Below are 230,686 nucleotides of genomic sequence, written 5' to 3' on the forward strand. Positions count from 1 at the left end.
CGCGCGCCAGCGCACCGGGTCAGGCGCGACTTGTGCGCTGACTTCTCAGAAACGCAAATAAACGGATTAAAACTCGCCTGCACCCCCTCCAGAAAAATGAAAATCGACGAAAATCGCCCAAAAGCCGCGACCATTTGGCGCTCTGGGCAAAATGAGCGTCGTGGCGCGCACGGTGCTGCTCGAAAACCAGCGCACGGAATCGCTCCCGTGCGCACGCCGCGCGCTTAACCCGGTGCGCGCCCGTGTTGGCACGCGATTTGCCTCGCACATTTCTGAAAATCGCCCCTGCCGCCCGCGCCACCCGGCACAATTCTTGCATGGCCACCCACTGCGCCGCGCCCCACCCCCACACTCACATCGCAAAATCAAGCCCCGCCGCGCACGCCAGCGCACGCGAATCGGTATCAGGTGATGACGCGCTGCCCCACGACAAATCCCTCTCGCGACCACCTCGACATCGCACGAAACCATGGGCTCCCGCCCACGGCTACCCGATCTCTCACCCCATCACCCATCACCCCATCACCCACTCACCCCCAGCGAACTCCAGACCCGTTGTCGTTGATCTTGGCGGCGCGGTCGAGAATGAAGTCGGTCGGCAACTCGACGTGATCGTTGAGATCGCGTAACGGGGCCGCAGCACTGGCGGCGTCACTCGATGCGCAACACGTTGCTCGTGGAGCAGGTCTGCGCATCGATCAGCTGGACGTAGCCGCCGCACGCGCTGGCGTTCAACTCGCCGGCGACGGTTGCGCCATCACGCCGCCTCGGCTGGGCGGTGCGGGCGGGTGATTTTTTCGATCGGGATTGGCGCCGCTCCCTGCGGGCAGAGCAGGACCTGGCCGCTTTCGGCGATGCGGATGAGAACCGGGCCGAGCACATCCATGTGCACGCGCATCGGCTGGCGGCTGATGCCGAAGACCACGCCCACGTGCAGCATCTTCGTGATCGTCGCTTCGAATGCCAGCAGCGTCTCGATGAGCGCAGCGGCCTCGTCGTGCTTGCGCTGGGCTTCTTTGCGCTGCTCATCGGTGGTGCGAATGTCTTCGGTTACCTTGATGAGCCGCTCGCGCGTCGCGGCGGGCAGTCGCTTGGACGGCGCGACGAGTTGCTCTCGCTGCTGCACGAGCGCCGCGAGCACGTGGCCCAACTGACTCACCACGTCTTCGAGTTTGCGCACGCGAGCGCGAAGCAGCGGCAGCGAGCCGAGTTGGATCGTCGTCTCGACGCCGGCGGGGCTGCCGAGCACGGCGACTTCCATTCCCTTGGCGCCGGCGAGCGTGCCGCCGATGATCGAACCCTGTTGCGAGATGACGCGGCCATGCACAAGCGCATCGCAACCGATCATTTCCTTTTCGAAGAGCAGATCGCCCTGCACTTCGATGCGCGTGCCATTGAGGTACCGCGCGATGATGTCGCTCTGCGATCGGATGAGTGCGTGCTCACGGCCGGCGATTCCGCCGGCGAGGACGAGATCGCCGTCGCAATCGAGCGTGGCCGCCTCGACGAGGCCGCGCACCTCGATGCGTCCCGTGGCGCGCACCTTGAACAGGTCGCGGACGCCTTTGCGAACTGTAACGTCGCCGTGAAAGTCGATGTTGCCCGTCGAGAAATCGACGTAGCCGGGCACCTCGAGAATCTGGCGGATGGTCGGCCTGCCTCGCTCGCGGGCGAAGACGCCGTCGAGTTGGGCGACGAGGTCGGCGTGGTCATTGAGGATGATGGTCTCGTCGAGTTTGACCTCCGCCGGCTGGCCGTCCTTGGCGGGAATCGGCTCGCCGAGGACGTTGCGGCCGGGGCGGCCGGGTTCGGGCGCGATGAGGCGCGCGATGACCTGCCCGGCGCTGACCATGGTGTAGGCGCTCTGCTCGTAGAACGAGATGCTGCCGTCTTCCTTGACGTGCGGCTTGTGTTCTTCTTCGATGAGCCACTCGATGCGGCCGTCGGCGCCGTGCTCGGGCTGGATGGCCTGCGCGACGGTGACGCGGTGCGAGGCATCGCAGGCGGGAGGATTGCTCACGAGTTCGGCGAGGCGCTGCAGGACGGCGTCAGTGATCTCGACGCCGGCCGAGCGGAGCGCTGCGGTGAGGCCGTCGACGCAGAACTGTTCTGCGCAGACGTTGTGCGGGATGGAGAGATCCGCCGTGAGCGCATCCTTGGCGACGATGACCTGGAGTTCTGCTCGGGCGGAATGGTGAGCCATTGGCCAATCCCCGCGCCTGGGCCGATCGGTGATCCGCAACGAGCCGATCGCTGACGCCGCTGGTCCCGGAACTGCGCACCATGCGCTTCGCGGCTGAGCACCGCTGCGGCGGCCGTAACGCGCACCACCGCAACGGGCTGTACCTTGTCGGAAAGATCGGCACGATCCGCAGAGGCATTCAATGCGATCCGCGGCAGGGCCGGATACGGCGGCGCCGGCGGTTGGGGTTATGCGGACGTGGAACTAACCTACGTGTCAAGCCACTGCCGCATCTTCGCCACTTCCCGAGTCAGCTACGTCTGCCTTGAGCTGGTCAGTGTTGGCAACAGGGCTTCTAGCGCTTCGATCTGTTCCTGCAGTGCCGTTGGATGTTGATGATCATCGTCATCCAGAAACGCAAACCATACATGGCGAGCGGAGATCGCATCATCCACCTCTTCTCTTTCGGCGCATGCCGACGCCTCGCCACCAGGAATGTCGCGTTCATCTCCGCACGCTGACCCACCCGAAGCGCATACCGGCGAGCCTCGGCGTGGTCAGATCCGCTGGGCTCGCTGCTCGGCGATGAGTTCGCGCGCGACGCGTTCGGCCAGTTCGTCGAGCAGGTCGCCGGCGATGCAGTCGCCCGGCGGCTGAGCCAGTTTCGCGGCGGCATCGCGGCGCTGCGGCAGGCAGCGGCCGACCTGGCGCGCGGCAAACGCGCAGGCCAGGCGGATGTGCCCATGCTCGCCGCCGTCGGCGCGCAGCAGGCGGATGATCGCCGCACGGTTGGCCGCAAGCGGCTCGAGGCCGGTGGGATCGTCGAGGATGACAAGCCATTCGCAGCCGGGGCGCAGCGACTCGAGCCCGAGCGGCTGGTCGGCGCAGAGACGGAGCGCCACGCCGCCGCGCGAGATATCGACGGCGGTGGCGAACTGCGCGACGCTGGTCAGGTCATCATCGAGAAGCCAGACGGCGGCCTCGCAGCGCCTTCGCGGATCGGTTCGCCGATCGTGCAGCAGCAGGCTGACACCTTCAGTTTCCTGGAAAGACGGATCGTGGCTGTTCATCGCAGGACTCCTTTCGAGTCCGAACTTCGTGCGGCACCCGGTGCGGACGCGAAGCCGGAACATGTAGCTCGATGTGAGTTCGCGTCTGCCGGGCGATTCGTCGGCCGGCAGCCATCGAACCAGCGATCCGTCAGGCGTTGCGGCGCCGCCCCTGGCGGGGCCAGCCGTGGAGATTGAGTCGCCGGCGGATCTCCCGACGCTCATGGTCGGGTATTTAGGTTATCGGCCGATGGCGCCGTCGCCGATAACCAATTGTGTGGCCATTCGGCAGGCAGAACACAAAATGTAGTGTCTGCTCATGAAATCAACACAAGATGTTGGTGCGGAAGTCCGCCGGATTAGGGGCGTTTCCCTGCCTCGATCAGCCGGGCCGCTTCATCCACATCCTTGTCCCCGCGGCCGGAGAGGTTGACGACGACGTTGCCCGTTGGTGCGAGCCGACCGGCGATTTCCACGGCTCGGGCGATGGCGTGGGCGCTTTCCAGGGCCGGGAGGAGTCCCTCGGTTTGCGCCAGCAGCGAGAACGCCTCGAGGGCTTCGGAGTCGCCAGCGGTGCAGTAGTGCACGCGGCCGGCATCGCGCCAATAACTGTGCTCAGGTCCGACGCCGGGATAGTCCAGCCCGGCCGAGATCGAGTGCACCAGGCTGGTCTGTCCATCGTCACTCTGCAGGACGTAACTGAGCGAACCATGCAGCACGCCGGTCCGGCCGTGTGACAGCGGCGCTGCGTGCTCGCCTTCGCGGGATCCCCTGCCGCCCGCCTCCACTCCGACCAACTGAACGGACGCATCATCGACGAAGGGATGGAAGATACCTGCCGCGTTGCTCCCGCCGCCGACGCACGCCACCACGACATCCGGCAGGGCGCCGATCTGCCCGAGGCACTGCGCGCGGCACTCGCGGCCGATGACGGATTGAAAATCGCGCACGATCAGCGGAAAGGGGTGCGGCCCGACGACCGAGCCGAGGATGTAGTGCGTCGTTTCGACCGACGTCATCCAGTCGCGCATGGCTTCGTTGGTGGCGTCCTTGAGGGTGCGCGAGCCGCTGTCCACGGCGATGACGCGCGCTCCCAGCAGTTGCATGCGCACGACGTTGAGTCGCTGGCGGCGCATGTCCTCGCTGCCCATATAGACATCGCACGCCAGGCCGAAGTGCGCCGCGGCGGTGGCGGTGGCCACGCCGTGCTGGCCAGCGCCGGTTTCGGCGATCACGCGCTTCTTTCCCATGCGCCGGGTGAGCAGCGCCTGTCCGATGGTGTTGTTGATCTTGTGGGCGCCGGTGTGGGCGAGGTCTTCGCGCTTGAGCCAGATCCGGGCGCCGCCGGCGTGTTCGGTGAGCCGCCGGGCAAGATAAAGCGGGGTCGGGCGGCCGACGAACGTGCGAAGGAGTTCGCCCAGTTCATCCTGAAACGACTGATCTGCGCGGGCGCGCGCGTATTCGAGGGTGAGTTCGTCGAGAGCCGCGACGAGCGTCTCGGGCACGTATCGGCCGCCGAAGACGCCGAAGCGTCCTCTCTCATCGGGCATGACGCTGGCGGTTTGGTTGGACGTCATGGAGCGCTTCCAGCCGCGGCCAACGCACTACCCGCCCGCGCCGGCCGAGCGCTGCGTCTGGTCGAACTCGCCTTCGTCGCTTTCATCCTCGTCCGCTTCGGGGCCGTCTGTTTCGAGCAGGCCCGAGACCTGATTGACCGACGCCTGCCCGGCCGGGCTGTCTTCATCATCTTCCGCATTGGAAGGCTCGGTTCGATACTCTTCGGGGTGGAAGCGCCGGTTCAGGGAATCGATCACATCCTCGAGTTCCGCGTAGATCCACGCGTCGAGTTTGACCGCCTGGCCGCCTCCCTTGGGACCGCCGTTGATCTCGAGCATGGCGATGGACTTGGACATCCAGCGCGTCATGTCGATGCCGGTCATTTCGTCGGCGGTGAAGGTGCCCTCGGGCGCAACGAGGCTGCCGTCGTCGTTGTAGGTGTACACGCGGCGGGCGGAGATGACCCATGTGGCCACGAACAGCACGCTGATGCCCAGGCACAGAGGCATGATGCCCCAGCGCTGGAACATGACGTCCATGTCCGTTCGCTCGGTGGGCGGCTGCGGATACTTGGCCTTGAGGGTGTTGTAGGTGCGGGATTCGTCGCCGAGGAGCGGTTCGCCGTTGCGAACGCGGGCTTCGAGCGGCCGGTAGACGTCGTAGTATTCCTTCCAGCGCTGCGCCTGGGCGGGGAAGAGCACCCAGCCGTCATACGCGGCCCAGAGGCCGAAGGCGAGGAAGAGCACGGTCAGGATGGCCTTGCGCAACCAGTAGCCGGTGGCAAGTCTGCTCTGTATGGCCATCAGGATCCATCCTCCGGGAGCGCCGGCGGCGGTGCGCCGGATCGGGTGAAGTCGATCGTAGTTCACCGGGGGCGGCGTTTCAGCAGGCGGTCCGCCAATTCGCCACCGCCGGGCCGCAGCGGAACATCGGCCCTTCGCGGCACGAACATGGAATACCTTGCCCGGCGGCCGCGTCTCTGCCGGAGGCAGACTGGTGCAGCCGCGCGGCGAGGCCCGCCGGCACACGATTCCGGGAGAGCATTCGATGAAAACCAGCATGATCAACGCGATCCGCAGTACGATCCTCGTTTCGGCCGGCGCGTCGGCACTGACGCTGGCGGGCTGCCAGAGCGACGCCCAGACAGGCGGGCTCATCGGGGCCGGGCTGGGCGCCCTGGCGGGGCAGGCGATCGGTGATAACACCACCGGAACGCTTATCGGCGCCGCCGTCGGCGCGGGGGCGGGGTACGTCATCGGCAACGAGAGCGACAAAAACAAGGCCCGCAACTCGCGCTACACCGAGCGATACGAGTACGGGTATGGCGAAGATGACCGCCGGTACGGTGATCGCTATCGCCATGATCGCTCCTACTGCGACCGCTGCGGCCATTACCACGAATACGACCACTGCGACCGCTGATCGATCGCGACTCTGACCGGCGCGTTGAGGTGGAATTGCTCAGTGGCGAGCGGACGCGAGCGGCTGACTCTTCACTTCAAGCGCCCCGAGTGCTCGCGCGGGCGTGTTGACGGCCGGCACGGCGCCGCTGCCCGCGCCGCTGGCGAACAGGCTCGGCAGGTTGCAGCCGTTCACGAAGTTGTACATCTGCAGCGTGCGTTCGTCGCTGACGCGCTGCGGCACGCGAGCTCGCACCACGCCCGTGACGGGGTTGTACCAGAAGCACGCGAGCGCTTCGTCGGCGGTGCGCACCGGCGGATGAATCAGTCGCGCCTCTTCGGCGGCGGCCACTTCCATCCAAGGGTGGCCCGTGCCGACGAGCGGATTGCGCGGCACGACTTCGCCGAACCACTCGGGGTCGATCGTGATCGGGAATCCATACTCATTGCGAGGCACGCGCTCGAGCGCCGCCTGGAGCATGACCTGCTGCTGAATCAGGCGGACGTTGGCGCGGACGGTCTCCACATCGCGCTGGTGCTGCTGCTCGTGTCGCTGGTGGAGGAGGATTCCCGCCAACAGCGCCGCCAGGACCACGGCCATCAGGCTGTCGAGAATCAATCGCATCGTCGTTCACGCCCGCTGCTGCGCGAGCCCTCCAGTGAAGAACTGTACGATTAACTTCGTCCGTAAACGGGCGTGAAAACAGTAAGTGGAGAGGATTGGCGGAACCTGTAGCGATTGTGCCGGACAGGCAACGTTCAGCCGCCATCCTGCCCGCCGCAGCCGAACAGCGGCAGTTGCCCCGATGCAGGGTCAAGCAGCGCGTCCGATACGTCGGGCCGGCGAAACGCCTCGTGGTTGAGCGGCGGCAATGGCCTGTCGAGCTTGAGTCGCCGGGCGAACGTCTCAAAGAGCGCGTTGATCTGCTCCGCTATCGGCCCCTTGCCGCGCTGCCGCACGCCAAAGGCGGGGTCGTAGAGGTCGCCGCCACGCATCTGGCGGAGCAGCGACTCGACGCGGCGGGCCCGGTCCGGATAGTGCCGCTGCAGCCAGTCCAGAAACAGCGCCTTGATCTGATGCGGCAGGCGGAGCAGGATGTAGCCCGCGGTGGACACCCCCGCTTCGGCCACGGCCTTGAGAATCGACGGGATCTCACGATCGTTGAGGCCGGGTATGACCGGTGCGATCATCGCGAAGGTCTGGATGCCGGCTTCATTCAGGGCCGCAAGCGTGGCGAGCCGTTCGGCGGGGCTGGCGGCGCGCGGCTCCATCTTCGACGCGAGGCGGTTGTCGAGCGTCGTGACGCTCAGCCCCACGCGGACGGCGCGGTTTTTGGCGAGTTCGCTGAGCAGATCGAGGTCGCGCAGGACGAGACTGCTCTTGGTGATGATGCCCACGGGTTGGCGACAGTCGGCGATCACTTCGAGGCAGCCGCGCGTGAGGCGATACTCTCGCTCGACGGTTTGATAGCAATCCGTCACGCCGGAGAAGACGATGGTCTCGCCTTTCCACTTGGGATGAGCGAGTTCGCGGCGGAGCAGGCGCGGGGCCTGCGTCTTGGCGACGATGCGGGTTTCAAAATCCAGGCCGCACGAGTAGCCGAGCCGCTCATGATCCGGTCGGGCGTAGCAGTAGATGCAGCCGTGCTCGCAGCCCCGGTACGGATTGATGGACCAGTTGAAGGAGACGTCGGGCGAGTTGACGTAGTTGAGAATGGTGCGCGTCGCGTCGGTGCGGACTTCGGTGGGCACCTGTCCGGCGCAGGGCGATTGCCCGTCCTCGCCGCGCTCTCGGGCCAGTTCGTCGAGATGCTCGCCGAGCACGTGCAGGCGGCGGATGACGCCGTGCTTCGGATCGCTGCCGACGTGGCGGTTGCCGGGGTTCAGCCCCGCTCCGCGCCCGCGAGGCACGCCATCGGGCAACACATCCGCGTATTCGTGGTCCGCGTCGAACTGGCTCTCCGAAGCCGGCATCCGAACATTATACGAACTTCTCGCTACAGCGGCCACTCGGAGAGCGGATCGCGCTGGTGCGAGATTGCCTTACCGGCCTGCTGAAAGGCCCTGCGAATCTCGGGCGGCATCTCATCGAGCGATTTGAACCGCTTCTCGACTCCTGACTCGTCGGTGTAGATGTAGACCCGGCCGGTTGCAACGCGCACATCACCAGGCTCGCCTCTCTCGGCAGCGCTTCGGCGCAGCGCGCTGATCTTGGTCCGAAGATCGGAGGGCAGATCGTCGGGGAGGTCACGCGAACTGCCGATCTGCTCGAATCGCGCATCTTCAATCCGCAGTTCCGGCCCGCGAAGCACGATCGCCTCATCTTCAGAGCTGAGGATGGCCGAGCCCGGTCTCCAGCCTGGCCGAGGAAAGAGCCACCCCAGGAATCGCGAAAGCCAGCCGCCGCCGGTCAACCGCATGCCGCACTGCACACAACGGGACTCCTCGGCCACTACCTTTGCGCCGCAATGTGAGCAGTAGTTGGCCACGAATGCCTCCCGGTTCGTCCGTTACCGTCGCCACCCCGCAATCGCTCAGGGTCGACCGTCACCAGACCAATGCAAACAGGCGGTCATGCGCGTTCGCTCCAGTGGTCCGGATCGGAAAGTCGATGCGCCACCCTGGACCGGGCCCACTTTCACTGCACTCGACTTCCCACTCCTCACGCCCCTCGCTGACGGACCGCAACATCGTCGCAAACTCTGAAAGCGAGAGCGGCGGATCAACCGACTGCTGATCATCGCCCGCGATCTGGACGATGATTTCCTCTCCGGCGTCCAAAGGCCACACAGCGACAACATTGTGGCACGGCGGATCATCAGTGTTCGCTCGGCCGAACGCAACAACACCAAATTCTGCGGATTGCTGCAGATGTTCTTCCAGGCGCAGGAGCAGTGAAGAGAGAGTCATGTTCTAACCTCGCTATCGCGCCGTCCAAGTCAGGACTGCTTCTGCGCCTTGCCCCACGAATCCTTCAGTGTCACCGTCCGATTGAAGACCAGTCCGGCCGATTTCTCGGTGTCAGGATCAACACAGAAGTAACCCAGCCGCTCAAACTGGAACGTCGCGCCGGCCTTCGCGCCGGCCAGCGACGGCTCCACCTTGGCGCCCCGGACGATCTTGAGAGAATCCGGGTTCAGGTTGTCGAGCCAGTCGCCGCCGTCGGGCACATCGTTGGGGTCTTCCTTTGAGAAGAGCGTGTCGTAGAGCCGCACCTCGGCGTCGAGCGCGTGAGCCGCGCTGACCCAGTGAATGGTCCCCTTGACCTTGCGGCCGTCGGGCGGGCTGTCGCCGCCGCGCGTGAGCGGGTCATACGTGCAGCGCACCTCCGTGATGTTTCCCGCGTCATCCTTGACCACATCCGTGCACGTCACCCAGTAGCCGTAGCGCAGGCGCACCTCGCGCCCCGGCGCCAGTCGGAAGAACTTGCCGGGCGGATTCTCCATGAAATCGTCGCGCTCGATGTAGAGCACCTGCGAGAACGGCACGCTTCGCCGGCCCGCCGACTCGTCTTCAGGGTTGTTCACCGCCTCCATCTGCTCGACCTGACCGGCCGGATAGTTCGTGATCACGAGGCGCAGCGGATCGAGCACGGCCATCACGCGATTGGCTGTGCGATTGAGTTCTTCGCGCACGTGGTATTCGAGGCGCGACAGGTCGATGAGCTGTTCGCGCTTGCTCAGGCCGACGGCGTCGCAGAACGCGCGGATCGCGGCCGGCGGATAGCCGCGCCGCCGCAGCGCCGAGAGCGTGGGCATGCGCGGATCGTCCCAGCCGGCGACGTGCCGGTCTTCGACGAGCGTGCGCAGCTTGCGCTTTGTCACGACGGTGTGCGTGAGGTTGAGGCGGTTGAACTCCGTCTGCCGGCTGGGGTAGATGCCCAGCTGCTCGATGAACCAGTCGTAGAGCGGCCGGTGATCTTCGAACTCAAGCGTGCACAGCGAATGCGTGATCCGTTCGATCGAATCGCTCTGCCCGTGCGCGTAGTCGTACATCGGGTAGATGCACCACGCTCCACCCGTTCGCGGATGCTTTGCGTGGAGGATGCGATACATCACCGGGTCGCGCATGTTCAGATTCGGCGACGCCATGTCGATCCTGGCGCGGAGCACGCGCGTGCCATCCGGGAATTCGCCCTGGCGCATGCGCTCGAAGAGGTCAAGATTCTCCTCAACGCTGCGGTCGCGATGCGGACTGGGCGCGCCCGGCTGCGTGAGCGTGCCGCGGCTCTTGCGGATCTCCTCGGCGGTCAGATCGCAGACGTAGGCCTTGCCATCTTTGATGAGCTGGATCGCCCATTCGTAGAGCTGCTCGAAATAGTCGCTCGCGTAGTACTCGTGCTCGCCCCAGTCAAAGCCGAGCCAATGGATGTCGCGCTTGATGGCGTCGATGTACTCCTGCTCTTCTTTGGTCGGGTTTGTGTCGTCGAAGCGCAGGTTGCAGTGGGCCTCGGCGGGCGCCTGGTCTTTGAAATCCTGCGGTATGCCGAAGTTCAGGCAGATGCTTTTGGCGTGGCCGATGTGAAGGTAGCCGTTGGGCTCGGGCGGAAAGCGCGTGGTCACCCGCCCGCCGTGTCTGTCGCTGCGCAGATCGTCGAGAACCATCTCGCGAATGAAGTCGAGTGTGCGTGTGGCTTCCATAGGCGGGAATAGTAGGAAGCGAAGACGCAAGCGGAGGCGGGAGTACAATGCGGCGCTGTGGCGAGAAAGACCATCGGACACCACCTCATCCTCATGCTCTACGGCCACTGGCTGCCCAACGACCCGCGAGGATCGGGCTCCGATGACTTCTACGACGAGAAATTCGCGCCGCTTGGGAGCATCCACCACGGACGAAAGCCCGAGCCGCTGCAGCCCACTCGCGAAGAACTGCGGCAGTTCCACCGCGAGGCGGAGCCGCTGCTGAACTTCCCCGTCGTCTGGATGGATGAAGCGAAGAGGCAAGCCGCTACGGACGCGATCGGCGAAACCCTTCGCGAACGAGGCTACACCTGCTGGGCGTATGCCGTTCTGCGCAACCACGCGCACATCGTGATTCGCATCCACCGTGATGATGGAAAGACCATGTGGGACTGCTTCGCACGGGCCATCGCCGACCGCTTGCGTCTTCGCTTCCCCAGCGACTGGAAAGCGTCGCACCCCGTGATCTCAGCGCGTCCCTATGATGTGTTTCTGTATACGCCTGACGACGTGCGCACTCGAATCGCGTATGTCGAAGGCAATCCGCAGCGCGAAGGACTGCCCCATCAGCACCACGACTTCGTCACGCCATACAACAACTGGCCGTTTCACAAAAAGCCCCCGCTGAAGCCGTGACATACGCCACCGCTTTGCGCCATCGCATTACGCTCCCGCAAACGCCTCCAGACACCTTCGAATTCGGTTCACCGTGGAGACCCGGCCCAGGATGGCCAGCGTTTCGTATATCGCCGGTGAGATCGTCGTGCCCGTGACGGCCACGCGCAAGGGCTGGGCCACTTTACCGAGGTTGCCGCCTGCGTGCTGCTGCACGTACGCGCCGATTGTCCTCTCGAGCGAGGGCACCTCCCAGTCATCCTGCTCTTCGAGAATTGGCAGGAGGTTTTCGAGGTGCGCGCGGCCGGGCATTTCGCCGCCCAGCATCGCCTTGCGCGCGTTCTTGTCGGCCGGGTCATATTCGATCGCGTCGTCGGATTCGATGAAGAACCGGCTGGAGCGGACCTGGTCGTCAAGCGTCTTGGAGCGCTTGTGATTCGCCGCCGCCAGCAGGTCGAAGTGCTCGGGCGGGAGTTTCTCAAGAAACTCGGTGTGGAACTCATTGCAGTGAGCGCGGAACAGATCCACGAACTGCTGCGTCGAGAGCGCCTGGATCGCATCGTGGTTGAACGACAGCAGTTTGGCGCGGTCGAACCTGGCCGGGCTCTTGAGCACGCGCTCGAAACTGAGCTTCTCGATGAGAAAGTCGCGATCGAATTTCTCGATGTCGCCGCCGGGGTTCCAGCCGAGCAGGGCGAGGTAGTTGCACAGCACCTCGGGCAGGTAGCCGCTGCGGCGGAAGTCATCGACGTTGATCTCCGGCAGGGACACATCCAGCTCATCGGCGAGCATCATCGCGCTGTCGAACTCAAGTTGCCGGTCCTTGTCCTTGAGCCACTCGTCGATGCCGGCCGTTCGGCGGAACTCGGCGCTCAGATCATCGATGCCCTTCTCCCGCACCGCCGCGCGCAGCGCCTTGTCCTTGTCGCGCTTGGACATCTTCGAGCCGTCGGGATTGAAGATCAGCGGCAGGTGCGCGTAGACGGGCCGGCGAAAGCCCAGCGCATCCTGCAGCACCATGTGCCGGGCCGTGTTCATGAAGTGCTCCTGGGCCCGGAGCACGTGCGTCACCTGCATGAGTTCATCATCGACCACGACCGCGAAGTGATAGGTCGGATAGCCGTCGGCCTTGCGTATGACGAAGTCATCGAGTTGCTCGGGCGCAATCGTCGCCTCGCCGAGAATCTCATCGCGGATGACGATGGGCTGCTCGGGGAGTTTGAAGCGGATGACAGCCGGCTCGCCGGCCTTGAGGCGGCTCTCAACGTCTTCGGGCGGCAGCATGAGCCCCGCGCGGTCGTAGCGGTAGTTCTGGTTTTCCTTGCGCGCCTCGACCCGCTTGGCGTCGAGTTCGGCGGCCGTGTCGAATGCGTAGTAGGCCTTGCCCTCGGCGACGAGCTGGTCGAGGTACTTCGTGTAGATCTCCAGGCGCTGGCTCTGGAAGTACGGGCCGTAGTCGCCGCCGCCGCAGTCTTCAAACTCGGGCCCTTCATCCCAGTTGATGCCGAGCCACTTGAGGTCGCGCAGGAAGCCGACGCTGGCCGCGTCGCTGCTGCGCTTCTGGTCGGTGTCTTCGATGCGCAGGATGAACTTGCCGCGGTTCTGGTGCGCGAACGCCCAGCAGAACAGCGCCGTGCGGGCGCCGCCGACGTGCAGATGGCCCGACGGCGAGGGGGCAAACCGGGTGCGGACGATCGGCGGATGCGGTGAAGCGCTCATCAGGGCAGGACGGTAGCGAGCGCGGCAGAATGCGGCCAGTAGCAAAGTCCGCGCGGCGGCTCGGGGCTTTCTGCTCGCGGCCTGCCGCGCTGTCCCTCGGTGCGGGCGCGCCCTATGATCGAACCAGTTACTCAATCCAAATATCCGGATGAACGGATGAATGACGCGGGCCTGAGCCGGCTCGCCTCCTGACGCCCCAGACTCGAAGCAGAAAGGCCTGTCCCCCATGCCCAGCCCCGGTACCATGACTTCCGCCATGCCCACCGCCAAGCCCGCTTCCGTGGACGCCACCCCCGCCGGCACGAATTACTTCTTCACCTCCGAATCGGTGAGCATGGGCCACCCGGACAAGGTCGCCGACCAGATCTCCGACGCCGTGCTCGATGCGATGCTCGCGGTCGATCCCAAATCGCGCGTGGCGTGCGAGACGATGGTCTCGACCGGCATGGCGGTGGTGGCCGGCGAAGTCACTTGCGACGGCTACGTTGAGGTGCCCGATCTCGTCCGCGAGACGATCCGCAACATCGGCTACACGGACGCCGACCTGTGCTTTGACGACAAGAGTTGCGCGGTGCTGGTGAGCCTTAAGAAGCAGTCGCCCGACATCGCCATGGGCGTCGATCGCGAAGGCGCCGGCGACCAGGGCATGATGTTCGGCTTCGCCTGCCGCGAGACGGAGGAACTCGAGCCCGGCACGTTCATGCCCCTGCCCATCCATCTCGCGCACCGGCTCGTGCACCGCCACGCCGACGTGCGCCAGCGGGAGGTCATCAGGGGTCTGCGGCCGGACGCCAAGAGCCAGGTCACGGTGGAGTACGACCGGCACAACATGCCGGTGCGCGTGCACACCGTCGTGCTCTCGACGCAGCACTCGCCCTATTACAGCAAGGACAGCACGCAGGAAGAGCTGCGCCAGCTCGTCAAGGAGCACATCATCAAGCCGACGTTCGGCGATCGATGGTGGAACGACGACATCCGCGTGCACATCAACCCGACGGGGCGCTTTGAAATCGGCGGGCCGCACGGCGACGTCGGCCTGACGGGGCGCAAGATCATCGTCGATACCTACGGCGGAATGGGACGGCACGGCGGCGGCGCGTTCTCGGGCAAGGACCCGACCAAGGTCGACCGCAGCGCCGCCTACATGGCCCGCTACATCGCCAAGAACATCGTCGCAGCAGGGCTTGCCGACAAGGTGGAGATCCAGTTGAGTTACGCCATCGGCGTGGCTGAGCCCACCAGCGTGCACGTCAACTCGTTCGGCACGGCCAAGGTGGCGCCGCATCGCATCGAAGAAGCGGTGCGTGAGCTCTTCCCGCTCACGCCGCGCGGCCTGATCAGCCATCTCAACCTGCGCCGGCCGATCTACCTGAAAACCGCGGCGCACGGCCACTTCGGCCGCACGCCTGATGCCGACGGCGGCTTCACGTGGGAGAAGACCGACATAGCCGATGCACTTCGCAAGGCGTGCGCCGACTGATCGTCTCGTCTCGACCATTACGCAACCGATCCGGCCCGGCGCATCTGCGCCGGGCCGGTTGTACAATGCGCTCGCCATGAAAGGTCAGCTTTCCATCGGGATCGAGCCCATCAAGCGCGACCGCCTCAACGCATTGTGCGAGCGACTCGGCCTGCACGCCCTGCTGCTTCGCAAGCGGGCGAACATCGCGTGGCTGACCGACGGCGCCGATGTGCACGTCGATCTCGGCAGCGCGACCGGTGTCGGCTCTGTCCTGTGGTTTGCCGAATCCTTCAAGCGCAAACCAGTCCTGCTCACCGACAACATCGAACGCAATCGCCTGCTCAAAGAGGAGCAATTCGATCCCGAACACTGGGATGTCGTAGCGCCAAACTGGTGGTCGTACGAAGCTGCATTCGATTCGATGCTCGACTCCGCGTTCAAGAAGGCAGGTGCTGACATCTCCCGATGCGGTTTCGACGTCATCGGAGCCGATCCGGTTCAATCCATTCGCACCCCACTCACGGAGCGCGAGATCGCAACCGTGCGAGCCCTCGGCGCCGACGCCGCGCAGGTCATGGCCGAGACACTCACGCACTTCATCAAGCCCGGTGTGAGCGAACTGGAGATCGCCGGCCATCTGACCGGGGAGCTGGGCTCGCTGAACATCCTCGCACCGGTCGTGCTCATCGCCGCGGATGATCGCCTGCAGCGCTACCGCCACCCGATTCCGACCAGCAACCGCATCGAGAAGACGGTCATGGTCGCTTTGTGTGCCCAGCGCAAGGGACTGACCGTCTCCATCTCGCGCCTCGTGCACTTTGGCAGGTCACTTCCCGACGATCTCAAGCGTCGTCACGAGGCCGTGTGCAAAGTCGACCGCGCCCTGCACGACGCCACGCAGGTTGGTCGGCGCTGGTGCGATTGCCTCGCCGACGGCATCGCGATGTACGAGCAGTGCGGCTTCAAGGACGAGTGGCACAAGCACCACCAGGGCGGCCCGATGGGGTACGACCTGCGCGACTTCAAGGCGACGCCCGATGAAACGCGCACCGTTCAGCCGCGCCAGCTCGTCGGCTGGAATCCATCCATCACCGGCACCAAGAGCGAAGACACCATCCTCACGCCGAATGCGAACATGCCCGGCGAATCGTGCGAGAACCTCACCGCCATGCGCAACTGGCCGCTCGATGAGTCAACCGGTCGCCCGGCCATTCTCGTCGTGAATGGCTGATTCAGATCAGCGCTTCACGGCCGGGTCTTCTCGACTCGCTCGCGGCCGGCCTGGGCTGCGATCCACTGCATTCTGATGGGACGCTGGCTCAGGCCGCGCACCCACCACGGCCGCGATTCATCACCCGCGGGCGGCGAAACCTCCGCCTGCGGGTCATCCGCTGTTGGCGAAGGGAAGTCTTCCTGCGTCGTTCCGACTTTGAGCTCTTCGGCTCCGGGCATCCAGTTGACCGGCACGAAGAAGATCTTGTCCTCCGCGAACATGCGCGGCCAGGGGACGTCTTCGGGCGCATCCATGGGCATCGCAACCCCGCCCAGGAATCCGCAGAAGATCGCCAGCACCTTGCCGTCCGGCCGCCACGACATGTCGTGCACCGTGTGATTCAACAACTGCGGATGAACGCCGTGCAAAGGAATGTCTCGCGTGGAACTGGTCTTGAGATCGACGATGAACAGCGAACCCAGACCGCTCCAGGCAAGTTGCGATCCATCCGGGCTGATGGCATACGAACTGATGTGCTGATCCGTGAGCAGGACGCGCCGGTCGATCTTGCCGCCGGGTTTGCGCGCATCAGGCGCTTTGGCGACGATGAGATCGATGAGCTGCTCCTTCTGCCGACTGCCTTTGTGCTCCAGATACACAATCGAACCATCGCCGAGGACCGACAGGCCGTACGCACGATGGGCGCCGCCGCTCACGCGAATCGGTCCCCGCTTGTGATTGATGTCGACGCACCAGACCTGCTGCATCGGCGCTTCACCGGCCAGAAACGCAAGCCGCTCGCCGTCGGGAAGCCATCGCGGTAACACCGGGCGATCCTGGTCGGTCGTCACCCGGCGCAGATTCGCCTTTCCGGATGGCTGCGCCGGATCGACATCCGCCACGTAGAGATCGAACGGCCGGTCTGAGCCGGGCTCGGAGCCGACGAACGCGACGCGTTTGCCGTCCGGGGACAGCACGCCCATCGGAAACGAATAGTCCTCGATGATCACATGGGTGTCGAGTGCGCGCGGATCGATGAGGACGGATTGGGCCTTGATCTCCACGTCGAGCCACCACTCCTTTGAATGGCCCGAAACGGCTTGTCCCGCGGCGCCGACACCGAGCACGAGCGATGCAATGGCGGCCGTAATCTGAGAGCGATGCATGCAAAACATGATGACCTCCCGGTGGTGCATGGGGAACCGATGCGTGAGCATACCGGGTGCGAAACTCTGGCGCGCAACAGCCGCGCAACGAATGGCGACCTCGTCAGGGTCGCTCTCGCCGCTCCAGCCGCTGGCGATCGGCGCTTTCAATGAGCACGACGTCGGCCTGGGTGACGAACAGGCCGTGGCCGACGACGCCGGGGATGGAGTCGATGTCGCGGGAAAGTTGCAGCAGATCGCCGGCTGATGTCTCGCCATATGCGCAGTCGAGCACGAGGTTTCCTTCGTCGGTCAGATAGAGGTCCTGCGTTTCATCGCCGACTGTTCGCAGGAGGGGCCCGAGGCCGATGCGTTCAAGACCGGCGCTGGTCGCCGCGAGGCCGAACTCGAGGACTTCGACGGGCAGGGCGAAGCGCTCGCCGAGGCGCTGCACGAGTTTGCTGTCATCCATGAGGTAGATGCACAGGTCGGCGGCGTCGGCGACGATCTTTTCGCGCGTCATGGCACCGCCGGCGCCCTTGGTCATGGCCAGGCCCGGCTCGAGTTCATCAATGCCGTCAAAGAGCACGTCGACGCGCGCCACATCGCGCATCGGCACGACGCTCAGTCCCAGCGAGAGCGCCAGTTCCGCCGAGCGCCGGCTCGTGGCCACGCAAGTGATGTCCAGCGACTCACGCTTCACTCTCTCGGCCAGGGCGTGGATGCCGCGGCTGGCGGCGCGGCCGGTGCCCAGGCCGACGATCATGCCGGTGCGAATCGACTCGACCGCCGCCTGAGCCAGCAGATCCGTTTGGCGCGGGTCTTGCGTCACAGCGCAGCTCCGCAGCGGTTCGTGCCAAAAGCACAAGCGTGTGCGCCGTCAGTCGAGGCGGCGCACACGCTTGAAAGTTCAGGCACGGCCGGTGCAAGTGTGCGGAGCATGGTACCACTTGCCAACCCGGCGCGCGCCCTGCATCTCTCCGTCCTTCGACCGGTGTGTCGTGCGACATGGCCGATCGTCAAGATCATAGCAAACCATAAGCACGGTCATCCAGTCGCGTCAAGATTTCGGGCAGCTCGATTTCTTGCGCCTCATCGTTGGCGCGTGAGGTGATTGCCGATGGCCGAATCCGCCAAATGCGATCGGCGCCGCGCGCTGCGCTGCAGCTGCGGACGTTCGAGAATCGACCAAACTCGCCCGCTGGAACGGCCGATATCTGACGGAGCAGGGCCACGCGCCCGCCGGGAGCGATCGCATGCGAAGCACGACATTCCGAGCCGTTTACCGGGGAGTTCTCGCGGCTGCGGCTGTGGTCTGCATAACCGCGTGCCTGAGCGGTTGCGGGCCCAGCGACACGCGCAGCGCCGCTGAAATCCGGGCCGACCTTGTCGCCTCCATGCTCAAGGGCTTCAAGCAACCGGGTCTGAGCATTTCGGTTTCAGCCGACCGCTACGACGCGCAGGCCCAGGAACTTCGCGGCGTGCACGTGAACGGAAAGCAAGGCCTTCTCTATGCGGAACGCGCAACCATCACCGTCGATGAGAACACCCGGGCCGTTCGCATGAGACTCTTTGACGTCATCGTCGCCCAGCCCGCAGAAGGCTCCGGCGCTGCAGAAGGCTCGGAGGGCAAACTCGTGCGGTACCGTGAGATGGTGCTCGACGACCTGAACGCGCCCGCCAAGAAGTAGCGGCGCTCCCCGCCGGCGCGATTAGCGCTGCGGCTGTTCAAACTCGATTTCATCTGGGCTGGGCGGAGCGGGATTGGCGCGCTGCCGGCTCTGGAAGAGACGCTGCCGCTCGGCACGCGCCCGGCGCAGCCGCTCGCGCATCTGCGGCGTGAGCTGCGATTCATCGAGCATCGGCCGGCCGGCATCATCGAGTTGCATGCCATCCATCATCCGATCCATCGCTTCAGGCGCGATGCCTGCGGCGGCCAGCCGTCGCCGCAACTGCTGCTCCTGCTGGGCGGCGCGCGTTTCTTCCAGGCGCCGGTCGAACTCGACCTGCTGCTGGGCGGTGAGCAGGTCGTAGAGGCGCTTCATGTACGGCTCTTGCGGCGGCGCGCCTTGTCGCAGCGCCGCCATCTGCTCCATCGCTTCGCGCGCCTTGGCCGTGGGGACGGGCCAGCCGGCGCGGTCGCCTCGCGCCGCGTCGGTCGCCGGTCGCTGCGGCGCGTCGGATCGCGGCGCCTCACCGGGCGCGGCTGGACGGTCGGTTGGGCGGTCCGTGACCTGCGCTGGGCGGCGATCCGTCACGCGGTCCGTAACAGCGTCGCCAGCGCGACCGGGGGCTGCGGAAGCGAGCGGGCCGGCCGATCGATTCTCCTGCGCGATGATGGATCGCAGACGGCGGAACTCCGCCGCGTGCTCTTCGAGGTACTGCTGCGTGTCCTGCTGGTACTGCGCCGCGATTGCTTCGGCCTGGCGGCGCTGCTCATCGCTGAGATCCATGTCTTTGAGAATTGAGATGTATTGCCGCAGGTTTGCCTTGAAAGCGCGCTCGACCGGCCGGTCGGCGCCAAAGGACATTGCAGCGCCGGGGGCATCGGAGAGATGCACGCGCGGACCCGCCAGCGGCGGCGGCTGGAGTTCCCGCGCGGCCGCCGGGTCGGCCGAGGGCGGCGTTGCGGAATCACGCGCGAAACCCGGTGCGGCGAAGAGCAGCCCGCAGGTCATCACAAGAGTAATTCTGCACAGCACGGCGTGTCCTCCACGGATCGATCTTGCGTCGTCTGGCGCAACGCTTCATCGGCTGTGCTATTGCAGCCGCGCCGGCCACTGAATGGTAGTGGCGGGCCGGTCAGCCCGTGAATCGTTTGAAGATATTCGAGGCGTTGGCACCGCCGAAGCCGAACGCGTTGTTGAGCGCGTAATCGATCCGCCGCTCGGCCGCTTCGCCGCGGACGTAGTCGAGTCCGGTGCACGCTTCATCCACGTTCTCGAGATTGAGGATCGGCGGAACGACGCCATCGCGAATGGCCTGGACGCACTGGATCGCCCCGAGCGCCCCGGCCGCGGCGATGGCGTGGCCCATCATCGACTTCGTTGCCGTGATACTCGCGCGAGGCGCTTGGTCGCCCAGCGCGATGCGAATGCCGTCGGCCTCGGCGGGATCGCCGATGCCCGTCGATGTCGCATGGGCAAACACAACGTCAATGGCTTCGGGATCGAGTTGCGCATCAAGCAGTGCGGCTCTCATGGCGCCGGCCACGCCGTCGCCCACCGGCTCGGGCGCGTACAGGCTGTTCGCATTCGCCGAGCCGCCCGCACCGACGACTTCCGCGAGGATCGTCGCATCGCGCCGCAGCGCGTGGTCGAGCGTTTCGAGCACCAGCACGCCGGCGCCTTCGGCCAGCACGAACCCCGAGCGATCGCGATCGAACGGGCGGCTGGCATGATGGGGATCGGCACTGAAGGTCGTCAGGGCCCGCATCGCGTTGAGGAACCAGATGCCCCACGGATCGACGACCGATTCGCATCCGCCGCACAGCGCGACTTCGCACTGCCCCCGCCGCAGCCAGCGCAAGCCGCGCTCCACGGTCTTGGCGCCGCTGACGCAGGCGCTGCTCACGGTGAACAGCGGACCGGCGGTGCGGAGGTAGCGAGCGACGAGGTGCGTGGGGTAGTCCGGGTTCTGCCGGTAGACGATGTTGGGCTCGATGGTGTAGCCCCGGTGCTTTTCGCAGAAGTCCCGGTAGACGATCTCGACCAGATCGCCCATTCCGTCCGTGCCCGGGCCGCTGTCTGGGAAATACTGCAGACCCTTGCCTCCCCAGACGTCGCGGCCACAGTTGTAGTGCGCGTTGGCCAGCACCACGCCCGCCTGGCTCAGTTCGCCGCGAGCCATGTCCAGCCCGGAGGTCTCGATGGCTTCGAGTGCCGCGGCGAGGCCGATCTGGGTGAAGCGGTCGCCAACGTACGCCCACTCGGCGCCGAGCACCTCAACGGGGTCGAAGCCGTGGATTTCGCCGGCGACGGAGATTTCGAAGCCCTGGCAATCCGGAAGGGAGAGTTTGCGGATGCCGGACTTGCCTTCGAGCAGCGCACACCACATCTGCTCCGCCGTCAGGCCAAGGCAGGTCACCGCACCGAGGCCGGTGACAACGACTCGGTTCCCTTTGGCGTTGCCGGCTGTCACGAGAGCTCTCCAGTCGTTGCAGCGTTGCTGCTGCAGTCGTTGCGCACAAGGTCTGCCCGGGCCATTATCGTCCAGAGCCACCCCTTGATTGAGGCCCGCCGCCGCGCCTGGCGCTCCCCGACTGCGGAGCCCAACTATACGCAGGAGCAGCGCCGGTGTTGCCCCGCGCGCTCGATGCCGGATGCGGTTTACCGATTCGCAACACTGGCGCATGGCTCGATTCGGCCGCGATATGATGTCCGGTTGTTCGCCGGACCGCCGCCGGGCGTTTGACGCCGCGATGCGATCGGCACAGGAGCGTTTCAGTGTCAAGCGATACCACCCCAGCAACCGGCGAGCCGAGAATCAAGGTCAGCGACCTCGAGATCAGGCGGTTTGAGCGCGGCGACGTGGCCCGGCTGCCCAAGCTTCTCAAAGAGTGTCTCGGCCGCACCGTCGAACCATCGTACCTGGAGTGGAAGTTTTTCGGCGGGCCGTACACGAAGGACCTCGGCTTCTTCGTTGCCCTGCACGAGGGGGAGATCGTCGCGTTCATCGGCGCCAATCCCGTCCCCTATGCGGTCGATGGCGAACTCTCGCTCATCTACCAGCACCAGGACACGGCGATCCGGGAAGACTGCCGCAGCCTCGCACTGCTGCGCGCCATGACCGAGGGCGTCGAGCAGGCCTTCAGCCTGCCCTCGGTGCGCCTGACCTACAGCATCACCACGCCGCACATGCGCGCCCTGGTGACGAAGCGCATGAAGTACACCGTGGTGTGGGAGGATCTGAAACTGGTCAAGCTCATCTCGCTTCGAGGGATGGTGAGCAAGGCGACCAAGTCTGCGGCGCTGGCGTCGATGCTGCCCGGGCCTATGACCAGGTCGTGGAAAGCCCCGGCGTCGATGACCGGCGACATCGCGCCGGTTGATCGCTTTGGCGCTGACTTCGACCAATGGTGGAAGGAGGCGCGAAAGCCGGGCGAGAACGGCCGCATCTTCGGCTGGGGCGAGTCGCACTGGCTCAACTACAAGTTCCGCACCGACGCCGCCGTGCCGTTCAAGTGCTTCGCCTACCGCGAGGCGGGGCAGGTGATCGGCTGCGTTGTGCTCAACATCACGCGCCTGGACGTGCGGATCTGCTACATCGACATGCTGTGGACCTTGCCCGCGCGCCAGGATGTCGTGGACCTGCTGCTGAGTTTCGCATTGCACGAAGCGGCGAGCGAGAAGTGCGATCAGGTTGCGGCGTGGTCGCAGGAGGCCACGCCGCTGGGGCGGGCGATGCTCGGCCGCGGCTTTGCGCGCCGGCCGACGTCGCAGTGCATCTCGGTCAAGCAGGTGCAGCCGAACATGGGAGACCTCGGCCTCAAGGGCGAGCACTGGAACATGCAGCGCGGCCACACCTACTACACCTCGGTCGGGCACCTTGAAGCCGAAGAAGGCACGCAGCGCCTCTACCAGGCCAAAGAGAGCCGCGACCAGGACCGCGCGGAGCGTCTGCGCGACCAGAAGTAGAAAAAGACAATCGCCCGAGCCACGGAGGTTCGGGCGATTGAGGTCGTGCACGAAGACGCGCGGCTCACGCCGCGACAGGCGTTCGAGTCATTCTCACGCCTGACGACGACGGCGGCTGGCAGCGGCGATGCCGCCGAGTCCGAGCAGCGCCACAGCGCCGGGAGCGGGAATCTCGCAGAAGCCCGCGCCGACGAGGGCGATCGAGTAATCGCCGTCGGTGCTGCCGGAGCTGCTCCACGAGTTGAGCGGGTCGCCAGCGCCGGGGCCATCCGGAGCGCGCTCGACGTTGAACGGGCTGTTGGCCCAGATCAGGCCGGAGATCGACGACGGATCGGCATTGTACTGGCTGATGGCCAGGTAGTAGATGCCCGGCGACGTAATGAACGCACCGGTGATCGTCGACTGCAGCGTGCCGCCGCTGGCCGCATCGTCATTGTGGGTCACGCCGTAGCCGTTCGCATCGAAGAGGAACAGCTGCGTGTCGATGCTCGTACCGCCCACGGTGCTCGCACTGAACGAGCGGATGTCGAGGATGCGGATGCAGTAGATGTCCACGTCGTTGGGGTCATGATGACCGCGAATCGCGTCGAGCGATCCGAGGCCGACGGTGTGCTGGGCAGTCGCGATGGACTGGCCGGCATCACCCTGCTCGGCCCACACGTCGCCGAACGCCGCTCCAGACAGAGCGAGCGCCGCGGCTCCTGCAAGTAAGGCAATCTTCATTTTCTTCTCCTCCAAAACCACTTCCTGTCGACAGAAACTCAAGAAAACACTTCTTGAGAAGGATTCGCCAAAAGTCTTGAGTTGCCGCCGCGCGCCACGCGAGCAGCCCCCGATACTGGTCGGCAGGCGCCATTCTCTCAGGATCGCGCCTGCCTGCTCACGCACCCTCGATCAGTGCAGGCTAACACCATACCTCAGTTTTGACCGGTGCACAACCCGAATGGCGCGCAATGGCAAAAAAGGGGCAGATTCCTGCGGAAACATCGGCCATGCCAGCCGTTATAGGACTCTGACGACACCGTCCCGGGTGATGCGCCCTTAGCGCGAATCGATCGCTCCAACGAAGTGCCGCATCGTGGGCAGTTCGCGCCCCATGAGGTGGCGCAGATACGCGGCCAGAAGACGGTTGGCTCGCACTGCAGTGGTGTCCCGGCCATCCGCCGCGTCGGCGGTGTCGGGATGCTCACCTGGCTGCGACGCCTTGCCGCGCTCCAGACTTCGCAGCATCTCGATGGTGCCGAGCCGAACCCGCCACAGACCACCGTTGCCGTTGAGATTGACGGTTCCGCCTGCCTCGGCGCTGAAGCCCACCGCGCCGTCGTCGCCGCTCAATGCCAAGCCGGTTCGCGCGTCGCGATCGAGAATTGGCTGGTAGCCCGTCTCAACGAGCACGCTCCACTGGAACCTGAGCACCGCGCCAGGCGCCTCCAGGGGCTGCTCCACGCCGCGCAGGGCGGCGAGCAGTTCGTCGTAGAGGCGAGGGTGCGGATCGCCCTCGTGGAGCATGTGGGCCGCGAGATCGGCCATGTACAGTCCGGCCCGGTGCGCATCGAGCCGTGCTGCGAGGGACGGAAAGATCTCAAGCAGATTCCAGTCGGTCAGCGTGGCGAGTTCGCGGCCTTTCTTGACGATGGCCAGGACTTCGCCGCGCGTGAGCAGTTCGATGCCGCCGGAGAATGACCCCTTCTCCCGCTTGGCGCCCTTGGCGATGCCGCGCAGCAGCCCGAGATCGCGGCACAGCAGCGAGACGGTCTGACTCGTTTCGGAGAAGTCCCAGCGTCGAATGCAGATCGCTTCATCGCGCACGTTGGCCATGGCATGAGAGCGTAGGTGCGTTGCGCAGCGGGTTTCCGCGCCTCACTCGCGAGGTTCCGATGGCCCGGCCCCGTTGCCCGCCGTACCGTTTGTCCATGACTGAAGCGCTCGAGCGGCCGTCGTGTCTGTCGATCATCATCAGCGATGCCGTCTACCGCGATGAGGTGACCAAGAAGCTCATCATCGTCGGCACGTTCAACACGATCCACGCGCAGGCCTTCCCGCACCGGCACGACCATATGAACGTCCTGTTTTCGCTGACGAGCGGGCGGCGGACGTACGAAGTCGCCCTGGCGATCGAAAATGGGAGCAGCGGCACCGCGCTGACCGAGATCAAGGGCCCGATGCGCCTCGACAACCCGCTGCACATTACGGATGTCAACGTCGAATTGCGCCACCTCGAGTTCCCCGAGCCGGGCAAGTACTGGGTGACGCTCCGCGTGGACGGGGAGATCATCTGCCAGCGGCCGTTCATGGTCGCCGGACCCGGCGCCCAACCCGACCTGGGGCCGCAGTCGCTCATCGAAGGCGAGCCTGAGACGGAGTGAGCGACGGAGGCGGAGCGGCGCAAAGCAGTCATCGCGCCGGCGGTCGACGGCCGATATGATGCAAGGCGCAAAGATTGCCGCAACTCCCATCCACGTTTCTTGATTCACCTGGCGGGGCGACATGGCTGCGACTCGAACCATCGCGTTTATGAACCAGAAGGGCGGCGTGGGCAAGACGACCACCGCCGTCAATCTTGCCGCCGCCCTGGCCCGCGCGGGCCGCACCGTCGGCGTGATTGACCTCGACCCACAGGCGCATCTCACGCTGCACCTGGGCGTCGAAGTGCCGCCGGAAGGCGCCTCGGTGTATGACGTGCTGGTGGACGACGACATCCGGGTGGAGGATGCGCTCGTCAAGGTCAGCAACGACGTCTTCGTGCTGCCCGCCGAAACCGACCTCGCGGCGGCCGAGGTCGAACTCGCTCAAGCCCCCGATCGCACAGCCCGCCTGGCGCGCAAGTGTGCCGCGTGCGCGACCATCCGGCACCTCGATTTTCTGCTCATCGACTGCCCGCCGAGCCTGGGCCTGCTCACGCTCAACGCGCTCGTGCTGGCCCGCGAGGTGATGGTGCCCATGCAGGCTCACTTCCTGGCGCTGCAGGGATTGAGCAAACTGCTCGAAACCGTGTCGCTCATCAGTGCGGATGTGAACCCCGCGCTGCGCGTCAGCGGGGTGCTGCTGTGCATGTTCGAAGGCCAGACCCGGCTGGCCTCCGAGGTTGTGAGCGATCTCGAGGCCTTCTTCGCATCGTGCCGCGACCAGCCCGTTCCGTGGCGTCAGTGCGAGGTGATCAAGCCGCCGGTGCGACGAAATATCAAACTGGCGGAGAGTCCGAGTTTCGGCGCATCGATCTTTGATTACGATGCGCACTGCCCCGGCGCGGAGGACTACCAGAATCTTGCCGCCTCGATCATGCGCCAGGCCGCGCCGGCGCCAGATCTCTCGGAAGCATCGCCGCCCGCCGTGGTCGTCACCGATTCGATTTCCAACTCGCCGGCGCCGATCGAGGTCGGCGCGGGAGAATCCGGCGAGCGGAGATGATTACCACAACCGTCGGTTGGATGGAATCAGTCAAGCCGGGCATCTGGCGCGGCGTGGCGCTGGCGTACTTCATTGCCCTGACCACCGGCACGCACTGGCCGAGCCTGCGCATCGGGGCGCCGGGGCCGATCCCGCTGGACAAAATCCTCCACGCGTTGGCGTTCTGCGGGTTGGCCGGGCTCCTGATGCTTGCTCGCATCGCCGACCGGAGCGCCTGCCGCGCCTTTTCGGCGCGCAACATCTGGCGCAGCGCGCTGCTGGCGCTGATCCTCGGTGCGATTGATGAACTCACGCAGGCGCTGCCGGGTCAGGACCGCTTTCCGGGCTGGCCGGATTTTGCAGCCAACACCGTGGGCATTGCCATCGCGCTGGCGGTGGCGATGTTGGTCTTCCGGCCCGCGTCCGGCGCGCGGACAAACCCCTGAGGCGACTGCGTCCTTACGGAATGAAGATCTGCATCTGGCTGCGGATCGCCCACTGACCATCGTCGCCCATGGCGTCGGCGAGGAGGTTCTGCGCCCCGCCGGCCGCGGGAATCTGGTCGAACGCGTAGACCCAGTCGGTGGTCCACTTCCAGCCGTGCCGTCGGAAGTAATAGTTGAATCCCAGGGCGAGCAGCGAGACCTCGGCATCCACGGAGACGCCGGCCACCGCCCCGTCGAAGTCGTACCACTCGTAGCGGCCGAACAACTCGAACTTGTCGGGAACGAGGTGATAGCCGCCCTGCACCACGAAACCGATCTGGTCGTAGCCCGGCAGCGCGCTGTCGTTGGGGCTGGTGTGCAGGCCGACCACATAGCCGGCGAGGTGGGCCGGCTGCATTTCGAGCGAGGCGTCAACGGTCCACATCAGCGTCTCGAGTTCATCGGGACCCGTGCCGTACTCTCCGTCCTGCCAGTGCACCGCGGCGCCCAGGAGCAGGCCCGGATCGTCGGTGGACCATGTGGTCCAGTCGCTGAACTGGCTCCACGAGCCGCCGATGAGCGCCTGCAGGCGCGAGGTAACCGCCCACTCGACGCCGTCGGCGCCGAACGCGGTGTTCTTGTTGAGCGTGTTGGCGCCAGTGACGGATGGCCTGACGCCGTCGTTGAACGAGATCCAGAAATCGATGATGTCGCCGCGGTAGTTGAGCCACGTGCCTTGGGTGCGGTTGATGGTGGTCAGCGCGTGCACGTATGAGCGCTCGACGGCGAGGGTGTTCGTGTCGCCGAGCAGGTCTTCGCGCATGAAGGGGGCCTTACCCTGTCCCCAGCCCCACTGCCACCCTCCGCCGAGATTCCACGCGAACTTGGCGTCATCGAGCACCAGTGCGCCGCCGTTCTTGTCGAACGCGGCCTGGAACGCGTAGGTCAGATCCGGCGAACCCGCGTGTCCGGTAGCGCCAATGACCGTGCGGCTTTCTTCAAAGCCGAATGTGCTGCGGTCGGGGCTCTGCCTGTCGTTGTAGGCGGCGCGGAACTGCGTGTACAGGTAGAGATTGACATCGAAGGAGCCGTCCTCGTTGGAGAGGAAGAATCCCTTGCCCTCTCGGAAGCCGGCCAGCGCGCCGTTCTGGAGCAGGCTCGATCTCGTCTCGCTGTCGGCGAGGGCTTCGGAAACCAGCCCGCGCGTCTCTTCCGCTGTGAGCCACGAAGTGTGATCGTTTTTCAACTCTGCGATCTGCGCTTCGATCGCTGCGATGCGCGCATCAAGGTCGGGCCCGCCGGCCGCTGCCGCGCTCGCGCCGACCAGCGATCCGCCAACCATCACGCATCCGATCCATCCACCTTGACGCATGGTGCTCCTCTCGTCAGATCTGCCCGGCGGCGGAGCGAAAGGCGGCACTTGCCGCGGGTTCAACGGGATATCCCGCTCCGTCGGGCTGCATTATCTGCACCGTCGGGCCGACGAATCAAACGCGGAGGTCAAAGCGGCGCGCTGAACGGGGTGAAATTCCCGCTCACGGCCCAAGGTGCGAAAAAAGACAATCGGCCGGTTCGGAGAACCGGCCGATTGATGAGGTCTTGACGAGTCAGACCGGCCGCGATTACGGAATCGTGACCTGCATCTGGCTGCGGAGAGCCCACTGATCCTCGTCGGTGCCGGCATCGGCAAGCAGGCCGAGGTTGCTGGCGCCGACCGGGATGGTGTCCAGAGCCCACACGAGATCGGTGGTCCACTTCCAGCCGTGCTGACGGCCGAAGTAGTAGTTGAAGCCGAAGGTGACGAGGCTGAGTTCGTCCTCGGCCACGGCGCCATCGAGGTCCATCCACTCCCAGCGTCCGAAGATCTCGAACTTGTCGGGCACGATGTGGTAGCCGCCCTGAACGACGACGCCGAACTGATCGAAATCGGCTCCGCCGGTGGCGTTGGGATCAGTGCTCAGGCCGACGATGTAGCCGGCGAGGTTGGCAGCGCCGAATTCGGCCGAGGCGTCCACGGTCCACGAGAAGGACTGGACTTCTTCGCCGCCCGTGCCGTATTCGCCGTCCTGCCAGTGAATGGCGCCACCGAGGAGCACGCCGGTCTCGTCCGTGGACCACGAGGTGTAGTCGTTGAACTGAGCCTTGGTGCCGGCGAGGACCGCCTCGACGCGAGCCGTGAAGGCCCACTCGGTGCCGTCAGCAGCGAACGGCGTGTTCAGGTTTCCGGCGTTGATGCCGGCGGGGCTGACCACGGCGCCATCATTGAACGACACCCAGAAGTCCACGGTGTCGTTGGCGTAGTGCAGCCAGGTGCCCTGGGTGTAGCCGGTGCCGAACCAGGCTTCGACGTAGGACTTGTCAACCGCGAGAGTCTGGAACTCGCCGCCAAGGGTCTCGTGAAGGAAGGGTGCCTTCGCCTGACCCCAGCCCCAGTCCCAGCCATTGCCCAGAGCCCAGTTGCCGTAGGCATCGAGCAGCACGAAGGCGCCGCCGTCTACGTTGAAGTCGCCCTGGATGAAGTAGGTCAAGTCCGGGTTGCCGGCATGGCCGTCAAACGTAAGGCGGGTGCGGGAGTTTTCCCACCCGAAGGTGCTCTCGTCAGCGGAATCCTTCTCATTGTAGATGCCGCGGAACTGGCTCTTGATGCCGATGTTGACATCGAACGAGCCGTCCTCATTGCTGAGGAAGAAGCCGTGGCCTTCGCGGTAGCCGGCGGTGCCGCCGTTCTGCAGCAGGCTGGCGCGGGTCTCGCTGTCCGCGAGGGTTTCGCGGACGAGGGCGCGGGTCTGCTCGGCATTGAGCCAGGAGGCGCTGTCATTGCGGAGCTGCGCGATCTGGGATTCAAGCGCGGCGATTCGTGCGTCAGTGTCTGGGGTGGAACCGCCGTAGCACACGCCAGCCACCATGGCTGACGCAGCACCCGCAAGCACTCCAACCTTCTTGTTGAGACTCATGTCTACTCCTTCAACGAATCGGGGCTGGTTTTGTGAGAGTGCCCCTTGGTCATCCACCCGTCCGACGACGCTGAAACCAACAAGGTCCAGCAGGACGTGTATTTTTCCAACCAATCAAACCAATCGGTCCGCCGCTCGCTGTTTCGCCGGCTCCAACCAGCCGATACGAACGGCGTCATGATTCCAAGTTCTCAGCGATGCGGTGTCGCCTCACGAGACGCGTGCCAACTAAGAACTGAGGCCTACCCGCCTGGTTTCCCGAGCGTTGCGGTTCCTGTCTGGGTTGTCACTTGCAGATCGCAGCCCATCCTCGATTCGACACATCGCACCCTGGCGTGCAGCCGGATCGATTCACCCTTGTGAAGACGTTCGCAGAACTCAAACTGTTCCGTAACTTCGTATATTCTCGACACCCTCTATCGGGCCGTCAAGTCGAACCGGGTAAACATTTCCAAACCCGGTAACTCACACTATTTTCGACCTATGCCAAGGCACGCCTGTTGTTTTTCTGCCCAAATTCGGCCAACATTTCTCGCAACTGCCTCGAAACAAAGAACTTGGGCAACCAGGAATCGGCGCTTCACCTGAGCCGATAACCATACCTCGGACTCACAATTCCACGACTTGAAGCATCCGGCAGGCTCGCTGGATGATGTCCGTCGCGTGCAGCCCGCAGAGCTTGAGTTCGTCATCAGCCGTTCGGGCCGACTTGGGAATCCGGCGGACGAACATCTGCTCCAGGGTGAACGAGCCGCCGTCTTCCGTCAGTGCATCGGCCACGGCCGAGCCGATTCCGCCGCCGTAATTGTCCTCGATGGTCAGGATCATGCCGTTGTTCGCGTTGGCCAGGTCGAGCAGTTTCTCGGTGTCGAACGGCAGCGAATAGAGATCGACGAGCGTGGCGTCGATGCCGGCCTTGTCCAGCGCATCGAGGCACTTGTTCGCCTCGTGCACCATGTAGCCGCTGGCCACAATGAGCAGGTCGCGGCCCTCCGTGAGCACCTCGAAGCCGCCGAGATTGAAGACCGTGTTGTCGTCATAGAGGAACTCGGTGTCGTTGCGCAAGGTGCGCATGTAGCACAGGCCCTCGTATTCGGCCATGACCATCGTCAGCGCGTAGGCGGCAAAGGCGTCAGCCGGCTGGAGCAGGTAGCAGCCGGGATTGCCGCGGTGATCGCGCATGGTGGAGAGGCTTCGGAACCAGGCGACGTCGGGCAGCGCCATCTGGCTCGGGCCATCCGCGGCCAGCGAGATGCCGGCGTGCGAGCCGACGATCTTCAGGTTCGCGCCTGAGTTCATTGCCATTTCGATCTGGTCGTAGCCGCGCGTGACGAATTTTGCGAACGTGGAGCAGAAGGGGGTCTTGCCTGCGGCGCTCAGGCCGGCGCCGACGGAGAACATGTTCTGCTCGGCGATGCGGCACTCGTAGAACCGGCTGGCGAGTTCGGAGTCCTTGGCAAATGTCTCGGCGAATGTCGAGTTTTTCACGTCGGCGTCGAGCGCGACCACATCTGCATTTGCGTGCCCGAGGGTGCGAAGCGCCACGCCGTATGCCTTGCGCGTGGCCCACGAGCCCTTCTGCACGATCGAGAGCATGTCGTAGCGGCGCATGGCGTCGGTAAAGGTGGGCGTGTCGCCCGGCTCGGCCGGCGTCGGCGCGGCACCTGTGGGCGCCGTGATGCGGAAGAAGTTATCCGGCACGCCGATGCTCCTGACGAGTTCCACGCGGCGCTCGTCGAGTTCGGCCTTGGCCTTGTTGAGCGCTTCGCCGCTGGCGGGCTTGCCGTGCCAGTTGCCCGACTGCATCGTCGCCGATCCCCAGCCCTTGACAGTGCGGGCGACGATGGCCATGGGTTTGCCGCTGTCGGCCTGCTCGACAAAGTGTTGCAGGCTCTTTTTGATCGCCTCGGGGTCATGGCCGTCGATCACGCCAACTTCGTACCCTGCGGCCTGGAGCTTCTTCGTGAGCGTCTCGGCCGACTGCTGGGGCGAGACCTTGTCGGACTGGCCGGCTCCGTTGCAGTTGAAAATCGGCAGGACTGAACTCAGTTTGTGGTCGGCGATGAAGTCAATCGCTTCCCAGATCTGCCCTTCGCGCGACTCGCCGTCGCCAATCAGGCAGTAAATGCGCCGATCGAGGCCGTCGGCTTTGGCCGCGAGCGCGAGCCCGGCCGCGACGCTCAGGCCTTGGCCGAGCGATCCGGTGGCGGCGTCGAAGAACGGGAAGCCCTCCATGGGATTGGGATGGCCGTCGAGTTCCGAGGCCGTCGCCCGCAGCAGTTTGAGGTCCTCAAGGGTCACCGGCCGGAGATTGTCAGGCGAGCCGAAGTAGCCGCCGATATCGGCAAACGCCGCGTAGATGATGGGCACCGCGTGGCCCTCGCTGAGCACGAGGCGATCGGAGCGGGGGTCGGCGGGGTTCTTGGGATCCCATCGCATCGTCTGGTACATGAGAACCGTGACGATGTGGCCCAGGCTCATGGCGCTGCTCGGGTGCCCGCTGCCGGCGGCGGCCGTCATGTCCAGCGAGAGTTTGTCGAGGTGAATGGCCTTGGCGTGGACGGCTGCTTCAAAAGACATAGAGGTTGGTCCCTTCGTTTGCTGGAGCGCGAGCCGGGCTCGAGCGCTCCCACGAGATGCTTCACGTGTGCCACGCGCCACTGCCCTTAATCGCAACAGTATCGCCCCCGGCAGGTCAGCGGCAAGGCGAATCCTCCGTTTCGCGAATAACCTCTCGATTTTCCGGTCTTTGTCCCAAACGCGCAACAGAACCGCCGGCCTCGCGGCGGCCGGCGGCGCGGATGGGGCGCGGCAGTGAGCGCGTCAGTTGATCCAGGTGGCCACGACGGTGCTCGCCTGGCCGGGCTGGAGCACCTGGAACCACACATCGCGGCCGCGCGCGTTGGCCGGGATGGGCAGGCGCCATGAGACGGCCCCGCTGGCGTCGGCGTTCCGCGCCGGGCCGGCCTGGATGGGATTGCGAATTCCCGCCGTGACGTTGAGTTGCGGGATGTAGACCTGTCCGAGTCCGGTCAGGCTGTAGATGAGGTACGAGCGACTCGCAGGCGCGCCGCCGACGGCTGAGAAATCGGCGCTCTGCCCGCCGACGAGTTGCCCGACGGTGAGCTTGAACGGGTTGGGTCGCACGGTTGTGAGGGCAAAGTCGTATTCGACGACCTCGCCCTGCGGGCCGCGATAGCCCGGGATGCGCACGGTGCCCAGCGAAGGTTCGCCATCGGCGAGACCGACGAAGGCGCCGATGAGAACCGAGTCGCCCGAGCCGGCTTTGTAGAACTCGATCGTGTCGATGGGCGTCTGCGAGACAAAGCCCTGGCCGACCGCGAACACGCCGTCGAGACTTCCGCTGTAGCGCATGACGGTCGCGATGAGTTGCCCGCCCGAATACAGCTTCATGGCCGCCTGGGAGGCAATCGAAAGCGAGCCGTAATAGACATAGAAGGAGTAGATGGGCGTGGAGAACTGCCAGGTGGAGCCCGGGCCACTGGTGGCGTAGAGCGGCGCATCGGAGACCCAGCCGAAGGGGATGCTCGCATCGCGCAGCGCGCCACCGCCGTCGTTACGCGTGACAGTCAGCTGCGTCACGCCGAGGTCGATGGTGACGGTCTGCGGGGTGAGATCGCCCTTGTCGTCCATGCCGGGATAGAACGAGTCGAAGGCGAAGCGCTGTACCTGGTCGGCGTTGTAGAGCCAGTTTTCCAGGTCGCTGGAGAATTCCTGCACCTGGGCGTGGGCCGGCCCCGCCTGAACGAACACCAGAGCCGCACACAATGCCGTTGCCGCTGCCATGCGCATGATTCGAGTCCTTCCGCGTCTGTAGTTTGGCGCATCGCTCACAATGCGCGGCGAGTCAGCGCCGGCGCTGCACTCCACCGCATCAAGGGTGCCACCATTCGGGGCGGCGTCGAGCGAGACGACGGCGGCGCGGACCAATATGTGCCGGTGGTATCGATCGCGCCGTCTGCACCGGCGTCATACCGGACTTTGCCTGTTGTCGGCGGACTGCCGGGGAAACCGGCCGGAACGGGTAAGATTGACCGGGTTCATGCGTCCTGATCTGTTGACGCGACTATCCGGGATGGAGAAGCACCATGTCTGCAACGCCTGCCGCCGCCCGCATCCTGCCGGATCGCGGTGCCGTACTGATTCGTTCTCTGCTGCTGGCCGTGCTGATGCTGGGCCTGCTGGGCGTCCGAGGGGCGCTGGCTCAGGACAGCCGCTATGAGGCCCTCAAGCAGCAGGCTGAGCAGTTCTACGCCGAGAAGTCCTACAGCCGAGCCCACGAACTTTACGAGCAGGCACAGAAGGTTGATGTGCCCGCCGCGGAGCAGCGCTGGGTGCGCTTTCGCCTTGCTGACACGCTGTGGCGCGCGGCGCCGGACGACGTGGCCGACGACGCGGTCAAAACCGCGCGCAAACAACTGACGGCACTGGTCGATGAAATCGATCGGATGGAGGATCGCGACCTCGTCTGGGCCGCGGCGAACGAATCGCTGGGCGACTCGTGGCTGCAGGGCGCCCGCCGCGCCAACGCCCGCGAGGCCTGGCCGTTTTATGCGCAGGCGCTCCAGTGGTGGGGCTCGAGCAGCGACATCGACGCGGCGCGCGACCGCTACATCTCCATGGTCTGGCGGGCGCTTGATGCCGAGGGCGGCGACTGGAGCTGGCGCGGCCGCTCCCCGGTCGTCCCGCTCGACGTGCTGCGCAACGTGCTTGAGATCGCGCAGAATGACTCCGACCGCACTCGCGCGCATTTTGAGATCGCGATGAAAATGCGCTACGTGACCGGCCGCGACCCTCGCCCGATCCAGCAGGTGACCGAGCATTTCGAAGCTGCGCTCGAGACCGATGCCCGCGACTCACGCTACGTGGACGCGTTGATGGCCTACGCGGAATGGTGCACGCGATACGGCCAGATCGAAGTGCTCGAGAGCGGCCAATGGACCTGGAAGCCCGACTACGTTCGCGCCGCCGAACTCTACAAGCGCCTGCTCGACGAGTTCAAGGCCGAGGAGATCGATCGCGACGAGGTAGTGCGGCGTTACAACGAAATCGTCCTGCCTGCGCTCGACGTGTACGTGAGCCATGCGTTCCTGCCGAACTCCGAGATTGCCTTCGACGCGCAGTGGCGCAACGTGAAGCAGATCGACTTCATCCTGTATCGCGTCAACCTGCGCGAGCGGACGGCGCTGACCGGCGCTATGAAGTCTGGTGAGCAGGACAACCGGCGCCGCTACTACGGCAGCGCGGTTGACGGGTGGATCCGCCACGTGGATCTGAACGGCGCTGAAGTCGCACGAAGGTGGTCAAAGCAGACCGGCGACACCGGCCGTCACGAGCCGATGTCTGATCAGATTCGACTCGAAGAGCCACTTCCGGCCGGCGCGTACATTCTCGTGGCGCAGGCGGGGGCTGATCTTCGCGTGGTCGATCTTGTGCTGGTGAGCGACCTGGCGGTGGTCTCCAAGCGCCGGGGCAACGACGTGCTGCTGTATGCCTGCGATGCACTGACCGGCGCCCCGGCCCCGGACGTGCAGTTTCGCGCGTGGGACCTCGCCGCGCCGGACGAAAAGTGGACGGGCAACAGTTACACCGCTGCGGCCGATTCGCACGGCATCGCCCATCTGCAGGCCAAGCCCGCGACCGGCTCTTCGGAGAATGTGAGTCTGCTCATTCTCGCCGGCGACGGCGCGCGGCAGACGTTTCTCACGTCCTACGAGGGCTACTGGTGGGACCGCAGCGACGAGAGCGTGCAGTGGCGCATCTACGCGCACAGCGATCGGCCGGCCTACCGCCCCGGCGACACGGCCAACTACCGCTTCGTGGCGCGCACGTGGAGCCCGAACGGCTGGACCACTCCCGCGGAACGGACGCTGCACTATCGCATCGTCGATCCGCGCGACACGGCGGTCTTCGAAGGCGAGACTGCGCTGAGCGAGTTCGGAAGCGCGTTCGCATCGCTGCAACTCCAGTCCGACTGGCCGCTGGGCGAATACACGATTCGCTTCAGCACGCTCGACGCGGCCGGGGATGAAAGCCAGGTGGCGTCCGCGACGCTGTTTCGTGTCGAGGAATACAAACTGCCCGAGTTCATTGTGACCGTCAAGCCGCTCGAAGACGACGAAGGCCAGCCGCACCTGTTTCGCATGGGCGACGTGGTGACGGCCGACATCGTCGCCGAGTACTACTTCGGCGGGCCCGTGGCGAGCGCCGACGTCGAAGTCGTTGTCAAGCAGCGGCCGTTCTGGCAGACATACGAGCCGCCGCGCCCCTACCCGTGGCTCTACGAAGATGCGAACCGGTGGAACTCCTACGGCTGGTGGAGCGGTGAGACGATCAAGACCGAAACGCTCAAGACCGACTCGGAGGGCCGGGCTCGCATCACCTTTGAGACGCCCTTCGACGCGGACCAGGACTACGAGTACACGATAGAAGCGCGCGTGACCGACCTCTCGCGGCGCGAGATCACCGGAAGCGGCAGCGTGCGCGTGACGCGGCAGAGTTACTTCGTTTATCCGGAAGTGGCGCACAAGATTCACCGGCCCGGCGACAAGATCGAGACCAGCATCAAGGCGCTCGACCCCAACGGATCTCCCGTGGCCGTGGAAGGCACGGTGACGGTGATGCGCCAGTGGTGGGATGAGGTGTGGGTCGATCCCGCCGGCCGCGAAGTCCTGCTCGACGGCGTCGAGCGATTGCGCGAGCAGTACGGAGTCTTTCCGCCTCCGCCGCGCCCCGAGGAGCACCACCGGTGGCAGCCGATCTTCCGCGGCTATCGCTCCGAGAAAGTGACTTCGGAGAAGGTGACGACGGACGAAGACGGCGAGGCGACGTTTACCTTCACCGCGCAGCGCGAGGGCTACTACATCATCGAGTGGGCCAGCCCGGACCCGCCGCTCGTGCCCGTCACCGCGCAGACCGCGGCGTGGGTGACGACGCAGCAGACCGCCAGCCTCGGCTACCACAACGACGGCGTCGAACTCATCGTGGACAAGGACACCTTTGCGCTGGGCGCGACGGCTCCGGTCATGATCTCCACGTCGTCGAGCAACCGCTACGTGCTGTTCACGATCGAAGGCGAGGAGTTGTACGACTGGCAACTCGTGCACGTGGCCGGCAACGTGAAACTGCTCAACATCGAGGTGCGCGAAGCGTACATCCCCAATGTGTTCCTCGCCGCGGCGATGGTGAGCGGCGCGGCGATGGCCGAGTCAAGCCAGGAGATCATCATCCCGCCGGTGGAGCAATTCCTCAACGTCGCCGTCAAGGCGGATCAGGAGATGTACGAACCCGGCGCCGAGGGCACGCTCCAGATCACGACGACAGATCAGCAGGGCCGGCCCGTTGCCGCCGAGGTCGCGGTGTCGGTGTTTGATGAATCGGTGCTGTACATCCAGAGCGCGTACGCCGGCGACCCGCGCGCGTTCTTTTACGACCGCAAGCAGCGCAACGCCGTCACGACCGACGGCAGCCTGGAAGAACTGCCGCTGATTCGCCTTGTCAAAACCGAGTCGGGCCGGTATGAGGATGCGCGGTTCGCGGCAGAAAAGAAGGAAGGCGCCCGGAGCAACGCCGCCGTCGGATTCGAGGGCGGAGGCGGCGGTTCAACGGGCAACTTCTTCCGCGATGACGACGGAGGAGCAACGTCCTTTGAGGGAGCCGCCGCGTACCGGATGGCCAGCCCGGCGTCTAAGGCCGCGGGCAGTCCCCCGCCGCCGCCGCCCGCCGGATCGCCCGAGCAGGGCCAGCCGCCGGCCGACATTGTCGTCCGCACTGACTTCCGCGCCACGGCGTTCTGGGACGCCCGCGTGATCACTGATGACAGCGGCACGGCCACCGTCACCGTCCCCTACCCGCAAACCCTCACGCGCTGGAAGGCCGAGGCGCGCGCCAACACGACGGGCGCGAGGTTCGGCATGGGGGAGACCACGGCGCGCACCAACAAGCCCATCACCGTGCGCATCCAGGGACCGCGCTTCATTACCGTCGGCGATGAGTTCGTCATCTCCTACATCGTTCGCAACAACACGGACGAGCGCATCTCGCAATTGCCCTTTGTTGACATGGAGGGCCTGATCTATCGCGGCCGGCGCGGCGGAGACGGCAACTACCACGATCGGCTCGCGCCAGGCGCGGGGCGCGTCATCGACGCAGGCGGCGAGACACGATTCGATCTCAAGTTCATTGCCGATAAGAGCGGCACAGCGGCAGTCAGCGTCTCGACGAAGATCGAGGACACGGATATCTCCGATGCCGTGCGCGCCACGTTCCCGGTGCACGATCACGGCATCGACAAGTTCGTCGCCGTCTCGGGCAAGGCGCGAGGCGATCAGGCGATCGTCACGCTCGATCTGCCCGAGGCCCGGCGCGTGGGCACGACGAGCATGAGCGTGCAGGTGACGCCGAGCATGGCCGTGACGATGCTCGACGCCCTGCCGTACCTGCTCGAATATCCCTACGGCTGCGTCGAGCAGACCATGAGCCGCTTCCTGCCGGCGGTGATCGTAAACCGCACGCTGGCGGATCTCGGACTCGATGCCGAGGAGGTGGCGAAGCGCACCTTCGGCGGCATTGAGATGGTTGACGGCAAACCTGCGCAGCCGCGCGACGACGCCAAGGGACTCGACCAACTCGATGAAATCGTCGCCGCCGGCCTGAGCCGGCTTGACGACATGCAGCACGACGACGGCGGCTGGGGCTGGTGGAAAGGCGGCGAGAGCGATCGCTACATGACCGCATACGTCGTGTGGGGACTGGGCCTGGCGCGGCAGGCGGAACTCGATGTGCCCGGCGACATGATCACGCCCGGCGCCGACTATCTCGTGCAGCGGCTCAACACGGCGCGCGACGTGCCGGAACTCCAGGCGTGGATGCTGCACGCCCTGGCCGCGAGCAAGGCGACGAGCTTGCCGCTCGAATCGCACGGCGCCGTCGCGACCGCGTTCGACAACCTCTGGCAGAAGCGCGATCAACTCAGCGCCACCGGCCGCGCGCTGCTGGCCCTGAGCGCGCATCACCTCGGCAAAGCCGAGCAGGCGCAGACGCTGGCGCGCAATCTCGAAAACGGCGTGATCCGCGATGATCGCCCCGACCAGTCGATCCTCGTCAAGAACGCCGACGGCTCGCCGGCCACCGTCCTGGGCACGGCGCACTGGGGGCGAGAAAGCGGCTATCGCTACTGGTGGGACGGCGGCATCGAATCGACCACGCTGTGCCTCCGCGCACTGCTGGCCATCGCGCCCCAGAGCGAACTCATCGAACCGGCGACGAACTGGCTCATTCGCAACCGGCGCGGTGCGCAGTGGACCAACACACGCGACACCGCCATGGCCGTGCTCACGCTGTGTGACTACCTCCGCGCCAGCGGCGAACTCGAAGCCACCGGCCGCTATGAAGTGATGGTCAACGGCCGACTCGTGGGCAAGTCAGAGGTAACGCGCGAGAGCATTCTCAGCGCCCCGGCTGTGTTTGCGGTGCCTGAGGCGAGCATCCAGTCCGGCGCCAACACGATCCGCATTCGCCGCCTCGAAGGCGACACGGCGCTCTACTTCGCGGCTCAGGCGGAGTTCTTCTCAACCGAGGAGCCCGTCACGCCGGCGGGCAACGAGATCTTCGTGCGCCGCGATTACTACCGCCTCGTGCCGGCGCCCACGCTGCTCAGCGGCGTTGAGTATGTGCGCGTGCCGCTGAAGGATGAAGACCACCTCAACAGCGGCGACCGCGTCGAGGTCGTGCTCACCATCGAAGCCAAGAACGACTACGAGTATCTCGTGCTTGAGGACCTGAAGCCCGCGGGCTTTGAAGCGACGCAGATCCGCAGCGGCGAATCGATGTACATTCATCAGATCAAGAACGCCGCCGCGCAGCGGCTCTTTGCCCAGGGTGAGGCGACCGATCAGGACGGCCGGCGCGAATTCGATCCGTGGTCGATCACCGGCGACGCGAGCAATCTCACCGGCCGCTCGCGCTGGGTGCACCAGGAACTGCGCGACCGCAAGGTGGTTTTCTTCGTCGATCAACTGGGCCAGGGGTACTGGCAGGTGCGCTATGAAGCGCGTGCCGAAGTGCCCGGCCGCTTCCACGCCATGCCGCTGCTGGGCCACGCGATGTATGTGCCGGAGATCCGCGCCAACAGCAGCGAGATTCGCGTGAACGTGGAGGAACGTCCCGGGACGCCCTAGCGCCGCACGCTCCCGACGATCATGTCGATGAAGACCTTCTCGTCGAGCGAGTCGATGCGATCGTCGTGGTTCATGTCCGCCGCGGGGTTGAACAGCGGGTGGCCGGCGCTCAGCCCGCGCATCGCCTTGATAAGCGCCAGGTCGAACTGATTCACGCGACCGTCGCTGTTCACGTCGCCGGGCTTCTCGTAGCCAATCTCCGCAAGATCCAGCGAACCCATCCTGCTGTCGTAGTCAATGTCGTACAGCGCGAAGTTGCGGCCGAAGTCCCGCAGCGTCGTCTGCCCGTTGGGCTGGCCGTCGGCGTCGAATGACGTGCCGTCGGTTTGCCGGATGGCGGTCATCAGCATCTGCTGATCCTGGCTGTTGACCAGGCCGTCGCCATCGCAATCGCCCGGCTCGACTTTCGGCGCCACGTCGGTCCACGCGAAGAGGGCGTCGTTCTGGGCCTGCGCATAGGCCGTGCCCACCAGCGCGAGCACTTCCCACTGTTGGACGCGGAGGTAGTCGTCGAGTTCGCCGTGATTGCTATCGGCCCAGTCGCGGAGCAGATCAAACGGCGTGCCCTGGCCGGGATCGTTGGTGTGCTGGGCGGTGAAGCGGATCTCGGTGAGCATCTCAAGGATGCTGGTCTGATTGCCTGCGTTGAAATCGATGGGCTGGGTCGCCTGGCCGAGCAGCGCCGCCGTGCCGCTGTTGTCCAGGCCGTGAATGAGCGTGATCGTCGTCCGATCGCTCTGGAGGTCATGCTGGAAGCGCAGTTTGACGACCGGATCGTATTCGCCCGAGCGCGACCCGCCGAAAGCGCCGCTGTACCGGCTGAAGGCGTGGGTGCGCGCGAGGAAGCGACCGGAGACGATCCATGTGTCGCCGGCGTCAAAGGTGTTTGGAGTCGGATCGTTGATCGGCGTGATGGTGAGGCCGAAGCAGGCGCAGAAAGCCAGATGCATTTCTTCGCCCGAGCGCTCGACCAGCGGCGCCGTGAGCAGGTTGCCGTCGAAGTCATCGGCGGTAACGGCCGCGCGCCCGCCGACGGAGTCTTCAAATCGCCCGCCGAAGCGCGAGACGTTGCCCAGCGGGCGATTGCGGACGTTGTCGATCTCGCCGCCGGTGTCGAGGCGTGAATCAAGATCGAACTCGATGTAGCCGTACACCGGATTCAGCCCGTATCGGAACGGGTCGTACCCCTCGCCTTGGAGATTGAGCGGGCCCGGAGGATTGACTACGCCATTGAAGACCAGGTCGATGCGGAAAAGATTTGTGTCGCGCGGATCGATCCATCGGCCGCTGTAGGGGTCGGAGCTTGGCGAACTGGTGGTCCATCCGCCGTACGCCATGCCGAGGAGATCGGGAAATCCGGCCTGTGGATTGAGCGGGCCGTCGGCGCCGAGATCGGTGCGGCGGGCAACCGCATCGCCGAGGGGGTCGGCATAGGTGCGAGGATCGTCGTCGCCGAGACACGCGCCGGTGACGCACGCCGCGAGGGCCGCCGCCAGGCACAGCGAGCGCGGCGACCAGGATTGGATGGAACTGCGGCTCATGTCGCCGACACCTCCTGAATGAACTCGTCAAGCTTGTAGCGCTCAATGCGATAGCGCAGCGAACTTCGATTCATGTCCAGCAGTTTGGCGGCGCGCGAGACATTGCCGCGCGCGTGGCGCAAGGCTTCGCGGATGAGCCGCTCCTCGACGCCTTCGGCGGTAAACGAGCCGTGATCGAAGTCAAACGTCAGGTCTTCAACGCGGGCCGCCGGCCCCGATGCGGCGCTGCCGCCAGCTTCGGGCGCGGCGCCTGGGATCCTGGTGCTGCCCAGCGCCAGGTCGTGCGGCTGGACGGCGTCGCCCTCCGCCAGCAGGGCTGCCCGCTGAATGGCGTTGGCCAGTTCGCGCACGTTGCCGGGCCAGTTGTGCGCCTCGACAGCGCGTTTCGCCTCGGCGCTGAAGTGCAGTCGATCCCGGTGAAACTTGCGGGCCGCGGCGGCCAGAAGAGATTCGGCAATGAGCAGCGCATCGCCCTGCCGATCGCGCAGCGCGGGGATGGGAATGGTCAATCCACTCAATCGGTAGAACAGGTCCCGTCGAAATTCATCGCGCTCGGCGCGCTCCTTGAGGTCGTGGTTGGTCGCGGCGAGGATGCGCATGTTCACGCGCCGCTCGGTGGAGCCGCCGACGCGGCGGAAGGTGCCCTGCTCGACGACGATGAGCAGTTTGCTCTGCAACTCGATGGGCATGTCGCCGATTTCATCGAGGAAGATCGTCCCCCCGTCGGCCAGTTCGAAGAGCCCTTGGCGCGACTCGCGCGCGTCGGTGAAGGCGCCCTTTTCGTGGCCGAAGAGTTCGCCCTCGATCAGATTGGCGGGCAGCGCCGAACAATTGACGTGCACGAACGGCTCGTTGGCCTCGGCCGAGGATTCGTGGATGAACCGCGCCAGCATGCCCTTGCCCACGCCGGTTTCACCCAGCAGCAGAATCGTCGTCGGCTCCGTGCCGGACTTGACGGGCAACTGCGCGAGGCGCTGTGCCAGTTCGACCGTCTTGCGCCACGCCGGGCTGGCGCCGAGCATTTCCTTTTCGCCGCGGCTCGAACGCTCGATGCGCTCGTAGAGATCGAGACGGCTGCGCACCTTGCGGTTTTCGAGGACGCGGCCGACGACGACCTTGAGTTCCTCCATCGAAAGCGGCTTTTGCAGAAACTCATCGGCGCCCTGTTTGATTGCTTCGACAGCCGTCTCGACCGAGCCGTACGCGGTGATGACGATGACGGCCGCGCTCTGCCCTTCGGCCCGGAGGCGCTTGACGATGTCCAGGCCGTCATCCCCGCCGTGCAGGTTGAGGTCGGTAATGACGACGTCGGGCTCCTGAGCCGTGGCGATGCTCAGAGCCGGGGCGACCCGATCAGCGTCGAACACCGCGTGCCCGGCCTTGGCCAGGGTGCGTTTGATCGAATACCGCAGGTTCTCTTCGTCCTCGATGACGAGAATTTTGGCCACTTCGGGCTCCTAGGCGCCGCCTGCCACGGGGAAGGTCACGATAAAAGCCGCTCCGCCGAGGTCTGCCGAGCGATCGACGCGGATTCGCCCCCCGTGGGCGGTAATCACATTGTGCGCTACTGCAAGCCCGATGCCAGTGCCGTGCTTCTTTGTGGTGAAATGGGGCGTAAACAGGCGACCCATCGCCTCCGGCGCCACTCCGGCGCCTGAGTCTTCGACGCGGATGAACACCATCGGCCCCTGGAGGGCCTCCTCGACTCCGCCGGTGACGCGCACCGTGCCGCCTTCGGGCGCGGCCTCGATGGCATTGCTGATGATGGCGACCAGCGCATGCTCCATTTGAGCCGCGTCAACGTGAAACGACGGCGGCAGACCCGCATCGCGCAGCTCAAGCGTGATCTTTCTCGAACGGGCCATCGGAGCGTGCGAGGCCTGCAGGCTGTCGAACAGTTCGCGCGAACCGACGGTTTCGCGCTGGAGTTTCATCGGGCTCGTCGAGCGGAGCAGCTCCGCCAGCCACTTCTCGAAACGGTCAACCGCGCCGACGATGCGCGTCTGGTTCTCGGCCAGTTCGGAGTCCGCCGGCAATTCGCCCAGCGTCAGTTCCGCGAGCCCGCGGATGCCCGCGAGCGGGTTGCGCAGATTGTGGGCGAGCCGCCGCACGAGTTCACCCACGGCCGCGAGCCGCTCGCGTTCGACGAGCCGCTGCTGTGCGGCGACGACCATCTCAGCCATGTGGTTCACTTCGCCCGACAACTGGCCGAATTCGTCGGCGCTGCGCACCTCCAGCCGATAGCCGAGGTTCCCTGCGGCCAGTTCACTGGTCGCCTGCCGCAGGCTGGTGATGGGCGCCAGCACCCACCGCCGGACCAGGATCAGCGCCAGCAGCGCCACGAGCACGGAGAACGCCAGCGACGCCGCGATGATGCGCAGCAGCATAGCGCGCAGGTCACGGCCGTAGACCAGCGAGATCTCGACGTCGCGCAGCAACTGGGCCTGCACGCGCTCAATCAGTGCGTGCGTGGCTTCGAACTGCGCCTGAGCGCCGGCGCGAACGGGGTGCTCGATCGGCAGGGGCGGGGCCGTGAACGTTGCGTCCTGGTACTCTCCCATAAGACTCTTGCAGCGGCTGACCAGCGACATCAGCAGCGTCGAGGTGCTCTCACCCACGCGACGGCGAAAGCCGGGCGTCGTCCGGAGTGCCTCCACCACCGGGTCAATCTGGGCTTCGAGCGGAATGCGTTCGATCAGCGCCGGCCCGCCGTCGTTGGCTTTGTTGATCGCGGCGAGGTCATGCTCGAACGCCTGTTTGATGCGGTCGAGCTGATCAAGCACGAAGGTGAGGTCGCTGTAGGCGCTGCTGACTTCCTCACTGACGGTCTGCACGCTCCACGCGGCAAATCCCAGGCTCAGCACGACGCTAAGCCCGAGGAGCGAAATCAGCAACGCGAACTTCTGCAGCAGTTTCAAGGCACGACAGTGTAGTCAGCTGCGAGTGCGCCTCGGCAGCGTGTGAGGGTGCGTTGGTCCAATCTGTCATTGGCGCGCGCGAACGGCCCGAGGAGAGTCGGGGCGGGAATCCACAACGCAGCGTTGGCGTCCAAGGAGAGAAAACACGCCGCATGCACGCTCGTTGATGCCTGCCTGCGCAGGCATGACGGTGCTGGCGCACCCTCGGGGAAAAAAATCGTCAGCGAACGGGGCGGTAATCCCAGCGCCAGTCGGCGTCTTCGAGCGGCGAATCCGTCGCGCGAACCGAGCCATCGAGCGCCGCGATCTGCACGGTTCCGCCGTGACGCAGCGAGGGGAACCACTCCTGCCCGTCGCCATACGGCCGGCCGGGCTCGCTGGGCGCGGCCGAATAGTGCGGCGTGACGCCGCGCTCGGACGCGACGGCGCCGTCGATGTCCCACAGGAGCGGGATCTCGTCGGGCCGCGCGACGGGCGAGTTAAGGATGCGGTCGCTCAACGGCACCTGGCGGGCGATCCAGAAGCCGCCCACCAACTGCTCGGGCGAGTCCAGTTGCAGGTTGAAGGCATAGGAGACGTTTCGGGCCGGCTGCACGGCGCCGGACCGGCACGGCGTATCCGAGCGGAGGATGACCTCGCCACGCACTTCGTCGCATCCCATGACGCCGAGGTCGGCGACGCTGCCGGTGAAGATGGATCCGGGTCGCCGCCAGAATTCGTCAATCCCGTACTGCGATTCCTGGAATGTCTCGAGTCGGAACGTTGAGCCGGCATCGTCGCCGCGATTGCCGTGCAACGAGGCGTCCGCGAAGATCGCAAAATCGAACGACACGCTGCGCAGGTTGACCTGACAGGCGTAGGCGCGCGATCGCGAGCGCACGGACTGCACGCCCGGCACCAGCAGGGAGAGGAGGATTGCGATGAGCGACATTGTCACCAGCAGCTCAACCAGCGTGAAGGCGCGGCTGGAGCGGCAGTGCGTCATCTGGGCTGTGGAGGAGTCTCTCACTTCTTCGCTTCCACGCAAACAAACGCGTCGGGGCAGCGGCATAAGCCGCCGCACTTAAACGTCTATGTTATCGAAATCCACGGGCATTGCAAGCGTGTGAATCGGGGTTTCTTCCCTGATTTTCAGACACTTGCACAGGGCCATCCACATATCTGCGCGACTGTCGGCTGGCCAAAGTTTTCCGCCGCGAGGCTTCCGGCCGGCCCACGGGAGACGCCGGAATGCCGCTGTCGCTCGACGGCTCTGACGCTGATTCGTCAATATTCGCGACGCCGCTCGCTGCGAAAAACCGGCAAAACGCTGTGGAATAGCGGCTTTTCCGGCTGCGCGTCGATCCGGGTCGGCGACAGGCCGCCGCGTCTGGCACAGCCCTTGCATATCGGGCCATTCGCTGCAGCGGTGAGCCTGCAACTCACCACCTCGTGCTCGATCGTCTGAACTGTTTCACTTCAACACCATCAATGATTTCAGGAGAGTTTACCAATGTTTTCCGCTCGCAAAATCACCTCGCTTCTTTCGGTTCTCGTCCTCGCCCTCATGGCGTTCAACACCGCTTCGGCCCAGGCGAACCCCGACGACAAGATCTGGGAAGCCAACGCCACGCAGAACGGCGTCGTCCTCAAGGCCAAGTACAAGGAGTCGCCGGAGAACGGCCTGCTTGACCAGACCCTCGAGGTTCAGGTCGAGAACGCCCCGCAGAACATGACTCTGCAGATCACCATCAACGGCCGCGTCGTCGGCACCATGGTGACCAACGGCTTTGGCCGCGGCACCTTCCGCAAGGACATCTTCGGCGTCACGCCCGGCGCCGACGGCCGTCCGACCGGCCCGCGCATCAACACCGACGACGTCATCCGCGTCGGACGGGGCGGCCAGGGCATCTCGGCCACCTTCGTGCAAATTCAGTAACGCCCACCACTTCCTCCTCCTCCCGCATGCGGCGAAAGCCGCAGGCGGGCTTTTCACAACCCGCCGTTCCATCGACTAAGGCTGGGTCAGTCGGGACTGCACGTGCAATCCACCGGCCTAGGTCGGCGCCGCCCCCGGCGCCGGAAACGACGGACTTCATCGCGATTTCGAGAGACCTCGAAAGGAGAGACACGATGACACTTCGACGACGATTCCTTTTGCTCGCCCCCAGCCTGTTCCTGGGCGCCAGCGCTTTCGGGCAAGTGAGTTTCCAGGCGCCGGTTCCTTATGCCGTTGGCCCACGGCCTTCTGACTCGGCGATAGCCAATTTCGACAATGCGGGCGGCCTCGACGTGGCCGTCACCGTCGACACGCCCGACCGCGTGATCATCCTGCTCAACAGCGGGAACGGCTCGCTCAACCAGAGCGCCTCGATCCAACTGCCCAGCGGCAGCGGCGCCGGTTCGATCGTCGCGGCCGACTTCGACGGCGACACCGACGCGGACCTGGCGGTCGCTATGCAGAACACCGGGCGCGTGACGATCCTCTTTAATAACGCCGGGTCGTTCACCGTGGGCGGCTCGTTTACTGTCGGGGCGAATCCGCGCGGCTTGAGTGCGGCCGACCTGAATGGAGACACCATTGCCGATCTCGCCGTGGCCAATCGCGACAGCAACAGCGCCAGCGTGCTGATCAACAACGGCAGTGGTTCATTCGCCGTGACGACGCTGGCGGCCGGCGCCGAGCCGCGCGGCGCGGCGCTGGGCGACTTCGACGGTGACGGCGACAACGACCTGGCCGTCTCCAATCACGATGATCGCAGCATCTCGCTGTTTGCCAACAACGGCAGCGGCGCCTTCAGCCCGGCCGGCACGCTGTCCGTCGGCGGCCAGCGCCGCCCTGAGGGCATCGTCGCCGCCGATCTCAATGCGAGCGGGCGCGATGATCTCGTCGCCGCGACCAACGGCGACTTCGTCGAGAGCGCCACGGTGTTCCTGGCCACCGGCGGCATGGCCTTCAGCGGCCCCGTGCACTACCCCACCGGCGGCCTGGACACCTCCAACGTCAACGTCGCCGACATCGACTGCAGCGGATCACTCGATCTGGTCACGACCCACCAGAGTTCGGGCAACTTCGGCGTGCTGCTCAACAATGGCTCGGGCGCCTTCGGCGCTGCATCGCTGTTCGCCAGCGGCGTGAGTCCCCAATCGGCCGAAGCCGGCGACCTCGACGGCAACGGTTCGCCGGACCTCGTCGTGAGCAACCGCGACAGCAACAACATCACCGTGCACCTGAATACGACCTGCACGGGCGGGGGCTACACCCTGACCATCACCGGCACGTGCCCGGGCCAGGTAACCATCAGTTGGTCTGGCGCTACGCCCAATGCCCAGCAGGCGCTGCTGTTCGCGACTTCGCAGGGCAATTTCGTCATTCCCACCGGCCGGCCTTGCGCGGGCACGCAACTGGGCCTGAGCGCGAATCAACTGCGCGTGGTCACGCCTCCGGGGACGTTCTCGACGGGCAACGGCAGCGGCTCGATTTCAGGCAATGCCGGCGCGCAGGCGTGCGGCGGGTTCCTGCAACTCATTCAGGGCGGCTCGTGCACCACGAGCAACGTAGCCGGCCTGTGACGATACGGAAAGACGCGGGCCGCGTGGCTCAATCCACCCGTCTGCCTCTTTCCACGGATTCTTCACTCGGTTGGCGCACGGTCTCGAAAGGGGCCGTCGCGCCTTTCTTCTCTCTTTCCTCCCGCGCGCGGCCGCCGATGGCGGTCGCGTTGCCGTTCTGGAGCGCTACGACCGCACTTTCACTGGCGCGCCGTCGCTCACTTCGTCGCTCGGGTGGACGATGATGCGATCGCCCGGCTCGAGTCCTTCGAGGATTTCGACCTCGAGCGTCGTGCGGTGGCCGACGGTCACCGGCTGAAGCGCGGCCTTCCCATCGCGGACCACGAACACAGCCCACTGCTGGCCGCGGCGAAACAGCGCGCCGCCCGGCGCCTTGGTGACGTTGTCATCGCGCCAGGTGACGATGCGCGCCTCGATGCGGTAGCCGTCGCCGAGCGACTGCCACTTGTCGAGCGGATCGGTGAAGTCGATGATGACGTACACGCGCTGCTCCTCGACGCCCAGTGCGGAGATCTTCGTGAACGCCTGCGGTTCGACGAGTCGCACGACGCCGCTCAGCGGCGCATCGCCGCCCCAGCGCTCGATGTGCACGGGCGCGCCGGGTTGAATCTGCACCGCATCGGTCGAAAGAACATCGACGGCGATCTCGAGATCGGCGGGGTTGCCCAGCTCCATGAGCGGCGAGCCGGGATTGACGACTGCGGCGCTCTCCTGGATGACCCGCAGCACGCGGCCAGTGATGGGTGAGCGGATCACGAGGTACTCGCTGCTGGTCTCGCCTTGCCCCACCGGGCGGGTGCGAAGCAGCGCGGCCTGCGCGAGCTCGAGTTCGAACTCGGCGATCTTGCGGGCGAAGGTGGCGGCGTCGAGATCGGCGCGGGCGGTGCGGTCGGCGACCTGAACCGCGTCGAGTTCGGCCTGACTTGCGGCCTGCTGGTTGAAGGCAGTTTTGACGCGATCGAGTTCCACCGCGGCGAACTGCTGGCGCGCCGTGGCCGCCTGGAGTTCGGCCGCCGTGCGATCGAGCGCGGCCTGGGCGCGGCGGACTCGGGCCTCGGCTTCCAGCGCGGCGCGAGCGTCGAGCAGCGACGGGTCCATCGGCTCGAGCACCGCCAGTTCGGTTTCGCCCGCGATCACTTCATCGCCGGCGTCAAGGCTGATGCGCTGCAACTGGGCCGTCAGCGGCGCCGAGACGACGTAGCGGTCGCGAATGCGCGTGCGGCCGTCTTCATCGACCGTCACTTCCAGCGGGCCGCGCACCACCTCGGCCACATCGACGGGCACGGGCTCGGGCAGAAACGCCCACACGATCGCGGCGATCACAGCCAGAGCCACGGCGACAAGGATGATCCGGTTGACAAGCGTTCGCATGAATCACCCGCGCGTCTTGAGGACCTCGATCAGATCAAGATGGGCAATGCGGCGAATCACGACCAGGCCAGAAACCACCGCGGCGAGTATCACCACCAGCGCGGCGAAACCGTAGGTCGAACGGTTCACCACGATGGGAATGCGGAACAGTTCCGAATCGACAGAGGCAATGACCGCAGCCGAGAGAGTGTATCCGAGCACCAACCCCAGCGGAATGGCGACGAGCGTGAGCAGCGCGAGTTCGCCCATGAGGATCGACGAGACCTCGGCGCGCGTAAAGCCGATGACGCGCAGCGTCGCCAGTTCGCGGCTGCGCTCGGCGAGACTGATGCGGGCGCTGTTGTACACCACGCCGAAGGCGATGATCACGGCGAAGATGACGTTGGCCAGCCGCATGCGCATGAGATTCTCGGCGATCACGTTGTTGAAACTCTCGACCGTCGCCTTCTTGAGCGCGACGCCGGCGACGGCGGGCATGTTCTTGAGTTCGGTGTAGAGACGATTGGTGCGCGCCTCGTCGGCGGCGAGGTACGCGCCGCTGACGCGGTCCTGCTCGCCCATGAGGCGGTGCAGAGCGTCGAGCCGCATGTACGCCGATAAGCCCGAGAAATCATCGATGAGCCCGGAGACGGGCAGTTGCACGACGGGCCGCTCGGATTCGAGCACTTCGAGCGTGACCACGTCGCCCGGGCCGGCGCCGAGGATGTCGCCGAGCTTGGTCGAGAGGTACAGGCCGCTGCGGTCGAACTCGACGAGCCCGCCGTGGATGTCCATGACGCGGAAGAGTTGGGCCCCGGGCTCGATGGCCGTCACCCCGACGCGCCGGGTGTAATGGCCGTGCCGCAGCCGCGCCGGCACGGTGCGAAACGCCTCGGCCGAGAGCACGCCGGGCAGGTGGAGCATCTCGCGCACGGCCCGGCCGTTGATCGGCTCGTTGAGCGTGACCGTCATCGTCTCGCGCTGAGCGCGGCGGAATTGAAGATCGAGCACGTAGTCCACCGAGTCCTTCATGAAACTGCCCACGACGAGTACCGCCGCGGCCATCGCGATGCCGAAGCAGGAGATGGCGGCCTTGAGCGGGCGGCGCTCGAGTTCGCGCAGAATGGTCCGGGCCGCTGGGCTCACCAGGCGCTGCAGCCCGAGGCGCTCGAGAATGGTCGGCTTGAAATTCGCAGGTGGCTCAGGGCGCATGGCCTGCGCCGGCGGCAGCTTGGCGGCCCGGCGCACCGCGGTGAGCGTGCCGATCGAACCGGCGCCCATCGAGATGCCGATCGCGGTTACGACGACGCGCGGCGGTAGCGAAAACGACAGGATCGGAAAGTGAAAGAAGCGCGTGTACATGACCGCCAGGCCGCGGCCCATCCACGTGCCCAGGCCGGTGCCAATGATCGCGCCGACGAGCGCGATGACCAGCACCATCTGCATGTAGTGCCAGCCGACCTGCCAGTTGGAGTAGCCGAAGGCCTTGAGCGCCGCGATCTGCTCGCGCTGCGTCGAGATGAGGCGCGTGAAGACGACGTTGAGCAGGAACGCGGCGACGAGCAGGAAGATGAGCGGTGCAATCACCGTCATGCCGCGCAACTCGTGCAGTTCGTTGGACACAAACTGGTGCGACGGGTGATCCGCCCGGCCGTAGGCGCCCAGGCCGCCGTATGGATCGAGCAGCGCATCGAGGCGGCGAATGACTTCGGCTTCGCTCGCGCCGGGCTCGAGGATGAGGCTCACGTCGTTGAAGGCGCCTTCCATGTCGAAGGCGGGCGCCAGTTCGCGCTCGCTCATCCAGAACACGCCGAAGCGCTTGTCATCGGGCAGGATGTCGCCGGGGCGAATCTGATAGATGTACTCCGGGCTCAGCGCGATGCCGACGATGCGCAGCACATCGCGCCGGCCGTTGATGACGGCGCGCACGGTGTCGCCGGGCACGAGGTCGTGCACCTTGGCGAACGCTTCGCTGACCAGCACCTCGCCGCGCCGGTTGGGCTCGATGTAGCGGCCCTCGCGCAGATACAACCCGTTGATCCACGGCTCGTGCGACTCGGGCACGGAGATGATCCGGCCCAGCGCCGGCTCAGCGAGGTCTTCGACATCCAGATTGACGTTGACCACGACGCGCGTGGCGAACTGAGCCACGCCGGGGAGGTCGGCGATGCGCTCGCCAAGGCGGTTGGGCGCGCGCTTGAGTTGGGCAAACACGTCGGCAAAGCCGTGCCGGTCGTAGTAGGTGTCCATCGTCTGCTGGAGCGAGGCCATGGTGGCCGCGGCGAGGATGAAGGTCGCGATGCCGCTGGCCATGACCAGCGCAATCGCCAGCGCCTGGCCCTTCATCGACCACAGGTCGCGCGTCAGTTTGCGATGGAGAGCAGCGAGGATCATGCGGCGGCTACCACTCCAGTTCGCGCGCGGCCGACTTGGTTTCGTTGCGGTGCTCGGATGCGATGCGGCCGTCGGAGAGCGCGATGACGCGATCGGCCATGGTGGCGATCACCGCGTTGTGGGTGATGACGGCGGTCGCGGTGCCGAGTTCGCGGTTCACCTTCTCGATGGCTTCGAGGACGACGATGCCGGTGTGCACATCGAGCGCGCCCGTCGGTTCATCGCACAGCAGCACCTGGGGCCGCTTGGCCACGGCTCGGGCGATGGCGACGCGCTGCTGCTCGCCGCCGGACAGTTGCGAAGGAAAGTGATCGAGCCGCTCGCCCAGGCCGACCAGCCGCAGCGCCTCGGCGGGCGGCATCGGGTCGCGCGCGATGTCCGTCACCAGCGCCACGTTCTCGCGCGCGGTGAGGCTCGGAATGAGGTTGTAGAACTGGAAGACGAAGCCGACGTGATCGCGGCGATAGCGCGTGAGAGCCGCCTCGTCGTATTCAGTCAGGTTGTGGTCCTTGTAGTGCACCGTGCCCGAGGTGGGCACATCGAGGCCGCCGAGGATGTTGAGCAGCGTGGACTTGCCGCTGCCCGACGGGCCGAGCAGGACGATGAACTCACCTTCGAAGAGATCGAGATCGACCCCGCGCAGCGCCTGGACATCGACCTCGCCGACGTGGTAGGTCTTGGTGAGGCCGCGCGCCTCGAAGACGGCGGCGGTGGCTGGGGGTGATGCGTCAACGAGAGCGGGCATGGGACGATCCTCGGCGCGTGCGGAGGATCGTACGGGCTTCAGGCTGGCGGGATGGATCGGCCGCCGAGCGAATCGGGGCGTACCCGGGCCTGTAGAATTGGGGTGATGCTGAAGTGGGCGCGGAGCATTCTGGTGTTTCTTGTGCTGGGCGCGATTGTGAACGTGGCTGTGGCTTGGGGGTGTGCACTCAATGTCCCCAATGCACAGCGGTATGCGACGAACACGGTGAGAGAGTCCGCCACATTCTGTGATCCCTATGCCCCCGACGCTGCGATGATCGACGTTTTGGATCGGTTCGGAAGCCAACGCATCGACAACTGGTCTCGCGTGACGAATCCGTTGACGCTTACAGAAAGACGCGGTTCGTTTCCTGGTTTTCCCGGGCGGGTCTGGTGGCCCGACACCGATCGGGATGCGTGGCGCCCGGATGTTTACAACATTGCGAGTGGTTGGCCGATGCTGTCGCTGCGGGCGCGATACCAATTTGGCATGCCGGAGATTGGGATGCTCTTCGCAAATGACTCGGTCTCTAGGACAGTTGGATGGGAGTACGCATTCGTCCTCGGCGAGCGCGACCAGCAACGAGTCGTATTGCCGTTGCACCCGATCACGGTCGGCTTTGTCATCGACACTTGTTTCTACTCGGTCTGTGTCGCCGCGCTTGCATATGGATTGGCTGGCCGGCGCCGGATGATTCGCCTTTGGCGATATCAATGCCCCGCCTGCGGCTACCCGCGCGGCACATCGCCCGTCTGCACCGAATGCGGAGAGGCGCTGCCATGCTCAAGCGGGCGCGGCGCATCTTCGTGTTCCTCCGGCTCGGCGCGATTGTGAACGTCGCGGTGGCGTGGGGGTGTGCGATCTGGCACGGTCAGTTCAGGGCGAGTCCGTTCAGGGCTTACCATCGTGACGGATTCGAGAGTCCACGCCTTGTCTTCACGCACTCGCGGTTCGGATACCGAATCGTCATTGACGATGACGTTGATGGACCCATGCTTCGCGCTCGCACGCTCTTGAGCCCATCCAATCCTACAACTGCGATCGAAGCAGCTCGGCGGCGCGTTCGATGAGGCGCTCCCGGCGCGGGCGGTTGCGCCACTCTTCCAGCGAGATCAGGCGCGACTGGGAGCGGTCTTCATTGAAGAGCGATACCTGGCTCTGCGCGAACTGGGCATTGAGCACATTCAGGTTCGACTCGTCATTGAGACGGAACGAGCGGTTGTCGAAGTTGGTCGAGCCGACCGACACCCACAGATCGTCGATGATCATGAGCTTGCAGTGATAGAGGCTGGGCTGGTACTCGTAGATGCGGATGCCGGCTTCCAGCAGCGGCCCCCAGCGCGCCCGGCTGGCCTGGCGGGCGACTTTCACGTCGATCCGGGGCCCGGGCACGATGATCTCCACATCCACGCCGCGCTGAGCCGCGTGAGCGAGCGCCTTGACCGACAGGTCATCGGGCACGAAGTAGGCGCTGGCGAGCCTGATGGAGTGCGCCGCCGAAGCGATCGACAGCAGGTACATCAGGCGCAGAGATTCGCTGCCCTCGCGCGGCGAACTGGAGAACACCTGGGCGACGCAGGGGCCGGCCTGCTTGAGGGGCGGGAAGTAGGCCGGGCCGTGCAGCACGTGGGAGTGCGTCGTGATCCAGTTGTCCATGAACGCCGATTGCATCTGCGCGACGCCGGGCCCTGTGAGCCGGTAGTGGTTGTCGCGCCATCGCGTCGGTTTGTCGCCCGCACCATCCCATTCATCCGCGATTCCGACTCCGCCGGTGAACCCCACGCGGCCATCGACGATCAGGAGCTTGCGATGCGTGCGGTGGTTGACGCGCCAGGCGTTGTACCAGCGCAGCGGATGGTACAGCTCGACGTGGGCGCCCGCCGCTTCGAGGTCGCGGAGGTAGGCGGGATCGATGGTCTTGCTGCCCAGCCAGTCGATGAGGACGTGCACCTTCACGCCGGCCCGCGCCCGATCGCAGAGGGCATCGACGAATTTCCGGCCGATCTGCCCTGACCAGTAGATGAACGTCTCGAAGCAGATGGTTTCGCGGGCATCGGCGATGGCCGCGAGCATGGCGGGGAAGATCTGTTCACCGTTGATCAGGGTGGTGACGGCATTGCCCTCGGACATCGGTGGCGGAAGCAGGTTGCCCATCGAGCGGCGGAACTGGTCGTCGGCAACGGCATACAGCGTCGGGATCTCGTATTCGATCTTCTTTTCCTGCCCCACCAGGCCGACGACGATGATCACCGCGACGATCGTGAGCACGAAAACGATGATCGCGGTGACGGCGATGGCCATAATGTCAAGTGTACGAGGCGGGGCGGGTCAGCAATCCGTGCGATCGGGGTCGCTCGGACCACATTACGGTCAGAACCGGGTGGACCCGCCCGACGCACCCGGCTGGGTGGTGCGGCGAGGCGCTGCCATGCTGAAGCGCAGCGCCGCTTCGCCTCACCCACACAGGGCGTGCGGGTCGGTATCGCGCAGCGAAAGAACCTTCGGTCCGGCGTGTCCGCGCAGCGCCATCCCGCCGGCGCGCACGGCCCCGCGTGCTTCAATCGGGTCGCGGGATGTCGTACCTCGCTACTCGCGCTGCCAATCGAGCGCGCCCACATCCTCCTTGCGGACCGCCGCGACGTGCCAGTCGGCGAAGAGGATATTGGCCGAACCGAGGTGTCTCGACTGCACCTTTCCTTCGCGCCCCTTGAACGAGACGCCCTCCCCGGTGTACTCCGCGTCAAAGATGATCGGTGCAGACACGGGGCGCGGAATCCACTGCAGCTTCACGAACGGCTGCGTGTTGTTCTCGAGGCCGCTGTTGAAGCGGTACGCCTTGATGAAAGACGGCGAGGTGCGATCCACTTCGGGACACAGCTTGACGGCTGGATAAAACTCCGTCCGCCCGAGCACTGAATCGTCATTGCGCACGCCGAGATAGCGGTTGATGCCGAAGTACCAGCACAGAACCTCCGGGTGATTCGAATCGTCCTCGTGCGGAAGTGCGCCGTAGTCGAGATCGTAAAGGTTGAACGCCACGCCGTGCTGCCGCAGGTTCGAAAGACACGTTCCCGCGCGCGCCGAGCGCCGGCTGCGGGCCAGCGCCGGCAGGAGCAGGGCGATGAGCAGCGCGATCACGGAAATCACGACGAGCAGTTCGATGAGGGTGAAAGCGCCATCGCACCGCGGCGCCCGGCTCCGGTTCTTCGCGAATGGATGGCGTCTCATGGCAGCCTCATTTCCCCCGGCCCGCGATTCCCCATCGGGTCGGCCCGCTACTGGAACGTGTGCGAGTTTCGATTCGAAACCCGGCAGGAACTCTCTTCGTACGCCTGGAAGTACACCAGTACGCCTCGCGCGTTGCTTGGCACCGGCACGCTCAACTGGGCATGGCCGTTCTGATCGGCGTTCGCCGCACCCATGAGCGTGGCGTTCTGCAGGCTCAGCGAGATGTTGGGGCAATTCGGTATCGAGGTCGAACCGGAGCGCAGCCCGTAATAGAACCGCTGGCGCGCGCCGGGCGTTGCGCCGTCGATCGTGAACGTGTTGGACTGGCCGGCGATTCCCGGCGTCGGTCCGCCGAGGATGAGCACATTGCTGCCCGTAGGCACGAGCAGAAAGGCGTGCGTCTGTCCGTTCACCGATCCGCGGCCGACGATCTGGCCGTCGTCGTTGATGTCCATCGCCTCCTTGAGGTTCCATCCTGCCAGCGGCGAGATGAGATCGTTGAGCTGGAACATCTGGCCGTTCTGCCACAGGAACGCGCGTTTCACGTCGCCGACGGCATCGGCGTAACCCACGATCTGGCCCGCGTTGTTCACGGCCCAGGCCAGGCTCGAGGTACCGCCGAACGTCCCCATGTCATGAGCGCCGTTCTGGTCCCAGTAGCAGGCGTGCGAAGGGCCCTGCGCGGTGTGCGACTCGCCGACGACGAGTCCGCCTTCGTTGAGGTCGTAGGCGAAACTGTTGGGGCCGCCGAGCGTGCCCAGGTCGACCATCTGCTGATTGCGGATGACGAACGCATGCTGGGCGCCGCCGAGCGCGAACGAGTAGCCGGCGACTTCTGACGCGTCATTGATCGCGCGAGCCCAGCTTGACACGCCGCCGAGCGTCCCAAGGTCGGTCATCTGCCCGTTCTGCCAGCGAAACGCGCGCGTCGCGCCGGTGTTGGTGTCCGCCCAGCCGACGATCTGATTGGCGCTGTTGATGTCATAGGCCGAACTCTGAAGTCCCCCGAGCGTGCCGAGATCGAGCGACTGGTTTCCCTGCCAGCGCACGGCGTGCTGGGTCCAGTAGTTGATATCCGCCCGTCCGACGATGATCCCGGCGTCGTTGATCGCCCGCGCGTTGCTTTCGCGCCCGCCAAGCGTGCCGAGGTCGGTCATCAGAACGCCGTCCCAGTAGAACGCGTGATCATTGCCGCCCACGATGTCGGAATAGCCGACCACTTTGCCCTGTGCGTTCAGACCGCGCGATTCGCTGTCGTTGCCGCCGAGTGTGCCCAGGTCGATGACGTCGTACTGCTGGGCGCGGGCGATGGATGTTGCCGAGCATAGTGCACATACGGCCAGTGCGGCGATTGAAAGCCCTCGATTCATTTCTCTTCTCCTGTCAGGTTTGAGCCGGCGCTGCCGATTGGGATGCGCCCGGCGGGTGTGAGTCGATTCGTCGGTCGGACGATGATGGGCGGGACGCGGCTGTCTCCGTGCGGGTGTGGTTCGACTCGCTTCGCGGAAGCCGCCCGTGATTCAGGAACGTCTGGCGGAACCACTTCAACGCAGCCTCGGTGGCACATCCGCGGTTGAAGAACAGATCCTCGGCCATGGCGCGCCGCTGTGGGGCGAACTGTGTTGGGTTCGCCAGCGCCTGCTTCAGCGCTTCGACAACCTGCGCCGGCTCTTCGACGATGGCGCCGGCATGCCGGCCCCATGTGTTGAGATCGAGCTGGCTCCCGTCGCCGCGCCCGGCCCGCCTGATCAGGCGCGGCACGTCAAGGAACAGCATCGGTCGGTCGAGCAGCGAATACTCGCTCGATACCGACGACGCATCGGTCATGAGCACATCAGCAAGGAACAGCAGCGGGATGACATCCACTTCGCGCGAGATGTGCACGTGCGCGCTGCCCAGGGGCGCCAGCCGGTCGAACCAGTTGATCTCCGTGTTCTTCGGATGATCGTGAGGCTTGAGGATGAGATCGCAGCCGCCCCACCTGGCGATCTCTTCGATCACCGCTTCGCCCATCGTTTCCAGAGAGTTGTACTTCTGCCCCGTCGGCGCATACAGCACGATCGGCCGCGAGCCGTCGATGCCATACTTCGCTGCGAGCCTGGTGCGATCGAGCGAGCCGTCGAGCAGCCGATCGGTCTTCATGAATCCGATATCAAGAGCCCGTGGATCACCGGGCTCCATGAGTCCCGATTCGACGAATCGCCGCCTCATGTAAGGCCCGATCAGGAAGTAGTAGTCGGCGCCCATGTTCTCGGCGCGCACCGCCTTGTTGCGGAACGAAATGCCGTGAAAGATCTGAACGCGCTTCCCGACCTGCGCAGGTGCGATCATGTTCGTATTGCCGGCGAACAGCACGTCGCATTGCACTCGCCCGAGATCCGCGGTCGGAACGATCTGTGCGGGCGCGATCCCGAACGGCTCATACATGCCGCGCTCGTCATACGTGACGGCTTCGCCCTGCCTGGTCCGCAGTCCTCCGGAGAGCATGACTTCGACGCCGTCCAGTCGGGTCAGTTGCTCGAAGAGAGGTCGAAAGCAGGCGAAGTGCACCGGTGCATATCCGGTGAAGAGCACCTTGAGCGGAGGCCGCGTGTTCATCATCGCCGGCCCCCGGCCACGCCGTTGCGGATCTGAGCGTCGTCGGACAGGTGACCGGCTCCGTTAACGGTGACGCCAGGGCGTGCTTCGCTCGGGATGCGCATCTTCATGCGCCGCCAGACGCTGCTCGTGGCATACTCAAAGTCCTGCGGGAAATCGATCTCGGCCCAGGGCATGCCGGCGATGTCGATCGCTTCGATTGCGACTTCAGAGGCAATGGCTGAGACGGCCGCGGGAGCCCACTCCATCATCAATCCGTCGCGGACAATCCGATCGGCCGCAATGAGCAGCCGGTGAGCCGCCGCTTCGTCGAACTTGAGCAGACCAATGCTCTCGCCGGCCGATTCGCCGACAGGCGTTGACTTGCTCAGCCCGATGACGCGCGCGCCGCGCAGCGAGACCTTCATCTCCTCGGGATCGGCGCCGGAACCTGAGTCATACGCGAGTCCGGAGCCTTTCGCCGCCGCCACGCGCTCGTAGATGCGCGTGTCGGCGAACAGATCGCTGTTCACCATCATGAACCCGGACTCGATCCATCGGCGCGCGACCCAAAGCGAATAGAGGCTGTTCGTCGAGGCGTACTCGTGGTTATCGATGAACTCGACCTGTCCGCCGATCGTCTCTCGAACGTAATGGGCGCCATGTCCGACGACGACTCCGATGCGTGAGATCCCGCACGCCCTCAGAGTCGCGATCTGGTGTTCGATGAGCGAGACGCCGCCGATGGTCAGCAGCCCCTTGGGCTTGCCGTTCAGCAGCGCGCCCAGGCGGCTCCCTCTCCCCGCGGCCAGTATCAATGCCTGTTGCATGTAAGAACGAGCCCTCTCCCCCGCTTGCGCGGGCTCACAGCTGCAACTCGGTTCCCGCGTGTTCGACGCCGGAATCCGCTGACGCCTCTGTGACGGCGCCATCTCCCGCATCGGCCGCGATCCGGCCGCTGCGCAATTCGATAATCCGATCGAATCTCTGAATCCTGATCGGACGTGAGAACGTCATGACCAGCGTGCGCTGGCCGATATGCTCCAGTACGGCGAGTACCGCCTTTCGTGCCGCTCGCTTACTCAAACCCGCAGCGATGTCATCAATGAGAAGCAGCGGCGGCGCCGGCTGCAGCAGGGCTCGCGCCAGCGCGATCTGCTTGCGCTCTCCCAGCGACAGATCCTCGGATGAGACGCGACTGTCGAGCCCGTCGGCCATTCGACGAAGCGCCTTGGCGGCGCCGCACGCGCGCACCAGCTCCAGAGCCTGGTCGTCCGTGACGCTCGCCGTGATGCCGAGCGTGTTCCGGAGCGGTTGCCGGGGCCAGGCGGGAAGCGCCGGCACCAGGCACGATCGCCCGGCAAGTTCAAACGATTCCTTCGCCAGGTCCCATTCGTGCTCGTCCCAGTCGAGACGACCGCGGGCGGATCGCTGGCTTCCGGCGAGCAGTTGCAGCAGCATGGTCTTGCCGCTGCCCTGCGGCCCGATGACCGCCACACGCTGACCCGCGGCGATTTCGAGTAAGTCGATGCGCAAAACGTTTCGCCTGGCCTGGCGCTTGCCGAGTCGCACGCGCGCGTCGCGAAGCCGCAGCCGGGACTTCAGCACGGCGCTGACGCCAGTGTCGCGAGTCGCCGCCGGTTCCATGTTGACGATCTCGAGCACGCGCTCGAGGCACGCGACGATCTTGCCCGTGCGCACGCCCTGCCGGGTCAGTTGCACGAGCGGCGCGCGCATCATCAGCGCGTAGAGCGCGAAGACGACGAGATGGCTCGGCTCGATGCGACCTGAGCGGGCACCCGCCATGCCGACGAGCAGACAGCCCAGCACGGTCGCACCGAATATGGTATGAGCCGCCCAGGTGGCCCGGCCCTGCAGGCAGGTGATTCGCGCCTCGTGGCTCGCGCTCTCGGAGCTGCCGGAGGTAAACGACTCGCTGCCAGTTCGCTCGGAATGCGTGCTGTGCAGGAACTCGGCCAGCGCGCCTTCCTTGGCGCGGTACTTCGCGGCCTGACGGTACACCGCCCCCGCCGCCCGCCACGTTACCAGGACAGTGAGCACCACGCCCACCGTGAAGACCAGCCCGAGCGCCGGGTCGATCGAGATCAGCACAACAGATACGCCGATCGCCATAGCGCCATTTGTCGCGACATGGACGAGGAAGCCTTTGAGCCCGGCCTTGATACGGGCGGTGTCACCGATCAGCCGGGCGATGATGTCGCCCTGGCGAACGCCGCTCCCGGCTGGACTGTTCAAAATGCGCCCGATCGCGCCGACGGCGCGGGAACGGAGGTCATGGATTACCGTGATCGCGAATCGCGCAAACGACAGCCGCTCGCGATAGTCCGCATAGCCCATGATGACGAGCAGAACCAGGAAACTCACGGCCGCGAACAGCAGCGGACCCGTCAGCGACGGCGACTCTCCCCCAGCGCCGGCAGCCGACTGCCCGGCGGAAAGCAGTGGTTTGAGAGCGGCCTTGAGCGTCCACGGAAGAACCAGTCGCGCACCGACCACGGCCAGCGCGGCACCGAGCCCGACAGCAAATGAAGCGCGGTGCGCCCACGCCAATGGCCATATGCCACGCACGACCGATCGCCCGTGGCGTCCGGAGGCTCTCATGGTTGTTTCCCCAACACGAATCCCGCTGTTCGGCCGAGTCGGACACCTCGGCGTGCAAGCGAGTCGGCACTCACCGAGCAATTGCGCCAGTGTAACCCAACTCGAACGAAAGTGGGAAGAATTGCGTCAGATTGGGGCAATATGCCCCTAACGGGCGGTGCATCCGTCCGAAAACGACACTTAACGCGCAGTCAATATCAGAAGCTGCGCCCCGCAGCCGCCAGAGGCGCGCCAACATCTCCTGGCCGGGAGTCGTCGGGGAAGTGGCGGCACGTGGACTCGAACCACGGACCTAGGGCTTATGAATCCCTCGCTCTAACCAACTGAGCTATGCCGCCGGGGCGTGCCTCGGGGCGGCCTTCGCGGCCGGTTTCCGGGCAGATGCGATGGTAGTCGCAAGCCGCCGACGGTCAACGGTTTTCGGGTCTGCGGCCGCTGGTCAGCGCGACGGCGCCGGCGCGGCGGCGGAGATCACGGCGACGGCGGGACGAACCCTATCCCCGCCCTCCGATGTGCTCGGCTCGAAAGGGCGCAGCCAGCGGGCCGACACCTCCTCGACCTTCAGGCTCGGCCGGGCGTGGCGGGCGGCGGCGGCGATCAGGCCGGCGAAGAGCGGATTCGGCCGCGCGGGCCGGCTGGTCAATTCCGGATGGAACTGCCCGCCGATGAAGTAGGGATGCATCTCCGTGCTCAACTCCAGCACCTGCATGATCGGCTGTTTGGGGTGGCGGCCGGAGAACATCAGCCCCGCAGCCTCGAAGCGATCAACGTACCTCGGCTCGACCTCGTAGCGGTGGCGGAAACGCTCGCGAATGTGGAAGGTGGACGACCTGGCGTTGCCGATCTGCGACCGGGCCTCGGCGCGCTGGCGGCTGCTGGCGTAGAGGAATGCAGCGAGCGAATCGGCCCGGATGACGACTTCCTGCCCGCCCAGGCGCATCGTGCCGCCGAGGCCCTCGATCTGCTTCTGCTCGGGCAGTTCGCTGATGACCGGATCGGCGCACTGCGAGTCGAACTCGGTCGAGTTGGCGCCGCTCAGACCCAGGACGTTGCGGGCGAACTCGATGACGGCGACCTGGAAGCCAAGGCAGATGCCCATGTAGGGCAGCTGATTCTCGCGGCAATAGCGGACGCAGGCGATCTTGCCCTCGACGCCGCGCGCGCCAAAGCCGCCGGGCACGATCACGCCGTTTAGCCCTTCGATCGAAGCGGCGACGTTGGCGTCGTTGATCTCCGTGGTGTCGATCCACTTGACGTCGATCTCGGCGGAGAGTTCGGCGCTGCAGTGCTCCAGGGCCTTGTCGATGGAGGCGTAGGCGTCGCGGAGCGCCGCGTACTTGCCCGTGATGCCGATGCTCACGCGGTGCTTCTTGGGCCGCGTGAGCGAATGGACGAAGCCGCCCCACTGCTCGCGCGCGGCGTCTTCGTTCACCTGGTTCACCCGATCGTGCAGGCTGAGGATCGAGAGCACCTGGCGGTCGAGCCCCTGCGCGCGAAGCGCATCGGGGATGACGTAGATCGACTCGCGATCGTGCATCGAGAAGGTGCGGTTGAGCGGCACGTTGCTGAACATCGCGATCTTCTGGCGCACGGTGTTGGTGACGGGGTTCTTGGCGCGGCAGGCGACGATGTGGGGCTGGATGCCGACTTCGAGCAGGCGCTTGATGCCCAGCTGGGCGGCCTTGGATTTCTGCTCGCCGAGGATCTCGGGCTCGATGACGTAGGTGAGGGCGACGAAGCAGACGCTGCCGGGGCCTTCTTCGAAGGCGAGTTCGCGCAGGGCTTCGATGTAGAAGCCGTTCTCGAAATCGCCCGCGGTTCCGCCGACCTCGACGAAGACGACGTCGGCCGGTTCGCCGTTGCAGCCGGTCATGGCGAGCTGGCGGAGCATGCGCTTCACCTCGCCGGTGACGTGGGGGATCATCTGCACGTCGCGGCCGAGGTAGCCGCCGCGGCGCTCGCGATCGAGGATGGTCGAGTAGATGCGGCCGGCGGTGGTGAAGTTGTCGTAGGAGAGGTTCTGGTCGAGGATGCGCTCGTAGGTGCCCAGGTCCATGTCCGTCTCGGTGCCGTCGTCGAGGACGAAGACTTCGCCGTGGCGGTAGGGGTTGAGCGTGCCGGCGTCGATGTTGAGGTAGCCCTCGAGCTTGATGGGGGCCACCGAGAGGCCCTTGTCCTTGAGGAGCTTGGCGATGGAGGAGGAGAAGATGCCCTTGCCCAGGCCGGACATGACGGTGCCGAAGACGGCGACGTAGCGATGGCGCGAAGGCTGATAGCCCTTGGGGACGGGCGAGTAGTACTCGGTGGTCTCCTCGGGAGCGCCAAACTGGGCGAGGAGGGATGGGTTCGAATGCGGGCTCTGCGGGGCGGATCGGTCGGGCATGAGATAGTGTAACCGGGAATGCGGGGAGGGCGAGGGGTGGGCGGGGCGCGGGCGACGCACTCGAAATGCCGAGCGCCGTGCCAGAAGCAGCGATTTCGAGGGGCCAGTGTCCCGGCTTATGGTTTGATTTGCAGCAGGCGGTCGACTTCTTGACTACTCGATGCGGGCCACGTTGCTCGTGCCGCAGGTGGTAAGGTCAATGAGTTGGAGGAACGAGCCGCACGCGGCGCCACCGACTGAGGAACTGAGAATCTTCGATCCATCTCCCTCGGAACGGCCGGTCCAGACTACTTGAATCTGATTGGCACAGAGCCCAAGCGACGTGCCGGGACAGGGCATCTGTTCCGGCACGACAAAGGCACCTTCGCATCGGGCGAAGATCAGTGCCACCCGCGCGTCGGGTGTTGCTCCGTTCCACTCCACGCGAATAGGGCCACCGATTGGACAGGTCGCATTGACAGAAAGCGCGACACCGGTCCGATTACTTAACTTGACGAGCACCGCGTCTGTAAAACCGTGGAACGAGTTGCTGTGCCCTTCGAAATCCCCTGATTCGGTCGATCCAACTATCAACGCATTGCCAAGCAAATCCAGCTCCACATCGCGACCCGAATCCACTTCACTACCCCCAAGGTAAGTCATCCATTGAATCTCACCGACCGCATCGACCTGGAGTATGAACAGGTCGTTCACTCCGCCGTGGTGCTCGTTGTTCCTCCCCTCAAAGTCCGTCGATTGTGTCGTGCCCGCCACCAGCGCATTGCCGGCACGATCAACTGCAACTCCAAACCCATCATCGTCACCGCTGCCGCCAAGGTAGGTCATCCACTGCAGTTGGCCGGCAGGGTCGACTTTGAATACGAAGCACTCCCCCGAATCTCCGTGGCTCGAATTGTTCCGGCCTTCGAAGTCTATGGATTGCGAATACCCCGTCACAATTGCGTTGTCGGCCGGGTCGACAGCAATGTCTTTGCCACGGTCCCAGTCACTTCCTCCGTAGTATGTCATCCAGCGCACTTGACCGGTCGGGCTCACACTGGCAACAAAGGCGTCTCCTCCCCAAGTACCGCCGCCATGATATGTGTTGTTTCGGCCTTCGAAATCGACTGATTCTGTGTCCCCAGTTACCAGCAGGTTTCCGCCACTGTCCGCGGCGACACCATACCCAAGATCTTCACCCGTTCCCCCAAGAAAGTGCACCCAATCCAGTTCACCGGTCGGTGTGATCTTGAGCGCGAACGCTTCATTCTCCCATCTTGTACCATGAAAAGTGTTGTTCTGACCCTCGAAATCAGGTGACTCGGTAGTTCCCGCAATCAGTGCGTTGTCCGACTCGTCGATGGCGATGGCGTACGCATCGTCGGTATAAGTGCCTCCGAGATATAACATCCATATTAATTGCCCGTTCTGATTCAGTTTCAGCGCAAAGGCATCGTGCTCCAACGTGCCACCGTGATTTGAATTGGTCGCTCCCTCAAAATCGATCGACACCGTATGACCCACGATCAGCCCATTGCCGAGGCTGTCGACTGCGATACCTGAACCAACGTCTGTTCTTGTACCTCCCAGGTATGTCATCCACAGCAGCGTTCCGGCTGGGGACACCTTCAGTGCGAAGGCATCAAAGTAATCCGACCCCCCGTGGCGTGAGTTCCGTCTTCCTTCAAAATTCCCGGACCTCGTATACCCAGTGACCCATGCATCGCCATCCGAATCGGCGACAACGTCGAGTCCATAGCTTTCATAGATTCCCCCCAAGAAAAGTGACCATTCCAAGTCGGGATCAAGTACTAGGACATGGTTGGGATCAGGTGTATCCAGAACATCAATTGTGTATGTGCTACTGTCGATCGCTGCATACCTGGCTCGGAGCAACTGTCGGCGGCCGTCGATGTCCTGCCATACGACGGGCGCCGCATCGACCAGCGTACCGAGCGGTGTCTCGATCTTGAGATCACCGGTCTCATCGACACACACATTCTCGCTGCCGTCGTATGCAATTCGCAGGCGCGTGTAGTCCGCTCCCGGCGCCACATGGAACTCATACTTTAGGATGCTTGTTTCGCTCCCGGTCACATGGAGATCGATTCCGTCATAGAGGCCTTCGTATACAACGCTCGTGAACGAAGGAACGTTGCTCGTCGGCATTCGATCTTCACCACCGAGGAAGTAGTTGAACCGGGCCGCTTGCGGTTGCTCGCCGCGCGGCCAAACCTGGATCGCACCGGGAAAGCTTACGGCGAGCGCAATCTCGTCGTTCAACATCTCCTCGGACTCAGAAGTCTCCAGGATTGCGTCGACTACCCCACCCACTACCGTTTTTGCTCCGATTGCAGCGGAATTCTGTCGTTCGATTTCTCCCTGGAACAGGTGCATGGTGAGCGAGGATTCGCGGAATGCAATGTCCATGCCTGCCGCGCGCAATCCGTAGCAAACCGTGGGATCAGACCACTGACCTTGATTCGGCACGAAGTATGCGCCGCTCAGGCCGAGGCGCACCATCTCCCCTACGTCCTGACTCGCGAGAACCGGCGAGACACTGAAGAATGTACCGAGCACGACCGTTGCAAGGCGCGCAATTCGGAATAGTGGGAGGCTTGCCACGGGGGTTTCCTTCCTGTAGGGCTGTCAGGGACCCTGCGCTAGATCCGACAGGCCCACTCCACACCCCGGCGTTGCCGATGGAGTCGGGGCTAATGCAGATCCAGCCGTCTGGTCCGCAGTATAAGGGACACGGCGTCCATCCGCGCGCGTTTTATCCCGAAGCCTGAAAAACCATGCGATTTTCTTGCTCGCCATCGCAGGCTCATTCCACAAGCTCCTCCAGTCTGGAGTGGTTCAGCACGACGAGAATAGCGCGGTACCGCCTAGACTCAGCCCGCGATGACGTTGCCGGATCGGGGGACATTTCGGGAACTGGCCGGGCGGGGCAATCTGGTGCCGCTGGTGCGGCGGGTGTTTTCTGATCAGCTCACGCCGGTGCTGGGGTATCGGCGGCTGGTGGCGGCCGACGAGCGGACGGCGCCGAGTTTCCTGCTCGAGTCGGTCGAGAATGGCGACAAGCAGGGGCGGTACTCGTTTTTCGGGGCCCAGCCGAGCGTGGAGGTCATCGCGCGGCAGCATGAGGTGACGATCGAGGATCATCTGACGGGGGCGGTGCGAACCGAGCGGCTTGACGATCCGCTGGATGTGCCGCGCGCGATCAGTGCGGGGCTGCGGCCGGTGATGCACGGCGATCTGCCGGGCGCGTTCTGCGGCGGGTGGGTCGGGTATGCGGGCTATGACAGCGTGCGCTACGTCGAGGAAGGCAAGTTGCCCTTTGATGGCGCGCCGGATGATGATCGCGGCCTGCCGGATCTGCACCTCGGGCTGTATGAGACGGTGGCGGTGTTTGATCACGCACGGAAGATGGTGTACGCAGTGCGCTGGGTGCGGGTGGGAGACCAAACGCGCGTGGATGCGGCGTACGACGCGGGGGTGGCGGCGCTGGATCGGTTCGTCGAACGGTTGCAGACGCACAGTGTGCCGCTGCCGGCCGGGTCGATCGCGATGAATCTGGCGCAGCGCGGGGCGGCGGCGATCCAGTCGAACATGACGCAGGCGCAATTCGAGGCGGCAGTGGAGCGGGCCAGGGAGTACATCCTCGCCGGCGACATCTTCCAGGTCGTGCTCAGCCAGCGCTTCGAGCGGCAGACGGCGGCGGACCCGTTCGAGATCTACCGCGCCCTGCGCATCGTCAACCCCAGCCCGTACATGATCTACCTGCAGGCGCGCGGGGCGATCCTCGTCGCGTCGAGTCCGGAGATTCTGTGCCGCGTGCATGAGCGGTGCGTGGTGAATCGGCCACTGGCGGGGACGCGCAAGCGCGGGGCAACGGAGGAGGAAGATCTGGCGCTGGAGCGCGAGCTGCTTGCCGATGAGAAGGAACGTGCTGAGCACATCATGCTCGTCGATCTCGGGCGCAACGACGTGGGCCGGGTGGCGAACAAGGGCAGTGTATCGATCGATCGGATGATGGAGATCGAGCGCTACAGCCACGTGATGCACATCTCTTCGACGGTGACGGGCACGCTGGCGGATGGGCTCGACTCGTGGGCGGCGCTGCGGGCGGCTCTGCCGGTGGGCACCATCAGCGGCGCGCCCAAGGTGCGGGCGATGCAGATCATCGATGAACTCGAGCCGACGCGGCGCGGGCCGTATGGCGGGGGCATCGGCGTGGTCTCATTCGACGACCAGATGGACATCGCTCTGGCGCTGCGGACGATGGTCGTGCCGGTGCAGGAGCATCACGGCGAAAGGTGGATGGTCCACCTGCAGGCCGGGGCGGGGATCGTGGCGGACTCGAACCCGAGCAGTGAGTACGAGGAAACGGTGAGCAAGGCGGCGGCGCTGGCGCGGGCGATCGACCTGGCCGAAGCGGCGTTTGGGTCTTGAAGTAGGTTTACCGCGGAGACCGCTGAGAGCGCAGAGAAGACACTTAGCCGCGAAGAGGCACAAGAGTCGCAAAATGGAGATGCAGAGAACAACGACTGAAAGCGCGGAGTTGAGTTCAGGACCTGATTCCGACCCATCTCGATTCCGTTTTGTGTCTCTTGTGCCTCTTTGCGGCCATACCGATTCTTGTTTCTCTCTACGCTCTCGGCGCTCTCTGCGGTGAAGAGGATCGGAAAGCAACGATGAAGATCGCGCTGCTGGGGCGACATTTTTCGGGGACCGTCGGCAAAGCGCATCGCGTCGATCTCGATCACCCGTTCATCTGCGAGCGGCTGGCGCGCAGCGCGGCGGTGCGATTGTGGGTCGACGGCGCGGAAGTTTCGCAGCCCACCGGCTCGCTTGATGAGGTCGTTACACTCGGCGAGGGCCGGTGCTTCATCGACGGGGCCAAACTGTGGATCTCCATCCCCGGCGATCGCCAGCCGCGGCAGGAGTCGATCGATCTCGTCGTCGATGTGCCGCTCACGACTGATCGCGACATGCACAGCACGGCGAGGCCGCTGCTCATCCTCGGGCCGCAGCGCTGCGGCAGCACGGCTCTGCAATGGGCGCTCGATCACTGCACGCCCTACAAAGCCCCGCGCGACCTGCGCGGCTATCTCGACAACACGCTCGAAGGCTTCTACCTCACCCAACTGCTCAAGTCGTTTCTCAACCACCCCCACTACTCGCCCTTCGGCAGCGATGCGGCGGGGCACTTCTGGGGCACCGGGCTCTTTCAGGATTGCGGCTTGAGCGGCGAGATGCTCGCACGCCTCGCGCAGCACATCGACTGGGCGTACTCGACGACGAGCGGCACACTGGGGACCTGGACAGACAAGTGCCCGGGATGGGACAGCGTGGCGATCGCGCCGCTGTTTTCCATGCTCTTCCCGCACGGGCACGTGTTCTTCCTCAGCCGCGACCCGGTCGGCAATGTGCTCTCCATCATGCGGCTGCGCGGCGAGTTGCCGGATGACCTGCCCGAGGAGCGGCGGCCGGCGGCGGTGGCGCAGGCGTGCGCCGGCTGGACGGTGGCGCACTACCTCTGGCGGCGCTACGTGCGGCCGATCATGCCCCGCGGCGCAGCGACGGAGATTTCGTTCGCGAAGTTTCGCAGACGCGAACCCGAGGTGCTCGCGGCGATCCAGGCCGCGGCGAATCTGAGCGATGAAGAAATTGAAGCGGTGTCGGCCGATCTGAATGAGCCGCAGGTGCCCACGCACGCCGTCGAGCGGCAGCGGTTGGACGACTGGGTCGTTCCCGCAATCTGGCACCTCTGCGGCAGCGAAGCAAAGCGATGGGGATACGAGAAGCCGGAGTCGGCCGAGGTCGCGGCCGATGCGCCGTCGCCGTGGCGCCTGCCGGTGCGCAATGCGTTTCTGCCAACGGTGTTTCACGCACTCTCGTGGCTGGGATTGACAACTGACGCGGTGAATGCGGCGGCGATGCACTTCGTGCCCGACTGGAAGCCGGTCAGCGAGCCGCAGATGCACGCCGAGGCCGGCGCGGGCTCGCTGCTTGCCATCTCGCTGCGAGAGAGAGAGAGTTCAAGACGAGAATGAACGAGACCGGACCCATCCTGCTGACACTGACGCCGCGGCACTTTCATAAGAGATTGGGTCACGGGCACGGGGTGCCCCTGCGACATTCGGCAGTGCTCGACCGCATCAATGGTCGATCGAAGATCACTCTCTGGCTCGATGGACGACCGCTCAACCGGTCTGGCGCCTCGGTTCAGGACGTTGCCGAGCACGGCGACGGCCGCTGCCACCTCAATCTTCCCTACGAAAACGAAAGTATTCCGCGCGAGCAGTGGTGCGGCATGCTCTGGATATCGCTGCCGGGGAATTCGGAACCTCGCGAGTACGGCAGAGCGATCGTCGTGGAACTCGGCGAAGCGCCGCGCGAGTCAGTGTCGGCGGCGGCTGGAGGGCCGCTTCTTATCGCCGGAGCGCAGCGCACTGGAACGACGGCGCTCCTCACCGCGCTCGACACGGCGACACCGCTGCGAGCCCCGCAGGACGCGTGCATGCATCGCTGGCACACTCTCGAGGGATTTTTCACGATTCAGAGCGCCCTTCACTGGTTGACACATCCATTTGTCTCCGCGCTCGGCGGCGACGGCGAGCAGCGCCGCTTCCGCACGGGGATGTTTGACGACAGTTCGTTCGCCAGCGCCATGCTCGACTCACTCGCAGAGCACATCGACCGAAGCGGTCGCATGCTCGCGGGGGGCGCTCCGCGGTGGGTCGAGAAGTGTCCGGGCTGGGAAACTTCGTCAATCGGACCGCTCTTCGCGGCCCTGTTTCCGCGCGGCCGCGTCATCTACATGACGCGCGATCCAGTGTCGTGCACGATGTCCATTGCACGCCTCGAGGGCTCGCTTCCGCGGGCGCTGGATAGCGAAGCGGCGTTGCGGTCGATCGTCCGAAACAGCAGCGTCTGGGTGGTGTCGCATCTCATCTGGCGCCGATACGGCCGACCGCGACTGGGATCGGACCGCATGCTCGAGGTGCCGTTCCATCTCTTCCAGCGCGAGCCGGCGGAAGTAGTGCCGTCGATTGCCCGGCTCCTTCAACTCGATGAGAAACAAGGCGATGCCCTGCTTGCGGCGCTGGGACACATTCCAACGCCAAGGCACCCGATCCGCGTCGAAGAAATCGATCCGGCTGTGCCGTCGCTTATCCGCCGACTGTGCCGCAATGAGGCGGCGCGCTGGGGATACGAGATGGGCGAGTGCGAGCCGGTTAATGCGCCGATGCTCGAGCAGGTCTGCAGCCTCTACCGGGGCCAATTGTCGCGCATGCTCGATTGGTACCAGTTGCGATCCGATGTGGCGCAGGCATTCGTCGAAGCGAATGTGCAAGGCGCAGCAGATGGTCTTGCACCTTCCGATGAACCGCCACTGCCCGCGCCCGGGCCGCTGCTGGCGGCCCGGTTGGCTCGTGAGCCGGCGTGATGCGGGGCCGGCGCGCGGCGGCCGCGACTACGATGTTGGCGATGCAGAAACCCGGCCGGGTCATTGTGAACACACCTCTGGCGCGCCTCGTGGCGCTGCTGCTGGCCCTGCTGGCTGCGCGGCAAGGCGCGGCGCGCCAGGGCGATGCGCCGCCGGGGGCAAACGCCGTCATCATCGAGCCGGGCGACGTGCGGCCGCGCGCGGGGCTGGCGTACACCATCAACCTGCCGCTGAGCGCCAACGAAGGAGACTACAGCGACGCCCTGCGGCGATCGAGCTGGGTGCTGCTGGAAGATTCCACCGCGCTCGGGCCAGCGCACGGGACGCACAAAGACGTCGAAACCCTCGGCCGAGGCCGCTACTCGCACTGGAAGAACGCCCTGATCTTCTCGAGCTCCGACGGCAGCGACCCGCGCACCAACGGCAGGCACTACGTGCTCATCAAGACCGCCGACGAGACGGGCCGGCGCGTGCACTTCTGTGCCCCGGGCGCCATGCTCATGGTGCGCCAGGGCGACCGGCTCTGGTGGCCGGATGGCGAGGCCTATGAGATGTTCGTGCCGCGCTGGGGAGCGCGCCGGCCGGAGGTGAACCCGCAGCGACCTCGCATTGAGGGCTCGATGCTCGTGTTCGACGCGCCGGGCGAATACGGCCTGCGTGCGGCGGGCCGGGTGGCGCGCGTGCTCGTGCTCGACGATGACGCCGCAGTGCGGCCCCGGCAGATCGTCGGCTTCATCGCCGCCAACACCACCGGCGGGCGCGAGGATGAACTCACGGCCGAGGAGAGCGAAGCCAACTGGCCGCTGGTGCTGCGCCACCACTTCGACCGGCTGTTTCAGAGCGATGCAAGTCTTGACGTCGCGTGCGGCCGTGCGGCGCTGCTGGCCGAACTGCTCTGCCGGGCCGCAGGATTCGAGACGCGCTACTGCGGCTGGATCGGCGATGACCCGCGCTACGCGGCCCACGTGGGGCTCGAGATCTACAACGCGCAGCGCGGCCAGTGGGAGTACTACGACCCGCACTTCGGCGTCGCCGCCCGCAACCGCGCTGATGGACTGGGCCTGGCGCTGAGTCTGCAGCGGCTCTACGCCGGACGCGAAGCGGATGCGGTTGCCGTGCTGGTGGACAAGATGACACCCGAGGGCCTCGCCGAGCAGTGGGCGTCGTACGGGGCCGCCGTGCAACTGTGGGGCGACCGATCGCGGAGCACCTCGACGGTGCTGCTCATGAATGATGCCGTGCCGCCGACGATCGAGCCGGATGCATTTGCCGAGACGGAGTTCCTCTCGGCGTCGCGCGACCTGGCGACGTTTCGCGCCCGGTTCTACGGCCCCGCGATCGCGGCCGGCGGAGAGGACCAGCGCTGAGCCGCCCCGACCCGGCCGCGGCTAGGATCAGGCCATCAATGACCGCCACCGATGTTTCGAGCCATTCCGTGCTGTCGTATTGCTTTGACGTGCTCAAGTCGATCGTGCTGCTGCCGCTGACCATCGCGGCCGTATTGCGCGACATTGCGCGCGACGTGCGGCGCTACCGGCGGCTGCTGCTGGAGATGACCTGGCGCGAACTGGCCGACCCCTTTGCCGGGTCGTTCCTCGGCGTGACGTGGTCGGTGCTGCATCCGCTGCTGATGATGGCGGTGTACGCGACGGTGTTCGCGATTATCTTTCGTGGATCGCCGGAAGCGAATGCGCACGGGTTCGACTTCACCATCCAGATGATCTCGGCGTATCTGCCGTGGATGGCGATGACCAACGCCGTGCTGGCCGGGTGCAGCGCCGTGCGCAACAAGGCGAACCTGGTCAAGCAGGTGGTCTTTCCGCTCGAGGTGCTGCCGATCAAGACGGTGCTCGCCAACCTCGTGCCCCAGGTGATCGGCACGATCTTCCTGTTCATCTACAGCCTGATCCGCTTCCACGAGGTGCCGTGGACGTGGGCGCTGTGGCCGGTGATGTTCGGCCTGGAGGTGCTGCTGCTGTGCGGGCTGGTGATGATGGTCTCGTCGATCGGGGTGTACCTGCGCGACCTCAAGGATGTGCTGCAGGTGGCGTTCATGGTGCTCTTCTACGCCACCCCCGTACTCTACACCGAGAAGACGCTGCACCCGGACAACCCGACGGTGCTCAAGGTGATCGACGGCCTGCTGACGTACAACCCGATGAGCCTGATCGTCCGGCCGTTCCGCGACATCTGCTTCTTCGGAGAGATCAGATACGGCTGGACCTGGCTGCTCTATCCAATCGTGGCGGTGCTGCTGCTGGTGATCGGGTACCGCACCTTCCGCAAGCTCAAGCCGCACTTCGGCAACGCGCTGTGAGGCCTCCTCGCGGGCAGAGAGGGCCCCGCGCGGCTGATCCCGGCGGAAGCGGCGCTAGTATTAGCTGAATCCTGCCATCGCGGCCGAGGCCGCGCCGGGCCCGCGGCCCAACGATCCCCGGAGCATTGAAAATGGCCTTTGCCGTCTCCCTTCCTGTGTTCGGCACCAGACCGCAGCAGCCGCTGCGCGTCGAGGCGGCGCAGAAAGAGTCCGGCCCGGCGATCCGGTCGATGCCCATCGACGCCGCCATGATCCGCCACGCCGGCGGCCACTGCTACAACGTCGATCTGCCGCTCAGCGCATTCGGCCCGGGCGAGGTCCCGGCCGGGGAGGTGCCCGGCTCGGTCGTGGAAAATGGCCGGCTGCTCGGCCCACCGGCCCAGTTGCATGATCTCATCCGCCTGCGCGGCGGCGGCCGTTACAGCCTGTGGAACTCGCAGACCAACAACGCCGTCACGCTGTTCTTCTCGAGCAGCGACAACACCGACCCGCGCAGCAACGGCCGGACCTACGGCGTCATCAATCAGCCCCTCTCGTTCGCCAACGACTGGAACCACTGGATGGCGCGGGGCTGGAAGAACCACTCGCGCGGGGCGTACTTCCTGCGGCGCGGCGGCGATCGCATCGCCCCGCCGCTCTACGCCAGCCTCGGCATCACCGATATCTGCAATCTCAAGTGCGGCATCTGCGGCTCGCAGAACATGCTCACGCCCGTCAACCGGCGGCACATGGATATCGGCATCTTCCGCAAGGTCGCCGACACGCTCTTTCCGCTGCTCGTCACCGTCGAACTCAACAGTCGCGGCGAACCCATGATCCACCCGCAGTTCACCGAGATGCAGGAGATCATGCTCGACTACGACATCTTCACCCGCTACCAGACCAACGGCACGCAGTTCGTCGCGCGCAAGTTGGCGCTGCTGGCCAAGACGCGCGGCGACGTGTCCATCTCCATCGACGCCACGGGTGACCTGTTCGAGTACGCCCGGACCGGCGCCAAGTGGGAGCAGGTGGACCAGGGAACGCGCAACCTGATGAAGGTCCGCGACCCGCAGCGACTCGGAGTCGGGCTGTATCCAACCCTCACTGCCAAGACCATCGAAGGCGCTGCGGCACTGGTCGACTGGGCCGTGGAAATCGGCGTCGATCGCATCGACTTCCATGTCTACGAACCGATCGAAGCGGGAGTCGAGCGGGCGCCGTCGCAGCAGCAGCTCGATGCGCTCAAGCAGTACGCTTCGCGCATCGATGGCAAACGCCCGATCCAGATCGCCGTCGAGTTCGAGATCGTCAAGCCGGGGCAGTTGCCGCCCGTCGATCGGCCGCTGCAGATGCGTTACGAGAACATTCCACGGCCGCTGGGCGCGGCGTCGGCGCATCCGGAGTACACGTGCATGGCGCCGATGCAGAACGTCGAGATCGACCTCGATGGCTGCGTGTGCGTCTGCTGCCGCACGCAGGATCGAAAACTGGGCAACGCGATGAGCGTGGAGGCGTTCGCCGACTGCTGGTTCGGCGGCGAGTACGAGGCGATCCGCGCTTCGCTGCGCCGCGACAGCCTCACGCCCCCGATCATCGACACCTGCCGCGGCTGCGTGAAGCACTACACGGCGGGCAGCGGGATTGTGGAGTTTGGATCGTGAGCAGCGCTTCGGCCACCATCTCAGAACCCGTCGACGGCGCGGCACAGCCCGTCGAGGCGGCGCGACCTGGGTTCGTGTATTACATCATCGCCGCGGCGGGATGCACGGCGTACAGCATCTGCCAGCTCGCCGCCGGACGCATGGATCCTCAGGTCAATGCCGGCAAGATGGTGCGCGGGATCTTCAGGCGGCATGTGCGCGGCCGGCTCGAACCGATCCATCATGAGACCGGGCACTGCTACACGTGTTCGGTCCCCAAGGGATTGGTGTCGGATGCCGAAGCCGTGTCGCGACTGATCATCTACGAAGACGGCGTGCCCATCGGCCCGGCCCACGCTTCGCACAACGACGTTCGGGCGCACGGCGGCGGGCGGTATTCGCACTGGAGCGGCTGGCTGTACTTCTCGACGCCGGACAACAGCGATCCGCGAAGTAACGGGCGGCTGTACACATACAGAGACTGAAGCGGGCTGTCGCCGGCGACTCGCAAACTGTGGGGGTAAGACACTCGAATGTGCGGCATCGCGGGATGTGTTGATTTGAACGGGCGCCTCGGACCGCAGCGCCTGCGAGCGCTGGTCGAGGCGATGAACCAGACGATGGTGCATCGCGGGCCCGACGACGCGGGGGTGTGGGTGGACCCGACCGGCCGCTGCGCGCTGGCCCAGCGGCGGCTGTCGATCGTCGATCTCTCCCCGCTCGGGCATCAGCCGATGGTCGATGACACCGGCCAGATCGGCCTGACGTTCAACGGCGAGATCTACAACTTCCGCGAACTGCGGCGGCGCCTGGAATCGCAGGGCCGCCGGTTCAGAAGCCAGTGCGATGCCGAGGTGCTTGTGCACCTGCTCGCCGAGCAGCATGAAGACCGGCTCGATGCGCTGCGCGGGATGTACGCACTCGCAATCTGGAACGCCCGGCAGCGTCGGCTCATGCTCGCGCGCGATCCCTTGGGCAAGAAGCCGCTCTACATCGCGCGCGGCCGGGGGTGGTTCGCGTTCGCCTCAGAACTGCGCGCTCTGGAAGTCATAGACGATCTGGACCGGACCGTGAGCCCTGAAGCGCTCGCGGACTACCTGCTGCTGCAGTACTTTCACGCCCCGCGCACCATCTATCGCGGCGTCGAGAAACTCGAGCCCGGCTGCTGGATGCTGCTCGATGATCAGGGGCGCGAGCGCTCCGGCCGGCACTTCTGCTTCGACGCCGGCTCCGGCGAACCCGGCGTGCAACTTGCCGGCCGCTATGAAGATCGCGTTGAGCAGCTCGATGCGCTGCTCACCCAGGCCGTGCAGCGCCGGCTCATGTCCGATGTGCCGCTGGGCGCATTTCTATCGGGCGGGATCGACTCGGCGCTGGTGGTGAGTCGCATGCGCCGCCTTGGCGTGCACACAAAGACCTACTCCGTCGGCTTTGCCGATTCGCCTGATTCCGAACACGTGCAGGCGCGCGAGATCGCCGCGCATCTCGGCTGCGAGCATCATGACATCGTGCTCAAGCCCGATGCGATCGAACTGGCGCCGATGATCGCGGCGAGTCTGGATGAACCCAACGGCGATTCGAGTTGCCTGCCGACATACTTGCTCAGCGAGTTCACCAGGCGCTATGTGACGGTCGCTCTTTCGGGAGACGGCGGCGATGAGATGTTCGGCGGCTACGGCCGGTACTTCGACACGCTCGCCGACGTCGCCGGGCGAGGCGGCGCGAAGGCATCCGATCTCTACCTCGGCCCGCGGCTGACGATCTTTCAGCCGCCCGATCTCGTGCGGTTTCTGGGCGAGGTTCCCGCCGCGACGCGGGCCGGCATCGACGCGTGGTCGGCAGACCTCGACCGGGCAGATCGGCCGCTGATCCACCGCATGCGCAATATGGATGTGCAAACGTACCTGCCCGGGGCGGTGCTGGCGAAGGTCGATCGGATGAGCATGCGGCACTCGCTGGAGGTGCGCTGCCCGCTTCTCGATTTCGACGTGGCCCGATTCGCGGCGGCGCTGGGTGAGGACGATCTGGTGACCGAGGCGCCGGGCGGCTGGAGCGGCAAGCGGATTCTCAAGGACCTGCTCACGCGCGAATTGCCGGCCGAGTGGGTGCACCGCCGCAAGAAAGGCTTCGGCCTGCCGTCGAACTTCTGGGATGGCCCGGCGCTGCGGACCTTTGCCCACGAGGTACTGGCCGGGCCGGATACGTGCCTGGCCGACTGGCTGGACCACGGCCAACTGAAGGCGTGGCTGATGGAGCAGGAGAATCCGCAGTGCTTCTCGATCTACCGCCTCTGGCCGGTTCTGATGCTTGAACTGTGGCTTCGGGGCGCGCGGGAGGGGCGAGGCCCGGCTCCTGAGCCGCTGGTGGCGGCGGGCGCGCGGCGCGGGGCCGCGACGGCTGCGGGCTCCTGAGAGCGCGGGCGGCCTGTTCCGGCGAAAGGGCTGTTGACTCATTGCTCGCCGAACCCTTCAATTCGGCGGGGAAACGCGGTTGCATCCGCTAAGGAAGCCCACATGCCTGCTCGGCTAGACAATGCCGCAGCGGCTCGGAGCGTGATCAGTCGGGCGGAGCAATTCGTCGCGCGCTGGCCAGGCGGCTACGGGCGAACGCTGTGGCAACGTGTCGCCATCATCCAGGACGAACCGGCCGACCTCGCACTCGGCCTCTGGTTTGCCTGCGCGGGCGCCCAGGTGCAGTTGTGCTGCCCCGACGCCTCGCCCTGGGTGCGGGAGCGCGATGACGGCCTGATGCCGATCCTGCTCGACGAAATCGCCCGCCGCGAGCCGCGCCTGCTCACGCAGCCGCTCGAAGGCCTGCAGCACAACAATTACCACCGGCGCTGGGGATTTGCGTATCTGCAGGGACGCGACGCCGAACTCGCCGAGCAGTTGACCGGCCCGGTCGAGGTCGTGCTCTTTGACGGCCTGGATCGGCTGTCGGGCGACCCGCGGGAAATGTTGAAGCGAATCCATGAGCGGACGCAGTGGAGTTCATCAATCGAGATCCTCCCGCGGACCGGCGAGAGCGATATTGACGCCAGACTCGACGCCATCCGGCAGGCGGCCCTTGAGGTCGGCTTCGGCTGCACGGGTGTGGATGGCGAGAGGGGTGCGGGACTGAGCCTGGTCCGCCTCGGCTCGCCGATGTCGGATCATCCGGTGCTGGACGATCCGACCATCATGGCCCACTGCTTTGCGCGCCTCGATGTCGCCGCGGCGCTGGCGAAGAACCGCACCATCCTCGACGCCGGCGGCTGGGCGGGCCTGGGAGCCGAGCGCTACCTGAAAGCCGGCGCCAAGCGCGTGGTCAATCTCGACATCTCCACCGAAGCGCTCGAACTCGGACGGCAGCGGCTGGGCGACGATGATCGCGTCGAATTCGTCCAGTGGGATTTGAACCAGTCGCCCCTGCCGTTCGAGGAAGCTTCGTTCGACCTCGTCGTCTGCCTCGAGGCGCTCGAGCACATTACGCAGCAGCGGCAGGCGGTGGCGGAGTTTGAGCGCGTGCTCAAACCCGGCGGGCTGCTGCTGGTGTCGGTGCCGGATCAGGATTGCGAAGAAACCTGGGCGCGACTGAACCAGCACGACAACGCTTTTCACCTGCACGTGCCGACGCGTGGCGAATTCGAGGCGTTGCTGGCGCGCTTCGAGTCCATCCGCTGGCTGCGGCAGGCCGATGTCACCGGTTCGATCGTGCTGGAAGATTCCGACGCCGCCCCGACGAACGGGCGCTTCGAGATCGTGCCGCAGTGGAGCGCTCGGCAGGCGCAGCCGCAGGTGATCATGGCGCTGTGCGCCAAGCAGGCCGGCGCATCGCGCAAGGCCCGGCGCGCGCCCAGGGTCCCCGCGTCGGACCTGCGCGTCTATGGGAGCCAGAGCGATCGCATTGTGCAGATGCGCATCGACGAGGCAACGCTCGACGCCTCGGTCCGCAAAGAGCGACTGGAATGGTGGTCGAGGGCCAACGCGCTGGAGGCGAAACTCCGCGGCGTTACCGCCGATCTGGAAGCGGCTCGCAGCGAGACGCGGCAGTGGCGCGATCGCGTGCAGACGGATGAGAAGGTCGCCGCCCTCGAGGCGCGATTCGACGCCACGCACAAGGCGATCGAGTCGATCGCCGCCGAACTGGCGCAGTCGCGGGCCCAGCGCGAGCAGGAGAGCCGGCGCTGGCAGAGCGAGATCCACCACCACGCCAACGTGCTCAACGAAGCCCAGCGCCAGCGCTTTCAGGCGAGCACCGAACTCGAAAAAGTCCAGCGCCAGGCGAATGAACAGTCAGCGCAGGTGGCGCGGCTCACCAGCGAACTGGCCGCAGCCGCGGCGCGCAATGTGGAACTCGCGGCCCAACTGGAGGCAGCTCGCGAGTCGGCCCGCAAGGAGCTGGCCCAGGAGCGGGCGCGGCGCGAGGCCGATGCGGCGACGCATGCCGAACTGGCCGCCGCCGTCAAAGCGCTGACGACCCGGCTCGACGATGACCGGCGCACGCTGCTTCAACGGGTCGAAGCGCTGCTGGCGCAATCGCTCGAAGTTGTGGACCGCCGGTGCCTCACCGTCGAAGGAAAGGTCTACGATCTGCAGGACGATCTGGATCGCCCTGCCGTGAGTCCCCACCGCAACGGGAGTCCCTCCTCGTGAAGTCCCCCACCTTGGCGACCGGCGCTGCCAGCCGGCTCGTTCAGAATGAGTCCATTCCCGCTGAGCCGGGCGCGACGATCGACCTCGATGCGCTGGCCGCATCGGTGCGGCAATGGCACGATGAAGGGGGCGTGGCGGTTGCCTGCGGTCCGCTCGACGCCGGACCGTGGCTCGACTTATTCAACGCATTCGTCCTGGCGCAGGTCGCCGCGTGCGGGGCGCGGCAGATCCGCCATGATGCGCCGCTGTGGGTCCTGCACTCCGACGGACCGATCCCGCAACTGAATCGAGCAGTCGCCGTGCCGACGGGCGACTGTCTTGCGGTGATCCCCACATCGCGACAGAACATTACGGCTCGCGCGATGATGTGGCTCCGCCGCGCCGGCATCCGGCGGTTGTGGCTGCTCACCGATCGCGGCTGGTCTCTCGAAGATTCATCGGAGGTGCTCGCAGACCTTCTGGCGCGGCGGCGCATCAAGCCGCTGCTGCGGCGCCTTGCGCCGGGGTTGCTCGTGGACAGCGCCGCCATCGGCCGCGGGCTGGGCCGCTGGCTTTCGCAACGGGCACACGGGGCCGAACCGCGCGAGGCGCAACTGATCCAGCCGCTGGCCACGTCGGCCGGCCGCGACGCGGAAGTGATCTGGCGCGAAGCGATTGACGCGGACAACGCGACGTTTGAACCGCCGCGGCGCTCCGGCGGGCCGCTGCGCGTCGTGCAATACACCGGCTGCCTCTATTCGGGCGGCGCCGAGCGGCAGTTGTGCAACACCGCCATCGGCCTGCACCAGCGCGGCCACGTCTGCACGGTGCGCACGCAGCATGATCTGGATGATGAACACGGCCACTATCTGCCGCTGCTGGCGCAGCACCGCATCGACGCCGGCCGGGCCGGGCGCGGGCGGCAGGTGAACTCCGAGGCGCTGGCCAAGGTGCGGTGGGATCTTGTGGCGGTTGCGCCGCAAGCCATCCGCTCGTACGTGGCGAATCTCGCGATGGAACTGGCGGCAGATCCGCCGGACGTGCTCCACGCGTGGCTCGATCATCCGAACGTGATCGCGGCCCTGGCGGGCGTTGCGGCAGGCGTGCCGTGTATCCTGCTCAGCACGCGCAATTACAACCCGACGCACTTTCCGCGCTTCTACCTGCCGTTTGTCGATTGGTACCGCGTGGTCGGGTCGAGCCGGCGCGTGCATTGGCTGGCCAACTCGCACCGCGGGGCGGCCAGTTACGCCGAGTATGTCGGCATCGAAGAGTCGCGCTTTCACATCGTCTTCAACGGCCTCTTTCGAGACCACTTCGACCGGCCGACGCCGGCGCAGCGGCGCCAGGCGCGGCAGCGGCTGGGCCTGCCGGCCGAGGCCCCGGTGGTCGCGGTGGTCAATCGACTCGACGAAGAAAAGCAGCCCGAACTCATGCTCAAAGTCATCACGCTCCTGCGCGAGCGGCTGCCCAACGTCCGCGTCATCGTCGCCGGGAGCGGCCCGCTGGAAGGGCGCGTGCGCGAGATCATCGCGCGGCGGAACCTCGAGCAGACCGTCACCCTGCTCGGGCGGGTGAGCGATGTGGTCGGAATCATGAGCGCGGCCGATGTGCTGCTGCTCACCAGCCGCTATGAAGGATGCCCCAATGTCGCTCTTGAAGCGCAGCACGTCGGCGTGCCGGTCGTCGCGACGGATGCAGGCGGCACCTCCGACGCCGTCTCGCACGGCGTGACGGGCTACATCTGCGGTGTGGATGACGTGGCTGCGCTGGTCATCGGCCTGCAGCGCCTGCTCGCCAGCAGCGCGCTGCGCGAGCAGTTCGGCGTGGCGGCACAGGAATACGTGGATGCCTGCTTCAATCTCGATCTGATGGTGGATCTGACCTGCTGTGTCTACGAGCGAGCCTTGAGCGGCATGGAGCGCGGAGGCCGAGTCGAGACGCCGCGGCCGCGGCGCCAGGCGCCGGCCGCGACGCCCGCCGCATTCGAAGATGAGAAGTCGGCGCCGACGGTGCAGACCATCCGGCCGGCCGCCGTACGAACCTGAATGCAATCGAAGGATGAGTTGATGTCACAAACCGCCCCGCGCCTCTCTGGTCAACCTGTGCAGGTCGAAGCGCCGCTCAACGAAGCGGTGCTCGCCGAGGTGCGCTTCGCGCTGGACAACGGCTACGAGTACGCCAAGACCGTGGCGAACCACCTCGCGCGGCGGATGCATCCGCACCCTGACCTGACGAACCTGGCGATCGCGGAGCTGGGCACGCCGAATCGCTTTGGCCCGATGCTGGTGTGCCGCGCCTTTGGCGCCAGTGTCGCCGCGATCAACACGCACTTCGTGCCTTGGAACGATGAGGCGCCGGCGTTTCTGCAGGCGCTGGCGCAAACGGGCCGCGAAGAGTATCCCGAAGCTGACTGGTCCTGGATCGACGAAGTCATCGAAGCCGGTGCCTACGACGGCGCCGGCCTGAATCTGCACCAGGTTGCGAGCCTCTCCGGCCCGCTGGCGGTCGATGACGCTTCGTTCGACTGCATCGTCAGCAACGCGATTCTCAGCCAGGTCGATCTGCCGGCTCTGATGCGCGAGCTGGGCCGCATCACGCGGCCGAGCGGCTTTGGCATACACCAGGTCGATTTCCGAGACACCGCTGATTACAGCCGGCCGCTCGAGTTCCTCACCCTCAGCGAACAGGAGATCGATGCGCAGCGGCAGGCGGGGCGCTGGTCGCGCGGCAACCGGCTGCGGCCGGTCGAAATGCAGCAGGTCTTCCGCAGCATCGGCTTTCGCGTGGAGCATTTCGGACCCAACATGTTCGCCGACGAGGCGTATCTCAAGTCTCTGCGGCCGCGGCTTGCGCCGCGCTACGCACAACTGACCGACGAAGACCTCCGGCCCATCAGCGGCCGCTTCTACCTCCGCGCCATCACCGACGCCCAGGTGCGCGAAGACGTGGACTATGCGATTCGAATCGCGCTCGAGTACGTCGAACTCATCAGCCGCGAACTTGGGCGCGACGCAGCGGCCATGCCGCTGGCGGATCTGACACTCCTTGAATTCGGTCCGGGGCGGCACTTCGGCACGCCACTGCTGCTGCACTGCTACGGTGCGAGAGTTGCCGTGCTCGACAAGTACCTCGCGGACTGGGATGAGGTCTACCATCCGCGCTTCTATCGGTTCCTCCGCGAAGCGCTCGACGAACGGCTGCCGCAGCGCGACTGGTCCGCGGTCGATCGCATCATCGCCGCGGCGGATCACCTCCCCGACATCATCGAACAGGACCGCACCGACCTCGCGCACCCGCCCAGCGGCTTCCCTGACGCGTCCTTTGACGTGATCGTGTCCAACGCGGTACTCGAACACGTCGGCGACGTGCCGCAGACGGCGGCGGAGATGGCCCGGCTCACGAGGCCCGGCGGCATCAACATCCACCAGGTCGATTTCCGCGATCATCGCGATTTCACCCGGCCGCTCGAATTCCTGACCATGCCCGACGCGGCTTACCAGAAGCTCTTCGACGAGACGATGAACGGCAACGGCAATCGCGTGCGGCCGCACGCCATGGGCGATGACTTCAGAGCCGTCGGTTTTGATGTGCTTCGCTTCGACGCCAACATCTGGGCCGAGCCCGGGCACATCGCGGCCGTGCGGCCGCGCCTCCAGTCGCAGTTTGCTGCGCTCAGCGACGAGACGCTCGCGGTGGTGAGCGGCCGGTTCTTTCTCCGAAGGCAGGGCGCGCCCATGAATCGCAGCGCGCAGAAGAAGTACGCCGAAACGGATCTCCAAGAAGACCGCTGGGCCGTCCCCGGCGCCATCGACGAGCATGTGCGCTACGCCATCGTCAACGGCGTCTTCTACGCCTCGGCGATCGCGCGGCAGTTCGGGCGCGGCGTACTCGCGGGCGCACCGGCCGAGGCGCCAAAGCCCTACGGCGTGCTCTCCGATCTGGGCGGACTGAGTATCCTCGAACTCGGGCCGGGGCCGAACTTCGGCTGCATGCTCATCTGCAAAGCGTGCGGCGCGGAGGTCGCGGTGTTCGACAAGTACCTCGCCCAGTGGGATGAGAAATACCACCCGAAGCTCTACCGCGCGCTGCTCGAGGCCTGCGAGGCGAGCTTCCCCTATGCCGACTGGTCAGCGCTGCGGCGCATCATCGAACTCGGCCGGCATGACGAGGCAATCATCCGCAGCGCCTCGGGCGACCTCGCCGAGCCACCCAGCGCCTACGGCGACGGCGCCTTCGACGCGATCGTCTCCAACGCCGTGCTCGAACACATCGGCGATACAAACAAGATGGCCGGTGAACTGTCGCGACTGACGCGCGATGGCGGCGTGGGCATTCACCAGGTCGACTTTCGCGACCACGAAAAGCAGAACGAGCCGCTGACCTTCCTCACCGTGCCTGAGGACGAGTTCGCACAGCGATTCATCAAGTCCCGCAACAGCCAGGGCAACCGCGTGCGGGCTCACGAACTGGCCGACGACTTCCGCCAGGCGGGCTTCGCGGTGGAAGCAGTCGAGGCGAACCTGTTCGCCGCCTCCGAACACATCGCCGCGATGCGGCCGCAGCTCATCGAACGCTTCGCTGCGATGACCGATGAGCAGTTGATGGTGGTCAGCGCACGCCTGTTCGTGCGCAAGCCCGAGGCGGAGGTGGAAGAGCCGGACTCCATCGGCCGCGTTTTCGCCCAGCCCCGCGCCGATGACGTCGCCCACGCGCGCGATGACGAAGCCGAATTCACCGAGTGCATCAACGACCAGATCGGCTATTGCCTGCGAAATGCGATCGACTACGCCTACTGCATCGGCGAGCACTTCGGCCGGTTGACCGGCGGCATCCCCGATTTCACGAAGGTGCGGGTGCTCGAGAACATTCCCGATCTCTCCGGCCTGAGCGTGCTCGAACTCGGCCCGGGACGCAACTTTGGCAGCATGCTTATCTGCCAGGCGCTGGGCGCGCGCGTCGCCGTGCTCGACAAGTACCTCGCGCAGTGGGAGCCGGAGTATCACCCCGCGTTTTACGCGAAACTGATGCAGGTCGGCCGGCAGCGGCTGCCGCGGGCGCGCTGGGACGGGATCGAAGAGATTCTCGCGGCGGCACGTCACCCGCGGCGCATCATCTCGCAGCACGGCTGCGATCTGGCCACCCCGCCCAGCGACCTGCCCGACGCCTCGTTCGATGTCATCGTCTCCAATGCCACGCTCGAGCACGTCGGCGACACCTATCTCACCGCCTGCGAACTGTCGCGGCTGACCCGGCCGGGCGGGCTCGGCGTCCACCAGGTGGATTACCGCGATCACCGCGACTTCGACCACCCCTTCGAGTTCCTCAAGTGCAGCGAGGACGAGTACCAGCGCCTGTTCCTCCAGTCGCGCAACGAGAACGGCAATCGCGTGCGCTCTCACGAACTGGTCGAGGACTTCGTCAAGGCGGGCTTCGAAGTCGTGCGCGTCGACGAGAATCTCTTCGCCACACCCGCGCAACTGGCCGCGGCCCGGCCGCACCTGAACGGTCGCTTTGCCGCGATGACCGATGCCCAGCTGCTCGTGCTCAGCAGCCGCATCTTTGTTCGACGGACCGACCGGCCAGTTCCGGCCGGGGTGTTGTCGAGGCGAAGTGCGATCGGCTCGTTTGTGAAGCGGTTCGTAAAATGATGAACCGGATCCCGGCACAAGGCCGCCATGACTGAACTGCTGACCACCACAACCTCGCGGCCCATTGAAGTGGCGCCTCCGACGACTGAAGGCCGGCCAGCCGAAGCCGTCGAGGCGGTGCGCGCCGCCGCCCGAGCCGTGGCGTCAAAGAGCGAGCCGGCGATCCGCGTCTCGAACCTTTCCAAGCTCTACAAGATCTACCGCAAGCCCTCCCTGATCCTCAAGGAGATGCTGCTGCGCAAGCCCATGTATCAGCCGCGCTGGGCGCTGCGGGACGTGTCGTTCGAAGTCGGCCGGGGCGAACTCGTCGGCGTGGTCGGCGCCAATGGCGCCGGCAAGAGCACGCTGCTGCGCATCCTCGCCGGGACGCTCGATCACACGGAAGGCTCGTTTCACATCGCCGGGCAGTTGCGGGCCATTCTGCAACTGGGCACCGGCTTTCATGATGAGTACACGGGCCGCGAGAACATCTACATGGGCGGCTACTGCCTCGGCTACAGCAAGGCGGAAATCCGCGAAAGCGAAGAATGGATCATCGACTTCTCGGGACTGCGCCGCGTCATCGACCATCCGTTCCGCACGTATTCGAGCGGCATGAAGTCGCGCCTCACGTTCGCCGTCACCTTCTGCCGCAAGCCGGACATTCTCATCGTCGACGAAGCGCTGGCGACGGGCGATCTCGCGTTTCAGCAGAAGTGCACGAACCGGATCATCGACCTGTGCAGCGGCGGCGCCACGGCGCTGGTCGTTTCGCACAGCATGTTCTTCATCGAGACACTCTGCTCGCGCTCGCTGTACCTGCGCGAGGGCGAACTCGTGGCGGATGGGCCGAGCCGCGAGATCACCCAGATGTACGAGAAGCAGCTGCTCAGTGAATTCGCGCTCGAACAGGAGAGATCAAAGCGTCGCGAGCCAGCCTCGAGCGCTGCAAGCCGCCTCGAAGAACCCGCCTTCCCGCTCGACCGCCCGGCGCCGGATCGGGTTGTGCCCGCCGTCGGAGCGGAACTCGATTCTGAGAAGGACGACCCGACCTATCCACCGCTGCCCGCTGACATCCAGCGACTGCTCGATGACCCGGAAGACGTCTGCCCCGCAATTGCGCACCTCGAACTGGTGCGGCTGGTGCGTCTGCGCCTGCTCGACGGCGACGGCCGGGAAAAGGACCGCTTCCGCACGGGCGAGCCGATGGCGGTGGAAATCACCGTGGACAGCCGCGTCCGCAAGGACGGCATTGCGATCGGCGTTCAGATCTTCAACGAAGCGGACATCCACATCATCACCTCGACGAACCTGACGCAACTGAATGAACGGGGTAACCCGAGTCCGCAGCCGCTCAACATCCGCCGTGGCGTGCAGACCTTCCGCGTCGAGTTCCCGCGGCTGTTTCTGTGCGACGGCAAATACCACATCGGCGTGGGGATCGCGCCCAAGGCCAAGCACTTCACGCCGGCTGATCAGTTGCTTCGGCTGTGGCGCGTGAAATCATTCGGCTTCTACCGTGAAGACCTTCCGTTCAAGCAGATCTATGACCCGCCGTCGCGATGGCAGCGCCTGTGCAATGATCGCCGCGGCTGATGCGCCGCCGCGGACGCGCCGCGGAATGCGGGAGAGTCGCTGATGGGCCTGCCACTGCCGGTCGTGCGCCTTCTCGTGGAACACTGCCGCGCCCGGCCGGCGGGCGGCGCCGTGCTCACGCTGGGCGTCCAGGACATCGACGCCACCCCGGCCGAAGTCGATTCGCTCCTCGCGGGCGCGCCCCTTGCCGATGCGCCGGCGCCGCTTCGACCCGGCGAAGCGATCAAGCCTGATCGCTTCTTCAAGTCCCTTGGCTTCGGCGAATACCAGTCGCTCGACCTGCTGGGCTCGGAAGGAGCTTCGATCATCCACGACCTGTCGCAGCCGGTGCCGCACCGCTGGCGCAACCACTTCGAACTGGTCATCGACGGCGGCACGCTCGAGCACGTCTTCGACATCGCGGCCGCGCTGCGGCACATCGTCAGCCTGCTCAAGGTCGGCGGGGCGGCTTTCCACGTTTCGCCGCTCTCGGGCTGGGAGAACCACGGGTTCTATTCGATCAATCCGAAACTGCTCGCGCGGTTCTATCGCGCCAACGGATTCGAAGTCGGAAGTGCGCACGTGGTGCGGCTGACCAAAACCGGTTCGCTCCGCGCGGCGCGCATCGACAATCTCAACGACCTCGATGCGCCGCTTCAGGCCGACTCGCTGCGCGAATACGCGCTGCTCGTGCTCGCCGCGCGAAAGGCCACCGAGCCGGCGGCTATCATCGCGCCGATCGACACCCACCAGAAGGCCACGCCGGAGGCCGCCGGCCGGCTGCGCGACGATCTGCTCTACTGGCAGCAGGAGCAGGAATTCACGCGCGTCTGTGAGCAGGGCGAGGCGCTGTGCGGACCGGGGCCGCGCGACCGGTACTACGTGATCAAGGAGTACCTGACCTCACTGGGCCGGCTCGATGCAGACACCGCCGAGTGCGGCATCTATCGCGGGCTGGGCTCGTGGATCATTCGTCATTACGCCCAGCAGTTGCCGCGCTGCGCCGGCTATCGCCATCATCTCTTCGATTCGTTTGAAGGGCTCTCCACGCCCTCATCCGCCGACGCGCCGGCCGCCGGCGTGCGGCCGTGGCGCGCGGGTGATATGGCGTGGAGTCTCGAGGACGTGAAGCAGACGCTGGGGCGCTGGGATGATCTGACGTTCCATCGAGGCTGGATTCCGGAGTGCTTCGACGCCGCGCGCGACGCGAAGTTTTCGTTCGTGCACATCGACGTCGATCTCTACGAGCCGACGCGCGCGGCGCTGGCGTATTTTCATCCCCGCCTCGTCACCGGCGGCATCATCGTGATCGATGACGACGGCTTCCTGACATGCCCGGGCGCGCGGCGGGCGGTGGATGAGTTCAGCGCTGCGACGGGCCAGCGCCTGGTGCGCTTGCCGACGGGCCAGGCGGTGCTCATCAAGGCTGGGACGTAGTGGATTCGTCCTGCTCGGGCCAGCCGGGCAGAAGGCCGCAGTCTTCCCAATGCGCGTCGAGCGACTGGTGCGGCGCTTCGAAGCGGGCGCGCAGCAGGTGCAGTTCATCGAACCACTTGACGGGAATCCCGTGCGAAGCGCCGAGCACGTGCGTCGGGCACGAGAGCACGCCGAGGCGCTGCGAACTGCGATGCGGCCGCAGCGCGCGGGCATACTGGAGCAGGCGCGCCAGCGCCGCGCGCTGTTGCTGCTCGGACTCTGCATTGAGATAGAGATCCACCTCGCGGCCGGCGAGGGTGACGCCCCAGCAATCCATGAAGCCGCTGTAGTTCGGTGGGATGGGCTGGAATTGTCCGGTAGCCCGATCGCGATAGCCGAGGCGGTAGGCAACGGTCGGCTCAAAAAGCGTCGAGTGGTTCCAGTTGAAGTGCTGGTAGTTCGAGAATGGAAAGAAATCGGCGCTGTGCATGGCTGGTGCGACGGCGAGCATCGCGACGAGCCCCGCCGGCCAGGCCATCCACGCGCGCAGCGGCAACTCGGCGGGCGCTGGCTCAGGCGCCCGGCCCGGCATGAGACGCCGCCATGGAACCAGCACGCTCAAACCGGCAAGCGCCAAAGGCAGAAACAGAATGCCGCTGGTGAAAAAAATCACCGCGTGGGCGGCGATCATCATGCCCGGCACGATCCAGCGCGCCAGGCGCGACAGCAGCGCCAGCGGCCAGGCCAGTTCGAGTACCATGGTCAGCAGCGCTGAGGCTTCACCCAGCCAGGGCCAGCGCAGGAAGAGGTCGCGCAGGCCGCGTGCGATGCCGTCGAGCCAGTCGGGCGGACTCGATCCCATCCAGACGATCATCGCCGCGTAGAGCAGTTCAAGGTGCACGACTTTCCACCATGGTCCGTCGGTGATGACCTTCGACCAGCCGCAGATGAAGTACACGGCCGCGATGTACGCAGCCAGGGCGAATCCCAGTGCCGTGGCGGACGCTGAGACCGATCGGCCCCCGCGGGTGACAGCGCGCCAGGACGCCGGCCAGAGCGCCGCGATGACCAGCAGCGCTAGCATCGGATCGACGTCGGGAAGCTGACCCCGAAAGCGGTACGCCGTCCATTCGACGAGCAGCGTGACGGCCAGCGCGAGCCACAGGAGCCACCGGCGCAGGAGCGCCGCGGCCAGGAGTAGCAGCGCCACGGCCGCCGCCTGAACGACGGCGAGTTTCAGGGGGGTACTGAGCAGCGCCGAGCCGAGCCACTGGACACAGCGATCGAGCGCGCTCGGCGAGAGCGTGTGCAGCGCCGGGCCAATGAGGAGACGGGGAATGGCGGCATAGTCGGCGCTGGCCTCGCGCCATGCAATGTACACCAGCGCCACGCGCAAGATGCAGCGAAGATCGAATGGAGAGAACTGGATGGCGCCGGCGCTCAGCCGGGACGCGAGGCGCGGCCGCAGAGAAGCCACCGCGCCGCAAACGAGGTAAACGCCCGCGATCGCCAGAAACGCGGCGAGGTAGTTCGACCACGGCGCATCGCGCATCACGCGCTGAAGCAGCGAGCGGCGGAGGATAAGAAGGTACGCGCGGCCATTGGCGCGCGGATCGGAATTGTCGGTTGCGGAAAAGTAGAGCGTCGAGCCCCAAGGCGAGTACCGACCGCCGCCGGCGCTGCGGATGGCGCTGTGCATGTGGTCGATGGTGAGCGGCCGGCCGTCTTCAGTCAGGCTCACGCCGCGGCCGGGAAGCGGGCGACTGAAACCAAGGTCGGCGGCGCGAGCCGTGTAGCCGTAGCCGCCGTTGGAGCGGATGAGCGTCGGTTCAATCGGTCCCAGACGCAGCGCCGGCGCCGGCAGCAGGGGCGCGATGATCAGCAGCAGCCCGAGCAGCGCGACCATCCACGCGCGTCGGCGCCCCGGGTGAGTTGATGAGTCAGGTGCGTGGACCATACCCGGCGTCAGTGTAGGGCTGCGCCGGCCGCGGCCGAACGCTCAACTCTGGCGCGGCAGGACGGTGACGTTGCGCCTCCCCTGGTTGCCGCGATCGTCCAGCGGGCCGCGGCGACCTGGAAACAGCCCCGTCAGCCGGTGCACGAGGCCGAGCACGCCAAAGACGAGGATCGCCAGCGTAAAGGCGATGAGCACGAGCAGCACGATCGGCAGCAGGATAATCAGCACAAAGGTCATCAGGGCGGCGCGGACGACCCAGTTCGGCTGGGCGGCGATGCGCCGGTGCACCTGCCGAAATCGATCGGTGCCGAATGAAGAGTACTCAAACCGCATGCCGGATCATAGGGAAACGCGGCGATCGGGTTCGGCCGAGTCCGGAAACGCCGCTTTGAATCCCGCTCAGCCGTGGCGTCAATGGTCGATTCCCTGTTTTCGAAGAGGTGCGGCGATTTCTGTTGACAAGTGCATCCGCATCCATCATTGTGTACGGATGGATTCTCGGTCCGGATAGCACATCCGGCGAGGCACACCGCAAGGCCGGGCACAGCGGCCACGACAGGAGGCACTCCAATGTCGATTCGAACGACCTGCAGCATCGGTGCGCTCGCATTGGGCGCGGTTTTTTCATTCACCTCCATCGCCATCGCGCAGACCACGTACTACGTCAACGGCTCGTGCGGCGATGACTCGTGGACTGGACTTTCCCCAGTCTGCGAAGCGCCGAACGGACCAAAGGCCACGATCCAGGCGGGGATCAACGCGGCGGATCATTTCGACTCGGTCGAAGTCGCCGACGGCATCTACACCGGACCCGGCAACAAGAACATCGAGTTCTTCCAGAAGGAGATGAGCATCCGATCTTCCGGCGGGCCGGAGCAGTGCATCATCGACTGTGAGAACGACGGCCTTGGCTTCACCTTCTGCACGCTGCCCGATGATCGGCCGGTGACGATCGAGGGGTTCACGATCCGCAACGGGCGGCACGAATGGGCGGGAGGAATCTGCATCTCCTCAGCCGAGGTAACGATCGACAACTGCATCGTCGAGCAATGCGTCTCGGACGGCCGGAACGGGAACAGCACCGGCGGGATTCTCATTGCCGATTCTCCTGTTCGCATCCTTCGGACGATCATCCGCTCAAATCGAGTCAGCGGGAATCCGGGATACAGCGACGGATTCAACGGAGGCGGTATCAGCATTGCAGGTTCACCATGGGAAGAAGTGCTGATCGAAGACTCGGTCATCGAAGGTAACGAAGTGGAGTCCACAAACCGTTTCCTCAGCGCCCGGGGCGGAGGAATTGCAGTTCGAGAGGCCGGCAGCCTTCACATGCGCCGGTGCACTGTGGCCGGCAATCGCGTCGTGGGCTATTCCGAGCTGTATCGCCCATCTGGCGGAGGCGGGATTTACATCGATGGTCGGTTTGGAGCCACGCTGATCGAAGACTCAACCATTCGAGACAACGTGGTCGTCGCACTGGAAGGCGAAGTCCTTTCACGGGGCGGCGGCGCCTGGCTCTTCGGCGACGTGTCGGTGCAAGGCTGCACCATCATCGAGAACGAGGCGTCTCTCGGAGGCGGCCTGTATCTGGGATCGGACTACTCACGCACTCTGTCGCTGGACGACGTGGAGGTCGCCAGGAACAACGCGCGCGCCGACGGCGGCGGAATCTACTACTCATCGTCCAACAGCAGCAATGCCACTCTGCAGCGCGTTCGCCTCGTGAACAACCACGCGGAACGCGATGGCGGCGGGGCTTATGCAACCGCGGGCCAATGGGATTGGTGCACGATTCAAGGCAATACTGCCGCGCGCCACGGCGGCGGCGCCTACGTGGCCCCGGAGGCGTTTCTCACCTATCCGTGGCACTTCGCGCAGTCCACGATGAGCGGAAACCGGGCTGGCGCGGACGGCGGGGCTCTCTACTCCAACTCCGATCTCAGCTTGAGTGAATGCCTGATATTCGGCAATTCGTCGATTGGACGCGGGGGAGGAGCATTCGTCAAAGAGCTTGACGGTCTCTACCACACGAAGCGATCGACGATCGTGGACAATGCTGCTGGAAGCGGAGCAGGCGGTATCCACATCGAGTCCGCGGACGAAATCAGGGAGAATCCGTTCAGCATGGTGATCTGGCGCAATTCACCGACGTCCGTCGTTGATCAGTCGGGCTTGCTGCAATTCGCGCGAAGCAATATCGAAGGTGGCTGGTTCGGGGTTGGGAACATCGATGCCGATCCTCGTTTTGTGGACCCGGGCGCCGGTGACTATCGCCTTTCAGGGGGTTCGCCCTGCATTGATGCAGGCGACAATCGCTCAATCTACACGGAAGTCGATCTCTCCGGCCAACCGCGGCGGGTGAACGATGCCGGCATGCCGGACGCCGGTTACGGACTTGGCGCCCTCGCGGACATGGGCTGCTACGAGTTCCAGGGGACGAGCAGCGGATTCATCGCCGTGCATCCGCGGCCTGGAGTCGCTGGGCGCGAGAACCAGTTGCAGGCCGCCGGAGCAACGCCGGGCAATGTCGTGTACTTCGTGTATGGGTTTGCAGCCGGCTCGACGGGCGTGCCGGGGTGTCCGGGCGTGAACGTCGAGATCGCCAATCCGCGCATCGCGGCGCAGGCCGCGGCCGATGGCAGCGGTTACGCGTCCGCGATCATCAGTATTTCGAGCGCGGCTGCGGGGCGCGGGATCGTGCTCCAGGCGGTCGATCAGGACGCGTGTGGCGTGAGCAACGTGGTGGGGTATCGGTTCCCATGACGTGGATCGTCAACAGCTCAAGAGTGGTCTGAGGGCGGCCAGGCACAGCGGCCAGAATGGGAGTACGCATCATGTTGTTCATCAGTCGATTCGCAGTCGGTGCGCTCGCATTGGGCGCGGTTCTTCCATTCACCTCCATCGCCATCGCGCAGACGACGTACTACGTCAACGGCTCGTGCGGGGACGACTCGTGGACGGGACTCAGCCCGGTCTGCGAAGCGCCAAACGGACCCAAAGCCACCATCCAGGCGGGCATCAACGCCGCGGACCACTTCGACAGCGTCGAAGTCGCGGATGGCATTTACACCGGCCCCGGCAACAAGAACCTCGAGTTCTTCGAGAAGTAGATGAGCATTCGCTCCGCCGGCGGCCCGGCCAATTGCATCATCGACTGCGAAAACGATGGCCTCGGCTTCACGTTCTGCACGCTCCCCGACGATCGGCCGGTCACCATCGAAGGCTTCACGATCCGCGATGGGCGCGGCGTCTTTGCCGGCGGCATCTGCATCGCGGCGGCGGAGGTCACCATCGACAACTGCGTCATTGAGCAGTGTGTAGGCACCGGCGACGGTATTACCCACTTCAGCGGAGGTCTGATGATCTTCCAATCGCCCGTGCTGATCACAAACACCATCATCCGAGGAAACTTCGCAGGATCGTACCGCGGCGCGACGGGCGCGGGAATCCATGCCTATGGATACTCTGACCTGACGATTGAGGACACCAGAATTGAAGACAATGAAGCAGCTGGTCCTGCCGGGGGTGGTGCGTATATCGACCGGAATAGCCGTCTGGTCATGCGACGTTGCTCTGTCAGCGGAAACCATCTGGCCTCACCGGATTACCGCGGCGTCGGCGGCGGCATTTACGCAGGCGCGTACGTCAAAGGCTCTTCTATTACTGAAACAGACATTTCAGCAAACTGGATTTCAACGGACGATCCAGAGGACACATCGTTCGGAGGTGGCGCCTATCTCACCTACTACTGCGACATCAGCAATTGTTCCGTAACGGGGAATCGCGCAAATAATGGTGGTGGGATCTTCTTCGACAGCGACAGGGTCAAATTGCGCGACATCCTGATTGCCGACAACTACGCCTCGTTGGACGGCGGCGGATGCTACTCGGAAGGTAATGGATACGAGACTATCGAACGAGTCCGGTTGCTGCGGAATTCGGCCGGCCGCGATGGTGGAGGCGCATTCTCGTATCAAACGCAACAGTGGTCCCACGGCGAAATCGCAGGAAACACGGCGGAGCGAAATGGCGGTGGACTGTACGGCTTGGCCGTCGGAGTTAGGCAGTGCCGCATTCTTGATAATCGATCGGGTCAAGACGGGGCAGGCATCTACACAGAGTTCGGTGCCGTCGTGAGCAGTACGCTCATCGCCGGCAATCGCGCTGAAGGATCCGGCGGCGGAGTTTTCGAGAGAGACTCCGATGGTTACAGCCGCAATGTGACCGTCGTGGCGAATTCAAGCCGTACAGGGGGCGGCGGAGTGCACATTGAGGGCGCCGGCCATAGCGACCCTGCGATGTTCGGCAGCATAGTTTTCGGCAATTCGCCGACCTCGATCGCCGACGCGTCAGGTATGCTCATCGTCGAGCATTGCAACGTCGAGGGCGGCTGGCCGGGCGTTGGCAATCTCGATGTTGATCCAAGATTCATCGATCCCGCCAATGACGATTACCGCCTCGGTCCAGCCTCGCCCTGCATCGACTCTGGCGACAATCGTCAGGTCGACGAGGGCAAAGACCTCGCAGGATTGCCGCGGCGGATGGATGATCGAGGCATGCCCGACGCCGGCATCGGCTTGAATGCCATCGTTGACATGGGCTGCTACGAGTTCCAGGGAACAAGCACCGGCTTCATCGCCGTGCATCCGAGGCCGGGGGTGGCGGGGCGCGACAACCAGTTGCAGGCCGCCGGAGCAACGCCGGGGAATGTCGTGTACTTCGTGTATGGCTTTGCAACCGGCTCGACGGGCGTGCCCGGCTGTCCCGGCTTGACCATCGACATCGCCAACCCGCGCATCGCCGCGCAAAGCACCGCCGACGCCAACGGCTACGCGTCGAAGATCATCAACATCCCAAGCGCCGCCAGCGGCCGCGCGATCATCCTCCAGGCGGTCGATCGCGATGCGTGCGCTGTGAGCAACGCCATCGGCTACCGGTTCCCGTAACGGAAGGCAACCTCACGCAGAGTCGCAGAGATCGCAGAGGTATTCGAGTCAATGACTCGACTCTGCGCACTCCACGGCTCCCGCGTGAGGCCGGGCGTTCACTCTGGATAACCTGTCAGTTGCTTGCCTGCGGCCGCTGCACCTGCCATAGTGGTGCGCCGACATCGGTGCAGCGACATCTTGTGTCCTTGGCTGCCCTCGCTCTTCCCCCGGCCCCGAACCCGCTACGATCCTGACAATGACCAAACAGAATCCCCCCCGCTTCGCTCACCTCCACCTGCACACCGAGTACAGCCTGCTCGATGGCGGCAATCGCATCGACAAACTGGTCCAGCGCGTCCGCGAGCTGGGCATGGACACCGTCGCCATGACCGACCACGGCAACGTGTTCGGCGCGGTCGAGTTCTACACCCAGGCGAAGGAAGCGGGCATCAAGCCCATTCTCGGCATTGAAGCCTACGTCGCGCCGGGCGATCGGCGCGACCGGCAGTTTACGGGCGTGGCCGACGGCGGGTTTCACCTCGTGCTGCTCGCCGAGAACGAGCAGGGCTGGCGGAACATTCTCAAACTGACGAGCGATTCGTTCCTCAACGGCTTCTACTTCAAGCCGCGCATGGACAAGACCACGCTCGAGCAGTGGGCCGATGGGCTCATCGCCATCAACGGCCACCTGGGCAGCAGCATCGCGCATCACCTGCTGCGCTTCGCCCAGAACCCCGAAACGGAGTCGCACTGGAATGCGGCGGTGGAAGAGGCGAAGTGGCACGCCCGCATCTTCAAGCCCGGCGAGAGTGGCGAGCCGCGCTTCTACATCGAACTCCAGCGCCACGGCGTGCCCGAGCAGGATGCGATCAACCCGCACCTGATTCGCCTTGCACGGGAACTCGAACTGCCTCTCGTATGCGACAACGACGCGCACTTCATGCGCGCCGAAGACTACGACGCCCACGACACGCTCTGCTGCATCTCGATGGCGAAGGTGAAGACGGAAGAGAACCGTCTGCGCTACCCGCGCGACCTCTACGTCAAGAGCCCGGAGCAAATGGCCGAACTCTTCCCCGACGTGCCCGAGGCGATGGAGAACACGCTGCGCATCGCCGAGCGCTGCAACGTGGACCTGCCTGCCGGGCAGAATCATGCTCCGGTGGTCAAGCCGGTCATTCCGAAGGACAAGTTCAAATACACGACCGGCGACCGGACGAAGTGGTACACCGAGTTCTGCGCCCGCTACGACCTCGAACCATTCGATGCGATGCGCGACAAGGAAACGCCCGACGAGTTGAAGCAGCGCTGCGACCGGGCGCTGCGCGAACTTTGCGACGCGGGCCTGATCTGGCGCTACGGGCCCGACGGAGTAACGGAGGAGATCCGTGCGCGACTCGATCGCGAACTGCGCATCCTCGCCGACAAGTCGATCTCGGCGTACTTCCTCATCGTGTGGGATTTCGTCAACTGGGCGCGGCAGCGCGGCATCCCCGCCAACGCGCGCGGCTCGGGCGTGGGCACCATGGTCGGCTACGTGCTGGGCCTCTCCAACGCCTGCCCCGTGCGATACGGCCTGCTCTTTGAGCGCTTCACCGACCCCGATCGCAGCGAGTATCCCGATATCGACATCGACATCTGCCAGGATGGCCGCGGCGCGGTCATCGAGTACGTGCGCCAGAAGTACGGCCACGTGGCGCAGATCATCACCTTCGGCACGCTCAAGGCGCGGGCGGCCATCAAAGACGTCGGACGCGTGCTCGGCCTGCTGCCGGGCGAAACGCAGCGGCTCGCCAACATGGTCCCCGACGGGCTCAACGTCTCGATCGATGATGCGCTCGAGAAAGAGCCCGACCTCCGCAAGGAGTACGACTCGCGGCCGGAGATCCGGACGCTCATCGACACGGCCAAGGCGCTCGAGGGGCAGGTGCGGCACACCGGCGTGCACGCCGCGGGCGTGGTCATCGCCACCCAGCCGCTGGACAACATCATCCCGCTGGCCCGCCCGACAGGCGCCAAGGCGGGCGAAGGCGAAGCGATCACGCAGTGGGACGGACCGACGGTCGAGAAGTTCGGCCTCCTGAAGATGGACTTCCTCGGTCTGCGCACGCTTTCAATCATCGAGCGCGCCAAGCAACTCATCCGCGAGTCGCTCAGCGAACAGGCGATTCGCCAGGCGCTGGACATCGACGATCCGAATCGCGATCCGCTCGATCTCGATCGCCTGACGTACGACGACCCGCGCGTATTCGAACTCTTCCAGCGCGGCGACACCGCGGGCGTGTTCCAGTTCGAGTCCGGCGGCATGCGCAAACTGCTCATGGAGATGCGCCCGGACCGGCTCGAAGACCTCATCGCCGCCAACGCGCTCTATCGACCCGGTCCGATGGATCTCATTCCAGACTACAACCGCCGCAAGCACGGCGAGCAGCCCGTGCCGCAGGTGCACCCGATCGTCGATCGCTTCACCGCGGAAACGTATGGCGTGATGGTGTACCAGGAGCAGGTCATGCAGATCTGCCACGAACTGGGCGGCATTCCGCTGCGCGCCGCGTATACGCTCATCAAAGCCATCTCGAAGAAGAAAGAGAAGGTCATCAACGCCGAGCGACCGGTCTTCATCGCGGGAGCCGTGAAGCAGGGGCTCGAAGCGCGCAAGGCCGAGGAACTCTTCGATCTCATCCTCAAGTTTGCCGGCTACGGCTTCAACAAGAGCCATTCGACCGGCTATGCGATCGTGGCCTACCAGACGGCCTACCTGAAGACCTACTTCCCGAACCAATACATGGCCGCCACGCTCACGTACGAGTCGCAGGCGCAGAAGGTCGCGGACTGGATTGCGTACCTCGAAGATTGCCGGCGGGCTGTGTTCCCCGACGGCCACGTGGGCATCGACGTGCAGCCGCCGGACATCAACCTTTCGGCTTCGGACTTCTCGGTGGTGTTCGATGCGGATGAGCCGCGCGACCACAACCACGGGCACGTTCGTTTCGGATTGCGAGCGCTCAAGGGGGCCGGTGAGAAGGCCATCGCCGCGGTCGTCGAGGAGCGCGTCAGGCAGGGTCCGTACCGGTCTCTCTACCACTTCTGCGAGCGCGTACCGCTCACGATCGTAAACAAGGCGACGATCGAGGCGCTCATCAAGGCCGGGGCGTTTGACTCTGTGCACGGCATGGAGCAGCGGGCGGCGATGGTCGAAGCGATCGAGGCGGCAGTAAAGGCCGGGCAGGCGCTCGCGAGTGACCGGGCTTCGGGCCAGGGCTCGCTCTTCGGCTTCGGCGATGCACCGGCGGCGAGCGCCACGATCGAAGTGAAGACCGAAACCCCGCTGCCGCGAACGCAAGCGTGGGATCTGCAGCAGGCGCTGATGAACGAGAAAGAGGTGCTGGGCTTCTTCGTCTCCAGCCATCCGCTCGAGCGCTACAAGCAGCAGTTGGAGACGTTCGGCACCGTCACGTCCGTGACCGCCGCGGAACTGCACGACGGCGCATCCGTGGTGCTCGGCGGGATGCTCACGCGCGTTCGGCCGGTGCTCGTGCGCAACGGACGCAGCGCCGGGCAGAAGATGGCGATGATCACCATCGAAGACCTGCACGGCCAGATCGACGGCGTGCTCTTCTCCGACACCTTCGCCAAGTGCGGCGATGCGCTCGCGGATCACGCCATGCTGTTCCTGGTCGGACAGGTCGACAAGTCGCGCGGCACGCCGAGCATCAAGGTCGATCGGGTCATCCCCATGGCGCGGGCCGCATCGGAACTGGCCGGTTCGATCGAGATCAGCCTCGAAGACGGCGAGCAGGCCGAGGCGACGCTGGCCATGCTCAACGGCGAGTTGCAGCGGCAGGCCCGACTCAATGGAAGCGCCGGCCGCCCGGTGCCGGTCCGGCTGCATCTCTACGCCGACAGCCACCATGTGGTGCTCGAGCCGACGCGGATCAAGGTCGCGGCCAGCGAATCCCTGCTGGCGTTCATTCGCGAGACCGTGGGGGCCGATTCGTGCAGCGTCACGGCGGGGGCGATCCCCGAACCGGCAGAGCGGCCCAGGCGCTGGGGCGCGAACTGAGTCCTGCTGTTCGGGTGTCCCCCTCATTCAGAAGCGACCCAAGGGGTGATACAATTCCCCGTGAACCCGGTCGAGCCATCCAGCGCGCGCATCTATCTTGACAACTCGGCGACGAGCCATCCCAAGCCGCCTGAGGTTTACCAGGCGATGATGCGCTTCGCCACGGAAATCGATGCTTCGCCCGGGCGCGGCGGGTATGCCGAGGCTCGCGAAGCGGGTCGCATCCAGCACGAGTGCCGCGAGCGCATCAACCGACTCATCAACGGCGAATCGCCCGAACACGTCATATTCACGCTCAACGGCTCGGATTCGCTCAACCTCGCCATCAAGGGGCTGATCAATCCCGGCACGCGCGACCACGCCGTGACCACGTGGATGGCGCACAATTCGGTGCTCCGCCCGCTCAATGCCCTTGCGGAGCGCGGCGACACCGAGCAGACGCGCATTCCCTGCGATCCGAGAACGGGCATGGTCGATCCGCAGGAGATCGCCCGGGCCATCACGCCGCACACGCGGCTGGTGGCGATCGTGCACGGCTCGAACGTGACGGGTACGCTCCTGCCCATTGCCGAGATCGGCGCCATCTGCCGCGAGCGCGACGTGGTGTTCCTCGTTGACGCGGCGCAGACGGCCGGGCACGTGCCCATCGACGTGCGGGCCATGAACATCGACGTGCTGGCCTGCCCCGGCCACAAGGGGCTCATGGGGCCGCTGGGCACGGGATGTCTCTACATCAGGCCCGGGATCGAAGACCGCATCCACACCACGCGCGAAGGCGGGACCGGAAGTCTGTCTGAGAGCGACATTCACCCGTCCAACATGCCTGACAAATACGAGGCGGGCAGCCACAACGCCATCGGCATCGCTGGGCTGCACGCGGCGGTGGGCTGGATTCTCGAGCGCGGCGTCGAGCATCTCTGGGAGCACGAAGAAGAGATCATGAACCACATGCTCCAGCGCCTCGACGAGGACGACATGCCGGGCCTGCGGCTCATCGGCCCGCCGGACTTTCAGAACCGTTGTGGGGTGTTCTCGATCGTGATCGATGGCATCGAGCCCAACGAACTCGCGGCGATCCTCGAAGACGAATACAGACTGCTCACGCGGGCCGGCTTCCACTGCGCGCCCCTGGCCCACCGCACGCTGGGCACGGATCGCCTCGGGGGAACGACGCGCATCAGTTTTGGGGCGTTCAACACCGAAACCGACGTGGATGCTCTGTGCGATGCGCTGCAGGAAATCTGCCAGGAGTATGCGGCGACGTCTCCCAGCCGGTAATCCATGAATCGCGGCGCCGGGCCGCATCGAACACGCTCCGCGTACCATCACCAGAATGTCCATCACCCGTATCGCCATTGTCGGCCGGCCCAACGTCGGCAAGAGCAGCCTGCTCAACATGATCGCCCGCCACCGGGTGTCGATCGTCGCGCCGACGCCCGGCGTGACGCGCGACCGCATTTCGGTGGTGGTGGAGGTGCCGCCGCCCACCGATCGTGAGGCCGATTTGCCGCCGAGGCAGGTCGAAGTCATCGACACCGGCGGCTACGGCATCTACTCGGGTGAGGAGGACGACGCGGACTCCAAGGCGCTGATCAAGGACGTCGAATTTCAGATCGGCCAGGCGATCCAGAAGGCGGATTACATTTTCTTTCTGATCGACGCCCAGACCGGACTGACCCCGCTCGATCGCACCGTGGCGGAACTGCTGCGCCGGCAGGGCGGAACGCAGCGCGTGCGACTCATCGCCAACAAGGTCGATGCCGAATCGTGGGAGACGCACGCAGCCGAGGCGGCGGAACTGGGTTTCGGCGCGGCCATGCCGATCTCGGCTCTGAACGGCTACAACCGCAGGCGGTTTTTCGAGATGCTCTACGACCTGCTGCCCAGCGCGCCCATCGAGGCCGAGCCGGTCATGAAACTCGCCATCGTCGGCAAGCGCAACGCGGGCAAGAGCACGCTCATCAACGCCCTGGCCGGTGAAGAGCGCGTCATCGTCTCCGAGATCGCCGGGACGACGCGCGACTCGGTGGATGTGCGCTTCGAAATCGACGGGCAGGCGATGATCGCCATCGACACCGCCGGCGTGCGCAAGAGCAAAAGCCTGCAGAACGACGTCGAGTTTTATTCGCAGCATCGCGCGCTGCGGTCGATCCGCAGGGCCGACGTGGTCGCGCTGCTCATCGATGCGACGGTGCCGGTGAGCCAGGTGGACAAGCACCTGTCGCAGGAAATCCAGAACCACTACAAACCCTGCGTCATCGTCGTCAACAAGTGGGATTTGACGACCGGCCGCACGAACCGCAAGGGCGAGGCGATCACGCCGGACGACTTTCTCGACTACCTGACGAAGGAACTCGGCGGGCTCGATTACGCGCCGTGCGTGTTCATCTCGGCGAGCAAGGGCGAAGGCGTCCGCGACGTCGTGGCCATGGCGTTCAACCTCTACCAGCAGGCCGGTCACCGCGAATCGACGGGGGCGCTCAACGCGGTGTTCCAGCGGATTCTCGAGCAGCGCGGCCCCAGTTCGCAACTCGGCCGGCAGGCGAAGATCTACTACGTCAGCCAGGTCGCCGTGCACCCCCCCACCATCGCGCTGATGGTCAATCGCAGCGAACTGTTCGACGGCAACTACGAGCGCTACCTGCTCAATCGCCTGCGCGAGGAACTGCCCTTCAGCGAGGTGCCCATCCGACTGCTGTTCCGCGACCGCAAGCGCAAGTCGCTGCACGACCTCAAGCATGGTTCACGAGAGGCGCCGCCGGAGATGGATGAACTGGAGGCGCAGCTGGGGGCCGATGCGCCTGACGACTACCAGGACGATGAAGCGCCGCTCGAAACCGAGCCTTCATGAATGCGAAGCGCGGGGCCGAGTTCGACCGTCGGCCGGCGGTCCCACGGCACATGCTGATCGACGCGCCTCCAGCGCCCGGCTTCGAGCACTTCGTGGGGCCGGAAGCGCGCTTTGTACGCCATCGTCTTGGAACCGTCCACCCAGTATCCCAGGTACAGGCGCGACTCCGACCCGGCCGGGCAGTGTCGCGCGCAGAACTCGATCGACTTGAAGATGTTATACGTGCCGAGCGAACGTCGAGGCAGCTCGGGGTCGAAATAGCAGTAGACGCAGCTCCACGCGGCAGGCGTGCGGTCGATGGTGCCCACGCAGATGAGGCGCCCCTCAAGTCGCAATTCGAGTTCGCATGTATCCACAGGCGACTGGCCGAGGAAGAGTTCGAATTCGCGGCGAGAGCCGGTCATCATCCCGTCGTGCCGCTGCCTGATGTAGCGGCGATAGAGGTCGTAGCGCTCGTCGTCGATCGTGACGGGCACGAGGCGCGCGGAGAGATCGCAGTTGAGCCGTGCCAGCCGGCGCATGGTGCGATCGGGCGCGAAGGCGCCGACGGGGATGCGCAGCGACTTGCACTGGCTGCAGAAAGGGCAGGCCGGCTCGTAGATCGTCATGCCCGAGCGGCGCCAGCCTGATTCGAGCATCGTCTGCCACGTGCCCGACTGCATGCGATGCACGCCAAAGCCGCGATCGCGTGCAACCTGGCCGGGCAGGTAGGCGCAAGCGTGCGGCGGCGACTCGGGCAGCGTGTGCAGCACCTGCACGGCCGATTGTCGAACTTCCGACGACTGCTCCGTCACGACGTTCAATCCTCAAGGGGCGGTCCGAGCAGCGGCTCGGCCTGGCGCTCCCGCGCGACGAGATCATCATACGTCTCGCGCGTGCGGATCACCGAGGCCCGCTCGCCGACGACGAGCACTTCGGCCGGCAGCGGGTGAGAATTGTAGTGGCTGGCCATCACCATGCCGTAGGCTCCCGCGGAGAACACCGCCAGCAGATCACCCCGCACCATGGGAGGCAGGCCGCGGTCCTTGGCCAGAAAGTCGCTGCTTTCGCAGATCGGGCCGACCACGTCGCACAGTTCCAGGCCCGGCAGATCCATTTCCTGTTCGCGCTTCTGTGGCACATGCAGGCGCGAGACGCGGGCTGGCCAGATGAAGTGAAACGAGCCGTACAGCGCGGGACGGATCAGCGTGTGCATTCCGCCGTCGATGATCACAAAGTGCCGCTGACCCGACTTCTTGAGGTATTGCACGCGGCTGAGCAGGATGCCGGCGTTGGCGATGATCGACCGGCCCGGTTCGAGGATGATCTTCAGGCCGCGCTGCACGTGTTCCCTGACCAGCGGCACGATCGCCGAGGCGTAGTCGGCGGCGAGGGGCGACTGCGCGCTGGTGTAGTCAGCGCCGAATCCGCCGCCGAGATTGAGCGCGGTAATCCTGTGCCCCGCCGCAACGAGTTCGTCGATGAGCGCCAGAGCGCGCTTCACGGCTTCGATGTAGGGCTCGACGGTGTAGACCGGCGAGCCGATGTGCAGGTGGATCGCCGTCAGGCGGCAGTGCTCGTTGCGGCCATACTTGCGGAAGAACGCCCGGGCCCGTTCGAGATCGACGCCAAACTTCGTTTCCTTCTTGCCCGTCGTCGTGTAGACGTGGGTCTTGGGATCGACGTCAGGGTTGACGCGCAGCGTCGCTTCGCAACTGACGCCGCGGCTGCGCGCGATGGATGCGATGTTCTCAAACTCCGCCTCGGATTCGATGTTGAACAGCCGGATGCCGTGCCGCGTTGAACCTTCAGGGTTGTAGTCGAGCGCTTCGACGATTTCATCATCCGTCTTGCCCACGCCCGCGTATACGATGCGGCTGCCGGGAACTTTCGCCAGGCCTGCGCGGAAGAGTTCACCCCCGCTGACGACATCCATACCCGCGCCGAGATCGGCCAGGAGTTTGAGAATCGAAAGGTTTGAGCAACTCTTGATCGAGTAGCAGATGAGCGGCGAGACTTCTTTGAACGCGGCGACGAGCTTGCGGTAATGGTCGGTGATCGTGGCAGCGCTGTAGATGTAGACGGGCGTGCCCGCGGCTGCAGCAATGTCTTCGACGGCGACATCCTCGCAGAAGAGGCGCCCGTCACGATAGTTGAACTGATCCATGCGAATCCTTCGGTTGAGCGGCCGGCGCGCCGCGCTTGGCGGTGATTATTGGCGCAGCGAACGGGCAAGGAATTCGAGGGGATGCAGCGCCGCCGCGCCGGCGCCGTCGTGCACCTGGTGCCGGCAACTCGTGCCGGGCGCCAGGACCACGTCGCCCGCGCTGAGCTGCCGGACCGCGGGAAAGAGCGCCAACTCGCCGATTTTCATGGAGAGGTCATAGCGGTGGGCGGCGTAGCCGAATGAGCCGGCCATGCCGCAGCAGCCCGTGTCGAGCACATGCAGGCGCGGCCCGAACAGCCGGCGGAGAATCGCAGCCGAAGTGTCCACCCCCCAGAGTGCCTTCTGGTGGCAGTGCCCGTGCAGGAGTATTCGGCCATCGTCGTGGCCACTCGCTCGCGGCGCCCACTGCGGCCGGCGCGGGTGCGCATCGTGGAACCGCTCGAGAAAGTCCTCCACGAGCCAGGCCCGCGGGGCGATGGACTGCGCGTGCACGCGCGCTGACGGGGCCAGGCGCAGCGTCTGCCATTCATCATGAATGCTGGCGAGGCAACTCGGCTCGCAGACCAGCACGGCCCGGGCCTGGTGCGCGCTGACGAGTGATGACAGGCGCCCGGCCGTGGCGGCGATGGTCCGGTGCGCCTGATCGAGCAGGCCCGTTGAAATCATCGCCCGGCCGCAGCAGCCGGCATCGGCCACGATCACGCGATAGCCAAAGGCGTCGAGCAGGCGCATGGCCGCGAGTCCGATGTGCGGCTCATTGAACGCGGTGAAGCAGTCGCCGTAGAGAATGACGGCCGGTGCGCTGCCGTCGGCCGTGGCGCGGAAGTCCAGAGCCTGGCGGAAGAGCGAATGGGCGAAGTGCGGCAGCGAGCGCTGCGGCGCCAGGCCCAGCAATCGATTGACGATGGCGCGAATCGGCGGCGAATCGGCAAGCGTGTTGGCGAAGGCCGGCATCCACGAGCCAAGCCGGTTCAGCCGGTCCACGCGACCGAGCAGGCGCGCCGCCAGTGGAATACGCCCTGCGTCGCGATACGACTGCGCGAGGTATTCCGCCTTGTACTTCGCGACATCGACGTTGCTCGGGCACTCGGTCTTGCAGGCCTTGCAGCTCAGGCACAGATCAAGCGTTTCGAGCGTGCTCGCATCATTCCAGTCGGCCTTGCCGCGCTGCCCGAACTGTCCGGAGATGGCCAGGCGCAGCGCGTTGCCCCGGCCGCGCGTGCAGTGGCGCTCGTCGAGGCTGGCCATGTAGGAGGGGCACATCGTGCCGCCGGTCTTCTTGCGGCAGACGCCGGCGCCGTTGCACAGTTCGACGGCGTGGTCGAATCCTCCTTCGCGGCTGTAATCGAAAAACATCTCAGGCAGATGCGCGGCGCCGCCGGACTGCTCCTCGTGCTGCACGCGCGTGGATTCGTGAATCGAAGCGATGGGGCCGGGCGCCACGATGTTGCCGGGGTTGAACAGGTTGTGCGGATCAAAAACCTGCTTGATCTCGCGAAAGGCATTCATGAGTTCACGGCCGTAGAAGCGCTCGAGCAGCGGGCCGCGAGCCCGGCCGTCGCCGTGCTCGCCCGACATGACGCCGCCGAGCGACTGCGCCAAGTCGGCCGTCTCGATCGCGATCTCTTCCATGCGCTTCCGGTCAGCCGCATCGCGCAGGTCAAGCAGCGGGCGCACGTGCAGCACGCCGACCGAGGCGTGCGCGTAGAACGAGGCGATCGTGCCGCGCGACTCGACAATGCGCCGGAACTCGCGCACGAACTCACTGAGACGTTCGACTGGCACGGAATTGTCTTCGACGAAGCCGACGGGCTTGCGCCGGCCGGGAATGCCGTGCAGCAGCGGCTCGCCCGCCTTGCGTAGTTTGAGCGCCTGCATGATCGCGGCTCGATCGCTGTAGCAGGCGACGGATGCGCCCGGGAACTGCCTGGGGATCATCACATGCAATTCGGCAAACCGATCTTCGATCTCACCAGTCCCCTGCTCGGACTGAAACTCAACGTAGAGCACCGCTCTTAGAGCGGGCGCGTGAGTTGCATCGCTTGCGAGGGGCTGAGGCATGAGTTGGACGTACTGGCGGTACTCCGCATTCTCATTCGCAAGGTTGAGAATGAGATCATCGAGCAGTTCGACTGCGGATGGGTTGAGAGTGAGCAGCGGCACCACCGCGTCGATGGCCTGTTCGAGCGAGGCAAAGCCGATCACCGCCAGGCCGGTCGATCTGGGAACCGGATGCAGCCAGAGGTTGGCGGCGGTCACAAAGGCGAGCGTGCCCTCGGAGCCGCAGATGAGTTTGGCGAGATCGACTTCATCAAGCGGGTCGCTCCCGCTGCACTGCGCTTCATCAAGATCGGCGAGAATCATGTCCAGCGCATAGCCGGCGTTGCGGCGGCGCGTCTTTGGATAGCGCTCGCGGATGAGCCGCTCGTGCCGGCGGACGACGTCGATGACCCCATCGGTCAGGCGGCGCGCGATGGCGCGATCGCGATCCATCCGCTCCTGCACAGGCGGAGGAATCTCGATGCCCCGCAGGTTGCCGCAGCCCGCCGCGCCCCGGGCCAGGGTGATGCGCTCGCCCGTCGAGAGCACCACGTGCACGGCTTCGACGTTCTCGACCGTGCGGCCGTACTTGATCGAGCGCGTGCCGGCGGCGTTGTTGCCGATGCATCCGCCGATGTTGGCCTGCCGGGCCGTGGCGGGGTCAGGTGCGAAGAACAAGCCCTCCGGTCGCAACTCATCGTTGAGATCGTCGATGGTCATTCCGGCGCCGACCATGCAGCACTTCGTGGAGTGGCACACCCAGCCGAGGCTGCGGAGATTGACGGATGTGTCGATGACGATCGCGCTATTGACGCACTGACCCGCCAGGCTCGTCCCCCCGCCGCGCGGCAGCACCGGAAGGTCGTGCTCACGCGCGTAGCGGACGACCGTCTCGACATCTTCGTCATCTGCCGGCACAACGACGCCCAGCGGCTCGACCTGGTAGATGCTCGCGTCGGTGGAGTAGAGCATGCGATCGTGCCGGTCGAAGCGCACCTGCCCGCGAATGAGATCGCGCAGAGCTGCGGCGTGGCGCATCATCGCCGAGGGTTCGTTCGAAATGACGGGAAGTGAGGTGGAGCCCATCGAGGCTCATTAAAGCGTGGCCGCGCGTCCGGATCGGGCGCGGATCACAGATCTTCATCGAGCGATTTGCGCACCGCATGGCGCACCCGCTCTGGAAAAGTGTCGCCGGGATCGGTGCCCACAAACGCCGCAACCACCTTGCCGGCGGGCGAGATAACGACGGTCGTCGGCCACTTGGGCGCGTAGAACGCGGTGATCGAGGTGGCGCCTCTCTCGTCCTGCCAGCGGTCGATTTCGATCTTGCGTCCCTCGAGATAAAGCGCCAGATCTTCAACGGGATCGCCGCAGTTCACCGGCACGATCTGGGCCGCGAGTTGCTCTTCATCGATCCACTTCCGCAGTTCGATGACCGAGTCGAGCACGGGCGACTCGGCCTCGGAGGCGATCCACCAGAACACGAGCACCGTCGCCTTGCCGGCACAGTCCTCGAGGCTGAGGGTATTGCCGGCCGGGTCAGTAAAGGTGAAGTCCGGCGACGGCGTATCGATGAGATCCGCCGTAGTGTGCTCAGCGATCAGCAGGCCGACCGACTGCACCATCTTGCGGTTATCCATATCGACGACCATTTCTTCGATAGGGAAGTCATCCAGCCGTTGCGGCTTCATCTCCGAGGTGATGAGCCACTTCGTGTCCGGATTCGCCATATCGCTGAGTTCGGATTCGAAGCGAAGAACCAGATTCGTGGCCGGGTCAATCGTCAGCACGCATGGCGCGCCTTCGGTGCTGGATTCAATGCGAACCTCCTCGACGGCCCCCAGCTTCGGATCTTCGATGGCGCGATGGCCCACAAGTCGGGCGTCGAACGTGAAATAGAAGAGTTCGTCGATGGGATTTTCGGAGAGGCACAAGCCGATCTGCGGAAACGGAAAGATCGAGTTCTGGATCGTGAAGAGATCGACGCTCAGCGGGCCCTCGAAATCTTCAACGAACAGACGCTGCGGCTTGGGGCCGTACTCGCCGTAGATCGTGCCGTCGAGGGCCGTGAAGGTCACTTCGTTGAGCGTGATGCGCACGCCCTGCCGGCTGATGATCAGGGGGACGGTGCTGGACTGCTCGCCTTCCTGGCCGCCGCCCGTGAAGCGCATGGTGACCGTGACGTCATCGCGAATGGCCGGAGCGGTCCGGTAGGTCTCGACCACTTTGTCAAAGAGCGCCCGGGCGCGATTGACGCCTTCGAGGCTCCGATCAAACTCGGGTTTGGCGGCCGGGGTCGCCTCGGCGGGGGGCGCGGGCTCGCCGACGGGCTGCGGCGGAGCGTCCTGCCGCGCCGGGCACAACCCCGCTGCTCCGAGAAGCACCATTGCTGCCGACAGGCAAAGCCGGAGGCGCGGCCGATCGCTTGCATTCGAAAGCCAATGTCGCATCACGGCTGATTGTACGCCCAGCAGCGGCGATCCGCGGAACGGTCTGTCGCGCTCAATCGAGTATCGAACGGTACCAGTCGAGTGTGGCCCTGAGGCCATCGCGCACGGAAACTCGCGGCTCATAGCCCAGCCACTTGCGGGCTCGCGAGATGTCCGCCTGGCTATGGAGCACATCGCCAAACCGAGGCGGCTTGAACTCGGGCGGAGCGTCAATGCCGACGATCTCAGCCATGAGTCGGGCGAGTTCGAGCACGGTCACACGATCGCCGCGCGCGATGTTCATGACGCCCCCGGCCAGCATCGGCTCGTCAGCGGGCCGGGCGTCGAGGCCGTGGATAGATCCGGCGAGAAGGTTGGCCTGCACGACGTCGTCAACGTAGGTGAAGTCGCGCGAGGCGCTGCCGTCGCCGAAGATGCTCGGGCGGCGGCCCTTGAGCAGCGCATTGGCAAATGCGGCGACGACCGCGGCGTAGGCCGAGTCCGCCCGCTGCCCGGGGCCGAAGATGTTGAAATAGCGCAGGCACACGGTGCGCAGGCCGTAGCACAGCGCCCAGACGCGCATGAGATGCTCGCCAGTGAGCTTCTCCTGGGCGTAGGGGCTGAGTGGGTCGGGCATCTGGTTTTCCACCTTGGGCAGCACCGGCTGGTCGCCGTACACGCTGCTCGACGAGGCGAACACGACCCGCCGTACGCCGCACCTGACCGCAGTCTCGAGCAGTTGCTGCGTGCCGGTGATGTTGACATCCAGGTATCGGCGCGGCTGCTCGATGCTGGCCGGCACGCTCGCCAGCGCCGCCTCGTGGAAGACCAGCGCCACGCCACGGCAGCACTCTTCGAGTGCATCGCAGTCCAGAATGGAGGCTTGCACGAAGCGCAGTGGATGCGAAGGCTCAAGGGGCGAAGCGGCGCCGGGGAGGAGGTCGCTCAGGTTCTCTTCGCTGCCGCCGGAAAGGTCATCGATGACGGTGACGCGGGCGCCAAGCGACACGAGCGCCCGGGTGAGGTGTGAGCCGATGAAGCCGGCGCCGCCGGTGACGAGGACGGGAAGGTCTCGATAATGTGCGGCGAGGTCGGTTCGGGCGGGCATGGCGGCTCGATTCTATGGTGCCGCTGCGCGCGGCGCATCCGCGTGATTCAAAAGAACAAACGCGGCGACCTTTCGGCCGCCGCGCTTGAAGTCACGGAGGAAGGAGTCCTTGTCAGGATTCCTGTTTAGCCAAGGAGCGCCAGAACGCTCTGTGGCTGCTGGTTCGACAGTGAGAGCACCGTCGTGGCCGCCTGCACGAGGATCTGAGACCGCGTGAGGCCGGCGGTTTCCGCGGCGAAGTCGGTGTCGCGGATCTGGCTTTCGGCCGCTGCGGTGTTCTCGAAGGAGATGCCCAGCGAGCGGACCGACGCGCCGACGACGTTCGTCTGGAAGGCGCCCAGGCGGCCGCGAAGACCCGACACCTGCTTGATGGCGGCGTCGATGATGGTCTGAGCCTTATCGATGTCGCCCGTCTGGACGTTGCCCGTGCCGCCCGACTTGAGGTCGGAGAGGTAACCCGTGATGGCGTTGCCGAGGTTACCGCTGGAGACGGACTGGATGCCCAGGCTGACCTTGCCGGCGAGGTTGACATCGGGGTTGAGGCTGAAGGTCGCGCCACCGCCGGTGACGTAGAACGAAGTCGTTCCATTGGTCATGTTCAGGGCGCTGGTGCCGTCGATGGTGACCGAGACGTCAAAGCCGTCGCTGGACACTCTCGCCTGCAGGCCGTTCGTAGTGGCCTGGATACCGTTGATCAGGAGTGTCGCGTCGCGACCCTCGTCGTTCACATCGTCGGTTCCCGAGCCTCCCGATGCACCCGTGAAGATCAGGTTCGAGGTGCTGCCGGTCAGTTCCTTCACACGCACGAACGCGTCGCTGCCGAAACCGGACGAGCGGAACTCGATGCGGTCGGTGTTCGTGCTGTTCTGAGCAGCGGAGACGCCCGTCACATCCTTGAACTGGTTGATGGCGGTGATGATGTCCGCCTGGCTCGAGCCGGAGGAGATCGTGATCTGCTGCGTTCCGGTGTTGCCGGTGATCTCGATGCTGTACGAACCGCCGTTACCATCGAAGGTGGCGGCCGTCGAGAGGTACACTTCGGCCGTCTGGGCCGAGGTGAGCGTATCGACCGTGACGGTCAGGTACGCGCCGGCGGTCGAGGGCAGCTTCGCCGAATTGATGGTCACGTCTGACAGCAGGCTGCTGGTGACGGCCGATGTCGTGTAGTCGAAGTTGCCGTTGAGCAGCTTGCTGCCCTGGAACGACGTGGCGTTGGAGATGCGGTCGATCGTCTGCAGAATCGAGTCGATCTGCTGCTGATTCGCTTCCTTCTCCTCGTCACTCAGGCCGGCTTCGTTGGCGGACTGGCCGACGAGCCCCTGGAGTTCCTGGAGCAGGTTGCTGACTTCCTGCAGACCACCTTCGGCGACGTTGACGACCTGCTCAGCGCGCTCGCCATTCTTGATGGCGGCGGTGATGGCCTTCATCTCGGCGCGAAGGTTTTCGGATGCGATCAGACCGGCGGGATCGTCGCCGCCGCGGTTGATGCGCAGACCCGTGCTCAGCCGTTCAAGGCTGATGTTGAGCGAACGGTTCTGCAAACCGAGCGTTCGCTGCCCGATCAATGACGGAACATTTGTATTGATGCGACTCATGCCATCCTCCGTGACTGGAAGTGTGCCCTTTCGGGGGCTGCTTTTCGTTCGCTTCTAATCGACCTCGCTCCTTCGAGACCGGTCAGACGCTCTGGCCGCATTGCATCCACAACGGACGCCCATCCACTACGACCACGCCTACATATCGTCCGCGATACTGCCCAGGTTAAGCCGGCTTGCTTGGATCATGGATTTCTCTCAACTTCCGGCTCAGGGGCTTTCACGCGAATTGCCGCCAAAACGAATGGCGGCTCCCCGATTATCGGGAGCCGCCCGGCTCGCCGCGTGAGCCGCGGGTTATCGGCCAGATTACCCGGACGTTCCAAAACGCCCGCGGGCCCGGATCAACTCCGGGCCCGCATGCGCCTCCATCTCTATTAAGGTTCGCGGCTATCCGAGCAGCTGCAGAACGCTCTGGGCAGTCGAGTTTGCGGTCGCCAGCACCGCCGTTCCCGCCTGCACGAGAATCTGGGCCCGCGTGAGCAGGCTGGTTTCGAGCGCGAAGTCCGCATCGCGGATCTTGGACTCGCTGGCGGTGATGTTCTCCAGCGCCACCTGCAGCGACCGCATGTTGGGCTGAATGGTGTTGCGTTCGATGGCGCCCAATTGGCCCCGCAGGACCGCCACCTCGTCGATGGACGAGTCGATCACCTTGGACGCCGCCAGGAAGTTGCCCGAGTCGAGCGAGTTGGTCCCGCCTGACTGCAGCGAGTTGAGGTACTGCAACTCGGCGTCGATCATCGTCGCCCCGAGGCGCGACGCGGCCACCGAGCGGACGCCAAAGTTGATCTGCTGGTTGACGTTGACGGTCGGCCCCAGCTGGAACTGCGCCCCGCCGCCGGTGATGTAGAACGTCTTGGTGTTGGCGGTGTCCTGGGCAAAGTCCTCGGTCAACAGCAGTTCGACGTTGAGCGCCGGCGTCTTGACGGCGATTTCCAGCCCCTTGCCCGTGGCGAGGATTCCATTGACCGCCGCAGTCACGTCCCGGCCGCTGTCGCGCTGGCTGCTGATGCGCGTGTCGAAGAACTCGCCGGCCTCGCCGATCTTGCGGACGCTGACGAACGACTTGGAGCCGTACTCGATTGAGGTGAAGACCATGCCCGAACTGAGGTCGCCGGCGCTGACGAGGCTGGCCTCGACGCCGGTCGAGTCGCGCAGTTTATTGACCGCGCTGACGACGTCGGCGATGGACTGACCGGACACGAACTGAAGCACCTGCACGCCGTCGTTGCCGGAGATTTCGAGGGTGATGCTGCTGAGCAGCGTGCCGTCGTTGGTCGTGCCGGGATAGTCAGCCGTGAGCGTGATCGACGCCGTCTGGGCCGAGCCGAGGACCTGGACATTGACGGGCACGTTGGACGCGTTGCCAAACGAGGCGCCGAGGATGTTCGCGTTGGCGATCGCCGAGGTGGGCACGCCAGAGGTGAGGTAGTCGAGCGTGCCGTTGAGCAGTTGCAACCCGGCGAAACTCGCGGTGTTGCTGATGCGCGTGATGGCGTCGATCGCCGAGTCGATCTGCAACTGGTTGGCTTCGAGTTCTTCCTGCGAGACGCCGCCGGTGTTGGCGGCCTCGATGATCAGACCCTTAATGGAGTTGAGCATTTCCGAGATCTCGCTCAGGGCGCCTTCCGTGGTGGCGATGACGGAGCCGGCTCGCTCGGAATTGGACACGGCCTTGGTGATGCTGGCCATCTCGCTTCGCAGGCGCTCGGAGGTGATCAGGCCGGCCGGATCGTCGGCGCCGCGGTTGATGCGCAGGCCGGTGGACAGCCGCTCGAGCCTGATGTCGAGATCCTTGTAGGATCGATTGAGGCTCGACTGAGCAATCAGCGAAGAGATGTTGGTGTTGATCCTAGCCATGGCAATCCTCCTTGATTGAGGCTACTGGTCGTGTCGTCAGGCTCGACGGCGGTTAGACGCCAGGTTGGTCGAGCCGGTCTGGTGCGGCGAACTCCGGCCGCGCCGCGTGCTCCTGGTTCATGCCGTTCTACACTTGAGCGCATCAAGTCGGGGAGTGCGATCGGACGGCGTCCTGGCGCGGCCGGGCCGCAGCGGCGCACCGTCGGCGACCTTGACCCCGTCGAGCTGCCGCTGGTCAAAGCGGGCCGCCTGCTCGTTCTCCGACTTAATCGCGTCGTAAACTTCCTTGCGATGGACAGCGACACTCGTCGGGGCATTGATCCCGATGCGGACCTTATCGCCCCTGACATCGACGACGGTGACCTCGATGTGGTCTCCGATCATGATCGTTTCATCGCGCTGACGTGAGAGCACAAGCATTCCGTTGCTCCATTCGATCAGGGCGCACTCCCTGCGCCGTATCGCCAGCCTTCCCACACCTGCGCCGGATCCGAAGACCGGGCGCCCGCGGCTTGCGTCGCCGTGGATCAGGCCGAGGCCGCGTGCGCGGTCTGGCCGACTTCCACAAGCCGGTGACGGGTCGACCACCGCTGGTCGGCGAGCACCAACTGCTCGCCGATGCGCTGCTCGACGTTGATCACCAACGGCCCCTGCAGGTTGCCCGTCAGGCTCTCGCCGTAGCGATTGACGATGACAAGCACCTGGGCCTCTCCGAGCGACTTGAGCCCGAGACTCGCCGCCTGGTCGTCGCGGATCGGCACTTCGTACCCCGTGACGAACAGACTCGGATCCGTCACCACAAAAGCCAGGTCCGGGGCGTCCACGGCCTGCAGCCAGTAGAACACGCCTTCCGGATTGGGCTGGAGCAGCGCGAACCGCGTCTGGTTCGAGAAGCCCAGTAGGCCGGTCTTGAAGGTGATGATCCGATCGGCATCGATCTCCACGGTGCCAAAACGACTCGTCTTCACGTTCATGAGAACGCTCCAATTGTTCGGCCGAACCATCCTGGTCTCACCGGTCCACTCCTTGGACCGGCGTGCGGGGCACTTATTCGCGCTCCAACGCGATCGAGCGCCCCTCGTCCATGTTCGTTCCGCCGGCGCGGCCGAGGCGCCGGCGAAGATTTCTTTAGCTCACCTTTCACCCCAGGAATCGAATCAAACTCAGGCTCCCCAACTGCGAGGCCGTGATCATCGCGGCCTGTAACTGTGTCTGAAGCGTCGCAAAGCGAATGGACACCTCGTTGTAATCCGCGTCCTGAATCTGGCTGACCATGCTCCGGTCCAGCAACTGCCGGTCCTCTTCACGACTGCGGATCGCCTGAACCCGGTTGGCTCGCTGGCCGAGCACCGCCCGGGCCTGGGCCAGCCGATCGACGTCGGCAGTCAGTGCCTCTCCAGCAAACGTGATGCCGCGCGAATCGTCGTTCATCAACGCGTCTCTGAGGTTGATCAGGTGGGTAATGACGCTGTCCACCTCGATCATCGCGCGATCTTCGCCGGCAATAGTTGCGCCTGAGGCGCTGACTTTGATGCCAAGGTCCTCGGCGGCGTGCGAGCCGTTGCGCTGCTCGACGACGAAATTGCCCGCCCCGCCCGTGAGGTCGGTCAGCGTCAGGCCGTTGGATCCGTCGGTCAGCGTCATGGTGAACGTGCCGGGAAGCGCCGCCGCGTTTGTGATGTCGATCACATCCTGCACCGTCTCCGCGCCGGCGAGGTCCACGTCGAAGTAGGTACCGTCGCTGAGGTGGATCCGGAAATCGACGTCGAGCGCGGGATCTGGCAGCCCCGTTTCCGGATCGACCGACCCGCTGCGGATCTCCACGCCGAGGCCGTTGTTGAAATCCGAGAGTTGAGTCGAGGAGGTGAAGGACCGGACGCCCAGTTCAGTCGCCGTGGTTCCACCGACGGTTTCGGAGACGGACATCCGGCTGCCGGACAGCTCGTTGATGAGGTTGATGCGCTGGCCGTCCTCCGCAATCTCGAGCCGGGCGCCGATGTTGGTGCGGGCCACGGCGTTGGCGAGATCCTGGAGGGTCGTTACGCCGGTCAGATCGACCGTTCGCGTCTGGCCGGCATTGGTGATCACGAAGTCGCTCAGCGGGCCCACGCCAGCGAGGTCTGAAACGCGCGTCAGCATGGTCAGGCGCGGATCGACGTCGGCCCCATCGGGTGCTGCATTCGTGAAGGCAGACTGCGACAGACCGAGGTCGGCTGCGGTGGTCGAACCCCCCACTTCCCCGATGGTGACCGTAAGCCCCGCAACCACGTCGAGAGCGAGGCCATCGCCGGTCGAGTTGATGCCGACGCGGGATGGACCGAGAATCGGCGTGCCGCTGCTCGTTTCGAGCGCTGCGATCGCATCATCGATCAGATCGATGGCGTCCTGCACGGTGTCGGCGCCCGAGAGATCGACCTGCGTCGAACCCACTGCTCCGACGTCGATGCTGATGGTGGACAGGCTGACGCCCAGGCCGCGCGCTCCGTTCAGGTCGGCGATCTTCGTCGCCCCGACGAGAGCGGGGTCCAGATCGCGATCGCCCTGCACGCGCGCCGAGAGCGCACCGAAAGCGCGATCAAGCGGCAGCGTTACTTCGAGCGGCTGCCCGATGCCGAGATCGAGGTGCAGGCCGGACTTGGTGCCGGTGTACCGGTACCCGCCGAGGGTCGATTCGAGCGGGGTTCGCCCGATCTGGCTCCCGCCGAAGATGTAGTTGGAGGTGAACTGCGAGTTGGCCAGATCGACCATCTCGTTGATCATGGCGTTGATGACTTCGGCGCTGTTGCGGCGGGTTTCCGTGTCGCCTCCCAGGCCGATCATCTGCGACGCAATGTCGCGCGACTGGAGCACGATGTCGGTCGCCTCGCTCAGCGCGCCGTCAGCGATGTTCATGAACGATTCGGCCTGATTGAGATTGCGGAAGCGCTGTTCACGAATGTCCATTCCCCGCTGCAGCGTGAGGATGAGCGAGGCGCCGATGGGATTGTCGCTGGGCTTGCCCACGGCCAGGCCGCTGGCCAGTTGCACCTGGGCCTCGAGCAGTTGCTGGCTCGTGCGCGTCAGGTTGCCGAGCATCGACTGGGTAGTGAGGCTGATGGGAACGCGAGCGAGATTGCTTGGTATGGCGCTCATGGTTCAGATGATGGTCATGAGAGTCTGCATGAGTTCATCGACAACGCTGATGTAGCGCGCCGCCGCTTCGTATTGGCGCTGGTAGTTGAGCAGGTTGACGGCTTCTTCATCGAGGCTGACGCCACTAACCGCCGCGCGCTGGGCCTGGAGGCTCTCCTTAACCAGCTGCGCCGACGCCGTCTCTCCGATGGCCGCCCGGCCGCGGATGGCCAGCGACTCGACACTCGCAGTCCACGACTGCGGCAGCGACAGTCCGCCGAGGGAATCGAGCGCCCGCGTGCTCAGCCCGGCGATTTCCAGCGCCGTGCCGTTCGAGCCGTCGATGTGATCACTGCCCGCGGCGACATAGGTTGCGTCGTTGAGCACCACATCGTTGACGGCGATGTCCAGAGCGCTCTCGCCCGTGAAGAACGTATTGACGCCCAGCCCCGCCAGCACGCCCGACGTGTCGTCGCTGAACGAGAGCGTGTAGCCGTCTGCAGCGGTGAGGCTCAGGCGGCCGTCGGCCGTAGCGGCGGCGGTGATGTTTCCCGCTCCGATCGTCGTGTTGATGGCGTTGACCAGGTCGTTGAGACTCATGTCCGAGCCGACGCCGTCGAGATCGACATCGATCTGAAACGAGGTGCGCTCGCCGGTGCTCTCCTGCGTGAGATGAATCTGCAGGCTGCCGTTGACGATGGTGAATGGCAGGCCGGCTGCGGTGCTGTTGAGCGCCGCCGCGGGGTCGTCAACGCGATAGGTCCCTTCCACACTCTCAAAGCCGCGGCTGCCCTGGCCTTGCGAGTGGATGCGATTCACTTCGAAGATGAGCGTCGAAGCAAGGCTGTCCAGATCATCGATGACGCCCTCAACAATGTCGGTGCGGGCGGACATGAGCGCGCCCAGCGAACCGCTGGTGAGTTCCAGATCGGCGCCGTCCTCGCGCGTTTCGACGACTGTTTCCGAGCCGGTGGAGGTGGTTACCGTACGCAGCGTCAGGCCGCGCGAGGTGCTGCCCAGCAGCAGCGGCGTGGAGCCGACGAAGATATCCACCGTGCCGGCGGGCTGCTCGACGACGGAAATGTCCATGAAGCCCGCCAGTTCGTCGATGAGCTGATCCCGCTCGTCGCGCAGCGAAGAAGCAGTCCCCTGCCCCTGCTCCGCCTGCACAATCGAAAGGTTCATCGCCGCGATCTGCGTCAGCAGTTCGTCGGCGCGATTGACCTGCAGCGCGGCATCGCGGTCGATCTGGTTGCGGACATCGACGTAATCGCGCCGGGTGTCCTGCAGGCGGCCCGCCAGGCTGACGCCTTCCTGCACGACCAGCGTGCGGACCGACAGATCGCCGGGATTGTTGGCCAGTTCGGACCAGGCGTTGAAGAAGCGCGTGAGCGCGCTGGACAGATCCGAGTCCGTCAGTTCGCTCTGGATGGATTCAATCTGGCTGAAGAGGTTCTGCCGCGTCAGGGCACTCTGCTCTCGCCCTATGGCGCCGCGAATGCGCGCGTTGATGGCTTCATCGACATGGCGCTGAATGGTCGAAAGCAGGACGCCGCCACCCGTCGAGCCGAATCGGCCGAGCCGGTCGCCGGGCAGGGGCGCGCCGATGGCGGTCTGGCGCGTGAAGCCCGGCGTCGTGGCGTTGGCCATGTTGTTGCCGGTGACCTGCAACGCCGCCTGGGCATAGTTCAGGGCGGTGCGGCCGATCTGAAGCGCGCTGGTCAGACCCATGGTGGTTCCTTACGTCCTCAGGTCCAGTCCGCCGCACACGGCTTCGTTGACGCCGATGCGCCCGTCCCGCCCGTACAACTTAGTCTTGCTCAGCCCCGCCTGGATCGTCTGCATCAGCCCTGTCACATGCCCCAACAGCGATTCGCAGCTGTCGCGCAGCACGCCGCCCGCTTCGCGCACTGCGGTGATGCTCGATCGCAGCGCCTCACCGAGTTCGACCAGCGTGCTCTGTGCCGGCTCGCCGAGCGCTTCAGCGAGATCGCCCAGGCGCACTTCCTGCTCACAGCTGATCTCGAGGGCGCTGGCCAGCGTGGCGGCGACGACCTTGCGCCGCTGCTCGAGCCGGTCGATCGCGTCCACCAGTTCGCGCTCCTTCTTGAGGCACAGCGCCAGCCGCGTCGTGTCCGCCGTGCGCAGACACTGCTGTGAGTCGGTGATGCACGCGAGCAGTTCGCCGTTCAGTTCGGCCCCTTCGCGCAGAATCTGCTCGAGGCGCTGCACGCAGATGCCGATTCCGGTTCCACTGCGCAATTCAGGCATGTCGGGCACTCCCTTGCACTTCATTGACGCGCCTGCCGGAGGTCATCACCCCCGACCCCTGAGGATTGAGCAAACGGTGCGCCATCTGATCCACGAGCCCGCTGGGCATCCGCCGCACAATCGACTTGGCCACTTCGGCCTCGAGCAGCGGCCGCAGCGACTGCTCGGCATGCGTCTTCTTGAACAGCCCGCTGTCGAGCGGATCCTGCCGCAGGCGCTCGAGCACCGGCATGACCAGCGTCTGCGCCACGAGTTCCTCGACATTGCGACGCACCTTCTCGCGCCGCGGGAGCGGCGTCTCGTCGGATTTCATCATGCGGCTCATGAGATGCGAGAAGTCTGCAGCCTCGGGTGCGAGCGGCTTGTCGCCGTCCAGGGCCGCCGCCTGCGCTCCGAGCCGGTCGAAGTGCTGGACCCGCGCCGCGGCATCGGACATCGCGGGCGCAAGCGAACGAAACGGGCTGGATTCCACGGTGGTCATTGCGGAGCGTCGATCAATTCGGCGTGCAGGGCGCCGAGCCGTTTGAGTTCATAGAGGACATCCACGCGGGTGTCGAAATCGACCTTGAGTGCATCAAGGGCCTCAAACAGGTCCGTCAATCGCGCCTGCGTCGTGGGCAGGCCATCGTCTACCGTGCTCAGCTTGACCTGCGCCTCGGTGTTGAAGATCGGATCGGCCGCAGACGGCACCGGCGGCGGGTTGATTCGCGTGATCGAGAGCCCCTTGGCCGAAATCACCACGGGCGAGATCTGCACGTCGCCGTTGAGCGCGATGACTCCGGCGCGACGGTTGATCACCACGCGAGCCGGCAGCTCAAGCAGGCTCGTGTCGATCTGCATGGTGAGCACGTAGTTCAGCGTCGCGGTGCGCCGCTCCCAGGCCCAATCGCTGATGGTCAGGACGACCTCGTTGGGCGAGCGCACGACCGCGCGGCCCTCGCCGCCGCTGGTGCCGATCTGCAATTGCTGCGTGATCTGGTCCGCCAGCATGTTGGCGACCGGATAGCCCGCGTACTGCGGCCGAAGCACGAGCGTGACTTCTCTCGAACCTTCGACGAACGCATCGGCGCGGATGTCGGACAGCATCTGGAGGCCCTGGCGGATGATGCCCACGCGCGGGTTGGTCGGATCGACGTCAATCGGCCCGGAAACCCACGCGCCCACGTCGCCGTTCTTGGTGAATCGAACGAAGCTCTGCGTCAGCGTGCCGCCCTTGAGGCTCTTGGCGTTGCCCAGAACGGACACGGTCGCGTCGAGCCGGTCGCCCTCGCGCGCGCCAGTTGCCGGCACGAGGCAACTGACGCTGACCACGGCCACACTGTCGGACCCCTGGAGATCAGCCGGGGAAGAGACGCCCATGCCGTTGTTGCGGTAGAACTCAGCGAGGAACTTGGCGGGGTAGTCGCTCCGCCGCGCCGAATCGCCCGTGCCGTTGAGGCCGACAACCAGTCCCATGCCCGTGAGCTGGTTGTTCTCGAGGCCCTTCACGCGCACGATCGTCTGCACATCCGTGGCCAGAGCGGCGGTGACGGCCAGTGTAAGCACGCCTGCGGCGATGCAGCCGGCGATCGGGTGGCGCTTCGTGGTTTGGGTGCTCTTCTGGGTCATCTTGTACTCCTCGCGGCCGCGGCCGCGGGTCTGCTGAATCTGGTCAGAACGCGAAGATCGTCTCGAGCACGCGCGGGATCAGGCCCTTCTTGGTGGTCTTCTTGAGTTGACCTTCGTGCATCTTGATGACTCGGAGGTCGAAGAGCTGGTTGCTCAGGATCGTGCCTGCGGGCGTAACCAGCTGCGGGTCGCACACGCCCGAGAGCAGGATCGTCGACGTTTCCTGGTCCGTCTGCACGTAGGTGCGCGCTTCGAGCACGAGATGCCCGTTGGGCCACACGTCGATGACTTCGGCTGTGACGCGGGCGGAGAAGTCGTCGGAGCGCAGGTACTTGCCGTCGGCCTTGAACTCGTTCTTGTAGGCGATGTCGAGTTTCGCCGGGTTCGCGTTCTCGCTTGCCTTGAGGATGCCTTCGAGCAGGTCGTTGATCGTGAGTTGCGGGAAGTCCTTGATCTCGGCCTGCAGGTCGTAGTCCTTGGAGGTGTCAAGCGCCTGCGAACTGCGCGCGGTGCTCGTCTCGCGGATGATGATCTGCACGTGATCGTGCTTGCGCCACACGACGGGCTGAGGCTGCGGCACGGTGAACCAGGCCATCGCGTGAAGCGAGAGAGCCGGATCGACATCGGCCGGCGGGGGAGGCGTGGGATTCGCCTGCACCTGCGCGAGAATCGAACTTGTCTGGCCCGACGCCGCCGGACCCGCGGCCAGGAGGCACGTCAGCGACAGCGCTGCGCCTGAACGTTGAATGAGGCGGCTACTCATCGCAGGATCTCCTCTCGATCGATGAACCCGGTGTCCACGCTGATTTCACCGTCCTCACAGACGATGCCGGTGAGTTCAACGCGGTCAGTGATGCGCTGCACGCGCACAACGTCGCCCAGGCAGCCGTCCTGGAGCACGCGGCCGCGCATCCGAAGCACGAACATGCCGTGCCGCGCGCGAATGGTGACCTCGCTGTTGCGAGCGACGATGACCTGCGAGGCGGTGTCGCGCTCGCAGAGAATCTGGCCGGGCACGAGGCGCCCGCGGACTTCCTTGCCGATGGCGTCTTCAAGGCGCCGAAGGGGCGTGGAGGCCTGCGGCTCAAGGATCCGCTCTTCCACGACGAGATCAGCCGCGTCGAGAATGTCGCCCCGGGCTGCGTACCGCTGGACCACGAGCACATGCTGCCGCACCGCCACGTCAACCGTCACGCGCGCGCTGCAGACGACGCCCGCGCCGCGGAAGAAGTTCACGAGAAGCGGCAGAGTGGGCGAGAGCCGCGACGCAAGCGGCCTGATCTCAAGTTCAAACCCTCTGGTGCTTCTGGCCAGATCTTCCTGCTCTGACTCGCGAAAAGTCAGTTGAAGATCAGCCGGATCACAGCGGAACACCACGCCCGCCAGATACCCCGCGATCGCGCCGCGCACCGTCGGCTCCTGGACAAGTGCTGCGGCAAACGTGGGCGCCTCGGCCGTGCGAGCCTCGGCGGCGGGCCGTTGTGCCGGCGCCGGCTGGACGGGCTCGGCCGAACGCCAGCGGATCACGCAGTCCCGGCCGCTTAGGGCGAGCAATCCAAGATTGGCGCCGCGTTCGTCGAGCCGGCGGCGTACGTCGGCCAGGCTGATCGTCACGGGCCGGGCCGGCGGCGCGCTGGCCTCGAAGACCACCGCTTCGCCCAGCGCCTCCGCCACCTCACCCTCAAGTTGGGCGACATCCGCAAGCGAAACGGCCAGTTGATCGGCATCGACGCGCACCGAGCCGCGCAGCACGATCCGGTCCTGCGCCAGCGCAGTGGCGCCGCAGGCCAGAAGCGTGGCCACGACGGCCCAGCGGCGAGCGAACCCGGCGAGATATAACCTGACGTCGGTCATGACTCACTTACCTTCTGTGAAGCTGATTCACCTGCTGGAGCGCGTCATCTGCCGCTCGAATGACCTGCCCGTTGAGTTCGAAGGCGCGCTGGCTTTTGATGAGATGAACCAGTTCGCGGACGGGTTCGACGTTGGAACCTTCCAGGAACCCCTGGCGGATTCCGCCGCGGTTCTCCTCGGTCGGCGCGCCGGTGATCGGATCGCCCGAAGCATCGGTGGCGACGAACAGGTTCTCGCCGATCTCTTCGAGCCCGGCCGGATTGACAAACGTGGCCGTCTCGATCTGCCCCACTTGCGTCTGCGTTCCGCCCGGCTCACCGACGGTCACAATGCCGTTGCTGCCGATGGAGATGCTCACGGCGTCCTCGGGAATGGTGATGGCCGGGTAGAGCACGCGGCCCTGGTCGGTCGCGAGCACGAGTTCGCCGCGGCTGTTGAGCGTGAGGTTGCCGGCGCGGGTGTAGCCGATGCCGTCGCGGCCTCGGTCGTCCTCGATCTTGACCTGAAAGAACCCGGCGCCCTCGATGAGCAGGTCGAGTTCGCGGCCGGTCTGTTCAGCGGGCCCCAGTTCGAAGTTCTTTTGCGTGCCCGACACCTGCGTGCCCAGGCCGACGTACAGGCCGATGGGGCGCTGATCGCCGTTGAGGTTTTCCACGCCCGCCTGCTTCTTCTCGATGTAGAGCAGGTCCTGGAAGTTGGCGCGACTGGCCTTGAAGCCGGTCGTGTTCAGGTTCGCCAGGTTGTTGGCGATGACGTCCAGTTCGGTGTTCAGGGCGGTGAGGCCAGTGGCGGCTGAATGAAGGGCAATGACAGACATGGATCCTCACACTCCTGCGATCACGCCGCTCAGGCCACGCGGCCGAGGCGATTGATCGCGTTGTTCATCAGTTCGTCGTTCATCTGGATCATGCGGCCGTTGGCGGCAATCGCGCCGTTGGCTGACGAGAGTTCCATCATCATGGCCATCGAGTCCACGGCGCTGCCTTCGAGCCAGCCGGCTTTCACGCTGGCGCCGGCGGGGAGCAGGCTCTCCTGCGACACATTGTCGAGAATGAACATGTTCTCGCCGGCCTTACGAAGCAGTTTGAAATCCGGCGGGACGACCACCCCCAGTTTTGCGACGCGCAGACCGGCCTGCTCGATCGTGCCGTCGGGCTGGATTCGGACCTCGCCCGTCGACTGCAGCTGGATCGGGTTGTCGCCCTCATCAAGCGCCCGCATGCCACTGCCGGCGTGGACGAGATAGCCGTCTCTGCTGATGGTCATGCGGCCGTCGCGGCTGAAGCGCATGCGCTCGGCACCCTCGCCGCGCCCCGTCGCGTACTTGAAGAAACCCTTGCCCTGAAGCGCCAGGTCGAGCGGGTTGTTCGTCTCTTCAAGATCGCCGTCGTTGAAGAGCGTGATATTGGGCGCGACGTGCACCCCGCCGCCGAGCCGTTCGAGCATCGTGTGCGCAGGCACGTTGCCGACGCGGCCTTCGATGCGCTCAGCCTCGCGCCAGCGGAACGCGGTCACGTCGGGTTTGAATCCGGTCGTATTGACGTTGGCGAGGTTGTTGCCGATCACGTCGATGCGGTACATGTTGACGAGCATGCCCGAAGCAGCGGTGTACAGGCCGTAGTTCATGACCGCACCTCCGCGTCGTCCAAAGACGCCTCGCCGGCTTCGGCCTGCCGCTGCCGACTGACGGCCTCGGCCGCGTGCAGCACCGCCGCCATCGACGCCAGGCGTACGATGCGGCGGGCCAGCTCTTCTCCAGACCGCGCGCCTTTACCCAGCGCCGGCGCCGGGCCCAGTGCGAGCCGAGCGACCTCTGATGGGCGGCGAGTCTCACCGACTCGACTGCGCTCGTTGTCAATCGCCTCCATGCGATTCGCGAGCATGATGCGGCACTCCTTGCCTGCTTCACCGTTGCCGGCGACTTATTGCAACCAGCATGCCGCGAGAGCCCGACGCGCCGAAGATCAGCGCAATGGCTTTCACAGTACCAAGTTACGTTCAAGCCTCGCAGATAGCGCACAGGAGCGTGCGCGCGATGGATGCGCAAGAAGTGCAGCCGCGATGAGCCTGGCGACGGTCGTCCGGTCGACTCGCTTACGAGGGATATTCGCGCAGAATTTGCGCGAGTTGACGGCGGGCTCGCTGCTCGGCGGCGACGATGCGATGCACCGGCCGGTCCCAGGCTGCGGCGATCGCGGCGTGGGTCAGGGGCGCCTGGCCCGTCCAGCCGAAGCGGGCGGCCAGAATCTCGCGGGAATCCGCGGAGAGCCGCGCAGCCCCCGGCAGCGCTCGCGCGTTCAGTTCGAGGACGCCCCGCCAGGGATAGATGGTCGCGCCGAGATCGGGCAGACGGATCCCGCCGTGCTCGTGCCTCGCTCTGGCCACGGATGAAGGCGGCGGCGCCCACCGACGGGCGAGGTCGCTGCGCAGCGCATGCACCGCGACCTGCCCGAGCCGTCCCTGTCGCGAGGAATCGAACGTGTCGATCCCCCGGAGCCCGGCGGCGACGATGAGCCGGTACGCCGCTTCGATCTCCGTCGTCGTCGATTGGCGAAGTTTGCGGCCGAGGTGGATCTCCACGTGCGAGATGAGGCTGGATCGCAGTCCGGCGAGCAGTTTCAGCTTGAGTCGGGTTGCCCAGCGCAGTCGGGTCTCGGCAAGATCGATGTCAGCGGCGCGGCTCTGGTGGCGGTCAAGGCGCTCGATGATCCGCCGCGCCGACCACAGCAGGTAGTGCAATGCCGCCACGCCCTGCGTCTCATCGACCTCCGCCTCAAGTTGAAGGTTTGGCGCCTCATCGATCCACGCCGTGAAGTCGCCACCGGTGTCCAGATCGACCGGCAGGCCGCGCGTCGCCACAGGGCTGGTCAGGATCACCTCATCGGCGCCCTTGAGGGTGAACGTCGGCAGTTCGACGGCTCGGATCGGCCACGATCGCAGGCGCTGGGCCCGCTGCTCCAGGGCCGTGCGATAGATCGTGTTGACGGATCTTCCCACGCGATGCGCCACTTCGGAAGCGGGCACAGCGCGGTCGTGCGCGCGCAGCACGAGACGGCGCTGCCGATCGGTCATCGGACCGTGGTCGGCAAAGATCGACTCAGCCGGATGCTGCCGATCGTGCTGCTGCAGCACGCGGCGGATGCCTTCGTGGCTGCGGCCAAATCGCCTTGCGAGGCGGAGCGCGGATTCGTTGAGAGACAGGTCGAGCGTCTGAGCGTATCGGCGAGCGCGGCAGATGATCCGCTGCCGCGTAGCGGCGTCGATGCGCGAGAATCGCGCGGCGTGCTCCACGCGGCCGGGCCTTGCCGAGACAAACCGCTCGACCGCATCGGCGAAGTACACGAGCCGGGGCCGGCCGTTGCCCAGTCGCACCTGGTGAGCCACGAGACCTTCCTTGCGGTAGCGGTGCAGCGTGACCGCGCTCACACTCAGACGGCGGGCGACTTCATCGGGAGGCAGCGGCGTGCGCGGCGCATAATCACTGGCGCTCCAGGAGAGGGCCGCACTGAGCCTCTCGATGAACTTGGCCAGATCGCCGACAAGCGCCGAGCCGACAAACAAGGCGCCCTCGCTGCGCTCGCCGCGAAAGCCGGTGATGCGAAATCGCACGTAGTCCTCCGGGTAGTTGCGCTGGGGCTCAATTTCGTTGAGCAGTTTTTCGGCCGCCTGCATCTGCCGCGACAGCGTCTCAGGCGGCGCGTAGCGGAGTTCGTGAAGCAGATCGGCGAGAGCCGAAATCGTAAAGCGGGGAGGTCGAGCCATCGGGCACCGTCACCGGCTGTGGGCGGCATTCACAGCCGCTCAAACTCGAGCGGGCGATTCTGGGAGATCAGACCCATCGCGTGGGCCAGTGCGAAAAACCGCTCAACGCCGCAGATCATCTGGTCCGTCCAGTCGAAGCGCAGCATTTCGCAGACGTAGGCGCGGGCGAGATCGACCGGCCAGCCATGCTGCGGCGCCTGCCTGGCGAGCATCTGCTCGAGGCGCTCCTTGTTGTGCCGGCGCTGGCGGTCGAGCACTGCGCCCACGGCCGAAGCGTCGGTCTCGCGGCGGGCCAGCCAGGTGGCGAAGACAAACGGCAGGCCCGTGAGTTCCTTCCATTCGGCGCCCAGGTCGAGTTGATAGGGATAGCGGATCGCGGGGGTCGAATCGGTAACAACCTTGTCGCCGATGAGCAGCATGGCCTGCGGCCACTGCACATCTTCGCCGGCGCCGGTGCGGTGCCGACGGGCATCGAATTCGACCAGTTCAGGCTGGATGCCGTGCCGCTCATGCAGCAGCACGCGCAGAAGCATTACTGAGGTGTGGCTGTCGGTATCGCAATGAACTTTTGTGATGCGCTCGAGCGGCGTCTGGCTGAACAGCCGCACCGTCATCGTCGAGCCATCGCAGCCGAGCAGCCCGGCAGGCACGATCTTCAGCGGCTCGGGCGCCAGTTGATAGTCCACGATCGAACACAGCGCCACCTCGACCTGCCCGGAGAGGAGCAGGCGGATGAGATCGCTGGGCACGGCGGGCTTCAGCTGAAGATCGGCAAGCCCCTCGAGGCCGTCGATGAGCGGCAGCGTGTTGAGGAAACTCACGACGCCGACGCGGTGTCGGGGCGCAACCTGATTCGCAGTCATGGACGAACTGTAGGTCGGCCGCCGGCGTGGCCTCTGAAACCGGCCCCGCCGCAGCCGGCGGCAGGCGCGTCTAAGATGTAGGGAATCGGGGCATGCGCATCACCGCAAACAATCTCGACCGGGAACCACTGGGCGTGGCCGTCGTCGATGTGGCATCGCGACCCGCGCGGGCCCGGCTGCGGCCTGCGGATCGCGAGATCGACCTGAACTGGCAGAATGCGGTCGACGAGCAGGGCCGGCTGCGCCGATGCGTGGTGTGCGGCTGCCGGGAGATCTTCAGGCGACGAGACTTCCCGCAGCGCTTCGGGCTCATGCTTGTCATTGCCGCAGCGATCGCCAGCGTCATCCTGCTGGCCCGGGGCCAAGCGCTGTGGTCGATGTGCGTCCTGCTCGCCGCGGTGGTGATCGACAGGATCGTCTACGTCTTCACGAAAGAGTGCCTCGTGTGCTACCGCTGCCGCAGCGAGTTCCGCGATGTGGCGATTGACGCGAGCCACGAGCAGTGGGATCTCGCGATCGGAGAGAAATACCGTCCGGTGCGTCAGCGGGCGGTTGAGGACGCGAACCAGACGCACCATCCGGAGGCGACGCCGTGAACCAGGTCGTCCTCGTCGGCGGAGGCGGACACGCGAAAGTCGTTTTCGATGCGGCGACTCGTGCGGGACTGCTGGTCGAGGGATTCCTTGACGACCGGGTCGATGCGCCGCTGCGCGAACTGGATGTGCCGCACCGCGGCCGCATCCGCTCCTGGCGCGAGTGCGGATCTGACGTGCGCTTCATGCCCGCCATCGGCGACAACGCGACGCGCTGCGCTCTGCTGCTGGGCATGCTTGACGGGCGTGATCCCGAGTGCCTGGCCACGGTCATCCATCCTGCCGCCATCATCAGCAGGCACGACGTGAGCATCGGCCCGGGTACGTTCATTGGCCCGGGCGCCATCGTCAATCCGGGCGCCACAATCGGAACGGGAGTGATCATCAACTCCGGCGCCATCGTGGAGCACGATTCGGTCGTCGGCGACTGGAGCCACATCGCGCCCGGCGCGGCGCTGTGCGGAGCCGTCCGCACCGGCACGCACGTACTCGTGGGCCTGGGAAGCCGCGTCCTGCCCGGCCGCAACATCGGCGACGGGGCGGTCGTCGGCGCCGGCGCGGTCGTCACGCGCGACGTGCCTGATCGGACGACGGTCTGCGGCAATCCGGCGCGCGAAGGGTGAAGCGAATCAGAGGTTGTTGCGCGGCATGGTCGAGGCGACCATCCGCAGCGGCGGCACGTCGGAGCCTTCGAGCGCCAGATCGACCTCCGCATCTTCAGCGATGAGCAGATCGACCGTCGCGCGATACAGCAGCGGCCCGCGAACATACTGCAGCGTGAACGGCGGCACGCGCTCGCCTTCGCTGTCGTACACGGGCGACACGCCGGTGAGCAGCAGTTCCTCGCTCGCCTCTCCCGTCGGATCGATGATGACGTAAAGCGCCTCCTCGATCGGGCGGTACTCGACGCGCACGAACGTGCCGTCCGCTGCGACGAACTCGACGTAGTCGGACTGAATGATCGGGTCAGTGATGACGTTGGCCGGGTAGGGCCCGAACTGCGTGCCGGTGCGCAGCAGCGCCAGCAGGCGGTGCATCGTCAAGCGGGCGATCGTGTGGCGCGAGGCGGATTCCGTCGTGGCCTGATAGGCGCGGAACGACGCCGACAGGGCCGCCAGCAGTGAAGTGAGCAGCAGCGAAGTGATCGTAATGGCCAGAAGCACTTCGACAATGCTGAACGCCCGGCGGCGCGGGCGGGGCTTCGGGCCGCCAGCCCGATGCAGGCGAGGCAGAGAGATCGGCGAAGCAATCATGGCGTCGCTCCTTCCACATAGGTGCCCGGCACCGCCACCGCCTTGATCGGCGCCTTGATGCCGTCGGGCATGGGGATGTCCGCGTCGTAGCGGAGCGTGATGTTGCCGAACCCGTTCAGCGGCTCGCCGCCTTCGCCATCGCCGTCCTCCGGACTGAAGTAACCGAGCGTGGTATTGAACGCCGAAGCCGGCCCGCCGTAGTACAGCGGCCCCTCGCCCGTCCTCGGCTTGAACGTCATCAGCAGCGCGCCCACGATGTTCGCGCGGCCGCGCACGTCCAGGATGCCGGCCACGATGGTGCCCTGCATCTCGACCACTTCGGCCGCGTTCTCAAAACTGCCGACGTCCACCGAGAAATTCGGCACGAGCAGCGAGCTGCGGCGCAGCTGCTCGTAGCTCTCGTTGAACTTCTGCGTCGCCAGCTCCTTCTCCTCTGTCGTGAGATTACTCTCCTGGATGTCTTCGACGTTGAGCGAGAAGTGCGTGGCGCCCGTGAACTGGAGCTTGTTGCGCACGTGCGTCAGGTCGCCCGCGGGATCGGAAACCACCGATCCGATGAACGCGCAGCTGTGGAAGCGGATGTTGTTCGAGAACGGCTTGGTGTCATACACCGGGTTGCCGCTGATCTCGAGCACCGGCTCCCAGCTCTCGTAGTCGTACTTGTCCACGTAGTTGCCGTCTACGAGTTCCTTAATGCCCAGGAAGTTCCAGTTGTGGTGGGTGTTGTCGCTGTGGGTCTGGACGTAGACCGCGCCGATGAACGTGCAGTTGATGAACAGGCCGTTGTTTCCCTGCGGGATCGCGACGTTCACGAACGTCATGTTCTTGTAGATCGGGCGCTGGTACCAGTCGTAAAACCCCGGTGAGCCAAGCGGCATCTGTTCCCAGATTCCCAAGTCGGGCCGCAGGTAGTCCGGCTCGGTGGGGTGGTCGGACCACACGTGGGTCGTTGGATCTCCGCCCAGTTGGGCTTCGAGTTGATCGACGAACGCACCGCTGCCGACCGTCACGTCCTTGAGAGTGTTCTGCGCGTTGGTGAAGTCGGTGATGCTCAAGTCGTACAGGCGCGTATCGGGCACCTCGAACTGCGTGGAGGAGTACTCGATCTCCGCCTCGACCGGACCATTGACAAAGCTCTGCCACGGCTGCCCACCCTGGGCGGCTTCCCATGATTCCTTGCTGGCCTTGAAGAGCAGGTTGCCATGCACCTTCGCATAGCCATCGAGCGTATCGATCACGCCGTCCATGTAGCCGAGCAGGGTGTCGGCCTCATCGATGGCGCCGTCGCCGTTTCGATCGGGATTCAACCCGTCGATCATGGTGGCGAGATCGTCGTCGATGCCGGCAAACTCCTCATCCATCGTGCCGCGGCCCGCCGCGTACGCCAGGTCGGCGTCCCAGACGACCAGGGCGTCTTCGTTCGCATCGTAGAAATCGAGCCAGAGGTCGTAGTCATCGACGTACCCATCGTCGTTGGCATCGACCATGTACGGCTCGGTCAGGCCGTCGCGCTCCGTCGGATGGCCGGGTCGCAGGCGGTTGTCGCCGTTGACGTCGTGCAGGCCGATCTGCACGACGAACGTCTCGATGCGCGCGTCGAGTTCCACATCGAGATGGCGGAAGTCGGACTTCATGACGATCGGATGGCCGAGCGGCTCCTGGAGATCCTGGACGTCTTCGCCAAAGCGCGTGCCGATCGGCCCGTCGATGTGGACGTTCTTGCCGATCATGATGCGGTTTGGCGAGATGATCGCCGCGTCGAGGCGCTTGACGATCTGAAAATCTACCTGCAGCGTTCGCGTGAGCGATCCATCGCAGCCGACGCTGATGACGCGCACGAAGCGGCCGTCGGCAAGCGGCTCGTAACTGAGGCGGAAATACGCCGCGCCCTCTTCAGACGTAACGGAAATGGGCTGGACGACGAGTTTGCCGAATTCGTCGAGGTCGGGCAGCAGTTCGTCGCCGGGGTCGATGATGAGATTGTGCTCGTCGGCGACGTGCGCATTGAGGACCGCCGTGGCCAGGCTCGTCGCGGGGCTGCCTTCGACGAAGCCTTCGGGGTCGAGGATGGTGACCTCGCCGTCGCTGACTTCCCACGTGCCGTTCCAGAGCTTTTCGCCAAACTCGTCCGTGACGAGGCCCTTCTCGACGACGAAGCGCTGTGCGGCCTCGGTGAGGCGGCGGGCCGCAAAACTCAAGCCCGTTTCCGCGGCGCTCATGGCCTTGTTGACCTGCAGGTGCGAATGCGCCGTGCGCACGTTGCCCTGAGCGACGACGGCCATGACGGCCGCGAGCGAGCCGAAGATCACCAGAAACATCATCGACAGGACCGAGGCGACGCCGCGCCGGCTGCGCCCATCGGGGCGGCAGCGAGCGACGGGCCGCCGGGCCGCGCCTGCAACCATCGCGCCCCTTGCCCCGTGTCGATTGCCGTCACTCCGCCTGCTCATAGCCGCTCCGTTTCACCACCGCACCCATTCGACAGTTCGCGCCGGCTCAATACTCGTTGATCCACGCGATCTTGGTCACTTCCGTCGGCTCCTCATCGCGCGGCCCCTGGTACAGGACGCTGACTTCGATACGAAGCACCGACGATTCCTCGGGCAAGTTCGGGTCTTCACTCCCGCTGATGTTGTTCTCGGGCACCCTGAACACGCGCACGACCTGCGACCAGCCCGCCATGTCGGGGACGATCATGCGCATCGCGTTGACTGGCCCGGTCTCCTCCTCGGCGCTGAAGATGGTGCCGAGGCCTTCCGTGCCGTCAAAGTCGTCCAAGTCGTCGAAGTCGTCGAGGGTGGGCTCGTTCGGTTCGGGGCCCCAGTAGGCGAGTCCGGTTACCGGATCGTGCGGCGGCATGCGGACGGTCATCTCGCGGATCTCATTCGCGAGGAACGTCGCCGTCGACGTGTGCGTGGACCAGTCGTTCTGCTTGTGAAACGCCATCTGGGCGTAGAGGATGGACAGGACGCCGGTGCTGACGATGACAATCGCCAGCGCCGTTTCCATGAGCGTGAAACCGTCGCGCCGAATCGGACGTCGAGATGATGGCGAAGCGGACTGGAGCATGGCCTGGCGATCGCGCATGGAGCGTGCCTTCCTCAAAACTCCACCCTTCGCTTATTTAACGAGCGAGGACATCTTGAAGATTGGCAGGATGATCGCCATTGCGATGAATCCGACGATTGAACCCATCACAATGATCATGATCGGCTCAATCATGCTCGTTACCGTCTTTATCGCGTCGCGCAGCACCTTGCTGTAATAGGACGCGATTTCCTGCAAAACGTCGGCGAGTTTACCAGACTCTTCGCCGGCCGCGATCATCTGCACGACGCTGCGCGGCAGAAGAGTCGACTTCTGAAGTGGCTGGACCAGCTTCTTGCCCTGCTTAACGGACGCGTAGACCGAACGCCACAGGTGCCGATAAACCGAGTTGCCCGAGATGTCGCCGGTGATGGCCAGCGAATCGAGCATGGGCACGCCGGCGCTGAGCAGTTCGCCCATCGTGTGCAGGCTGCGGTTGATGTACAGCGCGCGAAACATGCGCTTGAACAGCGGCACGCGCAGCTTGAGCCGGTCCATGGTTGTCCGCCCCACGCGGGTCCGCGTAAAGACAAAGAAGCCGACGCCGAGCAGGATCGCCAGGATGAGCAGCACGTACCAGAACTGCACCATAAACGCCGACACCGCCATCAGAAACACCGTCGGCTTGGGCAGGTAGTCCTCCTTGCCCTTGAACACCATAGCAAAGCGCGGCAGCACGAAGGTGAGCAGGAAGATCGTCACGCCCACCGCCATGGTGCCGATGATGCCCGGGTAGATCATGGCGCCGATGACCATCTTGCGCGTCTCGAGTTGCTGGCTCATGTAAGCCGCGATGCGGTCCAGCATCTTGGCGAACGAGCCGGACATCTCCGAAGCGCGCACCATGTTCACATAGAGCGGGCTGAACAGCTTGGGATAGCGGGAGATGGCCTCGGAGAACTGCCGGCCGCCCTCCACGTCCTGCCGCACGTTCTTGAGGATTTCGCGCCACTTGGGGTTCTGCACCTGGTCGGCAATGCCTTCGAGCGCCGCCCGAATGGAAATACCGGCGCGGATCATCACCGCCATCTGCGTGGTGAAGTCCAGCACGTCCCGCTGGCTGGGCCCCGAGCTGTAATTGAGGCTCTTGAGCGTCGAACGGAAACTCTTGACGTTGTTCGACTCGACGGGCGAGAGATTGATAACGCGCTGACCCTGATTGCGCAGGATCGCGGCGGCCATCATGGCGCTGTCAGCGGCGAGCGTGCCCGAGCGCATCTCGCCGTTGCCTCCCTTAGCCTGATACCGATACAGCGCCATGCCTCACTCCTCACCCACCACGTTCGCCGGCCGCGGCAAACGCATCGATCTCCGGCGGCCTCGGTGGCTCGCCAAGTGTTACGCCGCCAGGGCACGGTCCAGCTTGTCCGGATACGCCGCCTGCGCGATCGCGTCTTCGCGGCTGATCATGCCGTTGAAGTACAACTCGCTGATCGACGTATCGAGGCTCACCATGCCCAGGTTGCGGTTCGTTTCGATGACGTTGGGAATCTCGAACGACCTGTTCTCGCGGATGATGTTGCGCACCGCAGGCGTGCAGAGCATGATCTCCACGCCGGGCACCATGCCGGCCTGGTCGATGCGGCTGAACAGGGTCTGCGACACCACTGCCTGCAGCGTATTGGCGAGCATCGAGCGGATCTGGTTCTGCTGGTCCGCCGGATACATGTCCACGATACGTTCGACCGTCTGCGATGCATTCACGGTGTGCAGCGTGCTGAGCACGAGGTGGCCTGTTTCCGCAGCCGTGATGGCCAGCGCCGTGGTTTCCAGGTCGCGCATTTCGCCGACGAGGATGATGTCCGGGTCCTGACGCAGAATGTGCTTAAGGCCCGAGGCGAAGCTGGGCATGTCGGCGCCGAGTTCGCGCTGCTCAATCACGCTCTTGTTCGATTCAAACGCGTACTCGATGGGATCTTCGAGCGTGATGATGTGCTTGCGGTATCGTTCATTCATTGCCTGAATCATCGCGGCGAGCGTGGTGGACTTACCTGAACCCGTATCGCCCGTGACGAGCACCAGGCCGCGCGGCAGGTAGGTCAGGCGGCCGATCACGTCGGGCAGGTTGAGCGATTCGAGCGGCGGCACCTTGGACTTGATCGCGCGAAACGCCATGGCCACGCTCTTGCGCTGCATGTGCGCATTCACGCGGTAGCGGCCCAGGCCCGGGATCTCGTATGAAAAGTCCGAGTCGGACTGCCGCTTGAACGTCTCAATCGCATTGGGCGGCGCGACGGCCTCTAGGATCCGCTGCGCCGACTCGGGCGTCACGACCGGATAATCCATCGGCGTCACAATGGTGTGGCAGCGCATGAGCGGCGGATGCCCCGCGACAATGTGAATATCGGAGGCATTGTGCTCGGCTGCGGTCTTCAGGATCGTGTTGAAATCCATCGAGTAACACCCCTCATCGAATCGGACGGGCTCGGGAGTGCCGCGTCGGCGCGGCGGTGCCCGCATCATCGGCCGATTGGAGCCACCGGATAACCAATAACACACGGGGCCAGAGAGTTTCACCCGACCCCACGGCCGGTCAGATCGTCGCTTCCGTTACACGCAGCACCTCTTCAATGGTCGTTTGCCTCCGAACCACCTTGGCCAGCCCGTCCTGGCGGAGCGTCACCATGCCGCGCTCGACGCACATCCTCCGGAACTCGGTCACCGACGGGCTCCGGGCGATCGCGTCCCGCGTCACGTCATCGAGCACGAGAAGCTCGTAGATGCCCAGCCGGCCGGCGTAGCCGGTCTGCCGGCAGCGGTCGCACCCGGCGCCCTTGCTCACCTGCGCGGCGTCAAGGCCCTGGGTCATGAGGAACTCCTGCACCTCCTCGTTCAGCGTATCGGCCGTCTTGCAGTGATCGCAGATGCGCCGCACGAGCCGCTGGGCGAGCACGGCGTTGAGCGCCGCGCCGATCAGGAACGGCTCGACGCCGATGTTGATCATGCGGGTCACCGAACTGGGCGCATCGTTCGTGTGCAGCGTGCTGAGCACGAGGTGGCCCGTCAGTGCCGCCTGGATCGCGATGCGAGCGGTCTCGGCGTCGCGGATTTCGCCGACCATGACGACGTCGGGATCCTGGCGCAGCAGGCTTCGCAGCGCCGCGGCGAACGACATGCCGATCTTGTCGTGAATCTGCACCTGCGTGATGCCGTCGAGGTGGTATTCCACTGGGTCTTCGGTCGTGGACACGTTCAGCTTCTTCGTGTCCATCTCGCGCAGCGACGAATAGAGCGTGGTCGTCTTACCCGAGCCGGTCGGACCGGTGACAAGAATGATGCCGTGCGGCTGCTTGATCTGCCGGCGCCAGATGTGCAGCGATGTCTCGTCGAAACCGAGTTGCTCGAGGCCCACCGCGATCGACCGGGCGTCGAGAATACGCAGCACGCACTTCTCGCCGGTGACCGTCGGCAGCGTCGAAACGCGCAGATCCAGTTTGCGGCCGGCCACCACGGCCCGGATGCGCCCGTCCTGCGGCAGGCGGCGCTCCGAGATGTCCAGATTCGCCATGATCTTGAGGCGCGAGATGATCGCCGCGTGCATCTTGTGCGGCGGATTCATCATGTCGAACAGGATGCCGTCGATGCGGAAACGCACCTTCAGCTTCTTCTCGGCCGGCTCGATGTGAATATCCGAGGCGCCTTCCTTGAGCGCCGTCTGGATGATGAAGTTCACGTAGCGGATGACCGGCGACTCGCCCGCCTGTTTGGCGAAGTCCACGTCTTCCTGGTCGTTTTCGACGACTTCGACGTCTCCCTCGTCAATGTCCGCGAGGATGTCGTTGACGGCGATGTCCTGCTCTTCGCCCGCCGATTGGACCTCGATAATGAGGTTGATGTCCGACGAGGTGACGATCACCTGGCGCACGGCGCTCACACCCAGCAGACGGCGGACTTCGTCGATCACGAACACGTCGTCGGGATACACCGTGCCGACAATGAGCCGCGGGCCGTCCTTGCGCAGCGGGAGCACGCCGTGGCGCCGGCAGAAGTCGGCGCCGAGACGCTCGAAGTAACTGCTGTGGAATCCATCATCCGGATTGATTCGGGCGAACTCGAGCCCGTGGATCTGCGCGACGACCTGCTGGATCTGCTCCTCGGGCACCCCCATCTCAAGGAGCACCTCTGAGGCGGTGCGCCCGGGGCTCTGTCGCAACACGGTGCGCATCGTGGTCAATTGCTCGCCGGTAATGATCCCTCGCGCCTGCAGTTCAGCGCCAAGGTCGCGGCCTCGGACGGCGGCCCGCTGTCCGTCTGTCGGGCCCCACAGCAAGCCCAGCGCATCGTCAGGCCGCAGCGACAGGCGATCCGCCTTTTCGGCCACCCGCGCCGGGTCCACTTCGGCGTTGAGGCCCCGACCGGACGCATCAGGCGGACGCGGCGTCTCGCGCGGGTCGTTGCGAACAAACGCTCGAGTTGCGGGAGGTGGGGTGGAAGACATCGTGTGGGATAGTGCTGCGGGTTCAGTCTCGCCTCGCCGTGACTCCTCAGCCTGCACCTCGGGCGAAGCATCCGATTCGCCCGGACCACCCGGCTGATCTGCAGCGGCGGTCGACGCGGAATCTTCCAGGGCGGCAGATCTCTTGACGCCCAGTTCGCTCAGCAGACTATCGAGATCGAATCTTCCCATGGCGGCGCTCAGTCGCGGCTGGCGACTGTCATTCCTTCAGGCTCTTGCGAAATTCCATGCCTTCGGCCGCCAGCACGACTTCAAACGCGGTGATGTCCGTGACGGTGTACGTTTCGTTCACGACGTCGCCCACCTGCACGACCAGGTTATTGAGCACGGCGACGCGCTTGCCCGGCTGACCCATGATGCTGCTCAGGCGCATGGCCTGGGCGTCGCGCTCGAGCGTGCGGCGAAGTTCCGCCAGCCGAGCCTGTTCGCGCTGGGAGGCGATGTCAATGCCCGGATCGCCGCCGGCCTGTGCCGGGCCGCGCGCCAGGCGGAGCACAAACGGGTTCTTCTTGACGTACTCGAGCGAAACCTGCGATTCGGTGCGATCCTCTGTCAGTGAGTCGAGCACCAGCTCGGACTGACCGTGGGCGGCCTCATCGGATTGAGCCGAGGCGGCGGACGTGCGGCCGAGAAAGTCATTGACCGTCTTCTCGATGGCCTTGTCGACGCCGAGGCTCGACGACTTGGTCCCCAGCCAGCGCATGCCCGTCAGGATGCCGGCGCCCACGAGCAGCGTGCCCACGAGCACGATGGTGGCGTCGCTGACGCGCTTCTTACCGGCCGCGGTGCCGACGAGATCGATCTGCTCGACCGACCCGCCGTTGAGGCCCTCGCCGCCGGGCGAATCCGGAATGTGGCCCGACTGCGGGTTGAAGTGCTCCATGCTCATGGCTTGACCTCCACGAGTTTCGTGGACGACGACGCTCGAGGCTGGAAGTAGATGCTCAGGGTAAACGTCGCCGTCATCGCGCCGGGATCCTGGTCGACCCGCTTGATGTTCAGATCACGGATTTGGGTCAGGCGAGGCAACTGCTCGAGATCGAGCAGAAACTCGTAAAAGCCGTCGAAGTTGCCCGAGAGTTCCCAGGCGATGGGCAGCTCCATGTACTGCGACGCAGGCACCTTCTTCTGCGGCGTAACCGTCTTGATGTGCAGCGCGTGCGTCATGGCGATATCCGACGCCTGGCGGAGCACTTCATCGACGCTCTGCTCGGCGGGGAGTTTGGCCTCGATGACCTCGATGGCTTCCTGGCCGGCGGCGATCGCCTCGCCGAGGTCCTTGATCTTCGTCGAGGCCTCGTTGAGTTTGTTGAGCGTCTGGCGTTTGCCGGCGATTTCCGCGCGCGCCGTGGCGATGTCTTCGTTGCGCGGCTTGAAGACGAACCAGAACGCCGCGACGGGAACCGCCAGCAGCACCAGGATGAACAGTAGTTCGCGCACTCCGAATCGCATGATCACTTCCCTCCGTTCGGGTTCGACTCATCCTCGCCGAGATCGACCTCGATGAGGCTTGGATCGAACTGCTCGAACTCGAGCGTGTTTTCCGTCGGGTCGCGCATGGTCCGGCGCAGTTTCAGAGGCTCGAACTGCTTGGCGTCCGCCTTCGGGTCAAGGATGGCGCGAATGCGGAACACCCGCACCGATTGCTCCTCCACCTTCGATTCCTTCGAGTAGCGCAATTCCACGTCCCGCAACAGCGAGCACTGACCGAGTTTGGTCAGGTACTCGGCCACGTGCTGGTTCGAAGGCGCGATGCCCTCCATCTCGATCACCACCATGTAGGACGGCACTTCGATTTTGCGCTCGTCGGCCTCTTCGGCCTTGGTCGGCTTGCGGGCGTTCTTGTCGCCGGTGATCGACTTCACCTTCGTCGCCGAGGGCGCCGGCCGCTTGACCTTCTCTTTCTCGGACTTGAGATCGAACTCCTGCAGGCTCACCGCATCGGGCATGCGATTGATGAGTTCGGCCAGCAGGATGGAGCGCGGCACGCGCTCGACGAGGGCCGCGGCGACCTCGGCCCGCTCGACGAGTTGCTGCTTCTGGCGCTCGAGTTCCTCGAGTTCGCCGATGCGCTTGGCGGCCTCGGTGTAGTGGATGTTGATCTCCTGCTGCTCGACTTTCACGCGCGACCACTGGCGATTGGTGACGAGAAACGCCCCGACCACCGCCGTCATCACCACGATGAAAAGCGTGAGGCTGAGAATGCTCGTGCGCCGCTCCGCCCGCTGGGCGAGGTAGTCTTCCGGAAGGAAACTGGCATGCGGCATGGGTTCACTCCGTTCCTGTCACACACGTCGATATCAGGCGGGACCGGCCCGCTCATCCGTTGGCCGGACAGGCGCACAAACCCAGCGCCACGGACCAGCCCGGCTCGGCATGCGAGCCGTCGAACCCGACGAACCGTTCTTCACCCGTCCGCTGCAAGCGCCCGAACGGATTGCCCTGATACGTCACCACGCCGATTGCTTCGGCGATTTCGCAGCACATCGAGCGGTCCATGCTCTCCCCGCCGACGAAGACGATCCGATCCAGCGATCGGTCCTCGAACAGGCGGCGGTGGTAGCGCTCACACATTTTGAGTTCATCGATCAACTGCTCGGCGAGCGGCGCCATCGCCTCGTGCACGAGCGAACTCTTCTCGCCGACGGCCTCCGTCGCGGTGGAGGAAGCGCCCGGCACGGCGGAAAACTCGTTGGGGATGCTGCCGACGCGGCGGTCTGCCGCCGTGCCGACTGCGGCGGCCTGCGTCGCGTGCGCCAGCACCGCGCCCACGCGCGCCGAGGCTCGCTGAGGAGCCGCAGCCGCCGGTCGCGTCTCCGCGAGCCGGTGCGAGCGCGCGGCGGCGACGTCGCAGTTGAGCACTTCCGCCAGTCGCTGGTCCAGGTGCCGACCGCCAACCGGGATCGTCTTGGCGAAGCGGATTTCCTTGCCGTGCGCGATCATTGCCTTGGTGCAGCTGGCGCCAAGATCGACGTAGAGCGTCGTGATCTGATCATCCCCCTGACGCCGGTAGAGGTGCTCGAAGGACTTGACGACGGCGATCGGCTCGGCGTGAAAGCCGCCGATCTCCATGCGGCACTTGTTGAGCAGTTCGATCTGGCGCATGACCACGTCGCGCGCGACCGCAAAGCAGATCACTTCCGTCATCTGCTGATTGTCCTTGAAGACCTCGCCGACTTCGACGTGGCGCACCACGACGTTGGTCGGGTCGCAGGCGATGATGGCCTGGAGTTGCGACTTCAACTGGGTGGCGATGTCCTCGGCGCTGTCGCCGCCGCGCACCTGCATGTGCTGCACGAACGTCTGCCACGCCGGGATCGAGCAGATGGCCGTCTTACCTTTGAACCCGCCTTCGCGGATGAGGCGAGGCAGCGCCTCGGCGAGAAAGTGCTGCCGGGCCGCGGGATCGTTGCGGGAGGATTCGGGAATGACTTCGCGGGCCGCGGCCATGAGCGTGGCCGGCGCGCCGGGCTGCACCTGGAGCAGTTTCAACTCCGCGAAGCCGAAGTCGATCGCCACGGGCGCGATGCTCGATTTGAAAAAGCCCAGGGCCATCGATCTGCCGCCTCCCACTTGGCGCGGTCTCCACCACTGTCCCTTCGCGGGCCAATAGCGCACCCAACGCCTCACGCTGAGAATCCACAGCGATCATCGGCGGCATAGTTTGTCTGGTTTAGCACCCGCCCGGTCTGCCGGGGACCGGGTTCGCATTGCGCGGGATCGGAAAGGATCAGCCGGCCTCAGCCGTCATTATCGGGCGCGACGAAGGGCAACTTGACGGCACGGATCGCTTCGTCCAATAGCATGGCGATCTTCGCGCTGCTGCCCGCGGTACGCTCCACGACGATCAATCCGTCCTTATTAATGACGTGCGCCATCAGGGCATGATTGGCGAAATTGCCGGTCTGCGCGTCAAGTTCAATCGGAATGCTCAACTCGTCGATCATCAGCCGTTTGGTCGTCGGCACGTCCGATACGAGCAGATCAACGCGATCGAAGTCGATGCCGTGCTTGCGGCCGAAGATCTTGAGCACTTGCGGCGTGTCGTTGGCCGGATCGAAACTGACGAGCACGAACCGCACCTTGTCGGCCAGTTCATCCGGCAGGCGATTGGCCATGTCCGCAAAATCGTCGGTGATGCGCGGACAGGCCGTGGGCGTTGGGCAGGACGTAAAGATCGTGGAGAGCACGATGGTCTGGCCGGCGTAGTCGCGGGCCAGGTTCACTTCCTCGCCGTCCTGGTTCGTGAAGGTGAGATCGAGAAACGGCTTCTGGCCGATCAGCGTGCCGTTGATGCTCTCATCGACGGATGTCTGGATGGAACCGACCTGCGCCACCAGTTCCGGCGCGTTGGGCGCCAGAGTTGCCTCATCGATGGCGGCAGGCGCCTGGAGATCTGCCTCTGGCTCGGCCTCGCCCGGCGCTCTGGCGGTGCGGTCGATGATCGCATCATCAGGCTGGCAGCATTCGGGGAGTTCTTCGCTGGCGGACTCGAATTCCGGCGTGGGCGATGTGGCCGATTCATCCTGCTGATCGCAGGCGGCCAGCGGCAGGACAAACGCGGCGACGAGGCCGAATCCGAGCGTAAAGGTGCGACGGATCATGGGCGGACTCCAGTTCAGAAAGGTCATATCTACGATACGCATCGACTGGCAAAAAGGTCGCCCCGCCGACCCCGCACGAATCAGCCCGCGCCGCGATCAGAGCGCCGCGCCTCTTGGGCTGCGGCGACGAATTCACGCACGCGCACAGCGTCAATGGGTCGGTCCCACTGCCCGCCCTGCTTGAGATGCGAGCCGATGATCACGCCGTCCGCGTGCGCCAGGAGATCCACGACATTCTCCCGATTGGCGCCGCTGCCCACCAGCACGGGCAGCGACGACGCCCCGCGCACCGCGGCAAGATCATCGAGGCTCGTGGCCTGCCCCGTGGCAGCTCCGCTCACGACGAGTCCGTCGGCCGCGAAGAACTCGGCGGCGCGGGCCGTCGCAGCGATGTCCACGTCCCCGGTGATGGCGTGCGCACTGTGCTTCTTCTTGATGTCGGCGAAGATGGCGATGCCATCGGCACCGATGGTCCGGCGGTAGCGCAGCAGCGGCCCCGCATCCGCCTCGTCGAACAAACCTTCATCGGCCACGGACGCGAAGACGAATCCTTCGGCTCGAATGAACTGCGCGCCGATCGCCTGCGCCACGGCCAGCGCCGCGCGGTTGGCGCCGGCCAGGACTTGCACGCCCAGCGGGAATGTCTCCCCGACAGCGCCGCGCACCGCGAGACCGATGCGCGTCATGCCGGCCACGATCTCCGGCCCGACGTCCCGCCGCAGATATGGGCGGTCGTGCATGTTCTCGATGATCAGCCCGTCAAAGCCCGCCTGCGCGAGCAGCACCGCCTCCTCCGCCGCCCCATCCGCGAGCGTATCGAGCGATTCGCGCGCATGCGGCGTGCCGGGCAGGGCGCCCACGTGCACCATGCCGATCAGCGCCCTGTCCCGCCCGAAGATGGTCTTACCGGTATTCATGACTCAATCAACATGCTTCACGCCTTGGCGATACGCTCGTACGTTTCCGGCCGCCGATCGCGATAGAACTGCCAGACCTTGCGCACTTCGGCGATCTGATCGAGGTCCAGATCAGCGATGAGCACTTCGTCCTTTTCTCGGCCGGCCTGCGCGATGATCTGGCCGCGCGGATCGCAGAAGTAACTCATGCCGTAGAACTCGCCGATGTCCCACGGCTGCTCGCGACCCACGCGATTGATCGCGCCGACGAAGTACTGGTTCGCGACCGCGTGCGCCGGCTGTTCGAGCTTCCACAGGTACTCGCTCAGGCCCGCGACCGTGGCGGACGGGTTGAAGACGATCTCGGCTCCCTTGAGGCCCAACTCGCGCGCTCCCTCGGGGAAGTGGCGGTCGTAGCAGATGTACACGCCGATGCGGCCGAACGGGGTCTGGAAAACCGGGTATCCACCCGTGCCGTGCTTGAAGTAGAACTTCTCCCAGAATCCGGGGTGGCAGTGCGGCAGATGGTGCTTTCGGTATTTGCCGAGGTATTCGCCTGTGTGACTGATGACCGCCGCCGTGTTGTAGATAGCCCCGCCCTCGTCGGTGGCGAGTTCAGCGATGGGCACGATGAGCATCATCCCGTGCTTGCGCGCCGTCTCGCGCATGAGCTCGACGGTCGGGCCGTCGATCGGCTCGGCGAGGTCGTACCAGCGGGCGTTCTGCTCGGCGCAGAAATAGGGGCCGTAGAAGAGTTCCTGCAGGCAGCAGACCTGAGCCCCGCCTTCGGCCGCTTCGGCAATCAGCGGCAGGTGCTTGTCGATCATCGCCTGTTTGATGCGCGGCAAGGGCGCATCCGTGCGTTCGCACAGGCTGGCCTGGATGAGCGCGGCCCGGGTGATTCGCGACATGAACGATCCTTTCCTGAGCCGCAATGTTACGAGCGGCCGGCCCGCGCGGCCGGTTCACAGCACCAGCAGCGTAAAGGCGACGAGCACGATGACGATCACCGCCGCCATGAGCCACGGGTGGCGGAGTAGCGGATTGCGCAGGCCGCGCACGTCCTTCTCATGGAACTGGATGGCGCCGCACTTGCTGCACAGATCCACGCCCGCGTACAACATCGCGCCGCACTCGTAACAGCGAAAGCTGTTGTCGCTGAAGCGGGCGATGTCAGCCTCGCTGGGGCCTTCCGCCTCTGGGTCGAAGTCATCATCGCTGAACGTCATCGAGCCTCAGCTCCAGTTCTCCAGCACCGACGCCAGCAGGCGCACGCCAAAGCCCGTCGGCCCCGCAACGAATGGCGACTGCTCGCTCTCGATGTTGCTCGTTCCGGCGATGTCGATGTGCGCCCACGGCGTCTTCTCATCGACAAAGTAACTCAGAAACGCTGCGCCCTGGATCGGATGCGCGTGGCGCACGGGCGCGCTGTTCCAGATGTCCGCGTGCTTGCTCTTCATCATCTCCCGGTAGTCTTCCCAGAGCGGCAGGCGCCAGACACGATCCCCCGTGCCCTCGGCGGCGCATTCGATCCGGCCGCGCAGCGCATCGTCATTGCAGAACAGACCGGCACAGGTCGCGCCCAGCGCCACCACCACGCCGCCCGTGAGCGTGGCGAGATCGATGATCGCATCCGGCTTGTACTTCTTCTCGCCCCACGCGAGCGCATCGGCCAGCACGAGGCGGCCCTCGGCGTCGGTGTTGGTGACCTCCACGCTCACGCCGTTGAGATAAGTGATGATGTCATCGGGCCGGTACGCTTCGTCGCTGATGCTGTTCTCCGCGGCCGGAAGCAGCGCGACCACCTTGCACGTCGGTTTGATGCCGTGCGCGATCGCGTGCATGGCGCCGAGCACCGCCATGCCGCCGTTCTTGTCGTACTTCATCCCCTTCATGCCGTTGTTGATTTTGAGCGACAAGCCGCCCGTGTCGTAGCAGATCGTCTTGCCCACGAGCAGGACCGTCTGCTTGGCGCCGCGCGGCGCGTAGGTCAGTTCGATCAGGCACGGCGGGTTCTCGCTGGCTTTGCCGACGTTGATCAGTCCTACGAGTTTGTTGCTCACCAGCGACTCACCCTTGATCACGCGGCACTTGAGGCGCCCCCTGGAGCTGCGCGCGAGCTTCTGCGCCTGGCTGGCGATGTACGTCGTCGTCGCGATGTTCGGCGGCGTCGCGGCGAGGCGGCGCGTGAAATTGGTCGAGTCCGCCAGGGCCAGGCCCTTGCGCATGGCGCTGGTCAGGTCCGCTTCATCGCAGGCGAGCTTGAGTGATTTGACTTTCGCCTCTTTCTTCGTGGTTGATTTGAAGTCGCTGAAGTCAAATGCCGCGAGGCCGATGCCCTCAGCCACCGCCTGCGCCAGCCGCTCGGCCGGCAGGGCGTCCGTCCCCAGGCCCGACATCTGCAGCGTCGCCGTGGAGGCGCCGATGCGATCGAGCGCCCGCACGACCGCAGCGCCGACTTGCCGCGCCGCGCGCCCGTCGAGTTTGGCGCGCTCGCCCAGGCCGACGAGGACGGCGCGCCAAGCGCCCGCGTCCACGAGGTGCGCCTCGGCGGTCTTTCCGTTCACCTCGGAGCGCTTCAGCGCCGCGGCGAGCGCGCCCTTCGCCGACTTGTCCCATCGCGCATCGCCGTCGCGCAGCACTTTGTCATCAAAAAAGAAGCACACGACTGCGGCGGACTTGGCGGCGGGACGGGCGGCGATCTCGATGCTCTGGTACACGAAGACTTCCTTTCACACGTGGCGTGCGCCCGCCGCTGCCCTGCAACTCTGCCCGGCAGCGGCGATGCGAGTGGAGAGTTTAGCGTCCGTAGTACCGGTGTCGCGCCGATCCGGTGCACTTGGTCGCTCCAGCATCCTGCGGCGGGACGCGAACTCCCCTACCGTTTGCCATGAAGACGCAGAATCTCTGGGCGCCGTGGCGGATGCAGTACATCGAGGCGATCAAGGACGAGTCGCCGGGTTCGAACGCCGCCCCCGCCCGCTCGTTTCTGCTCGATTACTGGGACCAGCCGCAGCGCGATGCCGAACACTTCGTGATCGAGCGCGATGCGCACGGCATGATTCTCTTCAATCTCTATCCCTTCACGAACGGGCACCTGCTCGTGGCGCTGGGCGACGCACGGCCGCGCCTGCTCGACTACGAGCCGGCGCAGCGCGAAGCACTGTGGAGACTCGTCGATCGCGGGACCGATCTCGTCGAACGGACGCTGAACTGCCAGGGCGTGAACATCGGCGTCAACCAGGGCCGCGCCGCGGGCGCGGGCGTGCCGCAGCACCTGCACGTGCACATCGTGCCGCGCTGGAGCGGGGACACGAACTTCATCACCGTCGTCGGCGAGGTGCGCGTCATCCCGGCAGCGCTGGAGTTGATGTACAAGCGCTTCACCGAAACGGCGGCAGCGCACCCGCGCACCGTCTGATCACCAGTCCAGCGTTCCCTGCCACGCGCGGCGCAGTGCCTCGATTTGTACGTCAACGCCGGCTCCGTCAACGCGCAGCCTCCCGCTGTCATTCACCTCACCGATGACGGCAAAAGGCAGGTCGCCCATCACGCGCTCGACGTGCGACAGGTCGGCCTCGGCGACTTCGAGCAGATAGCGGCTGGGCGATTCACCAAACAACCGCACGACCTGACCGACTTCGCCCTCGACAGGCAGTGCGGCGATGTCGAGATCGACGCCAAAATCACCCGCGATCGCCATCTCCGCCGCGGCCACGAGCAGCCCGCCCTCGGAGCAATCGTGCGCAGCGCGCACCAGCCCGGCGCGAATGAGTTCAGACACGATCGCGGCAAACTGCGGGCCGAAGTTCAGGTCAACGCGAGGCAGCGACGCATCGCCCGCCGGCGCGTCCGAGATCATCGCCCAGTGCGAACCACCCATCTCCGGCCCCGTCACGCCCACCATCACGAGTCGATTACCGGCCCGCTTGAGGTCCATCGTCACGCACTGCCGCACGTCGTGCACGATGCCGAATCCCGAGATGAGCAGCGTCGGAGGAATCTCGATCGTCTCGCCCGACTCGGTTGTGAACTGGTTGTTGAGCGAATCTTTGCCGGAGATAAACGGCGTGCGGTATGCTTTGGCGCCGTCGTAGCAGGCCTCGGCCGCGCGCACCAGCGATCCGAGGTTCCGCGCTTTGCCGCACGACGGCCAGCAGAAGTTGTCGAGAATCGCGATGCGCGTCGGATCTGTTCCGACGCAGACCAGGTTCCGCACGCACTCGTCGATTGCCGCCAGCGTCATGAAGTACGGATCGGCAGCCAGCCCCGTCGCCAGGCCGTTGGCCAGCGCCAGCCCGCGCGTGGAATCGAGCTTCGGCGTGAGCACGGCCGCGTCCGACGGGCCGTCATCGCGCACGCCGGTAAGCGGCTTGACCACCGTCTGCCCCTGCACCTCGTGGTCGTACTGGCGGATGATCCAGTGCTTGCTCGCAATGTTGGGGTGCGCGAGCAGTCGCAGCAGCATCTCCGCGGCGGCAAGAGGCCGCGATTTTAACTGGGACCTGGGTTGCGACGCGGCGGCCTCGGTATCGCTCCACTCCGCCCGGCGCGTCGGCGTCGGGATTCCCTCGTGCATGAACTCCATCGACAACCGGCCGACCTCGACCCCGGCGTAATTGAGAATGAGTTCGCGCTCCGGCGTGCCGAACGTGCCCAGGTCGCACATCTCGACGCCTTCGGTTTCGCACAGGCCGCGCAGCGTCTGCAGATTCGCCGCGGGTACGGCGAGCACCATGCGCTCCTGCGCTTCGCTGATCCAGATTTCGGTGTACGTCAGGCCGGCGTACTTGATCGGCGCCCGCTCGAGGTGCACGGTCGCGCCCAGCGCTTCGCCCATCTCTCCCACCGCCGAAGAAAAGCCGCCGGCGCCGCAGTCGGTAATGGCGCTGAAGAGGCAGCCGTCAGCGTGATCTCGCGCCTGGAGAATCACATCGAGCAGCTTCTTCTCGGTGACCGCATTGCCGATCTGCACCGCGTGGCTGAACTCGTCTGCGTGCGAATCCGTGAGTTCGGCCGAGGAGAACGTGGCGCCGTGGATGCCATCGCGACCCGTGCGACCGCCCAGCGCGATGATGTGATCGCCGCTTCGAGCCGCGCCGCGCACCATGTCGCGCGGCATGACGCCGACGCAGCCGCAGTACACGAGCGGGTTGCCCACGTACCGGTCGTCGAAGTACACCGCGCCGTTCACCGTCGGGATGCCCATCCGGTTGCCGTAGTCGCGCACGCCCGCGACCACGCGCGAGAGAATCCGGCGCGGATGCAGGCAGCCCGCGGGAAGAGACTTCGCCGCGGAGGCGCCCTTCCCTGCGCTCTCGGCGGTGAATGAATCGGGATACGCCACGCAGAAGATGTCCGTTGCCGCGATCGGTTTGGCGGCGAGCCCCGTGCCGATGACATCGCGAATGCAACCGCCGATGCCCGTGGCCGCGCCGCCGTAGGGCTCGAGCGCGCTGGGGTGGTTGTGGGTTTCGACCTTGAAGCACACCGCCGTGTCGTCGTCGAACGCGATCACGCCCGCGTTGTCGACAAAGACCGACAGGCACCAGTCCAGCCCCTCGGCGATGAGTTCGTTTGTTGCCGCCGCCACCGTGGACTTGAGCAGGTTGTGAATCGTGATCGAGCCGTCGGCATTGAGCATGTGTCCCGGCCGGTTCGCGCCGCCGGGCAGGTCGCCGCGGTACTCGATCGTGGACTTGAGCGTCTTGTGCACGCAATGCTCGGACCACGTCTGCGCCAGTGTCTCGAGTTCAACATCGCGCGGCTCGCGGCCGAGCCGGCGGTACTCCGCCTGGATCGCCTTCATCTCGTCGAGCGACAGGAACAGGTGTCCATCGCGACTCAGCCTGAGCAGCCCGTCGTCGTCGAGATCGAGAATCGCGATCTCGCGCACCGCCAGCGGCTGCTCGTGCCCCTTGGGAAACTCGCGCGGGCAGTGCGGCTGGCGATACACCGCCTGCACCGTCGCATTGGCCAGCAGGCGCGTGGCAATCTCATCCGCGGCGGCGTCATCCACGCCATAGAGATCGAACCGCGTGCCCGTGCGCACCGACGCCTCGACGCCGAGCAGCTCGCGAATCGCCAGCTCCACGGACTGCGCCGCCGGGTCCATCACGCCCGGCAGCGGGTGCACCTCGATCAGCCGGCTGCCGCGCTCCGGCGGCCGCACCCCGATGGTCGGCTGCTGAGCGACGGCGTCGCTGAGGATCGCGCTGGCGATCGTCTGCACCTGCCCCGGATCGAGGTCGGCTTCGATGAGATAGACGCTGGCCGTCCGCACGCGATCGATGTCGCGGCCGAGGGCGTGCCGGGCGTCCCGCTGGACCGACTGGCCGCGCGGATCGTCCTGATCTGGTCCCGGATGCACCTCGATACGATGGACGGTCATACTGGCTCCGGCGGGTGTGCTGCGGGTGGGGCGAGAGCCATCGGGCTTCGCGCGGCATTGTAGTCTGAGATGCCCCGCGCCGACGCACAGGGCAACGCCCGCTTGTCGCCGCATCGGCGCGCCCTATCGTCCTCGCAGGAGCCGCACACACATTCGCTCCGATTGAGCGGGAGGGCGCTGTGCTTGCCACGTCGTCGCAACGCAACTGCAGTTTTCAGAGCCTGTTGACAGTCCTGTTGATCCTGTGGCTGCTCCAGGCCGCCGGCTGCGCTGGGCCTGGCCGCAGCGCCAGCCCCGCCGGGTCGGCGACAATCGAGTCCATCACCGCCGATTACGACGCCGGCCGCTTTCAGCAGGCGTATACCGACGCTGTAACGCTGTCGCGGCGAGGCGACCTGGCAACGCGCGATCAGGCGTCCTACCTCGCCGGGGTGAGCGCGTACCGAATGCAGCAGTACGCCAGCGCGGATCGGTACCTGTCGCCGCTGGTGCACTCTCGCGATCCCGAGGTGGCCGGCCGCGCGGCGGGCACGCTGGGCCTCGCCGACATGGAGCGCGCCAACTTCCGCGATGCGGCGACGCACTTCAAGCAGGCGGCGGATCGCCTCCGCGGCCAGGAGAAAGCCGAGGCCGCCTACCGCGCCGGCCTCGCGTACCGGGAGGCGAATCTCGCCGGCCAGGCGCGCGTCCAATTCCTCATCGCCCGCGGCGCCAGCAACGACGCCGCGTTCCAGGCGAAGGTCGATCGTGAACTCCGGTCCAACGGCTTCACGCTCCAGCTGGGGGTCTTCGCCGGGCGGTCCAATGCGGAAACCGCCGTCGACTCCTTCAGCCGCACCCCCGCTGCAGGTCAACTCGGACCCGCCAGCATCATGACCGGCAAGGGCGATCGCGGCGAGACGCTCTACTACGTCCACGTCGGCATCTTCAATTCCTTCTCGGCGGCGCTGCGGGCCCGCGACTCGATCAACCAGCCGGCGATCGTGCGCACCATGGAAAGCCTCGGCGAGTAATGCCCGCGTACGCTCCCTACGACCCTGCCGAGGAGAAGCGCTTCTTCCACGAAGGAATCGCTCTCTTCAACGAGGGCGAGTTCTTCGAGGCGCACGAAGCGTGGGAAGAAATCTGGAAGAACACCGCGGGGCGCAAAGCCCGCTTCTACCAGGGTCTCATCCAGGCGGCCGTCACTCTGGAGCACATGAACCGCGCCAACCCGCGCGGCGTGCAGCGCGTCTGGTCCACCATGCTGACGAAGTTTGACGGACTGCCCGAGGTGTTCATGGGTGTGAACATCCCGCCATTCCTCGCGGACCTGCATTCGGTGGTGGCGCACGTTCTCGAAATGGAGACCGTACCCGGCCAGCAGCCCTACGACGTGGAACTCAAGTGGAACCGACATCGCGTGCCGAAGGTCGAACTGCTCTATGACCCGTTCCAGACGGGCGAAGCGGCGGCGCTGGATTGATGAATCGAGCCAGTCCGGCGCGCGAGCGAGGCGCATCGGCTCCTTCGGGGATTATGAGAACCTCGCTGGCGCGTCGGACTGGCGGAATCACTCACCTTCTATCGCCTTGCCGACCAGCACTCGCGTGTCGTCCGCGCAGTCGCACAGACACTCCTGCAACAGCCACTCCGGCGCGGCTCGCATGCGAATCAGCGCATCGACGATGTCTCTGCGGCACATCGAGCACGGAGTGTGCTCGTACGCCCAAAGCAGCGATTCGCCGCCATCGTTGCGCGAGTCGTCGGAAAAAACCTTCGAGATCGCCATTGCGACGCCATGCACATCATCGATCTCCTTCCCGACCCCGCGCAACGGGCGCGCTACGAGTGCTCGCCTGATCAACTCACCGTCGCCGGGCCGGTAGTTCTCGATGAACAGATCGAGGATGTCGGAAGCCGGACCGCAGCGATTGAGCAGTTCGAGCGCCAACTCGCGCACGCGTTCATCATCGAACGGCACGATGATCTGCAGGAGGCAATAGCGCTCCCGTTCATCCCTTGAGGCTCGCGCCTTGTCGATCAGTGGTGCGATGTCGAGCGGGAAGGGTGTCCGAGGATAGCGGAACACGCTGCAGAGCACCGCCACGCGCTCGGGATCAGTCTCGGCGATGAGCGTGTGTGCGGCGGCTTCGAGTTCTTCTTCTGTTGCTGCTGTTGACCATGTCCGGGCGCGAGATCTGGTTTTGTGAAAGTCAGCCGGGGGATCGTCCGCGTTAAAGACGTACGAGCACACGTCGGGGTGCGGATCGGCAGACGTGTCAGAGTTCTCCGACGCCGCGAAGAAGCGGTCGTACGGTGATTCGGCAAGTCGCGCAAAGGCCGCCACGCGAAGCGAGTCTTCCGCCGCGGTCTCAAGCGCGGCGTTCACCGCCGCCTCGCCATCCAGGTCGCGGGCGCGACTGCGCCATGCGCAGGGTAGCCAGTCGTGCTCGTCCGGAAACTCGTCACCGAACGTCTCGGCGAGAAGCAGGAGTCCTTCGATGGGCTGCGCAATGACCATCGATGCGCCGTTGTCGCGACACCCCCGTGCCGCATCTCGGTCGAAGCGATCGCGCACTGCCGCCAGCGCCGCGGCATCGCCCTGCCGGGCAAAGTGCCCAAGCACACAGAGCGGATGCCAGATGTCCGCGTCATCTGGCGCTTGGCGCGCGATCTCGATGAGCCGGTCGCGCACAGCATCACCGGCGCCCGCAGCGACCGCAAGGCCGCGCAGCCATTCATGGCGATCGTCCTCGCAATCCTGGTCGTATCGCTGATCCGTGGCGCAGGCATCCTCGATGAGATCGAGGCGGTCGGCGGCGCCGTGGCGCTGCACCTGCAGCACCACCCGGCCGAGACCCTTTCTCAGGGCGTCAGCAAACTCGTCGCGCGACAGGCTCCAGTCTTGTTGGCCGGCGTGGGACACGGTGTGCAGAGTCTACGCGAATGCCCCGAGTGAAGGGGCGGCGAATCGATCATCAGGCGACGTAGACCGCTTTCGCTCCGGAGGAGCGCCGGCGCGTAGCCACGGGTGGAGCGAAGCCGCTTCGGCGCAGCGGAACCCGTGGACAGGTAAAGTAGTTTCGTTCTTTCACCCCGGCAGGGGTGATGGAGGCGTGTGAACGAAGGAGGACGTCATGCCCGGCACCTATTCGCAACTGCTCATGCACATCGTCTTCTCCACCAAGAATCGCGAGCCGTGGATTGCGAGCGAAGTTGCTGAGCGTCTCTACCCCTACATGGGCGGCATCATCCGCGGCGAGAAGGGATCACTGCTCGAGATCGGCGGCGTGGCGGACCACATTCACCTGCTCATTCGCTGGAGGCCTGATGAGTCGGTGTCAAATCTGATGCGCACCCTGAAATCCAAATCATCGCTCTGGATTCACCAGACCTTCGCCGACTTGGCCCCCTTCGCCTGGCAAGAGGGTTACTCGGCATTCTCCGTGAGCAAGTCGCAGGAGAATGCGGTCCGCGCGTACATTCTCAATCAGCCGCAGCATCACGCGCGCGAGGACTTCAAGACCGAATTGATTCGGTTTCTATGCGCGCACGAGATCGAGTATGATAAGCGGTACGTATTCGATTGATGTGGACGTGCCGGCCCGCTCCTTCGCCCCTTCGGGGCTGAGTCGCCTCACTTGATCGACGTCCACGGGTTCCGCCGCGCCCAAAGCGACGCGGCTCCACCCGTGGCTACGCGCCCAAGCCCCTCCGGGGCATGAGCGGACGAGACATCGCAATGTGATCACGCTCGTTCGCGCTTTGGGTCCTTTTCGCCCCATTTCGCACGGACGGGACGCCCATGCTCCGCTCCTTTCCCCTCGCGCAAAACCCCCGGCCCGCGCGTACCATCTTCGCCATGCTCAAACGCACTCATAAATGCGGCGAACTCAGGGCCGAAAACGTCGGCCGGACCGTCACGCTCAACGGCTGGGTCGATTCCTATCGCCACCACGGCAGCCTGATCTTCATCGACGTCCGCGACCACACGGGCGTCACGCAGCTCGTTTTCGACCCCGACCAAGGCCGCGAGATGTACGACCTCGCCGCGACGTACCGGCGCGAAGATGTCATCGCCGCCCAGGGCAAAGTCGTCAAGCGGCAGAGCGTCAACGCGAAGATCCCCACCGGCGAGATCGAGGTCGTGGCGAGCAAAACCGAGCGCCTCAACAAGTGCGCCAAGCCGCCCATGCTGCCGGACGAATCGCGCGATGACACCGGAGCGGTTTCGGAAGACACGCGCGTGCGCTACCGCTACATCGACCTGCGCCGCCCGCGCATGCAGCAGATCATCCGCACGCGCCACAAGGTGACGCAGATCATCCGCAACACGATGACGGAGATGGGCTTCTGCGAGATCGAGACGCCGGTGCTGTGCAAGAGCACGCCCGAGGGCGCGCGCGACTTCCTCGTGCCCTGCCGCCTCATGCCGCGCACGTTCTACGCGCTGCCGCAGAGTCCGCAGATTCTCAAGCAGATCCTGATGATGTCGGGCTTCGACCGATACTTCCAGATCGTCAAGTGTTTCCGTGATGAGAACCTGCGCTTCGACCGCCAGCCGGAGTTCACCCAGTTGGACGTCGAGATGGCGTTCGTCGAGCAGGATGACGTGTTCGCCGCGTTCGAGCAGGTCATCCGCGCGGTGTGGAAGCAGCTGCTCGACGTCGAGGTCGGCGAGATTCCGCGCCTCACCTACGACGAAGTCATGAACACCTACGGCAGCGACAAGCCGGACCTGCGCTACGGCGTGAAGCTCTATGACATCACGTCCATCGCCAAGAAATGCGACTTCCGCGTGTTCACCTCGGCGGTCGAATCCGGCGGCGTGGTCAAGGCGATCGCCGTGCCCGGCGCGGGGTCGTTCTCGCGCAAGCAGACCGATGCGCTGGCCGAGTGGGTCAGGCAGTTCGGCGCGGGCGGCCTGCCGACGACCAAGGTCACGGCAGGCGGCAAACTCGAAGGCGGCATCGCCAAGTTCCTCGACGCCGTCGCGCCCGAACTCATCGCCACGCTCGGCGCCAACGACGGCGATCTCATCTGCTTTGCGGCGGACAAGCTCGACGTCGTCAATCGCGTGCTCGGCGAACTCCGCCGCAAACTGGCCAACGAACTCAAGCTCGCCTCCGACAACCAGTGGGCCATGTTCTGGGTTGTGGACTTCCCGCTGTTTCTCTGGAACGAGGAAGACCAGCGCTGGGACAGCGCCCACCACCCCTTCTGCGCGCCGCGGCCTGAGCAGCTCCACCTGCTCGAAACCGACCCGCACAAGATCACCGCCCAGACCTATGACTTCGTCATCAACGGCCACGAGATGGTCAGCGGCTCGATCCGTATCCACCAGCCCGAGGTGCAGCAGAAGATCTTCAAACTGCTCAACATCTCCGATGAAGAGGCGAAGGATCGATTCGGCTTTCTCATCGAGGCGATGTCCTACGGCTGCCCGCCGCTGGGCGGCTTTGCCATGGGCCTCGACCGCCTCGTCATGCTGCTGTGCAAAACGGACAACATCCGCGATGTCATCGCCTTCCCCAAGACGCAGACGGGCGCGGACCTGATGATGCAGGCGCCCTCGACGGTGGATGCGAAGCAACTCGACGAGCTGAACATTCGGTTGAAGCCGGAGTGAGCGCGCGGACTCGGGTCGGTTAGACTTCTCCGCATGTGCGGCATCGGCGGCATCCTGCGCACCGACGGCCAGCCCATTCCCGAGGAGTGGCTCGATGCGATCGATGCGCGCATCGCCTACCGCGGGCCGGATGGCGCGGGGCGATTTCGCGATCGCGTGACGTTCACCGATGAACAGGGCCGGCAGCGCAGCGTCGAGGTCGCCTTCGTGCATCGGCGGCTGTCGATCATCGACCATGAGGACGGCAAGCAGCCGATGGTCAGTGAGCACGGCCGAAGTGAACGCGAGGGCCTTATCGCCGTCGTCTTCAACGGCTGCATCTACAACCACCGCGAATTGCGAACGGAACTGGAGGCGAAGGGGCACCACTTTGTCACGGATCACAGCGACACGGAGGTGCTGATCCACGGGTGGCGCGAATGGGGTGAAGAGCTCTTCGATCAACTCGAAGGGATGTACGCGCTGGCGATCTGGGATCATGTTCGCAGGGTGCTGGTTCTGGGGCGCGATCGCTTCGGCGAAAAACCGATGTATTACCGTGCGACGGAATCGGTCGAAGCAGGCGAACACACGCTGTTCGTACCGGTGTTCGCATTCGGCAGCGACGCAGCGGCTTTGCAGACGATCCCGCCACCTGACCCCGTGTGCGGCGACTGGTGTCGTGAACACTGGCTGATCCCGCAACTCACGTTTGGGTACGTCTGCGCGCAGTTTCATGGGCCTGATTCGATCGATATCGCCTCGGCCAGTCCGAATGGCTCGACGATCTTCGACGGCAGCGGGCGCGCACTGACTTCCATCGCGGATCGTGCGCAAACGAGAGTCGGTAAAGCGGGCCCAGGACGGGCGAAACCCGGAGACAACGCCACGGAAATCGAATCTCTGCTGGATCAGGCGGTGGCCCGCAGACTTGAGGCGGACGTTCCACTTGGCTGCTTCCTGTCGGGTGGCGTCGACTCCTCTCTCATCGCATGGTTTGCCAGAAGGCGCAAACCCGACCTGATGACGTTCTCCGTGAGTATGCCGGATGCGCGATTTGATGAATCTGCGTACGCCGAACAGGTTGCAAGGCGCATCGGCTCGGATCACCAGACGCTCGATGTGGCCATCAGCCCGGCGGAAGACCTCACTCATCTCATCAACACACTCGGCCAGCCCTTTGGCGATTCATCTCTGTTGCCAACATACTGGGTGTCCAGGGCGGCGCGGCAGCATGTTAAGGTGGCGCTCGCGGGAGACGGCGGCGATGAGTTATTTCTCGGCTACGAGCGATACCTTGCCGCCCCGGTTCTCTCGAGGTACTGGCAGTGGCTTCGCCTGCTTCCCACCAACTTTCTGCACCGGCGGCATCCGAAATCCCACGCCAACAAACTCGCTCGCCTTGCAGACATGGCCCGCGACTTTCCTGTGCTTGGCGTCATGGGCATGGAGGCAATCTTCACACTCGAGCAACTCAAGGCGCTCGGTCCACACATCAGACGGGGCAGATGGGCGTGCTCGATTGACGAAGATCACAGTGTGCTGCATGGTCTCGCTGCGATGGGTGTACCGGTTGAGCTGCCGGCGCCTTCCGAAGCAATCAGCGATCTGCGCCGGTTCGATCTCTCTCACTACCTCCCCGACGACCTCCTGCGCAAGACCGACACCGCCTCCATGGCGTGCGGCCTTGAAGTCCGCTGCCCGTTCCTCGATCGCGATCTCGCTGCCACCGTGCTCGCCATGCCCGTCGATGAACTCATCCCCGGCGGCGAGCGCAAGGGCCTGCTCCGCCGCATCGCGCGCAAATATCTGCCAAAAGAGTGCGTCGACCGGCCCAAGATGGGATTCGCCATCCCCATCGGCGAGTGGTTCCGCCATGATGACCTGCCGCACAAGGGCTCGGGCATGAAGACGCTGCTGCTCGATCACCTCAACTCCGCCGAGCCTTTCGGCCCGATCGAACTCAATCGCAAAGCCGTGCAGCGCTTCATCGACGAGCACATGGCCGGCAAGCGCGACCACGGCCAGCGCCTTTTTACGCTGCTCACCCTCTCGATCTGGGCGCGAAGCACGGCAAACGCCTGATGCATCCGCGGCCCCGCCGCAGCCGTACAATCGCCCGGAGCATGGCATGACCTACCTCATCCTCATCATCGTGGCGTGCGGCATGGGGGCGCTGGGGTACTGGCGCGGCGGCATCCGCATCGCCTACCGCCTCGCCCCACTCATTCTCGCCTCGCTGCTCACGTGGCTCTTCAGCGGCCTGCTTTATCGCAGCGAGTTCGTCATCAGCACCGGCCTGGCGTGGCCCTTCATCCTGCCCATGGTCATCGGCCTGGCCGGCGGGTACGTCCTGCAGTTCTTCGTGCGCCAACAACTGCCCAAGGAGCCGCACCGCATCGATCGCATCGCGGGCGCGGCGGTCTGCACGCTCATGGCCGTGGTCATGGTCTGGCTCGGAAGCCTCTACTTCGCGCTGCGCGGCAGCGCCGCCGCAGGAATCCTCACGCGCGAGGACACCGGCCCGGCCCGCATGCTCAACAGCGCCATCGTGCGCTGGATCCCCGCGGTGGGCAGCGGCAGCGATTCGCTCATGAGCGTCGTCGAGATCGCCTCGGCGGATGAACAGGTGCGCGCAAAGGCCGTCGAGAACCTCAAGATCGATCACCTGCAGGGGTCCGAGACCTTCCAGAAGATGATCCAGGATGCCGCCACCTACGACGATCTCATGGCGGCGTCGAGCGGCAACTTTCTCGCGCTCTGGCGCCTGCAGAAGAACCCGCTCGTCTACGACTTCTACAAGAGCAGCGAGATGCAGGATGTCATGGCGCGCCTGAGCCTCGCCGACATCGCCCAGGCCGTGCGCGAAGCGCAGGAAGCGCAGTAGCCGCCCGCAACCCTTCCATCTGCTTTGCGGCACGCCGGCGGCGCGATATCATGCACCCGCCCATCCGGTGGTGGATGTCTGCGGCGATCAACCCGTTCCCAGCCAACCATTCAGCACGACCCTGGCCGCGAGGGATTCATGACCGACGAGTCCAAAACCGAGCCCGCACCGCAATCCGACGCACCCGAGACTGCCACCGAGCCGGCTGAAGCGCCGCAGCCCGCCTTCGTCCGCACCGCGGGCAATCTCACCGTCGCGATGACCGGCGCGACCGGCTTCGTCGGCGGGCACATCTGCCGCGCGCTGCTCGAGCATGGCCACGCCGTTCGAGCACTCGTGCGCGATGCGTCGAAAACCGGCCAGCTGCCGCGCTCGGTCAAGCCGATCCAGGGCGACGTTTTCGACCGCGCCTCGCTCGACCGGCTGGTGGACAAGGTCGATGCGTGCATTCACCTCGTGGGCATCATCGCCGAGGAGCCGCGCTACCAGGTCACCTTCCACCGCCTGCATGTCGAGGCGACGGCCAATGTCGTCGCGGCCTGCGAGGCGGCGGGCGTGCTGCGCTACGTGCACATGTCGGCGCTGGGCGCGCGGCCTCACGCCCCGGCGTCGTACCACCGCACCAAGTTCGAGGCCGAAGAAATCGTCCGCCGCAGCCGCCTGTCGTGGACCATTTTCCGGCCGTCGCTCATTCACGGGCCCGACGGCGAGTTCACCGGCATGGTGGCCAAGTGGGTGCGCGGCACGGCCCCGCCGTTTGTCTTCATCCCCTACTTCGGCTCGGGGCCGATGGGAACCGGCCCGGCGCACTTCGTCCAGCCCGTCTACATCAACGATCTCGCCGAGGCCTTCGCCCGATCCATCGAGACCGAGCGCACCATCCGCGAGGTGTACCCCATCGGCGGGCCGGACCGGCTGTCGTGGCGCGAGATGCTCACCATCTTCCGCGACGCCATCGCACCGGGCTCGAGCAAGCGCATCGTCGGCATTCCGGCGTGGAAGGCGCGGGGCATGGCGACGCTGGCCGCCGCCGCCGGGCTCGGCTCCATGCTGCCTTTCAACGTCGATCAGGTCATCATGAGTCAGGAAGATTCGACCTGCGACACCGGGCGCGTTCAGTCGCACCTGGGCCTGGAACTCACTTCGTTTCGCGCCGCGGTCGATCAGTACGCCTCTCGGCTGTAAACTCGATCGTGTCCTGACCAGCGTTCAAGACGTCGACCCGCGACCTCAGTCCCGCCCCCAAGTCCCAGTGTGGAGGCCACATGCGCGGTCACAAACTGCTCAACATCCTCATCTTTGCCGGGTTGCTCGCCGGCGTGGTCGTCGGTTTCCTGCTGCTCAAGTGGTTCGACTCGCAGGGCCTGACGGGCGCGGAAATCGGCCAGAAGATCGCGTGGCTCGCCACGGCCGGCGATCTCATCCTCATCCGCCCGCTCAAGATGCTCATCATCCCGCTCGTGTTCGCCAGCGTCGTCGTGGGCATCACGTCGATCGGCGATCCCAGCCGCCTCGGCCTCGTGGGCACGACGACCATCGTCTACTACTTCGCGACCATGTTCGTGGCGGTGGTGCTCGGGGCGTTTCTGGTGACATCCATCCGGCCCGGCGACGGCGTGAGCCAGAAGGTGGATTTCGACCAGGTGCGCGAGACGTTCGAGAACTCCGACAGCAGCCCGAAGAAGAAGATCGAAGGCGGGCCAAAGGATCTCGGCGGCGCGTGGGGCAACATCCTGCGCCAGGTCATTCCCGACAACGTGCTCAGCGCCGCCGTGGAGGGCCAACCGCTGCCGGTCATCACGTTTGCGATGCTCTTCGGCCTGGCGCTGGGGTTCCTCGGCGAGAGGGTCAAGCCCGCCGTGGACTTCTTCGAGGCTTTCTTTCAAGCGATCATGACGCTCGTGGGCTGGGTGCTCTGGCTCACGCCCATTGGCGTGTTCCTCCTCGTCGCGTGGACGATCGCCAGCCTCGGCGGCGAGGCCATCGCAGCCGTGGGCAAGTACATGATCGTGGTCATCGTCGGGCTCATCATCCACGGCTTTCTCACCCTGCCGCTCGTGCTGTTCCTGTTCGGCCGCACCAACCCGTATCGCTTCATGTGGCGCATGCGGCCGGCGCTCATGACGGCCTTCGGCACCGACTCATCCTCAGCCACGCTGCCCGTTACCATCCGGACCGCGGAGACCGACGGCGAGTGCTCGAAGCGAGCCAGCGGATTCGTGCTGCCCCTGGGCTCGACGATCAACATGGATGGCACCGCACTCTATGAGGCCGTCGCCGTCGTCTTCCTCTTCCAGGTGTTCGGCATCGAACTGGGCTTTGAAGCCCTCGCGGTCGTCGCGCTGACGGCAACGCTGGCCGCGGTCGGCGCTGCGGGCATTCCCTCCGCCGGGCTGGTCACGATGGTGATCGTCATCCAGGCGGTGAACACGTCGCTGGCGGGAACGGGCAAACCCGAACTGCCGATCTGGTCGATCGGGATCATCCTCGGCGTGGATCGCATCGTGGACATGTGCCGCACGACAATCAACGTCTGGGGCGATGCGGTCGGCGCCAAAATCATCACCCGCATCGCACCGGATGACGAAGACCAGCGCGCCGCGGCGATGGGGTGAGATCGTGCGTTCGCTCTTACGGGAACTGCGCTGTGTTGCTCACGCGGCAGGTCCTGCTCTCCACCAGTTGCATTTGCCAGCCGCACGGGTGTGAGCCGGCGTTGCCGTATCGCTTGCCTTCGCCGCTTTCGGTGCCGATGACGTAGACCAGCCAGAGGTTGTCCTGGATGCCCAGTTCCGTTCCCGCGCAGCCACCGGTGGGGATGATGGTGCGGCCCAGGCGCGACGCGATGACGACGCCCTGGCGATGATTCGGCGTCGCCCCGCTCCACTCCATGCAGATGCGGCCCGGGCACTGGCCGGTGAGGGTGAGCGTGTAGTCCTGGGCAACCGCGACATGCCCATTCAACACCGCCGAACAGATGGCTGCGGTCAATACCGGGACTCTCATATCTGCCTCCAGTCCAAACTAGTCATGGCACCGGTTCCACGTTGCTCGTCCTGCACGTGCCGCCCTCGATGAGTTGAACGAATCCACGGCAAACGTTTCCCGCGTTGGCGTGCACGACGCCGCTCCCACTGCCGGTCCCGAGCACCTTAACGAGATAAACCCAGTCGCCCCGACCCAGACCCAGGACCGTTCCAGCGCACGGCCCGCGCCGCAACAGCAGATGTCCCTGATCCGTTCCCCACATGAACCCCTGGACGTGGTCGGGCGTCGCGCCGCTCCACTCCAGCGTGAGGCGCCCCGGACACGTACCTGTCAACGTGAACGTGTAGTCGCCCATGCACGCCGCCGCTCGACCAGCATCAAGAGCGACAGCAGCGATGCTCAACAGCACTGCAACGAGTGAGCGCTTCACGGGAATCCTCCTTGTCGAGCCGCTCATCACGGCATCGTCGACACGTTGCTCGTGCGGCAGGTTCCACCTTCGACGAGTTGCAGGTAGCCGCCGCACGCTCCGCCCGCGAGTACCTCTACCCGGCCGTTGCCGCCCCGGTTATCGCGGCTGGCATACAGCTGCAGTTGATCTTCGCCGAGTCCGAGGATGTTTCCCGCGCACGGTCCGCCAGGGATAACGACGGAGCCGCGTTCTCGCGAATAAACAAAGGCCTGTTGGCGCCCCGGCGTGCCGCCGGTCCATTCCACCACGATCTGGCCCGGACACCAGCCGGCCACTTTGAGGCGATACTCCTGCCCCGCAGCGCCCGATGCTGCGCCCGCGAGGGCAAGTCCAAAGGCGAACACAGCAAACATCCGGTGGCGCATAAGGCACCTCCATGACCGGCGGCGGCGGCAGGTTTTGACCTCGCGCCGCCCCGCCGTCAGATTGTAAGGCAAGTTCGAGACCGCTCGGCCCGCGACGCCAAAACAGTGCCGATTCCCCTACACTCTCCGCGTCACCCCCCCACCCCCTCACGACCCCGGAGCCCCACGTGCGCGACCCACGCCTCACCCGCCTCGCTCAAGTCCTCGTCCAGTACTCGACCGCCGTGCGCCGGGGCGACATCGTCGCCATCGCGGCTGATCCGGCGGCGTTCCCGCTCATCGAGGCGACCTACGAGGCAGTGCTGGCGGCGGGCGGGCATCCGTTCTGGCAGGCGCGGAGCGAAGCGCTGGCCGATTTCTTCCTCGAGCGAGCCAGCGAGGAGCAGCTCAAGTTCATCTCGCCGCTGCAGACGCACCACGTCGAAACCATTGACGTGCACATCGGCTTCTGGGCCGACCTGAACACCAAGTCCCTCAGCGCCATCGACCCGGCCCGGCAGGCCATGCAGGCCGCCGCCCGCAAGCCGATTTCCAAGCGTTTCATGGAGCGCGCCGCCGACAAGTCGCTGCGCTGGGTCGGCACGCTCTTTCCGACCCACGGCAGCGCTCAGGACGCCGAGATGAGCCTGCGCCAGTACGAGGATTTCGTCTTCTCCGCCGGCCTGCTCGATCAGCCCGACCCCATCGCCGCCTGGAAGACCATTTCGCAGGCCCAGCAGCGCGTCTGCGATTACCTCCAGAACAAGCGCGAATTGCACTTCACCGCGCCCAACGGCACCGACCTGAGCGTCGGCATCGACGGCGGCACGTGGATCAACTGCGACGGCCACGAGAATTTCCCTGATGGCGAAGTCTTCACCGGCCCGCAGGATGTCAATGGCACCGTCTGCTACTCCTTCCCGGCGGTCCACGGCGGCCGCGAAGTGCACGACATCCGGCTCACCTTCAAGGACGGCCGCGTCATCGACGCCAGCGCCAGCAAGGGCGAAGAGTTCCTCCACCGCATGCTCGACATGGATGAGGGTTCGCGCCGCCTGGGCGAAATCGCCATCGGCACGAACTACGGCATCACCCGCTACACGAAGAACACTCTCTTTGACGAGAAGATCGGCGGCACGTTCCACGCCGCCGTCGGCGCGGGCTATCCCGAATCGGGCAACACCAACGAGTCTGGCCTGCACTGGGACATGGTCTGCGATCTGCGCCAGGGCGGCCGCATCGCCGCCGACGGCGAAGTGTTCCACGAGAACGGTCGGTTCCTGCGCGAGGGCTGGCCGGGCCAGGCCGGCAGGCCCTGCTAAGCGACAAGTGACTGCTGCGAATGATTTTACGAGTGGCAGACCGGCATCGGCGGCCGTGGTTTGGACCGGTTGCGGGCTTTTGGTAAAAATTCCGACTTTCCGCTTCAAACCTGTGAATTCTGAGGTAGAATCAATCAATATACGGTCCTTCCCCGTCAGCGATTCCGCTGGGCAGGGTGAGGATCGGGCTCGTGGGTATCTCCCGTTCCGGCCGCTCGTGCGTCCGGGGCGTCAGAACAGGTCGGGCAGATGGAGCGCGAGGTGCGAAGGACTCGCGCTGCGTTGCGGTTTCGACGGAACCACCCGGGCTGTGTCAAACGGTTTCGGCAGGACAGCCCAAGGTCAATAGGACACTCGAAAGGGGACGGCATGCACTTCAAACCACTCAGTCTCAACACCAGCGCGGTCCGCAAGCGGGGATTCACCCTCATCGAACTGCTCGTCGTGATCTCGGTGATCGCGCTGCTCATCGGCCTGCTTCTGCCCGCTCTGGCCCGCGCCCGCGCCGCCGCCCGCGCCACCAAGTGCATGGGTAACCTGCGCAACATCGGCATCGGCCTCGAAACCTACAGCCAGGAGTGGGGCGGCGTCGTCTCCAACGGCACGGCCATCGAACTGTCCTTCAGCGCCAACAACGGAATGGTCCCCGGCAGCCGCCCGGCCCACACCGCCGACTGGCTCCGCCTCTTCGGCTGGCCCCCGGAACTGGGCAACGGCAACATGCACTACGGCGTGCTCAACCGCTACTGGTTCTGCGCCATGGCCAAGTACATCGCCAAGCAGGAGACCTCCAAGGCCGTCTATGACGACGTCTTCTTCTGCCCCGATGACCGCTTCTACTCGGGCCGCGCCAAGGAAACGCGCGACCAGTACGCGAACATGATCCACCGCATTTCCTACCTGATGACCGATGCGGCGTTCTGGGATCCCATGATGTTTACCGAGGCCCGCATCGGCGAGATCCTCAGCGAGAATCAGCACTACAACAACGGCAACGGCAACCCCGCCTCCAATGGGCCATCCAACTACAACACGCCGGGTCGACGCTACCTCCGCAAGGAAGAAGTCAAGTTCCCCACCCAGAAGGTCTATGTGTGGGAAGTCAATTCTTTCCACGAGCAGCCCACCCACGGCTACAACGAGCGTGACCTCCAGGCCACGGTTCTCTTCTTCGACGGCAGCGCCGACAAGCGCACCGCCTCGGTCACCGAGAACTACAACCCGAAGCTGTACGTTCCGCTGACCAACCGCATGGGGTGGACGGATGAATCGCTCCAGCCGGGCGATCCGCTGCACTACTACTACGGCGCCACCAAGCACGGCATCCGCGGCCGCGACTTCAACGACTGATTGTCGCCGCCATCTCTGAACACCAGCACGCCCCGCGATACCTTCGCGGGGCGTGCGCCGTTAACGGGGCTGGGACGGGATCGGAAGTGCGGTCTGCCGCTCTGGGACGCGGCTGCCGCGTGGAAGCGCAGAGGCAGGCTCCTCTCACCACGCTGTTCTGCTCGACAACGGGTTGCTCTGCGATCTCGGCGATGCGCCATCCTCTCACGCGTCCTGACTTGGGGCCGCTGGCAACCCCTTTCTTGAGCCAGCGGCATAGCCAATGAACGGCTTTCTCGACATTGCCCGGAACCGCTCACGGCGGCGATGCGTAGCCTTCCGCGCCAACGTCCCTTTTTCTGCGCCGCTTCGGCAGAAGGTGGCTGGAACTCATGCCCCTGACCCCTAGAATCAATCGGGGTGCGCCAACTTGCGGCTGCCTGCCGGATCCGAACGCACAAGCGGAACTCCGGAGGTCCAGCCTGCACTCCGCCAGCGGAAGTAGGCGCGATTTGACGAGAAACGGCCCCGGGCGGCAAGTGGTGTAGCCGTCCGATGAGGGGTCTGGTCTTATTCAACGGTTGAAGATCGAAGAACGCAAACGAAAGGTCACTGCCATGCTCAGCCACGTCTCACGGCGCCTCGCGCGGGGCAGATCGAAGCGGGGATTCACCCTGATCGAACTGCTCGTGGTCATCTCCGTCATCGCCCTGCTCATCGGCCTTCTCCTGCCGGCCTTGGCCCGGGCTCGAGCCGCCGCCCGCGCGACCAAGTGCCTGGGCAACCTGCGCAACATCGGCATCGGCCTGGAGACCTACAGCCAGGAGTGGAACGGCGTCATCTCCAATGGCACGGTTTGCGAGACCATCTTCGCGCAGAACACCGGACTGATTAAGGGAAGTCGCCCGCACTTCAGCCCGACGTGGGCCGAGCTGTTCGGCTGGCCGCCTGAACTGGGCAACGGCGTCATGCACTACGGCGCCCTCAACCGCTACTGGTTCTGCGCCATGGCCAAGTACGTTGCCAAGCAGGAAACCTCCAAGGCCGTCTACGACGACGTCTTCTTCTGCCCCGATGACCGCTTCTACTCCGTCAAGGCCAAGGAGACCCGGGACCAGTTCCAGAACACGATTCACCGCATTTCCTATCTGATGAGCGATGCGGCCTTCTGGGATCCCACCATGTTCACCGAGGCCCGCATCGGAGAAATCCTCGTCGAAAATCAGCACTACAACAACAGCAATCAGGCGAACAACGGCCCGTCAAACGTCAACACGGCCGGTCGCCGCTATCTCCGCAAGGAAGAAGTCAAGTTCCCCACCCAGAAGGTGTATGTGTGGGAAGTCAACTCGTTCCACGAGCAGCCGACCCACGGCTACAACGAGCGCGATCTCCAGGCCACGGTTCTCTTCTTCGACGGCAGCGCCGACAAGCGCACCGCCTCGATCACCGAGACCTACAACCCGAAACTGTACATCCCTCTGACCAACCGCATGGGATGGACCGATGAGGCGCTCCAGCCGGGCGATCCGCTGCAGTACTACTACGGCGCGACGAAGCACGGCATCCGCGGCCGCGACTTCAACGATTGATCGTCGCCGCCAACTCTGAACACCAGCACGCCCCGCGAGAACTCGCGGGGCGTGTTCGTTTTTGCCCGAGATCGATCACTCGCTGCGCTTGTCAAGCCCATTGATGAATCCGCTGATCATGCGGGCAAGTTCTTCGAGCCGGGCTCGGCAGCGACTGTACTGCCCTGCATCGGCGGACCCTTCGGATGTGCTTTCAGCGGCCACTTGCTCTCGCTTCGCTGCATAACTGGATTACCGACTGGCAGCGATTTTCCACCGCCCGGCGGTCCTCTCGTTCGGGCAGACCCTTCAGAGCCCCTCGGGCGATCATTTCAGCGTGCCGCAGGAGCGCGGTGCGGTCCTCTGGTCGATGTACGAATCCCGCGACCACGGCGATCGTTTCCAGCAGGCGGATGGTTACCGCAGCGCTGGAGCGGCTGTATTGCCGAACTTGGTTGAACGCCGCGTCTGTGACCTCCGGGAAGGTATGGCCAGGCGCAATCACACGAAGCTGATTCTGGTGGTCATGGCGATAGTGCGACGGCATAGCTCGTGTCGCCAAACGACACAGGGCGGATCCCAGATGGTCAACGCACATCATCGCCGTGAACGGGTCGTTCAACCCGGGGGAGAGGGCCCGGACCGCGATCTCGACCAGCTGGTTCACCCCGAATTCGATGTCCTGGTCGGAAGTCCGCTGGTTGCCCAGGACGAAATGGGAACGGACCTGCTCGGTCAGCCGGTCGGTCGCTCGACTTTCTGGCCAGATCAGCGCCAGAGGACAACTGGCAACGACGTAGTCTCCAGGCCTTCGCTCCAGTCGAATCACCAAGTCCTCCTCCATCGCCAGCGCCAGCAAAGCCGCACCGTCGATGAACTGGAGATAGCCGTCTCCGTTCGCGCCGACTGGCCGAGCATCCTTGTCGAACGCCTCCAGGAAGCCCACGTCGGGTGGCTCCGCCGGGATCGTCGGCGCTCCCCGTCCGATGTGTTCGGGGTAAAGATCGTCGATTCTCCCGACCAGTTCCTTGCCGATCCGCGCGGCGATCTCGTTGGCCTGGATGGAAACAGAAACATGATGAATGAAGTAGATCAACACTCCAACGCTCGCCACCGCGAGGAGTACGCCGAGGGTGACCGACAGGTGCGGGACGAAGGCGACCTCCTCCGCGCGGCGGATCGTGCGGAGAACGAGCAAGCAGTACAGGAAGGTGGCGATGAAGGTGCCGAGGACCACCTGTGTGGTGCGATCGCTCATGAAATTGCGCAGGAGACGGGGCCCCAACTGAGACGAGGCCAGCGACAGTGCGACCAAGGTCATCGAGAAGACCACACCGGCGATGGTAATCATCGACCCGGCGATGATGCCCAGCACGGCGCTCGCCCCTTCCGCTCCACCGGTGAACGTCCAGCCCAGATTGAGCGCCAACCACTCCGTCAGCGGTTCATCCACGGTGACTCCAACGAATGCCAACGCCACGGCGGCGCCGGCCATGCACGCCGGAAGAAACCAGAAACTGGAACGAATGCGACTCCAGTACTTGAAAAATCGCCCTTTCACGACGACGGCACCTCCTTCGCTCGCATGTCATCCACAGCCAAACAGTTGATTGAACAGAGCTCCGATGAGGATGCCCCGCGGTCCATGCGGTGCGCTGCACCGAGAAAGATGGTGCCGGCCCCGTAAGCCAGGCGCCCGACCTTCGCGCAGCGAATCGTCAGGAAGTGGGCTTGTCATCGGAGCCGCCGCGGAGGAGGTTTACCGTATCGTCGGGCTGGTGCGCCAGTCGAGCCTGTTCATCGAGCGTGTCCGCCTCACTGGAGAGGCCGCCTTCCGCCGCCGTGACGACGGCTTCCGGAGTGGAATCGATGTGTTCGGCCGGCGCTGCGTGCAGTTGGGCGGGATCGCGTTTCGTGGAGTCGGGTTGCGCTGGACCAGGCGAATCGGAAAGCATGGTGACCGGAATGCCCTGCGGAAAGATGACCTCCCGGGCTTCGTCGGGCATGGAGATGCCGTGGTCTTGAAAGGCTCGCTTGATCAGCCGGATGACCGACGAGCGGACCTTGAGCCAGCTGTGCTTCTGGCCGTTCAGCCAGAAGTAGATTCGCAGGTTCACTGTGGCCTTTCCCAGTTCTTCCGCCAGCACCCATGGCTCGGGGTCGTTCAGAACCGCTGGGTGACCCGACAGGACTCGGCGCGCAACTTCCTGCGCGTAGTCGATGCGGTCGTCATATCCGATGCCGACGACGAAGTCTTCGCGTCTGTTGGGGTTGCTCGAATAATTGCGGATAGCGCTCTTGTACACCTTCGCGTTCGGCAACTGACACAACGTCCCGTCCAGCGCCATCAAGACGGTCGTGCGGACGTTGAGCTGCCTGACGTAACCGGTCACGTCCGCGATCTCGACCAGATCGCCGGTGTGGAACGGCCGCTGGACGCTCAGGAAAATGCTGGCCAGGTAGTTCTCCGTGATATCACGGAAGGCGATCCCGACCGCGAGCCCGATCAAGCCCGTGCCGCCAATGATCGTGAGAGCCAGTTGGGTCAGGCCCGATATACGGAGCACAATGTAGAGGCCCGCGACCATGACCAGCACACCAGCCCCGCGGGCGAACAATCCACGGAGCAGTCGAGAGTTGATGCGGCGCCTGAGAACAATGCGGACGCCGTACGTTGTCACCCAAGCAACCAAGGCCGAAACCGCGAGGATGATCAGCGCCAGCATCAGCAAGGGAAGCGCGCGCAGGAGGTCCCGCCACACCGAGGAAAGGCCCGATTCCGCGCTGCTGAAATCCCATGGCGACGACTGCTTGACGGTCATCTGATTGGCGACCGCGGCGACGCCCTGTGTGTTGCCGGCCAGGCTGCTTGCCCACTCCTTAAGTGCATCTGTCTCCGCTCGGCCGCGGAGGAAGACCACGCCCTCTTCCACGTGAACGCTCGGTTCGTGGAACCAGCCAGTCGCGATGAGGATGCGCTCGAGACGGTCGCGGATCTGGTCATCGCGCGCCACCGGCTCGATGTCTACTCGGGCCGCGACGGGTGACACCTTCTCTTTGGCGGGGGATGGTTGCGCGGAAGATTGGTCCTTGGAGTCGGGCGGCGACTGTGCCATGGCCAACGGAACGCCCTGAGACAGGATCAAGCCCAGCAGAAATGCACGGAAAGGGTTTCGATTGGCAATGCTGATCCAAAAGCGGCTCATCGAACGACTGTAGATCGCTCGTGGAACAGGAACGCATGCTCGTGGGGACTCCGTCTATGACCGACTCCGGACGCGGGGTCGCGGGCCCCATCGGGTCGCTTTGATCAGTTCGGACGAAAAGTTCGAATCCCGTCAACCGCTTGCTGAGAAGTGTGTGATCTTGATCACTCAACACCACGGATTGAACCGCAAATGTTTGGGCTTTGGATATAAAAAGCCCTCCGACTGTTCGTCGAAGGGCTTGTTCTTCGCGGAAGTCGGGGCGAGAGGATTTGAACCTCCGACCTCTTGACCCCCAGTCAAGCGCGCTAACCAAGCTGCGCTACGCCCCGTGCGGCCGCGCGAGGCGGCCGGATGCGATCATAGTCGTCGCCCCGCGCCATTGACAGCCCCCCGGACGATCCGATCCCCGCCGGCGAGCCGTTCGCGTCCACCACGGCGCTGTCGCTCAGATACCCGAGCCGCCCCACTCGAACGGGCCGGACGCAGGGTCGGGCCGCTCGCGCAGTTCCGGCCGCGACGCCTGCACGACATAACCCGCGGGGACGGACCGCGTGAGAAACACGCCGCCGCCGATCACGCAGTCGTCGCCGATCACCGTGTCGCCGCCGAGGATCGTCGCACCGGCGTAGACGATGACGCGATCGCCCAGCGTCGGGTGCCGCTTGTTGCCGCGAATGATGCGGCCGCCGCCGTCGGTCGGGAAACTCCGCGCGCCCAGCGTCACGCCCTGGTACAGGCGGCAGTGGCGTCCGATCTGCGTCGTCTCCCCCACCACCACGCCCGTGCCGTGGTCGATGAAGAACGCCTCGCCGATGCTGGCGCCGGGATGGATGTCGATGCCGGTCATGGCGTGCGCGTGTTCGCTCATGATGCGAGGAAGCAGCGGCACGTCGAGGCGGTAGAGCTCGTGCGACACCCGGTGGACGGTGAGCGCCTTGACGCCGGGATACGAGAAGATGATCTCATCCGTGTGCCGCGCCGCCGGGTCGCCGTCGTACGCCGCCTGCACGTCGAGCGCGAGCAGCCGGCGGATCTCGGGCAGGCGATCGAGAAATGCGAGCGTCAGTTCGCGGGCCCGCTGCTGGCACGAACCGCCCCGCCCCCCTTCGCCGCCGCGATCGAGCCCTTGCATGTAGGCCAGCGACGCTTCGATCTGCCGGCACAGGTCGGCCGCGACGCGCTCGGCCGCGTCGCGCACGTGCCCGGCGAGCGACTCGGCGCTGAGCGTGCGCGACCCGAAGAATCCCGGGAAGATCAGCGCGCGAATCTCTTCGAGCAGGCGGATGATCGTGTCGGTGTTGGGCAGGTGCGTCGGCGCGAGGTGGCGCGTGTTGACGGTCAGCCGGATCGAATCGACGATCCGCTCAACGGTCTGGGCCGGAAGTTCAGGAGCGTGGGCCATGCCGAGGCAATCGTAAGGCCGGCCGATGCGGATGTTCTCGCTCAAAACAAAGACCCGCCCGATGGGGCAGGTCCTGTTGAATCTCTGTCGCATCGGGCCGAGCAGTCGGGCAAGACGCTCGAACCCCATTTGCAGGTGGGCGCACGGTTCGGAGGCGGCAACCTTCCACTCTTTGGAGGCTTGGTTTTCGCCCCGAAACTCAGATCGTGCTCCCATGGGGCTGGAAACGGTTCGAGCATGTTGGCACGAGCCGCCCGGCCGACGCAGCAAAGCGATCCGCCGACATCTTACGCCGTTCGCCCGGCGGTGCGCGACATTCGATGCCTTTCCAGCCGATTTTGCGACCAGTGTCCGCCCTGGTGAGCATCCGGCTGAGCAGTTGGCCCGGCACGGTCTGGTTGACACGCCGCCGGGCGCGGGCTAGAACACAGTCTGACGTGCGGTGGAAGAGCGCCATCCCAACCCAGCGAGAAAAGCCATGTCACGAAACGCCAAGTGTTTCCGTCTTCTCACGATCGGGGTTCTTGCCGCCGCGATGATCGGCTGCGAATCCAATGACGAGGCGAGCCTCGAAGAGGCCAGCCGCGTCGATCCCCAGAAAGTCAACGACGAAGTCTTCTGGGACCACACGCCCGAACTGCTGACCGTCACCGATCGTCCCGATGACACGGCCGGTCGCATCACGCGCCGCTTCAACTATGACAGCCGCATGTTCTGGGAAGACTGGATCAACGCGTGGTACTGGGATCGGCCCACCCGGCTCAACCGCCGCCCGATTCCCTGATCCATCTGACCTGATCTGAATCACTGCATCCCCCGTTTCGCCGGCCGCTGCTCAGGCAGTCGCCCGCGAGGCGGGGGATGTCATTTGCCGGCGCGCTTCCGTGCGCACGCGGCGGCTGCAAATGCGCCGCCTCCGGCGAGTTTGCGCCGCCAGCCGCGATTGCTTCTTGCATTCTCTCGCCCGTGCTCCATCCTGCGGTCATTGCAGGCCCTTCAAACGGAGCACGACCATGAATCGAAGTCCACTCGCCTCAATGGCCACGGCGATGCACACGGTGTCCCTCGCGGCAGCCCTGTTCATCGCACCTTCCTGCGCAGCGCCGCCCGCGAGTTCGACAGCCGCGCTCGATGCGCTTGATGACATCCACCGGCGCGTGCTGGCGCATGAAACGGACGCAACCGAAACGACCGCCGCCCTGGCCGAGACCGTGTGCGACGCGGCGGCCGAGCGCCTGCGGCTGGCGCTGCTGCTCGACCTCGATGCGTTGCAGTCGGCCGCAGGACGGCCCGATGAGGCGCTCATCGAGCGCGTGCTGCGCGAGGGCTCGGATAACGCCGTGGTCGAGGAGATCAGAAGCGGCCGACTTTCGCCTGAGCAGGCGCTGAGGCTCGTTTCGGATGCGGCCGCAGCGGCTGATCTCTCGCCCGAACCGCGTCAGGCGGCCGAGCAGCGCCTCATCGAGCGCTTCGCGCCCTGGCAGCGCCTGCAGGAGAGTCGCCGCGCACTGCTCGAAGGGCTTGAGTCCCGCAGCGCAGCGGCCCGGGTCCTGCTCGATGAAGCCGTGGAACTCACCGCTGCAGTGCGAAGCGCGACGGCCGCACGCCGGGCCGAGCCGATGCGATGGCGCGCCGCCGCCATCCAGACCTCCCGTCTGATTGAAGATCAGCAGTTGCGCTCCGCGACGCGAGAACTCATCGAAGCGCTGATGCCCGCCCAAGATGCGCAAGCGAACACAACCACAAGGAGCAATGACCAGTGAACCACGACATCACCGACATTGACGCCAGCGCCCTGGCCATCGTCCTCGACTCGACGGGGCCGGTGACGCTTGCGCCTGAGCAGGCCGCGCTCATGCGATCGCTGCTTGAGCAGTTCGCCGCCGACCAGGTGACGCTACTCACGCTCGAGCGGCGACTGGCGCGGCACGAGCAGGCGGGTGAGCGGCTGGATCGCGCGCTGACCTCGGGCCTCAATCTGCTCGCCAGCCGACTGGATCGACCCGCGATTGGCTCGGACTTTGACCTCGCCGAGTCGCGCCGGATCCGGGCGGAGCTCGCCGAGCAGGTGGCGCAGATGCAGCAGCCTCAGGAGATCTGGGCCGCCGCCGCGCGCACCGCGCTGGCGCTGGTTCGCCTGCTCTGATCGGTGGCCATCGGTTACAATGAGCCGATGGTTGATGAACTGGTGGAGATCGAGGCGGCGGCGAGGCTGCCGCTCAACGAGGCGCAGCGCGAAGCGGTCTACGACCGCCAAGGACCGCTCATTGTCCTTGCCGGGCCCGGCACAGGCAAGACGCACGTCATCACCCATCGCATCTGCCGGCTCATCAACGAAGATGGCGTCGAACCCGAGACGATCCTCGCCCTGACGTTCACGAACAAGGCCGCCGAGGAGATGCGCACCCGCCTGGCGTCGATGCTCGGCTCGCCTTCGCTCGCCGAGCGGCTGGTGGCTTCGACTTTTCACAGTTTCGGCCTTCGGCTCGTGCGGCAGTTCGGCGATCGGGCCGGCCTGCGCTCCGAGCCCGATCACATCGACGAAGCGCAGCAGAAGGCGCTGATGCGCCGTGTCGTGGATGAGACGGGTGTCGGCCGGGAGAAGTGGTTCTACGACCCATACTCGGTCGTGCCCGTGGCGCTCGACTTCGTGAGCGAGGCGCGAAACTACGCCATCTTTCCCGCCGCCGCGCTGGACTACGCGCAGCAGTGGATGACCCGGGCGCGCGACAACGAGGCGGAACTCGCCGGCGAAGACCTGATCGCCGAGCAGGCCCGCGCGGATCGCTTCATGAGCCTGGCGCGACTCTACGACGCGTACGAACGCCTCTGCCGGCAGCGCGGCGTCGTGACCTTTGATGATCTGCAGACGCTGCCGCTGCAGATCCTGCGCGAACACTCGAGCCTTCGCGCCATCGTGCGCAGCGACTACCGGCACATCATTGTGGATGAGTTTCAGGATGTGAACCCCGCGCAGGTTGAACTGCTCAAGTGTCTTGCGGGGCCGGAGCACGACCTGTGCGTCGTGGGCGATGACGATCAGGCGATCTACGCCTTCCGCGGGGCGATGCAGAGCAGTTTCCGACGCTTCGCCGAGCACTGGGCCGGCACGCGCACCATCACATTGACCCAGAACTACCGATCGTCTCCGGTCATTCTCGCGGCGGCCGACGTGATCATCCGCGGCTGCAGCGACCGGTTCGCCCCGGACAAGACCACCGTCGCCGCCGGCGTGAATCGAGACGCGGACGAACCGATCGAGATGGTGCGCTACCGCGGCACGTCGGGCGCAGGACCGGTGATCGGCGGCATGATTCAGAACGCCGTCAAGGACGGCGCGGCGTATCGCGACTTTGCCGTGCTGGTGCGATCCAACACCGACCTGGAAAGGATCGCCGCGTCGCTGCAGGTGCTTGAGATCCCGGTCGAGATGCCCGAACGCGGCCAGGCGTTCGAGCATCCAGCCGTTGCTGACGTGCTTTCGTGGATGCGGCTGCTGGCCGACGAGCACGAAGACACCGCGCTGACGCGCCTGCTGCTGCGGCCGCCGTATGATCTTGATCTGCCGACTGTGTCGGCGTGGTCGCTGGCCCATCGGCGCGGTGCGGCGGAAGCGGCCCGCGCCGGCGATGAAGACGCCGCGTCGCGCCCGTTCGTGCACTGGATTATCAGCCGCAGGCCGACGGAAGCCGCGGAGAGATTCGCCCGGCAGTACCTGCAGCTGGCCGAAGTCGCGCTGAGCCAGCCGGCCGACACCCTGACGCGCGCCATCATCCACGCAACGGGCGCGCTGACGATCGATCCGGTGGACTCGATCGAGCACCGCGCGCGTGTCGAGCAACTCGGCCGGTGGCTGGCGTTCGTGAGCGAACGGCTGGGCAACATCGACCCGCCGCGCCGCGTCGGGCAATTCATCGCGTATCTCGATGATCTCACCAACGGTTCGCTCGATTCGATTCCCGCGTCGGTCGAGTCGCGGCTCGACTCGGGTTTTGAACTCTCCGATCGCGACGCCGTGCGCCTGCTGACGGCGCACGGCTCCAAGGGGCTCGAGTTCGAGACGGTGTTCATCCCGCGCGTGAACGGGCAGTTCGGCTATCCGACGATGAACCGATCCAGCCGCGACGAGCAGTTGCTGCCTGACGAGCTGACGCGCGGCCAGACCTCGACGCACGACGACGATGAGCGGCGCGTGTTCTTCGTCGCCATGACGCGAGCGAGGCGGCGCCTCGTGCTGCTGGCGCAGGCCATGCACGATTCGGGGCGCAAGTGCTCTCCCTCGGTGTATTGGGACGAAATCGAGGCGGCGGCAAGCGACACCCTGCCGCTGGAGATGCTCGATGCCGCGACGGGTGATGCCGCGCTCGAGGCGACTCAACTCGGCGTCGGCGGCGAGATCAGCAAGCCCAATCGCTCGGTTCGCGACCGGCTGAAACTGAACCTGCGCAGCGAGATCTTTAGCCTGCTGCACGACCTGAGCGATCCCGCTCTGCCGGTCGGGCAACTGGCGGCGCTGCGGGATCGGCTGCGCGCTGCCGCGCTGCAACTGCCGGTGCTGGCGGCCGAATCGCCGGCGCGACTGCGCGCGGTGCTCGCCGCGGCCGACCCGGGCGACCGCGCGACACTTGAAGCTCTAGTTGAAACGCTCGAGCGCGATGAACCGCTCGTGCCGCTGATCCCCGGCCCCAAATCGCCACTCGAACTCAACTTTTCAGAACTCGATCTCTACCTCCGCTGCCCGCGCTGCTACTGGCTGCGCCACGTCGTGGGCGTGCCCGAGGCGCAGGCCGCCGCCGCGAATTTCGGCTCGATCATCCACCGCAGCCTCGAGTTCTTCTACGAGCGCCTTCGCCAGGCGGAGAACAACCCCGACCACATTGCGCTGCCCGACATCGATGACCTGATCAAGATCGGCCAGGATGCTTACGACGAGATGCGGCCGCCCGAGGAGATCCGCTCGCACGAAATGGCCGAGCGCATCGAGCGCGCCCTGCGGCTGTACCACGACAGCATGCACTCGCCGAATCTGCACGTGCTGTACACCGAGGAGCGGATTCGCTTCCCCTACCTGTGCAACGGCCAGACGCACTACATCACCGCCCGCATCGATCGCATCGATCTCGATGACGCGGGCATCCACGTCATCGACTACAAGACGGGCAAGCCCACCAGGACCCGCCTCGAACCGAGCAAGGCGGATCTGCAACTGGGTATTTATTACATGGCGGCGGCGGATCGCTTCGGACCCGAGCCCGAAGGCACGGCGGAGTACTGGCTCACCCGGACCAGTCAGCGCGGCGTGCTCGACTTCGCGTCGATCGACCTGAAGCGCATCTGTGCGAAGATCGACCAGGCCGTCTGCGGCATACTCGAGGGCTGCTGGGAGGCGGGCGAGCGGTGCGGGCGCTGCGAGGAACTGCTCACCGGCACGCAGGCGGGTCCTCCCGAGGGCGACGACGAGTAGTTTGAGCCGCCTTTCCCCGAGGTTTCGTGGCGGATCGACCGGCAGGCGGGTACTGTTACGCTTGGCGTCGAGCGTCCGGAAGCGGAAAACGGCTTCAATTGGTTGAGTCCGGCCCTTTTGGTGGAATTCGGGGGCCTTGGGCGCATCCAGCCTCACAGAGGGCCCGGGGCCGGGCGGCGTTGAAGATCGGACAGGGTATGAACGAGGTATTGCGGGATCCGATGCCGGCTGTCGGCCATCTCCTCGGACCGGCGTCGCGCAACGCGGTCGTCGAGCGGTCGGTCGCGGCCGTGGTAGCCCTGGCGTGCCTGGCGCTGCTGTCGGTCGCGGCGTGGCTCGAGCCTTCGCCGAGTGGAGTGGGCACGCACACCCAACTGCTGCCGCTCCAGTCCTGCGCCTGGATCGCCTATGCCGACATGCCGTGTCCGACGTGCGGGATGACGACTGCGTTTGCACACGCGGCGGACGGGCATCTGATCAAGTCCTTCATCACCCAGCCGATGGGCTGCCTGCTGGCGATCGGCACGGCTGCGGCGTTCTGGGTATCGGTGTACATCGCGTTTACGGGCTCACCCATCTGGCGCGTCTTCCAGCGCATGTGGCGGCCGAGCGTCGTCTGGATTCTGGGCGCGCTGCTGCTGGCGGCGTGGGGGTACAAGATCTGGGCCCTCAAAGGAGGCATCGGCGTATGAAAGCAATCATTGCACGGCCGTGTTCATGGCTTGCCGCAGCGCTCTGCGTGGCGGGCCTGGGCGTTTCCGCCGGCTGCGACGCCATCGGGTTCGTGGCGCAGGCAGTCGATTCAGAGACGGAAGTCGAGTTCAAGGCGCAGTACGAAGGCCTGAACGGCAAGCGCGTGGCCGTGCTCGTCGATTGTCCGCTCGATGCGCAGTACGAGCATCCGACGGCGGTGCCGCGGCTGTGCGAATACCTCAGCGCCGGGCTGCACGAAGCGTGCGAAGGGGCCAAGATCCTGCCGCCCGGCTACGCCGTCGCGTACCAGGCCAACAACATCTACTGGCCCACGATGGAGATTCCCAGGCTGGCCGAAGCGCTCGGCGTCGAACGCCTGGTGATTGTCGATCTCGTCGAGTATCGCCTGCAGTTGCCGGGTAACAGTTATCTGTGGGACGGGGTGATCATCGCGGATGTCAACGTGTTCGAAGCCGACGGGGCGGACCCGATGACGCCCACCTTCACGGAGCGGGTCAAGGTGCGCTACCCGCCCATGGATGGCGTTCAGCGCGACCAGGTGCCCCAGGCAATCATTGAACAGGGCCTGCAGGTCAAGTTCGGGCAGGAGGCCACCAAGCTGTTCTACACCTACACGCGCAAGAAGGGCGACATCGACGCCGACGCCCGGAAGGAGCGTCACCGTCTATGAGACTGATCCAATCCATGCTGCTGCTGGGCGGCCTGGCGGTGCTGCTGCTCGCCGGAGCGGGCTGCAATCTCGTCGGAGCCGGAACGTATCTCATCAGCGGGCCCGAAAAGACGCCCGCGAAGTACACCCTGCCGCAGCAGACCATCGTGGTGTTCATCGACGATCGCGCCAACGTGCTGCCGCGCTCGCGCTTTGTGAACCAGATCGCCATGCGTGCGACCAATGAAGTGCTCAAGGTGCAGGAACTCGTGCCCGAGGCGATCGATCCCGCGGCGGTGAATCGCGAAGCAGCGCGCGAGACCACCGGCAACATCATGTCGATCGAAGAGATCGGCCGCAAGGTGCACGCGGACATCGTCATCTACGCCGTGCCCCGCCAGTTCACCCTGGTGGATGAGCGCGGCACGATCCCCACGTGCATCATGGAAGTAAAGGTCGTGGAGACCGAGAGCGGCGCGCGACTCTGGCCGCCGACGACGGACTACGAGTACCATCGCCTCACGGTCGAACTGGCGTACAAATCCACGTTCGAGTACGACCCCAACAAGGTGGATGAACTTCAGCGGAAGTTAGCCGACGTGACGGGGCTGCGGCTGGCGCAACTGTTCTACGCCCACGAAAAGAATCCGCTGGACGCCCAGGTCTCGGATTGAGCCGCACCGTCGTGCCATCTGCGGCGCGTCCCTATCGGCCGCGCGTGCTGCACCTCATCGACCCGCACGGGCCGATGGTCGGCCCATGCGCCACGGCGATGCTGGGCGACCTGGCGCAGTCCACGGCGGCCCGACAGACTGATCTCATGGCGGCGGTGGTTGGCGGAAGCGGGGCCGAGCGGCTGGCTCGCTCGCTGGGCGTAACAACCTGCGACCGCCTCGCGCCGCTGGGCGGGAGGCCCTGGATGAGCCTGGGGCCGCTGCGGCGGTACGTCGCAGCCGTGGCGCCGGTCGATCTCATCCACTGCTGGTCGCTCGCGACGCTGGGCATGGCGATGGCGGCGGCGCCGGGCGTGCTTCGCGTGCTCACCCTGACGACAGAACCGATCAGCCGCGAGCAGGGACAGTGGCTGCGCGTGCTGAGCACCGCTGGCCGGGCGCCGGTCACCATCCTCACCGCCAGCAGCAGCATCAAACGAGCCTGGGCTCACGCCGGCGTCGAGCCGTCGCTCATGCACGTGCTGCGGCCGGGCCTCGACCTCGCGCGGCTGCAGCAGGGCGATCGGACCTGCCTGCGGCGAGAATGGGACATTCGATCTGACCGGACTGTGGTGGTTCTTGCGACGGCGCAGCATGACGCGTGCGTCGATGCATCGCGCATCGCCTCCATCCAGGCGTGCAGCGCTCTGAGCGGGCTCAATGTGTGCTTTGTCGTGCCCGCCGGCGCCTCGCGCCGGTCGATGGCGCGCTCGCTCGTCATGGGAGGCGGCTCACCTGACCGGCTCATCTTCGATGCGCGGGCCGCGCTTCCCTGGGAAGTTGTCGCGGGCGCTGACCTGATGCTGCACCTCGGCGATGACACGCAATCGGCATTGGTCGAGCAGCCCGCGCAGCGCGGACCCGAGCCCGCCCGGCGGGCCCTGGCCGCAGCGCGAGCGCTTCTGGCCGCACCGCCGAGCGCGAGGCCGGGCCAGGTGCTGGGAGTGCTGCCGATGCTCTGGGCGGCAGCGGCTGGCAAGGCGGTCATCGCAGAAGCCGGTTATGCCGTGGCCGAGGTCGTCGAGAACGGCAAAACGGCGCTGGTCGTCAAGCCCGGCAACAACGGCGCCATCGTGCAACGCCTGCGCGAACTCATCGACGACCCGCAGAAGAACTGGTCGCTGCGCGACACCGCCCGCTCCGAAGCGTTCTCTTTCTTCTCGTGCAGCAGGTACGCCGAGAATCTCGTGATGGCCTACGAGCAGATCCTCAGCAGCCAGCCGGTGGAGATCCCGGCGCTGCCGATGACCGGCGGGCTGGCGTTCGCGGGCAGAAGATGAGTCGGCACGATCACTGAGTCGGCGGCAGGGCGGACTGAATGAACGCCTTGAGGTCATCGCGGAGCTTGCTCAGTGACGGCTCGTGGATGTACATCATGTGCCCGGACTCGTAGTAACCCATGCTGACGTTGCCCTTGAGCGACGGATCGAGCGCCAAGTGGTTGAACGTGTGCTCGGTGGCGAAGTAGGGCGTGGCGAGGTCGTAGTAGCCGTTGGCGACGTAGACACGCAGCGCGGGGTTCTGCGCCATCGCGCCGCGCAGAGTCTCCGCCACGTCGAGATACTCATTCGTCGAGCGGCGGTAGCTCCACGGATGCACGCGGCCGGTGAGGATCTCGTACGGCAGGTCATTCTCGTAACCGAGGTCCGTGCGGACGTAGGAATTGAGCGCGGCGCTGTACGGCCCCTGGATGGCGGCGTAACTCGGGTCGTATTCATACGAGTCGCCGGCGGCGTCGCGATCGATGCCGACAAAGCGGCTGTCGAGCCGGCCGACGGTGCGGCGCTCGTCGCGGCGGAGTTCCTTGACGAAGCGGCCGATGTCCGGCCGCAGGTTGCACCGCTCGATGAATTCCTGCGATACGCCGCAGTACCGCGCCACCTTCGCGGCGATCTTCGACTGCTCCTCCTTGCTGAGCCGGTCGCCCATGAGCAGGGCGCTGGCGTACTCGCCCAGCGCAAAGGCTTCAACTTCATCGAGCGTCTGCCGCAAGTTGCGCTGGAGCATGTCGTCGAGCCGGCCGTGGTACCACGCCGTGGCGCAGTACGTGGGGAGGAAGAGGATGAAGGGCTCGTCGTTGTTCGTATCGAAGCGGGCCGTCTGGAAGTCGAGGATGGAGGAGATGAGCATGATGCCGTTGAGGTACATGCCGTGGCGGTTCTGCAGGTGGCCGGACAACCCGGCCGCGCGCGTCGTGCCGTAACTCTCGCCCGCGAGAAACTTGGGCGAACTCCACCTCTTGTAGCGCGTGGAGTAGAGTCGAATGAACTCGCCGACGGACTCAACATCTTCATCCACGCCGTGAAACTCGCTGGGATTCACGCCCTCGGCCGCGCGGCTGTAGCCGGTCGTCACCGGATCGATAAACACGAAGTCGGTCACATCGAGCAGCGAGTAGCCGTTTTCCACGAGTTGAAACGGCGGCGGCACGGGGGTGGCGTCGTCGTTCATGAGGACGCGCTTGGGACCGAACAGGCCCAGGTGGAGCCAGACGGAGGACGAGCCCGGCCCGCCGTTGAAGGTGAAGGTGATGGGCCTCTTGGAATTGTCGGCGACACCATCGCGGGTGTAGGCGACGAAGAAGAGGTTGGCGCGGTCCTTGCCCTTTTCATCGCGGAGCGCCATGGTGCCGGCCGTGGCGGTGTAGGCGATGGACTCGCCGTTGATGACGAGCGTGTGCTGGGTGCTGACGAGGTCCTCGCCCCAATGCGCGCCGGGCTTTGAGTCTTTGTCTTCCGCCGGCTGCACATCGGGCGACTTGGCGGGCGGCTGAGGCGGTGAATCCGGCGTGGGCTCCTGTGCCGCGGCGCCGAGGGGCGCCAGCGCCAGAGCCAGCCAGGTTGTGACATGGAGAAAGGACAACGGCCCCACCACCCGATCACTCATGCTGCACCTCGTATCAGCCAATCTGGACTAAGCAACGATTTCGATAACTTCAAAGCGCTTCGTGCCGCGGGGGAGGTCGACGCGGATGACTTCACCGATGCGGGCCCGCATGAGCGAGGAACCCATGGGCGACGTGGAGGTGACTTCGATGACCTCGTCGCTGAACACGCCCGACGATTCACCGACGAGGCGGTAGAGCATCTCTTCTTCGTTATCCACGTTGCGGAGCTTGACGGTGGCGCCGAGGAAGACCATGTCTTCGGGAACGACGGAGTCCTGACCGGTGACCATGGCCTTGCTCAGCCGCTCCTCCAACTGGCGGATGCGGGCTTCGTTCACGCCCTGGTCTTCGCGCGCGGCGTGGTAATCGGCGTTCTCCTTGAGATCGCCCAGTTCGCGGGCCTCGGCGATGCGCTGGCTGATCTCGGGGCGGCGTGACTTGAGTTCTTCCAGTTGCTCGGTGATCTTCTGCTTCTCTTCCGGGGAAATCATTTCCATCGTTCAACCGCCTTCCTTCCCGGATCGGTTCGTCATCGTCATTGCATTCGGATCCGCAGCGCAAAGCGCATCCTCGGCCCGCACGGGGGCGTAAGGGAGGCTATGCCTGCAAGCGGGCGTGTGCCGCGCGGCTCACTCTTCCAGTCCGAGGTGCTTGAGGAACGCACTCATGTCCGGCTCGCGACCGAGGTAGTCGCGGACCATGTCCATGCCGTCCATCGTGCCGCCGCGCGCGAGGATCTTCTCGCGGTAGTACCGGCCGGCGTCGGGATCGAGCATCCCCAGTTCCTTGAAGCGCTGGAACATGTCCGACGCGTACACGAGCGACCACATGTACCCGTAGTACCCGGCCTGGTATCCCATGAGGTGGCCGAACGCGGCCTGGAACCACGTCTCGGGCATGGGCGGATACGGCAGCAGCTGCTCGGAGAGTTCGAGTTGCACCGCAGTCGTGTCGATCTCGCCGCCGGGCGCCGTGTGGTAGGCGTTGTCGATCTTGCCCAGCCAGATCTGTCCCATCGCCCACAGGCCCGAGTTGAGATGGCGCGCCGAGATCATGCGATCGAGCAGGTCGCGCGGCAGCGGCTTGCCAGTCTGGTAGTGGCGAGCAAAGGTCGCGAGCACATCGGCGTCCCACACCCAGTTTTCAAACATCTGCGAAGGCGCCTCGACAAAGTCTCGCTCGACGCTCGTGCCGGCAAAACTCTGCAGATCAGCCTCGCTGAGGATCGTGTGCAGGCAGTGGCCGAACTCGTGGAAGAACGTCTCGACCTCGTCGTGCTGCATGAGCGAGGGCTTGTCCGCCGTGGGCTTGGTGAAGTTGCACACGAGCGCGGCCAGCGGCTTCTGCTCGGTGCCATCCATGTACACCTTGTGCTGGCGCAGGCCCCACTGGGCGGCGTGGTTGTACTTGTTGTCGCGCGGGAACAGGTCGATGTAGAACGAGCCGAGCATCTCGCCCGTCTTGCGGTCGTACACCTCGTAGAGTTTGACGTCTTCGTGCCACAGCGGGCGGTCGGGCGTGCCCGCGCTGTCGGTGACGTCGCGGTACTCGATGCCGTAGAGCGACTGGGTGATGCTGAAGAGGCCGTCGAGCACGGCCTGCAGTGGGAAGTACTGGCGCACTTCCTGGCTGTCCACGTTGTACTTGGTGCGCAGCAGGTAGTCTTCGTAGAAGTTGCGATCCCAGATCTCCACGACAGCGTTGGCGTCGCCGGTGTCCTGCCGCTTGGCCTGGGTAAGCTCGGCGTAGTCCTTCTCGGCCTTCTTGCGCACGATGGGAATGAGGTCTTCGTAGAACTGGGCGACGGTGTCGTCGTTCTTGGCCATGCGCGTCTCGACGACGTAATCGACGGTGCTGTCGTAGCCGAGCATCCCCGCGTGCTCATCGCGCAGCTTGAGAATCCGTTCGAGCAGGCGGACGTTCTTCTGGCCGCCGCGCCGGGCGTAGGCGAAGCGGACCTTTTCGCGGGTGGTTTCGACGGTGCAGTGCTTCCACACCGCATCCACCGAGGGGTAGTCCATCGTGATCACATAAAGGTCGCCTGTGCGGCTGCGCGAATTGATGAACTCCTCGGGCACGCCCGCCAGTTCATCACGCGTGACGGCGACGACGGTTTCATCTTCGCGGATGTTCGTCTGGAACTGGATCGCCAGTTCGGAGAGCGTCTTTTCGATCTCCGTCAGTTTGTCGCGCTGCTCCTTGGGCAGCTCCATGCCGGCGCGGCGGTAGTCGCGCAGGGTGTGCTCGAGCAGCCGCGCACGCTCGCCGCTGAGCTTCGGATCCGTGGAGGCATACGCCTTGACGGCGTGGTACAGATCTTCGTTCTTGCTCAGGTCGATCATCCACGACTCGATGCGCAGCTGCGCGGCGTTGGACGCATCGCGCTCAGCGGCGTCGGTCGAGACGTAGGCCATGAACTGGGCCATGTTCGTGCCGCCGTCGAGCCGCGCGAGCAGATCGTCGATCGCGCCGAGCGTGTTCTCGAAGGTGCGCTTCTCGTCGGGCACGGCGATGATCGCGGCGACGGCCTTGTCGGCCTGGGCGATGGCATCTTCGATCAGCCCCGGAATGTCGGTGAACACCGGCGAGCCGACTTTGCGCGCCGCCGTGGCCGTTGTCGCGGCGGAGGCAGCGGGCGTCCCGCGCTGGCCGGCGGCGGTCGCCTGTGCCCACACCGGCGCTGCCGCAGCAAGGCTCAGCGCCAATCCGGCCGCCAGGGTCGCCACTGCCGATGCCGATCGTCCGTGCTCGCGCGTCGTTCTGCTGTATCGCATGACCAACCTCCTCGTTCAGGTGTGTGCGCGCGGCCGACCAGGCGGCCGAGGCGCATTGGGTTGATGATAGGCTCCGCCGGGGCTGTTGCGGCCGTTTTGCGCGCGATTGCCTATTGACACCCGCTCCGACTTCTGGTAGTCTGGCGCTACTTGGGTCCACCCCCGTCCCGTCTGCTGGTGGGCTCTCCCAGGTACGTGCATCGAGCGTTTCGACACGTTGCTGACCTTGGCTTCTTGCGGAGGAATATGCGATGAACCGTTTTCGTGCGCTTGCCCTTCGGCACGCGGTGTGCTTCGGCGCCATTCCGATGATCGTGCCATCTTCACTTCTTGCCCAGGCGCCGGCTGCCCAAGCCGTGCACTACACCGCCGTACCGGGTGATCGCGAATTCTCGGGGCGGCTGATCGTCCGGCCGCTCCAGCCCCAGCACTGGCAGGCGGCGGGGCTCTCAGAGCAGCAGATCGAGCAGCGTCGAGAGCAGGCGCTGGTCGCCCTGGCCGACTACCCGCTCGTGGAGTACATCTGGCAGACGGATGAGTACATCATCTCCCTGCCGCAGGGGCAGACGGAGAATGAAGCCGCCAACGCGCTGCTCACCACCGGGCAGTTCCAGTACGCCGAACCGGACTGGATCGTTTACCCGCTCTCGTGCCCCAACGATGCGCTCTTCAACAGCCAGTGGCACCATGTGAACATGGACTCGTGCGCGGGCTGGAATGTTCACACCGGAAATCCGAGCGTGAGCGTGGGCATTTGCGACACCGGTATCCGCACGACGCACCAGGATTTTCAACAGCATCGGCTCGAAGGCTACAACGCCGTCGATCGCGTCTGGGAGAGCCAGGGCGGCGTCATCGGCGCGATCCATCCGCACGGCACGATGACGACCGGCTGCGCCGCCGCCAACGGCAACAACGGCGTGGGCGTGGCCGGCGTGGGCTGGAATCTGAGCCACCGCATGCTCCGCGTATCCAACAGCACCGGCGGCGGCTCGTCACTCTCCACCCTCCAGCACGCGGCGCGCACCGCCGTCGAGAGCGGCGACAGGGTCGCCAGCGTCTCGTACAGCGGCGTGGACGTTTCCTCGAATCTCTCCACCGCCACGTACATCCGGTCGATCGGCGGGCTGCTCGTCTGGGCGGCGGGCAACGACGGCCGCAACCTGACCTACGGCAATCGCGACAACGATGACATCATCGTGGTGGGCGCGACCGACATCAACGACAACAAGGCCTCCTTCTCCGCTTACGGCCAGTTCGTCGATCTCGTGGCGCCGGGCGTGAGCGTGTTTACGACCGACTCGGGCAGCGACAGCGACTACGCCTCCGTGAGCGGCACGAGTTTCTCCACGCCGCTGACCGCAGGCCTGGCGGCGCTGATCTGGTCCGCCGACCCCTCGCTCACGCCGGCCGAGGTCGAGGCGATCCTCAAGGGCGGCGTCGATGATCTCGGCTCGAGCGGCGTGGACAACACCTTCGGCTACGGCCGCATCAACGTCAACGGCTCGCTCGGTCTCGTCGGCGGCGGCGGCAACCAGCCGCCCGTCGCGTCGCTCAGCGCCAACCCGCTCAGCGGCGATGCGCCTCTCAACGTGTCTTTCGATGCGTCTTCGAGCTTCGACCCCGACGGCAGCATCGTCGACTTCTCGTGGGACTTTGACGGCGACGGCGTGTACGACCAGTCCACCGGAACCAGCCCGCTTGCCGGCGCGACCTACACCGTGCCAGACAGTTACAACGCGACAGTGCGCGTGACCGACGACCTTGGCGCTACAGCCACCGACTCGGTCACGATCAACGTGACCGACCCGAACGGCACGCCGGTGTCGCTTGCTTCAGATGGATTCGAATCGCGCAACTTCTCGGGCGGCAGCGGCGCGTGGGTCGGCTCGTGGGCGACCAGCGGCGACATCTCGCTGCGCTGGCGGCGCGACAACCCGCACACCGGCAGCGGACACGTTCGTTTCCGCCGAAACAGCGGATACATGGAGCGGCAGGCGAACCTCGCGGGCGCCGGCTCCGTCCACCTGACGTTCTGGGCGAAGGTGAGTTCGTTCGAAGGTAACGACACCGCGATCGTCTGGTTCAGCCCCGATGGTGTGAACTATTCGCAGGTGTATACGCTGACCGCCGCCGTCAGCGACAACCAATACCACTACTACGACATCAATCTGTCCGGGCTGGCGATGACCTCCAACGCTCGCGTTGCATTTGATTCGCAGATGAATTCGACGAGCGACTACTTGTGGGTCGATGACATCGACGTGGTCGGCGTGCCGTGAGGCGAGGCCGACGGACGACTGCAGAAACGAAAGCGGGCCGCGCCTCCGGCGCGGCCCGCCTGCTTTTTGGTTTCATTCAACGCCCCGGGCGCGACTCGAACGCACGACCTGCGGTTTAGAAGACCGCTGCTCTATCCAACTGAGCTACCGGGGCCTGATGTCCATGCATGATATGCGGGATCGTCGCAGTGATGAAGATGCTCACCTCGGTCCGGCTCTCCCGGCTCCGTCAGGGCGCGATCGTCACGACTCCGAGATTCGAGACTCGGCAGGTGAACGGCTCGACCGCCTGAATTCGGATCGTCCGTCCCGCGAGCCCTGCCGGGATGTGCACACTGAGCACCGCATTCCCAGCTGCGTCTGCGACCGCATGTCCCAGCAGACGGGACTGATCAATCAGAACATGGGCGGGTCGGCAGCGGGGAACTGGCGTGAGCCCCTCCTGAAAGCCGTAGGCGAAGTAAATAACTTTTCCCGGCCTTGCTTGTGAAACAGCGATGCTGTTGACTTCGCCGGACTGGCGCGGTTCGACGCAGGCGACGCGCAATCCCGCGAGGCCGGCGGCCTCGTATGCACCCATGTCCGCCAACGCACCCGTTCCTCGACCGGTGTCGGGGACCCGCTTGTCATCGCGGTAGCGAGGCTCGCCGGCGAGGTCGATCGACTCGGCTCGCGTGCAGACGAGCGATTCACTGTCGCCTGCGTCGATGCACGGCGAGAACTCGGCCAATCGATAGTCGCCGTTTTCCGCATCAACAAACATCGGGTCGTCCGAGATGTTTCCCTGCCCCATCCAGCCGTCCTGCACGCAACTGAAATTGATCGACGGCTCACCGCCGACCTGAGGCGTTGTATTGTCCCAGACGATCGAATTCACCACGACCATGTCATCGGCATTCAGCGATTCGACTCCACCGACTCCCTTGTAGCCACGGTTTCCGACCAAGGTCGAGTTGACGATTCGAACGCTGCCATCTACCGATGCGACCGCACCGGAACCAGTCACGTTGTTGGTGATGAGGCAATCGATCACGTCGACGGAAGCACCGGAACTCCTGATTGCAGAGCCTCGTGACTCCCAGCCCTTGCCTCCACCACCGCCCAACGCTCGATTTCCGTCAAACGCGCAGCGCAGGAAAGTGGACACGCTTCCTGCAGCCAGGTACGCACCGGCGCCGAATGCGCCCCGTCCCACCTGATACGCCACCACTTCATTTCTGGTGAACTGACAGTCGACGAAAGTGCCGGAGCAGGTCTCCCCCAGATACACCGCCGCTCCCCACAAGCCTTCGTCCGGACTCGACGAGAGGATGTCTTCCTCGACTCTGTTGTGGGTGAACGAGCAGCGACTGACGGTCACTTCCGCGCCGTAATTAAGATAAAGCGCCGCGCCCGTCAAAGAAGCACGATTGATCGAGAAGTCACAGTCTTCGATCACGACCCACGCACCCCACGCTGCGACTGCAGCGCCTCTGCTGCCCTCATTGCTGCGAAAGTCACAATTCCGAATCGTGATGCCGCACGGACCATCAAGGCCAATACCCGCCCCGCTACCATTCGCTGCAACGCACTCGACGAATGCGCAGTCGCGGATTGTCGGAGTGCTCATTGAACTCACTCGGATACCGCCGCCTAGGCGCCCCCAGCAGTATCGAAAGGTAATCCCTTCGACGATCGCGTCAGGCCCTTCGCCGGAGTCGAAGTTGATGCCGCCGACCTCCCCGCCTCCGCGCCCGACGATCTCGCAGTGTTCCCGTCCGTTGGCGCTGCGCAAGGTGATTGCCTTGCCGCCAAACTGCAGCTCCGTATTGCCCTTTCCTGAATACGATCCATCCGCCACGACCACTGTGTCTCCGCTCGTCGCGCTATCGAGCGCCCCTTGGATCGTCTCTTTCGGGCCATTGGGGCTCTCGCACGCCGCCTGCAGGCCCGTCCACGAGTCATCACCGCAGTTGCCATTCACGTAAAAAGTCGTCTGTGCGGCCGCCGCCCGGACCAGGCACAACATCCCAACGATCGCGCAGAAAGTTTGCCTTTGCAGGTGCGTCATCTGGATTCTCCTGACTGGCGGGCAACCGACCCGGGGATGGTCGGCAGGGAGGCCCTCCAGCGACATTATGCCGCAAGACTGTCGCGCCTGTCAAGAACAAAGCCGCCAGATTCTCGATTTATGCCTGCTCGGTGGAAACAGCGGCGGACGCGGAGCGCTGCTCGTGCCGCAACTGGCCGCACGCCGCGGCGATGTCGCGGCCGCGGCTGGCGCGGATGTGGGCGTTGATGCCGCGCTGCCGCAGCACTTCCTGGAACTGTCGCACCGCGGCGTCGCCCGGCCGCGCGTAGGGCAGGCCCGCCACTTCGTTGTAGCGGATCAGGTTCACGTTGGCCCGTAGCGTCCTGGCCACGCCTGCGAGTTGCTCGGCATGCTCGGGCCGATCGTTCACGCCGCCGAGCAGGATGTACTCGAGCGTCACTTCGCGGCCGGTCTGTTTGAAGTAGTACCGCCCGGCGTCCATGAGCTCGGCAATCGTCGTGTACTCGGCCCAGGGAATGAGACGCCTCCGCAGTTCGTCGTTGGGCGCGTGCAGGCTGATGGCCAGCGTCACGGGCACCTGCTCATTGGCCAGGCGCTCGATGGCGCGCGGCAGGCCGACGGTGGAGATGGTGATGCGCCTCGCGCCGATGTTGAGCCCCCACGGCGCCATGAGCGTGCGCACGGCGTGCATCACCGCCTGGTAATTGGCCAGCGGCTCGCCCATACCCATGAACACGACGTTGGTGATGCGCCGGCCCTGTGCGTGCAGGTCGCGATTGAGCAGCCAGACCTGCTCGACGATGCGCCCGGCGCTGAGGTTGCCGTCGAGCCCGCCGATGCCCGAAGCGCAGAACGTGCAGCCCACCGGGCAACCGACCTGCGACGAGATGCACGCCGTGCAGCGGTCGTCGGTGGGGATCATCACGCACTCGGTCTCCTGCGACGCCGCATTGGACAGCGGCAGCGCGATCGACGCCTCGCTTCGCCCGGCGGCGGCCGAAGGATTCCAGCGCACGAGCAGTTTGCGCGTGCCGTCGCTGCCGGTGACATCCACGGCCACTTCGCCCGAGAGAAACGTGAGCCGTCCGGCGAGCGCCTCGCGGTCGCGGGTCGAGAGCGTGGTCATCGCGGCGGGATCGGCGACGGCGTGGCGGTAGACCCATTCGAGGATCTGGTCAGCGCGGAACCGGGGCCAGCCCCATTGCGTCACGAGTGCGCCCAGCGCCGTCGGGTCGAGATCGAAGATGTGCGGCCGCGGGGAATCGGGCATCGACAATGATAAGAGCCTCGCGCGAACCGTCGCCCGACTTCATTTCAGGCGCGGCGGCGACGGCGGCCCACGATCGCGAGTGCTCCAAGACTCATCAGCGCAGCGCCGCCCGGCGCGGGGATGATCCGGAAATCGTCGTAGTAGCTCGTCGCGCCGGCGGAGAAGAGATTGACGTTTGCAATGGCCAGCGGGAACGACGGATCGAGCCGCACCGTGCCCGTCGAGAGGAACTGCCCGTCGTACCACGTCGTCTGCACGTCGTTGTCGAGATCAAAGTCGATGCGAATCCGGGCCCAGCGGTCGTAGGCAATGGGAATCGGCGTCTCGGGTCGGAAGTCGTCGAGCACCGTGCCGGTGGAATAGTCGAACTGCATCTCGATGGTCCACCGGAAGGGGCCGGGGAATTCGAACTCGTTGTGCACGATGAAGTAGGTGTCTTCGACGTGGTCCTCGCGGGCCATGTACATCCACGCGGAGAGCGTCCACTGACCGGAGGTGTAGTTGGGGATGAACGGGTGCACCGCATCGGTGCCCGGCCCGACGAGGATGGACCGGTTGCCGCTGCGGGCCCGGGCGCTGGTGGCGCGGCCGGCGACGGTCATCTCGTCAAAGAAGCCCGACCAGCCGCCGACGTGGTAGAGCAGCTGGCCGTCGCCGTACGACTCGAAGTCTTCGGCCCACTGAGCCGAGGCAGAGCCGGTCGCCATGGCCAGTGCCGCGACGCCTGCAAGTGCTGCTGCGTTCATCTTCTGCTCCCCTCTCGCCTGGCGTTGAATGCAGTCGCCCGAGAAACGTACGGAGATTACCCGCTTCGCTCCACGCCGCCCGGGCACAAAAAGACAGCCGCGCCGGGATCAGAGTCCCGGCGCGGCTTGCGTTCAGGTCACGGAGCCTCGCTCCGGCTCAGGTTCACGCGCGGCGACGACGGCGGCCGGCAAAGCCGAGTCCGCCAAGGCCCAGCAGGGCGATCGTGCCCGGCGCCGGGATGATGTTGAAGTCGTCGTAGTAGGACGTCGCGCCCGTGGAGTAGAGGTCGATGTTGGCGATTTCGAGCGGATCGCCGTTGCTTCGCGTCATCGTCCCCGTCGAGAGCATCTGGCCGTCGTACCACGTCGTCTGCGTGTCGTTGTCGAGATCGAAATCGATTCGGATCTCGGCCCAGCGGTCGTAGGCGATGGCAATGGGCGTCTCGGTGCGGAAGTCATCGAGAACCGTCTGCGTCGTGACGTCGAACTGCATTTCGATGGTCCAGACGTACGGCCCGCCGTGGTTGTACTGATTGTTGACGATGAAGAAGGTGTCGGCGGTGTGGTCGTTGCGATACATGAACATCCACGCGCTGAGTGACCACTGGCCGGAGGTGAATTCGCCGGCGAAGGGGTGGATGGCGTCGGCGCTGGGGCCGGCGAGGATCGACCGGTTGCCGCTGCGCGCCTGCGCACTGGTGGCCGTGCCGGCGGCGCCCATCGTATTGTCCCAACCCGTCCAGCCGCCGACGTTGAAGAGCAGTTCACCGTCGCCGTAAGACTCGAAGTCATCCGACCACTGCGCCATGGCGCTGGCCGGAGCGATCGCCAGAGCGGCGATCCCTGCAAGAATGGCTTTGTTCATTTCCCCGATCTCCTTCTGCTTGATTCCACGGTCCCGTCACATCAATGCATGGCTACAGGAGCGCAACGGGCGCTCCAGCACTCTACCCTTAGAAGACCTTCTTCTGCGGGCATCGATCTGCAATTCGTGAGCCGGATCCCTCATCGCGCGGCGCGTGCGAATGCACTTTCCCGCGCTGGAGGCCCATTCGGCCCCCACCCACACCATGGAACAGTCTAAAGGATTCCGCACGCTTCGCAAGGGGGAAGGGCGGATTTGTCACTTTTTTTCACAATTGGTTCGTCCGATAATGGCACAACACGACCGCCAGCCCCTTGCAGCCTGCACCGTCGCCCTTGGCACTCGTTGCGGGCGCTTCGTATTACCCGATCAATTCCCGACTCTGGCCGGCGCGGAAATGGTGATGCGCACCGGCTCGACGGCCCCGCCTCGCTCGTTCAGCCAATCCACGATGCCGCTGCTGTGATCGAGCGTGATGGTGCGCCCGCTCGGATCGACGCCGCGCTCGCGCATCAGTTCCTTGAGGCTCTGGGGCAGGCCGAATTCGATGCGCTCGTCGTAGACGTCGTACTGCTGCACGATGGCGTCGTACCGGGCGATGAGTTCGGCGAGAATCTCACGCACGAGATCTTCGGGCGCCGAGGCGCCGGAAGTGATGAGCACGGCTTCGACATTCTCAAACCACTCGGGGCGCAATTCCGACATGTCATCGAGCAGATGCGCCGGTGTTCCCGCCGCTTCGGCGATCTCGGTCAGGCGCACCGAGTTGGAACTGTTGCGACTGCCCACGACCAGCACGAGGTCGCACTCGGGAGCGATGCAGCGCACCGCCGTTTGACGATTGGTCGTCGCGTAGCAGATGTCGTCGCTGGGCGGAGACTTGATGTTGGGAAACGCATCTCGCAGTGCGCGAATGATCACTTCCGCATCATCCAGGCTCAGCGTCGTCTGCGTCAGGTAGACGAGCCGGTTCGGGTTGTGGATGCGAAGGTTCGGCACATCCTCGGGAGACTCGACGACCTGGATGGCGTCGGGCGCTTCGCCGACGGTGCCCACGACCTCATCGTGGCCGCTGTGGCCGATGAGCAGGATCTGATAGCCGTCGCGCGCGTAGCGGATCGCCTCCATGTGCACCTTGGTCACGAGCGGGCAGGTGGCGTCAATGGCCGTCAGCCGCCGCTCCCGCGCGGCCCGCCGCACCTCCGGGCTGATGCCGTGGGCGGAGAAGACCACGATCGAATCGCTGGGCACCTGGTCAATGCTGTCCACGAACGTCACGCCGCGTTCTTCGAAGCGGCGAACGACGTGCTTGTTGTGCACAATCTCGTGGTAGACGTAGATCGGCTCATCCGGACACAGCGCCAGGATCTGGTCCACCACGTCCACGGCCATGTACACGCCCGCACAAAAACCCCGCGGATTGGCAAGAATTACCTTCATCGTGCTCAATCATACGGCGGTGGCGCGCAGCGAGCGAAAATCGCCCGGTGCGGCCGCACCTCAAGGCTCGCTAGACTTCTCCCCATGACCGCCGCGACGCTCACTCCTGAACCCGCAGCGCAGGCCGAGGCCTCATTCCGCGCCTGCATGGAGCTCGCGCTGAGCCACTACGAGAACTTTTCGGTCATCAGTCGACTCCTGCCGCGCGAACACGAGCGCGACTTCGCGGCGGTCTACGCCTTCTGCCGCACCGCCGACGATGCGGCCGATGAACGGGCCAGCAAGGCCGATTCGCTGGCGGAACTGGCCGAGATGCACAGGCAGGTCGACCGCTGCGCCGCCGGCGGGGTCGTCGAGGGTCCATACTTCCCCGCGCTCGCGGTCGTCATGTCCAGCCACGGCGTCCCGGCCGAGCTGTTCCATCGCCTGCTCGACGCGTTCGAGCGCGACCAGCGCCAAACCCGCTATGAGACTTGGGAGGACCTGCTCACGTATTGCACGGGCAGCGCCGATCCCGTCGGGCGGATCGTGCTGCTCATTACCGGCCATGGGGATCGACCCCAGATCGACGAGATGTTCCGCCTGAGCGACTGCACATGCACCGCCCTGCAACTGACCAATTTCTGGCAGGATGTGGTTCGCGACCTGCTCGAACGCCATCGAATCTACATCCCGGCGGAGATGATGCGCGAGCACGGCGTAAGCGAGGCCGCCCTGCAGCGGATGATCGAGCGGCGGCAGGCGGATGAGTCGTTCCGAAGTCTGGAGCGGACCCTGGCGGCCCGGACGCAGCCGCTGTTCGACGAGGGTAAGGGGCTCTGGCCCCATTTGCGGCCGCCGGTCCGGCCTGCCATTCAGTTGTTTACGGCAGGCGGTGAATCGATCCTGCGCGCGATCCGGCGGCAGCGCTATGATGTCATCATGCGCCGGCCCACCCTCAGCCGGTTGGGCAAGGCGGCGCTCGCGGCGAGGGCGTGGATCGGGCTTCGGCTTGGTTTGGACGTGTTCAGAAATGGGTGATGATGAGCCGATCCGCAGCCACCACCGTCACCGCCAACTCGCTCGCTGAGCCGCAGGATCCCGCCGCCCAGCAGACTGCGTCCCCGGCTCTGCGCGACGCCTACGAGCAGTGCCGCCGCATCACCCGCGCCAACGCCCGAAACTTCTATTTCGGCCTGCGACTGACGCCCGAGCCCAAACGGTCGTCGCTCTACGCCATCTATGCATGGATGCGGCGGGCTGATGACCTCGTCGATGACAGCCTGGGCGATGAGGCCGCCCTGGCGGACTTCCGAGAACGGACCAGCCGCGTGTTCCGAGGCGCCTGGCGGCCGCATCGCGATGCCGAGCACGCCCTCGAAATCGGCGCCGATCATGCCATGTGGCACGCCTTCGCCGACACGGTCTCGCGATTCCGACTCCGCGAGACGGAGTTCCGCGAGATGATCGAGGGTCAACTCTCCGATCTGCACGGCGCCAAATACCGGACACTGGACGACCTGGTGACCTACTGCCGCCACGTGGCCTCGACGGTCGGCCTTGTCTGCATCTCCGTCTGGGGCTTTGACGGCAGCGCGCGGGCCCGGCGGCTGGCCGAGTGGCGGGGCATTGCGTTTCAACTGACCAACATTCTGCGCGACTACGCCGAGGATTACGACGTCGGCCGCGTCTACCTGCCCGCCGACGACTTTGCCCGCTTCAACCTCTCGCCTGAGGAGTTGCGGAACTGGTCCAACCCTGAGGCGTGTCTCGAGTTCATGCGCTTCCAGATCAAGCGGGCCGGGGAGTATTACGATCGCTCGGCCCCGCTGGCGGAAGTGGTGCATGAAGACGGGCAGGCGGCTCTGGCGGCGATGACGCGCATCTACCGCCGCCTGCTCGAGCTCATCGCCGTCACCCCCAGGCGGGCCGCCTCCGGGTCGGGCCGCATCCGCGTGGCTACGTCACGCAAGATCATGATCGGCCTCACAGCCGCGTGGACCAGGCGGCGGAGCGGCTCGTGAGCCACTCCGGCCGCGTCGCGGTCATCGGAGGCGGGGTAGCCGGGCTGGCCGCGGCGGTGCGACTCCACGAGGCCGGCTGCCACGTCACGCTCATCGAAGCCAGGAACCGACTCGGCGGCCGGGCCACCAGTTTCACCGATCCCGCCACCGGCCAGCGCATCGACAACTGCCAGCACGTCGTGCTGGGCTGCTGCACGAATCTGCTCGACTTCTATGCGCGGCTGGGAGTGAATGACTGCATCCGCTGGCACGACCGGATGTACTTCGCCTCCGCTTCGGGCAGCGTTGACGTTCTCAAGCCTTCGGTGCTTCCGGCGCCACTGCACCTGGCGCTTTCGATGGCTGCCTTCCGCGCCTACAGCGCGAAGGAGAAGATCGCGCTCGCCTCGGCGATGCGCGCCGTTGCCGCGGCGGATCGCAGCGCGTTCGAGGGCATCACGTTCGGTGAGTGGCTCCGCCAGCGCGGGCAGAGCGAGCGCCTCATCGCCCGCTTCTGGGATGTCGTCGTCGTCAGCGCGTGCAACCTGCCGTGCGATCGGGTGTCAGCCGAGCCGGCGCTGCAGGTGTTTCAGCAGGGCTTTCTGGCGCATCGAGATGCATGGCGGCTGGGTCTGCCGGACTGCCCGCTCGTGAGCCTCTACGACCCGGCGCACCATTTCATCGATGACCTGCGCCTTTCAAGGCGCGTGCAGCGGATTGAGGGCGCCTCGCGCGTGGAGTTCGTGTGGCTCGATGACGGCTCGCGCGTCGAGGCGGATGCATACGTCCTGGCGCTGCCGTTTGAGCAGATTGCAGGCGTGGTGAGCAGCGACCTGGCCTCGGCGGATCCGCGGCTCGCGCAGCCCCGCGGCCTGGCGCACAGCCCGATTCTCGGCGTGCACCTGCACTTCGAGCAGCCGGTCACCGATCTGCCTCACGTCGTGCTGCTCGATGCGCTGGTGCAGTGGGTGTTCTTCAAGGACTCAGGCCGCACGGCGCATGCGGTGATCAGCGCCGCCGACGCGTGGATGGCATTGAGCGTCGAGGAGATCGTGCGCCGGGTTCGCGAAGAGATGTCTGGGCATTTTCCCGCAGCCGGTCCGCAGAGCGCCAATGCGCTGCTGCGACAGCACGTGGTGAAGGAGAAGCGGGCGACGTTCTCCGCGACGCCGGGCTCGCAGGCGCAGCGGCCGGCGACGACGGGGCCCGCAGCGAACCTGCTGCTGGCGGGCGACTACTGCGCGACCGGCTGGCCGGCGACGATGGAGGGCGCCGCGCGCAGCGGCTACGCCGCGGCCGGCGCCATCCTCGGCCTGGACCTGTCCGTGCCGGACCTGCAGCCGTCGCTGCTGTATGGAATCGCGGCGTCACTGTGGTGACGGAATGAAAAGCCCATGCAAGGCTTTGCATGGGCATTGAGAAGCAGAGACTCCGCGCGCTTCAGAGATTGAAGTTGATCTCGGGCATGGCGATGATGTACTTGAGGTTCATCGTCCACCGGCCGACCATCTTGACCGGCACGAGCATCATGACCACGAAAAGCACCGCCATGAGGTAGTAGCGCGCAAAGCCCATCTGGTGCCGTAATCGGCCGAAGAAGCCGATTTTCGTCATGAGGTACGGCAGGGCGAAGAACCAGAACGCCGACAGCACCATGCCCGGCCATTCGCGCACGAGCATGCTCTCGGGCAATTTGCTGTCCATGATGACGACGTACCAGATATCGCTGATATTGATGTTGGTCAGCGGATCGACGCGGTGCGGGTCCCACACCTGGAACGGGCCGAAGAAGTTCCAGTTCGGGCCGCGGAGGAACGTGCCAAAGACGATCAGCACGCACCAGAGGATGAGGTAGCCGAACATCCACGTCAGGATCGCGAACTTGCGCTCTTTGAACGTGTAGTAGCCGTTGCCCTTGGGGTTGGTGTCGATGTAGGGCATCGCGGCCAGGCCGAGAATGATCAGCCCCGGCAGCACCACGCCGGCCATCCACGGGTCGAAGTAGACGAGCAACTCCTGCAGGCCGAGGAAGTACCACGGCGCCTTGGACGGGTTCGGCGGACCGGCGGGATTGGCCGGCGACTCCAGCGGCGCCTTGAGCAGCACCGACCAGAGGACCAGCACCACCGTGCACAGCACCATCGCCAGCAGTTCGGTGTAGACCAGGTCGGGCCAGCAGAGCACCTTGTCTTCGCGGTCCTCTTCGATGAGCGGCTTGCCGATTTCCATGTTCTGGTCGTTGATCGCCGCCTGCCGCAGCCCGAGCCAGAGGAAGAAAAGCGTGAGGAAGATCATCATCGAGATCGGCACGTTGTCGGGCTTCTGGAGGATCGACGCGTAACTCTCATCGAGCTGGATGAACCCGAAGTAGACGATTGTGAAGACGATCATCATCGGCCAGAAAATGATCGGCTTGGTCCACTTGCGGTAGCCGAAGAACGCCCCGAGCATGAGCAGCAGGAACAGCGGGAGGCTGAACTGCGGCACGCTCCAGCGGTTGACAAAGTCCTTGAACTTGTCCAGTGCAGTCACCTGCTCAGCGCCGGCGGCGAGGAGGTACGTCGAGTTGGCAAGCAGCGTGTGCATGAACGATCGATTCCGTTAGTCGCGAAGTCTCTGATCCGCCGTCATCCCCAGCCGCCTCTCCCCTCACATCGGCCCGCTGATGCCGCCGTCCTTGCGGATGCGCCAGAAGTGCACGGCGATCAGCGTCGCGGCCGCAAGCGGGATCGCGATGCAGTGGAGCACGTAGAAGCGCAGCAGCGCCGCCTCGCCGACCGAATCGCCCGCGAGGAGCAGGAACTTCGCATCGGAATACGGCGTGACGATTGGAATGCCGCCAGGCAACTGGAGCAATTCGCGCCCGGGCCCGTTCATGCCCGCAAAGGGCGTCGCCTCGGCCATCTTGCTGCCCACGGTGATGGCCCAGATCGCCAGCTGGTCCCACGGCAGCAGGTAGCCGGTGAACGAGAGCAGCATCGTGAGCACGAGCAGAATGACGCCGACGACCCAGTTGAATTCGCGCGGCGGCTTGTACGAGCCGGTCAGGAACACGCGCATCATGTGCAGCCAGACGGCGATGATCATGGCGTGGGCGCCCCAGCGGTGGATTTCGCGCATCACGCCCAGCGTCAGGGCAGCTCTCATCTGGATGATGTCGCTGTAGGCGTATTCGACCACCGGGCGGTAATAGAACATCAGCAGCACGCCGCTGATGGTCTCGGCGATAAACAGAAAGAAAGTGAGGCCACCCATGCACCACGTAAAAGAGAGGCGGATGCCGCTCTTGCGCACGGCGACGGGGTGCAGGTGAAGGAAAACGTTCGACATGATCGCCATGACCCGCGTCCGGCGGTCGCGCGGGACGCCGTGGCGGAAGATCGAACTCCACACCTGGCTCTCGCGAATCGAGTTGATCACGCCCTGAAGCATCAAACATTCCTCTCGCGGCTGGTCGTTTTCGAATCGGCTCCAGCCACTCATACAGATTGAGCAACCCGTGTTAAGGGTCGAGCAAGGCTCGCAGTGGACGCCGGACCTTTGAGCCGCCGGCGCTGCCTGCTCGCCCGGCCATCATCCACTGCGCACTTCAAGGACAGCCGCCTCGCGCTTGGCCAGAGGCTTGCCTTTCTTATCCACCTTGAGGCGCATCCATTCCGACAGTGTCTCCCGGGCCCTGGGCAGCGCCTCCTCCGGCTCTGCCAGCCCCGGCAGCCACAGTTTATCCCATTCGAAGCACAGCCAGCCGGTGAAGCCGATGCCGCGCAGCATTTCGACGAAGCGCTCGACCTCCACCGTGCCTTCGCCCAGCGCGCAGTAGCCGGTGCCTTCGCCGACCACGGTGTCCTTGAGCTTGGCGTAGCGAATGCGGCTGTTGAGCGTGGTCACGCTCAGCCCCGGCCGCTCGCCGACAGTCGCGGCATAGGCCACGTTCCAGCACACGCCCACAAGCGGGTGCTCGGTGTAGTTCGTGAGGTTCCACAGTTCGCGCGAGCGGGCGAACGAGCCGGCGTTCTCGATGACGATCTCGACGCCGCTCTCTTCCGCATATTCGGCCAGTTCGACGTAGCGCTCGGCGAGGCGACGAATCGCCGCGGGCGGCTGCTCGCCGGGATAGATCATGTAGCCGAAGGTGCGAATGCGCTGGCAATTCAGGGCCTGCGCCATGTCAACAAATGACTTGGCGCTCGCCAGCGCCTGCCGCGCCTCGGTCTTGCCGCGGTAGTGCAGTGCGGCGCTCGTCGCCAGGCAGGAGATCTGAATCGAGGATTTGTCGAAGAGGTGCCGAACCTTCTCCGGATCGCTCAGTGCCGGATCGCAGGCCAGGTGGCTCGAGCCCGAGCCGAACGTCCGCAGTTCGACGCCCTGGTAGCCGTACTCGCCGGCGGCTTCGATCACGCGCTCCAGGCCCCATTGCGGGCAGGCGACAGTGCTGAATGCCAGTGGGTTGATCGGGTGCTGATTCGACGCTTCGCTCATGACGCTCCTGCCCGGGCCCTGGGGCGCGGAGGCAATCGTAGAGACAGCGCTTCGACGGTCAAACGCGGAAAACCGGCCAGAAGTCAGAAGTGGTTTCGAATGAGGTAGTCGGCAGCGTCGCGCTCGCCCAGGCGGGACACGTCGAGCACCACATCGGCGACCATGCGGTAGATCGGGTCTCTCTGTGCCAAGACGATCTCGATCTCTTCTGACGGCGGCCGGCCCGTGAGTGACGGCCTATCTCCCGCTTGGGCGGTGAGCCGGCGTCGCAGCTCGACCGCGTCGCAAGCGAGGTAGATGACCTTCAGCCGACCCGCCGCGCGAGCCGCGTCAATCGCCTCCTGCACGGCCGGCACGAGCGGCGCCCCGCCCCCGGCCGCGATGACCTGATCATCGGCCTTGAGCAGTTCGGCGATGACGCGCCCCTCCGCGTCGCGCCACGCCGGCTCGCCGTGGACCTGCCAGACCTCCGAGATCGTCCCTTCGGCGAACTGGGCGAGCACGACCTGATCCATGTCGATGAATTTTCGCCACAACGCGTCGGCGATGATGCGCGCCAGAGTGGACTTTCCGCTGGAACGAGCGCCGATCAGCATGATGTTCATGGGGCATCCTCAGCGGTGCGGCACGGGATCGGATTGATTCATCGGCAACTCCACCGCGAGAGGATCGGCCGAAGCCTGCGCAGACGCCGCCAGCCTCGGGTCGATCCGCCGGGCAATGGCGTGGCGCCACGCGCGGAAGCGATACGCCCGCAGGCGGTCCGGCAGGGCCAGCGGCGGCTCGTGCCTCCCCAGTGGTTCACCGCACAGCGCCGCGCCCCATACCCCGACGACCGCCGCGACGGCACGCCCGGCCCCGCCCGGCAGGAGCTCCAGAAGCCCTGCGGCGTGAACCAAATCGGCCAGGCACTCGCGGCGAAGCTGCGCCAGCAGCAGTGTGCAGCGGCGGTCAAGTTCTGAATCGGGCTCGGTCTCCGCGCCGCCAATCCACCGGACCAGGTCCGAATCGCGCAGCGAAAAGCGCGACAATGTCTCCAGCGAAACCAGGCAGCGATCCTCCGCAATCAGTGAGCGGCGGAGCGTAAGCAATTCCCGGGCCTGCATGATCGCTCCCGTGGCGCCTGCGGCCATCGAGCAAAGCTCACCAGCGACTGGATTGGGGAGCACGATGCTTGCCATGATCTCCGCCAGCGGCCCGGCGACGGCGCCGACCAGGTTTTCGCGGGTGCGGCGCGTGGCGACACGCCGCACCTCGACGCCAGCGCTGCACCCGTCAACGAACGCATCAAAGGCAGCGCGCGGCAGCTGGCGGGCCTGCCGCACCGCGACAAAAGCCTCGAGTTCGGGCCGGCCGATCGACGCGGCCTCAGCCTCTTCGAAAAGGAACGAGACGATATTGTGGGCCACGGCCGTGCGCTGCGCCAGCGACCCCGAGCCGCACCCGCACCCCAGGGCGGCCGGCGGCTTGGGTCCGTTGTCTTCAGCGGCCGGATCGCGCTCCACCTCGCGGCCGGCCACCACGTCCGACAGCAGTCGCAGTACGGCGGCTGCGGCGAGCAGCTGGTCGCGCGGGTCACGAGGGAGGAATCGCACGGCAAGCCAGATGTCGGGCGCGCTGCGCCGACAGGCGCGATGCAGGATCGCCGAGTGGCGGTGGTCCACGGGCGCGGCGACGTTACGCGTCATGCCCGCGCACCGTGCCGTTGATCGGCCGCGTCAAATCGACCGATAACCAGTTCGAAGAAGTTGCCGCAGCAGATTCGGCCGTCATTGAGCGCGCCGTGCCGGCGGTTATCCACCAGAAATTCAACAAAAACGCAAGTTTTCGATTGCATTCTGAGGCTGCCGATGCCATAGTATAGGGTCAGCAATCGCGCAGGTGCGCCTGCGCCAAAGACTTACGACCCTGCCATCCACCCGCCGCCGATTCGGAGTTTCTCCGGTCGGCGGTTTTACTTTTGGGGCGGCTCCCCGACTGAGCCGCAACTCTTGCGCTGCACGGCGCTTAGTTTACTGAAGTTCTATCGCCACGTAGGCTCGCGCCGAGTCATATCCCGCCAGCCGTCCAGACCCGCTCACGACCGCCTTGCGCACGGCGAAGCGGATGATCGTACCGGGCTTGGAGGATTCGATGAACTCGAAGAGCCATTTGGCCCAACTTCGGCCGTTGTAGCCGACACGCGCCGCCTGGAGCGGCTGGCCGTTGACGGCGACGATGAGATCGCCCGCCGCGATTCCGCTCAGTTGCGCGGGCCGGCCGGGCACGAGTTGCGACACTTCGACACCGGTCTGCTCGCCGAGATTGCGCAGCGCGGATTCGGTCACGTCGAGCAGGCTCACGCCGAGTCGCCCGCCCTGATTCGGATCGATGATCTCGCGATGCACCTCCGCGTCGGTCTCCTCCATCTCGGCCAGCGTCACTTCGAAGGTGCGCCGCCGCGCATTTCGATAGACCTCGACAACGATCCGCTTGCCCGGCTCCATCATCGCGACCTGGCTGCGCAGATCTTCGACGTTGAGCACGGGCCGATCGTCGATCGAGGACAGAACGTCCTCCGCCAGCAAGCCGGCGCTCCCGGCGGGAAACCTCGGGTCAACTTCCGTGAGCAGCACGCCGACCTGATCGCGCGGCAGGCCGTAGCTGACGGACAGCGCCGGAGTGAGATCCTGAAGATTGACACCAAGCCAAGCGCGCACGACGCGCCCCTTATCGATCAACTCGCGCGCGATGTAACTGGCCAGCGAGGTGGGGATGGCAAAGCCGAGTCCATCGGAGCCGCCGGTCTGCGTGACAATCGCCGCGTTCACGCCGACGACTTCGCCGCGCAGGTTGAGCAGAGGCCCGCCTGAGTTGCCGCGGTTGATGGCGGCGTCGGTCTGGATGAAATCTTCGTACCCGCGTCGCCCGATGGAACTGCCGACGATATTGAGCCGGCGGTTGGTCGCGCTGATCACGCCCACCGTCACCGTCTGATCGAGGCCCAGCGGGAAGCCGACGGCGACGACCCACTCGCCGACTTCGAGCTGGTTCGTACTCGCGAACGGGAGCGCGGCGACGCCATCGCTCTCGATCTTCACCACGGCCAGATCGGTCAACGGATCAGCGCCCACGAGCGTGGCCGGTTTGATGCGGCCGTCGCTGAATTCGGCGAGCAAGGTGAGCGAGGCTTCGACGACGTGGTTGTTGGTGAGCAGGTGGCCCTGCTTGTCGATGAGGAAGCCCGATCCGGTGACCTTGGCGCCGCCGCGCGTGTAGCCGGTGATGCGCGCCACGCTGGGGCTGGCCTCTTCGGCGACGGCTTTGAAGGCGTCGCTGATCTCCATGGCCCGGGCCACGGCCGGGTGCTCAATCTGGGCCGCCGTGGGCCCGGCAAGCGCCAGTGTCATCGTTGCGCAGAGCACTGCCGCGAAGCCGCGCCCTGTTCCAATCCTGTCAACTTCGTTCATCACCAATCCTCGATTATCGATCAGACTCCCCGGGCGACCCTTCAACAAGACGCATGCAGCCGCCCGCTCATCCCATCACACGATTACAGTCGGCCCGGTTCGCCCGCAGCCTCGAGCCCGACGGCGATGACGGGCGCATCGAGGCGCTGCGTCGCCGTGTGGGCGAGCATCCCCGCCTCAAGCGCCGACTCGCAAACCACAAACAGGCTCGAGCCGCTGCCGGTTACATGAACCGGCCGCTCGGATAGATCGGCCAGATCGGCCGCGAGCCGGGCGAGATCGGGCTGCAATTCAAACGCGGCGCGGGCCAGATCATTGAACGGCGCATCACTGCGGACGCGCCCGGCGGCCGCCATGGCCCGTACGCGCTGCGCTGCCTGCTCGAAAGGGCCGTCGCCGGGCGCGTAACCGTCAAACAGCCGGTACACCTCACCCGTCGCACAGGCCAGATCGGGCATACAAAGCGCCAGGTGCAGGTCGTCCGGCTGCCCGGCCGGGCTGATCCGCTCGCCGAAGCCCTGCACGATAGCTGAAGGGTGACGAAGAAAGAACGGCACGTCGCTGCCGATGCGGCCGGCCAGTTCGTGCAGGTGATCGAGCGTCAGATTGAGTTCGAACAGCGCGTTGCACGCGAGCAGCATCGATGCGGCGTCGCTCGAACCTCCGCCCAGGCCGGCGCCGAGCGGAATGCGCTTCTCGATCTTCATCTGCACCGGCAGGTCGCGCCCGGTGGCCTCCTGGAGAAGCAGGTGCGCGCGGACGGCAAGGTCCTTGCGGATTGGCCAGTCGATTTCGGGTCTGTGCACGGCGTCTTCGGCCCACATGATCGCGTAGCGAGAGAGCGAGCCGCCGGGCAGGCGCGTCAGGGTCAGATCGTCACAAAGCGAGATGCGCACCATCCACGAGCAGATCGGATGCCGCGCATCGCCCGACGCCGAATCGGCGCGGCCGACGGCGAGTGCGAGATTCACCTTCGCCGGGGCGCGAAATGTCACCGAATCGGCCATGGGAGATGGAGGATAGTCGGCGCGCGGGGCAACTGCCGCTAAAGGATCGCGCGCGGCGCCCTTCAGCCCCGTGATCGCGTCAATCCTGGTGCGAGCGCTTGGGCTCCTGGACCGTGACGACCATGACCATCACGACGCACACCAGCCCGAGCACATAGCCCAGCCACGGCTTGGTCGAACCGGCGCCGCCGGCCCGGGGCGGCGGCTCGTTGGTCTTGAGGGCCGCCAGATCGCGCTCGGTCCACACCGTCGGAGCGGTGCGCGGAATAGGGGCTCGCATCTGGCGCACCACGATATGGCTGGGTCGCCAGGTCTGCGGCATGACGAATTCGAACTTGAGCGGGATGCCCGATGAAGCGCCGCCGACGCTGCTGGCCGCGAGATCGCCGCCGTCGTAGAGGAATCGCCCCTCTTCGGCGCTGTCCGGCTGGTACTTCTGAATGAACGCGCTCGGGTAGATGGGCTCGTAGGTCTCCTCCGGTGAATCGGTGCGGCAGACGAGGTACACCTGCGCTTTGGTGAGGCGAAGCTTGTCGCCTTTGTCCGCGGCGGCGTTGTCGATCAACACGTCAACGATGGTCAACTTGAACCGGTTGCCCGGCGCCTGCATGGCGCGATTGATGCCCTTGGCCTCCTCGTCGAGGAAGTTGCTCGGCAGCGCCTCGTCGTTAATCTCGTACACGCCTTGCACCTTGACCTGGTCGGGTCCGAGGCCCTGGCGACTCTCGCCGCTGTTGATGCTCTCGGAATAGAGGCTGGCGGCGCGGGCCAGATCGGGATACCAGCGGGCGAGGTTGTTGGGGGCGTACATCGAGCCTTTGCTGGCCCAGGTGTAGAACTTCGCCGTCCAATCATCCACCGGCAACCAGAGGTGGCCGGACGTACCCGAGGGCCGGTTGACTTCGCCGTGCTCATCGACTTTCCAGCCTCGGTAGCCGAGCATCTCGGAAGGCATCTGGAGCATCTGGATGCCCAGCAGGAGCATTCCGATGGTGAGCACGCCGGACGCGGCTCCCAGCACGCCGCCGCCGATGAAGTTGGTCGTCGTCGAGAAGTGCACCTGGGCCGGGCAGGCTTTGCCGACGATCAGGCGCAGGATGAACAGGCTCAATGAGAACACGACCACGAGCGTGAGCCCCCATGCGTAGTCGGGCATCTTGCTGCCGAGGAACAGCATGACGATCGGCTCCCAGGCGGCAAACGCGATGGCGCCGGCGACGACGACGCACGCGAAGTGCAGCAGCGCCGAGAAGAAGCCGTACGCCGCGAGAATCCACGCGGTCACGCCGACCAGCAGGACGACGAGGATGTTCATGATCATGGATGTCTACTCCTCAAGTCCGGGGCCGGCGCGATCGGGCCGGCCGCATTGAGTTCTCTGCCGCGCGCCACAACGGGCGCCGCCGATCACGCAACCTCTGCCTGGGGCGCCGGCGGCGCCTGCCCGGTTCGCGTGATACGAATCACCTCTTCGATGCTGGTCACGCCGTCGATGGCCTTGCGCAGCGCGGCTTCCTGAATGCTGATGGTCTTGATGCGCCGCATGTGCGTCTTGAGGCCGTTGAGATCGCCGGCGGCGACGAGTTTGCGGGCGTCGCTATCAAACACCATAACCTCGAACGCGCCGGACTGGCCGCGGTAGCCCAGCCCACCGCAGGCCGGACAGGTCTCTTCGCGGTTGCGCTCGATGACCTTGCCCGAGTGCTTGAAGAGCTGCTTGACCTGTTCGGGCGGCAGGCCGAGTTTGCGCAACTGGTTCGGATCGGGCTGATAGGGCACCTTGCAGTTGTCGCACAGGCGGCGAAGCAGGCGGCAGGAGATGACGGCCTTCATCGGCTCGGCGGCGAGTTTCAGATCGCCCACGGCCTTGGCCCACTTCGCCAGCGCTTCGAGCCCCGAGTCGGCCCGCACGCCGATGTACTGCAGCGGACCGCGCATCCCCGGCGCCGCCGCCTCCTGCGCGGTGCGGTTGTCCGGAATGTCTTCGATCATCACGATTGTGGGATCGCGCCGCAGCATGGAGCGGAGTTCCGTCGCGAAGTCCACGCCCTTTTCGGGCTTGAATTCGGAGTGGCCAACGCCGTCGATGAGCACCAGCCGCTCGATCTCGAGCGTGCGGATGTTGGCGGTGAATGCATCGTGCCGGCGGAGCATGGAATAGAGCATGGTGGTGCGGCCGTTGCCCGCCGGGGCCGAGACGAGCACGATGCCGTGCAGATCCGCCGTCGCCTTGTCCAGCGCTTCAACCTGGCGCGGCAGCAGGCCCAGGTCTTTAGGCTTGATGTCCACTCGCTTCTTGAGGTCGATGTCCATCGTCAGCGTCTGCCCCGCCGTCGAGCCGGCCGAGCGTACTCGGATCTCGTGCGTTTCGGTGCCGAAGCGTGCGGTGAAGTCGCCCATCTGCCGGCGGCGCTTGTCGGCCACATCCAGAGCCGCCGAACGCTTGATGTAGTCGATCAGGGCATTCGCCACGCCGGGGTCGAGCGGTTCGCGACGGAAGCGCACGCCGTCCACGATCTGGCTGACCTGGTACTGGCCGCTGCGGTTGGGAACGAGTTCGACGGAAGACGCCCGCTGCACCAGAGCCGGAGTGAGCATGTCCTCCATCGTCATGTGAACGAGGAAGAGCGGATCGTCCTTGGCGGGCAGGCCGCGGGCCACGCCGCTGGCGTCGATGACCGAGATCGCCGCGGCCTTCTGCTGACGAGCCGCAGATCGCGCGGCCATGCGCTGGCGGAAACCCTCGGCGGAGACGCGGAACGCCTGGTCTTCGGGCACGTTGCGGTTGTGATAAATCCAGTAGGCGATGCTCGAACCCCACATGACCAGCAGGCCGGCGGTGAAGCCGACGGCCGGCCACCAGACCACGGGCATGGGCAGGATCATGATGGCAAAACCCAGCGTGCCGCAGATCAGGTGCGCAATGTTCCAGCCTTCGCGGTTGAAGTGCCAGTAGAGCGTGTCCTTGTCCCAGATGGTGGAAGTCACCCAGCCCCAGAGGCAGAGGAAGACGAGTGCAATCAGCGGCACCCAGGGGCCGACGAGGATGTACCACTCAACGGCGAGCGAAAGCGGCATGGTGGTCCTTTCGAGCGATCATCCGCGCCCCGGCGCGGCGTTGAATCCGGCGTCCATGCAAGATAGACCGGCGCTGCGACAAGGCAAGTCGCCGGCCGCTCTCGCCGCCTGCGCTTCGCCTCGCCTCGCCATCAGGTAATGCCCTTGAGGCGCATGGAGAGTTCCTCCGGATTCGGAGTCGCCTCGAGCGCCACCTTGTAGTGAATGTACTCCTGCTCGACCAGTTGCACCAGCGAGCCGGTGAAGTCGATCATTCCCGCATCCTTATTGGCGCGGATGACGTCGAGCAGTTCGCCCTCGCGGCCCTCGAGAATGTACTTGCGGGCCGGCGCATTGTTGACCAGAATCTCGATCGCCGGGATGCGGCCGATGTTCTCGTGAAGCGTCGGCAGCAGTTTCTGATACACGATCGCGCGGAGGTTGTAGGCGAGCAGTTTGCGGATCTGCTCGCGCTCCTCAGGGTTGAACAGGTCGTAGATGCGGCCGAACGACTGCCACGCCGAGGACGCGTGGATCGTGCCGAACACGAGGTGGCCGGTTTCGGCGGCGCGGATGGCCGCTTCAAACGTCTCCTTGTCGCGCATTTCGCCGATGAGCACCACGTCGGGGTTCTCGCGCACCAGCGCGCGGAGCGCATCATTGAAGTCCAGGCAGTCGATGCCGACTTCGCGCTGGTTCACGAAGGCCTTGGCGTCCTTGAAGATGTATTCGATCGGGTCCTCGATCGTGACGATGTGCACGGGCTTGCGCTCATTGATGTACTGCAGCATCGCCGCGATAGTGGTTGACTTGCCCGAGCCGGTCACGCCCGAAAGGAGCACGAGGCCCTGGGCGTTCATGGCGATCTCGGACATCACAGGCGGAAGGTAGAGATCCTCGAACCTCTTGATCTTGCTGGTGACGAGTCGGGCGGCGATGGCCGGCTTGCCGCGCGCCATGAAGAGATTCACGCGAAAGCGGTTGTTTTCGTCGTAATCGTGCGCGAAGTCGATCGAGCCGCGCGTCTTGAAACTCTGGTACTGGTTGTCGTCGAGCACGTCCTTGGCGATCTGGAACATCTGCTGTTCGGTCACGGGATCGATCTTGAGCGGCTTGAGAGCCCCGCGCAGGCGAATCTTGGGCGAAGCGCCGGACTTGACGATGAGGTCGCTGGCCTCAAAGCGGATGGTCGCGTCGAGGAACTTGTCGATAAGGGCCTGCCCTTCACCCGAGACGGTGCCGATGTCGTGGTGAACGGCGTTGATCGACATGCCCGCTGTGTGAACGCTCACGATAAACTCCTTGAATCGTCAGGGCCGGTCCCGGCGACGCCTCCCGAACCGCTGCGTGTGTCGTGGTGGCGACCGGTCCAGCCCCAGCCGCCTGACCGGTCCGATGCCGCCGGTCCGGCCTGCATTTCGGGCCGATCAGGGCAGCAACAGGGATTATAACCGCGCCAGCCCGCCGCTGCATTCCCGCCCCGCGGCGCTTTTCGGGCTCGACTGTCCGCCGGGCTGCCCGCGCGGCGACTTCAGGGCCGTTTCCCTGATCCGTCGCCCCCTGATATGTTGAATACTTGAGATATCTGAATGTTCGCATAAGATTGCCCGTCGATCGCACCCAGAGGATCACCCATGCCGCGAAGCACTTCGCCCAGAGCCATTGCAGACGAGACCCTCGATCGAGCCGCGGCGGTGCTGCGCGTGCTGGCCCATCCGGTGCGCCTGCGCATCGTGGACCGGCTGCTTGAGGAGTCCATCCACGTCGGGCAGCTCGCCGACGACCTCGACCTGCCCCAGGCCGTCGTCAGCCAGCACCTGGCGCAGATGAGGGCGCACGAGATCGTCCAGCAGCGGCGCGACAGTCGCCGCGTCTTCTACGAAGTCATCAACCCGCACGCCGAGCACCTGCTTGCGTGCATTCGCGAGCACGGCGACGGCCGGTAGGTGAGCCGACGGCCACGCCGGCGTTTGAAAGGAGTCGGTCATGGTTCATCTCTTGAGACAGTCTCGCTGGTCGCCCTACGTCGTCGGCGCCGGCATCGGAGTCCTGTCGTGGGTGACCTTCGGCCTCATGCACAAGGCGCTGGGCACGAGTACGAGCCTCGTCTCGATGGCCGGGGCGATCGAGTCACTGGCCGCGCCCGAGCACGTTCGCTCCAACGCCTACTACGTCAAGACCATGCTCGGCGAGGGCAAGTACTTCCTCGACTGGCAGATGATGCTCGTGATCGGGCTTGTGCTCGGCGCGATGCTCTCGGCCTGGCTCGGCCGGTCGTTCAAGGTTGAGCACGTGCCGGATATCTGGGCCGCCCGCTTCGGCCCGAGCAAGGCGCTGCGCTACGCCGCGGCGTTTGTGGGAGGCGTGCTGCTGCTCTTTGGCGCGCGGCTCGCAGACGGCTGCACTTCGGGCCACGCCATCAGCGGTTCGCTCCAATTGGCCGTGAGCAGCTGGGTGTTCTTCGCGTGCTTCTTCGCCGCGGGCATCGCCACGGCGCTGCTCGTCTATGGAAAGGCAGGTCGCAGCCGTGCTCAAAGCTGACCCGAACATTCTGAACCTTGTCTATGGCCTGCTGACGGGCCTGGTCTTCGGTTTCCTTCTGCAGCGCGCCACGGTCACGCGATTCAGCACCATCGTCGGCCAGTTTCTCTGGGTCGATCACACGGTGCTGCGCACCATGTTCACCGCGGTGGTCGTTGGCGCAGTCGGCGTCTACGCGATGCATCAGATGTGGGACGTGCCGCTGCACATCAAGAGCGCCACGCTGCTGGCCAACGCAGCCGGCGGGGTGATCTTCGGCGTCGGCATGGCCATCCTCGGCTACTGCCCCGGCACGGGGCTGGGCGCCATCGGCGAAGGGTCGCGCCACGCCATCTTCGGCTTCCTGGGCATGATCGTCGGCGCCGGACTCTACGCCGAGGCGTATCCGTGGATCAGTGCGCATGTGCTGCCGGTGGGCGATCTGGGCAAAGTCACGCTTCCCGATGAGACGGGTCTGTCGCCGTGGCTGTTCATCGCGCCGCTGATCGGGATCGCGCTGATCGTGTTCGCCATCCTCCCGGCCCGGCGGAGCGGACCGGACCGTGGAAAGGCGGGACGCACGCCGGCCCCGGCGTGACAGCCGTTCTCTCCCGGGGTCCCGGGATGTTGAGAACTGATGTTTGTCGCAGAGCCCGGGCGTTGACGCCGCCGGGGCTTTGCTTCGCGCGGGCCGTGGCGGGAACTCGACTCCGATTCTCGCTGCACCCCGCCTCTGCCCATCGCCGGCGAGCGGGTTGGTGGGCGTAGTGCTGATGATCTCGGGCTGGCTGCACGCCTATGAATCAGACGGCCCCAGGCCGGACGGAGGCACACCATGGCCATCGCACCGAGCGAATTCGAGGTTCGTCAGGCTGAAGATCGAGGAACGACTGAGATCGGCTGGCTCCACAGCCGGCACTCGTTCTCTTTTGGCCGCTACTACGACCCCACCCGCGTCTCCTACCACGGGCTGCGCGTGCTCAACGACGACATCGTCGCCGCCGGGCAGGGCTTCGGCGAGCACGGCCACGACAACATGGAAATCATCACCTGGGTGCTCGAAGGCGAACTCGCGCACGCCGACAGCACCGGCACGCGCGGCACGCTCATGCCCGGCGAGGCCCAGGTCATGACCGCCGGGCGCGGCATCCGCCACAGTGAAATGAACGGCTCGAGCGCTGCGCCAGCCCACTTCATCCAGATCTGGATCGAGCCGGATCAGCGCAACCTCGAACCCGCGTATGCGCAGAAGTCCTTCCCGCCTGACCGGCGCCACAACCAGTGGCAACTGATCGCCAGCCCGGATGAGCGCAACGGCTCGCTGCGCATCCACCAGGATGCCGCGGTCCACGTGGCCGATCTCGATGAGGGCAAGCGGCTCAAGATCGATCTCGTCGAAGGCCGGCATGGCTATCTGCACGTGGCCACGGGGTGCATCCGCTTCAGCGCAGCCGAACTCAAAGCCGGCGATGCGGTCACCTTCGACGGTCCGGCCCAACTCGACATCGAAGCCCTGACCAACAGCCAGGTGCTGCTGTTCGATCTGCCGTGATCGCGGCAGATTTGCGGCGCCTCTTGAGCCGCGCACTGCGGCGCCTTCTCCCGGGGGCAAAAAACGAACACGCCCCGCGAGTTCTCGCGGGGCGTGCTGGTGTTCAGAGATGACGGCGACAATCAGTCGATGAAGTCGCGGCCGCGGATGCCGTGCTTCGTGGCGCCGTGGTAGTACTGCAGCGGGTCATCGGGCTGGAGCGCCTCGTCCGTCCAGCCCATGCGGTTGCGCAGGCGCACGTAGAGGCGCGGGTCCAGGTTCTCGATGCTGGAGGCGGTGCGCTTGTCGGCGCTGCCGTCGAAGAAGAGGACCGTCGCCCCGAGGCCGCGCTCGTTGTACCCGTGGGTTGGCTGCTCGTGGAACGCGTTCACTTCCCAGACGTAGACCTTCTGGCTGGAAAACGCCGCTTCTTCCATGCGAAGGTAGCGGCGGCCCGGCGTGACAGGCGTGGAGGGACCTCTATCACCACATCCATCGGAATTGTAGTGTTGATGCTGCGAGAGTATCTCGGGCAGCCGATCCTCGGTGAACATCATGGGATCCCAGAACGCCGCGTCGGTCATGAGATAGGAGCTGCGGGTGATCCGGTTGGCAAATGCGTCGCGCATTTCCTTGGCGCGGGCCGGGTAAATACGGTCATCGGGGCAGAAGAAGACATCGTCCCAGACGGCCTTGGAGGTCTCCTGGCCGGCGATGTACTTGGCCATGGCGCAGAACCAGTAGCGGTTGAGTACGCCGTAGTGCATGTTGCCGCTTCCCATTTCCTGCGGCCAGCCGAAGAGACGCGACCAGCTGGCTTCGAAGGCGGGGCGCGTGCCGGAGATGGCGCCGATGTTCCACTCGTAAACCGTTTCACAGACGGAGCCGTTGGCGACGATGCCATTCCACTCCTGCGAATACGTCTCAAGGCCGATGGCGATGTCACGCAGATTGCCGATGCAGCGCGTCGTGCGGGCCGCGCCTCGGGCCTTCCCAAGAGCGGGGAGCAGCAAACCGATCAGCAGCGCGATGATCGAAATGACAACGAGCAGTTCGATGAGGGTGAAACCGCGAGTGCTGTGTGAGTAGTGCAGTTTGCTGTTGCGCATGGATGCGTCCCTTTCATGAGAAGTCTTGAGTGTGAGACCGTAAGTCGCTACTTCAACCATGAGTCGGTGGTGGCGCAATGCCACCGCCGGGCGTCAACTTGTTCTGCATCACGAAATCAGGGAGCGTCGTGAATTCAGACCGTCAGCCCGGCGTGCGACCGGACCGACTGGCGCTTCCCGAATCTACCCGTCAACCTCGAAGCCCAACGTCTGTGCCTGCGTTGGCGCCTCCCCTTCGTCATGAACATGACTCCGGGCGAACATGGAACCATACGCCCGGATCAGGTGACGGTTCCACAATTTCGATCTGAGCCGGGTCATGCGGCCGGGCGGCTTCCGGCAATGGTCGGACGCACCGAGAGACGCGGGCCGACCGGGCGCCACACCTCGCCGCTCCGGGCGATGTGTGCGAAGGGTTTGGGATCGCTCGTCATGCAGGATGGTTTGCACGTCGAAGGCGTGATCGTCAGGCGGTCCGGGGGTCGCGCTCGCTTGCGCTCCCTGGACTCCCGGCTACTCACGATGAGGCCTTCGGCCTCGAAGACGGAACGTTGCGAACGCGTGACGCGTGCGCAAGTCAATCGCAGCGCGAATTGCCGGGCCTGCGCCCTTCGGGGTTTCCTCAGGCTCTTCGACAAAGCCTTGTCCCGACCTACTCGCGCTATCCACAAGCCCCGTCGCTTGGGGCGGCGGGGCTTGCTGGAATCAGATCATGCTGCTGAGAGCAAACTGGGGATGAAAGATTCGAACTTTCACTAACTGATCCAGAGTCAGTCGTGCTACCGTTACACCAATCCCCAAACGGCGGGTCTTCACCGACCTCCTGAAATGTAGCACGCAATCGGGCTTCGGCAAGTTCGGTTTTTTCCGGGTGAAGCGACCGGGAGCGGCCCCCAGGGCACGGGGTCGGCGGACGTCGACCCCACCCATCGTGTCGACGTCCGCCTTCGGCTGCGAACCGCGAGGCTCAGCAGCCGGATTGCCCCCGCTGGTGTCCTGTCAAGGCCGGATCGGGGCGTTTCAGCCGGCCTCAGCCCGAGGGTGTGCGTCGTCATACGCATCCCGCAGCCGCTGCGTCGTGAGGTGCGTGTAGATCTGCGTGGTCGAAAGCGACTGGTGGCCGAGCAGTTCCTGCACACTGCGCAGGTCGGCCCCGTTGCCCAGCAGGTGGGTCGCGAAGCTGTGCCGCAGCGTGTGCGGGCTGATGCTCGGATCGAGCCCCGCCTCGCGCAGGTACTTGTCGAGCTTGCGGCGGACCGAGCGCGAACTCAGCCGCCCGCCGTGCTTGTTGATGAACAGCGGCGGCCGTTTGCCCGAGGCGTCGGCCTGCTTGTGGCGCGGGTCCTGGTGCAGCATGGTCAGGTAGTGGCGGATCGCCGCCAGCGCGTGCGAGCCCAGCGGCACGAGTCGCTCCTTCTTGCCCTTGCCGCGGATGTGCAGCGCTTCGCCATATTCATCGAGGTCCGTCGAATCCAGATCGACCAGTTCGCTCACGCGCACGCCGGTCGAATAGAGCGTCTCGAGGATGGCCCGGTCGCGGGCGCCGAGCAGTTCGCGATCGTCGGGCGCGCTGAGCAAGCGTTCGATTTCTTCTACGGTGATGGCCTTGGGCAGGCGCTTGGCCTGCTTGGGGGTGCGGATCATGACCATCGGGTTGCCCTTGACCAGCCCGGTGCGGTCGGCCCACTTGTAGAACGAGCGGAGCGTGGCGATCTTGCGCGCCATGGTCGAGGCCGAATAGTTCTGCTCACTCAGGTGCGCCAGGAACGCGCGGATGACGTTGATGTCGGCCTGCACGATGGTGCCGGTGACGGTCGCGGGGGCGGCGGCGCCGTTGCTCGCGCCGTTGCTGCCGTGGGCGCGGGCGTGCTGGAGAGCCCGCGACTCCTGCTCGGCGTTGACGGCAATGTCGAACTCGTCGGCGAGGTAGTCGCCGTACTGGCGCAGGTCGGCGCCGTAGCACTTGGCGGTGTAGGCGCTGAAGTGGCGCTCGTTGAGCAGGTAGTTCAGGAACGACTCGATGATCTGGAAACTGGCCATGGGTGTGGTTCCCGTATTCAGGTAATGGCGCCGCCGCGAGAAGGCCAGCGGCGCGGCTCGAAGCGCGCACCGTTGGCGGACGATTGACGGTCTGTGATGGAGGGGGTTTCGGCGTCCATGCCGGTCCTCGCTGTCCCTTGCGGCCTCCGCCGAGGCCGCGTCGGGTCAGCAGACCCGGCAGCGCCTAGGGGGCAGGCCGTTGATTGGCCGTCGCCAGCCGCCGGTTGTTTCTCGTCCGCTCTTCCATGAGCAGATCGCGAAGCAGGCGGTCGACGACATACTGCGTATACAGATCCATAACGACCAGATAACGCTCCCAGTTGAGCGCCGAATTGCTTTCCGTGCGTCCGCGGGCGAATTGTTCGAGGCTGAGGCGCACGCCGTTGTCCGCCGCGTTGAGCACCGCCGCCGCACTCGCTTCAGGCCAGGCGTCCGGCTCGAAGCCGTGCAGCGCGCTGTCGGAGGGCGCCGTGCCGATCTGCTCGATCAGATCGTCAGCCGGGGCCGCCGGCTGGGCGTGGTACAACTGAAGCGTGAGGCCGAGCACCGGCGGCCGGTACGGGTCATACGCCGTCACCGAGCCGACGATGATCGCATCGGCGCCAATGACGCGCGCCAGCGCGCGAGCCGCGGCGGGCGAGTCGATGCTGCCGATGTCCATCGCGCGCATGCCGTCGAGCACGCGCTGCACGGGCAGAGCGTCGATGCCGCGCACGTTCTGCACTTCGCGGGCGATGAGGTCGGCCACGGCGAGCGTGTCAACGGTGCTCACACCCGACTCGTTGGCCGGCGGCGCAACCGCCCAGGTGACCGGCTCGCGATACGGGCTCATGAGCGGCGCGTTGATCGCCGTGCGCTGCCGCATGCAGCCGCAAAGCAGCAGCAACAGCAGGCACAGGCAAGCCGGCTGAGCGGCGCGCCACCTGTTCGTCATGATCTGCACACTTGTCATGGCGTCCTGCCATCCACGACGGACTCCGCCCGTCGGCACGTGATTCAGCATTCGACCCGGGGTCTATTTTCGGACCAATCGACCCGCGGACTTTCGACGGAGCCTCATGGGCCGGTATCGACGCCCACTACGCCCGAATTCGCATTGACCGAGGACGGCCCGCGGGCGGTCTGGATGGCCCGATCGGGGCCGATCGCCCAGATGTTGTTGACTCCCGACCGGTTCGAGACGAACAGGATGCGGCCATCGGGGCTCCAGGTGGGCTCGATGTTGGCGTACTCGCCGTTGGTCAGATTCACGCGACTGGAGCCGTCGAGATTGACGACCCAGATGTCCGCCCAGGCGCCGGTGTGCGCTGCATTCCCGCCCGGCTGGCCCGGCTCGGTGATCGTCGTGAAGGTGAGCATCTTGCCGTCGGGGCTCCAGGACGGGTTGATCGCCGCCGCGTTGGCCGCGCTGACGATCTCAGTGGGCCGCGTGCCCTCGCCGTCGACGAACTCGATCGTCCAGATGCCAAAAAGACGGCTGCCTCGCTCGCGCGGACTCTGGAACGCGATCAGATTCGACGCGGGATCGGGATTCCATTCCGGGCACAGGCCGTAGCCGATGAAGCGGCGCGAGTTGAAGTTGCCCGCCTCGGTCACCCACATCTCCCACCGGCCCGACTGATCGCCCAGGCGCGAGTAGACGAGGTACTTGCCGTCCGGCGACCAGGAGGGATGAATCTCGTGCGCGGCGTCGCTGGTCACGCGGACCGCCTGCCCGCCGTTGGCCGCGTCGATGAGGTAAATGTCATAGTTTCCCGAGCGGTTCGAGCAAAAGGCGATCTGAGAATTGTCCGGACTGAAGCGCGGCATGCGATCGCTCGCGGGATCATCGGTGAGCCGGCGCATGGTCAGACCGGAGACGCTCTTGACGAAGATGTCGGGCGAGCGGCTGTGCTGCGTGCTTGAGTAGGCGACGTACTCGCCTGTCTTATCCACGTCGGGTTCCGCGTCGCGGCCTTCGGTGGCGAAGGTCACCTGCGCAATGTTCTCGACCGCGGCGGTCTGCGTCGAGCGGCCCCCGTAGCCGTCGATCTCGCCGTAGAGCCCCAGCCAGGGATCGAAGTCCGTCAGACCTGAATCGGTCCGGAACGGAACGGGCGGATTCGTGGGCGAGTCGCTCGTCGGCGCCAGCGCCTCGTCGAGGCTGAGATAGCCGCTCTCCCCCGCGCCGCCATCCATCGAGCCGGTTGCGGATGGTCCCGCAGTGTCGGCCAGTTGTGCCGCAGGCTCCGGGCCGGTGGGCTGGGTCTGGGCGTGCTCCGCCGGAGTCGAGGCGCAGCCAGAAACCGCCAGTGCGAAGGCGGCAACAAGGCAGTTTTGCGAGAGCAGATAGCGCTTCATCATGTCAGATCCCGTTTCCATTGTGGACGACCGCCGGCGCTTCGCGCGCCCGCCATCCGTCTGGCCTTTATCGGACGACTTTCTGAATGGGCTTCATCGATTGCCACAGGGCGGCTGATGGGTTATCGACCAGAACGCCGCGGCAGGTGAGGCAGGAATCGTGATCGACTGGCGGTTTCGTGCGACGGCCGGAGCGGTTCGCCGCAAAAACGCAGGAAGGCCGGCACTCCCCTTCTGGATGCCGGCCCTCTCCTGCCCCGATGCGAGATCGGGAATGGTCGGATGCAAATCCTCGCCCAAGCGCCTCCGGCTCCGTAGAACCGGAGCCCACGATCTGCGGTCGTGAATCTGCCGCCGCGAGTTGTCTTCATTCTTCGCAAGCCGCTGATCGCGAGCCTGAATCTGCCGCTGACTCGAGCCCGAGCCACCCACCGCAGACGGTCGCGAGAGGATCCTTGCCTCTCGGCTTGAAGGGGCGACGTGGCCCCGAACGCGATTAGTCTACCCCACTCCGGCCCGTTCGCCAGCGAAAGTCCCCGAAAGCGGCAAAACTTGCCGATTTCGAACAGAACTTTCCGCCCGTTCAGGGGCTGGTCTGGGCCCCGCTGACGAACAGTTCGGCGTTTTCGAGAATGCTGCTCGCCACGTCGGCGAGGGTGCGGCGGTTGTCGCGCGCCTGCTTCTGCAGCCGCTTCATGGCCGTCTCTTCGTTGATCTGCAGGCGCTCGACGAGGATCCACTTGGCTCGCTCGATGATCTTGCGGTCTTCGAGGCGCTTGCTGAGTTGAGCGATCTCGTCTTTGGCGGTGCGGCTCTCGAGGAACCGCGCCCACGCGATGGTCATCGCCGCTTCGAGATCATCGCGCGTCACCGGCTTGAGCAGGTAGCCGAACACGCCCACGTCGGCCCCGGTGCGGAGGTACTGCGAGTCGGAGAAGGCGCTGACGATGACGACGGGTATGCCCATCTCGCCGTAGATGACTTTCGCCGCTTCCAGGCCGTTCATCTTGGGCATCTGGATGTCGAGCAGGACGAGATCGGGCCGGTCGTTGCGACAAGCCTGCACGGCTTCTTCGCCGTTCTTGCAGCTTGCGGTTACGGTGTAGTTCAGATCGCTCAGGCTCCGCGTCAACCCCTCGACGACGAGGTGCTCGTCGTCGGCGATGAGGATGCGGCGAAGGCGAGGCGCGCCGTTAGATGATCCCATTCGATGCCACTCCGAAATCAAAAGCCCGTTACCAGCGCGCCTGACGACTGCAGTCGCCCGGAGGCGCCTGCGGCCGGTGGCGGCTGCCACACTCCCGATTCGAAATCACACGCGCCTTCGTGGTCAGTCGCCGCCGAGGAATCGACCGGCGCTGACGGCTCTCAATGCGACAGCAGTGTACCATGCCGCCGCACCGGATGCAACGCGCAAACGCAATCCCAACAAAGGATTTCTGCAGATCGCGGAAGCTGCGCAAAGCGGATCAGTCGAGCCAGTCTTCTGCTTTGAGGCGGTCGGGTACGTACACCTCGGTCACGTAGGAGATGTCCTTGGTGATGAGCGACTCGACTTCCATCTTGAAGCCGTTGCGCAGCAGAGCCTGAATCTCCTTTTGCCACGGCTTCTTTTCGGCGAACCATGGGTATTCGGCGATCTGCTTGGCTCGCGTCCGGTCGCGGTCCGTCAGGGCGATCTGGACGTCGTCGCTCAACTTATAGCGGTCGTAGTCCATCGCCCGGATGCCCAGGAATTTCGCATCGGGCACAGCCATGCGACCGGATTCGTACGCGAGCGAAATTGAGCCCTGCTTGATGACGCTGTAGATGTAATGCCCCCACGGATCGCAATCGAGCAGGCAGTAGATCGGCAGGCCGAGTTCGCTGCTCAGGCGCTGGAGCAGGCGCCGCACACCGCGCGGCGGCTGGCCGTTGCCGTGCGTGAGGATGCAGTTGTGCTTCTTCCAGAACTTGTCCTCGTTGAAGCGCTGCCACACGGTGTTCTTTTCGACGTGGAGGACAAACTCAGCTTCACACTTCTTGAACTGGATCACGCGCGGCTCGGTGATGCTCGGGATGCCGTAGCCGCCCGACCCCATCCGCCGGCAGTCGATCTCGTCACCGTTGTCGATGAGCGTGATGTTGCCGACCATGTCGCCGCGCTTGTCGGCGTAGACGTGCAACTCTTCGCGCAACGATTCGAGCGTGACTTCAAGATCTTCGAGGATCGAATCGGATTCGCTCTGGTCTTCGAAGGTCTTCTCCTTGGTGCCTTCGATGGTGTGCAGGCCGGCGTAGAACATGCCGCGGAGGCTGGAGGTCTTTTCGCGCTGGATGAGATCCTTGCAGCCCTTGGCCAGCAGCATGGTCTGCATGAACTTCTTGGCCTGGCCGAGGTTGAAGAGGTTGCGCCGCTGGCTGGCGCTGCCCATTTCGAGGATGCGCTTTGACTTGTTGTAGCTCGTGTTGCTCAGGCTGCGCGTGGGGATGTCCACAAATGGATCGCGCCCGGCCAGCGAGGTCTTGACGACCGCGCCGGCGACCTCGTTGATGCGATTGAGCGTCGCGGCTGATTTGGCGGCGTCGGTGCGCGAGGAACCGGCGGATCGCTTGGGCGTGCGCGGGGCCTTTGCAGCCGCAGTTCGTTTCGTAGTCTTCTTGGCCATGTGAACACCTCCGTGTGTCTTCTCAACATTCATCCTTGTCGCCATGGAGCAAGGTCCGCAACTGCCCCGCCAATTCCGGCACCCTCTCCGTGAGCACGAACCACACGATTCAGGAAGTTGCACGAGTCGAGCGCATCTTCGAGATACTTTTCAGGATCATGCGGCAAAGAGCAGCGTCCGACTCTCCTCCATCCGGCGCTTCATCGCTGCGTTTCGGACGGTCTGCGGCTCGACGAAGTCGATCGGTCGCTCAAACAGTCGCCCAAGGGCTTCGAGCAATCCGAAATAGCTCTCATAGTGGGTTCGCGGAACTGACGGATGGAACTCGACAAGAAAGTCGATATCGCTGCGCTGCGCATCGAATTCGGATCCAGTCGCCGAGCCAAAAACTTCGAGCCGGCGCACGCCAAAGCGGCGGGACAATTCCGCCAACTCGCCGCGATGCTGTAGCAACTGCTCTTTCATGCCTGCTCCCGATGATAGCCGGCGCCCCGTCTTCGCGTGATCGCCGCGCCCGCTGGTTGAATCGCCCTTCCAGGGCCCCATCGCGCGCGGCCCACACGCGCTGCATCAGTCGCCCGTCGCGTCCTTGCCTTTCGGCAGGATGCGCTTCAGGTCCACGAGAAACCACACGAACACCGCCGCGGCGCCCGGGCCGAGGATGATGACCGAAAGCCACGTCGCCCACTGCATCATGGCTCCTTCCTCCCCAGCACGTGGCCCACGCCAAAACCCGCCGCCGAGACCGGCAGAGCGAAGAGCACGGCGTACTCGCGCCAGGCGTCGAAGCCGGCCACGGTCCAGAACACGGATTCGTACTCTTCGTCGTACTGCCCGTAGATCGCCACGACCGTGTGGTACGCCGCGTAGACGACCAGCCCGCTGCACGTGCTCAGCCACCCGGCCAGGCGCGGCGGCCGGCCGAAGATCGCGCCAAGAGCCGGCACGAGCACCACCGACGCGAGCGCGCCGCTCATGAACACCCACGCGTCGGTGATGCGCTCAAAGAGCAGCGACATCCACGAGGCCAGCAGCAGCACGGCGAAGATGCCGATGCGCGTGAGCAGGATGAGCTGCCTGTCCGTAAGCGGCTTGCGGCGCAGCGGGCGATAGATGTCGTACACGAGATTTCCGCTGGCCAGCAGCGAGTAGGTATCGGTGCTCGACATCGCCGCGGCGAGCACGCCGCCGAGAAACAGGCCGCGCAGGCCGATGGGCAGCGTCTGCATGCACACGGCCATCAGCGCCTTCTTGCCTTCAAGATCCTCGGCCAGCATTCCCTTCTCCACCGCCACGCGGGCGATCATGCCCACGACGGTGACGCCCCAGTCGTAGGCCGCCCAGAGCGCGATTCCGATGAGCATCGCGTAGATGATCGACCTGCTGTCTTTGGCTGCGAAGATGCGCTGGTAGAACGCCGGCTCGACGAAGATCGTCAGCGCCCCCACCGACCACGCGAGGATGATGCCCCAGCGCAGGCCGCCGGTAGCCGTCATGTGCTCGGCGGGCAGCACATCAAAGGATTCAAACCCGCCGACCCACTTGAGCGCGATGGGGATCGCAATCGCCAGGGCCACGCACATGAGAACGAACTGGATCGTGTCGGAGATAGCGTCGGCCCACAGGCCGCCCATCGCGGTGTAGGCGGCGCAGATGCCCATGGAGACCAGCAGCGCCTCGGCCTTGTTCCAGCCGAGCATGGTGAACATGATCGTCATGCCGGCCAGGGCGGTGATCGGCAGGCTGTAGATGAAGCACGCGGCGGCGCCGGCGATGCGCGTCGCCTTGCCGTAGCGCTGCTCGAGCAGGTCCGGCAGGGTGATGCAGTCAAACTTCTTGAGGCGCGGCGCCAGCAGCAAAGCGCCGATGATGATGCACAGGTAATACGGTCGGCTGAGCCAGAACCACGACACGAGGCCGTAGTAGTACCCCTGCTCGCTCACGGCAAAAGTGACGTCGAGTTCGTAGTACGTGCTCACCAGCGTGCACACGAGCAGCGGCGTGGTGAGCATGCCGTCGGCGAGGAAATACTGCTTGAAGCCGGAGATGCGGGTGAGGAGAAACCCGCCGATGGCCATCATGCCCAGCATGTAGACCACGAGGATGGACCAGTCGATGGCGTGCAGGTGCTGGTCGATCAAGGTGCGGATTGTATCGGCAGCCGCAGTGCGAAAGCGACGCGGGCCGCGTCATGACCAACCAAAAGCACGAGCGCGGACAAATGCACCACGTTCGGCGCAGCGTCATGGCGCACCAGCGGCTGGATCGCCCTTTCAGGGCTTTGCTGCGCACCGCCCGATCTGTTCCCGAGGCGGCGCCCCGGGCTGTCGTCCCAGCCGGCTTACTTCTTCTTCGTCTTACGTTTCGATCGACGTTTCTTGCCGTTTGACTCCGCGTCCTGGCCCGGCTGTTCCTCGCCGAAGAGGTCGCCATCGGCGCTGCCCTCCTCTTCCGCGGCCAGGTTGATCGGCGCCCGGCGGTCTTCGCAGATGATCACGCCGTCGTCTTCGGCCAGACGCCCGCCGTCATCGACCACGTTGCCCGAATCGTCGAGCACGTAATCCGCCTCGGCCGTGCGGCGCTGGGCCTGCTTCATCAGGGCGTCGTAGAGCGCCTGGCCATCGGCGCCGGTGATCGATTCGCAGGCGCGGCTGATCTCGCCGATGTAGCGCAGAAACGCGCCGCGGCGCTCGCCTTCGCGGCGCATCTTGCGCCGGCGATTGAGATACGTCTGCAGCTTGCGGCCGCACTCCTGCAAAGCGAGGCGCATCTCCTTGCGGATCTCGTCGTAGTCGGCGATCGCCTCTTTGCTCTCGCTCGTGAAGGGCACCCACACCGAAGCCATGTGGATCATCACGACCAGCGGGCCGACCGGCAGCGAGTTGCGCGGCTGGGTCATGCCGTAGTTGCGCCAGTTCGTCTCCACCGCCGCCTTGAACGACGAGCAGGACGACTGCTGGTAGAGCAGCGGCACGCGATTGGCAAAGCGAATGACGCGCGCCTGGTCTTCGGCGGGCAGGTCGCCGCCGTAGGCCAGGGCCGCTTCGATGACAAACGGCCGGCCGCGATAGACCGCCGCTGGCCGCGTGCTCGCTGAGTAGAACTCCGCCTTCACTTCCTTGAGCAGGCCCGCGAGCAGCGTGCGCGTGCCGATGGGCTGCACACAGTTGGTCGGCGGGGCCATGATCTTCACATCCTGGATCGCCTTGTAGAGGCGCTCGGCGTCGCTGTGCCCGACCTGCTTGATCCACGTGCGATCGGTCAGGCCGGCCTTGGCGCAGATCTCCTTGGCCACGCTCGGCCCGACGCGGCAGAACTCGTTCTTGAAGAACGCGCCCAGTTGCGTCGTCTCAGTGCGCTCGAGCATCTGGATCAGCGTGCCCAGTTCGATGCCCTTGGGGTGCGGCTTGATCTCTTCCGTCTCGGGCGGCAGTTCATCGACCGTCCGCGCATACTCGACGCGCTCGTTGGTCGGCAGCACGTAGGTGATCCGCGCGTGCGGATTGGCGATCGCCGTCTGCTCGAGGTATTCGTCGATGCTCTGGCGGCCCTTGAGGTACTTGCCTTCGAGTTCGATGGTCACCTGCGTGCCGTGACCTTCCGCGAAGAGCTGATCATCTTCGGGGTGTTCGGTTTCGCTGACGACGTCGGCCTTGTTCTTGCTCGTATCCATCTTGAGCACGACTTCGTGGGCCGGCTTGTTCTTCTTCGTCTTGGAGATGATGAGCACGGGTTTGCCCGTGGTCATGAGGCCGTACATGCCGGCGGCGGAGATGCCGATGCCCTGCTGACCGCGGCTCATTTTGAGGCGGTGGAACTTCGAGCCGTAGAGCAGTTTGCCGAAGATGTTGTCGATCTGCTTGCGGATGATGCCCGGCCCGTTGTCGCGGATGGTCACCTTGAAGCGGTTCTCATCGACCTGGAGCAGTTCGACGTGGATGTCGGGCAGGATGCCGGCCTCTTCGCATGCGTCGAGCGAATTGTCCACGGCCTCTTTGACGGTGGTGAGCAGGGCCTTGCGCGGGTTGTCGAAACCGAGCAGGTGGCGGTTCTTGGCGAAGAACTCGGAGACGGAGATCTCGCGCTGGCTCGCGGCCATGGATTCGGCCGTGGCGCGGGTGCGGGTTTTCTCCTTGCGGCCGGATCTGGCCGGCGCGGCGTCGGCGCTGCTCGCATCAGAGTCGCCGGCCAGTCGCAGTCGCGGCGGCTTCTTGTTCTTTTTTGATGGCATGTCGGGATCGATCGGGGCGGGAGCGAACAGGGAAGTCATGAACCAAGCCCTCCGTGGCTCGAACTGGCGTGCCGTTTCTCTTCGGCATTGAATGGGCGTTGCCGTCAGCGGTCCAGTGGTCCGGGTGGCGAGGCCCCCTGCTTCGGTGTTTTTCGCCGAGGTTGTTTCGCAGGGTCTTGCGGCCGGGCCCTCCGATCGGGTACTCTACCAGCACCGGCCGCATCGCGCATCGATGCGACGAAGCCACCAGCATGAAGGAGACTCACGATGACCCGCCGCCTGAACCTCACCGCACTCGCCGCCGCGCTTCTCGCCGGCGCTGCCCATGCCCAGACCGTCATTGACCCCTCGCGCGTTCAACTCGTCGAACCGGTCGGCGTTCAGGAGATCTACGTCGGCGGGCAGTCGCCGGCCTACGGCATCACCGTCTACGACAACTCCGTCAACTTCAACCTTCGCACCTACGCGCCGGGCCAGGCCAACGTCGAGATGGCCGACGACCTGCACATGGACCGCGGCGGCAACATCGTCTCGCTCCACTTCGCCTACTACCACGGCTTCGTCGGTGGGGGCACAATCACCGCAACGGTAACCGTCTACGACAACGACCCGGCCAACTCAGTCTACCCCGGCAACGGAGCGAACCTGCTGGCCACGTACGTCATCCCCAATCTGCCCAAGCGCGCGATCTCTCTCATCGGCGTGCGCTTCGATCCGCCCGAGCCGCTGCCGGTGCCGCAGGATGTGTGGATGGGCGTGTCGTTCGACAGTTCGAACACCTACGCGGTGCTGTGCCACCCGCCGGTGGTCGGCACGAGCGAAGACATCTTCTCGCAGAACCCGCCGGGCGGGCTGTACTACTTCAGCGGCAATCCGCCGGCGAACTTCTGGTGGGCGGTGCAGATGGATGGCCCGGGCGTGCTGGTGCAGAACCCGCCATCGCCCGGCCGCGCGGGAGTGAACAACACGCTGAGCGTCTACGGCGCCCAGCCGGGGCACGAGGTCTTCTTCGCGTACGCCCTGCGCGAGGGTCAGACGCCGGTGCCCGGCTGCCCGGAGGTGGTCATCTTCCTGCAGCAGCCGACGATCATCGGCAGCGCGATCGCGGATGGCAACGGCGAAGCGTCGCTGAGCGTGTTCGTCCCCGGCGCAGCGCGCGGCGTCACGGTGATCCTCCAGGCCCTCGACCGCGCCGCCTGCAGCGAGAGCAACGCGATCTTCCATCGGTTTGAGTAGGCTGCGGGTATGTCGCTCGATAACGACAGTGGCGCGCTGTCAGGTCACGCTGGTACCACATCCAACGCTGCTGAGCGCCGCAACGAGCGATCGCTTGTCGGATCCGTCGGCCTGGGAATGGTGGTGGTTGCCACGGTCGGAAGCCCGGCGTGCTTCCTGCTGCCCTGCCCGCTGCTCCTGCTCGTCCCGGTCCGCCCTCGCTGGTGCGGCGCTGTCGGATTGCTCATAGGGACGTTGTGTCTGGCGGCCTGGACCAGCTTCTTCTGGACGGCATTCGCCCCAGCACTCGCAGGGATGCGCCAGTACAACCTGACCGCTGGTGAGTATGTGATACTTCTGATGCGCTCCCAAGGCGCTGTAGAGTTGATCGAGCTGCGTCGAAAGTCCGATGGCACACCTCCCGCGTCGCTCGCCAAGGCCGGCGTAACTGGCGAAAATCTCGTCGACGCATGGAACCGCCCTCTCCGATACGTCATCAACCCGGCTAAGGCACGAGGCTATGAACTCGTCACGATTGGCAAGGACGGGATACCGGGGACCCAGGATGACATTGATTTGATCAGCATTCCGCGGAACGGTTTCGAGCTGGCGCCGATGCGTCGCAGTCGAGCTACCGGCTCGGAGAGCGTCCCCCCGGCGGAGTCGGGAGGGTGAGCGACCCATTCGCCGTCCGCTCCGCAATCCTGCTCTGCCCCTACCATTGGCGATGATTCGGCGGGACCGGTTTCTGGATTACGTGGATCGCTTCCGCTCGGCGCGGGTGCTGGTCATCGGGCCGGCCGTGGCGGAGCGCGATGTGCACTGCGCCGTGAGCCGGCTCGCGCCTGACTACCCCATGCCCGTCTACCGCGTCGAGCACGCGAGCGTCCACCCCGGCGGGGCGGCGCTGACGGCCGCGACCATCGCCAACCTCGGCGCCCAGGCGAGCCTGCTGGCGCCCGTCGGTACCGCCGCGCCGGGCAGCGCCATGCGGCAGTGCCTGACCGAATCCGGCGTGACGCTGCTCGACGCCGGCGGCAACGACCCCGACTTCCGCACGCCCGAACTCTTCCGATACCTCGCCCAGGGCCGCCAGCTGCTCCAGGTCCGGCGCGGCTGGAAACCCGGTTCACTGCCCCAGCTGCGCCAGGTGCTCAAGCGACTGACGGGCGGCGAAGACGTGCGGCCCGCGTTCGATTGCGTCTGCATCGTCGCCGGCGAGCCGGAGACGATCACGCGCGATGACGTGCAATTCATCGCGCAGTGGTGCCGATCGCAGGGCGTGCCGCTGGTGTACGACGCCGCCGGCTCGGCCGGGCACCCCGCGCCAGGCGAGGCGGAGCATCTCATCGTCAACGAGCGCGAGTCGCGGCAGATCGCCGGGGCGTGCGGGCTTGACGAGAGTGGCGATCACATCGAGCGGCTGCGGCGCCTGTGCGATGCCGTCGCGCCCAACGTGCTGCTCACATTGGGCCGGCAGGGAGCGGTCATTGCCTGCCGCGGCGAAGACGTGCCTGCCAAGACGGAGGTGCATCCGCTGACGGTGCCCGCCCACGCCATGGCCGACCGGCGCGGCATCGGGTACGTCGTGTCCGGCGTGTATGCCGCGCTCACCGCCATCGGCGCCAGCGCGAGGGAGGCGGGAATGCTCGCGTGCAGCGGGGCGAGCCTCGCCGCGAGCCAGCCCGGGCCCAAGCGGCTCGATCTCGAATCGCTGCTGCGGCTGGGCTATCGCGAAATCGAAACGCACGTGGCCGACGGCATTGAAGTCTTCTCGCGCATTCGCGATGAGCATCTGCCCACGATCGACCGGGCGGCGCGGCTGCTCATGGAGGCGTACAACGAGGGCAAGCAGGCGCTGATCTTCGGCAACGGAGGCAGCGCCGCCGAGGCAAACCACCTCGTGGGCGAACTCACCGGCCGCTTCCGCGAGAGCCGCCCCGGCCTGCCGAGCATCTCGCTCAGCGCCAACGATTCGCTCACCACCTGCCTCGCCAACGACTACGGCTACGAGGATGTCTTCGCCCGGCAGATCGAGACCTTCTGTCGCGAAGGTGACGTGGTCATCGGCCTGTCCACCAGCGGGCGCTCGCCCAACGTCGTGCGCGCCATGGAGCGGGCGCGGCAGCGCGGGGCGCGCGTGATCGCCTTCACGGGGCGCGACGGCGGGGCCATGGCGGACCTGGCGGACGTGGCCATCATCGTGCCTTCTGAAAGCACTGCACGCATTCAGGAAGCGCACCTCTTCATCATCCACGTGCTGTGCGACATGCTCGACAGCCGCCTCGACTCGCAGGGCCGGCTGCATCCCTCGGCTTCGGAGATGTGATCGTGAGTGAGCCGCGCGACATCCTGCTCATTGGTGACGCGATGGTGGATGCATATCTGCGCACCGAGCCGGTGGGCATCTCCGACGAAGCGCCCGTGGCGGTCCTCGACTGGGTCGGCGTGGAGCGGACACTGGGCGGCATGATGAACGTCGCCGCGTCCTGCGCTGCGTGGGGCGGCACGCGGATCATCGGCCTGATCGGCGACGACGAGCCGGGCCGTTTTCTGCGCGACGAGGCGGAGCGGCTCGGGATGCAGGCGCGATGGATCGAAGAGGGCCGCTGCACGATCGAGAAGACGCGCGTGCTTGCCGGGGGCCAGCCCGCGATGCTCGCACGGCTGGATGTGGAAGACATCACACCCGTCGATGACCGCGCCGCGGCCGAGGCTCTGGACGCCGCGCGCGAGCAGATGGCCCGGTGCGGCGCGGTGGTGATCTCCGACTATCGCAAGGGGTTGATCACTGCCGAACTCGCGCGCGAACTGCTCGACGCGGCCGCTGCGGCCGGGCTGCCCGTAATCGTGGATGCCAAGCCCGAGTCGATGGCGTGGTTCAGGGGCGCGACACTGCTCACGCCCAACGAGCACGAGGCGAGGCAGTTTGCCCGGGAAAACGACCTCGATTGTCAGACGATTGACGAACTGGGCCGCTCGCTGGCCACGGCGCTGGATGCCGCCGTGCTCATCACGCGCGGGGCGGAGGGTATGACGCTGTTCGACCGCGAAGGTGCGAGGCTGGGGCATTTCGATGCGGAAGTCCAGCGGCCGATTTCCACGAGCGGAGCGGGAGACGTGGTGGTCGCGGCGATGGCGGCCGGCCTGGCACGCGGTGCGGGGCTTGTTGACGCGGCACGCGCCGCGTCGTGCGCGGCCGCCCGGGCCGTGGTCCGCGAAGGCACCTGCCGCATCGAACCGGGCGATCTATAACTCAGCAGCGGAGTACGAGCGATGCCGTTTGAACGAGCCGACCTGCCGATGCGTGAGATTGTCGCCTTCTGTCGCAGGTGGCGGATTGCTGAGATGGCCTTGTTCGGCTCGGCGTTGCAAGACACCTTCGCACAAGAGAGCGATCTCGACTTTCTGGTCGCCTTCGAGCCGGATGCCGACTGGGGCCTGCTCGAACACGTGCAGATGCGCGATGAACTCGCTGCCCTTGTGAATCGGAGAGTCGATCTCGTCACGCGACGTTCGGTTGAGGCGAGCCCGAACTGGATCCGGCGCGAGGCAATCCTCCGATCCGCGGAGCGGGTGTATGCAGCATGATGACCAGGCCGTCTTGGTGGACATGAGATGCGCCGCTGAACTCGCCATCGAGTTTCTCTCTTCGGCCGATTTCGTCGAGTTCCAGGGCGATTTCAAGACTCAGTCTGCCGTGCTGCACCAGTTGCTCGTCCTCGGCGAGGCGTGCAAGCGGTTGAGCATCGCATTTCAGCAGCGGCACGCGGAGATTCCCTGGAACCAGATCGCCGGCATGCGCGACATCCTGATCCATCAGTATCACAACGTCGATCTCCATGAAGTCTGGAAGACCGTCAAGACCGACCTTCCGCCGCTTGTGGAGTTTCTGCAGCAGCACGCCCCTCGCAACCCGCGCAATTGAGCACTTCACCCTACTTGTTCGCCTTCGTCCCCAGACGCGGATCTCTGTACACTTTCAGCAAACGGGAATCGTCAACCGCTTTTCCTTTCACAGGGGTGAACCATGACCGCCACGCGCGTTGAAAAAGATTCGATGGGTGAAATGACCGTCCCGGCCGAGGCGCTCTACGGCGCCACGACGCAGCGAGCGGTCGAGAACTTCCCGATCTCGCATCGCCCCGTGCCCGCCGAGGTCATCCACGCCTTCGGCCTGCTCAAGAAAGCGTGCGCCGAGGCAAACCTCTCGCTCAAGAAGCTCGATGAGCCGCGCGCCAAGGCGATCATCAAGGCCGCCGAAGCCATCGCGCAAGGCAAGCACGACCGCGAGTTTCCCATCGACATCTTCCAGACCGGTTCGGGCACGAGCACAAACATGAACGTCAACGAGGTGATCGCCAACCTCACGTGCATCGCCGCCAAGAAGCCCATCGGCTCGCGCGATCACAAGAACGCGGTGCACCCCAACGACCACGTGAACATGGGGCAGTCGAGCAACGACACTTTTCCGACGGCCATGCAGGTGGCTGCGGCGGTCTCGATCGATCGCGATCTCATCCCCGCACTCACGCGGCTGGCCAAGGAACTCAAGAAGAAGGCCAAGGCGTGGGACAAGATCGTCAAGGTCGGCCGCACCCATCTCATGGACGCTACGCCGATCCGGCTCGGCCAGGAGTTCTCGGGTTACGCGGCCGCGGCTGAGTACTCCGTCACGCGCGCCAAGCGTGCCATGCAGCGCCTGGCTGAAAATCTCCCCCTCGGCGGCACGGCCGTGGGCACGGGCATCAACACGCATCCGAAATTCGGCTCAATGGTCGCCGACCTGCTCAGCAAAGCAACGGGCGTGAACTTCGCCGAAGCCGAGAATCACTTCGAAGCCCAGTCCACGCGCGACTGCGTCGTCGAAGCGTCGGGCGAACTCAAGACCATCGCCGTCTCCCTGAGCAAGATCGCCAACGACATCCGCTGGCTCGGCTCGGGACCGCGCTGCGGCCTTTTTGAACTCGCCCTGCCCGCCACCCAGCCCGGCTCGTCGATCATGCCCGGCAAGGTCAACCCCGTCATGTGCGAGTCCGTCATGCAGGTCGCCTGCCAGGTCATCGGCAACGACGCCGCGATCACCATCGGCGGCCTGGGCGGCGTGGGATCTCTGTTTGAACTCAACGTCGCCATGCCCATGATGGCCGACAACATGCAGTCGAGCATTCACCTGCTCGCCAACGTCTCCAACGCCTTCACCGACAAGCTCGTCATCGGCCTGGAGGTCAATGAGAAGATCGCAACAGGCTTCGTCGAGAAGTCGCTCATGCTGTGCACCAAACTCGCGCCGGTCATCGGCTACGACAACGCCGCCAAGGCCGCCAAGGCCGCGTTCAACGAGGGCGTGACGATCCGCGAGTACTGCCGGCAGCACAATCTCGTTGACGAGAAGACGCTCGACAAGCTGCTCGACGCCCGGTCGATGACCGAGCCGGACAAGGCCTGAGGTATCCGCCCGCCAAGCCGGCGCTTCAGGCGCGTCATGCTCGCTGGTTTCGCTCTTTTCTCGGCCCGAGCCGATATCCGGACGCAAGTCGGGCTGGAGATGATCCGATAGCCACATGGGCTTCCGATCCGCCTCCACATCGAGGACAGGGCCATGGCGACATTCGATGCAACCGGCCAGGACCGCCGCACGAGTCCGCGCATCAGCGCTGCGCACGCGGCGAAGGTGTTCGACCCCCGGGCTCAGCGCTACCACCCGGCGCAGACGTGCAACGTCTCCGCGTCGGGCGCACTGCTCAAGGTGCAGCGCTCGATGCCGGTGATGAGCGGCGACCGCCTCGACGTGGCGATCGACGCCGACGATGCGACGCGGCGCGTGCTGGCGCTGGGCGACTTCGTGCCCTCGCGCGTCGTGCGCGTCATGGCGATCGACCGCTTCAGCCAGGCGGTGGCGGTGCAGTTCCATGCGGCGAGCGACTTGCCCGCCGAAGACCCCGCCGACCCGATCATTCACACCTGGGTCAAGCCGCAGCCCGAGCGCATCGCGGCCTGACGCTTCAGAACGCTCCCCACGATACGTCGCTCTGTAGCAGGGCGCGCTCGAGTCGCTGCATGCACTGCTCGCGCGAAATGGCGATACAGCCAAACTGCTTGAGGTGCGTGTTGACGAACTGCGTGTCGAGCAGCGTGTACTTGCGCCGGCGGAGGTGTTCGACGAGCGCGACGAGGCAGACCTTGCTTGAATCGGTGCCGCCGATCTCGGGCCGGCTGAACATGGATTCGCCGAAGAACGCGCCGTGGATCGACACGCCATACAAGCCGCCGACGAGTTGCCCTTCGCGCCACGCCTCAATGCTGTGCGCCCAGCCGCGCCGATGCAGACCGGCGTAGGCGGCGACGATCTCTTCGCTGATCCAGGTCTCGGGCTGCCCGGGGCGCGGCAGGGCGCATTGCCGCATGACCTCTTCGAACGACGTATCCGCGCGCAGCTCGAACACGCTCCGCCGAACTGTTTTGCGAAGCGAGTCGGACACGCGAAACCCATCGAGCGGGATGTGGCCGCGCGGATCGGGGCTGTACCAGTGGATCTCGCCCGTTTCCGGCTCGGCCATGGGGAAGTACCCCATCGCGTAGGCGGTCAGCAGGGTGCGGGGATTGAGCGCTTCGTCATGTTCGGCCGACCCGTTCACTGCCGAGACGATAGAATCGACATTGACCGATCGCCGACCGCACGGGTCGCACTGACGGGAGAGCGCCATGAAGTATCGCCGGCTGGGCCAATGGGGTGTGCAGGTTTCGACGATCAGTTTCGGCTCGTGGCTGACCGTCCGCAAGCAGGGAGCCGAACTCGCCGCCCGCCTGCACCGCACCGCCTACGAGAACGGCGTCAACTTCTTCGACACCGCCAACGTCTACGGCAACGGCGAGGCCGAAGCCGTCGTCGGCGCATCCCTCGCTCCATTCCGCCGCGACACCTACGTCCTCGCCACCAAGGTCTTCTTTCCCTACGGCGACAACCCCTTCCCCGGCGTCAACGATCGCGGCCTGTCGCGCAAGCACATCTTCGAACAGTGCCACCGGTCGCTGCGCGAATTGCGCACCGACTACATCGATCTCTACCAGTGCCACCGCTACGACCCGAACGCGCCGCTCCACGAGACCTGCCGCGCCATGAACGACCTCATCACCCAGGGCAAGGTGCACTACTGGGGCGTGAGCGAGTGGACGAGCGACCAGATCCGCGAAGCGGTCTCGATCTGCGACGAGCACAACTGGCATCGGCCCGCATCGAACCAGCCGGTGTACAACATGCTCGAGCGCGGCGTGGAGAAGAACATTCTCGGAACGTGCGCCGATCTGGGGCTCGGCGTGGTCGTCTTCAGCCCGCTGGCTCAGGGCATTCTGACGGGCAAGTACAAGCCCGGCCAGCCGCCCGCCGGCGGCACGCGCGCTGCCGACGAGAAGCAGGGCCAGTGGATGCGGCCGCGCATGACCGAAGAGAATCTCCGCAAGGCCGCGGATCTCGCGAAGGTCGCCGAAGGCATGGGCTGCACCGCGTCGCAACTGGCGCTGGCGTGGTGCCTGCGCCGGCCGGAATTGAGCAGTTGCATCGTGGGCGCGAGCAGGCCCGAGCAACTGCTCGAGAACATCGGCGCTGCCGAGATCGAACTGCACGAAGCGGTCATGGACCGGATCAACATGGTGCTCGGGGCTTAGCGCCCTCTGCTACGATTTCGCATGAACCAGCACATCTCGATCTCGCGGCGTGAGGCTCTCGCAATGGGTGGCGCTGTCGTCACTGCCGGCGCGACGAGCCCGCTGCTCGCCGCGACGTCGGCATCCTCGTCGTCGATGCTGCAGCCATCAACCGCCACTTCGCGCCTCTACAAGGCCGACGAGCCGCTGCAACTGCGCTTCGCCGTCAAGTGGGGCATGGTCAACATCGACGCGCCGATCCTGGAGAAGTTCCGCATCCTCAAGTCGATCGGATTCGACGGCGTCGAACTCGACAGCCCCGGCGGGCCGGACATCAAGGAGGTTCGGGCCGCGAGCGAAGCGACCGGCCTGCCCGTGCATGGCGTCGTCGATTCGATCCACTGGAACGTGCGCCTGTCCGATCCCGATCCCGCCGTGCGCGAGAAAGGTCGGGAGGGTCTCGAGACGGCGATCCGCTACAGCAAGCAGTGCGGCGGCTCGTCGGTGCTGCTCGTTCCCGGCGTTGCCGGCAACCAGGAAAACGAAAACCAGCAGCAGTGCTGGGACCGCTCAATCGAGCATATCCACAAGGCGCTTCCCCTTGCCGCCGAACTGGGCATTCACATCCTCGTCGAAAACGTCTGGAATCGATTCTGCTACGACCACGATGGCGGCAACGACCAGAGCGCCGAGCAACTCGCCGCCTACCTCGACGCCATCAACAGCCCATGGGTCGGCTCGTACTTTGACATCGGCAACCACCGCAAGTACGGCCGGCCCGAGCAGTGGATCCGCACGCTGGGCAGGCGCATCACCAAGTGCGATGTGAAAGACTGGGGCGTCGCCGGCGGCTGGGCCGAGATCGGACAAGGCGACGTCGATTGGCCGGCGGTGCGGACGGCTCTGCGGGAGATCGGCTTCACCGGCTGGTGCACGGCCGAAGTCGGCGGCGGCAACGAACAGCGCCTCGCGACGATCAAAGCCCAGATGGATGCGGCGCTCCGCGCCTGATTAAACACAAAACACACCGGGATCAGTTCACCAGCGTCACGGCCTGTCGCGGCAACCAGGTTTCGCGGCCGTCCACCAGCCGCGCCAGCAGCCAGTCGCGCCGGTCTTCGATCACGCTGAACTCGACGCCTTCGGCCAGCGGGTCTGTGAAACTCGGCTGGTAACCGATCTCCGACGGCCCCAGTCGTCCCGTGACGTCGCGCATGA

At 65.2% G+C, this 230,686-nt stretch carries 182 protein-coding genes and 4 tRNA genes (1 of these 186 cut by a window edge); 72 read left to right on the forward strand and 114 right to left on the reverse strand.

The features are described 5' to 3' along the window. Window positions 1-757: 757 nt before the first annotated feature. From IT430_04855 to IT430_04870, 4 genes are all read right to left on the reverse strand, one after another. Window positions 758-2,203: a DUF342 domain-containing protein gene (locus tag IT430_04855; GenBank protein ID MCC6907251.1), complete on the reverse strand. Its 1,446-nt coding sequence runs from the start codon at window positions 2,201-2,203 to the stop codon at window positions 758-760. A 536-nt stretch (window positions 2,204-2,739) separates the two neighbouring features. Then, the gene (locus tag IT430_04860) at window positions 2,740-3,252 is read right to left on the reverse strand and encodes a hypothetical protein (GenBank protein ID MCC6907252.1); all 513 of its coding nucleotides are present in this window, start codon (window positions 3,250-3,252) and stop codon (window positions 2,740-2,742) included. Between the two features lie 338 nt (window positions 3,253-3,590). Continuing rightward, window positions 3,591-4,781, reverse strand: a complete 1,191-nt coding sequence (trpB, locus tag IT430_04865; GenBank protein MCC6907253.1) for a tryptophan synthase subunit beta — start codon at window positions 4,779-4,781, stop codon at window positions 3,591-3,593. A gap of 54 nt (window positions 4,782-4,835) precedes the next feature. Next, a complete protein-coding gene (locus IT430_04870) occupies window positions 4,836-5,591 on the reverse strand; it encodes a hypothetical protein (protein ID MCC6907254.1) in 756 nt (251 codons plus the stop codon). Between the two features lie 244 nt (window positions 5,592-5,835). Here IT430_04870 and IT430_04875 point away from each other — a divergent pair, with 244 nt between their 5' ends. Next, window positions 5,836-6,210, forward strand: a complete 375-nt coding sequence (locus tag IT430_04875) for a glycine zipper 2TM domain-containing protein (GenBank protein ID MCC6907255.1) — start codon at window positions 5,836-5,838, stop codon at window positions 6,208-6,210. 39 nt (window positions 6,211-6,249) lie between these two features. On the opposite strand, the gene IT430_04880 is transcribed toward IT430_04875, so the two are convergent. The 5 genes from IT430_04880 to IT430_04900 form a co-directional block, all read right to left on the reverse strand. After that, entirely contained in the window at window positions 6,250-6,813 is a 564-nt protein-coding gene (locus IT430_04880; protein ID MCC6907256.1) for a hypothetical protein, read from the reverse strand. 134 nt (window positions 6,814-6,947) lie between these two features. Further along, window positions 6,948-8,162, reverse strand: coding sequence for a PA0069 family radical SAM protein (locus IT430_04885; protein MCC6907257.1), 1,215 nt, complete (start codon window positions 8,160-8,162; stop codon window positions 6,948-6,950). Window positions 8,163-8,185: 23 nt separating this feature from the next. Beyond that, the gene (locus IT430_04890) at window positions 8,186-8,608 is read right to left on the reverse strand and encodes a hypothetical protein (GenBank protein MCC6907258.1); all 423 of its coding nucleotides are present in this window, start codon (window positions 8,606-8,608) and stop codon (window positions 8,186-8,188) included. Between the two features lie 127 nt (window positions 8,609-8,735). Beyond that, on the reverse strand, window positions 8,736-9,098 hold the full coding sequence (locus IT430_04895; protein ID MCC6907259.1) for a hypothetical protein: 363 nt from the start codon (window positions 9,096-9,098) through the stop codon (window positions 8,736-8,738). 29 nt (window positions 9,099-9,127) lie between these two features. Next, complete coding sequence (locus IT430_04900) at window positions 9,128-10,828, reverse strand: glutamine--tRNA ligase/YqeY domain fusion protein (protein ID MCC6907260.1); 1,701 nt, start codon at window positions 10,826-10,828, stop codon at window positions 9,128-9,130. 57 nt (window positions 10,829-10,885) lie between these two features. On the opposite strand from IT430_04900, the gene IT430_04905 reads away from it, so the two are divergent. Beyond that, on the forward strand, window positions 10,886-11,503 hold the full coding sequence (locus IT430_04905) for a hypothetical protein (GenBank protein MCC6907261.1): 618 nt from the start codon (window positions 10,886-10,888) through the stop codon (window positions 11,501-11,503). A 27-nt stretch (window positions 11,504-11,530) separates the two neighbouring features. Here the strand turns inward: IT430_04905 and IT430_04910 are convergent, their stop codons facing one another. Next, window positions 11,531-13,201, reverse strand: coding sequence for a glutamate--tRNA ligase (locus IT430_04910; protein ID MCC6907262.1), 1,671 nt, complete (start codon window positions 13,199-13,201; stop codon window positions 11,531-11,533). Between the two features lie 256 nt (window positions 13,202-13,457). On the opposite strand from IT430_04910, the gene IT430_04915 reads away from it, so the two are divergent. Further along, a complete protein-coding gene (locus tag IT430_04915) occupies window positions 13,458-14,681 on the forward strand; it encodes a methionine adenosyltransferase (GenBank protein MCC6907263.1) in 1,224 nt (407 codons plus the stop codon). A 76-nt stretch (window positions 14,682-14,757) separates the two neighbouring features. After that, on the forward strand, window positions 14,758-15,894 hold the full coding sequence (locus IT430_04920) for a M24 family metallopeptidase (protein ID MCC6907264.1): 1,137 nt from the start codon (window positions 14,758-14,760) through the stop codon (window positions 15,892-15,894). 14 nt (window positions 15,895-15,908) lie between these two features. Here IT430_04920 and IT430_04925 read toward each other — a convergent pair whose 3' ends face one another. Beyond that, window positions 15,909-17,042: a PD40 domain-containing protein gene (locus tag IT430_04925; GenBank protein ID MCC6907265.1), complete on the reverse strand. Its 1,134-nt coding sequence runs from the start codon at window positions 17,040-17,042 to the stop codon at window positions 15,909-15,911. A gap of 103 nt (window positions 17,043-17,145) precedes the next feature. Further along, window positions 17,146-17,853, reverse strand: a complete 708-nt coding sequence (gene rpiA, locus IT430_04930; protein ID MCC6907266.1) for a ribose-5-phosphate isomerase RpiA — start codon at window positions 17,851-17,853, stop codon at window positions 17,146-17,148. 424 nt (window positions 17,854-18,277) lie between these two features. Between rpiA and IT430_04935 the strand changes: the two genes are divergently transcribed. Next, window positions 18,278-18,712 (forward strand): hypothetical protein, encoded by a 435-nt coding sequence (locus IT430_04935; protein MCC6907267.1) that lies wholly within the window; start codon window positions 18,278-18,280, stop codon window positions 18,710-18,712. A gap of 21 nt (window positions 18,713-18,733) precedes the next feature. Here the strand turns inward: IT430_04935 and IT430_04940 are convergent, their stop codons facing one another. After that, on the reverse strand, window positions 18,734-19,723 hold the full coding sequence (locus tag IT430_04940) for a hypothetical protein (GenBank protein MCC6907268.1): 990 nt from the start codon (window positions 19,721-19,723) through the stop codon (window positions 18,734-18,736). Between the two features lie 100 nt (window positions 19,724-19,823). Further along, a complete protein-coding gene (locus IT430_04945) occupies window positions 19,824-21,161 on the reverse strand; it encodes a beta-ketoacyl-[acyl-carrier-protein] synthase family protein (GenBank protein MCC6907269.1) in 1,338 nt (445 codons plus the stop codon). Between the two features lie 305 nt (window positions 21,162-21,466). On the opposite strand from IT430_04945, the gene IT430_04950 reads away from it, so the two are divergent. Beyond that, window positions 21,467-22,657, forward strand: coding sequence for a GNAT family N-acetyltransferase (locus IT430_04950; protein MCC6907270.1), 1,191 nt, complete (start codon window positions 21,467-21,469; stop codon window positions 22,655-22,657). Window positions 22,658-22,750: 93 nt separating this feature from the next. Here IT430_04950 and IT430_04955 read toward each other — a convergent pair whose 3' ends face one another. Beyond that, on the reverse strand, window positions 22,751-23,380 hold the full coding sequence (locus IT430_04955) for a DVUA0089 family protein (GenBank protein MCC6907271.1): 630 nt from the start codon (window positions 23,378-23,380) through the stop codon (window positions 22,751-22,753). 318 nt (window positions 23,381-23,698) lie between these two features. After that, window positions 23,699-24,475 carry a DNA repair protein RecO gene (gene recO / locus IT430_04960; GenBank protein ID MCC6907272.1) on the reverse strand — a complete coding sequence of 259 codons (777 nt, stop codon included), beginning with the start codon at window positions 24,473-24,475 and terminating at the stop codon, window positions 23,699-23,701. Between the two features lie 95 nt (window positions 24,476-24,570). Here recO and IT430_04965 point away from each other — a divergent pair, with 95 nt between their 5' ends. The 3 genes from IT430_04965 (at window position 24,571) to IT430_04975 (ending at window position 26,490) form a co-directional block, all read left to right on the forward strand. Next, window positions 24,571-25,023, forward strand: a complete 453-nt coding sequence (locus IT430_04965) for a hypothetical protein (GenBank protein ID MCC6907273.1) — start codon at window positions 24,571-24,573, stop codon at window positions 25,021-25,023. A gap of 121 nt (window positions 25,024-25,144) precedes the next feature. Continuing rightward, window positions 25,145-26,065 carry an AAA family ATPase gene (locus IT430_04970; protein MCC6907274.1) on the forward strand — a complete coding sequence of 307 codons (921 nt, stop codon included), beginning with the start codon at window positions 25,145-25,147 and terminating at the stop codon, window positions 26,063-26,065. Next, complete coding sequence (locus IT430_04975) at window positions 26,062-26,490, forward strand: hypothetical protein (protein MCC6907275.1); 429 nt, start codon at window positions 26,062-26,064, stop codon at window positions 26,488-26,490. Before IT430_04970 ends, IT430_04975 begins: the two co-directional genes overlap by 4 nt. Before the next feature lie 13 nt (window positions 26,491-26,503). On the opposite strand, the gene IT430_04980 is transcribed toward IT430_04975, so the two are convergent. The 4 genes from IT430_04980 to IT430_04995 all read right to left on the reverse strand — a co-directional run bounded on the left by IT430_04980 (window position 26,504) and on the right by IT430_04995 (window position 33,230). Then, complete coding sequence (locus tag IT430_04980; protein ID MCC6907276.1) at window positions 26,504-27,814, reverse strand: hypothetical protein; 1,311 nt, start codon at window positions 27,812-27,814, stop codon at window positions 26,504-26,506. A gap of 277 nt (window positions 27,815-28,091) precedes the next feature. Then, a complete protein-coding gene (locus IT430_04985; GenBank protein ID MCC6907277.1) occupies window positions 28,092-29,423 on the reverse strand; it encodes a hypothetical protein in 1,332 nt (443 codons plus the stop codon). Between the two features lie 609 nt (window positions 29,424-30,032). Beyond that, entirely contained in the window at window positions 30,033-32,003 is a 1,971-nt protein-coding gene (locus IT430_04990; protein MCC6907278.1) for a transketolase, read from the reverse strand. 243 nt (window positions 32,004-32,246) lie between these two features. After that, complete coding sequence (locus tag IT430_04995; protein MCC6907279.1) at window positions 32,247-33,230, reverse strand: hypothetical protein; 984 nt, start codon at window positions 33,228-33,230, stop codon at window positions 32,247-32,249. A gap of 302 nt (window positions 33,231-33,532) precedes the next feature. Here IT430_04995 and IT430_05000 point away from each other — a divergent pair, with 302 nt between their 5' ends. Then, on the forward strand, window positions 33,533-39,622 hold the full coding sequence (locus IT430_05000; GenBank protein ID MCC6907280.1) for a hypothetical protein: 6,090 nt from the start codon (window positions 33,533-33,535) through the stop codon (window positions 39,620-39,622). Here IT430_05000 and IT430_05005 read toward each other — a convergent pair. From IT430_05005 to IT430_05020, 4 genes are all read right to left on the reverse strand, one after another. Continuing rightward, the gene (locus IT430_05005) at window positions 39,619-41,163 is read right to left on the reverse strand and encodes a hypothetical protein (GenBank protein MCC6907281.1); all 1,545 of its coding nucleotides are present in this window, start codon (window positions 41,161-41,163) and stop codon (window positions 39,619-39,621) included. The genes IT430_05000 and IT430_05005 overlap by 4 nt on opposite strands. After that, window positions 41,160-42,611, reverse strand: coding sequence for a sigma-54-dependent Fis family transcriptional regulator (locus IT430_05010; protein MCC6907282.1), 1,452 nt, complete (start codon window positions 42,609-42,611; stop codon window positions 41,160-41,162). Before IT430_05010 ends, IT430_05005 begins: the two co-directional genes overlap by 4 nt. A gap of 9 nt (window positions 42,612-42,620) precedes the next feature. Further along, window positions 42,621-44,057, reverse strand: a complete 1,437-nt coding sequence (locus tag IT430_05015) for a HAMP domain-containing protein (protein ID MCC6907283.1) — start codon at window positions 44,055-44,057, stop codon at window positions 42,621-42,623. 244 nt (window positions 44,058-44,301) lie between these two features. Further along, window positions 44,302-45,090, reverse strand: a complete 789-nt coding sequence (locus IT430_05020; GenBank protein ID MCC6907284.1) for a prepilin-type N-terminal cleavage/methylation domain-containing protein — start codon at window positions 45,088-45,090, stop codon at window positions 44,302-44,304. A 483-nt stretch (window positions 45,091-45,573) separates the two neighbouring features. Here IT430_05020 and IT430_05025 point away from each other — a divergent pair, with 483 nt between their 5' ends. Both IT430_05025 and IT430_05030 read left to right on the forward strand, forming a co-directional pair. Further along, window positions 45,574-45,999, forward strand: coding sequence for a hypothetical protein (locus IT430_05025; GenBank protein ID MCC6907285.1), 426 nt, complete (start codon window positions 45,574-45,576; stop codon window positions 45,997-45,999). A 194-nt stretch (window positions 46,000-46,193) separates the two neighbouring features. Next, a complete protein-coding gene (locus tag IT430_05030; GenBank protein ID MCC6907286.1) occupies window positions 46,194-47,633 on the forward strand; it encodes a VCBS repeat-containing protein in 1,440 nt (479 codons plus the stop codon). Between the two features lie 165 nt (window positions 47,634-47,798). Here the strand turns inward: IT430_05030 and IT430_05035 are convergent, their stop codons facing one another. Genes IT430_05035 through IT430_05045 form a run of 3 tightly spaced genes read right to left on the reverse strand, consistent with a single transcriptional unit; the run spans window position 47,799 to window position 52,122 of the window. Next, a complete protein-coding gene (locus IT430_05035; protein ID MCC6907287.1) occupies window positions 47,799-49,004 on the reverse strand; it encodes an HlyD family efflux transporter periplasmic adaptor subunit in 1,206 nt (401 codons plus the stop codon). A gap of 3 nt (window positions 49,005-49,007) precedes the next feature. Then, complete coding sequence (locus tag IT430_05040) at window positions 49,008-51,377, reverse strand: FtsX-like permease family protein (GenBank protein ID MCC6907288.1); 2,370 nt, start codon at window positions 51,375-51,377, stop codon at window positions 49,008-49,010. A gap of 7 nt (window positions 51,378-51,384) precedes the next feature. Then, window positions 51,385-52,122 carry an ABC transporter ATP-binding protein gene (locus IT430_05045; GenBank protein ID MCC6907289.1) on the reverse strand — a complete coding sequence of 246 codons (738 nt, stop codon included), beginning with the start codon at window positions 52,120-52,122 and terminating at the stop codon, window positions 51,385-51,387. A 105-nt stretch (window positions 52,123-52,227) separates the two neighbouring features. Between IT430_05045 and IT430_05050 the strand changes: the two genes are divergently transcribed. Next, window positions 52,228-52,956, forward strand: coding sequence for a hypothetical protein (locus IT430_05050; GenBank protein ID MCC6907290.1), 729 nt, complete (start codon window positions 52,228-52,230; stop codon window positions 52,954-52,956). A 195-nt stretch (window positions 52,957-53,151) separates the two neighbouring features. Here IT430_05050 and IT430_05055 read toward each other — a convergent pair whose 3' ends face one another. From IT430_05055 to IT430_05095, 9 genes are all read right to left on the reverse strand, one after another. Next, complete coding sequence (locus IT430_05055) at window positions 53,152-54,423, reverse strand: hypothetical protein (protein ID MCC6907291.1); 1,272 nt, start codon at window positions 54,421-54,423, stop codon at window positions 53,152-53,154. 285 nt (window positions 54,424-54,708) lie between these two features. Next, window positions 54,709-55,350 carry a prepilin-type N-terminal cleavage/methylation domain-containing protein gene (locus IT430_05060; GenBank protein ID MCC6907292.1) on the reverse strand — a complete coding sequence of 214 codons (642 nt, stop codon included), beginning with the start codon at window positions 55,348-55,350 and terminating at the stop codon, window positions 54,709-54,711. 47 nt (window positions 55,351-55,397) lie between these two features. Continuing rightward, on the reverse strand, window positions 55,398-56,720 hold the full coding sequence (locus IT430_05065; GenBank protein ID MCC6907293.1) for a DUF3466 family protein: 1,323 nt from the start codon (window positions 56,718-56,720) through the stop codon (window positions 55,398-55,400). A 13-nt stretch (window positions 56,721-56,733) separates the two neighbouring features. After that, a complete protein-coding gene (locus IT430_05070) occupies window positions 56,734-57,948 on the reverse strand; it encodes a CDP-glycerol glycerophosphotransferase family protein (protein ID MCC6907294.1) in 1,215 nt (404 codons plus the stop codon). After that, complete coding sequence (locus IT430_05075; GenBank protein MCC6907295.1) at window positions 57,948-58,757, reverse strand: phosphocholine cytidylyltransferase family protein; 810 nt, start codon at window positions 58,755-58,757, stop codon at window positions 57,948-57,950. Before IT430_05075 ends, IT430_05070 begins: the two co-directional genes overlap by 1 nt. 34 nt (window positions 58,758-58,791) lie before the next feature. Further along, window positions 58,792-60,498: an ABC transporter ATP-binding protein gene (locus tag IT430_05080; protein ID MCC6907296.1), complete on the reverse strand. Its 1,707-nt coding sequence runs from the start codon at window positions 60,496-60,498 to the stop codon at window positions 58,792-58,794. A gap of 315 nt (window positions 60,499-60,813) precedes the next feature. Next, a tRNA-Met gene (locus IT430_05085) sits at window positions 60,814-60,887 on the reverse strand. A 101-nt stretch (window positions 60,888-60,988) separates the two neighbouring features. Next, window positions 60,989-62,932: a CTP synthase gene (locus IT430_05090; protein MCC6907297.1), complete on the reverse strand. Its 1,944-nt coding sequence runs from the start codon at window positions 62,930-62,932 to the stop codon at window positions 60,989-60,991. 153 nt (window positions 62,933-63,085) lie between these two features. Continuing rightward, complete coding sequence (locus IT430_05095) at window positions 63,086-65,536, reverse strand: SBBP repeat-containing protein (GenBank protein ID MCC6907298.1); 2,451 nt, start codon at window positions 65,534-65,536, stop codon at window positions 63,086-63,088. 279 nt (window positions 65,537-65,815) lie between these two features. Here IT430_05095 and trpE point away from each other — a divergent pair, with 279 nt between their 5' ends. From trpE to IT430_05160, 13 genes are all read left to right on the forward strand, one after another. Then, a complete protein-coding gene (gene trpE / locus IT430_05100) occupies window positions 65,816-67,366 on the forward strand; it encodes an anthranilate synthase component I (protein MCC6907299.1) in 1,551 nt (516 codons plus the stop codon). Window positions 67,367-67,608: 242 nt separating this feature from the next. Beyond that, window positions 67,609-68,970: a hypothetical protein gene (locus IT430_05105; GenBank protein MCC6907300.1), complete on the forward strand. Its 1,362-nt coding sequence runs from the start codon at window positions 67,609-67,611 to the stop codon at window positions 68,968-68,970. Then, complete coding sequence (locus IT430_05110) at window positions 68,967-70,367, forward strand: sulfotransferase (GenBank protein ID MCC6907301.1); 1,401 nt, start codon at window positions 68,967-68,969, stop codon at window positions 70,365-70,367. Before IT430_05105 ends, IT430_05110 begins: the two co-directional genes overlap by 4 nt. Before the next feature lie 41 nt (window positions 70,368-70,408). Next, complete coding sequence (locus tag IT430_05115; protein MCC6907302.1) at window positions 70,409-71,734, forward strand: hypothetical protein; 1,326 nt, start codon at window positions 70,409-70,411, stop codon at window positions 71,732-71,734. Window positions 71,735-71,772: 38 nt separating this feature from the next. Continuing rightward, window positions 71,773-72,684, forward strand: coding sequence for an ABC transporter permease (locus IT430_05120; GenBank protein MCC6907303.1), 912 nt, complete (start codon window positions 71,773-71,775; stop codon window positions 72,682-72,684). Between the two features lie 131 nt (window positions 72,685-72,815). Beyond that, window positions 72,816-74,327, forward strand: coding sequence for an SPASM domain-containing protein (locus IT430_05125; protein MCC6907304.1), 1,512 nt, complete (start codon window positions 72,816-72,818; stop codon window positions 74,325-74,327). Continuing rightward, entirely contained in the window at window positions 74,324-74,791 is a 468-nt protein-coding gene (locus tag IT430_05130) for a hypothetical protein (protein ID MCC6907305.1), read from the forward strand. Before IT430_05125 ends, IT430_05130 begins: the two co-directional genes overlap by 4 nt. Before the next feature lie 75 nt (window positions 74,792-74,866). Then, on the forward strand, window positions 74,867-76,717 hold the full coding sequence (gene asnB, locus IT430_05135; GenBank protein ID MCC6907306.1) for an asparagine synthase (glutamine-hydrolyzing): 1,851 nt from the start codon (window positions 74,867-74,869) through the stop codon (window positions 76,715-76,717). Between the two features lie 102 nt (window positions 76,718-76,819). Then, window positions 76,820-78,940, forward strand: coding sequence for a methyltransferase domain-containing protein (locus IT430_05140; GenBank protein MCC6907307.1), 2,121 nt, complete (start codon window positions 76,820-76,822; stop codon window positions 78,938-78,940). After that, window positions 78,937-80,967 (forward strand): glycosyltransferase family 4 protein, encoded by a 2,031-nt coding sequence (locus IT430_05145; protein ID MCC6907308.1) that lies wholly within the window; start codon window positions 78,937-78,939, stop codon window positions 80,965-80,967. The genes IT430_05140 and IT430_05145 overlap by 4 nt, the downstream gene beginning before the upstream one ends. 21 nt (window positions 80,968-80,988) lie before the next feature. After that, a complete protein-coding gene (locus IT430_05150) occupies window positions 80,989-84,570 on the forward strand; it encodes a methyltransferase domain-containing protein (protein MCC6907309.1) in 3,582 nt (1,193 codons plus the stop codon). 27 nt (window positions 84,571-84,597) lie between these two features. Then, on the forward strand, window positions 84,598-86,145 hold the full coding sequence (locus tag IT430_05155) for an ABC transporter ATP-binding protein (GenBank protein ID MCC6907310.1): 1,548 nt from the start codon (window positions 84,598-84,600) through the stop codon (window positions 86,143-86,145). 42 nt (window positions 86,146-86,187) lie between these two features. After that, complete coding sequence (locus tag IT430_05160; GenBank protein MCC6907311.1) at window positions 86,188-87,561, forward strand: class I SAM-dependent methyltransferase; 1,374 nt, start codon at window positions 86,188-86,190, stop codon at window positions 87,559-87,561. Here the strand turns inward: IT430_05160 and IT430_05165 are convergent. After that, window positions 87,545-89,446, reverse strand: a complete 1,902-nt coding sequence (locus IT430_05165) for a hypothetical protein (protein MCC6907312.1) — start codon at window positions 89,444-89,446, stop codon at window positions 87,545-87,547. The two genes, IT430_05160 and IT430_05165, sit on opposite strands and share 17 nt — an antisense overlap. Before the next feature lie 93 nt (window positions 89,447-89,539). Further along, the gene (locus IT430_05170; GenBank protein MCC6907313.1) at window positions 89,540-89,830 is read right to left on the reverse strand and encodes a hypothetical protein; all 291 of its coding nucleotides are present in this window, start codon (window positions 89,828-89,830) and stop codon (window positions 89,540-89,542) included. Between the two features lie 237 nt (window positions 89,831-90,067). Between IT430_05170 and IT430_05175 the strand changes: the two genes are divergently transcribed. The 6 genes from IT430_05175 to der all read left to right on the forward strand — a co-directional run bounded on the left by IT430_05175 (window position 90,068) and on the right by der (window position 101,339). Next, entirely contained in the window at window positions 90,068-92,260 is a 2,193-nt protein-coding gene (locus tag IT430_05175; protein MCC6907314.1) for a right-handed parallel beta-helix repeat-containing protein, read from the forward strand. Between the two features lie 71 nt (window positions 92,261-92,331). After that, entirely contained in the window at window positions 92,332-92,607 is a 276-nt protein-coding gene (locus IT430_05180) for a hypothetical protein (GenBank protein ID MCC6907315.1), read from the forward strand. Further along, complete coding sequence (locus tag IT430_05185; GenBank protein MCC6907316.1) at window positions 92,608-94,443, forward strand: right-handed parallel beta-helix repeat-containing protein; 1,836 nt, start codon at window positions 92,608-92,610, stop codon at window positions 94,441-94,443. Window positions 94,444-94,681: 238 nt separating this feature from the next. Further along, on the forward strand, window positions 94,682-98,488 hold the full coding sequence (gene dnaE, locus IT430_05190) for a DNA polymerase III subunit alpha (protein MCC6907317.1): 3,807 nt from the start codon (window positions 94,682-94,684) through the stop codon (window positions 98,486-98,488). A gap of 60 nt (window positions 98,489-98,548) precedes the next feature. Next, the gene (locus tag IT430_05195; GenBank protein ID MCC6907318.1) at window positions 98,549-99,766 is read left to right on the forward strand and encodes an aminotransferase class V-fold PLP-dependent enzyme; all 1,218 of its coding nucleotides are present in this window, start codon (window positions 98,549-98,551) and stop codon (window positions 99,764-99,766) included. Window positions 99,767-99,821: 55 nt separating this feature from the next. Further along, window positions 99,822-101,339 carry a ribosome biogenesis GTPase Der gene (gene der, locus IT430_05200; GenBank protein ID MCC6907319.1) on the forward strand — a complete coding sequence of 506 codons (1,518 nt, stop codon included), beginning with the start codon at window positions 99,822-99,824 and terminating at the stop codon, window positions 101,337-101,339. Here the strand turns inward: der and IT430_05205 are convergent. From IT430_05205 to IT430_05305, 21 genes are all read right to left on the reverse strand, one after another. After that, window positions 101,297-102,133: an arginyltransferase gene (locus IT430_05205; protein ID MCC6907320.1), complete on the reverse strand. Its 837-nt coding sequence runs from the start codon at window positions 102,131-102,133 to the stop codon at window positions 101,297-101,299. The genes der and IT430_05205 overlap by 43 nt on opposite strands. Window positions 102,134-102,138: 5 nt before the next feature. Next, window positions 102,139-103,485 (reverse strand): diaminopimelate decarboxylase, encoded by a 1,347-nt coding sequence (gene lysA, locus IT430_05210; GenBank protein ID MCC6907321.1) that lies wholly within the window; start codon window positions 103,483-103,485, stop codon window positions 102,139-102,141. A gap of 45 nt (window positions 103,486-103,530) precedes the next feature. Continuing rightward, window positions 103,531-106,611 (reverse strand): FAD-binding protein, encoded by a 3,081-nt coding sequence (locus IT430_05215; GenBank protein MCC6907322.1) that lies wholly within the window; start codon window positions 106,609-106,611, stop codon window positions 103,531-103,533. A 44-nt stretch (window positions 106,612-106,655) separates the two neighbouring features. Further along, the gene (locus tag IT430_05220; GenBank protein ID MCC6907323.1) at window positions 106,656-107,975 is read right to left on the reverse strand and encodes a TlpA family protein disulfide reductase; all 1,320 of its coding nucleotides are present in this window, start codon (window positions 107,973-107,975) and stop codon (window positions 106,656-106,658) included. 52 nt (window positions 107,976-108,027) lie between these two features. Further along, window positions 108,028-109,062, reverse strand: coding sequence for an NAD-dependent epimerase/dehydratase family protein (locus IT430_05225; protein ID MCC6907324.1), 1,035 nt, complete (start codon window positions 109,060-109,062; stop codon window positions 108,028-108,030). 125 nt (window positions 109,063-109,187) lie between these two features. After that, entirely contained in the window at window positions 109,188-110,657 is a 1,470-nt protein-coding gene (locus tag IT430_05230) for a flagellin (GenBank protein ID MCC6907325.1), read from the reverse strand. A 390-nt stretch (window positions 110,658-111,047) separates the two neighbouring features. After that, window positions 111,048-112,517 (reverse strand): flagellin, encoded by a 1,470-nt coding sequence (locus tag IT430_05235; GenBank protein ID MCC6907326.1) that lies wholly within the window; start codon window positions 112,515-112,517, stop codon window positions 111,048-111,050. 117 nt (window positions 112,518-112,634) lie between these two features. Continuing rightward, window positions 112,635-112,937: a carbon storage regulator CsrA gene (gene csrA, locus IT430_05240; GenBank protein ID MCC6907327.1), complete on the reverse strand. Its 303-nt coding sequence runs from the start codon at window positions 112,935-112,937 to the stop codon at window positions 112,635-112,637. Between the two features lie 107 nt (window positions 112,938-113,044). After that, entirely contained in the window at window positions 113,045-113,491 is a 447-nt protein-coding gene (locus tag IT430_05245) for a flagellar assembly protein FliW (protein MCC6907328.1), read from the reverse strand. Window positions 113,492-113,657: 166 nt separating this feature from the next. Further along, window positions 113,658-115,649 (reverse strand): hypothetical protein, encoded by a 1,992-nt coding sequence (locus IT430_05250; protein ID MCC6907329.1) that lies wholly within the window; start codon window positions 115,647-115,649, stop codon window positions 113,658-113,660. 3 nt (window positions 115,650-115,652) lie between these two features. Then, window positions 115,653-117,359, reverse strand: a complete 1,707-nt coding sequence (gene flgK / locus IT430_05255; protein ID MCC6907330.1) for a flagellar hook-associated protein FlgK — start codon at window positions 117,357-117,359, stop codon at window positions 115,653-115,655. 9 nt (window positions 117,360-117,368) lie between these two features. Beyond that, window positions 117,369-117,899: a flagellar export chaperone FlgN gene (gene flgN / locus IT430_05260; protein ID MCC6907331.1), complete on the reverse strand. Its 531-nt coding sequence runs from the start codon at window positions 117,897-117,899 to the stop codon at window positions 117,369-117,371. Then, complete coding sequence (locus tag IT430_05265; protein MCC6907332.1) at window positions 117,892-118,380, reverse strand: hypothetical protein; 489 nt, start codon at window positions 118,378-118,380, stop codon at window positions 117,892-117,894. Before IT430_05265 ends, flgN begins: the two co-directional genes overlap by 8 nt. Continuing rightward, window positions 118,377-119,507 carry a flagellar basal body P-ring protein FlgI gene (locus IT430_05270; GenBank protein MCC6907333.1) on the reverse strand — a complete coding sequence of 377 codons (1,131 nt, stop codon included), beginning with the start codon at window positions 119,505-119,507 and terminating at the stop codon, window positions 118,377-118,379. Before IT430_05270 ends, IT430_05265 begins: the two co-directional genes overlap by 4 nt. A 43-nt stretch (window positions 119,508-119,550) precedes the next feature. Next, window positions 119,551-120,270, reverse strand: coding sequence for a flagellar basal body L-ring protein FlgH (locus tag IT430_05275; protein ID MCC6907334.1), 720 nt, complete (start codon window positions 120,268-120,270; stop codon window positions 119,551-119,553). Continuing rightward, the gene (gene flgA, locus IT430_05280; protein ID MCC6907335.1) at window positions 120,267-121,361 is read right to left on the reverse strand and encodes a flagellar basal body P-ring formation protein FlgA; all 1,095 of its coding nucleotides are present in this window, start codon (window positions 121,359-121,361) and stop codon (window positions 120,267-120,269) included. Before flgA ends, IT430_05275 begins: the two co-directional genes overlap by 4 nt. 7 nt (window positions 121,362-121,368) lie before the next feature. Then, window positions 121,369-122,178, reverse strand: a complete 810-nt coding sequence (gene flgG, locus IT430_05285) for a flagellar basal-body rod protein FlgG (protein MCC6907336.1) — start codon at window positions 122,176-122,178, stop codon at window positions 121,369-121,371. A 29-nt stretch (window positions 122,179-122,207) separates the two neighbouring features. After that, entirely contained in the window at window positions 122,208-122,987 is a 780-nt protein-coding gene (locus tag IT430_05290) for a flagellar hook-basal body protein (GenBank protein MCC6907337.1), read from the reverse strand. Then, the gene (locus IT430_05295) at window positions 122,984-123,244 is read right to left on the reverse strand and encodes a hypothetical protein (GenBank protein ID MCC6907338.1); all 261 of its coding nucleotides are present in this window, start codon (window positions 123,242-123,244) and stop codon (window positions 122,984-122,986) included. Before IT430_05295 ends, IT430_05290 begins: the two co-directional genes overlap by 4 nt. 211 nt (window positions 123,245-123,455) lie before the next feature. Next, on the reverse strand, window positions 123,456-125,123 hold the full coding sequence (locus IT430_05300) for a hypothetical protein (GenBank protein ID MCC6907339.1): 1,668 nt from the start codon (window positions 125,121-125,123) through the stop codon (window positions 123,456-123,458). 29 nt (window positions 125,124-125,152) lie between these two features. After that, window positions 125,153-125,986 carry a menaquinone biosynthesis protein gene (locus tag IT430_05305; protein MCC6907340.1) on the reverse strand — a complete coding sequence of 278 codons (834 nt, stop codon included), beginning with the start codon at window positions 125,984-125,986 and terminating at the stop codon, window positions 125,153-125,155. Between the two features lie 92 nt (window positions 125,987-126,078). On the opposite strand from IT430_05305, the gene IT430_05310 reads away from it, so the two are divergent. Both IT430_05310 and IT430_05315 read left to right on the forward strand, forming a co-directional pair. After that, window positions 126,079-126,582, forward strand: coding sequence for a hypothetical protein (locus IT430_05310; protein MCC6907341.1), 504 nt, complete (start codon window positions 126,079-126,081; stop codon window positions 126,580-126,582). After that, a complete protein-coding gene (locus tag IT430_05315; GenBank protein ID MCC6907342.1) occupies window positions 126,579-127,202 on the forward strand; it encodes a NeuD/PglB/VioB family sugar acetyltransferase in 624 nt (207 codons plus the stop codon). Before IT430_05310 ends, IT430_05315 begins: the two co-directional genes overlap by 4 nt. A 6-nt stretch (window positions 127,203-127,208) precedes the next feature. On the opposite strand, the gene IT430_05320 is transcribed toward IT430_05315, so the two are convergent. The 15 genes from IT430_05320 to IT430_05390 all read right to left on the reverse strand — a co-directional run bounded on the left by IT430_05320 (window position 127,209) and on the right by IT430_05390 (window position 143,595). Next, window positions 127,209-127,832, reverse strand: a complete 624-nt coding sequence (locus IT430_05320) for a prepilin-type N-terminal cleavage/methylation domain-containing protein (protein ID MCC6907343.1) — start codon at window positions 127,830-127,832, stop codon at window positions 127,209-127,211. Next, window positions 127,829-130,282, reverse strand: a complete 2,454-nt coding sequence (locus IT430_05325; protein MCC6907344.1) for a hypothetical protein — start codon at window positions 130,280-130,282, stop codon at window positions 127,829-127,831. The genes IT430_05320 and IT430_05325 overlap by 4 nt, the downstream gene beginning before the upstream one ends. A gap of 46 nt (window positions 130,283-130,328) precedes the next feature. After that, window positions 130,329-130,919 (reverse strand): hypothetical protein, encoded by a 591-nt coding sequence (locus tag IT430_05330; protein MCC6907345.1) that lies wholly within the window; start codon window positions 130,917-130,919, stop codon window positions 130,329-130,331. A gap of 33 nt (window positions 130,920-130,952) precedes the next feature. Next, window positions 130,953-132,179, reverse strand: coding sequence for a type II secretion system F family protein (locus tag IT430_05335; GenBank protein ID MCC6907346.1), 1,227 nt, complete (start codon window positions 132,177-132,179; stop codon window positions 130,953-130,955). Window positions 132,180-132,257: 78 nt separating this feature from the next. Then, window positions 132,258-133,313 (reverse strand): type IV pilus twitching motility protein PilT, encoded by a 1,056-nt coding sequence (locus IT430_05340; protein MCC6907347.1) that lies wholly within the window; start codon window positions 133,311-133,313, stop codon window positions 132,258-132,260. A 139-nt stretch (window positions 133,314-133,452) separates the two neighbouring features. After that, window positions 133,453-135,546, reverse strand: a complete 2,094-nt coding sequence (tadA, locus tag IT430_05345; protein ID MCC6907348.1) for a Flp pilus assembly complex ATPase component TadA — start codon at window positions 135,544-135,546, stop codon at window positions 133,453-133,455. A gap of 28 nt (window positions 135,547-135,574) precedes the next feature. Next, window positions 135,575-136,264: a hypothetical protein gene (locus tag IT430_05350; GenBank protein ID MCC6907349.1), complete on the reverse strand. Its 690-nt coding sequence runs from the start codon at window positions 136,262-136,264 to the stop codon at window positions 135,575-135,577. Next, window positions 136,261-136,827 (reverse strand): type 4a pilus biogenesis protein PilO, encoded by a 567-nt coding sequence (gene pilO, locus IT430_05355; protein MCC6907350.1) that lies wholly within the window; start codon window positions 136,825-136,827, stop codon window positions 136,261-136,263. The genes IT430_05350 and pilO overlap by 4 nt, the downstream gene beginning before the upstream one ends. Before the next feature lie 2 nt (window positions 136,828-136,829). After that, a complete protein-coding gene (locus tag IT430_05360) occupies window positions 136,830-137,642 on the reverse strand; it encodes a PilN domain-containing protein (protein ID MCC6907351.1) in 813 nt (270 codons plus the stop codon). A 52-nt stretch (window positions 137,643-137,694) separates the two neighbouring features. Continuing rightward, window positions 137,695-138,930 carry a pilus assembly protein PilM gene (pilM, locus tag IT430_05365; protein ID MCC6907352.1) on the reverse strand — a complete coding sequence of 412 codons (1,236 nt, stop codon included), beginning with the start codon at window positions 138,928-138,930 and terminating at the stop codon, window positions 137,695-137,697. A 185-nt stretch (window positions 138,931-139,115) separates the two neighbouring features. After that, window positions 139,116-139,979 (reverse strand): SCO family protein, encoded by an 864-nt coding sequence (locus tag IT430_05370; GenBank protein MCC6907353.1) that lies wholly within the window; start codon window positions 139,977-139,979, stop codon window positions 139,116-139,118. Window positions 139,980-140,059: 80 nt separating this feature from the next. After that, window positions 140,060-140,896 carry a BtpA/SgcQ family protein gene (locus IT430_05375; protein MCC6907354.1) on the reverse strand — a complete coding sequence of 279 codons (837 nt, stop codon included), beginning with the start codon at window positions 140,894-140,896 and terminating at the stop codon, window positions 140,060-140,062. A gap of 17 nt (window positions 140,897-140,913) precedes the next feature. Beyond that, the gene (locus tag IT430_05380; protein ID MCC6907355.1) at window positions 140,914-141,786 is read right to left on the reverse strand and encodes an acyltransferase; all 873 of its coding nucleotides are present in this window, start codon (window positions 141,784-141,786) and stop codon (window positions 140,914-140,916) included. 54 nt (window positions 141,787-141,840) lie between these two features. Continuing rightward, window positions 141,841-142,104, reverse strand: a complete 264-nt coding sequence (locus IT430_05385) for a hypothetical protein (GenBank protein ID MCC6907356.1) — start codon at window positions 142,102-142,104, stop codon at window positions 141,841-141,843. A 6-nt stretch (window positions 142,105-142,110) separates the two neighbouring features. Next, window positions 142,111-143,595 (reverse strand): leucyl aminopeptidase family protein, encoded by a 1,485-nt coding sequence (locus IT430_05390; GenBank protein ID MCC6907357.1) that lies wholly within the window; start codon window positions 143,593-143,595, stop codon window positions 142,111-142,113. Between the two features lie 170 nt (window positions 143,596-143,765). Here IT430_05390 and IT430_05395 point away from each other — a divergent pair, with 170 nt between their 5' ends. Continuing rightward, complete coding sequence (locus tag IT430_05395) at window positions 143,766-144,296, forward strand: HIT domain-containing protein (protein MCC6907358.1); 531 nt, start codon at window positions 143,766-143,768, stop codon at window positions 144,294-144,296. Here IT430_05395 and purL read toward each other — a convergent pair whose 3' ends face one another. Beyond that, on the reverse strand, window positions 144,297-147,266 hold the full coding sequence (purL, locus tag IT430_05400; GenBank protein MCC6907359.1) for a phosphoribosylformylglycinamidine synthase subunit PurL: 2,970 nt from the start codon (window positions 147,264-147,266) through the stop codon (window positions 144,297-144,299). Between the two features lie 224 nt (window positions 147,267-147,490). Between purL and IT430_05405 the strand changes: the two genes are divergently transcribed. Together IT430_05405 and IT430_05410 are read left to right on the forward strand one after the other, a co-directional pair. Then, window positions 147,491-148,279: an SPOR domain-containing protein gene (locus IT430_05405; GenBank protein MCC6907360.1), complete on the forward strand. Its 789-nt coding sequence runs from the start codon at window positions 147,491-147,493 to the stop codon at window positions 148,277-148,279. Then, complete coding sequence (locus tag IT430_05410) at window positions 148,279-148,731, forward strand: DUF309 domain-containing protein (protein ID MCC6907361.1); 453 nt, start codon at window positions 148,279-148,281, stop codon at window positions 148,729-148,731. The genes IT430_05405 and IT430_05410 overlap by 1 nt, the downstream gene beginning before the upstream one ends. Before the next feature lie 87 nt (window positions 148,732-148,818). Here IT430_05410 and IT430_05415 read toward each other — a convergent pair whose 3' ends face one another. Beyond that, entirely contained in the window at window positions 148,819-150,174 is a 1,356-nt protein-coding gene (locus IT430_05415) for a hypothetical protein (protein ID MCC6907362.1), read from the reverse strand. Window positions 150,175-150,385: 211 nt separating this feature from the next. Between IT430_05415 and tnpA the strand changes: the two genes are divergently transcribed. The 6 genes from tnpA to IT430_05445 all read left to right on the forward strand — a co-directional run bounded on the left by tnpA (window position 150,386) and on the right by IT430_05445 (window position 158,358). Then, window positions 150,386-150,838 carry an IS200/IS605 family transposase gene (gene tnpA / locus IT430_05420; GenBank protein ID MCC6907363.1) on the forward strand — a complete coding sequence of 151 codons (453 nt, stop codon included), beginning with the start codon at window positions 150,386-150,388 and terminating at the stop codon, window positions 150,836-150,838. Between the two features lie 272 nt (window positions 150,839-151,110). Further along, window positions 151,111-152,877, forward strand: coding sequence for an aspartate--tRNA ligase (aspS, locus tag IT430_05425; GenBank protein ID MCC6907364.1), 1,767 nt, complete (start codon window positions 151,111-151,113; stop codon window positions 152,875-152,877). Between the two features lie 33 nt (window positions 152,878-152,910). After that, on the forward strand, window positions 152,911-154,941 hold the full coding sequence (asnB, locus tag IT430_05430) for an asparagine synthase (glutamine-hydrolyzing) (GenBank protein MCC6907365.1): 2,031 nt from the start codon (window positions 152,911-152,913) through the stop codon (window positions 154,939-154,941). A gap of 46 nt (window positions 154,942-154,987) precedes the next feature. Beyond that, window positions 154,988-155,743, forward strand: coding sequence for a CvpA family protein (locus IT430_05435; GenBank protein ID MCC6907366.1), 756 nt, complete (start codon window positions 154,988-154,990; stop codon window positions 155,741-155,743). A 138-nt stretch (window positions 155,744-155,881) separates the two neighbouring features. Continuing rightward, entirely contained in the window at window positions 155,882-156,928 is a 1,047-nt protein-coding gene (locus tag IT430_05440) for a complex I NDUFA9 subunit family protein (GenBank protein ID MCC6907367.1), read from the forward strand. 80 nt (window positions 156,929-157,008) lie between these two features. Next, a complete protein-coding gene (locus IT430_05445) occupies window positions 157,009-158,358 on the forward strand; it encodes a dicarboxylate/amino acid:cation symporter (GenBank protein MCC6907368.1) in 1,350 nt (449 codons plus the stop codon). Window positions 158,359-158,374: 16 nt separating this feature from the next. Here IT430_05445 and IT430_05450 read toward each other — a convergent pair whose 3' ends face one another. From IT430_05450 to IT430_05460, 3 genes are read right to left on the reverse strand one after another with little or no spacing between them, the layout of a single operon-like run. Next, the gene (locus IT430_05450) at window positions 158,375-158,734 is read right to left on the reverse strand and encodes a hypothetical protein (protein ID MCC6907369.1); all 360 of its coding nucleotides are present in this window, start codon (window positions 158,732-158,734) and stop codon (window positions 158,375-158,377) included. Window positions 158,735-158,771: 37 nt separating this feature from the next. Further along, window positions 158,772-159,161: a hypothetical protein gene (locus IT430_05455; protein ID MCC6907370.1), complete on the reverse strand. Its 390-nt coding sequence runs from the start codon at window positions 159,159-159,161 to the stop codon at window positions 158,772-158,774. Window positions 159,162-159,187: 26 nt separating this feature from the next. After that, window positions 159,188-159,568: a hypothetical protein gene (locus IT430_05460; protein MCC6907371.1), complete on the reverse strand. Its 381-nt coding sequence runs from the start codon at window positions 159,566-159,568 to the stop codon at window positions 159,188-159,190. A gap of 167 nt (window positions 159,569-159,735) precedes the next feature. On the opposite strand from IT430_05460, the gene IT430_05465 reads away from it, so the two are divergent. The 3 genes from IT430_05465 to IT430_05475 all read left to right on the forward strand — a co-directional run bounded on the left by IT430_05465 (window position 159,736) and on the right by IT430_05475 (window position 163,790). After that, a complete protein-coding gene (locus IT430_05465) occupies window positions 159,736-160,869 on the forward strand; it encodes an aminopeptidase (protein ID MCC6907372.1) in 1,134 nt (377 codons plus the stop codon). 369 nt (window positions 160,870-161,238) lie between these two features. After that, complete coding sequence (locus IT430_05470; protein ID MCC6907373.1) at window positions 161,239-162,219, forward strand: type II secretion system protein; 981 nt, start codon at window positions 161,239-161,241, stop codon at window positions 162,217-162,219. A 596-nt stretch (window positions 162,220-162,815) separates the two neighbouring features. Then, complete coding sequence (locus tag IT430_05475) at window positions 162,816-163,790, forward strand: prepilin-type N-terminal cleavage/methylation domain-containing protein (protein ID MCC6907374.1); 975 nt, start codon at window positions 162,816-162,818, stop codon at window positions 163,788-163,790. Window positions 163,791-163,983: 193 nt separating this feature from the next. Here the strand turns inward: IT430_05475 and IT430_05480 are convergent, their stop codons facing one another. The 4 genes from IT430_05480 to IT430_05495 all read right to left on the reverse strand — a co-directional run bounded on the left by IT430_05480 (window position 163,984) and on the right by IT430_05495 (window position 168,380). Beyond that, window positions 163,984-165,330 carry a DUF2254 domain-containing protein gene (locus tag IT430_05480; GenBank protein MCC6907375.1) on the reverse strand — a complete coding sequence of 449 codons (1,347 nt, stop codon included), beginning with the start codon at window positions 165,328-165,330 and terminating at the stop codon, window positions 163,984-163,986. A gap of 157 nt (window positions 165,331-165,487) precedes the next feature. Further along, window positions 165,488-166,975: a mechanosensitive ion channel gene (locus IT430_05485; GenBank protein MCC6907376.1), complete on the reverse strand. Its 1,488-nt coding sequence runs from the start codon at window positions 166,973-166,975 to the stop codon at window positions 165,488-165,490. A gap of 257 nt (window positions 166,976-167,232) precedes the next feature. Beyond that, window positions 167,233-167,307: transfer RNA gene (locus IT430_05490), tRNA-Pro, on the reverse strand. Window positions 167,308-167,423: 116 nt separating this feature from the next. Continuing rightward, on the reverse strand, window positions 167,424-168,380 hold the full coding sequence (locus tag IT430_05495; GenBank protein ID MCC6907377.1) for a serine acetyltransferase: 957 nt from the start codon (window positions 168,378-168,380) through the stop codon (window positions 167,424-167,426). A 478-nt stretch (window positions 168,381-168,858) separates the two neighbouring features. Here IT430_05495 and IT430_05500 point away from each other — a divergent pair, with 478 nt between their 5' ends. From IT430_05500 to IT430_05535, 8 genes are all read left to right on the forward strand, one after another. Then, window positions 168,859-169,164 (forward strand): hypothetical protein, encoded by a 306-nt coding sequence (locus IT430_05500; protein MCC6907378.1) that lies wholly within the window; start codon window positions 168,859-168,861, stop codon window positions 169,162-169,164. Window positions 169,165-169,393: 229 nt separating this feature from the next. Next, window positions 169,394-170,143 carry a hypothetical protein gene (locus tag IT430_05505; protein MCC6907379.1) on the forward strand — a complete coding sequence of 250 codons (750 nt, stop codon included), beginning with the start codon at window positions 169,394-169,396 and terminating at the stop codon, window positions 170,141-170,143. After that, window positions 170,140-170,526, forward strand: coding sequence for a hypothetical protein (locus IT430_05510; protein MCC6907380.1), 387 nt, complete (start codon window positions 170,140-170,142; stop codon window positions 170,524-170,526). The genes IT430_05505 and IT430_05510 overlap by 4 nt, the downstream gene beginning before the upstream one ends. A 27-nt stretch (window positions 170,527-170,553) precedes the next feature. Continuing rightward, window positions 170,554-173,844: an ATP-dependent helicase gene (locus tag IT430_05515; protein MCC6907381.1), complete on the forward strand. Its 3,291-nt coding sequence runs from the start codon at window positions 170,554-170,556 to the stop codon at window positions 173,842-173,844. 197 nt (window positions 173,845-174,041) lie between these two features. Then, complete coding sequence (locus IT430_05520) at window positions 174,042-174,536, forward strand: DUF2752 domain-containing protein (GenBank protein ID MCC6907382.1); 495 nt, start codon at window positions 174,042-174,044, stop codon at window positions 174,534-174,536. Then, window positions 174,533-175,228 (forward strand): hypothetical protein, encoded by a 696-nt coding sequence (locus IT430_05525; protein ID MCC6907383.1) that lies wholly within the window; start codon window positions 174,533-174,535, stop codon window positions 175,226-175,228. Before IT430_05520 ends, IT430_05525 begins: the two co-directional genes overlap by 4 nt. After that, entirely contained in the window at window positions 175,225-175,881 is a 657-nt protein-coding gene (locus IT430_05530) for a hypothetical protein (GenBank protein MCC6907384.1), read from the forward strand. The genes IT430_05525 and IT430_05530 overlap by 4 nt, the downstream gene beginning before the upstream one ends. Window positions 175,882-175,892: 11 nt before the next feature. Then, window positions 175,893-177,200 (forward strand): glycosyltransferase, encoded by a 1,308-nt coding sequence (locus IT430_05535; GenBank protein ID MCC6907385.1) that lies wholly within the window; start codon window positions 175,893-175,895, stop codon window positions 177,198-177,200. A 10-nt stretch (window positions 177,201-177,210) separates the two neighbouring features. On the opposite strand, the gene IT430_05540 is transcribed toward IT430_05535, so the two are convergent. The 3 genes from IT430_05540 to IT430_05550 form a co-directional block, all read right to left on the reverse strand. After that, window positions 177,211-178,806, reverse strand: a complete 1,596-nt coding sequence (locus IT430_05540) for a hypothetical protein (protein ID MCC6907386.1) — start codon at window positions 178,804-178,806, stop codon at window positions 177,211-177,213. 27 nt (window positions 178,807-178,833) lie between these two features. Next, on the reverse strand, window positions 178,834-179,304 hold the full coding sequence (locus IT430_05545; GenBank protein ID MCC6907387.1) for a transcription elongation factor GreA: 471 nt from the start codon (window positions 179,302-179,304) through the stop codon (window positions 178,834-178,836). Window positions 179,305-179,436: 132 nt separating this feature from the next. After that, a complete protein-coding gene (locus tag IT430_05550; protein MCC6907388.1) occupies window positions 179,437-181,581 on the reverse strand; it encodes a Zn-dependent oligopeptidase in 2,145 nt (714 codons plus the stop codon). Between the two features lie 251 nt (window positions 181,582-181,832). Here IT430_05550 and IT430_05555 point away from each other — a divergent pair, with 251 nt between their 5' ends. Continuing rightward, window positions 181,833-183,863 (forward strand): S8 family serine peptidase, encoded by a 2,031-nt coding sequence (locus IT430_05555; protein ID MCC6907389.1) that lies wholly within the window; start codon window positions 181,833-181,835, stop codon window positions 183,861-183,863. A gap of 80 nt (window positions 183,864-183,943) precedes the next feature. Here the strand turns inward: IT430_05555 and IT430_05560 are convergent. The 6 genes from IT430_05560 to ispH form a co-directional block, all read right to left on the reverse strand. Beyond that, a tRNA-Arg gene (locus IT430_05560) sits at window positions 183,944-184,017 on the reverse strand. Between the two features lie 75 nt (window positions 184,018-184,092). Further along, window positions 184,093-185,913, reverse strand: a complete 1,821-nt coding sequence (locus IT430_05565; GenBank protein MCC6907390.1) for a right-handed parallel beta-helix repeat-containing protein — start codon at window positions 185,911-185,913, stop codon at window positions 184,093-184,095. Between the two features lie 118 nt (window positions 185,914-186,031). Continuing rightward, window positions 186,032-187,165, reverse strand: a complete 1,134-nt coding sequence (gene rlmN, locus IT430_05570; GenBank protein ID MCC6907391.1) for a 23S rRNA (adenine(2503)-C(2))-methyltransferase RlmN — start codon at window positions 187,163-187,165, stop codon at window positions 186,032-186,034. A 44-nt stretch (window positions 187,166-187,209) separates the two neighbouring features. Next, entirely contained in the window at window positions 187,210-187,911 is a 702-nt protein-coding gene (locus IT430_05575) for a hypothetical protein (protein ID MCC6907392.1), read from the reverse strand. A 163-nt stretch (window positions 187,912-188,074) separates the two neighbouring features. Then, a complete protein-coding gene (locus IT430_05580) occupies window positions 188,075-188,776 on the reverse strand; it encodes a PEP-CTERM sorting domain-containing protein (protein ID MCC6907393.1) in 702 nt (233 codons plus the stop codon). A 369-nt stretch (window positions 188,777-189,145) separates the two neighbouring features. Then, entirely contained in the window at window positions 189,146-190,216 is a 1,071-nt protein-coding gene (ispH, locus tag IT430_05585; GenBank protein MCC6907394.1) for a 4-hydroxy-3-methylbut-2-enyl diphosphate reductase, read from the reverse strand. Between the two features lie 84 nt (window positions 190,217-190,300). Between ispH and hpnC the strand changes: the two genes are divergently transcribed. Genes hpnC through IT430_05600 form a run of 3 tightly spaced genes read left to right on the forward strand, consistent with a single transcriptional unit; the run spans window position 190,301 to window position 193,577 of the window. After that, window positions 190,301-191,236 (forward strand): squalene synthase HpnC, encoded by a 936-nt coding sequence (gene hpnC / locus IT430_05590; GenBank protein MCC6907395.1) that lies wholly within the window; start codon window positions 190,301-190,303, stop codon window positions 191,234-191,236. Between the two features lie 2 nt (window positions 191,237-191,238). Beyond that, window positions 191,239-192,219, forward strand: coding sequence for a phytoene/squalene synthase family protein (locus IT430_05595; GenBank protein ID MCC6907396.1), 981 nt, complete (start codon window positions 191,239-191,241; stop codon window positions 192,217-192,219). Then, window positions 192,216-193,577 (forward strand): FAD-dependent oxidoreductase, encoded by a 1,362-nt coding sequence (locus IT430_05600; GenBank protein MCC6907397.1) that lies wholly within the window; start codon window positions 192,216-192,218, stop codon window positions 193,575-193,577. Before IT430_05595 ends, IT430_05600 begins: the two co-directional genes overlap by 4 nt. Before the next feature lie 61 nt (window positions 193,578-193,638). On the opposite strand, the gene IT430_05605 is transcribed toward IT430_05600, so the two are convergent. The 10 genes from IT430_05605 to IT430_05650 all read right to left on the reverse strand — a co-directional run bounded on the left by IT430_05605 (window position 193,639) and on the right by IT430_05650 (window position 205,482). After that, a complete protein-coding gene (locus IT430_05605) occupies window positions 193,639-194,784 on the reverse strand; it encodes a hypothetical protein (protein ID MCC6907398.1) in 1,146 nt (381 codons plus the stop codon). 63 nt (window positions 194,785-194,847) lie between these two features. After that, window positions 194,848-195,630, reverse strand: coding sequence for a cytochrome b N-terminal domain-containing protein (locus IT430_05610; GenBank protein ID MCC6907399.1), 783 nt, complete (start codon window positions 195,628-195,630; stop codon window positions 194,848-194,850). Between the two features lie 141 nt (window positions 195,631-195,771). Next, the gene (locus IT430_05615; GenBank protein ID MCC6907400.1) at window positions 195,772-196,677 is read right to left on the reverse strand and encodes a sugar phosphate isomerase/epimerase; all 906 of its coding nucleotides are present in this window, start codon (window positions 196,675-196,677) and stop codon (window positions 195,772-195,774) included. A gap of 83 nt (window positions 196,678-196,760) precedes the next feature. After that, window positions 196,761-197,282 (reverse strand): shikimate kinase, encoded by a 522-nt coding sequence (locus tag IT430_05620; protein ID MCC6907401.1) that lies wholly within the window; start codon window positions 197,280-197,282, stop codon window positions 196,761-196,763. Between the two features lie 9 nt (window positions 197,283-197,291). Further along, window positions 197,292-198,365: a squalene/phytoene synthase family protein gene (locus tag IT430_05625; GenBank protein ID MCC6907402.1), complete on the reverse strand. Its 1,074-nt coding sequence runs from the start codon at window positions 198,363-198,365 to the stop codon at window positions 197,292-197,294. Window positions 198,366-198,689: 324 nt separating this feature from the next. Further along, the gene (locus tag IT430_05630; GenBank protein MCC6907403.1) at window positions 198,690-200,126 is read right to left on the reverse strand and encodes a trypsin-like peptidase domain-containing protein; all 1,437 of its coding nucleotides are present in this window, start codon (window positions 200,124-200,126) and stop codon (window positions 198,690-198,692) included. 83 nt (window positions 200,127-200,209) lie between these two features. After that, entirely contained in the window at window positions 200,210-201,133 is a 924-nt protein-coding gene (locus IT430_05635) for a hypothetical protein (protein MCC6907404.1), read from the reverse strand. A gap of 79 nt (window positions 201,134-201,212) precedes the next feature. Next, a complete protein-coding gene (locus tag IT430_05640) occupies window positions 201,213-202,454 on the reverse strand; it encodes a CvpA family protein (protein ID MCC6907405.1) in 1,242 nt (413 codons plus the stop codon). 86 nt (window positions 202,455-202,540) lie between these two features. Next, window positions 202,541-204,211, reverse strand: coding sequence for a Flp pilus assembly complex ATPase component TadA (tadA, locus tag IT430_05645; protein ID MCC6907406.1), 1,671 nt, complete (start codon window positions 204,209-204,211; stop codon window positions 202,541-202,543). 131 nt (window positions 204,212-204,342) lie between these two features. Further along, a complete protein-coding gene (locus IT430_05650; GenBank protein ID MCC6907407.1) occupies window positions 204,343-205,482 on the reverse strand; it encodes a PilT/PilU family type 4a pilus ATPase in 1,140 nt (379 codons plus the stop codon). A gap of 342 nt (window positions 205,483-205,824) precedes the next feature. Here IT430_05650 and IT430_05655 point away from each other — a divergent pair, with 342 nt between their 5' ends. From IT430_05655 to IT430_05670, 4 genes are all read left to right on the forward strand, one after another. After that, window positions 205,825-206,136, forward strand: a complete 312-nt coding sequence (locus IT430_05655) for a winged helix-turn-helix transcriptional regulator (GenBank protein ID MCC6907408.1) — start codon at window positions 205,825-205,827, stop codon at window positions 206,134-206,136. A 40-nt stretch (window positions 206,137-206,176) separates the two neighbouring features. Beyond that, on the forward strand, window positions 206,177-206,731 hold the full coding sequence (locus IT430_05660; GenBank protein MCC6907409.1) for a YeeE/YedE family protein: 555 nt from the start codon (window positions 206,177-206,179) through the stop codon (window positions 206,729-206,731). Further along, on the forward strand, window positions 206,718-207,308 hold the full coding sequence (locus IT430_05665; GenBank protein MCC6907410.1) for a YeeE/YedE family protein: 591 nt from the start codon (window positions 206,718-206,720) through the stop codon (window positions 207,306-207,308). The genes IT430_05660 and IT430_05665 overlap by 14 nt, the downstream gene beginning before the upstream one ends. Before the next feature lie 237 nt (window positions 207,309-207,545). Continuing rightward, the gene (locus IT430_05670; GenBank protein MCC6907411.1) at window positions 207,546-208,262 is read left to right on the forward strand and encodes a pirin family protein; all 717 of its coding nucleotides are present in this window, start codon (window positions 207,546-207,548) and stop codon (window positions 208,260-208,262) included. A 122-nt stretch (window positions 208,263-208,384) separates the two neighbouring features. Here IT430_05670 and IT430_05675 read toward each other — a convergent pair whose 3' ends face one another. The 10 genes from IT430_05675 to IT430_05720 all read right to left on the reverse strand — a co-directional run bounded on the left by IT430_05675 (window position 208,385) and on the right by IT430_05720 (window position 220,609). After that, window positions 208,385-209,350 carry a prepilin-type N-terminal cleavage/methylation domain-containing protein gene (locus IT430_05675; protein MCC6907412.1) on the reverse strand — a complete coding sequence of 322 codons (966 nt, stop codon included), beginning with the start codon at window positions 209,348-209,350 and terminating at the stop codon, window positions 208,385-208,387. Between the two features lie 729 nt (window positions 209,351-210,079). Further along, window positions 210,080-210,150: transfer RNA gene (locus tag IT430_05680), tRNA-Gln, on the reverse strand. Window positions 210,151-210,370: 220 nt separating this feature from the next. Continuing rightward, window positions 210,371-211,390: a tyrosine recombinase XerC gene (xerC, locus tag IT430_05685; GenBank protein MCC6907413.1), complete on the reverse strand. Its 1,020-nt coding sequence runs from the start codon at window positions 211,388-211,390 to the stop codon at window positions 210,371-210,373. Window positions 211,391-211,574: 184 nt separating this feature from the next. Next, on the reverse strand, window positions 211,575-212,342 hold the full coding sequence (locus IT430_05690; GenBank protein ID MCC6907414.1) for a hypothetical protein: 768 nt from the start codon (window positions 212,340-212,342) through the stop codon (window positions 211,575-211,577). Between the two features lie 104 nt (window positions 212,343-212,446). After that, on the reverse strand, window positions 212,447-213,733 hold the full coding sequence (locus tag IT430_05695; protein MCC6907415.1) for a PD40 domain-containing protein: 1,287 nt from the start codon (window positions 213,731-213,733) through the stop codon (window positions 212,447-212,449). A 580-nt stretch (window positions 213,734-214,313) separates the two neighbouring features. Continuing rightward, window positions 214,314-214,937 carry a response regulator gene (locus IT430_05700; GenBank protein ID MCC6907416.1) on the reverse strand — a complete coding sequence of 208 codons (624 nt, stop codon included), beginning with the start codon at window positions 214,935-214,937 and terminating at the stop codon, window positions 214,314-214,316. Between the two features lie 262 nt (window positions 214,938-215,199). After that, window positions 215,200-216,378, reverse strand: a complete 1,179-nt coding sequence (locus IT430_05705; GenBank protein MCC6907417.1) for a DNA topoisomerase IV subunit A — start codon at window positions 216,376-216,378, stop codon at window positions 215,200-215,202. 156 nt (window positions 216,379-216,534) lie between these two features. Continuing rightward, a complete protein-coding gene (locus IT430_05710) occupies window positions 216,535-216,843 on the reverse strand; it encodes a nucleotidyltransferase domain-containing protein (GenBank protein ID MCC6907418.1) in 309 nt (102 codons plus the stop codon). Between the two features lie 227 nt (window positions 216,844-217,070). Next, a complete protein-coding gene (locus IT430_05715; GenBank protein ID MCC6907419.1) occupies window positions 217,071-218,519 on the reverse strand; it encodes a sodium:solute symporter family protein in 1,449 nt (482 codons plus the stop codon). Window positions 218,520-218,719: 200 nt separating this feature from the next. After that, entirely contained in the window at window positions 218,720-220,609 is a 1,890-nt protein-coding gene (locus tag IT430_05720; GenBank protein MCC6907420.1) for a DNA topoisomerase VI subunit B, read from the reverse strand. A gap of 267 nt (window positions 220,610-220,876) precedes the next feature. Between IT430_05720 and IT430_05725 the strand changes: the two genes are divergently transcribed. The 8 genes from IT430_05725 to IT430_05760 all read left to right on the forward strand — a co-directional run bounded on the left by IT430_05725 (window position 220,877) and on the right by IT430_05760 (window position 227,825). Beyond that, entirely contained in the window at window positions 220,877-221,845 is a 969-nt protein-coding gene (locus IT430_05725; protein MCC6907421.1) for a hypothetical protein, read from the forward strand. 9 nt (window positions 221,846-221,854) lie between these two features. Further along, window positions 221,855-222,499: a type II secretion system protein GspG gene (locus IT430_05730; GenBank protein ID MCC6907422.1), complete on the forward strand. Its 645-nt coding sequence runs from the start codon at window positions 221,855-221,857 to the stop codon at window positions 222,497-222,499. A 52-nt stretch (window positions 222,500-222,551) separates the two neighbouring features. Further along, window positions 222,552-224,153: an SIS domain-containing protein gene (locus tag IT430_05735; GenBank protein ID MCC6907423.1), complete on the forward strand. Its 1,602-nt coding sequence runs from the start codon at window positions 222,552-222,554 to the stop codon at window positions 224,151-224,153. A 2-nt stretch (window positions 224,154-224,155) separates the two neighbouring features. Next, window positions 224,156-225,079 carry a bifunctional hydroxymethylpyrimidine kinase/phosphomethylpyrimidine kinase gene (locus tag IT430_05740; protein ID MCC6907424.1) on the forward strand — a complete coding sequence of 308 codons (924 nt, stop codon included), beginning with the start codon at window positions 224,156-224,158 and terminating at the stop codon, window positions 225,077-225,079. Between the two features lie 21 nt (window positions 225,080-225,100). Further along, the gene (locus tag IT430_05745; protein ID MCC6907425.1) at window positions 225,101-225,415 is read left to right on the forward strand and encodes a nucleotidyltransferase domain-containing protein; all 315 of its coding nucleotides are present in this window, start codon (window positions 225,101-225,103) and stop codon (window positions 225,413-225,415) included. Next, the gene (locus IT430_05750) at window positions 225,405-225,752 is read left to right on the forward strand and encodes a DUF86 domain-containing protein (GenBank protein ID MCC6907426.1); all 348 of its coding nucleotides are present in this window, start codon (window positions 225,405-225,407) and stop codon (window positions 225,750-225,752) included. Before IT430_05745 ends, IT430_05750 begins: the two co-directional genes overlap by 11 nt. A gap of 102 nt (window positions 225,753-225,854) precedes the next feature. Then, window positions 225,855-227,273 carry a class II fumarate hydratase gene (locus IT430_05755; GenBank protein ID MCC6907427.1) on the forward strand — a complete coding sequence of 473 codons (1,419 nt, stop codon included), beginning with the start codon at window positions 225,855-225,857 and terminating at the stop codon, window positions 227,271-227,273. 153 nt (window positions 227,274-227,426) lie between these two features. Beyond that, window positions 227,427-227,825 carry a PilZ domain-containing protein gene (locus IT430_05760; protein MCC6907428.1) on the forward strand — a complete coding sequence of 133 codons (399 nt, stop codon included), beginning with the start codon at window positions 227,427-227,429 and terminating at the stop codon, window positions 227,823-227,825. Window positions 227,826-227,829: 4 nt separating this feature from the next. Here IT430_05760 and IT430_05765 read toward each other — a convergent pair whose 3' ends face one another. Then, window positions 227,830-228,531, reverse strand: coding sequence for a leucyl/phenylalanyl-tRNA--protein transferase (locus IT430_05765; GenBank protein MCC6907429.1), 702 nt, complete (start codon window positions 228,529-228,531; stop codon window positions 227,830-227,832). On the opposite strand from IT430_05765, the gene IT430_05770 reads away from it, so the two are divergent. Both IT430_05770 and IT430_05775 read left to right on the forward strand, forming a co-directional pair. Beyond that, the gene (locus IT430_05770; protein ID MCC6907430.1) at window positions 228,530-229,489 is read left to right on the forward strand and encodes an aldo/keto reductase family protein; all 960 of its coding nucleotides are present in this window, start codon (window positions 228,530-228,532) and stop codon (window positions 229,487-229,489) included. The genes IT430_05765 and IT430_05770 overlap by 2 nt on opposite strands. Before the next feature lie 21 nt (window positions 229,490-229,510). Then, window positions 229,511-230,479 carry a sugar phosphate isomerase/epimerase gene (locus tag IT430_05775; GenBank protein ID MCC6907431.1) on the forward strand — a complete coding sequence of 323 codons (969 nt, stop codon included), beginning with the start codon at window positions 229,511-229,513 and terminating at the stop codon, window positions 230,477-230,479. A 22-nt stretch (window positions 230,480-230,501) separates the two neighbouring features. Here the strand turns inward: IT430_05775 and IT430_05780 are convergent, their stop codons facing one another. Next, window positions 230,502-230,686 carry the end of a hypothetical protein gene (locus IT430_05780; GenBank protein MCC6907432.1) on the reverse strand. The gene runs 652 nt beyond the window's last position, so the window shows 185 of its 837 coding nt (coding positions 653-837); its start codon lies off the right edge, out of view; it ends in the stop codon at window positions 230,502-230,504.

The sequence above is a fragment of the Phycisphaerales bacterium genome (assembly GCA_020852515.1).
GTDB lineage: Bacteria > Planctomycetota > Phycisphaerae > Phycisphaerales > UBA5793 > UBA5793.

Bases quoted from the DNA above. Each gene is read 5' to 3' on its own strand.
- IT430_05230 (MCC6907325.1), bottom strand. From the start codon at position 110,657: ATGAGTCGCATCAATACAAATGTTCCGTCATTGATCGGGCAGCGAACG.
- IT430_05615 (MCC6907400.1), bottom strand. From the start codon at position 196,677: ATGAGCGAAGCGTCGAATCAGCACCCGATCAACCCACTGGCATTCAGC.
- IT430_05555 (MCC6907389.1), top strand. From the start codon at position 181,833: ATGAACCGTTTTCGTGCGCTTGCCCTTCGGCACGCGGTGTGCTTCGGC.
- IT430_05000 (MCC6907280.1), top strand. From the start codon at position 33,533: ATGTCTGCAACGCCTGCCGCCGCCCGCATCCTGCCGGATCGCGGTGCC.
- IT430_05075 (MCC6907295.1), bottom strand. From the start codon at position 58,757: ATGCAACAGGCATTGATACTGGCCGCGGGGAGAGGGAGCCGCCTGGGC.
- hpnC (MCC6907395.1), top strand. From the start codon at position 190,301: ATGACCGCCGCGACGCTCACTCCTGAACCCGCAGCGCAGGCCGAGGCC.
- IT430_04875 (MCC6907255.1), top strand. From the start codon at position 5,836: ATGAAAACCAGCATGATCAACGCGATCCGCAGTACGATCCTCGTTTCG.
- IT430_05325 (MCC6907344.1), bottom strand. From the start codon at position 130,282: ATGAGCAGGCGGAGTGACGGCAATCGACACGGGGCAAGGGGCGCGATG.
- IT430_05370 (MCC6907353.1), bottom strand. From the start codon at position 139,979: ATGATCCGTCGCACCTTTACGCTCGGATTCGGCCTCGTCGCCGCGTTT.
- aspS (MCC6907364.1), top strand. From the start codon at position 151,111: ATGCTCAAACGCACTCATAAATGCGGCGAACTCAGGGCCGAAAACGTC.
- tadA (MCC6907406.1), bottom strand. From the start codon at position 204,211: ATGCCGCTTTCGCTCGCCGTTGAGTGGTACATCCTCGTCGGCCCCTGG.
- IT430_04890 (MCC6907258.1), bottom strand. From the start codon at position 8,608: ATGCGGTTGACCGGCGGCGGCTGGCTTTCGCGATTCCTGGGGTGGCTC.
- der (MCC6907319.1), top strand. From the start codon at position 99,822: ATGTCCATCACCCGTATCGCCATTGTCGGCCGGCCCAACGTCGGCAAG.
- IT430_04860 (MCC6907252.1), bottom strand. From the start codon at position 3,252: ATGAACAGCCACGATCCGTCTTTCCAGGAAACTGAAGGTGTCAGCCTG.
- IT430_05770 (MCC6907430.1), top strand. From the start codon at position 228,530: ATGAAGTATCGCCGGCTGGGCCAATGGGGTGTGCAGGTTTCGACGATC.
- IT430_05610 (MCC6907399.1), bottom strand. From the start codon at position 195,630: ATGCTTCAGGGCGTGATCAACTCGATTCGCGAGAGCCAGGTGTGGAGT.
- IT430_05705 (MCC6907417.1), bottom strand. From the start codon at position 216,378: ATGGCCAAGAAGACTACGAAACGAACTGCGGCTGCAAAGGCCCCGCGC.
- IT430_05625 (MCC6907402.1), bottom strand. From the start codon at position 198,365: ATGACGCGTAACGTCGCCGCGCCCGTGGACCACCGCCACTCGGCGATC.
- flgG (MCC6907336.1), bottom strand. From the start codon at position 122,178: ATGTCTGTCATTGCCCTTCATTCAGCCGCCACTGGCCTCACCGCCCTG.
- IT430_04915 (MCC6907263.1), top strand. From the start codon at position 13,458: ATGCCCACCGCCAAGCCCGCTTCCGTGGACGCCACCCCCGCCGGCACG.
- IT430_05220 (MCC6907323.1), bottom strand. From the start codon at position 107,975: ATGCGACATTGGCTTTCGAATGCAAGCGATCGGCCGCGCCTCCGGCTT.
- ispH (MCC6907394.1), bottom strand. From the start codon at position 190,216: ATGAAGGTAATTCTTGCCAATCCGCGGGGTTTTTGTGCGGGCGTGTAC.
- IT430_05520 (MCC6907382.1), top strand. From the start codon at position 174,042: ATGAACGAGGTATTGCGGGATCCGATGCCGGCTGTCGGCCATCTCCTC.
- IT430_05160 (MCC6907311.1), top strand. From the start codon at position 86,188: ATGGGCCTGCCACTGCCGGTCGTGCGCCTTCTCGTGGAACACTGCCGC.
- IT430_05505 (MCC6907379.1), top strand. From the start codon at position 169,394: ATGAATCGAAGTCCACTCGCCTCAATGGCCACGGCGATGCACACGGTG.
- IT430_05270 (MCC6907333.1), bottom strand. From the start codon at position 119,507: ATGACCCAGAAGAGCACCCAAACCACGAAGCGCCACCCGATCGCCGGC.
- IT430_05165 (MCC6907312.1), bottom strand. From the start codon at position 89,446: ATGGTCGCGCTGCTCGGGCTGCTGCTGATCATCGCGCCCCTGCTGCCG.
- IT430_05515 (MCC6907381.1), top strand. From the start codon at position 170,554: ATGGTTGATGAACTGGTGGAGATCGAGGCGGCGGCGAGGCTGCCGCTC.
- IT430_05090 (MCC6907297.1), bottom strand. From the start codon at position 62,932: ATGCCCGACCGATCCGCCCCGCAGAGCCCGCATTCGAACCCATCCCTC.
- IT430_05170 (MCC6907313.1), bottom strand. From the start codon at position 89,830: ATGCGGTTTGAGTACTCTTCATTCGGCACCGATCGATTTCGGCAGGTG.
- IT430_05305 (MCC6907340.1), bottom strand. From the start codon at position 125,986: ATGACTGCGAATCAGGTTGCGCCCCGACACCGCGTCGGCGTCGTGAGT.
- IT430_05655 (MCC6907408.1), top strand. From the start codon at position 205,825: ATGCCGCGAAGCACTTCGCCCAGAGCCATTGCAGACGAGACCCTCGAT.
- IT430_05435 (MCC6907366.1), top strand. From the start codon at position 154,988: ATGACCTACCTCATCCTCATCATCGTGGCGTGCGGCATGGGGGCGCTG.
- IT430_04955 (MCC6907271.1), bottom strand. From the start codon at position 23,380: ATGAAGATTGCCTTACTTGCAGGAGCCGCGGCGCTCGCTCTGTCTGGA.
- purL (MCC6907359.1), bottom strand. From the start codon at position 147,266: ATGACCGTCCATCGTATCGAGGTGCATCCGGGACCAGATCAGGACGAT.
- IT430_05595 (MCC6907396.1), top strand. From the start codon at position 191,239: ATGAGCCGATCCGCAGCCACCACCGTCACCGCCAACTCGCTCGCTGAG.
- IT430_05760 (MCC6907428.1), top strand. From the start codon at position 227,427: ATGGCGACATTCGATGCAACCGGCCAGGACCGCCGCACGAGTCCGCGC.
- IT430_05005 (MCC6907281.1), bottom strand. From the start codon at position 41,163: ATGAGCCGCAGTTCCATCCAATCCTGGTCGCCGCGCTCGCTGTGCCTG.
- IT430_05445 (MCC6907368.1), top strand. From the start codon at position 157,009: ATGCGCGGTCACAAACTGCTCAACATCCTCATCTTTGCCGGGTTGCTC.
- flgK (MCC6907330.1), bottom strand. From the start codon at position 117,359: ATGGGTCTGACCAGCGCGCTTCAGATCGGCCGCACCGCCCTGAACTAT.
- IT430_05525 (MCC6907383.1), top strand. From the start codon at position 174,533: ATGAAAGCAATCATTGCACGGCCGTGTTCATGGCTTGCCGCAGCGCTC.
- IT430_05730 (MCC6907422.1), top strand. From the start codon at position 221,855: ATGTCGCTCGATAACGACAGTGGCGCGCTGTCAGGTCACGCTGGTACC.
- IT430_05040 (MCC6907288.1), bottom strand. From the start codon at position 51,377: ATGATCCTCGCTGCTCTCCATCGCAAACTGACGCGCGACCTGTGGTCG.
- IT430_05350 (MCC6907349.1), bottom strand. From the start codon at position 136,264: ATGAGCATGGAGCACTTCAACCCGCAGTCGGGCCACATTCCGGATTCG.
- IT430_05495 (MCC6907377.1), bottom strand. From the start codon at position 168,380: ATGGCCCACGCTCCTGAACTTCCGGCCCAGACCGTTGAGCGGATCGTC.
- IT430_05700 (MCC6907416.1), bottom strand. From the start codon at position 214,937: ATGGGATCATCTAACGGCGCGCCTCGCCTTCGCCGCATCCTCATCGCC.
- IT430_04925 (MCC6907265.1), bottom strand. From the start codon at position 17,042: ATGCATCGCTCTCAGATTACGGCCGCCATTGCATCGCTCGTGCTCGGT.
- IT430_05295 (MCC6907338.1), bottom strand. From the start codon at position 123,244: ATGCTCGCGAATCGCATGGAGGCGATTGACAACGAGCGCAGTCGAGTC.
- dnaE (MCC6907317.1), top strand. From the start codon at position 94,682: ATGACCAAACAGAATCCCCCCCGCTTCGCTCACCTCCACCTGCACACC.
- IT430_05395 (MCC6907358.1), top strand. From the start codon at position 143,766: ATGAAGACGCAGAATCTCTGGGCGCCGTGGCGGATGCAGTACATCGAG.
- IT430_05725 (MCC6907421.1), top strand. From the start codon at position 220,877: ATGACCCGCCGCCTGAACCTCACCGCACTCGCCGCCGCGCTTCTCGCC.
- recO (MCC6907272.1), bottom strand. From the start codon at position 24,475: ATGGCCAACGTGCGCGATGAAGCGATCTGCATTCGACGCTGGGACTTC.
- IT430_05265 (MCC6907332.1), bottom strand. From the start codon at position 118,380: ATGACCACCGTGGAATCCAGCCCGTTTCGTTCGCTTGCGCCCGCGATG.
- IT430_05775 (MCC6907431.1), top strand. From the start codon at position 229,511: ATGAACCAGCACATCTCGATCTCGCGGCGTGAGGCTCTCGCAATGGGT.
- IT430_05660 (MCC6907409.1), top strand. From the start codon at position 206,177: ATGGTTCATCTCTTGAGACAGTCTCGCTGGTCGCCCTACGTCGTCGGC.
- IT430_05180 (MCC6907315.1), top strand. From the start codon at position 92,332: ATGTTGTTCATCAGTCGATTCGCAGTCGGTGCGCTCGCATTGGGCGCG.
- trpB (MCC6907253.1), bottom strand. From the start codon at position 4,781: ATGCCCGATGAGAGAGGACGCTTCGGCGTCTTCGGCGGCCGATACGTG.
- IT430_05175 (MCC6907314.1), top strand. From the start codon at position 90,068: ATGTCGATTCGAACGACCTGCAGCATCGGTGCGCTCGCATTGGGCGCG.
- IT430_05410 (MCC6907361.1), top strand. From the start codon at position 148,279: ATGCCCGCGTACGCTCCCTACGACCCTGCCGAGGAGAAGCGCTTCTTC.
- IT430_05580 (MCC6907393.1), bottom strand. From the start codon at position 188,776: ATGAACAAAGCCATTCTTGCAGGGATCGCCGCTCTGGCGATCGCTCCG.
- IT430_05745 (MCC6907425.1), top strand. From the start codon at position 225,101: ATGCCGTTTGAACGAGCCGACCTGCCGATGCGTGAGATTGTCGCCTTC.
- xerC (MCC6907413.1), bottom strand. From the start codon at position 211,390: ATGGCCAGTTTCCAGATCATCGAGTCGTTCCTGAACTACCTGCTCAAC.
- IT430_05385 (MCC6907356.1), bottom strand. From the start codon at position 142,104: ATGACGTTCAGCGATGATGACTTCGACCCAGAGGCGGAAGGCCCCAGC.
- flgA (MCC6907335.1), bottom strand. From the start codon at position 121,361: ATGACCGACGTCAGGTTATATCTCGCCGGGTTCGCTCGCCGCTGGGCC.
- pilO (MCC6907350.1), bottom strand. From the start codon at position 136,827: ATGCGATTCGGAGTGCGCGAACTACTGTTCATCCTGGTGCTGCTGGCG.
- pilM (MCC6907352.1), bottom strand. From the start codon at position 138,930: ATGGCCCTGGGCTTTTTCAAATCGAGCATCGCGCCCGTGGCGATCGAC.
- IT430_05735 (MCC6907423.1), top strand. From the start codon at position 222,552: ATGATTCGGCGGGACCGGTTTCTGGATTACGTGGATCGCTTCCGCTCG.
- IT430_05635 (MCC6907404.1), bottom strand. From the start codon at position 201,133: ATGGCCGATTCGGTGACATTTCGCGCCCCGGCGAAGGTGAATCTCGCA.
- IT430_04880 (MCC6907256.1), bottom strand. From the start codon at position 6,813: ATGCGATTGATTCTCGACAGCCTGATGGCCGTGGTCCTGGCGGCGCTG.
- IT430_05310 (MCC6907341.1), top strand. From the start codon at position 126,079: ATGCGCATCACCGCAAACAATCTCGACCGGGAACCACTGGGCGTGGCC.
- IT430_04885 (MCC6907257.1), bottom strand. From the start codon at position 8,162: ATGCCGGCTTCGGAGAGCCAGTTCGACGCGGACCACGAATACGCGGAT.
- IT430_05155 (MCC6907310.1), top strand. From the start codon at position 84,598: ATGACTGAACTGCTGACCACCACAACCTCGCGGCCCATTGAAGTGGCG.
- IT430_05340 (MCC6907347.1), bottom strand. From the start codon at position 133,313: ATGGATTTCAACACGATCCTGAAGACCGCAGCCGAGCACAATGCCTCC.
- IT430_05225 (MCC6907324.1), bottom strand. From the start codon at position 109,062: ATGCCCGCCCGAACCGACCTCGCCGCACATTATCGAGACCTTCCCGTC.
- IT430_05380 (MCC6907355.1), bottom strand. From the start codon at position 141,786: ATGTCGCGAATCACCCGGGCCGCGCTCATCCAGGCCAGCCTGTGCGAA.
- IT430_05475 (MCC6907374.1), top strand. From the start codon at position 162,816: ATGCTCAGCCACGTCTCACGGCGCCTCGCGCGGGGCAGATCGAAGCGG.
- IT430_04975 (MCC6907275.1), top strand. From the start codon at position 26,062: ATGATTACCACAACCGTCGGTTGGATGGAATCAGTCAAGCCGGGCATC.
- IT430_05065 (MCC6907293.1), bottom strand. From the start codon at position 56,720: ATGAATCGAGGGCTTTCAATCGCCGCACTGGCCGTATGTGCACTATGC.
- IT430_05360 (MCC6907351.1), bottom strand. From the start codon at position 137,642: ATGCCGCATGCCAGTTTCCTTCCGGAAGACTACCTCGCCCAGCGGGCG.
- IT430_05330 (MCC6907345.1), bottom strand. From the start codon at position 130,919: ATGCGCGATCGCCAGGCCATGCTCCAGTCCGCTTCGCCATCATCTCGA.
- IT430_05185 (MCC6907316.1), top strand. From the start codon at position 92,608: ATGAGCATTCGCTCCGCCGGCGGCCCGGCCAATTGCATCATCGACTGC.
- IT430_05540 (MCC6907386.1), bottom strand. From the start codon at position 178,806: ATGAGTGATCGGGTGGTGGGGCCGTTGTCCTTTCTCCATGTCACAACC.
- IT430_04990 (MCC6907278.1), bottom strand. From the start codon at position 32,003: ATGTCTTTTGAAGCAGCCGTCCACGCCAAGGCCATTCACCTCGACAAA.
- IT430_04855 (MCC6907251.1), bottom strand. From the start codon at position 2,203: ATGGCTCACCATTCCGCCCGAGCAGAACTCCAGGTCATCGTCGCCAAG.
- IT430_05675 (MCC6907412.1), bottom strand. From the start codon at position 209,350: ATGCGCAACAGCAAACTGCACTACTCACACAGCACTCGCGGTTTCACC.
- IT430_05055 (MCC6907291.1), bottom strand. From the start codon at position 54,423: ATGGCCATCGCCGTCACCGCGATCATCGTTTTCGTGCTCACGATCGTC.
- IT430_05140 (MCC6907307.1), top strand. From the start codon at position 76,820: ATGCCTGCTCGGCTAGACAATGCCGCAGCGGCTCGGAGCGTGATCAGT.
- IT430_05765 (MCC6907429.1), bottom strand. From the start codon at position 228,531: ATGGCGCTCTCCCGTCAGTGCGACCCGTGCGGTCGGCGATCGGTCAAT.
- IT430_05025 (MCC6907285.1), top strand. From the start codon at position 45,574: ATGTTTTCCGCTCGCAAAATCACCTCGCTTCTTTCGGTTCTCGTCCTC.
- lysA (MCC6907321.1), bottom strand. From the start codon at position 103,485: ATGGATCAGTTCAACTATCGTGACGGGCGCCTCTTCTGCGAGGATGTC.
- IT430_05500 (MCC6907378.1), top strand. From the start codon at position 168,859: ATGTCACGAAACGCCAAGTGTTTCCGTCTTCTCACGATCGGGGTTCTT.
- IT430_05690 (MCC6907414.1), bottom strand. From the start codon at position 212,342: ATGACAAGTGTGCAGATCATGACGAACAGGTGGCGCGCCGCTCAGCCG.
- IT430_05105 (MCC6907300.1), top strand. From the start codon at position 67,609: ATGAAGATCGCGCTGCTGGGGCGACATTTTTCGGGGACCGTCGGCAAA.
- IT430_05755 (MCC6907427.1), top strand. From the start codon at position 225,855: ATGACCGCCACGCGCGTTGAAAAAGATTCGATGGGTGAAATGACCGTC.
- IT430_04970 (MCC6907274.1), top strand. From the start codon at position 25,145: ATGGCTGCGACTCGAACCATCGCGTTTATGAACCAGAAGGGCGGCGTG.
- tadA (MCC6907348.1), bottom strand. From the start codon at position 135,546: ATGGGAAGATTCGATCTCGATAGTCTGCTGAGCGAACTGGGCGTCAAG.
- csrA (MCC6907327.1), bottom strand. From the start codon at position 112,937: ATGCTTGTGCTCTCACGTCAGCGCGATGAAACGATCATGATCGGAGAC.
- IT430_05750 (MCC6907426.1), top strand. From the start codon at position 225,405: ATGCAGCATGATGACCAGGCCGTCTTGGTGGACATGAGATGCGCCGCT.
- IT430_05035 (MCC6907287.1), bottom strand. From the start codon at position 49,004: ATGCGAACGCTTGTCAACCGGATCATCCTTGTCGCCGTGGCTCTGGCT.
- IT430_05300 (MCC6907339.1), bottom strand. From the start codon at position 125,123: ATGGCTCGACCTCCCCGCTTTACGATTTCGGCTCTCGCCGATCTGCTT.
- rlmN (MCC6907391.1), bottom strand. From the start codon at position 187,165: ATGCCCGATTCCCCGCGGCCGCACATCTTCGATCTCGACCCGACGGCG.
- IT430_05620 (MCC6907401.1), bottom strand. From the start codon at position 197,282: ATGAACATCATGCTGATCGGCGCTCGTTCCAGCGGAAAGTCCACTCTG.
- IT430_05640 (MCC6907405.1), bottom strand. From the start codon at position 202,454: ATGATCATGAACATCCTCGTCGTCCTGCTGGTCGGCGTGACCGCGTGG.
- IT430_04995 (MCC6907279.1), bottom strand. From the start codon at position 33,230: ATGGCAGCGGCAACGGCATTGTGTGCGGCTCTGGTGTTCGTTCAGGCG.
- IT430_05045 (MCC6907289.1), bottom strand. From the start codon at position 52,122: ATGCCCGCTCTCGTTGACGCATCACCCCCAGCCACCGCCGCCGTCTTC.
- IT430_05120 (MCC6907303.1), top strand. From the start codon at position 71,773: ATGACCGCCACCGATGTTTCGAGCCATTCCGTGCTGTCGTATTGCTTT.
- IT430_05110 (MCC6907301.1), top strand. From the start codon at position 68,967: ATGAACGAGACCGGACCCATCCTGCTGACACTGACGCCGCGGCACTTT.
- IT430_04870 (MCC6907254.1), bottom strand. From the start codon at position 5,591: ATGGCCATACAGAGCAGACTTGCCACCGGCTACTGGTTGCGCAAGGCC.
- IT430_05275 (MCC6907334.1), bottom strand. From the start codon at position 120,270: ATGAGTAGCCGCCTCATTCAACGTTCAGGCGCAGCGCTGTCGCTGACG.
- tnpA (MCC6907363.1), top strand. From the start codon at position 150,386: ATGCCCGGCACCTATTCGCAACTGCTCATGCACATCGTCTTCTCCACC.
- IT430_05440 (MCC6907367.1), top strand. From the start codon at position 155,882: ATGACCGACGAGTCCAAAACCGAGCCCGCACCGCAATCCGACGCACCC.
- flgN (MCC6907331.1), bottom strand. From the start codon at position 117,899: ATGCCTGAATTGCGCAGTGGAACCGGAATCGGCATCTGCGTGCAGCGC.
- IT430_05460 (MCC6907371.1), bottom strand. From the start codon at position 159,568: ATGCGCCACCGGATGTTTGCTGTGTTCGCCTTTGGACTTGCCCTCGCG.
- IT430_04920 (MCC6907264.1), top strand. From the start codon at position 14,758: ATGAAAGGTCAGCTTTCCATCGGGATCGAGCCCATCAAGCGCGACCGC.
- IT430_05215 (MCC6907322.1), bottom strand. From the start codon at position 106,611: ATGGGCTCCACCTCACTTCCCGTCATTTCGAACGAACCCTCGGCGATG.
- IT430_04895 (MCC6907259.1), bottom strand. From the start codon at position 9,098: ATGACTCTCTCTTCACTGCTCCTGCGCCTGGAAGAACATCTGCAGCAA.
- IT430_05050 (MCC6907290.1), top strand. From the start codon at position 52,228: ATGCTGAAGTGGGCGCGGAGCATTCTGGTGTTTCTTGTGCTGGGCGCG.
- IT430_05530 (MCC6907384.1), top strand. From the start codon at position 175,225: ATGAGACTGATCCAATCCATGCTGCTGCTGGGCGGCCTGGCGGTGCTG.
- IT430_05375 (MCC6907354.1), bottom strand. From the start codon at position 140,896: ATGAATACCGGTAAGACCATCTTCGGGCGGGACAGGGCGCTGATCGGC.
- IT430_05485 (MCC6907376.1), bottom strand. From the start codon at position 166,975: ATGAGCCGCTTTTGGATCAGCATTGCCAATCGAAACCCTTTCCGTGCA.
- IT430_05575 (MCC6907392.1), bottom strand. From the start codon at position 187,911: ATGAACGCAGCAGCACTTGCAGGCGTCGCGGCACTGGCCATGGCGACC.
- IT430_05320 (MCC6907343.1), bottom strand. From the start codon at position 127,832: ATGATTGCTTCGCCGATCTCTCTGCCTCGCCTGCATCGGGCTGGCGGC.
- IT430_05630 (MCC6907403.1), bottom strand. From the start codon at position 200,126: ATGAACGAAGTTGACAGGATTGGAACAGGGCGCGGCTTCGCGGCAGTG.
- IT430_05695 (MCC6907415.1), bottom strand. From the start codon at position 213,733: ATGATGAAGCGCTATCTGCTCTCGCAAAACTGCCTTGTTGCCGCCTTC.
- IT430_04910 (MCC6907262.1), bottom strand. From the start codon at position 13,201: ATGAGCGCTTCACCGCATCCGCCGATCGTCCGCACCCGGTTTGCCCCC.
- IT430_05335 (MCC6907346.1), bottom strand. From the start codon at position 132,179: ATGGCGCTGTATCGGTATCAGGCTAAGGGAGGCAACGGCGAGATGCGC.
- IT430_05710 (MCC6907418.1), bottom strand. From the start codon at position 216,843: ATGAAAGAGCAGTTGCTACAGCATCGCGGCGAGTTGGCGGAATTGTCC.
- IT430_05720 (MCC6907420.1), bottom strand. From the start codon at position 220,609: ATGCCATCAAAAAAGAACAAGAAGCCGCCGCGACTGCGACTGGCCGGC.
- IT430_05605 (MCC6907398.1), bottom strand. From the start codon at position 194,784: ATGCACACGCTGCTTGCCAACTCGACGTACCTCCTCGCCGCCGGCGCT.
- IT430_05670 (MCC6907411.1), top strand. From the start codon at position 207,546: ATGGCCATCGCACCGAGCGAATTCGAGGTTCGTCAGGCTGAAGATCGA.
- IT430_05235 (MCC6907326.1), bottom strand. From the start codon at position 112,517: ATGGCTAGGATCAACACCAACATCTCTTCGCTGATTGCTCAGTCGAGC.
- IT430_05550 (MCC6907388.1), bottom strand. From the start codon at position 181,581: ATGCGATACAGCAGAACGACGCGCGAGCACGGACGATCGGCATCGGCA.
- IT430_04985 (MCC6907277.1), bottom strand. From the start codon at position 29,423: ATGAGTCTCAACAAGAAGGTTGGAGTGCTTGCGGGTGCTGCGTCAGCC.
- IT430_05060 (MCC6907292.1), bottom strand. From the start codon at position 55,350: ATGAGACGCCATCCATTCGCGAAGAACCGGAGCCGGGCGCCGCGGTGC.
- IT430_04965 (MCC6907273.1), top strand. From the start codon at position 24,571: ATGACTGAAGCGCTCGAGCGGCCGTCGTGTCTGTCGATCATCATCAGC.
- IT430_05125 (MCC6907304.1), top strand. From the start codon at position 72,816: ATGGCCTTTGCCGTCTCCCTTCCTGTGTTCGGCACCAGACCGCAGCAG.
- IT430_05245 (MCC6907328.1), bottom strand. From the start codon at position 113,491: ATGAACGTGAAGACGAGTCGTTTTGGCACCGTGGAGATCGATGCCGAT.
- IT430_05115 (MCC6907302.1), top strand. From the start codon at position 70,409: ATGCAGAAACCCGGCCGGGTCATTGTGAACACACCTCTGGCGCGCCTC.
- IT430_05070 (MCC6907294.1), bottom strand. From the start codon at position 57,948: ATGAACACGCGGCCTCCGCTCAAGGTGCTCTTCACCGGATATGCACCG.
- IT430_05150 (MCC6907309.1), top strand. From the start codon at position 80,989: ATGTCACAAACCGCCCCGCGCCTCTCTGGTCAACCTGTGCAGGTCGAA.
- IT430_04935 (MCC6907267.1), top strand. From the start codon at position 18,278: ATGCGAAGCACGACATTCCGAGCCGTTTACCGGGGAGTTCTCGCGGCT.
- trpE (MCC6907299.1), top strand. From the start codon at position 65,816: ATGACGTTGCCGGATCGGGGGACATTTCGGGAACTGGCCGGGCGGGGC.
- IT430_04900 (MCC6907260.1), bottom strand. From the start codon at position 10,828: ATGGAAGCCACACGCACACTCGACTTCATTCGCGAGATGGTTCTCGAC.
- IT430_05565 (MCC6907390.1), bottom strand. From the start codon at position 185,913: ATGACGCACCTGCAAAGGCAAACTTTCTGCGCGATCGTTGGGATGTTG.
- IT430_05250 (MCC6907329.1), bottom strand. From the start codon at position 115,649: ATGAGCGCCATACCAAGCAATCTCGCTCGCGTTCCCATCAGCCTCACT.
- IT430_05470 (MCC6907373.1), top strand. From the start codon at position 161,239: ATGCACTTCAAACCACTCAGTCTCAACACCAGCGCGGTCCGCAAGCGG.
- IT430_05030 (MCC6907286.1), top strand. From the start codon at position 46,194: ATGACACTTCGACGACGATTCCTTTTGCTCGCCCCCAGCCTGTTCCTG.
- asnB (MCC6907365.1), top strand. From the start codon at position 152,911: ATGTGCGGCATCGGCGGCATCCTGCGCACCGACGGCCAGCCCATTCCC.
- IT430_05290 (MCC6907337.1), bottom strand. From the start codon at position 122,987: ATGAACTACGGCCTGTACACCGCTGCTTCGGGCATGCTCGTCAACATG.
- IT430_05545 (MCC6907387.1), bottom strand. From the start codon at position 179,304: ATGGAAATGATTTCCCCGGAAGAGAAGCAGAAGATCACCGAGCAACTG.